This window comes from Enterococcus sp. 4G2_DIV0659 (assembly GCF_002140715.2).
GTDB classification, from domain to species: domain Bacteria; phylum Bacillota; class Bacilli; order Lactobacillales; family Enterococcaceae; genus Enterococcus_L; species Enterococcus_L mansonii.
This window is the reverse complement of record NZ_NGLE02000001.1, coordinates 290,001-520,686: the sequence shown is the minus strand read 5'-3', so window position 1 is coordinate 520,686 and position 230,686 is coordinate 290,001. Positions and strand designations below refer to the sequence as shown.

The 230,686-nt window shown below is 36.2% G+C and carries 200 protein-coding genes, 1 tRNA gene, 1 rRNA gene, 4 pseudogenes, 1 CRISPR repeat array and 3 riboswitches (1 of these 210 running past the window's edge); of the genes and pseudogenes, 172 read left to right on the top strand and 34 right to left on the bottom strand.

Annotated elements, in window-relative coordinates; translation table 11 throughout:
- From A5880_RS02435 to A5880_RS02400, 8 genes are all read left to right on the top strand, one after another.
- Positions 1-1,422, top strand: partial view of an ABC transporter ATP-binding protein gene (locus A5880_RS02435; RefSeq protein WP_086331624.1) — the 3' portion only. It extends 330 nt beyond the left edge of the window; the window shows 1,422 of its 1,752 coding nt (coding positions 331-1,752); the start codon falls outside the window, past its left edge; its stop codon occupies positions 1,420-1,422.
- Entirely contained in the window at positions 1,422-3,206 is a 1,785-nt protein-coding gene (locus A5880_RS02430) for an ABC transporter ATP-binding protein (RefSeq protein ID WP_086331623.1), read from the top strand. Before A5880_RS02435 ends, A5880_RS02430 begins: the two co-directional genes overlap by 1 nt.
- A gap of 261 nt (positions 3,207-3,467) precedes the next feature.
- Positions 3,468-3,629, top strand: a complete 162-nt coding sequence (locus A5880_RS02425) for a hypothetical protein (protein WP_179190482.1) — start codon at positions 3,468-3,470, stop codon at positions 3,627-3,629.
- Between the two features lie 153 nt (positions 3,630-3,782).
- Positions 3,783-5,402, top strand: a complete 1,620-nt coding sequence (locus tag A5880_RS02420; RefSeq protein WP_086331622.1) for a fibronectin type III domain-containing protein — start codon at positions 3,783-3,785, stop codon at positions 5,400-5,402.
- 45 nt (positions 5,403-5,447) lie between these two features.
- Positions 5,448-7,076, top strand: a complete 1,629-nt coding sequence (locus tag A5880_RS02415; RefSeq protein ID WP_086331621.1) for a fibronectin type III domain-containing protein — start codon at positions 5,448-5,450, stop codon at positions 7,074-7,076.
- A 178-nt stretch (positions 7,077-7,254) separates the two neighbouring features.
- Positions 7,255-7,983 carry a trypsin-like serine peptidase gene (locus tag A5880_RS02410; protein ID WP_086331620.1) on the top strand — a complete coding sequence of 243 codons (729 nt, stop codon included), beginning with the start codon at positions 7,255-7,257 and terminating at the stop codon, positions 7,981-7,983.
- A 346-nt stretch (positions 7,984-8,329) separates the two neighbouring features.
- Entirely contained in the window at positions 8,330-9,262 is a 933-nt protein-coding gene (gene trxB / locus A5880_RS02405; protein ID WP_086331619.1) for a thioredoxin-disulfide reductase, read from the top strand.
- A gap of 101 nt (positions 9,263-9,363) precedes the next feature.
- A complete protein-coding gene (locus A5880_RS02400; RefSeq protein WP_086331618.1) occupies positions 9,364-9,756 on the top strand; it encodes a DUF1398 domain-containing protein in 393 nt (130 codons plus the stop codon).
- Between the two features lie 140 nt (positions 9,757-9,896).
- Here A5880_RS02400 and A5880_RS02395 read toward each other — a convergent pair whose 3' ends face one another.
- On the bottom strand, positions 9,897-10,205 hold the full coding sequence (locus A5880_RS02395; RefSeq protein WP_086331617.1) for a hypothetical protein: 309 nt from the start codon (positions 10,203-10,205) through the stop codon (positions 9,897-9,899).
- A 968-nt stretch (positions 10,206-11,173) separates the two neighbouring features.
- Between A5880_RS02395 and A5880_RS02390 the strand changes: the two genes are divergently transcribed.
- Together A5880_RS02390 and A5880_RS02385 are read left to right on the top strand one after the other, a co-directional pair.
- Positions 11,174-11,653: a hypothetical protein gene (locus A5880_RS02390; protein ID WP_086331616.1), complete on the top strand. Its 480-nt coding sequence runs from the start codon at positions 11,174-11,176 to the stop codon at positions 11,651-11,653.
- Entirely contained in the window at positions 11,643-11,963 is a 321-nt protein-coding gene (locus A5880_RS02385) for a hypothetical protein (protein WP_086331615.1), read from the top strand. The genes A5880_RS02390 and A5880_RS02385 overlap by 11 nt, the downstream gene beginning before the upstream one ends.
- A gap of 528 nt (positions 11,964-12,491) precedes the next feature.
- Here the strand turns inward: A5880_RS02385 and A5880_RS02380 are convergent.
- On the bottom strand, positions 12,492-13,250 hold the full coding sequence (locus A5880_RS02380) for a MerR family transcriptional regulator (protein ID WP_086331614.1): 759 nt from the start codon (positions 13,248-13,250) through the stop codon (positions 12,492-12,494).
- Positions 13,251-13,430: 180 nt separating this feature from the next.
- Here A5880_RS02380 and A5880_RS02375 point away from each other — a divergent pair, with 180 nt between their 5' ends.
- The 26 genes from A5880_RS02375 (at position 13,431) to A5880_RS02250 (ending at position 39,201) form a co-directional block, all read left to right on the top strand.
- Positions 13,431-13,787, top strand: a complete 357-nt coding sequence (locus tag A5880_RS02375) for a DUF1827 family protein (protein WP_086331613.1) — start codon at positions 13,431-13,433, stop codon at positions 13,785-13,787.
- Between the two features lie 160 nt (positions 13,788-13,947).
- The gene (locus A5880_RS02370; RefSeq protein WP_086331612.1) at positions 13,948-14,358 is read left to right on the top strand and encodes a GtrA family protein; all 411 of its coding nucleotides are present in this window, start codon (positions 13,948-13,950) and stop codon (positions 14,356-14,358) included.
- A 73-nt stretch (positions 14,359-14,431) separates the two neighbouring features.
- Positions 14,432-15,904: a nicotinate phosphoribosyltransferase gene (locus tag A5880_RS02365; protein ID WP_086331611.1), complete on the top strand. Its 1,473-nt coding sequence runs from the start codon at positions 14,432-14,434 to the stop codon at positions 15,902-15,904.
- A gap of 15 nt (positions 15,905-15,919) precedes the next feature.
- Positions 15,920-16,747 (top strand): ammonia-dependent NAD(+) synthetase, encoded by an 828-nt coding sequence (nadE, locus tag A5880_RS02360; protein ID WP_086331610.1) that lies wholly within the window; start codon positions 15,920-15,922, stop codon positions 16,745-16,747.
- A gap of 186 nt (positions 16,748-16,933) precedes the next feature.
- Positions 16,934-17,497: a CRISPR direct-repeat array (repeat unit 32 nt; unit sequence GTCTCACTCTTTATGAGTGAGTGGATTGAAAT).
- A gap of 318 nt (positions 17,498-17,815) precedes the next feature.
- Positions 17,816-20,284 carry a cation-translocating P-type ATPase gene (locus tag A5880_RS02355; RefSeq protein ID WP_086331609.1) on the top strand — a complete coding sequence of 823 codons (2,469 nt, stop codon included), beginning with the start codon at positions 17,816-17,818 and terminating at the stop codon, positions 20,282-20,284.
- Positions 20,285-20,475: 191 nt separating this feature from the next.
- Positions 20,476-22,266, top strand: a complete 1,791-nt coding sequence (locus A5880_RS02350) for a heavy metal translocating P-type ATPase (RefSeq protein ID WP_086331608.1) — start codon at positions 20,476-20,478, stop codon at positions 22,264-22,266.
- Positions 22,267-22,360: 94 nt separating this feature from the next.
- Positions 22,361-22,633 carry a (4Fe-4S)-binding protein gene (locus tag A5880_RS02345; RefSeq protein ID WP_086331607.1) on the top strand — a complete coding sequence of 91 codons (273 nt, stop codon included), beginning with the start codon at positions 22,361-22,363 and terminating at the stop codon, positions 22,631-22,633.
- 2 nt (positions 22,634-22,635) lie between these two features.
- Positions 22,636-22,911: a GNAT family N-acetyltransferase gene (locus A5880_RS02340; RefSeq protein WP_086331606.1), complete on the top strand. Its 276-nt coding sequence runs from the start codon at positions 22,636-22,638 to the stop codon at positions 22,909-22,911.
- 166 nt (positions 22,912-23,077) lie between these two features.
- Positions 23,078-23,314, top strand: a complete 237-nt coding sequence (gene secG, locus A5880_RS02335) for a preprotein translocase subunit SecG (protein ID WP_086331605.1) — start codon at positions 23,078-23,080, stop codon at positions 23,312-23,314.
- 145 nt (positions 23,315-23,459) lie between these two features.
- The gene (locus A5880_RS02330; protein WP_086331604.1) at positions 23,460-24,224 is read left to right on the top strand and encodes an alpha/beta hydrolase; all 765 of its coding nucleotides are present in this window, start codon (positions 23,460-23,462) and stop codon (positions 24,222-24,224) included.
- Positions 24,221-26,569 (top strand): ribonuclease R, encoded by a 2,349-nt coding sequence (rnr, locus tag A5880_RS02325; protein WP_086331603.1) that lies wholly within the window; start codon positions 24,221-24,223, stop codon positions 26,567-26,569. The genes A5880_RS02330 and rnr overlap by 4 nt, the downstream gene beginning before the upstream one ends.
- Positions 26,570-26,586: 17 nt before the next feature.
- The gene (gene smpB, locus A5880_RS02320) at positions 26,587-27,051 is read left to right on the top strand and encodes an SsrA-binding protein SmpB (protein ID WP_086331602.1); all 465 of its coding nucleotides are present in this window, start codon (positions 26,587-26,589) and stop codon (positions 27,049-27,051) included.
- Positions 27,052-27,388: 337 nt separating this feature from the next.
- Entirely contained in the window at positions 27,389-28,105 is a 717-nt protein-coding gene (gene atpB, locus A5880_RS02315) for a F0F1 ATP synthase subunit A (protein WP_086331601.1), read from the top strand.
- A gap of 36 nt (positions 28,106-28,141) precedes the next feature.
- Positions 28,142-28,363: a F0F1 ATP synthase subunit C gene (gene atpE / locus A5880_RS02310; protein WP_086331600.1), complete on the top strand. Its 222-nt coding sequence runs from the start codon at positions 28,142-28,144 to the stop codon at positions 28,361-28,363.
- A 320-nt stretch (positions 28,364-28,683) separates the two neighbouring features.
- Complete coding sequence (gene atpF, locus A5880_RS02305) at positions 28,684-29,211, top strand: F0F1 ATP synthase subunit B (RefSeq protein ID WP_086331599.1); 528 nt, start codon at positions 28,684-28,686, stop codon at positions 29,209-29,211.
- Positions 29,198-29,740 (top strand): ATP synthase F1 subunit delta, encoded by a 543-nt coding sequence (atpH, locus tag A5880_RS02300; RefSeq protein WP_086331598.1) that lies wholly within the window; start codon positions 29,198-29,200, stop codon positions 29,738-29,740. Before atpF ends, atpH begins: the two co-directional genes overlap by 14 nt.
- 28 nt (positions 29,741-29,768) lie before the next feature.
- Entirely contained in the window at positions 29,769-31,325 is a 1,557-nt protein-coding gene (gene atpA / locus A5880_RS02295) for a F0F1 ATP synthase subunit alpha (RefSeq protein WP_086331597.1), read from the top strand.
- Between the two features lie 15 nt (positions 31,326-31,340).
- Positions 31,341-32,261, top strand: coding sequence for a F0F1 ATP synthase subunit gamma (locus A5880_RS02290; protein WP_086331596.1), 921 nt, complete (start codon positions 31,341-31,343; stop codon positions 32,259-32,261).
- Between the two features lie 170 nt (positions 32,262-32,431).
- The gene (atpD, locus tag A5880_RS02285; RefSeq protein WP_086331595.1) at positions 32,432-33,838 is read left to right on the top strand and encodes a F0F1 ATP synthase subunit beta; all 1,407 of its coding nucleotides are present in this window, start codon (positions 32,432-32,434) and stop codon (positions 33,836-33,838) included.
- Between the two features lie 16 nt (positions 33,839-33,854).
- A complete protein-coding gene (locus A5880_RS02280) occupies positions 33,855-34,274 on the top strand; it encodes a F0F1 ATP synthase subunit epsilon (protein WP_086331594.1) in 420 nt (139 codons plus the stop codon).
- Between the two features lie 321 nt (positions 34,275-34,595).
- Positions 34,596-34,832 carry a DUF1146 family protein gene (locus A5880_RS02275; RefSeq protein ID WP_086331593.1) on the top strand — a complete coding sequence of 79 codons (237 nt, stop codon included), beginning with the start codon at positions 34,596-34,598 and terminating at the stop codon, positions 34,830-34,832.
- Between the two features lie 106 nt (positions 34,833-34,938).
- Entirely contained in the window at positions 34,939-36,237 is a 1,299-nt protein-coding gene (murA, locus tag A5880_RS02270; RefSeq protein ID WP_086331592.1) for a UDP-N-acetylglucosamine 1-carboxyvinyltransferase, read from the top strand.
- A gap of 15 nt (positions 36,238-36,252) precedes the next feature.
- Positions 36,253-36,429: a DNA-directed RNA polymerase subunit beta gene (locus tag A5880_RS02265; protein WP_086331591.1), complete on the top strand. Its 177-nt coding sequence runs from the start codon at positions 36,253-36,255 to the stop codon at positions 36,427-36,429.
- Between the two features lie 503 nt (positions 36,430-36,932).
- Complete coding sequence (locus tag A5880_RS02260; protein WP_086331590.1) at positions 36,933-37,520, top strand: 3D domain-containing protein; 588 nt, start codon at positions 36,933-36,935, stop codon at positions 37,518-37,520.
- Between the two features lie 144 nt (positions 37,521-37,664).
- Positions 37,665-38,027, top strand: a complete 363-nt coding sequence (locus tag A5880_RS02255; protein ID WP_086331589.1) for a PTS glucitol/sorbitol transporter subunit IIA — start codon at positions 37,665-37,667, stop codon at positions 38,025-38,027.
- Positions 38,028-38,031: 4 nt separating this feature from the next.
- Positions 38,032-39,201, top strand: a complete 1,170-nt coding sequence (locus A5880_RS02250) for an AI-2E family transporter (protein ID WP_086331588.1) — start codon at positions 38,032-38,034, stop codon at positions 39,199-39,201.
- 256 nt (positions 39,202-39,457) lie between these two features.
- Here A5880_RS02250 and A5880_RS02245 read toward each other — a convergent pair whose 3' ends face one another.
- Together A5880_RS02245 and A5880_RS02240 are read right to left on the bottom strand one after the other, a co-directional pair.
- Positions 39,458-40,672 carry a YdcF family protein gene (locus tag A5880_RS02245; protein ID WP_086331587.1) on the bottom strand — a complete coding sequence of 405 codons (1,215 nt, stop codon included), beginning with the start codon at positions 40,670-40,672 and terminating at the stop codon, positions 39,458-39,460.
- 93 nt (positions 40,673-40,765) lie between these two features.
- Entirely contained in the window at positions 40,766-42,616 is a 1,851-nt protein-coding gene (locus tag A5880_RS02240; RefSeq protein WP_086331586.1) for a sensor histidine kinase, read from the bottom strand.
- Between the two features lie 111 nt (positions 42,617-42,727).
- On the opposite strand from A5880_RS02240, the gene A5880_RS02235 reads away from it, so the two are divergent.
- A complete protein-coding gene (locus tag A5880_RS02235) occupies positions 42,728-43,471 on the top strand; it encodes a response regulator transcription factor (protein WP_086331585.1) in 744 nt (247 codons plus the stop codon).
- Between the two features lie 83 nt (positions 43,472-43,554).
- Here the strand turns inward: A5880_RS02235 and citG are convergent, their stop codons facing one another.
- The 3 genes from citG to A5880_RS02220 all read right to left on the bottom strand — a co-directional run bounded on the left by citG (position 43,555) and on the right by A5880_RS02220 (position 46,558).
- A complete protein-coding gene (gene citG / locus A5880_RS02230; protein WP_086331584.1) occupies positions 43,555-44,445 on the bottom strand; it encodes a triphosphoribosyl-dephospho-CoA synthase CitG in 891 nt (296 codons plus the stop codon).
- A complete protein-coding gene (locus A5880_RS02225) occupies positions 44,429-45,133 on the bottom strand; it encodes a GntR family transcriptional regulator (RefSeq protein ID WP_086331583.1) in 705 nt (234 codons plus the stop codon). Before A5880_RS02225 ends, citG begins: the two co-directional genes overlap by 17 nt.
- A gap of 81 nt (positions 45,134-45,214) precedes the next feature.
- Entirely contained in the window at positions 45,215-46,558 is a 1,344-nt protein-coding gene (locus tag A5880_RS02220) for a CitMHS family transporter (protein ID WP_086331582.1), read from the bottom strand.
- A 401-nt stretch (positions 46,559-46,959) separates the two neighbouring features.
- On the opposite strand from A5880_RS02220, the gene A5880_RS02215 reads away from it, so the two are divergent.
- From A5880_RS02215 to icd, 13 genes are all read left to right on the top strand, one after another.
- The gene (locus tag A5880_RS02215; protein ID WP_086331581.1) at positions 46,960-47,289 is read left to right on the top strand and encodes a hypothetical protein; all 330 of its coding nucleotides are present in this window, start codon (positions 46,960-46,962) and stop codon (positions 47,287-47,289) included.
- A 278-nt stretch (positions 47,290-47,567) separates the two neighbouring features.
- Positions 47,568-47,969, top strand: coding sequence for an acetyl-CoA carboxylase biotin carboxyl carrier protein subunit (locus A5880_RS02210; RefSeq protein WP_086331580.1), 402 nt, complete (start codon positions 47,568-47,570; stop codon positions 47,967-47,969).
- A 43-nt stretch (positions 47,970-48,012) separates the two neighbouring features.
- Positions 48,013-49,128, top strand: coding sequence for a sodium ion-translocating decarboxylase subunit beta (locus A5880_RS02205; RefSeq protein WP_086331579.1), 1,116 nt, complete (start codon positions 48,013-48,015; stop codon positions 49,126-49,128).
- A 35-nt stretch (positions 49,129-49,163) separates the two neighbouring features.
- Positions 49,164-49,289 carry an OadG-related small transporter subunit gene (locus A5880_RS02200; RefSeq protein WP_086331578.1) on the top strand — a complete coding sequence of 42 codons (126 nt, stop codon included), beginning with the start codon at positions 49,164-49,166 and terminating at the stop codon, positions 49,287-49,289.
- Positions 49,290-49,302: 13 nt separating this feature from the next.
- Entirely contained in the window at positions 49,303-50,298 is a 996-nt protein-coding gene (citC, locus tag A5880_RS02195) for a [citrate (pro-3S)-lyase] ligase (protein ID WP_086331577.1), read from the top strand.
- Positions 50,299-50,311: 13 nt separating this feature from the next.
- Complete coding sequence (gene citD, locus A5880_RS02190) at positions 50,312-50,620, top strand: citrate lyase acyl carrier protein (protein ID WP_086331576.1); 309 nt, start codon at positions 50,312-50,314, stop codon at positions 50,618-50,620.
- The gene (citE, locus tag A5880_RS02185; protein ID WP_086331575.1) at positions 50,608-51,495 is read left to right on the top strand and encodes a citrate (pro-3S)-lyase subunit beta; all 888 of its coding nucleotides are present in this window, start codon (positions 50,608-50,610) and stop codon (positions 51,493-51,495) included. Before citD ends, citE begins: the two co-directional genes overlap by 13 nt.
- Position 51,496: 1 nt before the next feature.
- The gene (gene citF, locus A5880_RS02180; RefSeq protein ID WP_086331574.1) at positions 51,497-53,026 is read left to right on the top strand and encodes a citrate lyase subunit alpha; all 1,530 of its coding nucleotides are present in this window, start codon (positions 51,497-51,499) and stop codon (positions 53,024-53,026) included.
- Positions 53,019-53,561: a citrate lyase holo-[acyl-carrier protein] synthase gene (gene citX, locus A5880_RS02175; RefSeq protein WP_256924845.1), complete on the top strand. Its 543-nt coding sequence runs from the start codon at positions 53,019-53,021 to the stop codon at positions 53,559-53,561. Before citF ends, citX begins: the two co-directional genes overlap by 8 nt.
- Entirely contained in the window at positions 53,558-54,949 is a 1,392-nt protein-coding gene (locus A5880_RS02170; protein WP_086331572.1) for an oxaloacetate decarboxylase subunit alpha, read from the top strand. Before citX ends, A5880_RS02170 begins: the two co-directional genes overlap by 4 nt.
- A 972-nt stretch (positions 54,950-55,921) precedes the next feature.
- Positions 55,922-58,636 (top strand): aconitate hydratase AcnA, encoded by a 2,715-nt coding sequence (gene acnA / locus A5880_RS02165; protein ID WP_086331571.1) that lies wholly within the window; start codon positions 55,922-55,924, stop codon positions 58,634-58,636.
- A 132-nt stretch (positions 58,637-58,768) separates the two neighbouring features.
- On the top strand, positions 58,769-59,902 hold the full coding sequence (locus A5880_RS02160) for a citrate synthase (protein ID WP_086331570.1): 1,134 nt from the start codon (positions 58,769-58,771) through the stop codon (positions 59,900-59,902).
- A complete protein-coding gene (gene icd / locus A5880_RS02155) occupies positions 59,899-61,179 on the top strand; it encodes an NADP-dependent isocitrate dehydrogenase (RefSeq protein ID WP_086331569.1) in 1,281 nt (426 codons plus the stop codon). The genes A5880_RS02160 and icd overlap by 4 nt, the downstream gene beginning before the upstream one ends.
- A 121-nt stretch (positions 61,180-61,300) precedes the next feature.
- On the opposite strand, the gene A5880_RS02150 is transcribed toward icd, so the two are convergent.
- The 5 genes and pseudogenes from A5880_RS02150 to A5880_RS02130 form a co-directional block, all read right to left on the bottom strand.
- Positions 61,301-61,501: a cold-shock protein gene (locus tag A5880_RS02150; RefSeq protein ID WP_010760878.1), complete on the bottom strand. Its 201-nt coding sequence runs from the start codon at positions 61,499-61,501 to the stop codon at positions 61,301-61,303.
- Positions 61,502-61,971: 470 nt separating this feature from the next.
- A pseudogene (locus tag A5880_RS02145) lies at positions 61,972-63,092 on the bottom strand (baeRF6 domain-containing protein).
- Positions 63,093-63,638: 546 nt separating this feature from the next.
- The gene (locus tag A5880_RS02140) at positions 63,639-65,147 is read right to left on the bottom strand and encodes an immunoglobulin-like domain-containing protein (RefSeq protein ID WP_086331567.1); all 1,509 of its coding nucleotides are present in this window, start codon (positions 65,145-65,147) and stop codon (positions 63,639-63,641) included.
- 125 nt (positions 65,148-65,272) lie between these two features.
- Positions 65,273-65,950 carry an ImmA/IrrE family metallo-endopeptidase gene (locus A5880_RS02135; protein WP_086331566.1) on the bottom strand — a complete coding sequence of 226 codons (678 nt, stop codon included), beginning with the start codon at positions 65,948-65,950 and terminating at the stop codon, positions 65,273-65,275.
- 4 nt (positions 65,951-65,954) lie between these two features.
- Complete coding sequence (locus A5880_RS02130; RefSeq protein WP_086331565.1) at positions 65,955-66,332, bottom strand: helix-turn-helix domain-containing protein; 378 nt, start codon at positions 66,330-66,332, stop codon at positions 65,955-65,957.
- A gap of 445 nt (positions 66,333-66,777) precedes the next feature.
- Here A5880_RS02130 and A5880_RS02125 point away from each other — a divergent pair, with 445 nt between their 5' ends.
- The 3 genes from A5880_RS02125 to A5880_RS02115 all read left to right on the top strand — a co-directional run bounded on the left by A5880_RS02125 (position 66,778) and on the right by A5880_RS02115 (position 68,621).
- The gene (locus tag A5880_RS02125) at positions 66,778-67,200 is read left to right on the top strand and encodes an ArpU family phage packaging/lysis transcriptional regulator (protein WP_256924844.1); all 423 of its coding nucleotides are present in this window, start codon (positions 66,778-66,780) and stop codon (positions 67,198-67,200) included.
- Between the two features lie 213 nt (positions 67,201-67,413).
- Positions 67,414-67,794: a phage holin family protein gene (locus A5880_RS02120; RefSeq protein ID WP_086331974.1), complete on the top strand. Its 381-nt coding sequence runs from the start codon at positions 67,414-67,416 to the stop codon at positions 67,792-67,794.
- 2 nt (positions 67,795-67,796) lie between these two features.
- A complete protein-coding gene (locus A5880_RS02115; protein ID WP_086331564.1) occupies positions 67,797-68,621 on the top strand; it encodes a peptidoglycan amidohydrolase family protein in 825 nt (274 codons plus the stop codon).
- 97 nt (positions 68,622-68,718) lie between these two features.
- Here the strand turns inward: A5880_RS02115 and A5880_RS02110 are convergent, their stop codons facing one another.
- Positions 68,719-70,152 carry an MFS transporter gene (locus tag A5880_RS02110; protein ID WP_086331563.1) on the bottom strand — a complete coding sequence of 478 codons (1,434 nt, stop codon included), beginning with the start codon at positions 70,150-70,152 and terminating at the stop codon, positions 68,719-68,721.
- 385 nt (positions 70,153-70,537) lie between these two features.
- Between A5880_RS02110 and A5880_RS02105 the strand changes: the two genes are divergently transcribed.
- From A5880_RS02105 to A5880_RS02090, 4 genes are all read left to right on the top strand, one after another.
- The gene (locus A5880_RS02105) at positions 70,538-71,860 is read left to right on the top strand and encodes a DRTGG domain-containing protein (RefSeq protein ID WP_086331562.1); all 1,323 of its coding nucleotides are present in this window, start codon (positions 70,538-70,540) and stop codon (positions 71,858-71,860) included.
- Between the two features lie 12 nt (positions 71,861-71,872).
- A complete protein-coding gene (locus tag A5880_RS02100; protein WP_086331561.1) occupies positions 71,873-72,823 on the top strand; it encodes a DHH family phosphoesterase in 951 nt (316 codons plus the stop codon).
- Between the two features lie 208 nt (positions 72,824-73,031).
- Positions 73,032-73,874: a histidine phosphatase family protein gene (locus A5880_RS02095; RefSeq protein ID WP_086331560.1), complete on the top strand. Its 843-nt coding sequence runs from the start codon at positions 73,032-73,034 to the stop codon at positions 73,872-73,874.
- Between the two features lie 93 nt (positions 73,875-73,967).
- Positions 73,968-74,312 carry a zinc ribbon domain-containing protein YjdM gene (locus A5880_RS02090; RefSeq protein ID WP_086331559.1) on the top strand — a complete coding sequence of 115 codons (345 nt, stop codon included), beginning with the start codon at positions 73,968-73,970 and terminating at the stop codon, positions 74,310-74,312.
- Between the two features lie 234 nt (positions 74,313-74,546).
- Here A5880_RS02090 and A5880_RS02085 read toward each other — a convergent pair whose 3' ends face one another.
- From A5880_RS02085 to A5880_RS02075, 3 genes are all read right to left on the bottom strand, one after another.
- Positions 74,547-74,645 (bottom strand): putative holin-like toxin, encoded by a 99-nt coding sequence (locus tag A5880_RS02085; RefSeq protein ID WP_143353668.1) that lies wholly within the window; start codon positions 74,643-74,645, stop codon positions 74,547-74,549.
- A 153-nt stretch (positions 74,646-74,798) separates the two neighbouring features.
- Positions 74,799-75,077 carry a hypothetical protein gene (locus A5880_RS02080; protein WP_086331558.1) on the bottom strand — a complete coding sequence of 93 codons (279 nt, stop codon included), beginning with the start codon at positions 75,075-75,077 and terminating at the stop codon, positions 74,799-74,801.
- A gap of 840 nt (positions 75,078-75,917) precedes the next feature.
- Positions 75,918-76,241, bottom strand: coding sequence for a hypothetical protein (locus A5880_RS02075; protein ID WP_086331557.1), 324 nt, complete (start codon positions 76,239-76,241; stop codon positions 75,918-75,920).
- A gap of 184 nt (positions 76,242-76,425) precedes the next feature.
- Here A5880_RS02075 and A5880_RS02070 point away from each other — a divergent pair, with 184 nt between their 5' ends.
- The 7 genes from A5880_RS02070 (at position 76,426) to A5880_RS02040 (ending at position 86,682) form a co-directional block, all read left to right on the top strand.
- Positions 76,426-77,601, top strand: a complete 1,176-nt coding sequence (locus tag A5880_RS02070) for a VanZ family protein (protein WP_086331556.1) — start codon at positions 76,426-76,428, stop codon at positions 77,599-77,601.
- Positions 77,602-77,667: 66 nt separating this feature from the next.
- On the top strand, positions 77,668-79,020 hold the full coding sequence (locus A5880_RS02065) for a DEAD/DEAH box helicase (RefSeq protein WP_086331555.1): 1,353 nt from the start codon (positions 77,668-77,670) through the stop codon (positions 79,018-79,020).
- Positions 79,021-79,329: 309 nt separating this feature from the next.
- Positions 79,330-79,863 (top strand): 4'-phosphopantetheinyl transferase family protein, encoded by a 534-nt coding sequence (locus tag A5880_RS02060; RefSeq protein WP_336576936.1) that lies wholly within the window; start codon positions 79,330-79,332, stop codon positions 79,861-79,863.
- Positions 79,811-81,862, top strand: coding sequence for a condensation domain-containing protein (locus tag A5880_RS02055; protein WP_336576935.1), 2,052 nt, complete (start codon positions 79,811-79,813; stop codon positions 81,860-81,862). Before A5880_RS02060 ends, A5880_RS02055 begins: the two co-directional genes overlap by 53 nt.
- Positions 81,859-83,415, top strand: coding sequence for a non-ribosomal peptide synthetase (locus A5880_RS02050; RefSeq protein ID WP_336576934.1), 1,557 nt, complete (start codon positions 81,859-81,861; stop codon positions 83,413-83,415). The genes A5880_RS02055 and A5880_RS02050 overlap by 4 nt, the downstream gene beginning before the upstream one ends.
- 259 nt (positions 83,416-83,674) lie before the next feature.
- Positions 83,675-84,379, top strand: coding sequence for an ABC transporter ATP-binding protein (locus A5880_RS02045; protein WP_086331554.1), 705 nt, complete (start codon positions 83,675-83,677; stop codon positions 84,377-84,379).
- Positions 84,373-86,682 carry an ABC transporter permease gene (locus A5880_RS02040; protein WP_086331553.1) on the top strand — a complete coding sequence of 770 codons (2,310 nt, stop codon included), beginning with the start codon at positions 84,373-84,375 and terminating at the stop codon, positions 86,680-86,682. The genes A5880_RS02045 and A5880_RS02040 overlap by 7 nt, the downstream gene beginning before the upstream one ends.
- A gap of 125 nt (positions 86,683-86,807) precedes the next feature.
- On the opposite strand, the gene A5880_RS02035 is transcribed toward A5880_RS02040, so the two are convergent.
- Positions 86,808-87,248, bottom strand: coding sequence for a GNAT family N-acetyltransferase (locus A5880_RS02035; protein ID WP_086331552.1), 441 nt, complete (start codon positions 87,246-87,248; stop codon positions 86,808-86,810).
- Between the two features lie 93 nt (positions 87,249-87,341).
- On the opposite strand from A5880_RS02035, the gene A5880_RS02030 reads away from it, so the two are divergent.
- On the top strand, positions 87,342-88,451 hold the full coding sequence (locus A5880_RS02030; RefSeq protein WP_086331551.1) for a DUF7278 family profilin-like fold-containing protein: 1,110 nt from the start codon (positions 87,342-87,344) through the stop codon (positions 88,449-88,451).
- Between the two features lie 80 nt (positions 88,452-88,531).
- On the opposite strand, the gene A5880_RS02025 is transcribed toward A5880_RS02030, so the two are convergent.
- On the bottom strand, positions 88,532-89,398 hold the full coding sequence (locus tag A5880_RS02025; RefSeq protein WP_143353666.1) for a hypothetical protein: 867 nt from the start codon (positions 89,396-89,398) through the stop codon (positions 88,532-88,534).
- Between the two features lie 569 nt (positions 89,399-89,967).
- On the opposite strand from A5880_RS02025, the gene A5880_RS02020 reads away from it, so the two are divergent.
- Together A5880_RS02020 and alaS are read left to right on the top strand one after the other, a co-directional pair.
- The gene (locus A5880_RS02020) at positions 89,968-90,534 is read left to right on the top strand and encodes a hypothetical protein (protein WP_086331549.1); all 567 of its coding nucleotides are present in this window, start codon (positions 89,968-89,970) and stop codon (positions 90,532-90,534) included.
- 37 nt (positions 90,535-90,571) lie between these two features.
- The gene (gene alaS, locus A5880_RS02015; protein WP_086331548.1) at positions 90,572-93,211 is read left to right on the top strand and encodes an alanine--tRNA ligase; all 2,640 of its coding nucleotides are present in this window, start codon (positions 90,572-90,574) and stop codon (positions 93,209-93,211) included.
- Positions 93,212-93,289: 78 nt separating this feature from the next.
- Here alaS and A5880_RS02010 read toward each other — a convergent pair whose 3' ends face one another.
- Positions 93,290-94,036 carry an SDR family NAD(P)-dependent oxidoreductase gene (locus A5880_RS02010; RefSeq protein ID WP_086331547.1) on the bottom strand — a complete coding sequence of 249 codons (747 nt, stop codon included), beginning with the start codon at positions 94,034-94,036 and terminating at the stop codon, positions 93,290-93,292.
- Positions 94,037-94,432: 396 nt separating this feature from the next.
- On the opposite strand from A5880_RS02010, the gene glgB reads away from it, so the two are divergent.
- The 33 genes and pseudogenes from glgB (at position 94,433) to A5880_RS01845 (ending at position 135,393) form a co-directional block, all read left to right on the top strand.
- Positions 94,433-96,316: a 1,4-alpha-glucan branching protein GlgB gene (gene glgB / locus A5880_RS02005; protein WP_086331546.1), complete on the top strand. Its 1,884-nt coding sequence runs from the start codon at positions 94,433-94,435 to the stop codon at positions 96,314-96,316.
- A gap of 80 nt (positions 96,317-96,396) precedes the next feature.
- Positions 96,397-97,542, top strand: coding sequence for a glucose-1-phosphate adenylyltransferase (locus A5880_RS02000; protein ID WP_086331545.1), 1,146 nt, complete (start codon positions 96,397-96,399; stop codon positions 97,540-97,542).
- On the top strand, positions 97,529-98,677 hold the full coding sequence (gene glgD, locus A5880_RS01995; RefSeq protein ID WP_086331544.1) for a glucose-1-phosphate adenylyltransferase subunit GlgD: 1,149 nt from the start codon (positions 97,529-97,531) through the stop codon (positions 98,675-98,677). Before A5880_RS02000 ends, glgD begins: the two co-directional genes overlap by 14 nt.
- A 3-nt stretch (positions 98,678-98,680) precedes the next feature.
- Positions 98,681-100,117 carry a glycogen synthase GlgA gene (gene glgA / locus A5880_RS01990; RefSeq protein ID WP_086331543.1) on the top strand — a complete coding sequence of 479 codons (1,437 nt, stop codon included), beginning with the start codon at positions 98,681-98,683 and terminating at the stop codon, positions 100,115-100,117.
- A 383-nt stretch (positions 100,118-100,500) separates the two neighbouring features.
- Positions 100,501-102,399: an endonuclease MutS2 gene (locus A5880_RS01985; RefSeq protein ID WP_086331542.1), complete on the top strand. Its 1,899-nt coding sequence runs from the start codon at positions 100,501-100,503 to the stop codon at positions 102,397-102,399.
- A gap of 199 nt (positions 102,400-102,598) precedes the next feature.
- On the top strand, positions 102,599-103,309 hold the full coding sequence (locus A5880_RS01980; RefSeq protein WP_086331541.1) for a tRNA (adenine(22)-N(1))-methyltransferase: 711 nt from the start codon (positions 102,599-102,601) through the stop codon (positions 103,307-103,309).
- Entirely contained in the window at positions 103,299-104,417 is a 1,119-nt protein-coding gene (locus A5880_RS01975; protein ID WP_086331540.1) for a Nif3-like dinuclear metal center hexameric protein, read from the top strand. The genes A5880_RS01980 and A5880_RS01975 overlap by 11 nt, the downstream gene beginning before the upstream one ends.
- 22 nt (positions 104,418-104,439) lie before the next feature.
- Positions 104,440-105,669, top strand: a complete 1,230-nt coding sequence (gene pepT, locus A5880_RS01970) for a peptidase T (RefSeq protein WP_086331539.1) — start codon at positions 104,440-104,442, stop codon at positions 105,667-105,669.
- Between the two features lie 191 nt (positions 105,670-105,860).
- On the top strand, positions 105,861-106,763 hold the full coding sequence (locus A5880_RS01965; RefSeq protein ID WP_086331538.1) for a diacylglycerol/lipid kinase family protein: 903 nt from the start codon (positions 105,861-105,863) through the stop codon (positions 106,761-106,763).
- A gap of 90 nt (positions 106,764-106,853) precedes the next feature.
- Positions 106,854-107,132 (top strand): DUF1294 domain-containing protein, encoded by a 279-nt coding sequence (locus tag A5880_RS01960; RefSeq protein WP_086331537.1) that lies wholly within the window; start codon positions 106,854-106,856, stop codon positions 107,130-107,132.
- Between the two features lie 30 nt (positions 107,133-107,162).
- Positions 107,163-108,209 (top strand): lysylphosphatidylglycerol synthase transmembrane domain-containing protein, encoded by a 1,047-nt coding sequence (locus tag A5880_RS01955; RefSeq protein ID WP_086331536.1) that lies wholly within the window; start codon positions 107,163-107,165, stop codon positions 108,207-108,209.
- A gap of 269 nt (positions 108,210-108,478) precedes the next feature.
- Positions 108,479-108,844 carry a GntR family transcriptional regulator gene (locus A5880_RS01950; protein ID WP_086331535.1) on the top strand — a complete coding sequence of 122 codons (366 nt, stop codon included), beginning with the start codon at positions 108,479-108,481 and terminating at the stop codon, positions 108,842-108,844.
- Positions 108,844-109,542: an ABC transporter ATP-binding protein gene (locus A5880_RS01945; RefSeq protein ID WP_086331534.1), complete on the top strand. Its 699-nt coding sequence runs from the start codon at positions 108,844-108,846 to the stop codon at positions 109,540-109,542. Before A5880_RS01950 ends, A5880_RS01945 begins: the two co-directional genes overlap by 1 nt.
- Positions 109,539-110,240, top strand: coding sequence for a hypothetical protein (locus A5880_RS01940; protein ID WP_086331533.1), 702 nt, complete (start codon positions 109,539-109,541; stop codon positions 110,238-110,240). Before A5880_RS01945 ends, A5880_RS01940 begins: the two co-directional genes overlap by 4 nt.
- The gene (locus A5880_RS01935) at positions 110,241-110,972 is read left to right on the top strand and encodes a hypothetical protein (protein ID WP_086331532.1); all 732 of its coding nucleotides are present in this window, start codon (positions 110,241-110,243) and stop codon (positions 110,970-110,972) included. It begins immediately after the preceding gene.
- Positions 110,973-110,976: 4 nt separating this feature from the next.
- A complete protein-coding gene (locus tag A5880_RS01930) occupies positions 110,977-111,891 on the top strand; it encodes an ABC transporter ATP-binding protein (RefSeq protein WP_086331531.1) in 915 nt (304 codons plus the stop codon).
- Between the two features lies 1 nt (position 111,892).
- A complete protein-coding gene (locus tag A5880_RS01925; RefSeq protein ID WP_086331530.1) occupies positions 111,893-112,693 on the top strand; it encodes an ABC transporter permease in 801 nt (266 codons plus the stop codon).
- A 34-nt stretch (positions 112,694-112,727) separates the two neighbouring features.
- Positions 112,728-113,459, top strand: coding sequence for an ABC transporter ATP-binding protein (locus A5880_RS01920; RefSeq protein ID WP_086331529.1), 732 nt, complete (start codon positions 112,728-112,730; stop codon positions 113,457-113,459).
- Between the two features lie 3 nt (positions 113,460-113,462).
- Positions 113,463-115,124 (top strand): hypothetical protein, encoded by a 1,662-nt coding sequence (locus tag A5880_RS01915; protein ID WP_086331528.1) that lies wholly within the window; start codon positions 113,463-113,465, stop codon positions 115,122-115,124.
- Between the two features lie 325 nt (positions 115,125-115,449).
- On the top strand, positions 115,450-116,892 hold the full coding sequence (locus A5880_RS01910; protein WP_086331527.1) for an amino acid permease: 1,443 nt from the start codon (positions 115,450-115,452) through the stop codon (positions 116,890-116,892).
- Between the two features lie 384 nt (positions 116,893-117,276).
- On the top strand, positions 117,277-118,821 hold the full coding sequence (locus tag A5880_RS01905; protein WP_086331526.1) for a hypothetical protein: 1,545 nt from the start codon (positions 117,277-117,279) through the stop codon (positions 118,819-118,821).
- Between the two features lie 243 nt (positions 118,822-119,064).
- Positions 119,065-121,835: pseudogene (locus A5880_RS01900) on the top strand (helicase C-terminal domain-containing protein).
- Positions 121,836-121,953: 118 nt separating this feature from the next.
- Positions 121,954-122,427, top strand: coding sequence for a cell wall elongation regulator TseB-like domain-containing protein (locus A5880_RS01895; protein ID WP_179190499.1), 474 nt, complete (start codon positions 121,954-121,956; stop codon positions 122,425-122,427).
- A 60-nt stretch (positions 122,428-122,487) separates the two neighbouring features.
- Positions 122,488-123,678: a pyridoxal phosphate-dependent aminotransferase gene (locus tag A5880_RS01890; RefSeq protein WP_086331523.1), complete on the top strand. Its 1,191-nt coding sequence runs from the start codon at positions 122,488-122,490 to the stop codon at positions 123,676-123,678.
- A 48-nt stretch (positions 123,679-123,726) separates the two neighbouring features.
- Positions 123,727-125,025 (top strand): asparagine--tRNA ligase, encoded by a 1,299-nt coding sequence (gene asnS, locus A5880_RS01885; protein ID WP_086331973.1) that lies wholly within the window; start codon positions 123,727-123,729, stop codon positions 125,023-125,025.
- Between the two features lie 198 nt (positions 125,026-125,223).
- On the top strand, positions 125,224-126,132 hold the full coding sequence (locus tag A5880_RS01880) for a hypothetical protein (RefSeq protein ID WP_179190502.1): 909 nt from the start codon (positions 125,224-125,226) through the stop codon (positions 126,130-126,132).
- 185 nt (positions 126,133-126,317) lie between these two features.
- Entirely contained in the window at positions 126,318-127,655 is a 1,338-nt protein-coding gene (gene murC, locus A5880_RS01875) for a UDP-N-acetylmuramate--L-alanine ligase (RefSeq protein ID WP_086332022.1), read from the top strand.
- 168 nt (positions 127,656-127,823) lie between these two features.
- On the top strand, positions 127,824-128,306 hold the full coding sequence (locus A5880_RS01870; protein ID WP_086332023.1) for a MaoC family dehydratase: 483 nt from the start codon (positions 127,824-127,826) through the stop codon (positions 128,304-128,306).
- Entirely contained in the window at positions 128,299-128,979 is a 681-nt protein-coding gene (locus A5880_RS01865; RefSeq protein ID WP_086332024.1) for a Bax inhibitor-1/YccA family protein, read from the top strand. The genes A5880_RS01870 and A5880_RS01865 overlap by 8 nt, the downstream gene beginning before the upstream one ends.
- Before the next feature lie 192 nt (positions 128,980-129,171).
- Positions 129,172-130,329, top strand: coding sequence for a bifunctional glutamate N-acetyltransferase/amino-acid acetyltransferase ArgJ (gene argJ, locus A5880_RS01860; RefSeq protein WP_086331522.1), 1,158 nt, complete (start codon positions 129,172-129,174; stop codon positions 130,327-130,329).
- A gap of 198 nt (positions 130,330-130,527) precedes the next feature.
- Complete coding sequence (locus A5880_RS01855) at positions 130,528-132,915, top strand: ATP-dependent DNA helicase (RefSeq protein ID WP_086331521.1); 2,388 nt, start codon at positions 130,528-130,530, stop codon at positions 132,913-132,915.
- Between the two features lie 35 nt (positions 132,916-132,950).
- Positions 132,951-133,916: an asparaginase gene (locus A5880_RS01850; protein ID WP_086331520.1), complete on the top strand. Its 966-nt coding sequence runs from the start codon at positions 132,951-132,953 to the stop codon at positions 133,914-133,916.
- 289 nt (positions 133,917-134,205) lie between these two features.
- Positions 134,206-135,393: an amidohydrolase gene (locus tag A5880_RS01845; RefSeq protein ID WP_086331519.1), complete on the top strand. Its 1,188-nt coding sequence runs from the start codon at positions 134,206-134,208 to the stop codon at positions 135,391-135,393.
- Positions 135,394-135,452: 59 nt separating this feature from the next.
- On the opposite strand, the gene A5880_RS01840 is transcribed toward A5880_RS01845, so the two are convergent.
- Complete coding sequence (locus A5880_RS01840; protein WP_086331518.1) at positions 135,453-135,947, bottom strand: YajQ family cyclic di-GMP-binding protein; 495 nt, start codon at positions 135,945-135,947, stop codon at positions 135,453-135,455.
- Positions 135,948-136,211: 264 nt separating this feature from the next.
- Between A5880_RS01840 and A5880_RS01835 the strand changes: the two are divergent.
- The 11 genes and pseudogenes from A5880_RS01835 to A5880_RS01785 all read left to right on the top strand — a co-directional run bounded on the left by A5880_RS01835 (position 136,212) and on the right by A5880_RS01785 (position 149,633).
- Positions 136,212-137,140: pseudogene (locus A5880_RS01835) on the top strand (YitT family protein).
- A 294-nt stretch (positions 137,141-137,434) separates the two neighbouring features.
- On the top strand, positions 137,435-138,301 hold the full coding sequence (locus A5880_RS01830; protein WP_086331516.1) for a class II fructose-bisphosphate aldolase: 867 nt from the start codon (positions 137,435-137,437) through the stop codon (positions 138,299-138,301).
- Between the two features lie 245 nt (positions 138,302-138,546).
- Positions 138,547-138,993 (top strand): MarR family winged helix-turn-helix transcriptional regulator, encoded by a 447-nt coding sequence (locus tag A5880_RS01825; RefSeq protein WP_086331515.1) that lies wholly within the window; start codon positions 138,547-138,549, stop codon positions 138,991-138,993.
- Positions 138,993-141,374 (top strand): ABC transporter ATP-binding protein, encoded by a 2,382-nt coding sequence (locus tag A5880_RS01820; protein WP_086331514.1) that lies wholly within the window; start codon positions 138,993-138,995, stop codon positions 141,372-141,374. Before A5880_RS01825 ends, A5880_RS01820 begins: the two co-directional genes overlap by 1 nt.
- Before the next feature lie 15 nt (positions 141,375-141,389).
- Positions 141,390-143,240 (top strand): ABC transporter ATP-binding protein, encoded by a 1,851-nt coding sequence (locus A5880_RS01815; RefSeq protein ID WP_086331513.1) that lies wholly within the window; start codon positions 141,390-141,392, stop codon positions 143,238-143,240.
- A 196-nt stretch (positions 143,241-143,436) separates the two neighbouring features.
- Positions 143,437-143,604, top strand: a riboswitch (M-box (ykoK) riboswitch).
- A 109-nt stretch (positions 143,605-143,713) separates the two neighbouring features.
- Positions 143,714-144,379, top strand: coding sequence for a phosphatase PAP2 family protein (locus A5880_RS01810; protein ID WP_256924843.1), 666 nt, complete (start codon positions 143,714-143,716; stop codon positions 144,377-144,379).
- 114 nt (positions 144,380-144,493) lie between these two features.
- Entirely contained in the window at positions 144,494-145,465 is a 972-nt protein-coding gene (locus A5880_RS01805; protein WP_086331511.1) for a diaminopimelate dehydrogenase, read from the top strand.
- A gap of 591 nt (positions 145,466-146,056) precedes the next feature.
- The gene (locus A5880_RS01800; protein WP_086331510.1) at positions 146,057-146,518 is read left to right on the top strand and encodes a phage tail protein; all 462 of its coding nucleotides are present in this window, start codon (positions 146,057-146,059) and stop codon (positions 146,516-146,518) included.
- 141 nt (positions 146,519-146,659) lie between these two features.
- Positions 146,660-146,758: riboswitch (TPP riboswitch) on the top strand.
- Positions 146,759-146,810: 52 nt separating this feature from the next.
- Positions 146,811-147,410: an energy-coupled thiamine transporter ThiT gene (gene thiT / locus A5880_RS01795; protein WP_086331509.1), complete on the top strand. Its 600-nt coding sequence runs from the start codon at positions 146,811-146,813 to the stop codon at positions 147,408-147,410.
- Positions 147,411-148,116: 706 nt separating this feature from the next.
- A complete protein-coding gene (locus A5880_RS01790; protein ID WP_086331508.1) occupies positions 148,117-149,226 on the top strand; it encodes a tyrosine-type recombinase/integrase in 1,110 nt (369 codons plus the stop codon).
- A gap of 179 nt (positions 149,227-149,405) precedes the next feature.
- Positions 149,406-149,633, top strand: a complete 228-nt coding sequence (locus tag A5880_RS01785; protein WP_086331507.1) for a hypothetical protein — start codon at positions 149,406-149,408, stop codon at positions 149,631-149,633.
- Positions 149,634-149,755: 122 nt separating this feature from the next.
- On the opposite strand, the gene A5880_RS01780 is transcribed toward A5880_RS01785, so the two are convergent.
- The gene (locus tag A5880_RS01780) at positions 149,756-150,214 is read right to left on the bottom strand and encodes an S-ribosylhomocysteine lyase (protein ID WP_086331506.1); all 459 of its coding nucleotides are present in this window, start codon (positions 150,212-150,214) and stop codon (positions 149,756-149,758) included.
- A gap of 105 nt (positions 150,215-150,319) precedes the next feature.
- The gene (locus tag A5880_RS01775) at positions 150,320-151,966 is read right to left on the bottom strand and encodes an alpha-keto acid decarboxylase family protein (RefSeq protein ID WP_086331505.1); all 1,647 of its coding nucleotides are present in this window, start codon (positions 151,964-151,966) and stop codon (positions 150,320-150,322) included.
- A 313-nt stretch (positions 151,967-152,279) separates the two neighbouring features.
- Between A5880_RS01775 and A5880_RS01770 the strand changes: the two genes are divergently transcribed.
- The 7 genes from A5880_RS01770 to A5880_RS01740 all read left to right on the top strand — a co-directional run bounded on the left by A5880_RS01770 (position 152,280) and on the right by A5880_RS01740 (position 159,132).
- Positions 152,280-153,329 carry an aspartate-semialdehyde dehydrogenase gene (locus A5880_RS01770; RefSeq protein WP_086331504.1) on the top strand — a complete coding sequence of 350 codons (1,050 nt, stop codon included), beginning with the start codon at positions 152,280-152,282 and terminating at the stop codon, positions 153,327-153,329.
- Positions 153,330-153,765: 436 nt separating this feature from the next.
- Positions 153,766-154,638 (top strand): 4-hydroxy-tetrahydrodipicolinate synthase, encoded by an 873-nt coding sequence (gene dapA, locus A5880_RS01765; protein WP_086331503.1) that lies wholly within the window; start codon positions 153,766-153,768, stop codon positions 154,636-154,638.
- Between the two features lie 31 nt (positions 154,639-154,669).
- Complete coding sequence (locus A5880_RS01760; protein WP_086331972.1) at positions 154,670-156,358, top strand: ribonuclease J; 1,689 nt, start codon at positions 154,670-154,672, stop codon at positions 156,356-156,358.
- Positions 156,359-156,515: 157 nt separating this feature from the next.
- The gene (locus tag A5880_RS01755) at positions 156,516-157,697 is read left to right on the top strand and encodes an AI-2E family transporter (RefSeq protein WP_086331502.1); all 1,182 of its coding nucleotides are present in this window, start codon (positions 156,516-156,518) and stop codon (positions 157,695-157,697) included.
- Positions 157,698-157,874: 177 nt separating this feature from the next.
- Complete coding sequence (gene amaP / locus A5880_RS01750; RefSeq protein WP_086331501.1) at positions 157,875-158,438, top strand: alkaline shock response membrane anchor protein AmaP; 564 nt, start codon at positions 157,875-157,877, stop codon at positions 158,436-158,438.
- Between the two features lie 12 nt (positions 158,439-158,450).
- Positions 158,451-158,684 carry a DUF2273 domain-containing protein gene (locus A5880_RS01745; RefSeq protein ID WP_086331500.1) on the top strand — a complete coding sequence of 78 codons (234 nt, stop codon included), beginning with the start codon at positions 158,451-158,453 and terminating at the stop codon, positions 158,682-158,684.
- 25 nt (positions 158,685-158,709) lie between these two features.
- Positions 158,710-159,132, top strand: coding sequence for an Asp23/Gls24 family envelope stress response protein (locus A5880_RS01740; protein ID WP_086331499.1), 423 nt, complete (start codon positions 158,710-158,712; stop codon positions 159,130-159,132).
- Between the two features lie 141 nt (positions 159,133-159,273).
- On the opposite strand, the gene A5880_RS01735 is transcribed toward A5880_RS01740, so the two are convergent.
- The gene (locus tag A5880_RS01735; RefSeq protein WP_086331498.1) at positions 159,274-159,747 is read right to left on the bottom strand and encodes a methylated-DNA--[protein]-cysteine S-methyltransferase; all 474 of its coding nucleotides are present in this window, start codon (positions 159,745-159,747) and stop codon (positions 159,274-159,276) included.
- Positions 159,748-159,946: 199 nt separating this feature from the next.
- Here A5880_RS01735 and A5880_RS01730 point away from each other — a divergent pair, with 199 nt between their 5' ends.
- From A5880_RS01730 to A5880_RS01700, 7 genes are all read left to right on the top strand, one after another.
- A complete protein-coding gene (locus A5880_RS01730) occupies positions 159,947-161,326 on the top strand; it encodes a bifunctional metallophosphatase/5'-nucleotidase (RefSeq protein ID WP_086331497.1) in 1,380 nt (459 codons plus the stop codon).
- Between the two features lie 34 nt (positions 161,327-161,360).
- Positions 161,361-162,029, top strand: a complete 669-nt coding sequence (locus A5880_RS01725; RefSeq protein WP_086331496.1) for a YutD family protein — start codon at positions 161,361-161,363, stop codon at positions 162,027-162,029.
- A gap of 6 nt (positions 162,030-162,035) precedes the next feature.
- Positions 162,036-162,806, top strand: a complete 771-nt coding sequence (locus A5880_RS01720) for a TIGR01457 family HAD-type hydrolase (RefSeq protein WP_086331495.1) — start codon at positions 162,036-162,038, stop codon at positions 162,804-162,806.
- 1 nt (position 162,807) lies between these two features.
- Positions 162,808-163,449, top strand: coding sequence for a TIGR01906 family membrane protein (locus A5880_RS01715; protein ID WP_306298356.1), 642 nt, complete (start codon positions 162,808-162,810; stop codon positions 163,447-163,449).
- Positions 163,450-163,613: 164 nt separating this feature from the next.
- Positions 163,614-164,183, top strand: coding sequence for a DUF1836 domain-containing protein (locus A5880_RS01710; protein WP_086331493.1), 570 nt, complete (start codon positions 163,614-163,616; stop codon positions 164,181-164,183).
- Positions 164,176-165,033 (top strand): DegV family protein, encoded by an 858-nt coding sequence (locus A5880_RS01705; protein WP_086331492.1) that lies wholly within the window; start codon positions 164,176-164,178, stop codon positions 165,031-165,033. Before A5880_RS01710 ends, A5880_RS01705 begins: the two co-directional genes overlap by 8 nt.
- 197 nt (positions 165,034-165,230) lie before the next feature.
- A complete protein-coding gene (locus tag A5880_RS01700; RefSeq protein ID WP_086331491.1) occupies positions 165,231-165,899 on the top strand; it encodes an MIP/aquaporin family protein in 669 nt (222 codons plus the stop codon).
- Positions 165,900-165,995: 96 nt separating this feature from the next.
- On the opposite strand, the gene A5880_RS01695 is transcribed toward A5880_RS01700, so the two are convergent.
- Positions 165,996-166,763: an SDR family NAD(P)-dependent oxidoreductase gene (locus tag A5880_RS01695; protein ID WP_086331490.1), complete on the bottom strand. Its 768-nt coding sequence runs from the start codon at positions 166,761-166,763 to the stop codon at positions 165,996-165,998.
- A 104-nt stretch (positions 166,764-166,867) separates the two neighbouring features.
- Between A5880_RS01695 and A5880_RS01690 the strand changes: the two genes are divergently transcribed.
- Positions 166,868-167,251, top strand: a complete 384-nt coding sequence (locus A5880_RS01690; RefSeq protein WP_086331489.1) for a MerR family transcriptional regulator — start codon at positions 166,868-166,870, stop codon at positions 167,249-167,251.
- A gap of 39 nt (positions 167,252-167,290) precedes the next feature.
- Here A5880_RS01690 and A5880_RS01685 read toward each other — a convergent pair whose 3' ends face one another.
- Positions 167,291-168,250: a S66 family peptidase gene (locus tag A5880_RS01685; protein WP_086331488.1), complete on the bottom strand. Its 960-nt coding sequence runs from the start codon at positions 168,248-168,250 to the stop codon at positions 167,291-167,293.
- A 187-nt stretch (positions 168,251-168,437) separates the two neighbouring features.
- On the opposite strand from A5880_RS01685, the gene yycF reads away from it, so the two are divergent.
- Genes yycF through A5880_RS01660 form a run of 5 tightly spaced genes read left to right on the top strand, consistent with a single transcriptional unit; the run spans position 168,438 to position 174,023 of the window.
- Positions 168,438-169,142 (top strand): response regulator YycF, encoded by a 705-nt coding sequence (gene yycF / locus A5880_RS01680; RefSeq protein ID WP_086331487.1) that lies wholly within the window; start codon positions 168,438-168,440, stop codon positions 169,140-169,142.
- Between the two features lie 6 nt (positions 169,143-169,148).
- A complete protein-coding gene (walK, locus tag A5880_RS01675; RefSeq protein ID WP_086331486.1) occupies positions 169,149-170,978 on the top strand; it encodes a cell wall metabolism sensor histidine kinase WalK in 1,830 nt (609 codons plus the stop codon).
- Entirely contained in the window at positions 170,975-172,285 is a 1,311-nt protein-coding gene (locus A5880_RS01670; RefSeq protein WP_086331485.1) for a YycH family regulatory protein, read from the top strand. Before walK ends, A5880_RS01670 begins: the two co-directional genes overlap by 4 nt.
- On the top strand, positions 172,285-173,166 hold the full coding sequence (locus A5880_RS01665; protein WP_086331484.1) for a two-component system regulatory protein YycI: 882 nt from the start codon (positions 172,285-172,287) through the stop codon (positions 173,164-173,166). The genes A5880_RS01670 and A5880_RS01665 overlap by 1 nt, the downstream gene beginning before the upstream one ends.
- Before the next feature lie 50 nt (positions 173,167-173,216).
- Positions 173,217-174,023: an MBL fold metallo-hydrolase gene (locus A5880_RS01660; RefSeq protein ID WP_086331483.1), complete on the top strand. Its 807-nt coding sequence runs from the start codon at positions 173,217-173,219 to the stop codon at positions 174,021-174,023.
- A 202-nt stretch (positions 174,024-174,225) separates the two neighbouring features.
- Here A5880_RS01660 and A5880_RS01655 read toward each other — a convergent pair whose 3' ends face one another.
- Both A5880_RS01655 and A5880_RS01650 read right to left on the bottom strand, forming a co-directional pair.
- Positions 174,226-174,627: a hypothetical protein gene (locus A5880_RS01655; protein ID WP_086331482.1), complete on the bottom strand. Its 402-nt coding sequence runs from the start codon at positions 174,625-174,627 to the stop codon at positions 174,226-174,228.
- A gap of 72 nt (positions 174,628-174,699) precedes the next feature.
- Positions 174,700-175,374: a DNA/RNA non-specific endonuclease gene (locus tag A5880_RS01650; RefSeq protein ID WP_086331481.1), complete on the bottom strand. Its 675-nt coding sequence runs from the start codon at positions 175,372-175,374 to the stop codon at positions 174,700-174,702.
- A 262-nt stretch (positions 175,375-175,636) separates the two neighbouring features.
- Between A5880_RS01650 and A5880_RS01645 the strand changes: the two genes are divergently transcribed.
- The 6 genes and pseudogenes from A5880_RS01645 (at position 175,637) to A5880_RS01615 (ending at position 184,630) form a co-directional block, all read left to right on the top strand.
- Positions 175,637-176,338 (top strand): ABC transporter ATP-binding protein, encoded by a 702-nt coding sequence (locus A5880_RS01645; RefSeq protein ID WP_086331480.1) that lies wholly within the window; start codon positions 175,637-175,639, stop codon positions 176,336-176,338.
- A 9-nt stretch (positions 176,339-176,347) separates the two neighbouring features.
- Positions 176,348-179,751: pseudogene (locus A5880_RS01635) on the top strand (FtsX-like permease family protein).
- A 444-nt stretch (positions 179,752-180,195) separates the two neighbouring features.
- A complete protein-coding gene (locus tag A5880_RS01630; RefSeq protein WP_086331479.1) occupies positions 180,196-180,720 on the top strand; it encodes an NfeD family membrane protein in 525 nt (174 codons plus the stop codon).
- Between the two features lie 20 nt (positions 180,721-180,740).
- Complete coding sequence (locus A5880_RS01625; protein ID WP_086331478.1) at positions 180,741-182,210, top strand: flotillin family protein; 1,470 nt, start codon at positions 180,741-180,743, stop codon at positions 182,208-182,210.
- Between the two features lie 193 nt (positions 182,211-182,403).
- Positions 182,404-183,219 (top strand): MerR family transcriptional regulator, encoded by an 816-nt coding sequence (locus A5880_RS01620; RefSeq protein WP_218776235.1) that lies wholly within the window; start codon positions 182,404-182,406, stop codon positions 183,217-183,219.
- A gap of 58 nt (positions 183,220-183,277) precedes the next feature.
- The gene (locus tag A5880_RS01615; RefSeq protein ID WP_086331476.1) at positions 183,278-184,630 is read left to right on the top strand and encodes a flavin monoamine oxidase family protein; all 1,353 of its coding nucleotides are present in this window, start codon (positions 183,278-183,280) and stop codon (positions 184,628-184,630) included.
- A gap of 93 nt (positions 184,631-184,723) precedes the next feature.
- Here the strand turns inward: A5880_RS01615 and A5880_RS01610 are convergent, their stop codons facing one another.
- Complete coding sequence (locus tag A5880_RS01610; protein ID WP_086331475.1) at positions 184,724-185,317, bottom strand: FUSC family protein; 594 nt, start codon at positions 185,315-185,317, stop codon at positions 184,724-184,726.
- 115 nt (positions 185,318-185,432) lie between these two features.
- Here A5880_RS01610 and A5880_RS01605 point away from each other — a divergent pair, with 115 nt between their 5' ends.
- Complete coding sequence (locus A5880_RS01605; RefSeq protein WP_086331474.1) at positions 185,433-186,392, top strand: aromatic acid exporter family protein; 960 nt, start codon at positions 185,433-185,435, stop codon at positions 186,390-186,392.
- Positions 186,393-186,482: 90 nt separating this feature from the next.
- Here A5880_RS01605 and A5880_RS01600 read toward each other — a convergent pair whose 3' ends face one another.
- Positions 186,483-187,436, bottom strand: coding sequence for a Gfo/Idh/MocA family protein (locus A5880_RS01600; protein WP_086331473.1), 954 nt, complete (start codon positions 187,434-187,436; stop codon positions 186,483-186,485).
- A gap of 550 nt (positions 187,437-187,986) precedes the next feature.
- On the opposite strand from A5880_RS01600, the gene A5880_RS01595 reads away from it, so the two are divergent.
- The 9 genes from A5880_RS01595 (at position 187,987) to purB (ending at position 195,555) form a co-directional block, all read left to right on the top strand.
- A complete protein-coding gene (locus tag A5880_RS01595; RefSeq protein ID WP_086331472.1) occupies positions 187,987-188,508 on the top strand; it encodes a hypothetical protein in 522 nt (173 codons plus the stop codon).
- Positions 188,509-188,529: 21 nt separating this feature from the next.
- Positions 188,530-188,712, top strand: a complete 183-nt coding sequence (locus A5880_RS01590; RefSeq protein WP_086331471.1) for a hypothetical protein — start codon at positions 188,530-188,532, stop codon at positions 188,710-188,712.
- Between the two features lie 93 nt (positions 188,713-188,805).
- Positions 188,806-189,429 (top strand): glycoside hydrolase family 73 protein, encoded by a 624-nt coding sequence (locus tag A5880_RS01585; RefSeq protein WP_086331470.1) that lies wholly within the window; start codon positions 188,806-188,808, stop codon positions 189,427-189,429.
- A gap of 20 nt (positions 189,430-189,449) precedes the next feature.
- A complete protein-coding gene (locus A5880_RS01580) occupies positions 189,450-190,133 on the top strand; it encodes a beta/alpha barrel domain-containing protein (protein ID WP_086331469.1) in 684 nt (227 codons plus the stop codon).
- 249 nt (positions 190,134-190,382) lie between these two features.
- Positions 190,383-190,480: riboswitch (purine riboswitch) on the top strand.
- An 85-nt stretch (positions 190,481-190,565) separates the two neighbouring features.
- Positions 190,566-191,147 carry a xanthine phosphoribosyltransferase gene (locus A5880_RS01575; RefSeq protein ID WP_086331468.1) on the top strand — a complete coding sequence of 194 codons (582 nt, stop codon included), beginning with the start codon at positions 190,566-190,568 and terminating at the stop codon, positions 191,145-191,147.
- 23 nt (positions 191,148-191,170) lie between these two features.
- Positions 191,171-192,484, top strand: coding sequence for a nucleobase:cation symporter-2 family protein (locus tag A5880_RS01570; protein ID WP_086331970.1), 1,314 nt, complete (start codon positions 191,171-191,173; stop codon positions 192,482-192,484).
- A gap of 154 nt (positions 192,485-192,638) precedes the next feature.
- Positions 192,639-193,127, top strand: a complete 489-nt coding sequence (gene purE, locus A5880_RS01565; protein ID WP_086331467.1) for a 5-(carboxyamino)imidazole ribonucleotide mutase — start codon at positions 192,639-192,641, stop codon at positions 193,125-193,127.
- Positions 193,114-194,241, top strand: a complete 1,128-nt coding sequence (gene purK, locus A5880_RS01560) for a 5-(carboxyamino)imidazole ribonucleotide synthase (protein ID WP_086331466.1) — start codon at positions 193,114-193,116, stop codon at positions 194,239-194,241. Before purE ends, purK begins: the two co-directional genes overlap by 14 nt.
- 18 nt (positions 194,242-194,259) lie before the next feature.
- A complete protein-coding gene (purB, locus tag A5880_RS01555) occupies positions 194,260-195,555 on the top strand; it encodes an adenylosuccinate lyase (RefSeq protein ID WP_086331465.1) in 1,296 nt (431 codons plus the stop codon).
- 66 nt (positions 195,556-195,621) lie between these two features.
- On the opposite strand, the gene A5880_RS01550 is transcribed toward purB, so the two are convergent.
- Positions 195,622-195,945 carry an inorganic pyrophosphatase gene (locus A5880_RS01550; RefSeq protein ID WP_086331464.1) on the bottom strand — a complete coding sequence of 108 codons (324 nt, stop codon included), beginning with the start codon at positions 195,943-195,945 and terminating at the stop codon, positions 195,622-195,624.
- Positions 195,946-196,024: 79 nt separating this feature from the next.
- Positions 196,025-196,411, bottom strand: coding sequence for a hypothetical protein (locus tag A5880_RS01545; RefSeq protein ID WP_086331463.1), 387 nt, complete (start codon positions 196,409-196,411; stop codon positions 196,025-196,027).
- Between the two features lie 300 nt (positions 196,412-196,711).
- On the opposite strand from A5880_RS01545, the gene purC reads away from it, so the two are divergent.
- The 10 genes from purC to A5880_RS01495 all read left to right on the top strand — a co-directional run bounded on the left by purC (position 196,712) and on the right by A5880_RS01495 (position 207,246).
- Complete coding sequence (gene purC / locus A5880_RS01540) at positions 196,712-197,449, top strand: phosphoribosylaminoimidazolesuccinocarboxamide synthase (protein ID WP_086331462.1); 738 nt, start codon at positions 196,712-196,714, stop codon at positions 197,447-197,449.
- A 3-nt stretch (positions 197,450-197,452) separates the two neighbouring features.
- Positions 197,453-197,701: a phosphoribosylformylglycinamidine synthase subunit PurS gene (purS, locus tag A5880_RS01535; protein WP_086331461.1), complete on the top strand. Its 249-nt coding sequence runs from the start codon at positions 197,453-197,455 to the stop codon at positions 197,699-197,701.
- Position 197,702: 1 nt separating this feature from the next.
- The gene (purQ, locus tag A5880_RS01530; protein WP_086331460.1) at positions 197,703-198,386 is read left to right on the top strand and encodes a phosphoribosylformylglycinamidine synthase subunit PurQ; all 684 of its coding nucleotides are present in this window, start codon (positions 197,703-197,705) and stop codon (positions 198,384-198,386) included.
- A complete protein-coding gene (purL, locus tag A5880_RS01525) occupies positions 198,383-200,605 on the top strand; it encodes a phosphoribosylformylglycinamidine synthase subunit PurL (protein WP_086331459.1) in 2,223 nt (740 codons plus the stop codon). Before purQ ends, purL begins: the two co-directional genes overlap by 4 nt.
- Positions 200,590-202,044 carry an amidophosphoribosyltransferase gene (gene purF / locus A5880_RS01520; protein WP_086331458.1) on the top strand — a complete coding sequence of 485 codons (1,455 nt, stop codon included), beginning with the start codon at positions 200,590-200,592 and terminating at the stop codon, positions 202,042-202,044. The genes purL and purF overlap by 16 nt, the downstream gene beginning before the upstream one ends.
- Positions 202,045-202,062: 18 nt before the next feature.
- Complete coding sequence (gene purM / locus A5880_RS01515; protein ID WP_086331457.1) at positions 202,063-203,103, top strand: phosphoribosylformylglycinamidine cyclo-ligase; 1,041 nt, start codon at positions 202,063-202,065, stop codon at positions 203,101-203,103.
- A gap of 2 nt (positions 203,104-203,105) precedes the next feature.
- The gene (gene purN / locus A5880_RS01510; protein ID WP_086331456.1) at positions 203,106-203,690 is read left to right on the top strand and encodes a phosphoribosylglycinamide formyltransferase; all 585 of its coding nucleotides are present in this window, start codon (positions 203,106-203,108) and stop codon (positions 203,688-203,690) included.
- A complete protein-coding gene (gene purH / locus A5880_RS01505; protein ID WP_086331455.1) occupies positions 203,687-205,228 on the top strand; it encodes a bifunctional phosphoribosylaminoimidazolecarboxamide formyltransferase/IMP cyclohydrolase in 1,542 nt (513 codons plus the stop codon). Before purN ends, purH begins: the two co-directional genes overlap by 4 nt.
- A 12-nt stretch (positions 205,229-205,240) precedes the next feature.
- The gene (purD, locus tag A5880_RS01500) at positions 205,241-206,509 is read left to right on the top strand and encodes a phosphoribosylamine--glycine ligase (RefSeq protein ID WP_086331454.1); all 1,269 of its coding nucleotides are present in this window, start codon (positions 205,241-205,243) and stop codon (positions 206,507-206,509) included.
- Positions 206,510-206,748: 239 nt separating this feature from the next.
- On the top strand, positions 206,749-207,246 hold the full coding sequence (locus A5880_RS01495) for a prevent-host-death protein (RefSeq protein ID WP_086331453.1): 498 nt from the start codon (positions 206,749-206,751) through the stop codon (positions 207,244-207,246).
- 91 nt (positions 207,247-207,337) lie between these two features.
- Here the strand turns inward: A5880_RS01495 and A5880_RS01490 are convergent, their stop codons facing one another.
- On the bottom strand, positions 207,338-208,147 hold the full coding sequence (locus tag A5880_RS01490; protein WP_086331452.1) for a Cof-type HAD-IIB family hydrolase: 810 nt from the start codon (positions 208,145-208,147) through the stop codon (positions 207,338-207,340).
- A gap of 127 nt (positions 208,148-208,274) precedes the next feature.
- On the opposite strand from A5880_RS01490, the gene A5880_RS01485 reads away from it, so the two are divergent.
- The 4 genes from A5880_RS01485 to A5880_RS01470 all read left to right on the top strand — a co-directional run bounded on the left by A5880_RS01485 (position 208,275) and on the right by A5880_RS01470 (position 214,301).
- Positions 208,275-208,937, top strand: coding sequence for a DUF1361 domain-containing protein (locus A5880_RS01485; RefSeq protein WP_419469602.1), 663 nt, complete (start codon positions 208,275-208,277; stop codon positions 208,935-208,937).
- Positions 208,938-209,008: 71 nt separating this feature from the next.
- A complete protein-coding gene (locus tag A5880_RS01480) occupies positions 209,009-211,279 on the top strand; it encodes a 5'-nucleotidase C-terminal domain-containing protein (protein WP_086331451.1) in 2,271 nt (756 codons plus the stop codon).
- A 190-nt stretch (positions 211,280-211,469) separates the two neighbouring features.
- Positions 211,470-212,876 (top strand): NCS2 family permease, encoded by a 1,407-nt coding sequence (locus tag A5880_RS01475; protein WP_086331450.1) that lies wholly within the window; start codon positions 211,470-211,472, stop codon positions 212,874-212,876.
- Between the two features lie 228 nt (positions 212,877-213,104).
- Positions 213,105-214,301: a multidrug efflux MFS transporter gene (locus A5880_RS01470; protein WP_086331449.1), complete on the top strand. Its 1,197-nt coding sequence runs from the start codon at positions 213,105-213,107 to the stop codon at positions 214,299-214,301.
- Between the two features lie 84 nt (positions 214,302-214,385).
- Here A5880_RS01470 and A5880_RS01465 read toward each other — a convergent pair whose 3' ends face one another.
- Positions 214,386-214,574: a YjzD family protein gene (locus A5880_RS01465; protein ID WP_086331448.1), complete on the bottom strand. Its 189-nt coding sequence runs from the start codon at positions 214,572-214,574 to the stop codon at positions 214,386-214,388.
- Positions 214,575-214,682: 108 nt separating this feature from the next.
- On the opposite strand from A5880_RS01465, the gene dnaE reads away from it, so the two are divergent.
- From dnaE to adhP, 4 genes are all read left to right on the top strand, one after another.
- A complete protein-coding gene (dnaE, locus tag A5880_RS01460; protein WP_086331447.1) occupies positions 214,683-218,015 on the top strand; it encodes a DNA polymerase III subunit alpha in 3,333 nt (1,110 codons plus the stop codon).
- Positions 218,016-218,186: 171 nt separating this feature from the next.
- Entirely contained in the window at positions 218,187-219,149 is a 963-nt protein-coding gene (gene pfkA, locus A5880_RS01455) for a 6-phosphofructokinase (protein WP_086331446.1), read from the top strand.
- An 80-nt stretch (positions 219,150-219,229) separates the two neighbouring features.
- Positions 219,230-220,987, top strand: a complete 1,758-nt coding sequence (pyk, locus tag A5880_RS01450; protein ID WP_086331445.1) for a pyruvate kinase — start codon at positions 219,230-219,232, stop codon at positions 220,985-220,987.
- Between the two features lie 186 nt (positions 220,988-221,173).
- Positions 221,174-222,193: an alcohol dehydrogenase AdhP gene (gene adhP / locus A5880_RS01445; protein ID WP_086331444.1), complete on the top strand. Its 1,020-nt coding sequence runs from the start codon at positions 221,174-221,176 to the stop codon at positions 222,191-222,193.
- Positions 222,194-222,392: 199 nt separating this feature from the next.
- Here the strand turns inward: adhP and A5880_RS01440 are convergent, their stop codons facing one another.
- The gene (locus A5880_RS01440) at positions 222,393-223,172 is read right to left on the bottom strand and encodes an ABC transporter ATP-binding protein (protein ID WP_086331443.1); all 780 of its coding nucleotides are present in this window, start codon (positions 223,170-223,172) and stop codon (positions 222,393-222,395) included.
- Between the two features lie 157 nt (positions 223,173-223,329).
- On the opposite strand from A5880_RS01440, the gene A5880_RS01435 reads away from it, so the two are divergent.
- From A5880_RS01435 to A5880_RS01405, 7 genes are all read left to right on the top strand, one after another.
- Positions 223,330-223,899, top strand: a complete 570-nt coding sequence (locus tag A5880_RS01435) for a YceD family protein (protein WP_086331442.1) — start codon at positions 223,330-223,332, stop codon at positions 223,897-223,899.
- 56 nt (positions 223,900-223,955) lie between these two features.
- Positions 223,956-224,135, top strand: a complete 180-nt coding sequence (gene rpmF / locus A5880_RS01430) for a 50S ribosomal protein L32 (protein WP_069634653.1) — start codon at positions 223,956-223,958, stop codon at positions 224,133-224,135.
- A gap of 246 nt (positions 224,136-224,381) precedes the next feature.
- Complete coding sequence (gene gndA, locus A5880_RS01425) at positions 224,382-225,803, top strand: NADP-dependent phosphogluconate dehydrogenase (RefSeq protein WP_086331441.1); 1,422 nt, start codon at positions 224,382-224,384, stop codon at positions 225,801-225,803.
- A 160-nt stretch (positions 225,804-225,963) separates the two neighbouring features.
- A complete protein-coding gene (locus tag A5880_RS01420) occupies positions 225,964-226,650 on the top strand; it encodes a response regulator transcription factor (RefSeq protein WP_010765234.1) in 687 nt (228 codons plus the stop codon).
- Positions 226,651-226,661: 11 nt separating this feature from the next.
- Entirely contained in the window at positions 226,662-228,158 is a 1,497-nt protein-coding gene (locus tag A5880_RS01415; protein WP_086331968.1) for a HAMP domain-containing sensor histidine kinase, read from the top strand.
- Between the two features lie 629 nt (positions 228,159-228,787).
- Positions 228,788-230,348, top strand: a 16S ribosomal RNA gene (locus A5880_RS01410).
- Positions 230,349-230,431: 83 nt separating this feature from the next.
- Positions 230,432-230,504, top strand: a tRNA-Ala gene (locus A5880_RS01405).
- The last annotated feature ends 182 nt before the right edge of the window (positions 230,505-230,686 follow it).

The window sequence follows — 230,686 nt, the reverse complement described above, 5'->3', positions numbered from 1 at the left end:
TATCGAACAGGAGATCTGATGGCACATGCAACAAATGACTTGAATGCCATTCAAAATGTTGCTGGAGCGGGAATTTTAACGTTTGCTGATTCGATGATTACTGGTGGAGCAACGATTATTGCAATGGTGTTGTTTGTAGATTGGCGTTTAACGTTAATTGCGCTAATTCCATTACCTTTATTGGCCGTGACATCGAGAGTTTTAGGTGCAAAGTTACATGATGCTTTTCGGGATTCACAAGCGGCTTTTTCAACTATCAATGATAAGACGCAAGAAAGTATTACAGGGATGAAAGTAATCAAAACGTTTGGTCAGGAAAAAGAAGATATTCAAGATTTTACAGAAAAAATTGACGATGCGATTGTAAAAAATAAACGCGTTAACTTTTTAGATGCCTTATTTGATCCGTTTATTACACTCATTATCGGTATTTCCTATGTCTTGACGATTGTGATTGGGGGGCGTTTTGTCACAGACGGAACGATTACCATTGGTCAGTTGATTTCGTTTATCAGCTATATTGGAATGCTCGTTTGGCCGATGTTTGCAATTGGTCGTTTATTTAATGTATTAGAGCGCGGAAATGCAAGTTATGATCGTGTGAATGAGCTGCTGCATGAAAAAACCCATATTGTTGAGAAAAAAGATGCCATTCAAACGCCAGCCAAAGGTCGTTTATCAATGGAAATTACGGAGTTTAACTATCCAAAAGAGAAACAAAAAACCTTGGAACAGATTAATTTTTCAATCAATAAAGGAGAAACCTTGGGAATTGTTGGTAAAACAGGTGCGGGAAAAACAACGATTTTAAAATTATTGATGCGTGAATATGATCATTACAAAGGAAGAATTATCTTTGGAGAGCATGATATCAAAGATTGTTCATTAGATGCATTAATGCATGCCGTGGGGTATGTTCCTCAAGATCACTTCCTATTTTCAATGACTGTGCGAGACAATATTCGTTTTGCTAATCCTGATTTTACAGAAGATCAAGTTGAAAAAGCAGCTGAAATGGCCTTCATCAATAATGAAATCAAAGCATTTCCAAAGGGCTACGATACATTAGTTGGAGAACGTGGTGTGTCATTATCTGGTGGTCAAAAACAACGAATTTCAATTGCTAGAGCCTTGATTTTAGAGCCTGAGCTATTGATTTTAGATGATGCATTATCTGCTGTGGATGCCAAGACGGAAGAAGCAATTCTTTCAAATTTAAAAGAAGCTAGAAAAGAAAAAACGACGATTATCGCAGCACATCGACTAAGCAGTGTGATGCACGCCAAAGAAATCATCGTTTTAGAAGAAGGTAAAATCGTAGAACGTGGCTCACATCAAGAATTGTTGGAACGTAAAGGTTGGTACAAACGGATGTGGGACAAACAACAATTAGAAGCCAAGATTGAAGGGAGTGACGCCTAGTGGAAGAAAAATACGAATCTGAATGGACGAAATCAGTTCCTTTAAAAGAACAAGTCTCAATTGTTAAACGATTGCTTAAATTTGCAAGCCCTTTTCGTCGTACTTTTTTCGCGGCCATTTTGTTTGCACTGATTCTTTCTATTATTAATATTATCTTACCAAGAATCATTCAATTATTTATGGACGATTATTTGACACCTAAAACTGCAACCACTCAAGTGATTTATTTTTTTGCTGGATTGTATTTATTTGGTGTAATTGTTAAAAGTATTATTTGGTTTTTCCAATGGTATTTATATTCGATGGCGTCATTGAAAACCTATCAATATATTCGGGTGAAACTATTCGAGAAGCTTCATACTTTAGGGATGCGTTATTTCGATCAGACACCCGCTGGCTCGATTGTTTCTCGTGTCACGAATGATACAGAAACGTTGTTTGAGTTTTGGTATGTGTTTTTAATGGTTTTAACGGGGATTTTTGCCGTAGTTTCTTCTTTTATCGCAATGTTCCAAATCAATGGGAAAATCGCCTTATATAATTTGATTTTCTTGCCGATTTTATTGATTGTTATCTGGTACTATCAAAAATTCAGCTCTAGAATTTATAGAAGTATGCGAGAAAAATTAAGTCAATTAAATACAAAATTGAATGAATATATTTCTGGAATGCAAATCATTCAACAATTACGACAGGAAACACGTTTAGAAAAAGAATTTGAAGCAACAAACAACGAGTATTTGGCTACACGTTTTTCGATGATTAAAACTAATTCATTACTTTTAGGACCAATCATCAATTTTCTATACACCTTAGCGATTGCATTAACGTTGACTATGTTCGGATATGATGCCTTGCATTCTTATGTAGAAGTTGGTTTGATCTATGCATTTGTTACGTATGTACAAGCGTTCTTTAATCCGATGACTCAGATGATGGATTTTCTAAGTGTATTTACAGATGGAATGGTGGCGGGAAGCCGTATTCTAAAGATTTTTGACACAGAGGAAATGACGCCGCAGCAAAACAGTGGGGCAGATGCTGAAATAGTGCGTGGGAAAATCGAGTTTCGCAACGTTAGTTTTTCTTATGATGGCAAAAATAAAGTATTGAAAAATATTAGTTTTATTGCTAATCCAGGTGAAACGGTGGCTTTAATTGGTCATACTGGAAGTGGAAAAAGTTCAATTATCAATGTGTTACTGCGATTTTACGAATTTTACGAAGGGGAAATATTGATTGATGATCGTGATATTCGTGAGTATCCGTTACCTGAACTCAGGAAAAAATTAGGACTGGTTTTACAAGATGCGTTTATGTTTTATGGCGATATTGCTGGGAATATTCGTATGCTAAATCCAGAAATAACAGATGAGCAAATAAAAAAGGCAGCAGAATTTGTTCAGGCAGACAAGTTTATAGAGACGTTACCTAATAAATATCATGCAAAAGTAATCGAACGTGGTGCGAGTTATTCAAGTGGCCAAAGACAGTTGATTTCTTTTGCTCGAACGATGGTAACAGATCCTAAAATACTTGTATTAGATGAAGCAACAGCTACTATTGATACAGAGACAGAAGGATTGATTCAAGAAGGATTGGAAAAAATGCGTCAAGGTAGAACGACGATTGCCATTGCTCATCGATTATCAACTATTCGTGATGCAAATTTAATTTTAGTTCTAGAAAAAGGTCAGATTGTAGAACGAGGCAATCATGAGAACTTATTAGAGAAAAATGGTTTATATGCAGATATGTACAAGCTACAAAATAGTGATGGCTAATAGAAAACACCGAAAAAAACGTCAAAAGTTTTTTTCGGTGTTTTTTTGTTACTTATAAACAGCGTGTTTTGATAAGATTTCAATGATTTTGTCTCGAACAAAATAAAATATTGATTAAAATAAAATGTGTTTATTTGTATTTGATTTTATTTTTATATCCATTTTTTTCTTTTTTTACGATTTTTTTGAACTTTGAAAAAGGAATAATTCACCTAAAATAAGAATTCAGAACGAAAATAATATTTAGGAGGAAGATTAAAAATGAAAATAGGGACAATAGAAACCCTATTATTATGTGGTGCTATTTTATCTACAGCACTATTGTCGGGGACCAGTTATGCTGAGGAAACAAGAGCAGAAGGTAGAATTATTCTCGAAAAAGACGACCGAGTAAAAGTAGCGGATACAACAAAGGCGCCATAATCCAGTACTGTTTACATTTTACAAGGAACAAACTATTACGCCAAATGGTGGACACGGGGTGAAGAACTAGGAAAGTCTCCTGTTTTGGGAAAAGAACTAAAGTGTCAAATACTAAGAGGATAATTTGAGTTTTTTTAGGAGGAAAATAGAAGTATGAAAATCAAAAAAATTGTGACGTTATTATTATGTGGGGTAGTTCTATCAACAACAATCGCTACAACAACAGGCTATGCGGAGGAAAGAAAACCAGAAAGCAGAGCCGTTATAGGAAAAGATGAACGAGTGAGAATTATGGATACAACAAAGGCACCTTATTCAAGTATTGCTTATCTTTCTGCAGGTAGAGTGTTTGGATCAAGTACAGTGATCGGGAAAAATAAACTACTAACGGCAGGTCACGTCGTTGAAAATGTAAAAACAAGCTGGGATATTAGTCAAGTAAAAGTGTACCCAGCTAGAAATGGGAATACGATGCCGTATGGTAGTTTTGATATTGAATCAGTAGATATACACAACTATTGGAGTGAAGGACATAATCGTGATTTTGACATTGCGGTTGTCACAGTGAAACCCAATAGTAGAGGTCAAAATATTGGTGATGTCGTGCCAATCATTCCGGTTAAAGATGTCCCTTATGTTTCACCAGGAACAAAAGGATCTGTACCAGGCTACAGTCAAGATAAGTATGGAGAGTTGTGGGAAGGAAAAGGTTCAGTCCTTTCACAAACAGTGCATCGCCTTTTCTATGATATCGATGCAATCGCAGGAACTTCTGGATCACCCGTTTTTAATGAGCAGAATCAATTAATTGCTGTTCATACAAGTGAGATTTTGATTGGTGGACTTCCAGTTAAAAATTCGGGATCAAAAATTACTAGATCAAATTATGAATTCATCGCCAAACATTTGGATCAAAAGGAAACAGATACCCAAGCACCAAGCCAAGTGACAGGGCTAAAGGCAACAAATGTAACCCAAAATTCTGCCCAATTATCATGGAACCCATCAACAGATAATGTAGGTGTGGATAAATATGAAGTCTACCGCAATGGTGTAAGAATTGGCGAAAGCAAAACAACAAACTATTCAGTAAGTGGTTTAACAGCAGATACATCATATACATTCACAGTTGCAGCAGTAGATAAAGCAGGAAACCGTTCACAAGTATCATCAGGTGTATCAATCCGTACAGAAAGAGAACCAGTTACCCAAGCGCCAAGTCAAGTAACAGGGCTAAAAGCAACCAATGTAACCCAAAATTCTGCTCAACTATTATGGAATCCATCAACAACTAATGTAGGTATTGATAGATATGAAGTTTATCGAAACGGTGTAAGAATCGGTGAAAGCAAAACAACAAACTATTCAGTAAGTGGTTTAACAGCAGATACATCGTACACATTCGCAATTGTTGCAGTAGACAAAGCAGCTAACCGTTCACAAATGTCTGCAGGGCTAACGGTTCGTACAGAAAAAGAAGCAGATAAACCAGTAGAAGGTCAAACGACATGGGTTCAATCTAAAGTCTATGTAGGTGGAGATAAAGTATTTTACAAAGGAATTGAATACAAAGCCAAGTGGTGGACCCAAGGAAATACGCCGGGAACAAATGATGTATGGGAAAAATTAAGCACAGGAATTATTGAAGAATGGAACTCAAACCTAGCGTATACAGGTAACAGCTTAGTAACTTACAAAGGCACACAATATAAAGCCAAATGGTGGACACGTGGAGAAGAACCAGGGAAATCTCCTGTTTGGGAAAAACAATAAAAAATAGTAGCAAATAAGATTAATCAATCATTTTAGGAGGAAACTATGAAAGTTAGAACAATGACAGCATTACTATTATGTGGTTTGGTTTTATCAACAAGCACACTTACAGTAAATGGCCACGCAGAGGAAAATAAGCCAGAAGGCAGAGCCATTATAGGAAAAGATGAACGAGTAAGAATTATGGATACAACAAAGGCACCTTATTCAAGTATTGCTTTTCTTTCTGCGGGTAGAGTGTATGGCTCAAGTACAGTGATCGGGAAAAATAAACTATTAACGGCAGGTCATGTCGTTGAAAATGTAAAAACAAGCTGGGATATTAGTCAGGTAAAAGTATATCCTGGTAGAAATGGGTATGTTAAACCATTTGGTAGCTTTGATATTGAATCCATAGATATACACAAATATTGGAGTATAGGGGAGAATCGTGACTTTGATATTGCGGTTGTTACAGTCAAACCTAATAGTAATGGACAACATATCGGTGAGGTTGTACCAATAGTTCCAGTGAAAGATGTAGCAAATTTTCCAGTAGGAACTAGAGTATCTGTACCAGGCTACAGTGAAGATAAAATTGGAGAATTATGGGAAGGGACAGGTTCAGTCCTTTCACAAACGACTTATGGACTTTACTACAACGCTGATACCCTCCCTGGAACTTCTGGCGCGCCTATTTATAATGAGAAAAAAGAACTAATTGGTGTTAATACAAGTCACTCTTCTTTCAGTGGTCCAGGAGCATATAATAGTGGTTCGATAATCACTGGTTCAAACCACGAATTTATCGAAAAACACTTAGACAAAAAAGAAACAGACACACAAGCACCAAGCCAGGTTAGTGGATTGAAAGCATCAGCTATTACAACTAATTCAGCTCAGCTTTCTTGGAATCCATCAACGGATAACGTAGGTGTAGATAAGTATGAAGTGTATCGAAACGGATCAAAAATTGGAGAGAGTAAGACAGCTTCGTTTACTGCAAATGGTTTATCAGCAGATACGTCTTATACATTTTCAGTTGTTGCAGTAGATAAAGCTGGAAATCGGTCAACAGCATCAGCTGGATTAGCAATTCGCACAGGAAAAGAGCTGATAGTAGATACTCAGGCGCCAAGCCAAGTTACAGGGGTCAAAGCTAGCAATATCACCAGTACTTCGGCACAAGTATCATGGAACCCTTCAACAGATAACGTTGGTGTAGATAAATATGAAATTTATCGAAATGGTTTGAGAATAGGTGAAAGCAGATCTACAACTTTTGAACTAAACGGTTTAACAGCGAATACCTCTTATACGATTTCAGTTGCAGCACTAGACAAAGCTGGTAATCGTTCTGTATTATCTGCTGGTTTAGCTTTAAAGACTGCCAAAGAACCAGAAAAACCATCTGGAAACCAAACAACCTGGATTCAATCGAAAGTATATGTAGCAGGTAATAACGTTTTCTATAATGGGATTGAATACAAAGCGAAATGGTGGACACAAGGAAATCAACCAGGCAGATCTGATGTATGGGAAAAATTAAGCACTGGGATTATTGAAGAATGGAATTCAAACCTAGCTTATTCTGGTGGTAATATCATTAGCTACAAAGGAACAAAATACAAAGCCAAATGGTGGACGCGTGGAGAAGAACCAGGCAAAGCACCTGTTTGGGAAAAATCTAATTGATATAAAAGAGAATAAACTATTTAAATACAACAAGTGTCTTAATTGAAAAAAAGTTAAGGCATAGCCGCAAAAAGACTTGAAGGCTCTATTGAATACCATGTAATGCGGTGGACTCAAGCAAAAATAATTGAAATCATTTTGGTATACAAAAATAATGTGAGAACGAAGGATGATAAAAATGAAAATTCAAAATTTAGTAACAGTATTATTATGCAGCGCAGTATTATCTACAGCAGCAGTTGCAGCGGCTCCACAAGCACAAGCGGCTCACCCAGTAAGAGAAAAACTAACTGACAACAAAACAAAAATCAACGACACAACCAAAGGCCGTTTCCAAAGTGTAGCATTTATTGATGCAAATGGTGTAACTGGTACTGGAACAGTTATTGGTAAAAATAAAGTCTTAACTTCTTACAACGTTGTTGAAAATTTAAAGAACAATGGCAATCTTGATAAGTCTTTTGTGACACCTGGTAAAAATGGTGAGAACGCTCCTTTTGGTTCATTTCAAGTTGAGTCAGTAGAGTTTGAAGAATCTTGGAGAAACATGGCTATTTTAACAGTAAAACCAAATGAAAATGGTCAAAATATCGGGGAAGTTGTTTCAGCTGTTCCTGTTACAAAAAATCCAGCTATTTTAGTTTGTAACACAGTGACTATGCCAGGTTACGATGCTGACAAAAAAGGTGAAATGTGGGAAAGTCAAGCAACAATTAGTTATAATATTGCTTCTAATTTCTGGTTTAACCAAGCCAGTAGAGATGGAAACTACGGTGCACCAATCTTTGATCAAAGAGGCAGATTAATCGGAATACGTACGTTTGAAAAATACTCAAAAGGTGTTCAAACAAGTGCAGCGAAATTAACAGAAAGTAACTATGATTTTATTGCAAAACATCTGAAATAAAAAATAATTGGTAAACATAAAGTAATTTTGGGGAAGTAAAAGTTTTTAAAACAAGTGCATTATTAGTTAAGAAATAAAACTTGAGTCTACCGCTTTGCATGGTATTTAGGAGTACTAAGAGTCAAATAGTAAGAAGTACCGTTCAGTTATGCGTGGGTGATAAACGGTACCCGCTATATAGAGAGTGAACCAGAACAGATAGTTCGTTTTGGTTCACTCTCGTTTTTATTTTTAACCATGGAAGCAATCAATATTTTTTAAATGAAATTTGGGCAGAAATATAGACAAGCTTTCTTTTAAGTTGTAAAGTAAATGTACTTGAAAAATTCGGAGGTTGAAAATAGATATGTATGATGTAATTATAATCGGTGCTGGACCTGCAGGAATGACTGCGGCTTTATATGCCTCACGTTCTAACCTTTCTGTATTAATGATTGAACGCGGCGCACCTGGTGGTCAAATGAACAATACTGCAGAAGTTGAAAATTATCCAGGTTTTGACTCAATTATGGGGCCTGAATTAGCGTATAAAATGTACGAAAGTGTTGAAAAATTTGGCACGGAAAATGCGTACGGTATTGTAATGGATATCAAAGATCAGGGGACGTATAAAGAAGTAATCTGTGAAGATAAAACATATCAAGCAAAAACAGTCATTATTGCAACTGGTTGTGAGCATCGTAAATTAGGTGTCAAAGGCGAAGAAGAATTTGCCGGGCGAGGTGTTTCTTACTGTGCGGTTTGTGATGGCGCCTTCTTCCGTAATAAAAAACTTTTAGTCATTGGCGGTGGGGATTCAGCAGTTGAAGAAGCGATCTACCTAACCCAATTTGCTTCAGAAGTGGTAATCGTTCATCGTCGTGATGAATTGCGTGCACAAAAAATTATTCAAGATCGTGCGTTTGCCAACGAAAAAATCTCTTTTGAATGGAATACAGTGTTAGAAGAAATCCTTGGCAATGATATGGTCGTTACAGGTGGCCATTTAAGAAATGTATTAACGGATGAAGTCAAAGAAATAGAAGCTGACGGAATCTTTATCTACGTTGGACTGGATCCATTGACTGAACCGTTCAAAAAAGCTGGCTTGACAAATGCTGAAGGCTGGATCGAAACAGACCAAGACATGAAAACAAGTATGTCAGGTGTATTTGCTATTGGCGATGTTCGCGAAAAAACATTACGTCAAATCACAACAGCTGTTGGCGAGGGCGGAATTGCTGGTCAACAAGTCTACAAATATATTGAAGATATGACAGAAACTGAAGAAGTTAAATAATCAATCATTTTGTTAAAGCATTGATTGACCAAGATTTAGGTTGAAGCTTAATCGGTTTTAACCTAGATCTATTTTTATACTATTTAATAGGAGTGAATATGATGAGCCTTGATTTAAAAGCAATCGAAGAAATCATCAATAGTGAAAAAAATGCTGGTGGATTTTCCGAGCTAATCCGCGAGTTGAAAAAGATCGGCATTGAAAAATATGATTATTTAGTAGAAGCTGGTGTGTATCGCTACTACGATGAGGCATCATACATTGAAATCCAACTGAATGGCAAACCTAAAACTGTTGCTGTCAAAGAATCTTCTACAGAAATAAAAAATGCAGTTTTAAAAGCACAAGCTGGAGACATCACATTTGAAACATTTACAGAGCTTGCTGGAGCCGCTGGAGTAACTTATTGGCGAACAGATTTGCTTGCTATGCAGGTGGAGTATTTTGGTCAAAGTGGGGAAATTCTGTTAAGTGAACCAATTCCAGAAGTTTAAACATCAATTAGTGTAACTTTCGGATTAGTGGAATGGCAATTAGTTCACTAAAACTATTAAATTTAGTAGTGATGAGAAATGAAACTAGAATTTCTCATCACTATTTTTATAGCAACAGAATAATTAAGGTTAATTGAACGTTACTCGTTCTTTTTACACTGCTTAATAAAATGAGTTGTTACTTTTCTTTCACGATCTAGCTTTTCAATTTTGACTTGTTCCGCTTCCATTAAACGAATAAATTCTGTAAAAAAAGCGTGGAACAAATGACCGCATGCGTAGTATTCTTTAATGACTTTTTTCTTGTTGATCGGACCTGTGCGGAATTGGAAGAAATGATCTAATACGGCAAGTGGTTCTTGCCAAGAATCTAGACGATCCAATAAACCTTGTAAATCGGTGATATCTTGATAGGGGATTGCTTTTAGGTTATGTAGCTCTTTTTTCATAATGGTTCTCTCCTTTTTTTGAAGCGCTGAATTTCGTGCTTCAGCGCTTCCGAATGTACGCATTGACTTAGGCAACTTTTTTAACTGGCGGTAGCAATGACTTGTATAGTGCAAGCCGGTAGATTTCTATCGCTTTCTTTTTAGAATAAAACAAAAAAACGCTATTGGATTTTTCAGGGACTACCAATACCGCCATCAATTATCTAGAAAAAGTGTGCAGACTTTATAAAGTACATGATTTTAACAAAATGGACTAGAAAATTCCAGTAAAATTAGGTACAATAAAGAATGCTAGGACTTTGTGCTAGCAATTGGCAACTTGTATAGATAGTTGATGCTGTCTATGCAAGGCTTTATCAGTTGGTTGTCGCCAAGTGATAAAGTGCCTTTTTTTGTTTTAATTTGAAGTAAACCTCCTTTACTTGAATTTGTAGAATAGAAAAAACGATACTGGGAAACTTCCCAATATCGTCAACAATAGTCTCTAAAAATCACCTACCACTTCTTTTAAAACTACCCAAAAGTTAAGAAACCCACAAAAATGGGAAAATTCAGGTACATGAAAAGAAGCTAGTACATGTTGCTAGTACTATTGGCAACTTGCTTGGGCAGTTGATGCTGTCTTTACAAAGCTTCAAATATTTGGTTGTCGCCAAATTTTGAAGTGCCAATTTAATTATATATTCTGTTTTTAATTTTCTATCCTACTCTTTCAGTATATACGAAAAGAATGCGAACACGCAACCTAATTTTCCTCGTAAACCTCATTAAATAACACGAAAAACTGCTCCCTTATATATAAGAAAAAATAACAGAGAAAATTTCTTATTTAACTAAATTAATAAAGTTGAAAATTCACTTTTTTAATTATTATCTTTTATTTAGTTAATTATTTACTTACATATGGGATGAAATAAGTTATACTCTATGGGTTGTGATTAATGTATAAAAGGAGAGTTTAAACAAATATGGAAAATAATGACTTAAATAATCAAAGAATTGAAACAAGGGAGATTTTAATTGAAAAAAACTCAATTCAATTTAATCGAACGACATTGCAAATCAGTAGTATTGCACAAATCTCTCTTCACACACCCCCAAGTAAAAGTATGACTAAGCCAGTTATAGCGTTTATCATATTCCTATTTCTTATAAAAAGTTTCACAATATTTAGTATTTTAGGACTAGTAGTTTCAGGTGCAATTATCTATCAAATAAAAAAATCGAATGATAGCAGAGGAGAAGACATGTATATTCATTTGAATTCTGGTAATAGATATATCATCGCTTGTGTAGATTCGAAATTTGCCGACTATATAAGAGAAGTTATTGAATATTGTATCAACAATAGTAATAGTGAACGTATAGTGATTAATATGGATCAGTGTGATATCTCGAATAGTCCAATTATGTTCGGCAATAATAACGGAGTAGAGTATGGAAATTAAAAACAATCATTTTAATAATTCCCCATTCATATTTGGTAGCAATAACAGAGTTAGCTATTTATCAGCCGATGACTCAATAGATTGGGATAAGTTTTACACAGAAATAAAAGCAACGCTAACTAAATTACCTCAAGATAGTCAAGAATTTCAAGCCTGCACAGAATTATTAGTTGAGACGTCTTCAAAAAATCAGAGTAGAGTAACAGAGTTATTGAAAAAATATTTGCCAGAATTTACATCAGATGTGTTTAGTAATTTTGCAAGCACTTTTCTTTCAGATTTAGTTTGGAAAATGTTAGGCAATCGATAGGCTTAACATTAATGTTCATAAAAAATCTTTACTCTTTTTGAATATGCAAATCAACGGTGAGACAAGCGTAATGGCTGTCTCACCGTCTTTATTTTGAAAAAATCATGGAAATGAGAATCTTTCAAATATGCATTTTTACTATACAAATCAATATGCAATTGAGTGTTAAATTAAATATTATTTATTTGTTTTTTTAGTAAGATATAGAGAAAGGTAAAGTTGAAAAAAATAAAAAAATTTTCCTCAACTATTCAACAACTTTTAAACCGTGATATGCAAATATCCAAAGGGCGTTTGAGACCAATTATATGAAAATCAATGACAACATAATGAACGAGTAATTGCTTATTTTTATCGACAAGAAGAATGTATTTTTTTTGAATATATCCCTTGGTCAAAATGATGATTGGTGAAGTTAAAACTCAAACTGAGCAAATCAAAGCCGTTAGCAAAGAAACGCACTAATCAAATGTTATTGTACAATCTATTATCTCACTCGTTTTATAGTCTTCTAAAACTCTACCCCAATTATTTGGCAAATTGCTGAATCACTTGATTTAATGCTTCAGCAGCACCGATACCTGCGCGGTCATTATAATATGCTGCAAAACGTGCATCTCCCACATACATTTGACCAAGGCCACGATGCATTTCGGGGGAATAACTAGGTGAAGTATAAGAAAGCCATTCTTTGTGTATATCAAATACTTTTTTTGCCTCGCTAGATTTAAAATCCGCTGTTGCCATTACAATTTTTAACACTTCAAACATTTCGTTTTCCGCGGTTTCCATGTTGGCAAAGTCAGTTTCGCTTAGATTTAAAAATTGTTTATTAGAGGAGGCCACTTGTTCTTCTCCATACTTTTCTCGAATTTCTTTTCCATAACGTTCTTCATTTTGCTTCAGTTTGGCTTGTTTAAAACCAATAAATTTTTCTGTGTCCGTCATTTTAATCTCTCCTTTTTGATAACGTAAAGTTTTTTCTACAGTCAGGATCAGCTGATCGATCTGTTGTCGTTTCTTTAAAAGTTGCTGATAATGAGCCTGTAATGCATGCTGGGGATCAAAATCAGGTGTGGATAAAAGTTTTTGAATGTCGTCTAATTTCATATCTAAAGAACGATAAAAAAGAATTTGCTGTAGTCGATCGAGCTCTTTTGTGCTGTAAATTCGGTAGCCAGATGAATTGATGTGTGCCGGCTTCAATAGATCGATCTCATCATAATAACGTAATGTTCTGGTACTTATACCGGATAATTCAGCCACTTTTTTGATTGTATAGTCCATCAAATTCCCTCCTGTATATAAAGCATAAACCTTTACCTAACGTAAAGGTCAAGTGTTTTTTTAGAGTACCACATTTTTATACATAAGTGAAAAGAATCTTTAATTTACAAATAAGTAAAGAAGAGGTAAAATTTAGATGAGATGAAGTAGTCAGAATACAGATAGATAGGGGTTAAAAAGATGAAATTAATTGAAACACCGATCAATAAAAATTTAGATTTAGAATATTTTTACCCAAATATTACAAAATTTGTTTTTGGTACAAAAGCCATTAAGTTCTTTAAATTATACGCATTAGATCGCACACAGATTGTTTATGCGGATGCGTTTGATAAAGTGGATATAATCATGATCAATACGAAAAAGAAAATTACAAAGCATGAAGTTGATTTTGTCATTAAAAAACTTTTGAATACAACAAGAGAAGCTGTAGATATACAGATTGGGGTCAAGAATCAAATGCAGCAAGAGGGGTATTCGTTTAGCGCACCAAGAAAAGATATCATTGTTATTCAAAAGAATGTAGAACTAGCTTAATAATAAACGATGGACTGAAGGCGATGAATGATTTCCTTCAGTTTTATTTTGAGCATTTTTACAAATTTCCTGTATTATTGACTGGTAAAAATAGAAAAGCAGTAGGTTTTCTATCTTATATTTGATAAAATAAGATAGTGTAACGAAAGGAAGAAGATCGTTGAAAGACTTGTATAAAAAATACAAAGAAGTACTAGCTTATTTATTTTTCGGTGTAGCAACCACTATTGTTAATATAACCATGTTTTTTGTTTGTAAAGATTTATTAGGAATTGACTATAAAGTAAGCAATACAATTGGTTGGTTTTTATCGGTTTTATTTGCCTTTTTCACCAACAAGTATTTTGTTTTTTCTAGTAAGCATGAAGGATTTGGCGCTTTTATTAAGGAGATGCTTCTTTTTTATTGGTATCGGGTGTTGTCTTTTGTCATTGATATGGCGATGATGGTTATTATGATAGAGATTATGCATATCACTGATTTTTGGGCAAAAATGATCACGCAAGTTGCTGTGGTTGTGTTAAATTACTTTTTCAGTAAGTTTTTTATATTCAAGAAAAAAGTTTCTTAAAAGAACGTTAAATTTGGTTTTTTGTTATAATAGAGGTTAACTATTTATAAAATGTAAAGGATGGCATAGTGAGATGAAGAAAGTTTACAGTGACGATAGTTTAACATTACATACGGATTTGTATCAAATCAACATGATGCAGACTTACTGGAAATTAGGTAGAGCGGATTTACATTCTGTTTTTGAATGCTATTTTCGAGAAATGCCTTTTAATCATGGATATGCGATATTTGCTGGTTTAGAACGATTGATTGACTATTTGGAAAATCTAACGTTTACAGAAACCGATATTGCGTACCTTAGAGAAGTGGAACAGTATCCAGAAGATTTTTTGACATACTTAAAAGAATTTGAATTCAAATGTACGGTACGTTCTGCTTTAGAAGGGGATTTGGTCTTTAATAATGAGCCGTTGATCCAAGTTGAAGGACCGCTTGCTCAGTGTCAGTTGATTGAAACAGCTCTTTTAAATATGGTGAACTTCCAAACTCTGATTGCAACAAAAGCAGCGCGTATCAAGTCTGTAATCGGAGAAGATCCGTTGATGGAATTTGGGACACGGCGAGCGCAAGAATTAGATGCAGCGATTTGGGGCACTCGTGCAGCATATATTGGTGGGGCAGATGCGACAAGTAATGTTCGTGCGGGTAAAATTTTTGGTATTCCTGTAAGCGGAACACATGCCCATTCATTAGTTCAATCTTATGGAAATGATTACGATGCATTTCATGCTTATGCACAAACACATAAAGATTGTGTCTTTTTAGTCGATACGTATGATACGTTAAAATCAGGTGTTCCAAATGCGATTCGTGTAGCCAAAGAAATGGGGGATAAAATCAATTTCTTAGGTGTTCGTCTTGATAGTGGCGACATGGCGTATATTTCAAAACGAGTGCGTGAACAATTAGATGAAGCAGGGTACACAGAAGCTAAAATTTATGCATCAAATGATTTAGATGAGAATACGATTTTAAGTTTAAAAATGCAAAAAGCAAAAATTGATGTTTGGGGTGTGGGGACTAAGTTAATCACTGCATACGATCAACCAGCTCTTGGTGCAGTGTTCAAATTGGTCTCGATTGAAGATGAGCATGGTCAAATGAAAGACACAATCAAATTGTCCAGTAATGCAGAAAAAGTGACTACACCAGGGAAAAAGCAAGTGTGGCGCATCACTCGTAAATCAGATAAAAAATCTGAAGGAGATTTTGTTACACTGTGGGATGAAGACCCTCGTGAGCAAGAAGAAATCTACATGTTCCATCCCGTACACACCTTTATTAATAAAACTGTTCGAAATTTTAATGCTAGAGCTGTCTTACAAGATATTTTTGTGGAAGGGAAACGAGTTTATGAGCTTCCTACATTGGAAGAAATCAAGCAATATGCAAAAGAAAATCTTGATTCTTTGTGGGAGGAATATAAGCGTGATTTAAATCCGCAAAAATATCCTGTCGATCTATCAACAGAATGTTGGAATCATAAAATGCGTTTACTTGAAAAAGTACGAGTAGATGTTAAAGCCTTAAGCGAAGAGAAATAAATTGGAGGAATCATGATGGACGCACTACAACAAGCGATTATTCAGGAATTAGGCGTAAAGCCCCAAATCGATCCAAAAGAAGAAATTCGCAAAAGTATTGATTTTATGAAAAGCTATTTATCTAAATATCCTTTTTTAAAAACATTGGTTTTAGGAATCAGTGGTGGTCAAGATTCTAGCTTAGCTGGGCGCCTAGCTCAACTTACAATGGAAGAGATGCGTCAAGAAACAGGGGATAATAGCTACCAATTTATAGCTGTTCGTCTGCCTTATGGAGAACAAGCTGATGAAGCAGATGCCAAAAAAGCGTTGGATTTTATTCAACCGGATATATCGTTGCGAGTAAACATTAAACCTGCTATTGATGCTTGTGTAAATTCGTTAAAAGATACCGATGTTTCCATCAATGATTTTAATAAAGGAAATATGAAAGCTCGACAACGTATGATTGTTCAGTATGCAATTGCTGGTGAAAAAGCAGGAGCGGTGATTGGAACCGATCATGCAGCAGAAAATATTACTGGTTTTTATACAAAATATGGTGATGGCGGGGCGGATATACTACCATTATTCCGCTTAAATAAGCGGCAAGGAAAAGCTCTATTAAAAGAACTAGGAGCGCCGGCGGAATTGTATTTGAAAATTCCAACAGCCGATTTGGAAGATAATAAGCCCTTAGTGGCTGATGAAGTCGCACTTGGCGTAAGTTATGATGAAATAGACGATTATGTTGAAGGAAAAGAGATATCAGAAAAAGCAAAAACAACGATTGAAAACTGGTATCTTAAAACACAACATAAAAGACATATGCCAATATCGCTATTTGATGATTTTTGGAAATAAAGATTACAAAAGAATTGTTTATTATTTGGTGCGAACCCCAAGTGCACATAAAAACACTAGGAGATCCGCACCAAATTTTTAAAGAAAATCAGCTGGAAAAAATGTTTTTCTCATTCTTTTATAATGTTTCAGGCTGTTTTGAGTGAAAAAGTATGTATTTAAGGGTGAAAGCCCTGCTTTTTCACGGTCTCACTCTTTATGAGTGAGTGGATTGAAATAGCTTCTACTTCTGGTTCGAGACCGATTTGCTCGTGTCTCACTCTTTATGAGTGAGTGGATTGAAATTCTGTGTCTTAGGGGTGCTTCAGTGCCTCTCTGTGTCTCACTCTTTATGAGTGAGTGGATTGAAATATGAATGGATAAATACATTTCGCCAATGTGTTTACGTCTCACTCTTTATGAGTGAGTGGATTGAAATTTATCCTTAATTCGATCAGTTTGCAGCATGTTGTGTCTCACTCTTTATGAGTGAGTGGATTGAAATACCTGAAGCATCTGATATCGTAAGTCGTTTTGACTGTCTCACTCTTTATGAGTGAGTGGATTGAAATCCTTTTGTTAGCACATAATATTGCAAGTATTTTTGTCTCACTCTTTATGAGTGAGTGGATTGAAATTCGAAGGCTACTCTATGTGGTCCTTGTCGATCTGGTCTCACTCTTTATGAGTGAGTGGATTGAAATATACTTAAATTTATTAAATAATCGCTTACCTCTACGTCTCACTCTTTATGAGTGAGTGGATTGAAATTCCGCGCTTATGGTTCCTGTGGTTATCCTAGATGGTCTCACTCTTTATGAGTGAGACCAATAGAAATATGCACTAGCCATGATTCCTATTTTTAATATATAAAGCTTTGATTTTGCAATCAAGACAGCATCTAAAAGAGAATCTTATCTGTAGTACAAAATGAAGACTGACACTCAGTCTTTTTTTAATACCGTTCTCACTAGCTTTAAATTTGTTAAAATGGTTAAAAAAAGTGTAAAATTGACTTAGTTCTTAAAAATAATCAATAAAATACTCTACAATCAACTTAAACTAGTGCGAAAGAAAGAGAATAAACAGATGAAAAATTGGTTTAGAAAGAAAAGACAAATTGACGATGTACCTTTCAATACATCTCATGAAAAAGCACCAATAAAAAGTACGGATACTATACGTATTCCAGCTAATATAAAAGGCTTATCAGAGCAAGAAGTACAGCAATTGTACAATGAAGGGAAATATAATAAAGAAGTAGAAGATTTATCTAGAACAACCAAGCAAATTATTTTAGATAACTCTTTAACCTTATTTAACTTCATCAACTTATTTTTGGCTGTTTCCGTTTTTCTAGTTGGTTATCCTAAAAATGCGTTATTCTTTTGGATTATTATTATTAATACAGCGATTGGTGTCATTCAAGAAATCCATGCCAAAAGAACCATTGATAAACTTTCCATTGTGAATAAAACCGAGGTAACTGTTTTAAGAAATGATCACTTAGTAAAAATCTTTCATGACGAAATTGTTTTAGGCGATGTCTTGGTTTTAACGTTAGGAAATCAAGTTCCTTCTGATGCGGTTGTGATTCAATCAGATAGCTTGGAAGTGGATGAGTCGTTATTAACGGGAGAATCAGATAAGATTACCAAAGAAATTGGCGATAAAGTCATGAGTGGTAGTTTTATTACATCGGGCTTAGGATTTGTAAAAATCACGGCGGTCGGGGAAGATAATTTTGTTTCTAAGTTATCTAAAGAAGCAAAAACAGAGAAGAAATCAACATCTGAATTAATGAACTCTTTAAATCTGTTGATTAAAGGTTTAACCTTTGCGATTATTCCGATTGGTTTGTTGCTTTTTTGGACACAATATCAATCCACTCACTCATTTCCTAAAACGGTTTTAGGGGTTTCTGGTGCGTTGATTAGTATGATACCAGAAGGCTTGATGCTTTTAACCAGTGTTGCTTTTGCAGTAGGAGCTGCTAATTTAGCGAGAAAACAAACGTTGATTCAACGTTTATCTTGTATTGAAACACTGGCTCGGGTAGATACCATTTGTCTGGATAAAACTGGAACCATCACAGATGGCAGCTTGACGTTTAAAGAATTGATTCCTCAAGCAGGTTTCCCAGCAAGTGAGATTGAGCGGGCGATGGGTGAAATGATGGCAGCATTATCTGACCAAAACGCAACAGCAAAAGTCTTAAGAGAAAGATTCCCGCTGCAACAAGCAGCCTGGAAAGTAAAAGAGAGTATTCCATTTTCATCAGAGCGGAAATGGAGTGGAATCACATTTGAAGAAAAAGGCTCTTTCGTCATGGGAGCACCTGAATTTATTTATAAGGACGTTCCAGAACCATTAAAAGAAAAATTAGCGCCGTATAATGAACAAGGAGATCGAGTCCTGATTTTAGTCCATTTTTCGGATGAGCTAACCACAGCTCAGTTGCCAAATGAAAAAGAAACGGTAGCTATTTTTATTATCGCCGATACGATTCGAGAAAATGCAATCGATACATTCTCCTATTTTGCCAAACAAGACGTGACGTTAAAAGTTATTTCTGGGGATAATCCAATAACCGTAGCCCAGATTGCGAAACAAGCAGGAATTTCAGGTGCTGAAAATTTTGTTGATATGAGCAGTATCTCTGAGCATACGGATTTTAATGAATTAGTTGAACAGACAACAGTTTTTGGTCGAGTAACTCCGTACCAAAAAAGAGAATTGATTAAAGCCTTAAAACAAAACGGACACACGACTTGTATGACAGGTGATGGTGTGAATGATATTTTATCATTAAGAGAAGCAGATGTTAGTGTGGCGATGGCTAGTGGTAGTGATGCTGCTCGTGCTGTAGCGGATGTGGTATTGTTAAATTCTGATTTTAGCTCGATGATTCAAGTGTTGAATGAAGGGCGCAGAGTAATCAATAACATTGAGCGTGTGGCTTCGATGTATATGGTAAAAACGATTTATTCTGCGATTCTTGCGGTAACGTTTATTTTCTTATTTTTACCCTATCCATTCGCTCCGCTTCAGTTAACACCGATCAATACATTAACTGTAGGTATTCCATCCTTTATTCTAGCGTTGGAACCCAATTATCAGCGGATCAAAGGCCATTTTTTAACGAATATTTTACGAATCTCGGTTCCAGGTGCTTTGACTGTTGTGTTCAATATTTTGGTTTTACAACTTGCTGGTATTTGGTTTGATTTATCTCATCAAGAAGTGTCAACAATGTGTGTTTTGCTAACTGGATGTGTTGGTTTTCAAGTATTATTAAAAGCTGCTCGTCCTCTTGATTTGAAAAAACAAATCATGGTAGGTCTCTTATTGTCAGCGTTTCTTGTCTGCTTTGTGTTCTTTGGAGATTTCTTTATGTTAACGTCCTTGTTTACTAGAAATGTTTTGTTCTATCTTCCATTGATTTTAGGTAGCCGTTCTATTTTCAATTACATATCCTTGTTTATGAGTAGAGCGGTACATGAAATTGAAAAGAGAAAAGAACATAGGATGGAAAAACAAAAAAAACGTGTCATTTAATTAAAATATTTAGTTGGTGCAAAAGTATTCAGTCGTTCGGATTACTTATGTACCAGCTTTTTTATTTGTAGTAATCGAATTTAACCTAAAAGGCAATGACTATCATTTTCATTTAAGTAGTTTGATTTTCTTATTTTATTTAAAGGGGGTAAACTATGAATATGAAGAGCGTTTAAAAGGAGTTGTTTGAGATGAAACATTTAACGAAGTTGATGATTACGATTACAACTGGATTTTTAGCTTTATTTTTTGAATTTGTATTACATCAATCCAATTTATCCTACGGAATTATCCTAGTAACAGGAGCAGTGATGAGTTTTTCTATGCTGGTTGAAATGATCAAAACGTTGAAGTCAGGGAAATATGGGGTAGATATTTTAGCAATCACGGCCATTATTGCTACGTTAGCAGTTGGTGAATATTGGGCAAGTTTAATGATTTTGATTATGCTGACAGGTGGAGACTCATTAGAAGATTATGCGGCGAAAAGAGCCAATAAAGAATTGAAATCATTGCTGGATAACTCGCCGCAAAAAGCGCATCTGTTAGTCAATAATGAACTACAAGATATCAAAGTAGAAACGATCATTATTGGTAACCAATTAGTTGTTAAACCAGGAGAAACTGTGCCAGTTGATGGAAAAGTCATCAATGGTAGTTCAACAGTGGATGAATCTTCTTTGACAGGAGAATCTCGACCTATTAGTAAAAAAACAGGTGATTTGTTAATGTCTGGTTCGATTAATGGAGATCGCTCGTTAACTATAGAAGCAGAAAAAACTGCTGCGGATAGCCAATATCAAATGATCGTTAAATTGGTCAAAGAATCAGAAACCCAACCAGCTAATTTTGTGAGAATGGCTGATCGTTACGCTGTTCCTTTCACAATAACAGCGTATGTGATTGCCGGAGTAGCTTGGTTTATTTCCAAAGATCCAACTCGATTTGCTGAGGTTTTAGTTGTTGCGTCTCCTTGTCCATTGATTTTAGCGGCGCCAATTGCCTTGGTAGCAGGAATGAGCAGATCTAGTAGAAATGGCATCGTTGTTAAAACAGGGACTACGTTGGAAAAATTAGCGGATACAAAAACCGCTGCTTTTGACAAGACAGGAACACTGACCAAAGGGGAACTATCTGTTGCTAGTATTGTCCCGGTTACTGAAAGTTCAACGGAAGAACTATTACTACTAGCAGCCAGTGCCGAGCAAGAGTCTAGTCACATTCTTGCGCGTTCAATCGTTGCAGCGGCCACTAGTCAACAAGATCTTAAAAAAGTCTCTAGCTTAGAAGAAGTAACGGGTTCTGGTGTCAAAGCAACAATTGATGGACACGTTATTAAAGTTGGCAAATCGTCATTTGTTTCATCACAACGAGTAACAGAAATAGTGAATAAAACGGCTATTTACGTTTCTAAGGACGACCAATATCTTGGCTACATTACATTTACTGATAGTATTCGACCCGAAGCAAAAGAGACGATGGAAGAACTGCGCCAAATGAATGTGGCACATTTGGTGATGTTGACAGGTGATAATAAGATAATCGCTGATGACATTGCTCAAAAAGTAGGAATTACGGATGTTCATGCTGATTGTTTACCTCAAGATAAAATCAATGTGCTAAAAAAAATCCCGACCTCTCAACGACCAGTGTTAATGGTGGGCGATGGTGTGAATGATGCGCCGTCTTTAACGGTAGCAGATATTGGCATTGCAATGGGGGCACACGGTGCAACAGCTGCAAGTGAATCTGCCGATGCAGTGATCTTAAAAGATGATTTGAAAAAAGTGAGCACGGCAATCAAGATATCTAAAGATACTATGAAAATCGCTAGACAATCTGTTTTAATTGGTATTATCATTTGTACGGTTCTCATGATCATCGCTAGTACTGGCGTTATACCAGCTTTATTTGGTGCAGTACTGCAAGAAGTTGTAGATACGGTATCAATACTTTCGTCACTGAGGGCGAAAAACGATTAGGCAGGTGACTCTTTAATCGTAAGAACGATTACTTGCATCTATATTTTTTAATGGTTAGAATCAACGTATACTAGAAAGGCTTGGAGGGAAACAAATGAACAACAATCAGATTAATGGGAAAAAAGTAACAGAGGAAGTCTTACTTGAAAATGGATATCGAAAATATTCAGGGACAGAATTGGACATTTATTATAATAAAGATATTTGTGCGCATATTGGTAATTGTGTTCGTGGAAATTCCGCTGTTTTTGAAGTTGGGCGTCGTCCTTGGATCATGACAGATAATGGCAGTATAGACGAAAATATTCGTGTACTGGATACCTGTCCAAGTGGGGCATTAAAATATGTTCGAAAGGATGGAAAATAATTGTGGAAATCAAAGAAGAAAAGAATCGTTTCGTACTGTTAAACGATGAAAATAAAGAAATCGGTGAAATGACTTGGTCTGATGCTGGGGAAGAGATGATGATTATTGATCATACATTTGTTGAACCAAGCTATAGAGGTCAGAAATTAGCAGAAAAACTTGTTTATCGTGGTGTGGAAAAAGCTCGTCGCGAAGGGAAAAAAATCATTCCGCTATGTCCATTTGCCAAAAAAGAATTTGATACAAAGCCTGATTATGGAGATGTATTGAGAAAATAAGACGATAAGAAAAAATTGTTTTTTCTTACTGTTTGTTTGATTGTTAGAAGGGGAAGCCAACATTTTTGTCGTTGTCTGCTCCTCTTTTTTGAAATTCGCTGGTATTTAAAAAAAAAGTATGCTAAAGTATAATAGATGTATTTTGTGAATAAAGGAGAACTAGACTATGTATAATTTTATTTTAGCACTTGTAATCATTCTCTCAGTTGTAATGGTTATTGCTGTAATGATGCAGCCAAGCAAACAAAATAGTGCAGCCAGCGCATTTACAGGCGGAGCAGACAAACTTTTTGGTAAACAAAAAGCACGTGGTTTTGAAGCTGTGATGCAAAGAGCGACAGCAGTTATTGGTGCTGTATGGATGGTACTATTGTTTATTTTAGTGTTATTATCTTCAAAATAAGACGGTTGAAAATCTCTCAATGAATTGAGAGATTTTTTTGTTTGAGAACGTTATTTTTTAATGTACCGTTATGCGTATGTTGATTTTCTTTTCATAAGGATTTCAAGCAATAATGTGCTAAAATGGGGATGAGGTGAATTGAAAAGTGAAAATAATAAATCTACCTAAACCATTATTTACAGAAAATGGTTCTCGTGCCGTTTTACTTTTGCACGCATATTCAGGAAGTAGTAATGATGTCAGAATGTTAAGCCGTTATCTAGAAAAAGCAAACTATACTGTCTATTCCCCAAATTTTTCGGGACACGCAACCTATGCACCAGAAGATATTTTAGCGAAAACAACAGAAGATTGGTGGCAAGATACCCTAGATGCTATTCAGTTTTTAAAAGGAAAAGGCTATCAACAAATAGCTGTTTTTGGCTTGTCGATGGGTGGTATTTTTACGATGGCGGCACTGACAAAACAATTAGAAGGGATAATCGGCGGTGGTTTTTTCTGCTCACCAATTGTTCCAGTAAAAAATAATGTGCCGGAAAATTTCCTGCTTTATTCTGAGAGGGTGCTACAACTTGCCGGTGTTTCGGAAGCCGAACAAGCAGAACGGTTGGTCAAAATCAAACAGTCTTCTTATGAGCAATTAGAAGATATCGAGCGTTTTTCTACACGTATCGCGGATCAATTAAGTCAAGTGAGTGTTCCTGTTTTTATGGCACAAGCAGGTAAGGATGAAATGATTGATCCACAAGGTGTCTATAAGACAGCAAAAGCGCTCCAGCAAACACGCTATACATTAAAGTGGTATCCAAACAGCGGACATGTACTCACTGTTGGATCAGACCATAAACAATTAGAACAAGACGTATTAAACTTTTTAACTACGTTGTCTTGGAATGAGGAGAAAGAATGACAAAACAAACAATTAAGGAGAAAATCCTGTTTTTTATGGAAAACCATACAAAAAAACGTTTTTCCATGGAAGAAATCGCAGAAGGGCTACAATTGCAAAAGAGCGCAGATTTTAAATTGCTCGTTCAAACTATTGCAGCCATGGAACGTGAAAAATTAGTAGAATTTAATAAAAAAGGCAAAATCTGTTTACCACAAAAAAGTACCTCTATTGAGGGAACCTTTCGTGCAAATGAGCGTGGTTTTGGCTTTGTGACGATCGATCCTGAAGAGGCGGATGTTTATATTCCAAAAGAAGCAGTCAATTATGCAATGGATGGGGATATCGTGGCTATAGACATTGTTCAGCCAGCCGATCCGTTTTCTGATCGTGGCGCAGAAGGCAAAGTGATTGACGTCATCAAAAGAGCGATTACCCAAGTCGTTGGTGAATTTATTGCCTATGATGAAAAAGAAGTCAGTGAAACAGATTTGTATGGTTATGCCGTACCAAAGGATAAAAAAATGGCTGGGTTGACTTTTAATATTGCCGCACAAGGGATTAAGCCTGTTGATGGAAGTATTGTAATCGTAGAAGTGACTCATTATCCAGAAAAAGAATACCCTAAAAGTCTAGAAGGTTTAGTGAAAAAAGTGATTGGACACAAAAATGATCCTGGTATGGATATTTTGTCCATCGTAGTAGCTCACGGCATTCCTACCAGTTTCCCAGATGAGGTTATCGCGCAAGCTGATAATGTACCAGATACTATTTCACAAGAAGATATTGAAGGACGCAGAGACTTAAGAGATCAATTGATTGTAACGATTGATGGAGAAGATGCGAAGGATTTGGATGATGCTGTAACGGTTCAAAAATTGGAAAATGGCAACTATTTCTTAGGGGTTCATATTGCGGATGTTTCCTATTATGTAACAGAAGGAAGTGCGTTAGACCAAGAGGCTTATGAACGAGGTACGAGTGTTTATTTGACTGATCGTGTGGTACCAATGATTCCACAGCGTTTATCTAATGGTATTTGCTCACTGAATCCTAACGTACCTAGATTAACAATGAGCTGTGAGATGGAGATTACACCAGAAGGTCATGTCGTGGGTCATGATATTTTTCAAAGTGTGATCCAAACTAGTGAACGAATGACTTATACTGCAGTTAATGAAATTTTAGAAGAAGAAAAACCAGAGACAATGAAACAATATAAAAAATTAATCCCAATGTTTCAAGCGATGGGAGAGTTGCATCATATCTTAGAAACGATGAGAGAACGCCGAGGTGCGATTTCTTTTGAAGATCGTGAAGCAAAAGTTATAGTAGATACTGAGGGGCATCCACAAGATATTCTCCTTCGTACACGAGGTGTAGGGGAACGTTTGATTGAATCCTTTATGCTCGTTGCAAACGAAACAGTTGCTAAGCATTTTACAGATTTAAAATTGCCGTTTATCTATCGTATTCATGAACAACCGAAAGAAGAAAAAATGCAGCGTTTCTTTGATTTTGCGGCAGTCTTAGGTATTTTAGTCAAAGGGACTAAAGCAGATATTACACCAAAAGATTTACAAAATGTTTTAGAACAAGTGAGTGATAAGCCAGAAGAAGCTGTGATTAATACGATGTTATTAAGAAGCATGCAGCAAGCCCGATACTCAGAAGATAACTATGGACACTATGGGCTAGCAGCAGAGTACTACACGCATTTTACTTCACCTATTCGTCGTTACCCAGATTTGATTGTTCACCGTTTAATCCGTAGCTATGAAGGAAATGTTACTGATTCACTGAAGGAAAAATGGGCACAAGACTTACCAGATATTGCTGATCATAGTTCAAAAATGGAACGTCGAGCAGTAGAAGCCGAACGTGAAGTAGATTCCATGAAGAAAGCAGAATTTATGGCAGATAAAATTGGCGAAGAATATGACGGAATCATTAGTTCAGTTACTCGTTTTGGTTTCTTTGTCGAACTGCCGAATACAATCGAAGGTCTGATTCATGTGAATAATTTAAAACAAGACTATTTCCATTTTATTGAAAATCACATGGCTCTTGTTGGTGAACGCACAGGAATGACCTTGAAAATCGGTCAAAAAGTAAAAGTCAAGGTAGAAAAATCAGATCCTGAAACAAGAGAAATCGATTTTGAATTTCTCGAAGCAGAAGAAGTAGAACGGATCGAAGCGCCAAAACAAAAGAAACGGCAAGATGATCGCCGTAGACGAGAGAATGACCGGAAAGAAAAAGACAAGAAACCATTTACACAAAAGAAAAACAAGAAAAAAGGGAAGAAACCTTTTTATAAAGAAGTCGCAAAAAAGAAAAAAGGCAAAAAATCTAAGAAAAAATAGAAATTGGAGGAGTGTGTATGCCAAAAGGAGAAGGGAAATTAATTGCCCAAAATCGTAAGGCTAGACATGACTATACAGTTGTTGACACAATGGAAGCAGGTATTGTTTTACAAGGAACGGAGATCAAATCAATCCGTAATGGACGTATTAATTTAAAAGATGGTTTCGCCAGAGTTAGAAACGGGGAAGTCTACTTGCTTAATGTGCATATTAGTCCATACGAGCAAGGCAATATTTTTAATCATGATCCGTTACGAACGCGAAAATTATTATTACACAAAAAACAAATTGCCAAATTGATTGCGGAAACAAAAAATACTGGAATCACGATCGTTCCGTTAAAAGTTTATATTCGTAATGGTTATGCCAAAGTATTAATTGGTCTTGCAAAAGGGAAAAAGCAGTATGATAAACGGGAGGATTTGAAACGCAAAGAAATCAATCGTGAAATCAGCCGCACATTGAAAAATAACTTACGATAAGTTGTGAACTGTTCATTTTTTAGTTTAGAAAAAAGAAAAAGAATAAACCTCAATTTATTCTTTTTCGCATATTTGGTTTCTTTGCTTTATCTTATGTGAGAAATTTGATAAAGTGTAAGGAAACTGATGAATTTTCATCGTTTTTTCATTAAGACACCCATGTACATCCAAATACCAATAGGATCTTATTTTATACTATTTTGTCATATCAAAAGAAGTGTCCAATTTTCATGAAATTCTTTTGAAATTATTCATTGTTGGTGGTATGATACGTGTGGTTAGGAAATGGAAGCCAAGTACGCTTCTTACAAGTTTGTTGGAAAAGAGGTGAAAAAATTTGGAAGAGAAGACACTACTCTTCAATATTGGGCCGATTTGGTTTGACGGAACCATTTGTTTGATGGTGCTGTTAACATGTGTCATTGTCTTTGGGATAGTTTATTTCTGCACAAGGAACCTGCAAATGAAGCCTAAAGGCAAGCAAAATGTCATTGAATACCTCATTGATTTTGTTCGGGGAATCATCACTGATAATATGCCAAGCAAAGAAGTAACAAATTTTCACCTGTTATCATTTACAATGTTCATGTTTGTCTTAGTTGCAAATATCATTGGTTTAGTGACGAAAGTTGTGATTGGGGATTATAGCTATTGGAAAAGTCCAACAGCTGACCCATTAGTTACACTGACTTTGGCATTGATCATGATTGCATTGACACACTTTTTCAGTGTCAGTCGCTTCGGGTTAAAAGGATACTTTAAAAATAGCTTCTTAAGCCCTGTAGCATTTTTAATGCCGATCAAACTTATGGAAGAATTTACCAACCTACTTACTTTGGCATTACGTTTATATGGTAATATCTTTGCCGGTGAAGTTTTGTTGGGATTGATCGCTAGTATTGTTTCCAGTGTAGGGTTGTGGACGATTCCGTTAGCGATACCTTTGGAAATGATTTGGTTAGCATTCTCATTATTTATTGGCGCTATTCAAGCGTTTATCTTTGTGACATTATCAATGGTTTATATGGCACATAAAATAGAAGTTGAAGAATAAACAGATAAAAACAACAATCTTAGGAGGAAATCAACAATGGACGGATTAAATTATATCGCAGCAGCAATCGCAGTTTTCGGAGCAGCAATCGGAGCAGCTTATGGTAACGGGAAAGTCATCTCTAAAACGCTAGAATCAATGACACGTCAACCTGAAATGGCGGGACAATTAAGAACAACAATGTTTATCGGTGTTGCCTTAATCGAAGCGGTGCCAATCCTTGGAGTAGTTATTGCATTATTATTAGTATTTAAATAACAATTTTAGAAGGCAGGACGCCGAGTTTTCGGACTCCGTCGCTGCTTTCTTTGCTGCGAAACACTGCGACTGCCTTCAGCAGAGCAGATGTTGAGCAGTACTTGGCGAACGAAGAGAGCGAAGTCACCTTAAAAAAGAAATACCAAGCTTGACTAAAACAAAGTAGATCAGAATGATTACTCGATTTAAGTTTTATCTGCACGTGTAACCAAACAGTGGTAAAAACTTAGTTCCGTGAGAAAATCAACGAAGTCTGTGTTTACTAATTATTTCAGCAACAATCACCACCGAGAATTGCAGAGAAAGGAAGTTGAAACTTCATGCTAGATTATTTAGTAGTCGGTGAAGCAGGTCCAAATACAACGATAGGTACAATGATTGTTGTAAGTGGTGCTTTTCTAATTTTGATGCTTCTAATCAAGAAATTCGCTTGGGAAGCTATCAGTGATATGTTAAAAAAACGTGAAGATAAAATTGCCAACGATTTAGATTCTGCAGAACAATCTCGAATAGCAGCTGAGAAGATGCAAGAAGAACGACAAAAGAAATTACTGTCTTCTAAAGCTGAAGCAGCGGGCATTATTAAAAGTGCGAAAGAGACTGGAAATCAAAACCGCCAAAAAATTCTATCAGAAACCAATGATGAAGTATCACGTTTAAGAGAAAAAGCACGTCAAGATATTTCTCAAGAACATGAAGCAGCATTGGCTTCAGTCAAAGATGAAGTGGCGAGTTTGTCTTTACAGATTGCAGAGAAAATTTTAAACAAAGAATTAACACCTGAAGCACATGATTCATTGATTAATTCTTATATTGAAGGCTTAGGTAAGTCAAATGAAGCTAGATAAATATACAGTAGGTAAACGCTACGGCAAAGCTTTGTTCGAGTTGGCAATTGAAAAGCAAGAAGCCGATAAAATTTATCAAGAATTATTGACGCTTAGAGAAATTTTTCACGATGTTCCAGATTTAGGAGAAATATTAAGTGATGCACGTCTTGAGCCTTATGAAAAAGACGAAATCATGAAACATCTAGTTAGTGGTTTTGATGGAATGATGAAGAACTTTTTATATGTGGTTTATAACTATTCACGTATGAATGATTTATTATTGATGATCGATGAGTACGAAAGACGGTATGACGAACATAAAAGTTTGCTTTTAGGAACAGCTTTGACGGCCGTTCCATTAACCAAAGAACAACATCAGCAAATGGAAGAAAAAGCCGCAAAACTTTTAGGATATGAACAGGCGCATCTGATTAATTTGATTGACCCTAGTGTCGTTGGCGGTGTCGTTATAGAAGCCAACAACAAAGTAATTGATGGTAGTATCCACAAACAATTAGAAAAAATCCAAGAATTGTTATTAAAATAACGTTCAGCACAATAAAGAGGTGAATTGAATGGCTATCAAAGCAGAAGAAATCAGTGCCTTGATTAAGGAACAAATTGAGAATTATCAACAAGAGTTAGCAGTTGAAGAAGTAGGAACTGTCACATATGTTGGGGATGGAATCGCTCGTGCCCACGGATTGGAAAATGCAATGAGTGGGGAACTACTTGAGTTTTCTAATGGTTCATACGGAATGGCGCAAAATTTAGAAACAAATGATGTGGGTATCATCATTTTAGGCGATTTTGAAACCATTCGTGAAGGAGACAAAGTAAAACGTACAGGCAAAATCATGGAAGTTCCTGTCGGTGAAGCGCTAATTGGACGAGTAGTAAATCCTTTAGGCCAACCAATTGATGGACTAGGTGACATCAAAACAGACAAAACACGTCCCGTTGAAGCTGCAGCACCTGGTGTAATGCAAAGAAAATCAGTTGATCAACCAATGCAGACGGGATTAAAAGCTATCGATGCTTTGGTACCGATTGGTCGTGGTCAACGTGAGTTAGTTATCGGGGACCGTAAAACAGGTAAAACATCTATTGCGATCGATACCATTATCAACCAAAAAGGTCAAGATATGATTTGTATCTATGTAGCTATTGGTCAAAAAGAATCAACTGTACGTAACCAAGTGGAAACACTAAGAGCATATGGTGCACTTGATTATACAATAATCGTAAACGCAGGGGCATCTCAACCAGCTCCATTATTATATATTGCACCTTATGCTGGAGCAGCAATGGGTGAAGAATTTATGTACAACGGCAAACATGTTTTGATTATTTTTGATGATTTGTCAAAACAGGCTGTTGCTTACCGTGAACTTTCACTATTATTACGTCGTCCTCCAGGTCGTGAAGCCTATCCAGGTGATGTCTTCTATCTGCACTCACGTTTATTAGAACGTGCGGCAAAACTAAGTGACGAATTAGGCGGCGGCTCAATGACAGCCTTGCCATTTGTTGAAACACAAGCTGGAGACATCTCAGCATACATTCCGACAAATGTTATTTCAATTACGGATGGACAAATTTTCTTGGAAAGTGATCTATTTTACGCTGGAACACGTCCAGCAGTGGATGCAGGTCTTTCTGTATCACGTGTTGGTGGTTCAGCACAGATTAAAGCTATGAAAAAAGTAGCAGGTACACTTCGACTAGATTTAGCCAGCTATCGTGAATTAGAAGCATTTACCCAATTTGGTTCTGACTTAGATGCTGCGACACAAGCGAAATTAAATCGTGGACGTAGAACAGTTGAAATTCTAAAACAAAAACTACATGCGCCTTTAGCTGTTGAAAAACAAGTTGTTATTTTATATGCATTGACCCACGGCTTTTTAGACAGCATTAGTGTAGATAAAATTTTGGATTTTGAATCGGAATTATTTGATTATCTAGATGGTAAACATCCTGAACTATTTGAAACAATCCGAACAACAAAAGATTTACCAGAAGCAGCTGACTTAGATGCTGCAATTAGTGAATTTAAAGAATTATTCAGTAACTCTAATTCAGATAACTCTACTGCAAAAGATACACTTGAATCAATTGAAAATGCATAAAAGAGGTGAGAAACAGTGGGTGCTTCATTAAATGAAATCAAACAGCGCATCGCTTCTACAAAGAAAACCAGTCAAATTACTAATGCTATGCAGATGGTTTCAGGAGCTAAACTGACGAAATCAGAAGCAGCTTCTAGAAGCTTTCAGGAATACGCGTCTAAAATTCGCTCAATTGTCACTCATCTTGTGGCTTCACAGTTAAATGATTTGGAATCATTAGATTCTTACGATAGCGAAGAAGCATCAGAATCAGGTAACTATCATATGATGTTGGCATCACGTCCAGTTAAAAAAACGGGCTATATCGTTATCACTTCAGATAAAGGATTAGTTGGAGGATATAATAGTTCGATTTTAAAACAGACGATGAAAATGATGGACGATGATCATGAATCTCAAGAAGAATTTGTCTTGATAGCGATTGGTGGAACCGGAGCTGATTTTTTCAAAGCTCGGGGAATAAATGTTGCGTATGAACTCAGAGGCTTGAGTGATCAACCTAGCTTTGATGAAGTCAGAAAAATCGTTTCTACAGCAACAACAATGTACGCCAATGAAATTTTTGATGAATTGTATGTATGTTATAACCATCATATTAATTCATTGACAAGTCAGTTTCGAGTTGAAAAAATGTTGCCGATCTCAGATTTAGATCCGGATGAAGCGACAACATACGAGCAAGAGTATATCTTAGAACCTTCTGAAGAGGCTATCTTAGACAATTTGTTGCCCCAATATGCAGAAAGCTTGATTTATGGTGCGATCATTGATGCAAAAACAGCAGAACATGCAGCGGGTATGACGGCAATGAAAACAGCAACGGATAATGCCCAAAATATTATTAGTGATTTGACAATTTCTTATAATCGAGCGCGTCAAGGAGCGATTACACAAGAAATTACAGAAATCGTAGCAGGTGCAGCGGCACTGGAATAAACGAAGAACTAAGTGCTAAAGTGCATTAGTTTCTTGATAAATAAAGAAGACAGGTTTTTATCACGACCTCTTTACTGGTATGAAATTATCTGAAAGTGCAGCTTCAAGAGATGTTGCGTATTTCATCTAATAATTTCATACCCTCTTCAAACGAAACGGAGGAAGAAAACATGAGCTCAGGAAAGATTGTTGAAGTAATTGGTCCCGTTGTTGACGTGGAATTTTCATTAGATCAATCCTTACCAGATATAAATAATGCATTAGTCGTTTATAAAAATGGTGAAGAAAAACAAAAAGTTGTATTAGAGGTAGCCTTGGAATTAGGGGATGGTGTCATTCGCTCTATTGCAATGGAATCTACAGATGGTCTTCAACGTGGAATGGAAGTTATTGATACAGGGAAACCAATTTCTGTTCCAGTCGGCAAAGAAACATTAGGAAGAGTTTTTAATGTTTTAGGTGACACAATTGACTTAGAAGAACCATTTCCAGAAGATGCTGAACGTAGTGGTATCCATAAAAAGGCGCCAGCGTTCGACGAATTAAGTACCAGCAACGAAATTTTAGAAACTGGAATTAAAGTAATTGATTTATTAGCTCCTTATTTAAAAGGTGGGAAAGTTGGACTGTTTGGCGGTGCCGGTGTTGGTAAGACAGTTTTAATCCAAGAATTGATTCACAACATTGCCCAAGAACATGGTGGGATTTCTGTATTTACTGGTGTTGGCGAAAGAACTCGTGAAGGAAATGACCTTTATTTTGAAATGAAAGACTCTGGTGTTATTGAAAAAACTGCCATGGTTTTCGGTCAAATGAATGAACCACCAGGTGCACGTATGCGTGTCGCCTTAACAGGATTAACGATTGCTGAATATTTCCGTGATGTTGAAGGACAAGATGTGTTATTGTTCATCGATAATATTTTCCGTTTCACCCAAGCAGGTTCTGAAGTTTCAGCTTTACTGGGACGGATGCCTTCAGCGGTTGGTTATCAACCAACACTTGCGACTGAAATGGGGCAATTACAAGAACGTATTACTTCTACTAAAAAAGGATCGATCACATCGATTCAAGCAATTTATGTACCAGCCGATGACTATACCGATCCAGCTCCGGCCACAGCTTTTGCTCATTTAGATGCAACAACGAACTTGGAACGTCGCTTAACTGAGATGGGTATTTACCCAGCGGTTGACCCGTTAGCTTCCTCTTCTAGTGCTTTAGCACCAGAAGTTGTAGGCGACGAGCATTATGCCGTAGCGACAGAGGTACAACACGTATTACAACGTTATCGTGAGTTACAAGATATTATTGCAATTTTAGGGATGGACGAGTTATCTGATCAGGAAAAAATCTTGGTTGGTCGAGCACGCCGCATTCAATTCTTTTTATCACAAAACTTTAACGTTGCAGAACAATTTACTGGACAACCAGGCTCATATGTTCCTGTTGCAGATACAGTTAAAGGATTTAGAGAAATTTTAGATGGTAAATATGATGATTTACCAGAAGAAGCGTTCCGTAGCGTCGGAAAAATTGAAGATGTTGTGGAAAAAGCAAAAACATTAAGCTACTAAAAGGAGGAGACACAGAATGGATTGTTTAACTGTTAATGTGGTGACTCCTGATGGATTGGTTTATGATCATCGTGCAACGATTGTTGTGGCAAAGACAACAGATGGTGAGATTGGTATCTTACCTAAGCATGCACCAATCATCGTTCCTTTAGCAATTGATGAGGTTCGCGTGAAAAGAACAGATTCTGATACACACGTAGATTGGATCGCTGTTAATGGTGGTATCATGGAAGTGCGTGATAATGTTGTTTCAATTATTGCTGATAGTGCAGAACGTGAAAGAGACATCGATGTAAGCCGTGCACAACGTGCGAAACAACGGGCTGAGCGTATGATTGAGAAAGCAAAAGAAAATGCAAACACAGATGAATTACGCCGTGCAACAGTTGCCCTTCACCGAGCAATCAATCGAATTAATGTGTCAAAACATACGTAGAATTTGAGAGGTTGAGACAGAAACCTTTAACTCTGGGAACTAAGAAGGAGTGGCTGGGATAGGACTCGTAAAGTTCTGTCCCAGTCACTTCTCTTTTTATGATAGGTTAAAAAAACGTACATAAGTTCTTTTATGAGAGAATAAGAAACTTTGTTTTTGGTTTTGGAAATTTTGTGATACACTGTTTCTATATTATTTTTTTAAGTAATCAATCCGCTCTTTAGAAAAAGATAAAAAAAGAATAAAGTAATTAGATATTACGTTCTATTTTTATTCTAGCACTAATGAGTTTGCTCAGTTTTTATGAAGGAGAGACACGCTATGCAATTCTTTGGTTTTGATGCGATGATTCGAATCATTAGCCATATCATGTTTATTTATGTCAGTTTTTGGGCGATGCAGTCTATTAGAATTGAACAGTTTTTTAAAGCGCATCAACCTTCTCAAATACGCATGCTGCTTGTCTTATTTTCAATCGTTATTGGTTTTACTGCAAGTTCATTTTTCTTAGAGTTTCTTGCATTATGCCGTAACTTGTTTATTGTATTTTTCCCATAAAGATGAATGAATAAAAAGAAAAGGTACTATTTGTTGGTAAATAGTGGTATAATAGAAAAGATTTTGGGTGAGCATATCCAATTCTAACTTTTTTGGGGGGAACAAAATGGAACAGATTATTGTTCATGGTGGTAACCAATTAAAAGGAACTGTGAAAATCGAAGGGGCTAAAAATGCCGTATTACCAATTTTAGCAGCGACCCTTTTGGCAGAAGAAGGAACAACGACTTTAAATAATGTACCAATCCTTTCTGATGTCTTTACAATGAATCAAGTAATCAAACATTTAAACGTTGATATTGAATTTAATGAAGATGAGAACCAAGTTACAATAGATGCAACTCAGCCTTTAGGTATTGAAGCAAACTATGCGTATGTTAGTCAAATGAGAGCGTCAATTGTTGTTATGGGTCCTTTATTGGCTCGTAATGGTCATGCAAAAGTTGCTATGCCTGGCGGCTGTGCAATTGGTAAACGACCGATTGATTTACACTTAAAAGGTTTCCAAGCTCTAGGTGCTAAAATCATCCAAAAAAATGGATACATTGAAGCCATTGCAGACGAATTGATTGGTAATACGATTTATTTAGATTTCCCTAGTGTAGGTGCTACTCAAAATATCATGATGGCAGCTGTTAAAGCGAAGGGCATGACTGTAATTGAAAACGTTGCTAGAGAACCAGAAATCGTTGATTTAGCTAACGTTCTTAATAAAATGGGAGCGAAAATTTTCGGTGCAGGTACTGAAACAATGCGTATCGAAGGAGTAGACAAACTTCACGCAGTTGAACATTCAATCGTTCAAGACCGTATTGAAGCAGGTACGTTTATGGTTGCAGCAGCAATGACTGAAGGAGATGTTCTGATTGAAGAAGCCATTCCAGAACATAACCGTCCATTGATTTCGAAATTAACTGAAATGGGAGCTGTTATTCGCGAAGAAAGAGGCGGTTTACGAGTAATCGGTCCTAAAGTTATCAAACCAACTGATATTAAGACACTACCACATCCAGGATTCCCGACAGATATGCAAGCGCAAATGACTGCGATGCAAATGGTAGCTGAAGGTCCAAGTGTGATTACAGAGACTGTTTTTGAGAATCGTTTCCAACATTTGGAAGAAATGCAACGTATGAATGCAGATGTGAAAATAGACGGAAATATTGCTATCATTAATGGAAGCCAAGCATTACAAGGTGCTGCTGTAGAAGCAACCGATTTACGTGCTGCAGCTGCATTGATTTTAGTCGGTTTACGTGCAAATGGAATTACTCGAGTTTCACATTTAGAATATTTAGATCGCGGATACTATAAATTCCATGAAAAGCTTCAAAAATTAGGAGCTAAAGTGGAACGAGTAAACGATGAAAAAACTGTAGAAAAGAAAATGTCAACTGTTAGTTAAAAAGGGGAAATAGAGATGAGCTCGACACGCTATATAATCGTGACTTTGTTGAAAGTTTTAGTTGTGATTGCTTTGGTGATCATTTTATTTGTTGCTGGAACAATGATCGGCTATGGAGTGATCGGTGGAGGAAACCCAAAAGATGTCTTCAATGAAGATATTTGGGCTCATATTCAAGACTTTTTTAAATAAGAGGAACATTGAATTAAAAGATAGGTTAAGAAGAAAAGACGTAACTTTAAGAGGTTGAAAAAGATTTTTTTCTTACTATGTACTCATATTTAAAGAGCAGAACAAAACGTATATTTAGTTTTGTTCTGTTTTTTTAGTTTAAACACCGACTCTTCTATAAAAAAATATTGTATTTTTTGTAAACAGAGTGTAATGAAAACGATTTATTGTTTTTTTTGTACGTATTAGACAGCATGAATACGTGTAATTATAATAAAAAGTGATAGTTCGTATGCTTCTTTCTTTAATTCATTTTCTAATGAAGAAAAAAATACTTATTTTAGTGCGAAGGATAGTTGGCAATTTCTATTCATTTACTAAAGAAAATGAACATATTTCCAATGTAACAATCATCAAACCGTTTTCTAGTAAGACGTAACAAAGCTTTAATTAAATGGTAACCAACTAAGCGATTGAACGTGTTAGGATAACTCTCGTACGAATTTTAGAGAGGAAACGATTGAATGAAGAGAAGATGGTTACCTATGTTGTTTATCGTTGCGTGTTTTATTATGGGATCAGTTATTCCTGTATATGCAGCTGAAAATAAAAGCAGTCATTTAGAAAGTTTAAAGAATTATACAGTACTATCTGAAGGCAAAGTAAAAGAGTTATCTAACTCTATGGTTAAGTTATTAGCGCAAGGGCAGGCGATCCGAGCCGTAAAAGCCGATATTTTAAATAAAGAAAAACAAACAAAAATAAAAGAAGCTGAGAAAAAAGATGTACAAGAGCAACCTGTAAAACATGTGACACCAACTGGGCAAAAGATGATGATGGAAGCTACAGCCTACTCGTGTAATGAAGGAATAATCGGTGGAGGAAATATGACGGCTATGGGACAAGATCTTCAAGTGAACCCAATGGCAATCGCTGTTGATCCAACGGTGATTCCTTTAGGGACAAAATTATTTGTTGAAGGATATGGTGAAGCTGTAGCTAGCGATACTGGAGGTGCGATTAAAGGCAATATTATTGATCTCCATTTTGCAGATGTATCCCGCTGTATCGAATGGGGAAGAAGACAAGTAGAAGTGACAATTTTAGTATAACGAATGATAGATAATAAAAAGGTAGACTGGTTATTTTTAGGCCAATCTATCTTTTTTATGTGAAGAATAAAGCTTAAAATAATGAAAAAGAAAAAGTGTTCTATGTTATAATAAAGATTGACTAATGGAGAAGGAGCGATACGTATGAAAGCAATAGTTACTGAGATCGGCCCACAGGCACTGGATGAAAAAGAACCAATAATCATTTTATTTGGTGAAAGTGCAACAGAGGGATTGAAAGAATATTCTGTAATCCAAAAGTTTCAAGAAACACAAGCATTAGAAATGAAAAAAGGGGACCAACTAAAAATAGATGATAAAGAATACACAATTACGTATGTTGGTTCATTTGCTAATAATAATTTAAATAGTATTGCTCATGTAACATTGATCTTTGATGAGGTTCCTAAAGAAGAAGCAATTGCCAACGGTTTGTACCTTTCTCCAAGTGAACTGCCGAAAATAAAAGTTGGAACAACGATAGACTATTTATCGCATGGAGTGTGAGCAAATGGAACAAAAAAATGAAAAAGAAAAACGTTTATCTTGGTTTTGGCGTTGGTTTTTAAATAATCAGGTGGTTACAGCACTTTTGATTGTGTTATTGATTCTTTTGATTCTGCTGGTTTTTACGAAGGTATCTTATTTATTTAAACCAGTGTGGCAATTTATAGGCGTTGTTGGATTGCCATTGATTATGGCGGGAATTTTGTATTATTTAATGAATCCGGTTGTTGATTACCTAGAAAAGAAAAAAGTCCCTCGTATCTGGAGCATCATCGGATTATTTATTATTGTAATTGCGTTGATCATTTGGGGCCTTGTAGTGATTGTGCCAAAAATACAAGAACAAACAATCAGCTTTGCAAATCATTTTCCGCAATATCTTGAGACGATTGATAAGAAAATGCAGGAAATTTTGGGAGATCCTTTCTTTGCACAATTTCGAGTGCAACTAGAAGAGATGGGGGATAAGTTGTCTAGTTCTTTAGGGGATATTATTCGTAATATTTCAACATTTACAGTTCAAGGACTTGGCAGTTTTGTAGGTGCTGTGGCGACCGTTGTAGTTGCACTTATCACCATGCCTTTTATCTTATTTTATTTGTTAAAAGATGGTAAAGAGCTAGCACCGTATTTGATGAAGTTTTTACCGAATAAAATGCGTCAGCCGACGTTAAAAGTTTTGGGGGAAGTAAATTCTCAAGTCTCTTCGTATATTCGTGGGCAGTTGACTGTGGCTTTTGCTGTTGCAGTGATGTTTATTATAGGTTTTTCATCTATTGGGTTAGATTATGCCATTACACTAGGAATCAGTGCAGGTTTTCTAAATTTGATTCCTTATTTAGGGTCATTTTTAGCAATGGTGCCAGCAATTTTTTTAGGAATTGTTGGAGGTCCTGTTTTATTAGCCAAAGTCTTAGTAGTTTTTGTTATTGAGCAAACGATTGAAGGACGAGTGATTTCACCACTTGTTTTGGGCAGTCAGTTAGACATTCATCCTGTGACGATCTTGTTGGTGTTATTGACCTCTGGAAAGTTATTTGGAGTAGTAGGAGTTATTCTTGGCATTCCTGTCTATGCCGCAGCTAAAGTCATTATTACGCACATTTTTGAATGGTATAAAGATATTTCAAGTTTATACCATGAGGAAGAAGAAATGAAACGATTAAAAGAGTAAAAACGACTTTAGATAATTAGCCATATTTCGCTCACATTAAAACTCGAAGCGGAAGACTTTGGAAAGAAGTTTTTGTTTTATCCTCTATAAAAGAAACGATCAATCTACAGCTAAATTTCAGTCATGGAAACAGTGACGAGAAGTAGTTGAGGCTGATCGTTTCTTTATATTTTAGCCAATAATCAATTTGTTTTCTGTTATGAACCAACGGACTGAGATAAATATCTAGAGAAACGACCGTTTGTCGCAAACTTGTTTAATAGTAAGAAACAAAAAAGAAGTCGATACATGCTAAAACGATCATTAATACAGTGAGTAGACCACAAACAATCAAATGACGGCGTTTATGCATCATAACAATAGCAATAAACTCTCTTAAAAAAGCATTCGGCAGAAAGTAAAAAGCTGTTTTGGCTCCAATTCCATTTGCATTTAGAGCGGCCATTTTTGCAAAAAGTCCTGCACGAAATAAGTGAAAATTATTCGTCGTGAAAATCGCATGAAAGTCGGTTCCACCAAAGGAATTTTCCATGATTTCTTTAGAAAATTTCATATTTTCCAACGTATTTTTAGAATTGGTTTCAACTAAAATATCTTCTTCAGGTATACCTTTTTCTACTGCATAATTTTTCATCGCCAGACTTTCGGCAATATGTTCATCATCTCCTTTACCACCAGACATCACAATTTTAGGAGGGGTTAAAGTGGCACGAGATTGTGCTTTATAAAATTGGATAGCTTTCTCGATTCGTTTTCCTAAAAGAGGCGGGACTGTTTTTCCATCAATTAAGCCCGAACCTAGAACAATAATGAAATCTTGATTATACTTCGGCTGATTGAATTGATAGATGATTGAAATTGTTAGAAAGTTATAAAAAATAAGTGAAAAATACCCCATTACTAACGGTAAAATCCCGAATAACAAAGATGCCCAAGAAGGTAAAAGTTGATTGGAATAATGATTAAAAATCAAAAAGGCGGTCAAGCCAATCGCTAAAAGTAGCGTCAATAAATTTGCTAAGGAACGTCCTTCTTTACGCATTACAACAATTGCATTCCAATACAAGAAAACAAGTAGTGCATAAATACCAATCAACACGAATACTAATAAGACGGCTCCTGTGATCCCAGCTAAAACGACTAATAGTAAATTCATAGTTCTAATGACTAAAAAGCCAAGATACGTCATACCAACGACTAAAAATAGATTAAATAATAAGCCATTTATTAATCTACGTTTTTCATTAAAATAGCAAAAAAGAAAAAGCAGAAGAAAAGCGAACGGGATCAAAAAGTAAAAACTGTGAAGCTCAAGTTCTAAAAAAATAACATAAAAAATAAAGCAGATAGAAAACCAAAGAAGCTCAAAAAATATCCAATCTTGATTGACTTTTTTACGGCGCCAAGTTGGAATAGCCAATGCACCTAAAAGGTAAATAATACCCATAATGAAACTAAAATAATTCCCCATAAATAGAACTCCTTTAACAAAATGATTTCTCTATTAGTATAACCAAAAATGAAAGAAAAAAATACTATACAGCCTAATAGAGAGAACGGATTTCTATTCAGGAAACCGGACAGGGAATGTGATGAAAAAGCGAGTTCCTTTTCCTTCTTTTGAATCTAATGACAGATACCATTCGTATTTTGAGACGATAGATGCTACCGCAAATAAACCAAGACCAGTACCTTCATCTGCAGATTTAGTGGTAAAAAATGGTTCAAATATTTTTTCTTTTAATGCATCAGGAATTCCAGGTCCATTATCAGAAATTTCCAGAGTTACAAAGCGTTCAAACTGATTCATTTGAGGATTCTCTTTCTTTGCTCGCTCAACTGTTTCATTGGAAGCAGGAGAGACAATAACTTGGATTTGAGATTGTTGATTCGGATTGCTTTTAGTGGCTTGATAAGCATTAGTAATTAGGTTGTAAATCAAATTTTGCAAATCGATTTCTTCTAATTTTGTCCTACCTAAATTTTCTTGTATCGAAAGAGTGAGCTGTGTGTTTTTAGGAATAATCTCACCAATCAAGTGAGTCGCAACTCCGATTGCAGCCGAAATATCTACCCATTCTTGTACGCTTGCTTGTGTTTTAGAAAAGCGTAAAACATTAGCTGATAATTGTTTTCCTTTTTGAGCAGAATGCAAAATTTCTTGTAAATCTTCTTCTAATAGCTGATTTTCAGCGTATTCTTCCAATAACAATTGTGTATTACCAATAATTGGTGTCAAAAAATTATTCATATCATGAACGATAGATGTTGTAAGAAGACCGACTGTTTCCATTTTATTGCGCTGATAAAGTTCTAACTCTAACTGATGCTGCATTTTTTGTTGTTTTTGGGTTTCAATCAAGTGACGATTTTCTTCTTCAATAGTTTCTTTTTTTCTAAAATTACGGATAAACAAGGAACAGATAATAATCAATAGTAGCAATAAAACCAATAATAAAGACAAAACAATGACAAAATTGATAATATCATTGTTGCGTTCATTGTAATCAGCATTGATGGCTACGACCCAGCGTGCTAAGCCAACATCGATCCATTCAAACGCGCTGATTTTTAAGACTTCTGTAGGCATATCTTCGTCCCACCAATAAGACTTATAGGTTAATTTACCAGAGTCATGCGTTAATTGATATTTTTCTAATCGTTTTAAATCTGAATAATCAAAGTTCGGATAAAGCTTCTCTCGATCATTGATAATATCTAAACCAACTTGCTGTTCCACAGGATGCATGACTACAGTCATAGAGCGATCTTTGATCATTGGATAGCCTTTATAATCGACTTCAAAATCTTGTAGAAAATGTTTGTAAAAAGCTTCTAAATTCAATGGTAAAATCAAATAACCATCGATTTTGCCAGCGTCTGTTCTGATTTCTTTATAAAAATTGATATATGCTTTTTTTTCAATAAAGTAAGAATCACCATTTTGAGCCGTTGGTTTATCAAGTAATTGCTTCAGAGATAAATCATGATCAATAAATGGACGGATGGTTTCAATATCAGTGATCTTCGTTTGCTTTTCTTTTGAATCCCAATGGAAAGCATAGAGTGGGGTTCCATCAGCATCTATATAAAAGAGTGCATCTGTTTCATCATTCAGCGAGTCAAAAAATGTATTTAAAGATGAGCGACTATTCTTCAAATAGGTCACTGGGTCCTCGCTATTTTTCAAATTTCCATCAATAGCTAGGTAGTTTAGCGCTTGATGACGATTTTTCATAGAGAGTTGAATGACTTTTCCCACATATTCTGTTGATTGCAATAAAAAGTCTTGTCCACTAGCTGTTGTTGTTTTGCGAATTACATAAAATCCGCGGATAGCAAAGAAAACGGATACAACAATAAAGACGATTAATACGGCAATCATCCGATTGACAATTTTAGTTGTTCGTTTCATTGGTCTAGCTCCTTTTAAAAGTCTGTTCATATCATAACAAGTTCATGTTGAAATTTAAAGATAATTCAGCTATTGTATAGATAATGTAAAAAAAATAATGAGGTGTGCACGTTGCGAAACGAAAAAATTTTGGTAGTAGATGATGATCCAGCAATTCGACGTTTGATTTGGAAGTCTCTTCAGTCAACAGGTCTATTAGTATATCAAAGCGATACAATCGAAAAAACAATAGACATTATGGAACGAGTGGACTTTCAATTGTTTCTTCTAGATGTAAGTTTAGAGCATGAAAACGATGGCTATCATTTGGCTCAATTGATTCGAGAACGTCAACCGTTAACGCCAATTATTTTTGTTAGTGGGAAAAAAAGTGAGCAAGACATCGTCAGTGGTCTAGAATCTGGAGGAGACGTCTATATCGCCAAACCCTTTGCCCCAAATGTATTGAGAGCCCAAGTCATCAGTACATTAAATCGAACGGAACAATTGTTGACATTGAGTCGGCATCGGGAAGAATCGATGCTAAAAGAAGGGATCTTTTCCTTTGATAAAAATCAATATCAGTTTAGCAAAAATGGTGAGATAGTAAATATGACGTCTAAAGAGATCATGATGATTCTGTTTTTCATGGAAAATCCCTATCAAGTCTTTAGTAAAGAACAGATTTACGCTAGTGTCTGGAGTGATGGGGACATGGACAAAAACTTAATCACGGTGTATATGAATTATCTAAGAAATAAAATCGAAGATGACCCCAAAAAACCGCAATATCTACAGACGGTTTGGGGAATTGGGTATTTGTTTAATCCAGAAGGAAAAGATTCTGATACTAAAACATTTGGCTCTGATAAATAAAGGCGATATTCACGAAAATTGTCCGTCAATTTTTTGTGAGTGTCGCCTTTATCTAAGAAGTACTGTTTATTGTGATCGGAAAATCACCATAGATGTTCTAATTGAGCAAAAAAATAACTCAGTGCTAATAAATCGGCAGCTCCACCAGGACTAAGGTGAGCTTTGGTTAATTCTTGATCGAAGCAAGTGAGTGCTTGCTCTAATTCATTTATAGAGCTGTTTATTGAAAACGTTTCTAGCAGTTCATTTGCTTGATTTTGAACTTTTTTCCACGCGTTAACGCCACCACGATTGATGAGGTTTGAGTCTTCTATCTTAGCCATTAGATGGAGTAACAATAATAAAAAAGTCTGATGTTGTTCATTTTTTTGGTGGCTTCTTAAAAAAGGCAGTGCAATTTTTTGAAGAGTCGGATAGCCTGCCTCTGCTTCTCCTCGAATACCGATAATCCCATGCTCTAAATAAAGTTTTTCACCGTAACTGAGGCGTTCTTTTTGAGCTAAATTAGCGAAATCTTTTGAAAGTAATCCCTTGGTCATGTCCTTTACATAAGTAAAAATAGCCGTTGTTTCTTTTTCAGAAAAAGGTAATGATAAATGGTGGTCTTGGATTATTTTTCCCGTTGCGCTTAAAAGTAATGCAAAAGAAAAATTAGCGCCTTTATGGGTATTGATTCCTTTTGTTGCTGTTAACATCGTTTTTTCAGCTTGTTGTCCAAGGTTTCGTATCTTTGAAAATAAGTCGGAAGGGGATCCTTTATGCGTCATTCCAATAGAAACATATTCAGTTAAAAATGGCGCAAGAGCAGCGCTGCTATCAATAAAAGTAAAATAAGTCATGTCAAAATGTGCGCCGCTACTTTTAGGATCGACCAAGCCTGGCTTGGGAGAAAGACTGGCTTCAAATACTAGGGATTGTAAAGCTAATGCGCTAATTATTTGAGGCTGTACAGCGTGTTTATTTGCTTGTGTCATGTAAGTGTTTTTCCATTTCTTTAATGATAAATGTTTGGGAATAATCCAAATGCTCGGTAATCAAAGCGGACAATTGTTCTTCTTCTTGATTTAACATGCATGTATAAATTAGCCAATGCTCATGTAAGGCTTTATCACGTCGTTCTTTGGAACGAATAGAAATATCTCTAAAGTAAACTAAGTATTCCCGTAATTTCATCACAATTGATTTTAAGCGAAGCATTTTACTTTTTTCATAGATAAATTCATTGAAATCAGAAAACTTTTGCAACACTTGGTCAATTTCATTTTGCTCATTTAACTGTTCCGTTTCATCTAATAAAATCTTTAATTCCTCAAAATCTATAGCTGTCATTTCTTTCATTGCGGTGATCGTCGCTAGAACATCTAGTGATTTTCTGATGGCATAAATTTCGTAAGCATCATTGACAGAAATTCCTTTAACAATAATCCCCACTCCCTGAACATGATCAACTAATCCTTCTTCAACTAGTTTTTGTAAAGCATAGCGAATTGGAGTGCGGCTAATATTCATTCGCTCAGAAAATTCTTTTTCATTTATCCGCTGTCCAGCAGGGATCTCGCCTAAAATAATGGTTTTTCGGAATGCTTTGTAGACAAGTTCTTTTAAAGGCTCATTGAGACTTAAATCTAAATTTTTTCCAACAGCTTCTGATATGGTGCTCATTGGATTCACTCCTTTTTTTCATGATTGAAAACCACACAAGCCAATTGCTGGATTGTGCGATTTTCAAAAATAAAACATTTTTTATTGTGGAATATAAAGTGGCATATGGCCTGTTAAGACAATCGTCACAACGAAAATAATAAAGATCCCCAGTGCCCATTTTGCGGCTTCTTTTTGCCATTGTCCCATATCTAAACCAGTTAAGCGAAGTAATAGATAGATGAAGGCAACCAAAGGACTTAATAAGTGGAATGCTTGCCCCATCAATGATGCTAAGGCCATTTGCATATCTGTAAAACCATAAGCGCGTCCAGCTTCTGCTAAAACAGGTAAGACCCCAAAATAGAAACCATCATTTGAGATAAAGAATGTCCCAGGAGCTGAAATCAGAGCAATTACCAAGCCCCAGAAACCAGCTAATTGATTTGGAATGATTTTTGTGAAACTTTGAGCTAATGCATCTGCCATACCAGTTCCTTGGAAAAGTCCCATGAAGACACCCGCTGCAAATACCAAAATAACCACCTGAACGGCGTCACCGCCATTTGCGCCAATACGTGATGATTGGTCTTTTAAGACAGGATAGTTGACCATTAAAGCCACAACGGTACCTGTTAAGAATAAGAACAAGGGTGGTAAACCAAGCCCAACAAATGAATCGGTTACTAATAACGCAATCAATGAAATCGTTAAAATCGCATTGAATAACCAAATTTTAGGTCGGCGGATTGCCAGCGTTTCTTCATCTGTAACGGTTGTCATAGCATCAATTTCTTCATCTGTCAGTTGCTTGATTCCAAGGCGAGCACGTTCTTTTCTACCCATTGATGGAGCAACAATGAAAATCACATAAAGTAAAGCGATGATCATACCAGGAATCAGATAAGCTAAAATTTCAGCACCAACATTTAAGACACTCATCGCACGAGCGGTTGGGCCGCCCCATGGAAGTAAGTTCATAATTGTATTTTGTAAAATAACCAAAACCCCTAAGTTCATCAATTTCATATCTAGTTTTTTATAGATAGGAATAAAAGCAGAACAACAAATCAATGTAGTAGTCGTTCCGTCCCCATTAAGAGAAACAGCAGCTGCAACAACAGCGGTTGCGATTAATACTTTCATTGGATCGCCTTTTGCGATATGGATCATTTTTTTCGTGATTGGGTCAAATAACCCAGCATCCAACATAATTGAAAAATAAAGAATGGCAAACAATAACATGATACCTGTAGTGGATGTTGTTTTGATTCCTTCCATCACAAAGTCTCCAATAGAGCCTTTCTTAGAAACACCTGCAAACATTGCGATCAGTGCAAAAATCAGCGGAATCAAAACTAAAGCTGTAAACGGTGACATTTTCTTTTTCATGATGACAAACATAAAAACGATAATCATTACATAAGACAAAACAGTTAATAACATTTTCTTCTCTCCTTCAACACTAAATTCGTTTTTCAAAACAATTGAGGGTCTCTTTTGTTGTGTTGGTCTAATAGAAAAATAACGATACGTCTAATAAAGAAAGCCTTTTCTTGTTTCGTTTAACAATGCTTAGTTTAATCCAAGAAAGTATAGATAAATAGGATATCAGACGAAAAAGAACACCAAAAAAACAGGGATGATAGCGGTTTCTTAAAGAGATGTTAATAAGATGTTAATAAAATATTAAATGATTATAAACGTTGATATATCAGTGTTTTTTGTAGTTTGATAGGAAATATGGAAAAGAGGAACAGTAAAAGAACAATTTCTACTGGCTGATTTCATTTTATTGTCTGCGTTTTTACCTATAATGAGAGCATAAACAGAAAGGATGTGACGTCATGGGGTTATTTGAACGGCTGTTTAATAAAGAAAAAGCAGAAATGAAAACGGATAAGCAACTACTTTCTTCTACGATAGAGAAAAAAGATGAGTGGCAAGAAATTGCTGGATATATCCCGGTAGATAGGACAGAATATCAATTTGTTTCGTTAATTGCAACGGCAATCGCTGCCGGAGATCACCCAGAAAGCGAGTTTGTTATTAAACGCATTTCAAAAAGGAATCCAGAAGCACAACTGGTTTCTGTGATCGCTACCAGCATTGCATCAGCTGATCACACAGCGAGTCAGTTTGTCATTCGCTCAATCAAGGAAAAAAGCACGAATTAGTTTTTGTGTTACTTGATAGGTAAGTTAGTTCCACGGGCTAGCTCTTCGGAAAAAAGATAAAGATTGAATGTGAAAAAAAGCATCACAGTCAATTGTTCCTATTTTTCAGTCAGAGCTGAACAAACCTGCTACACGTTTGTGTTATCTAGTTCCATGGGCTAGTCTCTCGGAAAAAAGATAAAATCTGACTGTGACAAAAAGCGTCACAAACATATTTTCCTATTTTTCAGTCGAGCCTGGACGAGCCCATTACACTTTAAATTTTAGGAGGAAGAAAAATGTTACGTAAGTTCAAAATTTCAATTGATGGAAAAGAGTATTTAGTAGAAATGGAAGAAATTGGCGGTGTGGCGCAACAAGCACCGATCGTAGCACCAGTTGCACCGTCCGCTCCTGTAGCAGAAGCGGTACCAACAACGCCTGCACCAGCTGAGCCAACAGCTCCTGTAGCAAGTACACCAGCTGGAACTGATGCGATGCCATCACCTATGCCTGGAACAATCTTGAAACTCTTGGTAAATGTTGGTGATACAGTACAAGAAAATCAGCCATTAATGATTCTTGAAGCTATGAAAATGGAAAATGAAATTGTAGCTGGCAAAGCTGGTACGGTTACAGGAATTCATGTTAAACAAGGCGATATGGTCAATCCAGGAGAGCCATTAATTACAATCGGTTAAATAGGAAAAAAGTAGTTTAATTTTAAAAGAGGAAGTGACGTTTGTGGAGACATTAATTGAAGGCGTAGTAGGAATGGGGCAAGAGCCTGGTCGCATTGTAATGATGGTGATCGGAGGCATTCTGATGTACTTGGGAATCAAAAAAGAGTACGAGCCTACCTTACTTGTTCCAATGGGATTAGGAACGATTTTAGTCAATTTTCCTAATTCGGGTGTACTAAGTGCTGGTGGTGAAGCTGGTCCGTTTCAAGTGTTGTTTGATATAGGAATTTCGACGGAGTTATTTCCATTGTTACTATTTATCGGAATTGGCGCTATGATCGATTTCGGACCATTATTACAAAATCCATTTTTATTATTGTTCGGTGCAGCCGCGCAATTTGGGATTTTCTTTACGATTGTTGCAGCCGTTTTATTAGGCTTTGATTTAAATGATGCGGCGTCTATCGGGATTATCGGAGCAGCGGATGGTCCAACATCAATCTTTGTTGCCAACACGTTGAATTCGAAATACATGGGTGCGATTATGGTGGCGGCTTATTCTTATATGGCCTTGGTTCCGATTATTCAACCAGTGGCGATTAAAGCTGTTACAACGAAAAAGGAACGCAAAATCCGCATGACGTATCGTGCTGGTGAAGTGTCACAAACAGCAAAAATTTTATTCCCTATCGTGATTACAGTTGTTGCTGGGTTAGTAGCACCGGTTTCACTTCCCTTAGTTGGTTTCTTAATGTTCGGGAATTTACTACGTGAATGTGGTGTTCTAGATCGTTTATCTGTGACGGCGCAAAATGAGTTGGTAAACATGATTAGTATTGTTCTAGGATTAGCGATTTCAGTGAAAATGCAACACGAAGAATTTTTACAATTTGATACCTTAATGGTCATTGGTCTTGGATTAGTTGCCTTTATCATGGATTCAGTTGGTGGTGTTTTGTTTGCCAAATTATTGAATCTGTTTAGAAAAGAAAAAATCAATCCGATGATTGGTGCAGCTGGGATTTCTGCCTTTCCAATGTCTAGTCGAGTGATTCAAAAAATGGCAACAGATGAAGATCCGCAGAACTTTATTTTAATGCATGCAGCAGGTGCGAATGTATCTGGACAGATCGCGTCTGTGATTGCGGGCGGCTTATTATTGGCGTTGCTTGCGTAGTTTTTTTGATAGAAGAAAAGGAAAGGAGCTTGTATATGTCAGCTGATTTATTAAAATCATTGGAGCTATTGATTTTTGGGTGGGGTGGCGTGTTTGTTGTCATTTTCGTGATTTACTTTGCGTCTCTTATGTTAAGTAAATTGTTTCCACCGAAGAAGTAGGAAGTGATATGTAATGAATATCAAAAGAATTTGGCTTGATCGAGATCAGGCTGGAAAAAAGCAGTGGACAGACTTTCTGGCTACCGCTGACCTACTACCTGATGACCAACTAGACTATACAATCGGCATCTACGATCAGGAGAAGCTTATTGGAACAGGATCAATTTTTAGGAATATTTTAAAATGCGTAGCAATTGACGCTTCTTATCAAAACGAAAACTTGCTTTCTCAAATTGTTCAATCTTTACGAGAAAGGCTACAGGAAATCGGCTATCAGCATTATTTTTTGTATACAAAGCCAAAAACCAGTAAGCTGTTTCGCTCTTTAGGCTTTACTGAAATTGCGTCAACAACTGAACTGGTTTTTATGGAGCAGGGCTTTCCTGATTTTGAAGATTATTTAGCGGAACTAAAAAAGCATCAACGAATGACAAAGCACAATGCAGCAATTGTAATGAATGCCAATCCATTTACGAATGGTCATTTGCATTTAGTTACAGAAGCAGCTAAACGTGCTGAGACGGTTTATCTTTTTGTTTTATCTGAGGAACGCTCGCTGTTTGATGCAAAGACACGTTTTGAACTAGTCAAAGAAGGAATCAGTCATTTATCAAATGTAGTGGTTTTACCAACCAGAGAATATATGGTATCTAGTGCAACATTCCCATCTTATTTTTTGAAGGATCAGGCGAAGGCTAGTATTGCTCAAGTTCAAGCTGTTTTGGATGCCACTTTATTTAAAGAAAAGATTGCCTCTACCCTGTCAATTTCAACTAGATTTGTTGGAGAAGAGCCATTTTCACAAGTAACTGAAATCTACAATCAAGCGATGAAAAAGACTTTTGGTTCTGAACTAAAGCTGGTTATTTTACCAAGAAAAAGGATTGGTGAAGACGTTGTCAGTGCCACCAGAGTGCGAGCTTTAATGGCACAGGAAAATTATGTAGCAATTAAGCCTCTTGTTCCGCCCAAAACTTTTGAAGAAATAATCAAACAAAAAAATAAGTAATGAGGTGTATATTTTGGAAATCAAACAAAACGCATCTGCTGGTACAACTGAATCAAGCGATATTATGATTACAATTGGAAAAAACAGTGGACAAGGAATTCTCATTGAACTGGACAGCAGTGTTGAAAAGCAATTTGGACGTCAAATTCGTGAAAAAATACAAGATACCTTAAATAAATTGTCTGTATCTGACGCGAAGGTCCAGGCAATTGATAAGGGAGCATTGGATTGTACAATTCAAGCTCGAACGGTGGCAGCTGTTTATCGTGCTGCTGGTGAAGAAAATGTAGACTGGCGGGTGTTAAATACATGGAACGCTTAAGAAGAACGATGATGTTTGTACCTGGAGCAAATGCTTCAATGCTTAGAGACGCGACTTTATATGGTGCTGATTCGTTGATGTTTGACCTAGAAGATGCGGTTTCTTTAAAAGAAAAAGATAGTGCTCGTTTACTTGTTTATCAAGCTTTACGGACGTTTGATTACTCAACTGTAGAAACGGTCGTTCGGATCAATGGCTTAGACACAGTAGGGCATCAAGATATTGAGGCAATGGTTTTAGCTGGGGTTGACGTGATTCGTTTACCGAAAACAGAAACGGCTCAAGATATTGTTGATGTGGCGGAAGTTATCACTGAAATGGAAACAAAATATGGTATCAGTGTCGGGACAACTAAAATGATGGCAGCAATCGAATCGGCTGAAGGTGTTCTGAATGCTCGAGAAATTGCTCAGGCAAGTGATCGGTTGATTGGAATCGCGCTGGGTGCAGAAGATTATGTGACAAATATGAAAACACACCGCTATCCAGATGGACAGGAATTGTTTTTTGCCCGTAGTTTTATCTTGCATTCAGCTAGAGCTGCAGGAATTGCGGCTATTGATACAGTGTACTCTGATGTGGATAATACAGAAGGCTTTTTAGCGGAAGTGGAATTAATCAAGCAATTAGGATTTGACGGTAAATCAGTCATCAATCCGCGTCAAATTCCTTTAGTAAATGGTGTTTATGAGCCGACTGAAAAAGAAATTCAAAATGCCAAAGAAGTAATCTGGGGCATTCGTGAAGCTGAAGCTAAAGGTTCAGGTGTGATTTCAGTCAATGGAAAAATGGTAGATAAACCGATCGTTGAACGAGCCGAACGAGTGATTGCTCTGGCGATTGCAGCAAAATTAATTTCTGAGGAGGAAGTCTAAAATGAAAAATAATGTAGGCAAAGAAATTCCAGATAATTATGCTGAACAATACGGTTTATTTAAAGGTGAGCTGGGGAATATTCGCGAATATAAAGAAGCTAGCCGAACAATCAACCCAGTTAGACCAAGAGATACAAAGTTATTGGGTAGTTTAAGAGAAGCGATTGAAAAAACAGGCTTAAAAGACGGCATGACGATTTCTTTCCATCATCATTTCCGCGAAGGTGACTTTGTGATGAACATGGTATTAGAAGAAATCGCAGCACTAGGAATCAAAAATCTATCGATTGCACCTAGTTCAATCGCAAATGTACATGAACCATTGGTTGAACATATTAAAAATGGTGTGGTGACGAATATTACCTCTAGTGGATTACGTGATAAAGTTGGAGCTGCAATTTCTGAAGGGATTATGGAAAATCCAGTGGTGATCCGTTCACATGGAGGGCGTGCCAGAGCAATTGCAGCAGGAGATATTCATATTGATGTAGCTTTTCTAGGGGCGCCAAGTTCGGATGCTTATGGCAATGTGAACGGCACAAAAGGCAAAGCAACCTGTGGATCTTTAGGGTATGCGATGATCGATGCCAAATATGCAGACCAGGTAGTGATTATCACAGATAGCTTGATGCCCTATCCAAATACACCAATCAGCATTCCGCAAACAGATGTAGATTTTGTCGTAGAAGTTGATGCAATCGGCGATCCTGATGGGATAGCTAAAGGTGCAACACGTTTTACTAAAAATCCGAAAGAACTATTGATTGCAGAATATGCGGCTAAGGTGATCACCCATTCGCCTTATTATAAAAACGGTTTTTCTTTCCAAACAGGAACAGGAGGCGCAGCCTTAGCCGTTTCTAGGTTTTTGAAAGAGGAAATGATCAAAGATGGTATCACAGCAAGTTTTGCTTTAGGTGGTATCACGAACGCAATGGTTGAATTATTGGAAGAAGGACTAGTCGAAAAAATCATCGATGTCCAAGATTTTGACCATCCATCTGCTGTTTCATTAGGTAAAAATGAGAATCACTACGAAATTGATGCCAATATGTACGCATCTCCATTAAGTAAAGGTTCTGTGATCAATCAATTAGACACAGCGATTCTTTCTGCACTAGAAATTGATACGAATTTTAATGTGAATGTGATTACCGGATCAGATGGAGTGATTCGAGGTGCATCTGGTGGACATTCAGATACAAGTGCTGCGTGCAAGATGAGTTTAGTAATTGCACCATTAATCAGAGGCAGAATTCCGACAATCGTTGAAGAAGTCAATACAGTTGTAACACCTGGCAGCAGCATTGATGTGGTGGTGACAGAAGTTGGGATTGCGATCAATCCTGAACGCCAAGACCTAATAGAACACTTTAAAGCATTAGATGTTCCACAACTAACAATGAAAGAACTACAAGAAAAAGCTTATAGCATCGTAGATCGACCAGATGCCATCCAATATGGTGATAAAGTCGTTGCATTGATCGAATACCGTGATGGTTCAATTATTGATGTGGTCAGAAATGTCTAAAACCTATTTAAAAGGAGAAATGATTACGCTGATAGAAATGTTGGACGCTCGAGAAAAACGAGTGCGTATTCAGCAAGAACTTTTATATAAGTATCCTACATGTGCTTTACTAAGCGCTACGATGAATATTCCTGGACCTGTAAAAACAAATGAGCAGCTTAGACATGCATTTTACACTGTTATTAAAGAGCTCAACACTCTTTTTCCTCCTGAACAAATCATTGCTCATAAACACCGAGCGTTGGCCACAGGATCTGAATATTATCTAGTCCTAAACGAAGCACCTAAAGAGCTGAAAAAAGAGCTAATTGAAGTAGAAGAAACACATTATTATGGACGTTTGATGGATCTAGATGTGGTTTACTTAAAAGAGGATACGTTATGTTCAATCAGTCGTACTGAACTAAATCAAAAGCCCAGAAGTTGTTTTATTTGTAACGACGAAGCAAAAATCTGCGGCAGACAAAGACGCCATAGCATAGAAGAAATGCAAGAAACAATCAGTCAACTAATTGAGAAAGGAAGGATGAAATGACAAAAGAAATCCTTTTTACGGAAACCGTGCTACGTGATGGCCAACAAAGCCAAATTGCTACACGAATGCCGACAAGTGATATGTTACCCATCATTCAAACATTGGATGAAGCGGGGTATCATGCGTTAGAAATATGGGGCGGAGCAACATTCGATGCCTGTATTCGTTTCTTAAATGAAGATCCTTGGGAACGATTAAGAACGATCCGCCAAGCGACTAAAAAGACCAAACTGCAAATGCTTTTAAGAGGTCAAAATTTACTTGGCTATAAAAACTATGCAGATGATGTCGTAGAAGCTTTTGTACAAAAATCAATTGAAAATGGCATCGATATTATTCGTGTTTTTGATGCACTAAATGACACAAGGAACTTGCAAACATCAATCGAAGCAACTAAAAAGTTTGGTGGACACTGCCAACCAGCTATTTCATACACAACAAGTGACTTTCATACGATTGATTACTTTGTCGGTTTGACTACAGAATTAGAGAAAATGGGAGCAGATTCAATTTGTATCAAAGATATGGCAGGTATTTTAACACCAAATGATGCTTACCGTTTAGTCACAGAAATCAAAAACAAAATCCAAGTGCCTTTAGAAGTGCATACTCATGCAACAAGTGGGATTGCTGAAATGACTTATTTAAAAGCTGTTGAAGCAGGTGCAGATATTATTGATACTGCGATTTCTTCCTTTTCTGGCGGAACCAGTCAGCCAGCCACAGAATCAATGGCATTGGCGTTAGAAAATTTAGGCTACGATACGCATTTAGACATGAAAAAAGTATCAGAAGCAGCTGATTATTTCAACCCAATTCGTGATAAGTTTAGAGAAGAAGGGGTATTAAATCCTAAAGTCAAAGACACTGAGCCAAAAACACTGATTTACAAAGTGCCAGGTGGAATGCTTTCCAATCTACTCAGCCAGTTGACGGAACAAGGATTAGCGGATAAGTATGAAGAGGTTTTAAAAGAAGTACCTAAAGTTCGTGCTGATCTAGGATACCCGCCACTTGTAACGCCATTATCACAAATGGTCGGAACACAAGCAGTAATGAACGTAGTTAGTGGTGAACGCTATAAAATGGTTCCAAAAGAAATCAAAGACTATGTTAAAGGGCTCTATGGAAAACCGCCAGTAGCAATTTCAAAAGAAATGACGAAACTAATTATTGGTGAAGAAAAAGTAATTACTACTAGACCAGCCGATTTATTGAAGCCAGAGCTTCCTCACTATGAAAAAGAAATTGAAGAATACGCTAAATCAATAGAAGATGTATTGATGTATGCTTTATTCCCACAACAAGGGAAAGATTTCTTAGGAAGAAGAGAAGATCGTTTTTACGATGTTCCGATGCAGGAAATAAAAGTTACACTAGACATCTAAGGAAAAACGTTACAAAAGTCAGTGAAAGATAAACTGATTTTGTAACGTTTTTTGTTTTTTTAGTTAAGAAATATATTAATAAAAATAAAAAATAGTGCCTTACATGAAGACTGTCAAATTCTGTTGTAAATCATCAACTATTGCCTAGTAAATGTCACTTCTCCTGAAGGCGTATTTTAGTTTTTAAGATGGCATTTAGATTAAAAATAAATGTAAATAAAGTGCGTAAATGTTAATCTTTTGGTTGGTTAAGTTTGTCTTTAGTCGATTTATTCTTTTATATATAAAGGTTATCAGGTTCTCACATAAATGTTACATTTATAAGTGAACTAACCTTACTTTTGTCATATTCTTTAATGTTTACAATTGTTTAGAAAGCCGTTATAATGGCTAAAATTAGATCATGTATGGAAAGTGAGAACGCTATACATCATAAATAAACAATTGAGAAAGTTTATTTTTATTTACGCTCGCTACATTTTTAATTATCGAGCTTCATAGGCTAACCTTTCGGAAAAAAGAAAAAATCCGCTTGTGGCAAAGAGCGCCACATGCATATTTTTCTATTTTTCGTTCAAGGAAAACAAGCCTATTCCGCTTTTATCTATCGAGCTTCATAGGCTAACCTTTCGGAAAAAAGAAAAAATCCACTTGTGGCAAAGAGCGCCACATGCATATTTTTCTATTTTTCATTCAAGGAAAACGAGCCTATTTCGCTTTTATCTATCGAGCTTCATAGGCTAACCTTTCGGAAAAAAGAAAAAATCCGCTTGTGGCAAAGAACACCATATGCATATTTTTCTATTTTTCATTCAAGGAAAACGAGCCTATTTCGCTTTTATCTATCGAGCTTCATAGGCTAACCTTTCGGAAAAAAGAAAAAATCCACTTGTGGCAAAGAGCGCCACATGCATATTTTTCTATTTTTCGTTCAAGGAAAACGAGCCTATTCCGCTTTTAATTTTAGGAGGGATGTTTTTGATTACTAGTAAAGAATTGTCAGAGATTTTTTTTGAAATGGATCAGAAAAAGTACCATTATTATTCACTTGCTTCGTTAGAAACAGAACAGCACCAGTTTATTGGTAAATTGCCTTTTAGTATTCGGGTACTTTTAGAATCTTTGTTACGTCAGAAAAATGGCACTGGAATCACGCAAAAGCACATCGATGATTTAGCTAAATGGTCTGCTAAGCATGAGAATAAAGGCGAAGTACCATTTAAACCTGCTCGAGTGATCTTACAAGATTTTACTGGTGTTCCAGCTATTGTGGATTTGGCATCTTTACGGAAAACCATAGCCGATTTTGGTGGAGAGCCAACTAAAATCAATCCAGAAGTTCCTGTTGATTTAGTTGTAGATCATTCTGTTCAAGTTGACGTTGCAGGAATGAAGCAAGCCCTACAATTAAATATGAACATGGAGTTTCAACGAAATCAAGAACGTTACCGTTTTTTAAGTTGGGCGCAAAAAGTCTTTGATAATTATCGTGTTGTACCACCGGCAACAGGAATTGTTCATCAAGTCAATATTGAATATCTAGCAACAGTTGTAACACAAAAAAGAATAGATGACGATACAATATTACTGTATCCTGATACATTAGTTGGAACGGATTCTCATACAACAATGGTTAATGCACTGGGTGTTTTAGGCTGGGGAGTTGGAGGAATTGAAGCAGAAGCGAGTATGCTTGGTGAGCCATCTTATTTTCCTATCCCAGAGGTTGTTGGTGTACGTTTTATCAATGAACTCTCTCAAGGTGCAACCGCTACTGATTTAGCGCTAAAAGTTACTCAGGTGTTAAGAGAACAAAAAGTTGTGGGAAAATTCGTAGAGTTCTTTGGTTCAGGTTTAATAAAGTTAAGCCTGGCTGATCGTGCAACTGTAGCGAATATGGCACCTGAATATGGCGCAACATGCGGCTTTTTCCCTGTGGATGATGAAACAATTCGTTATCTAAGATTAACAGGGAGAGATGAGCAAACAGTAGCAGTTACCGAACGTTATCTAAAAGAAAATCAACTATTCTATGATCCAATAAATGATCCAGAACCAGAGTATACAAAAGTAATCGAAATCGATCTAAGTGAAATTGAAGCGAACCTTGCAGGTCCAAAAAGACCTCAAGACTTGGTGCCTTTATCTGAAATGAAGAAAACTTTTGAGAAAGCAGTTCACTCGCCAGAAGGCTTACAAGGATTTGGATTAACTGAGAAACAATTGGAAAAGAGTGTTTCCTTAGAGTTAGAAGGTGTTCATCACCAATTAAAACCAGGCGTCCTTGCGATTGCAGCAATTACTTCTTGTACGAATACATCGAATCCTTTTGTTATGCTAAGTGCGGGGCTGGTTGCTAAAAAAGCAGCCTTACTTGGATTACAAGTGCCCAATTATGTAAAAACATCTTTAGCTCCAGGATCAAAAGTTGTTACAGCATACTTGGAAAAAGCAGGCTTGTTACCATATTTAGAACAATTAGGATTTCATTTAGTTGGTTATGGTTGCACAACTTGTATTGGCAATTCGGGAGCTTTAAAGCCGGAAGTAGAAGAAGCAATAAAAGAAAATGACTTATTAACCTCAGGTGTTTTAAGCGGAAACCGAAACTTTGAAGGGCGTATCCATCCGTTAATTAAAGCGAATTATCTAGCATCTCCACCATTAGTTGTGTTATATGCACTTGCAGGAACTGTAGACATTGATGTATTCAATGAACCAATTGGTATTGGTGAAAATGACATTCCCATTTATTTTAATGATTTATGGCCTTCTAGAGATGAAATTCAAGCCTTAATTGATGAATGTGTCACTCCAGAACTCTACCAACAAGAATATGCAAGAGTTTTTAGTGACAATGCAGAATGGAATAAGATTGAAACAAATGATGAACCATTATACAGCTGGGAAGAAGAATCTACCTATATTGCCAACCCACCTTATTTTGTAGGTATGACAAAAGAAAGAATACCAAGAAAGCCATTAAACCAACTTGCTGTGTTAGCTAAGTTTGGAGATTCAGTGACAACAGATCATATCTCTCCTGCAGGAAGCATCCAAAAAAATAGTCCAGCAGGTCAGTATTTGATGGATCGAGGAGTTGGTGTTCGGGAATTTAACTCTTATGGAGCCAGACGTGGTCACCATGAAGTGATGATGCGGGGGACATTAGCCAATATTCGTATTCGTAATCAATTAGTACCTGGTGTTGAAGGAGGCTATACTATTTTTACACCAACACAAGAAAAAATGACTATTTATGATGCCGCAATGAACTACCAGAAACAAGGAACAAAACTTGTGATTTTAGCAGGTGATGATTATGGCATGGGTTCATCAAGAGATTGGGCGGCTAAAGGTGTACAGCTTCTTGGTGTGGAGGCTGTAATTGCTAAAAGTTATGAGCGCATTCACCGTTCTAACTTAGTAATGATGGGTGTTTTGCCACTACAATTCAAAACAGGTGAAGACGCGGATAGCTTAGGTTTAACAGGAACAGAGCTATTTGACATTGCTATTGATGAAACAAAAGGAATTTTAGATACCGTGACTGTTACTGCAACGAAAACCACTGGTGAAATAGTTCAGTTTGAGACAATTCTTCGTTTTGATTCAGCTGTTGATCTCACTTATTATCAACATGGCGGGATTTTACCAATGGTGATTCGTAAGAAACTTCAATGTTAGTATAGATATGTAAAAAATATAAAGTAAAACGACATGAAGGTTGTTATCATATTCTCTCTAGCTATTTGGACTGATTCCTCGGAAAAAAGACTGGACGAGCCCGCGTAGCTTTTAAATGAAGGAGGAACTTGGATGGAGATTCACAGAGGTTTAGATGGTGTTGTTGTTTCTGAAACGAAAATCAGCTCAATCGTAGAAAACCAACTGCTGTTTGCAGGGTATAATATCGATGACTTAGTAGCTGAAAATGTTCCATTTGAAGAGGTAATTTATTTATTATGGTATCTAAAAATACCAACAAGCCGAGAATTATATAAATTTAAAAAAGAGTTAGCTGCACAAATGCCTATATCAGATACTCTTGTAACATGTTTAAAAATTCAAACACGTCAAAATCTTCATCCGATGAGTGTTCTACGCTCAACAATTTCTCTTTTAGGAGTTTTTGATCCGAATGCTGAAGCAACAGATGAAAGATCAACGTACAAACAAAGTATTTCTTTGCAGGCCAAAATGCCAACAATTGTGGCAGCATATGCTCGGTTACGAAAAGGACTAGATCCGATTACTCCAAAAAGTGATTTGTCAATCGCAGCGAATTTTCTGTATATGTTGACTGGAACAGAAGCGGATGAGGTTCAAATTGCCGCAATGAATCAAGCGTTGATTTTACATGCTGATCATGATTTAAATGCAAGTACTTTTACTGCAAGGGTTTGCGCTTCTACCTTGTCCGATGTTTACTCATGCATTACTGGAGCTATTGGTTCTTTAAAAGGGCCGCTTCATGGTGGGGCAAATGAGCGTGTATTCGATATGTTAATGGAAATAGATTCAGGAAATATAGGCGTGGAAGACTATTTAAATAAAAAGCTTGATCGGAAAGAAAAAGTTATGGGGTTCGGTCATCGTGTTTACAAGACAGAGGATCCTAGAAAGAAACATTTAAAACAATTAGCAAAAGAACTAACCGCATTGACGCAAAAAGAGCAATGGTATTTTTTGTCTTGTCAAGTTGAGCGTTATTTAAAAAAGACAAAAGGTTTAATTCCGAATGTCGATTTTTATTCAGCAACTGTTTACCATTGCCTGGATATTGACAGTGATTTGTTTACATTGATTTTTGCTATGAGTAGGGTTTCTGGTTGGTTAGGGCATATCCATGAACAGAAAAAAGAAGATTGCTTGATTCGACCTCGCTCTCATTATATTGGACCCAAGCAGTTACGCTATAACGCATTAAGCTCAGGAGGAATGGAAGCATGATAAATGGGGAAAAGGTTACATTAGATAACGGAAAACTAAACGTTCCTGAATATCCAATAATTCCGTTCATCGAAGGAGACGGAATTGGACCTGAAATTTGGTCGGCTGCTAAAAAAGTCTTTGATACAGCGGTAAAACAAGTTTATGGTGATACTCGAAAAGTCATCTGGCAAGAAGTTTTGGCTGGGGAAAAGGCATTTAATCAAACGGGAAATTGGCTACCAGATGAAACCCTAGAGAGTATTAAAAGCCATCTTGTTGCGATCAAAGGACCTTTGACAACACCTATTGGCGGAGGCTTTCGTTCTTTAAATGTTGCACTAAGACAAGAACTGGATTTGTACATTTGTTATCGTCCCGTTCGTTACTTTAAAGGTGTGCCTTCGCCATTAAAGCATCCAGAAGCTACGGATATGATGATTTTCAGAGAAAACACTGAAGATATTTATGCTGGGATTGAATTTCCAGCAGGAAGTTTGGAAGCAGAAAAATTAATTGACTATTTAAAAAAGGAATTTGGTGTAGACAACATTCGTTTTCCAGAATCATCCGCTATCGGAATAAAACCTGTTTCTAAAGAAGGAACAGAGCGTCTGGTTAGAGGAGCTATTGAGCACGCATTAGAAAATAAACGCCAATCAGTGACCCTTGTTCATAAAGGCAATATCATGAAGTATACAGAAGGTGGTTTCAAAAACTGGGGCTATGCTTTAGCGGAAAGAGAATTTAAAAACCAAGTATTTACTTGGGAAAACTATGCGCAAATTAAGAAAGAGGAAGGGCAAGAACAAGCGGATAAGCGTTTAGATGAAGCAAAAAAAGCAGGTAAGTTAGTTGTCAAAGATCGAATTGCGGATATATTTTTGCAAGACATTTTACTTCATCCAGAAAAGTATGATGTTATTGCAACGCTAAATTTAAATGGGGATTATATCTCAGATGCTTTAGCTGCTCAAGTGGGTGGAATCGGGATTGCTCCAGGTGCAAATTTAAATTTAGAAACAGGGCATGGGATTTTTGAAGCGACTCATGGAACAGCGCCGGAATTTGCTGGATTGGATCAATTGAATCCATCGTCACTATTATTATCTGGTGTGTTGATGTTTGAGTTTTTAGGCTGGAAAGAAGTCGGTCAGATAATTACAAAGAGCATTGAGGAGGCGATAAGAAATAAGACCGTAACGAAAGACTTTGCAGATCAAATGGAAGGGGCAACGCTGTTAAGTTGCTCTGGATTTGGTGAAGAGTTAATACGGTTAATAAACAAGAAAGAATAATTTTGAATTGATTGGAATTGGGAGATGGACTTACGGGGTTCACTCTTATTTCTAATCATTTTTTACATAAAAAAACCTGACGAATAATCGTCAGGTTTTGAATTTACTAAAGTTAAGTTAATTACGCTTTGTTAACGTTAGTAGCTTGAGGACCACGTTGGCCTTCTTCAACGTCGAAAGTCACTGCTTGACCTTCTTCTAAAGTTTTGAATCCGTCGCCTTGGATAGCTGAGAAATGTACGAATACATCGTTACCGTTTTCTGCAGTGATAAATCCAAAACCTTTGTCTGAGTTAAACCATTTTACTGTACCTGTTTCCATAATAAAAATCCTCCTTGTGATAAACACATATTTTGCAATTACTTGAAAGGTGAAAATGTGGAAGATGTTTATTTGAAACAGCTACACATATATTACCGACCAAAAACTACTCTTTTATAATATCATATTCCTATTCATTTGACTAGTGATATCTCTCCTAAAAAATAAAAATTTGTTAAGAAATAAAGAGTTATTGTCAAAAAAAGGTTATTTCTGTTATAGTATAGAAGTATTAAGCGTTAGATATGAAAGTACTGACAGAGTTATGTCGTTGAAATCTATTCCGAAGGCGCAGTCTTGGAACTGCATAGATTTGAAAGTAGGAAGGGTTCAGATTGTTTAGATGAGAATAGTTTTGTCTATACTAATAGATAGTTTTACATGGTTTATAGCTAAAAAAATATTTAATTCACTTAATTAAAGAGCCGCTCAACTAAGATAGTTGAACGGCTCTTGTCCATTTTAGTTGTCTAATAGCGTAAAACAGCTAATAATGTTTTTTCATCAGGAGAAGCGCTATGATCTAATACGAAAACTTTTCCACCAGTTCTTAAAACACTATTAGTTACTTTATTTAAGACTTTTCTTCGGTCAAATTCTTCATTGGACATTTCTGTTGCTTCATTGACAAAGTTTGCGGTAGAAATAAATAAGTGTGAGATCCGACCTTCATCAGATGCAGGAACAATGTCGACTAATTGATCAACAAATTTTTTATCTAGTAATTGATTGTAAGCATTGGTTTCGATCGCTTCTAGCTCTTTGTTGATTTTTTGAACACCTTTTTCAATTTCTTTAATAGAAGCTTGAGCTGGCGATAGTGAGACAGAGGCTGTTGTATCTAGGTAAGGATTCTTAGCTATTTTTTTAAATAACGTTTGATTTTCTGGTAAAGCATATAATCGAATAGGTAGTTTATCATCATTGACGAATTCCTCTTTTAGATAATTGTCGACAGCTTGATAGTAATTGGTCCAATCGATTTTTACTTCTTCATCTTTTGTGTTCACTCCATGATAAGCAACACCTTCTTTTGAAGAGCCAGCACTTCCTTGAGTGGAGTAATTAATACTACCACCAGTTAATTCATCTCCTAGAGCGGTAACTAAATCTATTGGTGCATCTTCTGGAAGAGAAACAGGGGTTACTTTGTTCCCATCAACGAGATAAAGCTGGATGGAATCTCTATTTAAAGCCATTAAATAATAACGATAGTTAAATTGATTGTTTTTTATGATACCTAAAAGATATGGTCGATCGTCCACGTAATATTGATTATCGACTGGAACGTTTAGGCGATGGATAAAAATATCCTTTTCACTAATAATAACGGAGACACTTTTCGTTGCATTTCTCCAAAAAGAGGCATCGGCAAGTAATCCGTCAATCGTCTCTTGAAAGGGTGCCCAAGATAACTGCGTATACTTTTTCTCGAAGCGAACCTTAGCATCTTTAGCAAAATTTTGAAGGCTAAGGAATCTTTTTCGACATCTTGATGAGCGACATGAGTGTTTAAAATAAATGTTACAAACGGACCTTGAACTTCGTCAGAGAATAGAATAGATAAATTGTCTTTTTCATGATTTAACATAATACATTCCTCCTAAGTTTAAAAGTGTAACAGTCGCATGGAACCCGAATAAATGGTTGGAGCAGAAGCAATTCCTTCTCATTTCTTGAAGTTAGTTGCATATGCCCAAAAGCTTGTTGAACCATTTTCTTGATACTACTAAAAGTGTAGCACAGGCGCAAAAATGTTGGAACTAATAAGGGTCGGAAGTATGGAAAGAAAGAGAAATGGGGAAAGTTATTCTATGAGTAATTCCTCATGGTTTTTTTATGTAATCCAAAATGGCTATTCATTTTCATTTTAAGTGGAGATGCTAGTATATCTTCATGCCAATTATCCCGAATTGGTTTTTCATACTTACTCCTACCAAGAGTAAATAACAACCTTCATTTCCACCACATGCGACGGCAAGTGGTGGTTTTTTGTTTAGTAAAATCCAAATGGCAAGAGAGCGATTTGAGAAAATCAAACACGAATCTAAGCTGAATAGAAAATTATTGCAATGGTTTATATAATAGACATGCCGATAAAAAAAAGACTTGAATTTTCAAGTCTTTTTTATGGGTATTAATAAGCTACATTGTAGTTTGTCTTTTTATGCCCAAAAATCAATTTGTTTGGATCGTTACTTTGAGTCAAATTCTCAGAATCTTTAAATGCATGAACAATAGGTTTATAGTTTGCTACTTTAGAATTTGAGCTGCCAAAAGCAATTACTGAAAGATCATTTGTTTTGTTCACAGGTGTTTTTAGCCAACCGCTTAAGAATGTACCGCCAAACGAACTATTAATTGCAAGATTGTATTGGAAGGTTAATTTAAATCCTTTATACTCAGTACCTGAAAATGTTCTATTTTCTAATTCAGTGTAAACAACTTTGGTTGGGTCTAATTCAGTGACCGAAACTAATGGTGCCCATTCAGTGCCATTTCCCATTGTAAAGGAAGCAATTTCCATATCTTTTTGGTAGTAGAAGTAAAATTCTGGTTTGATCCATTCGGCTGTAGGGATGGTTTCAGTTCCTAAGCCGAATTCATCAGGGAAGCCGTAATTTCTAAAGGATGTCTGGAAACCAACGTTTTCTCCGGGAGCAGCGCTTTGCTTATCTGAATACTGTCCGATAAAGGGTCTTGAAAAACCAGCTGGATTAACTAGAACATTAAAATGAGCCAGTGCTGTTTCTTTATCATTCAATGTAGCAATTTTAACATCATCATCTAGCGCTCTAATTGCTCGTGCTGAAAGTTTGAAAGAACCATCAGAATTTACCGGAACAGGATTTCCTTGTCGTTTGTTATTAACGTAAAGTAAGACCTTGGTAACTCCTTCGCCACTAACAGTTCCTTCTACATATTTATCACCTAAAGTGAAATACTTGAGATCCATAACAATTTTGATTGGATTTACAGAAACTTTTACATGTTTAATATCTTTACCATTATAATCATAGCCAATCACTTCTACAAAATCATCTAAGAAGTGAATCGATTCCTTAGCATTTAATGTAAATTGATCGTCAAAATCAACATCTTGGTGATCTACTACGACTCCGTTAACAGCAAGCTCTACATCAGCGATGTCTGGATCTGCAATACCGGTAACAACATCATCTTTCATTAATGTGAATTCATTTGCGATTAAGGTGTAAGCCCCGTCTTGTAATTTTACTTCAGATTCATCCATTACTTCTTTTGATTTAGATAAGCCAACAACTTTGACTTTATCCTCTAAAGAATGAATGCTGTTTTGAATAGGTAATTCAAAGAAAAAGTCATCTCCGACTGGAACATTATCTTGAACCTTTTTTTCAGTAATCAAATTACCGTTAACCCAAAGTTGAACCCAGTAGATTCCTGCGGTTCGATCTACTTTACCGGAAACATATAGATCTTGCTTTTCACCAACATTGACTGCCTCACTTGCGATAGCTTGACCATGATTCTTAAATGTTGTAGCGGTTGCTAAAGTAGTCGCCTCTGCAGTTAAAGCTGTCAAACCTGTAGCGGCAGGAACAGCGATGTTACCAAGACTAAAACAAAGAAACAAACCTAAACCAATTAGCGCTTTCTTTTTCATAATTCTCTCCTTAAAGTTATTTATTCAATACTTATTATACAACATAAATGTCTATAAAGGAATAAAAAAGCTGGAAAAATAATTTCCAGCTTTGCTTTTGACCAAAGTTACGTTCGTGCATATCTTTACAACGCTTCTATAAACCGATTCGTTCTAAATAATCTCGCTTCTAAATTTGTTCCCAGTTCAACTGCAGAATGTTGACCTTTTCCGCTGAATTTATAGCGAATAGCATCGGCATTTGCTTTGGCTGCAACGAAAGAGACACCGAAATTTGCTTGCATTGTTTGGATCAAGCGGATATAAAGTGCGCTTTCTGAGATGCCGAATTGTTGGGAGAGTTGAGATAAATTCCATCCTTTTTTTAAAAAGCGAAACAAAACGACATCAGGAACAAGAATAGCAGATGCACCGATATTTGCTTGGAATTCATGGAGTACTTCATTATAAGAATAATGAAGACTGCGGTCAGTATCTGTAAAAATAGTGTTATCTTCATTCATATGAAACAGATAATGGACAATTTCATGACTAATCGTAAAATTTTTTCTCTTCTCGCTCATTGTTTGATTAAAGCCAATCGTGGTTTCTAAAGAATCTTTAACAATCATACCTGAGATACGATCTCTTGCTACTCCGTCAAATGGAAAACCACGCATTGAAACGCCCTTAGCTTTGACTAAATCCCAAATATATGAGCAGTCATAATTTTCATAACCGATATTATTTGCGACCATTACGGCTGAGATATAATCGTTTATTTTATCTGAAAAACTAAGATATTCATCAATTTGCTCTGTCATCCAATCACGCCTTGTCGTCTTGTTTTAATTCTCGTTCACGGTCGATTTCAGCTCTTCTAAAGCGAAGAAACCGATCGACTTCATCTTTTAATTCATCAACTTCATTTTCAGATAGACCTTCAGTGTTCATTCGAAACATAATTTGAGATGAAAGGTTCTCTTCTTGAGCATCGCTTCCAATAGAAGCAATGGTTGATCGTCCAAGCAAATAGTCCGTAGAGACATCGAAATAGTCAGCTACTTTTTGGATATTCTCTATTTTAGGAGAGGAATTATCCCAACGGCGAATTTGTCCATTTGAGATGCCCACACTGCGCTCGATTTCAGCAAATGTCACTTTTTTATTATCAGCCAACTCTTTAATTCTGTGCGTTAAACTCATGTTTTTCAACCTTTCATAAGCTTAAATTTAAAAAACTTTAGCTTTTAAGCTATTTTTTAATTGACAATTAGCATGTAAGCTATTATAATGTTCTTACAAGCTAATTTATCAGTATATAGTTAGTCAAAGCCTTTCTGACAGTTACTTTCTAAAGAAAGTGGCGGAAATAGAATAGTGCTTATTTAACTATACTTATATAATAGCGTAAATGCTAATTTTAGTCAATGATTTTACTTAATAGTAGCTAATTTATTAAACAGCGTAAGGAGTGAAGTGAGAGAACAGGAATTATTGGAAGAGTCGTAGCAAGTTACAGATAAGTAAGTTTTTTGATGAAAGAATCATTAATAACTGAGTGAGGGTTTAAAGAATGAGCAGAGAAGGACATAAAGAGCAGACAGACTAAATGTTGCATGTCTTAACGAATAAAGAGGAGAGTAGATAGATGATGTTATTATTTCCCGAAATTGACAAAAAGCAAACGAAAAAAAAGGTTCACGAGCTATTAAATAATTATCGGTCTTTGGTGAGGATTGCTGGAGAAAACCATTCTCCAAAAGTAACTGCTACTTATAAGTTGGAAATGGAAAGTCTGGAAAAACAAACAACGTCAAAGATTGAGTATGTCATTGATCGAAAAAAATTAGCAGAAGTTGAATTAGTAAAAATTGTAACTGCTATGAATCAATTAGATTCATACGACAGACAATTATTGCATGACAAATATATGGATCGAAATGTTACGACAAACATAGCTATTTATATGAAGCATCATATGAGTGAGAGTAAGTTTTATCGTGAGTTGGAAAAAGCCATGATTCGATTTGCCGAATCTTACGAAAGTGGACAACTACTGATAGAAAAATGAAAAAAATTTGGGAGAGATTTGACAAATTTTCCGGCAATTATCGTACTAAACTATAGGTATCCGATCATTAAAAAATGTGTTCATTACTAAACGAAAAAGACAGCTGATTTTAATGATCGGAAAAAATGATACAGAGAGGGAGAAAATCGAGTGATTTTCATTCTAACAACAATTAATTCAGTATAAATAATAAAAAAGGTGGTAATTATGAAGATGTTTGAGTATTTAGATCGTTTCTTAGTCGACGCAGATCATAAAGCAATTTATGTATTAACATTGATTTGTGTGGCAATGATTATTGATTTTTTAAGTGGCAGTTTAGCCGCTAAACTCAATCCGGCAATTGAGTTTAAAAGTAAAGTAGGGATTAACGGCATATTGCGTAAAATAGCTAGTATGGTTTTGTTGATGTTTTTTATTCCATTAGCACCACTTATCCCAGGGGGGACAGGAGTTGGTCTACTTTATGTTTTATATGTAGGTTATCTTTTGATGGAATTAAAGTCTATTCTTGAAAACTACCAAAAGATGGGCCTTGGCACAGAATTGTTTGAGGAGTTTATCAAAAGTATAAAGAATGGAAAAGGGGAGTAGACATGGCAATGAGTGAATCTGTTATTACTTGGTTTTCTCAGCGAAAAGGAAAAGTTACTTATTCCATGAATGCTCGCAATGGTCCATCTAGTTATGATTGTAGTTCGGCGCTATTTTATGCGTTAATTGCCGCAGGATATTTACCAACACAAACAGCGATCGGCAATACAGATAGCTTGTATCGTTTAGAAGGCACGTTGTTGCTGCCAATTAGTCGAGCGCAAGTGCAACGAGGAGATATTTTTGTTGCTGGGTATAAAAATGGTAGTGCAGGAGCTGGCGGACACACAGGAGTTTTTGTTAGTCCAGATAGGATCATTCATTGTAATTATACTTCTAACGGCATTTCAGAAACACAAGCTTCTGGCAGAATGGGAGATGCTAGCGGACTTCCGGTGTATTTTTATCGTTTAAAAGAATCTACGCAAGCAAATCATAAAATGATTTCACTGAAAAGTGCTGTTAGCGGCTATTTTACTGCAGAAGATGCACTAAAAAATAAACAGGTGAAAACAACGGTAAAACCAGGTACTTATTATATTTTTAATACCGTGAAAAATGCTGTCAATGTAACGAGTCAAGAAGGGACTCCAGGTACTTGGATTTTAGCTCCTACCTCAGATGGATCAGCAAAATTTAATGTGGGGCAAACAGTAAATTTAGTAAAAAAAGCAACTCATTATCAGACAGGTCAAAAAATTCCAGAGTGGGTTAAAAATAAAAAATATACAGTTACCCAACATAAATCAGTGAATCAGTCGCTATCAAAACATGCGTACTTATTAAAAGAAATTATGAGTTGGGTATTAGAACAAGATCTAAGTTAGCAAAATAAAGCTTAGTAGCATAAAACAATACTTTTGTTTTACGCTACTAAGCTTTTTATGGTCAAGTCAGCCGATGGAGTTTCACTTTTAAATTAGCTTATTGTTTCTTTTTTGCTAAACGGAATAATGTCAATAGCAAAGCAGTTAAACAGAGAATGAAAGAACCTAAAAAAGTAATTCTCATCCCAAAAATAAATACATCTGGACGAGTGCTAATGTAAGTTGTCACTCGTTGTCCATAGGCAGAGCTCATGGCTTTGTATAAAATTGTTGTAGCTAAAGCAATTCCTAAAACCATCCCTAAATTTCGAGCAAAAGAATTCATACTGCCAGCAACACCTAAATCTTCTTTGGCAACACTACTCATGACAGTTGTATTATTTGATGATTGAAAAAGAGCATTGCCTAAACCCATAATTCCTGTTGCCAAAATATAGTACCAAAGTGGGGTTCCTTGGTTTAAAAACATATACATCAATGCCGTAATCGACAACAACAATAATCCTGTAACCGTTAATAATGTAGTGCCAATTTTATCTATTAAATACCCGCTAATAGGAGAGCCGATCACCATTAACAATGGGAAAACCATCATCAATAAACCTGCACTACTTGCAGAAATACCTCTAGCGTTCTGCAAATAAAATGGAATCATAACATTGACGAAAAAGTTAGAAGAAAAGATCAAAACAGCTGTAATTAAGCTTATCGTAAAAAGGTTATTTTTGAAAATCGCAAAAGTAATCAAGGGCTCAGAAACGTTTTTTTCAATTCGGATAAAAACAATCAATGAAATCACTGCTGCAACAAATAATATTAATGATAGAGATGCAGTAAATCCGATTTCTTGTCCGATAAAAATAGCACCAAAAAAAGTCATTATAAAGAGGGCAAACAAACTAAAACCAACCATATCCACCTTTTTGCCACTTTTAATGATATCTTTAGGCAAAAATTTTTCACCAATAAAAATAGTCAGAAGTCCAACTGGTACATTGATCCAAAAAATATAAGGCCAGGAAAAATGAGAAAGAATTATTCCGCCGATGCCTGGCCCTGCAATAGAACCAAGTGAAACAAAGGCACCAAGGGAACCTAATGCTCGCCCACGTTCATTCAAAGGAAAAACTTCTGTAATAATCCCAGCATTCGTCGCCATAGTCATGCTAGAACCAATGCCTTGAATAATTCGAGCAAACAAAAGAAATTTTAGAGAGGGATTAAACCCACATAATAGTGACCCGATCGTAAAGATAATGGTTCCAATTCGATAACTATTGATCTTGCCAAAGCTATCTCCAATTTTTCCAAAAAGCAATAAACAGGCACAGATGACCATTAAGTAAATGGATACAATCCACACTGCTTGATTCATAGGTACGTTCATATCGGTCGAAATAGTCGGTAAAGCAATATTGACAATACTTGCATCTAACGTTGACATAAATGTAAACATAGCGGCTGAAATTAAAATCCACCAGCGATTTTTTTGCACGATAGGATTATCTTGAAAGTTGTTAAATGAATCCATCTATCCATCTCCTTAACATATGTAAACAAGTTCGCTACTATCATACTTCTTTTTGATAAAAAAGTCAGATAGGACTTATAGAAAGTCTTGAATTTCTTTTTTATTTCTAATTAAAAAATCCAATGCTTTGCGAAAAAATTTCATTTATTTTTCACCTCTGTTATAATAATAAAAAATTAACTGTACTAAAATTTACTTTTTTTTGTTATACTTTTACTAATTAGAATCAACTAATATAGAAGTTATGACTGTCATAGTACTTAGTTCATTGTGCAGTAAAACAGTGAAGAGTTTAATGAGAAGTGAGCCCTATCGCAAGTTGATAGACAAACACCATAGAATAAGTAAGTAGATGCATAAATACATAGCGTTTTAGGAGGAAATTATGGCTACAAAACACGATCAAATTTTAAAATATATAGAAGGATTGCCTATTGGGGATCGAATTTCTGTTCGTAGCATTGCGAAAAATCTTGGTGTTAGTGAAGGAACGGCTTACCGAGCAATCAAAGAAGCTGAAAACATTGGTTTAGTATCAACCATTCAACGGGTTGGAACAATTCGTATCGAGCGTAAATTGAAAAAGCATATTGAGAAACTAACGTTTGGAGAAGTTGTTCGGATTATTGAAGGAGATGTTTTAGGCGGCTCAGCAGGTCTTGATAAAGTGTTGAATAAATTTGTGATCGGTGCCATGACTGAAAAAGCAATGACTCGTTATATAACGCCAGGTTCACTAATGATTGTAGGAAATCGTCAAGGCGTTCAAAAGTTGGCGCTAGAAAATGGTGCCGCAGTACTGATTACAGGAGGATTTGATACAGAATCTGAAATCGCAGAACTGGCGGATGAATTAGAGATGCCTGTATTAAGAACAACTTATGACACGTTTACAGTTGCGACGATGATTAATCGTGCCTTGAGCGATCAATTGATAAAAAAAGATATTATGTTGGTTAGCGATATTTATACTTCATTGGAAAAAACTAATTATTTGTATTCTACAAATACCATAGCCGATTATCAACAGCTATCGGATAAGACCCAACATTCTCGTTTTCCAGTGGTTAATAAGAGTTTACGTCTTGTTGGAATAATCACGGCTAAAGATGTTTTAGGTAAAGCTGAGTCCTTAACCATGGAAAAAGTAATGACTAAAGATCCGATTGTTGCAAAAAAAATGATGAGTGTGGCTAGTGTCAGTCACCAAATGATTTGGGATGGTTTAGAAGTGATGCCAGTGGTGGAAGATGACTTGTCTTTAGTTGGATTTGTTTCTAGGCAAGATGTGATGAAAGCAATGCAGTTAGTTCAGAGACAACCGCAAATTGCAGATACCATTTCTGATCAGATTTCTGGTGAGGTAATGCCGATTGATGAAGGGAATAAGGCAGCGGAAGCACAATTTAAGTTTTCGGTTGCGCCTCAAATGGTCAATAGTGTAGGGACGATTTCTTTTGGCGTATTAAGCGAAATTATTGCAAATGTGACTCAACGGACGATGATTACAAATCAACGAAGAAATGTCTTGATTGAGCAAATGAGTCTGCATTACTTAAGGCTTATCCAATTAGAAAGTGAATTAGATATTCGACCAAGAATTTTAGAAATTGGCAGACGCTCTGCCAAACTTGATATTGAAGTGTATATAGAAAATGCTATTGTTGCCAAAGCAATTGTTGTTTGCCAAGTAATGGAGCGAACGTAGGAGGAAGTAACCATGAATGTTTTAAAAGAAATTTTAGCTATGATCAAAAACTATGACACAATTATTATCCATCGTCACCAAAGACCAGATCCAGATGCTATCGGTTCTCAGGTTGGTCTGGCAGAAATCTTGAGAGAAAGCTTTCCTAAAAAGCAAATTTTTCAAGCAGGAGGACCAGTCGAAGGATTAGAATTTCTAGCTGAGATGGACACTGTTGCAGATGAGTGCTATAAAGGAGCGTTAGTGATCGTAACAGATACGGCGAATGCGCCGAGAATTAGTGATGAGCGCTACTCTTTAGGCGATAAATTAATCAAAATGGATCACCATCCAAATGATGATCCATACGGTGATTTGGTCTGGGTCAATCCGAAAGCAAGTAGTTGTAGTGAGATAATTGCTGATTTTTATCATGAAAATCAAACAGAATTAGTGATGAATAATAAAGCTGCGAGACTTTTATATGCAGGGATTGTTGGAGATACTGGCCGATTTTTGTATCCATCAACGACCCCTCATACCTTAAATGTAGCAGCTGAATTAATGACCTATGATTTTAATACAGCTGAGCTGAATCGTGAGTTAGAACAAATTCCGATGTCTGTTGCAAAACTAGCAGGATATGTGTATCAAAATATTGACGTAGATGAAAATGGGGCAGCCAAAGTCACATTACCTCAATCATTAATGGATGAATATGGAATTGTAGACTCAGAAACAGCAGCAATCGTTTCCTTACCTGGTGTAATTGATGAAGTAGTAGCATGGGCAATTTTTGTGGAGCAGCCTGAAGGGTATTACCGTGTACGTCTTCGCTCAAAAGGACCAATCATTAATGAATTAGCCAAACAACATCATGGTGGTGGGCATCCATTAGCTAGTGGTGCTAACGCAAAAGACGACAAAGAAGTTGCTGTGATCTATCAAAAAATCCAACAATTGTGTAAACAATACAAAAAATAGGGAATGAAAGCATTTACATTTTCAATAAAGTCCGTTATACTAAAAATAGTTGAATAGTGGATAGTGATTGTTTTAATACAAGCTAAACCTAATTGTGCCAAGTAATTCTATTTGGTATAGTTGGGTTTTTTCTTTTTTTAAAACACAAAAAAGGAGTGTCTGTTCATTGTTTAACCCAAAAAAGAAATAGAACGAAGGAGAGAAAGTTATGAAATTGAAAAAAATTTTTGTTGGTGTAGCGTTGTTGTCAATGGTATTAGCCGGTTGTAGTAATGGAACGGCTAAGGAAGAGAAAAAAGCAGATACAAAGGAGAAAGAAAATACGGAAGTTGTCATTTATCTTGCTCGTCATGGGAAAACAATGTTAAACACTGTTGATCGATCTCAAGGATGGATTGATGCACCGCTAACTCCAGCAGGTGTTGAAGTGGCTGAGCATTTAGGTAAAGGGTTGTCAGATGTTACATTTGATAAAGTTGTTACCAGTGACAGTGGTCGAGCGATTGAAACAGCTGAATTAGTATTAAAAAATAACGGACAAGAAAAAATGATTAAAGAAATGACAAAAGACAAACGTCTTAGAGAATATAATTTTGGCACATATGAAGGTTTGATGAATGAAGAAATGTTAACAGCTGTTGCCAAAGAACAAGGCAAGACTTTTGAAGAATATAATGAATGGATGAAAGAAGTTGGGTTTTATAAAGGAATTATCAGCTTTGCGGATGTGTTATCTGAGTTAGATAAGAAAAATGTTGAAGAAGGTGTAAACTGGCCGGCAGAAGATAGTAAAACGATTGTTGCTCGCTTAACTGCTGGACTAGATGATCTTGTTAAAGATGCTGAAAAAGAAGGGGCAAAGAACGTTTTAGTTGTTTCTCATGGCATGAGTATTATTACGCTATTAGGTGAATTGGATGCAAATGCAGACTTACCAGATGGCGGGTTGAAAAATGCTAGCGTATCAAAAGTAACGTATAAAGATGGTAAATATACAGTAGATAGCGTCAATGATCTTTCTTATGTAGAAAAAGGAAAAGAAAGCAAATAAATGATTTTTCCAAACATTCACGATTAAATGGGTCTTTCCTTTCAAGTAGAAGTACGATAGAATGAATTGACAATAGTTTAAAGGAGAATGTAAATGGAAAATCTACCAAGTTGCCCAGAATGTGGCTCAACATACACTTATGAGGATCGCGGCATGATTATTTGTCCAGAATGTGGACACGAATGGTCACCAGAAGCAGCAGCAGAAGATACAACGGCTGTTATCAAAGATTCAAATGGAAATGTTTTGGCTGATGGGGATAACGTAACGGTTATCAAAGATTTAAAAGTCAAAGGTGCTAGTGGTGCGATCAAACAAGGAACGAAAGTTAAAGGTATTCGTTTAGTTGTGGATGCTGCTGATGGACATAATATTGATTGTAAGGTTGAAGGATTTGGTCCGATGAAACTTAAATCTGAGTTTGTGAAGAAAAATTAAAGGATAAATATTCAAGCTGTTTATCATTATCGAGTGTTAGGGATTCATCTCTAGCACTTGTTTTTTTATTTGAACCAATCAGGAAGATTCCCCTATAAACTTACTTTGTTTTATGTTACAATGAATTCGTAAAGAGGACATGAGCTAACATATCCTCTTCGACAGAGCCGTTTAAGACGATAACTAGATTAGATTATTTTTTTAGAATAACCGTTGCCCTGCTAAAGCTGACGGTTATTTTTTGTCTTTAAGCAATTCCACAATCAGTTTGATTAAAGCGATGGTAAACATACCAAAGCTTAAAATCAGCTGAATTGTTTCCAATGCGGACAAAAGGCATTCTCCTCTCTAAAGATTTCAGCACTTACATTCATAAGCACCACCACCTTTCAGAAGTAGCCACCGTCATAACTTCTCTGTTCTTTTATTGTATCATAATAAACAGTAAGAACGCATGTTTATTTCGTTCTTTTTGTCAGTATTTTTTTATATAGAAATCGACTGTTTCTCAGTAAGGACACAAATCTGCTTATCTAAAATTTGCAGCATGTTTTCCATTTCCTTAAAATAGCTGTGATAAATTTTCCCATAAGCATAATATTCACGAATGATTTTCTTTTTGTTCACAGGTATATTTTGGTCACTGAAAAAATCATTCAATAATAACAACGGTTTTTCCCAAGAATGCAGTCTTTCTAAGACCTCTTTTAAATCTAAAATATCCTGATAAGGAATTGCTTTAATACATTTAACTGGTTTTTCCATAAAAAATCTTCCTTTCTTTCGTTTAAAATAATGTGTGAAATGATACAAAAAAAACGATACAAGCAGTGTACAACTACCAATATCGTTTCCAATGCGAGAGAAGTTTAGCTAAACGACCGAAAAATAACAATCATGTCTAGAAATTCAGACAAAAATTCGGTACAATAAAGAAGCTAGAACTTCGGAACTAGCAATGGGCAACTTGTATAGATAGTGTGTGCTGTCTATGCAGGGCTTTATCACTCGGTTGGCGCCGATTGATAAAGTGCCTATTTTTTTCTGTTTTATGCTTGTACAACGTGTAAACGATTCACCTCCCGTGTAAAAGTAGCAGAATAGAAAAAAACGATATCAGTTTCCACCAATACCGTTGACAATAGTCCAACAAATAAACCTGTCTTTTGTATCTAAAAAGAAGTCAGATACAACAAAACAAGCGAGTTTGTTTCTCGCACTATTGGCAAGTTGTTCCGGCAGTGTGTGCTGTCATTACAATGTTCTTTTTCATTGGATTGGCGGTCCATTGAAAAAGTGCCAATGATTATTTAATTATCATTTAAACTAGGAGAAGTTTCCTTCGTTTCATTTCTATTCTACGATTTAAGTATACCGAATTGAATACGCCAGCTCAACGGGAACAGAAGAAATTTTTTGAACTTTATTTTCGTGGGAAAATGCAAATAATGCGTAATAAATAAAGACTGTTTAAATGTTAGGAAATTTTCGTAGATTTCAGCTTTCTTAGTGTCCAAACAGCAGAAGATACCTCCAAGAATCGCTATTTTTTATCACTAAAAACGATGGAAGGAAGACCAGTCTTCTCGCCATCGTTTTATGTGTTTAATGAGAATCTTCCCGAAAAGATTGCACTCTTTTCACTCCGCGCCAAAGATTGAGAACAGCTAACACACCACCTAAAATCAGTGGAATCCACAATAATTCTGGTGAGTAACTTAGCTTATTTAGTTGCTCGATAGAATGACTAACCTCTAAAGTCCATAAGCCTTGCAAAACCTGAAAGCTAAACGCCATCATAAAGGCTGCAATCAATAAAAGAACAAATCCGATGTAATGCAGTTTGCTTTTGTTTCGGATAATAGCAAATACGACATATAAAAAAAGTAAAAAAACAGGGACTCCAAAAGCAAAATATGGATTTAACATAAAAAGACCTCCGTATGGAAAAATTGGTTGTCTAGAGCTGTAAAACAACTGTTGTGTAGCTCCATGAATCAATCATACTGCAACTTTTTCAATTTGCAAAATATATTTTTTGTTAAAGCTCTAGTTATTAAAAATGACAAAAATTTTGTTTTCTACTACACTAAATAAGAAGGAGTGTGGTTAGATGTCAGCATATGCTGCACCAATCAAAACAGCAATAATCGTTTTTCCTTTTTTAGCATTTGCGATTTCATTTGTACTTGTTATTCGTGAATACCGGAAATACGGAACCTTTTTATTCACAAGAGCACTGATAGTGTATTCATTTGTATTCTATTTACTATGTGCTTATTTTTTAGTTATTTTACCATTACCACCGAAAGCTGAGGTTGCGCAATACACCAGTCAATATTTAGAATTGCGTCCCTTTTACTTTGTCAGTCGTTTTTTACAAGACACTGTGTTGAATATACATGATCCAAGCACGTTTGTTCCTGCGTTAAGGCAAGGAGTTGTGTTGGAACCTGTATTCAATATTTTGTTGTTAGTCCCTTTTGGGGTGTATCTACGTTATTATTACAAATGTTCATTTAAAAAAGTGGTTTTGGCTAGTTTTCTTTTGTCTCTGTTTTTTGAATTAACACAGTTGAGTGGGCTGTATTTTATTTATCCGAGACCGTATCGATTAGCAGATGTAAATGACTTAATTAATAATACTTTTGGGGGAATTGTAGGGTATACGATAACGCCGATGTTGACCTTTTTATTTCCGACTAGAGATGAATTGGATGAGGCGGCTTATAAAAAAGGTCAGTCAGTCAGCTTATTCAGGCGCTTTGTTGCTTTTTTAATCGATTGGTTTGTGATTTCGATCGTTCAAACAATAGTGCTATTTCTTCTGAATGCAATTCCAGCGTACAAACAATGGTTTGCGGGATCTTCTGGACTTGAAGAGCGTTTCTGTTTTTTCATTATGGTCGTTGTTGTTTTTATGTTCCTGCCAAAACTTACCAATGGAGAAACGCTTGGGAAAAAAATTGTTCGTATTCGAGTAGTTGAAGAAGGTCGGGGAAAAATCCGATTTAGAGCCTTGGTTATTCGCTATGGCTATTTGTATGTTGTTTATGGACTAATTAGTTTATATATGACCAGTTCTGCCGATTTGCTAAATTCTAACAATCGTATGTTACAGCTGGTAAGTTTTATGTTGTTTTTATTCTGTTCTTTGTTATTGCTACTATTTTGTATCAATATCCTGTATGTATTAATCAGAAAGAATCGTCGTTTATTTTATGAAAAAGCAAGTCGCACATATACAATCAGCACGATAAAAGAGAAGAAAAATGAAGAAAATCAATAAGGATTTGCGGTTTTTATGGTATAATGCATGAGGACTTACACAACAAGTTTGAAAGAGGTGAGGTAAATGAGTTCATTTAAACAATTTCAATTCAACGATTTTATCATGGAAGCATTAGCAGATAAAGGGTTTGAACAACCAACAGAAGTACAAGAAAAATTGATTCCTGTCATTAAAAAAGGCAAAAGTGTCATCGGTCAATCCCAAACAGGAAGTGGAAAGACGCATACATTTTTATTACCATTGATGAATAAAGTAAATCCTCAATTGGATGAAGTACAAATTCTGATTACGGCACCTAGTCGAGAATTAGCGAATCAAATTTATCAAGAGGCGATCCAAATCGCAAAATTCAGTCAGCCGGAAATGCGTGTGACAAACTTTGTCGGTGGTACAGATAAACAACGTCAAATCGCTAAATTAAAAAATCAGCAGCCTCATGTGGTGATTGGAACTCCTGGTCGGATTTTAGATTTGATGAACGAGCAGGCGTTAAAAGCGCATACGGCATTTGCCTTTGTTGTTGACGAAGCGGATATGACTTTGGACATGGGCTTTTTAGAAGAGGTGGATCAGATTGCTGGACGTTTGCCAAATAAACTGCAAATGTTGGTTTTCTCTGCAACTATTCCAGAAAAACTAAAACCTTTCTTGAAAAAATACATGGAAAATCCAGTGGTTGAACATATCCAGCCAAAAAATATTATCTCAGAAACGATCGACAATTGGTTGATTTCCACGAAAGGAAAAGACAAAAATCGTCTGATTTATCACTTATTAACGATTGGGCATCCGTATCTAGTAATTATATTTGCTAACACGAAACAACGCGTGGACGAGATTACTGATTACTTAAAAGATCAAGGATTAAAAGTCGCAAAAATCCACGGAGATATTTCTCCAAGAGAACGTAAACGTGTGATGCGTCAAGTTCAAGAGCTTGAATTCCAATACGTGGTAGCAACAGACCTTGCGGCAAGAGGAATTGATATTGAGGGTGTTTCTCATGTGATTAATGCGGAAGTGCCAAGTGATTTAGATTTCTTTATTCACCGTGTAGGTAGAACTGGAAGAAATGGTTTAGACGGTACAGCAATTACACTTTATTCACCTGCAGATGAAGAAGCTATTGCAGAGGTTGAACAATTAGGAATCGAATTCCATCCAAAAGAAATTAAAGACGGTGAAATTATAGACACCTATGATCGTAACCGTCGGACGAAACGTGAGAAAAGCAAGGATGCATTGGAAGATCCAACATTAATAGGTTTGGTGAAAAAGAAAAAGAAAAAAATCAAACCAGGCTACAAAAAGAAAATCGAATGGGCCATTTCAGCTAGCAATAAACAAAAACGTAAAGTTGAACGTCGTCAGCAAACACGGACGGCGAAAAAAGCTAAGAAGAATAGTTATAAATAAAAATAGATGGTTAGAGAACGTTTGGAATTTTGTCCAAGCGTTTTTTTTAATTCCTTTTACCTAGAATTAACATACTTTCAAACCTTCTAAATTCTCTTCATAATCCTCAGAAAAACAATATCATTAAAACAATATCATTAAAACAATGACTTATGATAAAAGTCTAACTTACATAACCTCAATTCATATATCCGAATTTTTTTAAAATAATATTGATTAAATGTATAATTTTTAGTACAATGAACATATGAACACGTGAACACATTAACAATTAATCGTTCGTGGAAAAGGAGATGAAGGAAATGGAAAATGATAAGTGAAATATATTTAGTGAAAAAAAGTACAAGTAAGTCAAATCAGAGCAAGTACTTAAATCAATTGTTAAACGATAAAAATCCCAAATATTTTTCAAAATCTTATTCGGGAGAATATGCTGTGGTTATAATTTCATCTATGAATCCAGTTGCTATTGATATTGAAATAAAAAAGTCACTAACTCAGGAACAGATGGATATTTATACATCATTCATGTATAACAATAACGACTGCATTAGTTATTCAAAAGTTCAACAAGAAAATTTTTTTAAAATTTGGGTAATTAAAGAAGTATATTCAAAGTATTTTGGAGAAGGGTTGTATATTGATTTTAAAGAAATTAGTATCGAACAGGATGAACTCAATCGTTACAAAGTATCTTATAAAAATAAGAATCATGTAACGGTGAAGATAATCGAGCAAAATAATTATGTTGTTGCGTATATTTGTAATCATTTTAAGGGAGAAAATAAAAATGGAAATAGAAATGACAGAAGTTCAAAAAGCGTATCTTTTAGGGAGAAATGAATCTTTTGATGCAAAGACTGGTACTCATATGTATTTGGAAGTTAAGTATAAAGGCGATATTCAGGAATTTCAGGATGCATTAAACAAAGTAATACAAGTACAACCGATGTTGAGAGCAAAAGTAAAAAATATGGAAACATTTGAAATTATCAATAACTTTAATTATGAAATAATCGTTAGCTCAAAAACTAATGATGAAATGAAGAGTTTTAGAGAGAGAACAAGAGAACGATTATCACATAAATTATATCAATCGAGTGACTTTCCATTGTATACTTTTGAAGCTGTTGAAAATGCAGAGGAACCTGGTAATTATTTGATTTTTATAAGTATAGATTTATTAATAGCTGATGGTCTAAGTTTATTTCAGTTGTTTGATGATATAAAAAAGACAGTGAAAAATGATCGAGTAAAATTAACAGATGTGTCTGACCTGCTTTTAGAAATAAATGACTCATACTTAAATTCAAAAAAGTCTGCAAGGTATGAGAAAGATAGAGAATATTGGAAACAAAAGATAGAAACCTTGCCAGATGCCCCAAATTTATTAGTGAAGGAAGAGAAAGCGAGTCACAGTAAATTTGCTAGAAAAGAATATATTTATACAGCAGAGAAGCTTTCAAAATTAAAAGAGATTGCTGAGAAAAGAAAAATATCATTAAATTCGCTCTTTTTAACTCTTTATAGTACAGCTCTGCAACAATGGTCTGAAAATAAAGAATTTACAATCAATGTTACTACATTTAAAAGACCAAGAGGAGAAAAATATTTATCGGTTATAGGTGATTTTACTAGTACAGTATTAGTTCCAACTAATGTTGATGTGAATAAAACGATTTTAGAGAATACGATAAACATCCATAGAAATATCTTTTCAAGTTTCAGACGATCTTCTTTTGAAGGAATTGAAGTTTTAAGAGAACTAAAGAAGCATGGACGTCAACCTTTAATGCCGTATGTATTTACTTCTATGCTATTTGATTTTGATAAATTTGATGAATTAGGTGAAATAGACTATTGGATTTCGGAAACACCTCAAGTGTATCTGGATTGTCAAATGAAAATAGTGAATGGAAGCTTAAATATTAGTTGGGACTACTTAAAAGAGATTTTTGAAATCAAACAGATAGATGAAATGTTCCAGTTCTTTATTCACAGTATTGATGGCTTTCTTTTGGACGAAGAAATTGATGTAAGAAGTACTTTAAAAGAACTCAATCAGTTGATTGAACAAAAGTATTCTAAGTATAATTCAAGGCAATCAATTATTAAAAAAAGTACGCAAAGTATATTGTCAGCGCTTAAAACCGTAAAAAAAGAATTTCCTAAAAAAATAGCTTTTTCTGAAGTAGATGATTCAATAACTTTTAATGAATTAGACAGAAAAAGTGATGATTTAGCTGAAGTGATAGATAGAGAAAAGCAGCGATACGATTTGAAAAAAATTAGGATAGGAATAGTTGGTAACAAGTCTATTAAAAGCACAGTTCAAATGCTGGCGGTAATCAAAACTTCAGATTCTTTTTGCTTTATTTCAGAAGATATGCCTGAAAATAGATATAGAAAACTTTTAAAAACGAGCAATATTCAGCTTCTGATAAAAGGAGAACGAGTCTTCAGAGCTGAACCTAGTTTAAGGTTAGAAAATGAATATCAAGAGATTCCACACGATGAACTTTATGTTATCTTTACTTCTGGAACAACTGGAGAACCAAAAGGAATATCAATTTCTGAGAGACCAGTACTTAACACCATCGATGATATTATAGTAAGAACGGGAATAAATCAAGAAGATGTTCTTTTTAATGTTTCAGACTTGTCCTTTGATCTGTCAGTGTTTGACCTATTAACTCCGTTACTTTCTGGATGTGAAACTATATTATGCCCAAATCCATCAAACTTGTTTCCATTTAAAGAAAAAATTTTACAAGCAACTTTTTGGAATTCAACACCTGGTTTGATGCAAACACTCTTATCAATTTTGATTGTAAAATTATGAATATTAGAAATATATTAATGAGTGGCGATTTTATTCCAGCAGATCTAGTTTATCAAATCAAAGGAACGTTTCTAAATGAAGAGTTAAATATTTTTAGTTTAGGTGGTGCAACTGAAGCCTCTATCTGGTCAATTTATTATCCGCTCAACGATTTCTCTGACAGAAGAGTTCCCTATGGATATCCTTTAAGTAATCAAAATTATTATGTTTTAGATCGAAATGATTGCTTGGTTAATAGCAATGTGAGTGGTGAATTGATAATTACAGGTGAAGGACTAGCAAATGGATATTTGTTGAAAAATCAAAATCATGGCGTTTTCTATGAACATGCACAATTAGGTCCAATTTATAGAACCGGTGATAAAGGCTATTTAACAGATAAAGGATATGTCAATATATTAGGTAGAATGGAATCAGAGTTGAAGGTTAATGGATATAGAATCGACCTAATTGAGATAGAACATAGCCTATCTTCTATCAAGGATATAAGCGAGGCTAAGGTTGTCGTTAAAGAAAATCAGAATGGGAAAAAGTATTTAAGTGCCTTCTATACTACGAATACTATGGATGAACTAAGCCATGAATTGTTCAGGAGCGAACTAAGAAAAGTTTTGCCAACATATATGATACCTAGTTCATTTACTTATTTAAATACACTACCATTAACAAGTAATGGGAAAATCAATCTTAAAAAATTAAAAGAAATGGAACAAAAAGCTAGTCAGAAGTTTACTGAAAAAGAACTTGAACTTTTCGACTTATGGACACAAGTAATTGATCTAGAAGAAAGTAACGCTATACTAACTAAAAGTGCAACATTCTTCGAAATAGGTGGTGACTCAATTAAATTACCTGAATTGCTTTATAAAATTAACAAAAAGTATAATGTAGATATTACAATTGAAGAACTATTGAATCATTTTTCATTAAGCGATCAAGCTCGTTATCTTGAAAAAATAAAACAAGAAGATAACAATTTTAAGATAAATCAATTTTTGACGCAATTAAAAAAGGGAACAAGTGAAAAAAGTATTGTATTTATCCATGCTGGATCTGGAGAAATAGGAATATATAATGAATTAGCTAAGAATATTGATTCAAAATATAATGTATTCGCAATTAGATTCAAAAAGGATATTAAAAAATCTGCTCCTAGAATAATTGACTTTACAGAATTAGCTAAAGAATACAATGAATATTTAGAAAATTTCGAATCTATTGATTATTTAGGTGGTTGGTGTATTGGAGGAACAATAGCGTATGAAATATCTAAGGTAAATTCAAAAGTAAACAATCTTTTTATGATCAATACGATGCCTCCAGTTGAAAATAAAATACAAAAATTCGAATTTCAGTTGAAAAATGAACAACAATTTATTTATGAAACATTTGATTATAAAGTAGAGAATGCTGTAAATACAGATGAGCTTTGGGAACAAATTATTCTTTTATTAGAAAAGAGACTAGACTTGATGCCAAAATTGTTAAAAATTGTACCTAATGAGTTAGCAAGGTTAATTCCCTTTTTGGTGAAAGTAGTCCACGAGAGCTAATTTATTATATCAATTTATTTAGAAGTTTTGAGACTGCAAGACATTTATATGAAGATTCAACAAGTGTTCTTAAAGATATTTTCTATTTTGGAGCTAAAGATGAAAAAATCCCTAATTATATACAGTGGAAGAAACATATCAACGGCAACTGGAATGAAAATCATATCTCTGGGGATCATACTACTATCTTTGAAGGAGAAAATGTCAAACTATTAGCAGAAGCTATGAATCGGACATTTAGAAAAAAGGAGGAAAAACAATGACATACATCAATTTTAAAGAGGTCAGCAAAAAATACCAAGTAAGTGGAGAAGTCACGGTAAACGCTGTGAACCAAGTAAACTTCACGATCAATGAAGGGGAGTTTGTCGTAATCGTCGGTGCAAGTGGCGCTGGAAAAACAACCCTTTTAAATCTATTAGGCGGAATGGAAAAAACAAGTTCCGGTACAATCGTGATCGACAATAAAGAAATCTCTTCACTAAAAAAAGAAGAACTAACAGAATATCGTAGGAATGATGTTGGGTTTGTTTTTCAATTTTACAACTTAGTCCCTAATTTATCTGCTTTGGAAAATATTGAGTTAGCTGCGGAAGTTTGTAAAGAGCCGCTTGATTCTCGTGAGGTATTATCTAGCGTAGGGCTTGATCAGCGAGCAGGGAATTTTCCGAGTCAGCTATCAGGCGGCGAACAACAACGTGTCTCTATTGCCAGAGCACTTGCGAAAAATCCTAAAATGCTACTGTGTGACGAACCAACGGGCGCCTTAGATTCAGAGACAGGTAAAACGATCATCAAACTTTTAATAGACACATCTAAAAAAATGAATAAAACAGTAATTATTGTCACCCATAATGCAGAGTTCACTAAAATTGCGGACAAAGTCATTAAAATGCATAATGGGAAAATTGCAGATAGTTATACGCAGGAAAGTCCTTCAGATGTGGAGGAATTAGTATGGTAATTTCTCCTTTGAAAAAAATGTTTCTTCGTAGTTTTAAAAAGAACAGCATCCAACTTCTATCAATTGCATTGATGTTGATTTTAGGCGTAGCGATTTATATAGGAATCGATAGTACTTGGAGAAGCTTAAATGATTATGTTGAAACGAATTATCGTAAAGAAAATAAAGCGGATATTGAAGTATTGATCAATCCAACCAACAAAGATTTTTCAGAGCTTAGTGAGTCAGAAAACATTAAGCAGCTCGAAGAACAATTTCTAATAGAAGGGGCAATTACAGGTAGTGACGGTAAAGAAGTCCTAATTAACGGGGTTGATCAAGAAGCTAAACTCAATCAGTATACAATTGTTAAAGGAAAAGATTTAGACAAACAGAATACAGTTGTTATTGATAAAAGTTTTGCTGAAGCAAATCATATAAACGTTGGCGACAGACTCACGATTCAAATAAATTCACTTGAAAAAGAGGTTACGATCAGTGGATTGGCTGTAAGTTCTTCTTATATTTATATTACGCCAGACTCAACGACCGTGGTACCAAATCACAAGGATTACGGTTTTATCTACATGAATAAAAAAGACACGGAATATTTTACACAAAATAGTGTAATGACGAATAAACTCGTCATAAAAGTAGCAGAAGGAAAAAAAATCGAAACAGTCAAAAAGGAAATTGAAGAGAAATACGAACAGGAAATTATTAGTATTCTCGAGTCTAAAGAGACATTGAATGATTTAGCTACTAGTCAAAAGGTGCAACAATATCAATCAATAGGCAACTTGTTTCCAATTATCTTTTTTGCGATTGTTATCCTAATGAGCTTTACAACAATGTATCGTCTAATCAATAAGGAACGAGGGATCATTGGAACGATGAAAGCATTAGGTTATAGCAGTTTCAAAATAATTACGCATTATTTATTTTATGGTATATGGGTGAGTATTATTGGCGTGCTTTTCGGTGTTTTTATTGGTTGGAAGGTTATTCCTAATTATATCTGGCGATTTTTTAATGAGTTATTTATTTTTGATCATCCTGAAATTGTCATTAATGGCTACCAAGTGGCGATAATTACTGCATTATCCGTGTTTAGCACATGCGTTGCCACGTTGATTGTTTTTTATAACGTTGAGAAAGAGTCACCAGCTTCTCTTTTAAGAGAAAAAAGCACCACCAAAGGTTATAATATTTTGTTGGAAAGAATCAAGCCTTTTTGGAATGGGCTAAGAACGTCTCAAAAGTTAACGTTGCGGCAGATGTTTAGAAGTAAAATTAGAATGTCAATGACGATTATTGGCGTGGTTGGATGTACAAGTCTTTTGTTATCTGCTTTGGGAATTAGAGACACGATCAATCACGTGGCTAGTTCGGTTTACGAGAAATCTTACTTATACGAAGAAAAGGCCTATGTAGCAAGCGACGTGGATTCAAGCGAACTGTATGATAAAACTCGGAATAATAAAGAAGTAGAAGGACTTGAAGAACGACCATACTTTATTCTATCCGATAGTAAAAATAAGAGTGGGTTGATTCACGTTATAGAGGATAATAGTTCGTATATCAAATTTTATGACAAGGATAAACAAGTAAAATTAGCAGAGGAGCGTTTACTAATTACAAAGAAAACAGCAGAAATTTTTTCTTTGAAAAAAGGAGACAATATTCAGTTTAGAAATGCTGCGGGGGATTTGGTCAAGCTAAAGGTGACTGATATTGCAGAGTTAAGTATAGGACAAGGCTTCTACTTAACAAAATCTGCATGGGAGAAAGTGAATCAAGAATTTGTGCCGACAAGTTTTTTGGGTAAAAGCCTAAAAGCAACATTCTCAAATGATGAAATGAAAAAAATTGTCTTAACAAAAAAACAAGAAAGTGACTTTTTAGCTAGCATGGGAAGTACCCTTTCGATGTCTATTTTATTGATAGTGTCTGCTAGTCTGTTGTTGATTGTTGTTTTATACAATCTAGGTACGTTGAATTTTTCAGATAGAGAACGTGATATGGCGACTTTATCTGTTCTAGGTTTTAGATTTTCTGAACTTAAAAAGATTCTTTCAACTGAAAACATTATTTTATCTCTTTGCGGTATCATTATAGGGATACCTTTTGGGATTAAAATACATGAAAAAATCTTTTCTAATGCAGGAATGGGCGATGAACTTTATTTCAGACCAGTTATTGATCGACAGAGTTATCTGATTACGATTATTTTTACAGTTATTCTAATCATTATTGTGAATTATCTTTCTAACAAAAAAATCAATAAGATTAAAATGACTGAAGCGCTTAAAAGTGTTGAATAAAGTAGTTTTAATTCTTGTATATTTCAATAAGTATTGCTTATTAGATAATTGAGAGTTGAGATAGAAAGCTGTTTCTTAAACACTAGAAACACTCCTATCTCAACTTTTTTTATTTTTTTCACAATTTATAATTCACATGCCAATTGTTTTACCATCTCTACACAAAGAATCCCATCTTCTAAATATTCTTCTGAATTCACCTTATAATTCAACGATTCATAAAATGATATGGCTGTTTTTTCAGCAGACAAACTACTAAATGTACAGCCGTCTTCCTGCGCTTTTTCTTCCAATAATGAAAGTATTTTTTTGCCAATACCTTTGCCTCGATACGTTTTACGGACGCAAAAACGATCTGGTTGGATAGTGACGTCATCTTTTTTCTGATAACGAATCGTAGCAACTGCAAGTGATTCATCGTATGCGACAAAATAATTACGATCAACGGTATCAAGCGCGTCAAACTCCTCTTGCAATGAAATATTCTGTTCCAATACAAAAACCTCATAACGTAAAGCCAACGCTGCGGCTTGTTGCCAACGTTCATTGCCAAAATGTATATGCATAATGCCCTCCAGATAATTTTCTTAATGAATGATTCATTCAGTGGTATACTTAATCTTAACAGATATTTTTAAAACGTACGAGGAGGGAATCGTGTGGAGCTATTTGAACAAGTAGAATGGGTGAATTGGAAAAAATTGAATGATTCTGAAAAAGAAGTACTTTTACGCCAATTGCTTATGTATTTTGTTCCGCCAACAATGGAAGTCAACAGGATCGAATTGGTTACTTTTGATCTCTATGGAATAAAATGTCGTACATTTGAGTTAGAATTAGACGGCGAACTATTTGTTTTTATTCCAGGGAATAACGAAGCAATTCTTGGCTGGGATTTAGGCGCAGAGGGATTAAGAGCACATGAATTATTAAGTTTTGATGTCGAAAGTTTGGAGAAAAATACGTTTAAAACGACGTTGACAAATGACGCCATTTCACAAACTTCTGATTGGATACAAGAAGATAGACCATTTGATCTAACTTCATTGGAAGGGGTTTCGTCTTACATAAATGCCCACACGACACCCTTAAGAAAAGTTGCTATTCCAGCTATGCTTGTTCAAAAATATGCCTTACCAGCGGGGACGGAATTTTTAGGTGTTTTCGATACGGTGACAGGAATGTTTGAAGGAGAGCTTGAGCAATTTACACCTTACGAAAAATGTATCAATGAACATCTATTTCCTGGATTATCTGCAGAGGAAAGTTTTAGCTGGTCATTTCCTAAAAGCTTATTGGTGGAAAATGAATGTTATTTAGAGTTTTTACCTGAATCCGATTATTATTTCGTTTACAGTCATAGTGGATGTACGCATGAAGCGTTGAAATTGGCGTTAAAACGTCAAGGGTTTGATTTGTTGTCAGAAGATCAATGGGAATATGTTGTAGGGGCTGGAACGAGACGACTGTTTCGCTGGGGCAACGAATTATTGATACAGGATAATGAGTCTGGTCGTCAAATTAAAAGTAAAATGAACGGGGCTAATATGTTTGGTTTGGTGATTGATACACAAAAAAATCGGTTTGAATTAACAGATCATCGAACAATCGTTAAATTAACGATACAGTTAGAAGAAAAAGAGCATTTAATTGAGCAGATGTTGCCTTTATCAACTTACTATCATCATCCATCACATATAATTTCAGCGGATAAAACGTTACATCCAAATGAATATCTCTATAGAAAAGTGATTAAAATTGAAAAGTAAATGACTTTCAATAAATCGTTTTTCAGATTTAGAGAGCGGAAGAAAACGAATCGTTCGTTGTCTTTCGCTCTCCGTTTCCTTTATTGTAATGATTTTTTTAAGTTGTTTGTTGTTTCGCTAAGGCTATCACGGTAACTAATCAAAAATTCGACTAAGGAGTCTTTACCAATAAGTTTTTTATTTCCGTAATCACCATATTGTTTCTTTTGTTCTTCTAATGACTTTTCGTATTGTTTCTTTTGCTCTTCAAAAGCCGCTTGGTCGTATAATACGGTATCTTTGATGGCATTTTCATAATCAGCCAAATAATTACTGATGATTGCTTGGTACATGTTTAGGTAATCTTCATACGTTTTTATTGATTTTATTGTATCATCAGAAACATCTGTTGGTTTAAAGGCTGTAGTGGCAGCTGTTTCTGATGTTTTTGTCTCTGTTTTTGAACTAGAAGCAGTGGATTCTTTGGTGCTGGAATTCGTAGTTTCGGCTGAATCACCACCCATGTAAGCTTTGAAATCTGAATCAGTTAACAATCTCACTGTCCATGATTTTGGAGAGTAGTTATCGTCAAAACGAACTTCGTCCCCATCTTCTAGCTTAAATCTTTTTTTGGCATTTACATCTTTGAAGGTTTCAAATGCATATTTTTGCCCAGAAACCTCTATAGAAACATAACCATTTTTATCAGTATCTTTCTCTCCGTGGTTTAATTCTGTTAAAACAAAAAAGTAAGTGCCTGGATTAATATCCGTTCCTACTACATAGGTCCCTTTTGCAAGGATGTCCGTTGATTTTGGTTCATTTTTGCTCTCTTCTTTTGCTGTGCTGCTGATTTTCGTTGATACTTTTGAATCACTTGACTTGCTAGTTTCCACCTTTTTTGCAGAGTTACACCCTGCTAGTAGCAAGATACTTAACCCAACCGTTAATAAAACCTTTTTCTTCATTTTTAACTCCCCATTTCCAAATGTAATAGTTGTAACTAAATGAGTATACCATGTGATATATTCGTTTTCTACAAAAAAAATAGTGAAATTGAAAAAATAAAATAACATTTATATATTTTTTTAAATCATTGAGCGTGAAAAAATGTTTGTGTTAAAGAGTAAGTGTAAAAAATTAATCGTGTATGAATACAATGATGTTGTCATTTTTTAAATAATTTAAAAAGCCCCGCCATTGACTTTTTTGTCAAATTTCCTTATACTTTATAAGGAATCGAAAGGATATAGTTCGTTGACTTGTATTTACAGAAAGTTCTTCATTGCTGAAAGAAGGATAATACAAAGACGTAGCTGCTCCCTTTTACATTATTTGGTAGAAATATCAACGCACTCCTGCGTTATAGGGTTTAAGAGGTAATGATCAACATCATTGCAATCAAGGTGGTACCGCGAATATTCGTCCTTGACTGCAATGGTGTTTTTATGTGTTCCACACAATTTATGTAGCAAGGGAAATAGTAATCGTGGCCCAATGCACTATGCATGGGTCTTGGGAAGAAAGGAGCGGTTCGTTGAACGTATTTTTCATTTTTGGACCTCAAGCAGTTGGGAAAATGACGATTGGTGAGATCGTAGCTAAAAAACTTGATCTAATCATGTTGCATAATCATAGGACGCTAGAACTGCTACAGCCAATATTTGGCTGGACAGCTCCAACCTTTGAGCTGTCTGCGTTATTTCGACAATTGATCTTTAGCAAATTTGTGGAAGAACAGTCAAGTAAAGGGCTTGTTTTTACGCTTGTCTTAGATTTTTCTTCAAAAGCTGATATGGAGGAGTTCAATCAGTATAAAGAACTATTTACTGCAAAAGGAATTGAGCCTTATTTTGTTGAACTGGAAGCTGATTTAAGCGAACGATTGTATAGAAATAAGACGGAGCATCGTTTAAACCAAAAACCATCGAAGCGCGACACGAGTCACTCTGAAAAAGAACTGTTGCAAGCTCATGAGGACTATCGATTGAACTCTTTGCCTGGTGAGGTTAAGGAAAAGTATTATTATCGTTTAGATGTCACAAGTTTGACGGCTGAACAGGCTGCCGATCGAATAATGAAACAATTTAATTTAAAGGAATAAACACAAAAAATATTTTTTTGAAAGTAGGAATTACGTAATGAAACAATTATCAAGTAGTCAAGTTCGCCAAATGTATCTAGACTTTTTCAAATCAAAAGGTCATTCAGTAGAGCCAAGTGCTTCACTGGTTCCAGTAAATGACCCAACACTATTATGGATCAATTCAGGTGTTGCTACGTTGAAAAAATATTTTGATGGTTCTGTAGTGCCAGAAAATCCGAGAATCACAAATGCTCAAAAGTCTATTCGTACGAATGATATTGAAAATGTTGGAAAAACAGCTCGTCACCATACAATGTTTGAAATGTTAGGAAATTTCTCGATCGGGGATTACTTTAAAAAAGAAGCGATTCACTGGGCGTGGGAATTTTTAACATCTCCTGAATGGATGGCGTTTGATCCAGAAAAGTTATATGTTACAGTCTATCCAAAAGATACTGAAGCAAAACGGATTTGGCATGAAGAAGTTGGTTTATCAATGAAGCATATCATTGATATTGAAGACAATTTCTGGGATATCGGTGCGGGTCCTTGTGGTCCAGATTCAGAAATCTTTTATGATCGTGGCGAGTCATTCAATGATGTAGCAGAAGATGATCCCGAAAATTATCCAGGTGGCGAAAATGAACGTTATTTGGAAATTTGGAACTTAGTCTTTTCTGAGTTTAATCATCAAGCAGATGACACCTATGAGCCATTGCCACATAAAAACATTGATACAGGCATGGGCTTGGAGCGTGTAGTTTCTATTGTTCAAAATGCACCAACGAACTTTGAAACAGATTTATTTATGCCAATCATTCATGCAGTAGAAAAATTAAGCGGACAAGTAACATATGGTCAAGCACCGCAGACAGATATTTCTTTTAAAGTCATTGCTGACCATATTCGTGCGTTATCTTTTGCGATCGGTGATGGCGCACTGCCTTCTAATGAAGGTCGTGGCTATGTGTTACGTCGTTTGTTACGTCGTGCAGTTATGCATGGGAAAAAATTAGGTATCAATGAAGCCTTCTTATACAAATTAGTTCCTGTTGTTGGAAAAGTAATGGTGAGTTATTACCCAGAAGTGTTACAACAAAAAGACTTTATCGAAAAAGTGGTTCGTACAGAAGAAGAACGTTTCCATGAAACAATCAATGAAGGTTTAGATATTCTAAACGAGTTGATTACAAAAGTAAAAGCAGCTAAAGAAGAAACGCTGAATGGTAAAGACATTTTCAAATTATACGATACGTATGGTTTCCCTGTTGAGTTAACAGAAGAAGTTGCAGAAGATGCGGGCTTAAAAGTCGATCATGCAGGTTTTGAAAAAGAAATGGAAGCGCAAAGAGAACGGGCCCGTTCTGCACGAAGTAAAGAAACATCAATGGGTGTTCAATCGGCCGTATTGACTGACATCAAAGTTGAAAGTAAATTTGTCGGCTATAGTAATTTAGAAGCAACAAGCAAACTTTTAATCATTTTAAAAGACGAAGAAATTCTTAGCGAACTTTCTGATGGAACGGCACAATTGATCTTTGCTGAAACACCATTCTATGCTGAAATGGGTGGACAAGTAGCCGATCACGGAACGATCAAAGACCAAGATGGAACGATTGTAGCTCATGTAGAGAATGTTTTAAAAGCACCAAATGGTCAATTTTTACACACCGTTCAAGTGACTGGGAAATTAGTTGAAGGCGCAATATACGAACTTCATGTAGATGAAAAAATGCGCAACCGTATCTTAAAAAATCATACGGCAACCCATTTATTGCACCGTGCTTTAAAAGATATTCTAGGTGATCATGCGAACCAAGCTGGTTCATTAGTAACTCCAGGACATTTACGCTTTGACTTCACTCATTTTGGACAAGTAACTTCAGAAGAATTAGTTCAAATGGAAGCAATCGTCAATGAAAAAATCTGGGATGCTATTCCTGTTGAAACCGTTGAAACAGATATCGACACAGCAAAAAATATGGGGGCAATGGCTTTATTCGGTGAAAAATACGGTAAAGAAGTCCGCGTCGTAAATATCGGTGGTTATTCAATCGAGCTTTGTGGTGGAACTCATGTGACGAATACAGAAGATATCGGTATTTTCAAAATCGTATCTGAGTCAGGAATCGGAGCAGGTGTGCGAAGAATTGAAGCGGTAACAAGTAAAGAAGCATATGAGCTAATGAATGAAGAAGAAAAACAACTAAAAGCCATTGCAGGAATTGTTAAATCACCTCAATTGAAAGAAGTTGTCTCAAAAACAGAACAATTACAACAACAATTACGGGATTTACAAAAAGAAAATGAACAACTTGCTGGAAAATTAGCAAATCAACAAGCAGGAGACATTTTCAAAGACATTAAAGAAATCAATGGCACAACATATATTGCTGCTAAAGTAAATGTAAAAGATATGAATCAATTACGTCAATTAGCAGATCAATGGAAACAAAAAGAAGTATCAGATGTGCTCGTTTTAGCAACAGCTCAAGATGAAAAAGTCAGCTTATTAGCAGCTATGACAAAATCAGCCAATGACAAAGGTCTAAAAGCTGGTGATTTGATTAAAACAATCGCACCAAAAGTTGGCGGCGGCGGCGGTGGCCGTCCGGATATGGCTCAAGCTGGAGGGAAAAATCCTGCAGGAATCAGTGATGCATTAGCTGAGGTAGCTAATTGGTTAGCGAAATAAGTTAGCTTAGTAAAAAAAAGAAGATGACTGAGATAAAACTCTTTGAGTTTTTCCCAGTCACTTTCTTTTTTTACTTAATTATGCACTTTGACCGCCATCGATCATGATGGATGCGCCGTTGATAAATGAAGCATATGGGCTACATAAAAAGAGGATTGGTTGTGCAATTTCTTGACTTTGTCCTGCTCGTTTTAAAGGAATCATGGTATCGATCACTTGATCCATTGGTCCACCTTCAGGCATCATTTCAGTGTGAATTAAGCCTGGTAGTACACTATTTACTCTAATCCCACGTCCACCGAACTCTTTTGCCATTGAACGGGTTAATTGTAAAATCGCTCCTTTAGATGCACAATAAGTGGCAATACCAGGGCCGCCGTTTAATCCACCAACCGAAGCAATGTTAATAATGTTTCCAGTTCCGCGTTCTAACATATACTTCAAAACCAATTTTGATAGATAAATATAACTCCTAACATTAATGTTAAAGAGTTCTTCGTATTCTTTTTCCATATCAATCTGTTCAAAAGGGAAAGACCTATAAACGCCAGCATTATTTATCAAGACATCGATTTTTCCAAATTGTTTTATAACCTCTTCCACCAAATGTTGCATGCTAGAATCGTCCGTTACATCTGTCTGGATAAATAAAGCATTGCCACCATACTCCTTGATTTTTTCAACCACGACTTCACCTTTATCTTCTCTGCGTCCGCAAACGATAACCGTTGCACCTGCTTGTGCAAATTCTTTTGCTGTTGCTTCACCAATCCCTGATGTTGATCCAGTAACAATGACAACGTTATCTTTAAACGAAATGTTCATGTGTTGCCTCCTCCTTGATGTTGTTTTGTTTCTTATTAAGCTAAATATAGCATCGAATCCGAAAAATGTAAATAATTTTAAACATTAACTAATGTATAACAGTAGAAATAAGAGGCTTCGTTGAACAAATAGTTTCTGTGTTGGTATGAGTAATTTTCACTGTCTAATTTATTCAATTTTGGAGGGATATTTCTTTCTTTTTTTTCAGTTTGTTGTTAGATTTAATGTATAATTACTCAGATATTTTTAATGTTTGATCGCTGACAAGTGTGAGGTTTCAGATACTTTTGTAGTTGTCTGTTGCCAAATTCGCACAGTAGTTTCAGAAAAATAGATATGTTTTCTGTAACTTTTTTCATTATCTGACATTCAAAGCTATGTGAGAGGAGTATGGATATGCCTAGTGAAAAAAATCAGCTAAAACGTTTTGAAACAGGTGAAAATTTTTATAGTCAACATTACTTTGGGGCACATCCAGTCAATCACAATAATCAAGCCGGTTATGTTTTTAGAGTCTGGGCCCCCCATGCTCAAGCTGTTTGGTTAGTTGGTACGTTTAATCATTGGGAATGCTCTTTACTGATGGAACAAGATGAACCGTTTGGCGTATGGAAACTATTTACTACAGAGCCAAAAGAAGGTGATTTATATAAATATCTGGTAAAGCAAGCAGATGGCAAGGAGGTCTATAAAATCGATCCGTTCGCTGTTATTTTTGAGAAGCGCCCGAATGACGCTGCGGTGATTGGCACAATACCGGCTAAAAAATGGCGTGATGGACAATGGTTACAGCAAAAGAAACAGGAGGATCATTTTCAACAACCATTAAATGTGTATGAAGTACATGCAAGTTCATGGAAATGTGAAGAAGATGGTACACCTTATACCTTTCAAAAACTAAAAGAAGCTTTGATTCCTTACGTCAAAGAGCTGGGATTTTCTCATATAGAATTTCTACCTTTAATGGAACATCCCTTGGGGGCTTCGTGGGGGTATCAGTTGATTGGTTATTTTGCAATTAGTTCGTATTATGGCACACCGGCAGAGTTTCAGGATTTTGTTGAAGCCTGTCACTTGAATAATATTGGGGTCTTGGTTGATTGGGTGCCGGGACATTTTTGTATTAATGATGATGCGTTGCCTTATTATGATGGGACACCACAGTTTGAATATACGGATTCAGTTCGAGCGAAAAATGTTCGGTGGGGCTCGTTGAATTTTGATTTAGGAAAGCCCCAGGTACAAAGTTTTTTAATTTCCAGTGCCTTACATTGGATTGAGTGTTTCCATATTGATGGCATTCGTGTAGATGCTGTTTCAAATATGCTGTATTTGGATTATGATGAAGGACCGTTTACATTAAATGATAATGAAAGTAATCGAAATTGGGAAGGCTTTTATTTTTTACAAAAGCTAAACGCAGTGATTAAGCAGAAGCATCCTCATGTCCTCATGATCGCAGAAGAAAGTACATCGCAAACGCAAATTACAGGGACACTTACAAGTGGTTCTTTAGGCTTCGATTATAAGTGGAATTTAGGGTGGATGAATGATGTTTTACATTTTTATGAGATGGATGCAAAGTTTAGGAAACATCATTTTCGTTTGCTGACATTTTCTTTTATGTACAGAATGAATGAACGTTATCTGTTACCCTTGTCACATGATGAAGTGGTTCATGGAAAGCGAAGTTTGATGCATAAAATGTGGGGCGATCGCTATAAGCAATTTGCTCAATTACGTAATTTGTATGTATATATGATGACTCATCCAGGGAAAAAATTATTGTTTATGGGCAGTGAATGGGGACAATTTTTAGAATGGAAGTCTGATGATCAGCTTGAATGGTGTGACCTTGAGGATACTCTAAATCATTGTATGCAGCATTTTACAAAGGTTCTTAACCAGCTTTATCAAAAGGAAAAAGCGCTTTGGGTATTAGATCATGCGCCTGAGGGTGTCGAAATCATTGATGCAGATAATAGTGAAGAGCTGGTTTTGAGTTTTATACGTAAGGGGAAGAAAGAGAGGGACTTTTTAATTGTGTTGCTGAATCTTTCCCCTATTGAGCGAAAAAATTTTACGATTGGTGTTCCTTATTCTGGAGTTTATGAAGAAATACTCAACACAGAGTTGAAAGAGTATGGTGGAACTTGGACTGCAGGGAATCAGGCGGCTACTTCAAAAGAAGAAAGATTCAAGCAATTTAATCACTGTATTCAGACAATTATTCCCTCTCTGGGAGCGATTATTTTAAAGCCGAAAAAATTGTTTATCTAAAGGTGAAAGGTAAAAAAGTAATCTAAAAAATGAACATGCGTTTTTGAAAGGGGGCAGGGTGATTATGTCACCCGCAATATATGAAGACAGAAATGCTTGCAATGATTTTAGCTGGAGGACAAGGAACGCGTTTAGGCAAATTAACGAAAAATATCGCAAAACCAGCAGTACCTTTTGGCGGCAGATATCGAATCATAGATTTTACATTAAGTAATTGTATCAATTCTGGTATTAAAAATGTCGGAGTGGTGACGCAATATCAACCATTAGCGCTTAATAGCCATATTGGCAATGGTTCTAGCTGGGGTTTAGATGGCATTGATTCTGGGGTAACGATCTTACAACCTTATTCCAGCTCTGATGGCGAAAAATGGTTTGAAGGAACTGCGCATGCTATTTACCAGAATATTGCTTATATCGATCAGATGAATCCAGAGTATGTATTGATTTTATCAGGAGATCATATTTATAAAATGAATTACGATGAAATGTTGGACGAGCACATTGCAAATGACGCTTCTTTGACGGTCGCGGTGATTGAAGTGCCGATGAAAGAAGCCTCCAGATTTGGCATCATGAATACAGATGAAAAGGATCGCATTATCGAATTTGATGAAAAACCAGCCAAACCGAAAAGTAATCTAGCATCAATGGGGATCTATATTTTCAATTGGGCTTGTTTGAGAAAAGTGTTGGTGAATAGCTATGCCAAAGATGGACAGATGTTAGATTTTGGTAAACATGTAATTCCGTCCTATTTGGAAGCCGATGAAAATGTATATGCGTATCATTTTAATGGTTATTGGAAAGATGTTGGGACGATTGATTCTTTATGGGAAGCTAGCATGGAATTTATCGAATTGAACAATCATTTAGATATGAGAAATAAAAATTGGCGTATGTTTTCAAAAAATATGATTTCACCGCCACATTTTATTACTGAATCAGCTTCTGTTGAACATTCATTAATTGGAGATGGTTGTTATGTAGCTGGAACTGTCAAAAATAGTATTTTATCTATAGATGTTCAAGTAAAAGTTGGGTCAATCATAGAAAATAGCGTAATCATGCCTGGTGCGAAGATTGGCAAACAGGTTCAAATCAAAAATGCAATTATCGGAGAAGACGCAATTGTAGGAGATCATGAACACATTTATCAAGAAGGAACAATCGCGGTAATCGGTTATTCAGAAGTGATCGGAGTGAAAAGTGATGAAAACGAATAAAATGTGTGCCATTTTAGGAAATGTCACAAGATTTCAAGAACTGTTGCCACTAACAGAAAATCGACCGTTAGATACATTACCATTTGATTGTAAGTATCGATTGATCGATTTCCCTCTTTCAAGTATTGCCAATGCCAATGTTCATTCGATTTTTATGATCTTTAATGAAGGAGAAACACGCTCTGTTTTCGATCATATCGGAGGCGGTAGAGAGTGGCATTTAGATTCATTACAAAATCGCTATTTCGTTTACTTTTATCAAGATTTTATAAAAGAAAAAGCGCAAGGTCTTCCTTATTACGCATCGATTATTGATTATCTTGAAAAGTCTGAATCAGAATACACTGTTTTTATGGGTAGCAATATGTTATGCACGATTGATCTCAATGCTGTTTTGAAAACACATCAATCCCATAATAACCCAATAACTGTTGTCTATAAGAAAATGGAAGATGCTCATCTATCAAAAGAAGATGCACTTCTTCAAATTGACGAGAATGGACATGTGGAGGAAATTTACAAAAAAAATCCGGATTCTAAAGAAATAAGAGCATTAAATCTCTCAATGAATATCTACATTATTCAGACAAATTGGCTGATTGAGCAACTGAGTATTGGGCAACAACAAGATAGCCCAATCAATCTTAACGAATTTTTTAGAGAGAGAATCAGTGACGTTCAAACAACAGCACATGAATACACTGGATATTTAAGCAACATTATTGACGTTGCCTCTTATTATCAAGCGAATATGGATATGCTTGATGAGAAAAAATTTCGAGCATTGATGTATGCAAAACAAAAAGTTTACACGAAAAGAAGAAATGAAGTGCCAACTTATTATTCTGCAGAATCAAGTGTAAAAAATAGTCAATGCGCAACAGGCTGTATTATTGAAGGAAAGTTGGAAAATAGTCTAGTCTCAAGGAGAACAGTCATCAAAAAAGGAGCTAAAATCAAGGACTCGATCCTAATGTCTAATGCTAAAGTAGCTGAAAATGCAGTAATCGAATATGCTATTTTAGATAAGAATGTTATTGTTGATGCTGGAGTGCGGATCGTGGGAACCAAGGGAAAGCCGATAGTAATTCAAAAAAATCAAATTGTTTCAGCCGATGTGATTAGGGAGGTATGAGCCATGGATATATTATTTGCGTCAGCAGAGTGTGCCCCCTTTTTCAAAACAGGCGGTCTAGGTGATGTGGCCGCATCGTTACCAAAAGAATTAGCTAAAAAAGGAGAACATCTCTCTGTGGTATTGCCTTATTTCACCAAAATGCCTAACATCTTCAAGGAACAATGCGAAGAGCTTACCTCATTTTATGTAGATGTTGGTTGGCGGCACCAATATTGTGGGATCAAACGTTTCGTCATGAATAACGTAACGTATTATTTTATTGATAACAACTATTATTTTGATCGTGAACATTTATATGGCTATGAAGATGATAGCGAACGCTTTGCCTTCTTTTCTTTAGCTATTATCGAAATGTTGCAGCACATCAAATTTTTTCCTGACATTATTCACATTAATGATTTCCATACAGCGATGATCCCTTTTTTACTAAAGAAAAAGTACCAAGCAAACTCTGCATATTCTAAAATAAAAACAATTTTAACCATCCATAATATTGAATTTCAAGGCTCGTATAGTTCTAATTCATTGCTTGATTTGTTTGGACTGGAACTAATTAGTCATGATAATGATATTGTTCGATTTAGTGATGGACTTAATTATTTAAAAACGGGTATTATCTATGCCGATCGAATAAATACAGTTAGTCCAAGCTACGCACAAGAGATAAAAACATCAGAGTTTGGTTTCGGGTTGGACAGCGTTTTACGTTTGGAAGAGGGAAAGTTAAGTGGGATATTAAACGGAATCGATTATGAGCTAAATGATCCTGAGACCGACAAGCTCATTCCAGCAAATTTTTCAGTGGAAGAACTATCTGGAAAAAAACAGAACAAGCAAGCTTTGCAAAAAAAAATGAATTTGCCAATTCGTGAAGAAGTGCCATTGATTGGGATTGTCAGTCGACTGACGTTTCAAAAAGGCTTCCAACTGCTCTTAGAGGAGTTAGGCAAATTATTGGAAAATGATATTCAACTTGTTTTACTAGGGACAGGAGATCCTGAAATTGAACGTTCTTTTCGATCCTTTAGTGAACGATATCCGAATACATTGAAAGCAACGCTCACCTTTGATGTAGAACTGGCCCAGTTGATTTACGCGGGTTCCGACTTATTTATGATGCCTTCTGCAACAGAACCTTGCGGACTCTCTCAAATGATTGCTATGCGTTATGGGGCGTTGCCGATTGTTCATGAAATTGGCGGTCTAAAAGACACGGTTGTTCCATTTGATCCTGTGAAAAAAGAGGGGACTGGTTTTGGTTTTTCTGAGTTTCGTGCATATTATTTAAGGTATGCCACACAAATGGCTCTTGATTTATATCGGAATGATCAAACAACATGGGAGCATTTAGTTAAAACAGCAATGAAAAAAGATTTTAGCTGGAACAAATCCAGCCAACTTTACTTAGAGCTATATCAAAAGGTAGTAGGATTGTAGTAAAGAGCAAGCGAATAACCAATAGATTGTTTCATGCTGGGTAAAGATTGACTGAGGCAAAAAACTGAGGTATACTCGTAGCGAGAAATGAATAACCAAAGAAAGCCATTGAGGTGTTTTTGTGAGTGTAAGTATCTAAACCCAAGGAAATGAATAGCTGAAGAAATTAGCCATTTTTAGAAGGCTTCTTTGGCATACCTAAGTTTGATACCTATCTTATCTCATATAAATACTTGATAGACTGTACATTTTAGTCATCTATATTTGTTGAATCATGAGCGATAAGGGCAGGTGCCTTTATTGCTTTTTTCGTTTACATCTATCTGCATATTCTTTCCGTTATTCATAAAAGATAGGTATCTCCAAAAGAAAAGGAGATATCAATGAACCAAGAAACCTATACAAAAACACAATTTAATCAAATCAAAGAAACACTAGAAAATCATGCGGTTAGTTCTTACGGAAAAGAATTGATCCAAAATTTAAAACCGAGCAATAAAATCGATGTTGTAAAAAAACGACTGCAAGAAACTTCAGAAGCAAAAGCGCTATTGGATGCTCAATTACATGCGCCGTTTATGGGATTAAACACTATTAAACAATTGACCAATCAAGTAGAAAAGGGGTTTATTTTAGATCCAAGCGAATTAGTCAGCTATGCAGATTTTTTGAGAAGTAATCGTTTGATTCAGCAATTTATGGAAAAAAATGAATGGATAGCGCCGCTTTTAGCGAAATATGGTAAATCATTACAGGTATTTCCTGAGATTGAAAAAGAAATTTATCAAGTCATTCGTAACAATCAAATCGAAAATGATGCCAGTCGGGAATTGCGAAAAATCCGAAGATCACTTCAAGAATGTGACAAAGAAATCGAAACGAAACTACAATCCTTTCTTCGACAAGCACAAAATAAATCGAAAATTCAAGAAGCAATCATCGTTAAGAAAAATGACCGTTATACTATACCGATCAAAGCAACTTATAAAAATCAAATAACAGGCACAATTGTTGAGCTATCTTCAAAGGGCACAACTGTTTTTGTCGAACCTGCAGGTGTGATAAAACTTAATGACAAACTCTATCAATTAAAGATGGAAGAAGCGACGGAAGTGTATCAAATTCTCTCAACCTTAACTGGATTGATTGCTGAACAAATGAACACAATTCAATCAAATTTAGAAATCATTGCCCAATACGATATGATTTTTGCACGTGCAAAATATAGTAGAGAAATCAACGGTATAGAACCTAAACTAAATCAAGACGGTATCATTGAGTTTGTAAATGTAAAACATACGCTGTTAGGCGAGTCCGCTGTACCATTGAATTTGTCAATAGGCAAAGAGTATCGTGGATTAACCATTACTGGCCCAAATGCTGGTGGCAAAACAGTTGTTTTAAAGACTATTGCATTAATTTCATTACAAACAATGATTGGTCTGCAAATAATCGCAGATATTGGTACCAATATTGCTATTTTTGATCAAATTTTTGTTGATATTGGGGATCAACAAAGTATTGAAAACGCATTGAGTACTTTTTCGGGACATATGGGGAACATCTCTGAAATTTTAGCCAAAACAAAAGGAAATAGTTTAATTTTATTAGATGAAGTCGGTAGCGGAACCGAACCAAATGAAGGAGCAGCCTTGGCCATAGCTATCATGGAAGCTTTTTATAAAAAAGGCAGTATCATCTTAACCACCACTCATTATGGTGAAATCAAGCGATTCTCAGAACAACATGAAGACTTTATCACAGCAGCGATGGCCTTTGATGCAGAAACACTCACACCAAAATATCAATTGATTTTGGGCGAAACAGGAGAAAGCAATGCCTTTTGGATCGCTAATAAAATGAATTTAGAGAAAACCGTAGTCAAACAAGCACAAACTTATCTGCAGACACGTGAGTATTCAACAGAAAAATACCGATTCTCTAAAAACACAGCTAAAACAGAAGCACCACGGGTATTTCCAACCTATCAAAAAGGCGATCGTGTATTTTGGACTGAAAAAAAAGAAATCGTACTAATCTATGATCAGATAGAGATGACCGATAAGGCAATCATATACGTTGATAACGAAAAAAAGACAGTTCATAAACGCCAACTAAAACTAGAAAGAAGCGCAAGCGACCTATATCCGCCAAACTATGACCTAGACTCATTGTTTGAAGACTACCACGAACGAAAGAAACAAAGAGACTTAGAACGAGGGTCAAAAAAAGCCTACAAGAAATTAAAGAAAGAAATGCAAGCAAGAAAAAACAATGGATGAATAAGGTTCAGCGATAAGCGTTTAACTCAGAGAAAGAAAAAAACGCCCAATCTTAGTGCTTTCACATTTAGAATTTAATATGATCGAAACGTAGCGTAGCTGTTGCTCCTCCTTTTTCCACTTATTCAGTCACTATGTTTGTGTCAAAGTTTTCAACCCCTTTTTTCAATGGTATAATAGCCACGGAGGAAGATGACGAATGAATGAAAATCAATTATCAAAACGTTTAAAACATGTCGGGGAATTTGTTCCCGAAAAAAGTCGTTTAGCGGATATCGGCTCAGATCATGCATATTTACCAGTTGCCTTGATGTTACAAAACAAACTTGATTTTGCAGTTGCTGGTGAAGTAGTCAAAGGACCCTATGAATCGGCTAAAAAACAAGTAAGAAAAAATGGATTGGACGAAAAAATAACGGTCCGCTTAGCCAATGGACTAGATGCTATAGAGCCGACGGATGCAATCAATGCAGTGACAATTTGCGGAATGGGCGGCGCTTTAATCCGTGATATATTAGAAGCAGGCTGGAATAATCAGCGATTAAATGGAAATGAATATCTAGTGTTACAACCGAACATTGGAGAAAAAACACTACGCGATTGGTTAACTGTTCATGGATATACAATTGTTGAAGAAGATATCTTAGAAGAAAATAATAAAATCTATGAAATCATTGTTGCTTCTAGACAGTCGACCAGACAAGCATACACAGAAAAAGAGCGATTGTTTGGACCGATATTGCTAAAAAAACGATCACCAATTTTCCATAAAAAATGGCAAGGAGAATTAACTCAGCGGCAACGCATTTTGATACAATTATCAAAAGCTGCTGGTGACCAACACGCTAGAATCCAACAAATAGAGCAAGAAATCGCTGAAATCAAGGAGGTTTTATCCCATGAGTCTTGATGGAAATAAATTCATTGAACGGTTTGAAGCTTATTGCCCTCAATGGTTAGCTGAAGCAGGAGATCCTGTTGGGTTGCATATTGGTACACTGAACAAACAACTAAACCGCGTTATGGTAACGTTAGATGTTCGACCAGAAGTCGTAGCCGAAGCTATTGAAAAACAAGTAGATTTGATTATTGCGAAACATCCACCGATTTTTAGACCGGTAAAACGTTTGGACACAGATGATCTCCAAACAAAAATGTATGCCGATTTACTAAAACATGACATCGCTGTTTTTGCCGCCCATACAAATATGGATATTATTCATAATGGCTTAAATGATTGGTTTTGCGAACTATTAGACATTCAGGAGACGACCTATTTAACCAAAACACATACGATTACCTATAAGAAGCTAGCCGTTTTTGTGCCAGCGGATGATGCTGGACATATGCGTCAAGCGCTTGGTAAGGCAGGTGCTGGAACACAAGGTAATTACAAAAACACAAGCTATTCTGTAGTGGGAACAGGTCGATTTACGCCTACAGCGGGCGCTGATCCGACAATAGGAAAAATCGATAAAGAAGAAGCTGTTCAAGAAGTAAAGATAGAAGTTATCTTTCCTGAAACCCTTCAAAGTAAAGTCGTTCAAGCAATGCTTGACGCTCATCCTTACGAAGAGCCAGCGTATGATGTGTATACGATTGAAAATCATACCGAAGAATATGGTTTAGGAAGAGTTGGACAGTTAACAAAACCAATTTCTTTAAAAGAGTTTACTTCTATTGTAAAGGAGAAATTTCATTTAGATGGTCTAAGAATTGTCGCTGAAGATGAGACCAAAATGATCCAACGAGTGGCTATTTGTGGTGGCAGCGGCGAAAAATTTTTCCGTGATGCGATCAAAAAACAAGCAGATGTATACATTACCGGTGATGTTTATTATCATACAGGTCATGATATGTTGACAGAAGGGTTGTCTGTAATCGACCCAGGTCACTATATCGAACAACTATGTAAAGAACATCTAGTAGAACTATTCAATCAATGGAAAAAAGAATACAATTGGGACATTACGTTTATTGAATCCGAGGTAAACACGAACCCTTTTCAATTTAGATAAAACAGAAAGAAGGAACTTATCCATGTATGAAAATTTATTGCCCCGCTTTTTACGCTACGTTAAAACAGAAACACGTTCAAATCCAAAAAGTACAACTACCCCTTCAACACAAACACAAGTAGATTTTGCACAAACGTTGAAAAAAGAATTAGAAGATCTTGGTATGGCTGATGTTACTTACAACGAAGCCAATGGTTTTGTGATTGCTACGTTGCCAAGTAATGTAGCAAAAGACGTTCGTTCAATTGGCTTTATTGCACATATGGATACAGCTGATTTCAACGCTGTAGGTGTAAATCCTCAAGTGATTGAAAACTATGATGGAGAATCAACAATTAAATTAGATAAAGAAGGAAAATTCACCTTAAATACGACAGATTTTCCTAATCTAAAAAATTATAAAAACCAAACGTTAATCACAACAGACGGTACAACATTACTTGGTGCAGATGATAAGTCTGGTATTGCTGAAATTATGACAGCAATGGAAATCTTAATCAACAATCCAGAAATTAAACATGGCAGAATCCGTGTGGCGTTTGGCCCAGATGAAGAAATCGGTGTTGGCGCAGATAAATTCGATGTAGAGCAGTTTGATGTTGATTTTGCCTATACGATGGATGGCGGTCCAGTTGGTGAATTGCAATATGAAACATTCAATGCGGCTCAAGCAGAGATTACGATTCAAGGAAAAAATGTTCACCCTGGAACAGCAAAAAATACGATGATTAATGCCTTGCAATTAGCCATTGATTTTCACAACCAATTACCGGAAGACGAAGTGCCGGAAAAAACAGATGGTGCTGAAGGATTCTTCCATTTAGCTGAAATGAGTGGCTCACCAGAAGAAGCAAAAATGACATATATCATCAGAGATCATAACCGTGAAAGATTTGAAGCACGAAAAGAGTTGATCACTAAAATCCAAGCAACAATTAATCAAAAATTTGATCAAGAACGTGTTCAAATCGATCTGTTTGATCAGTATTATAATATGGGTGAAGTAATCAAAAAAGATATGAGCATTATCGAATTAGCAAAAAATGCTATGATCGAATTAGGTATTAAGCCGTTGATAGAACCTGTACGCGGGGGAACGGATGGGTCAAAAATTTCTTATCTAGGGATTCCAACGCCTAATATTTTTGCTGGTGGTGAAAATATGCATGGACGCTTTGAATATGTATCCTTGCAAGCAATGGAAAAAGCAACAAATGTCATTGTGAAAATTGCTGAAAATAATGCCAAATAATGGTTATCGATGGTAAAAAAGATCATAAAGAGTAAATGCCAGGGTATATGAAGAAGCGTTTTACTCTTAGAAATAAGAGGGAATTCACGAAAATTGCTTTTCAAATTTTTGTGAATTTCAGCTTATTTAAAAAGGTGTTGTTTGTATTTCTACCGTTTATTTTAATTCTATGCGACTGAGGAGGCAAATCAATGGAAAATGTAATGATTCTTTTTAACGAAACATCTGGTAAAGATAAAGGGAAAGAGTTAGCAGAACAATTTGTGACCTATGCCAAAGAGCAAGGGAAGACAGATGTGCACTTTCTATTAGAGCAAGTTGGACCAGATTGCGATGGCGCTAAAACAGTTGAAAAGGCAAAAAAAGAAAAGATAGACACGCTTATTTTTATCGGTGGTGATGGAACGATCAACCATAATATTGCTGATTTCAAAAATGAACTCCCTCATTTAAATGTAGGTTTATTGCCCGGTGGGACGGTTAATAATATGGCAAAAGTTTTAACTATTCCAACGAAATTTGAAGAAGCAGCAGATGTGATTTTAGCTGGTCATACTAGAAAAATCGATTATGGAACAATCAACGATCAGGTTATTGTTAGCACCATGACAATCGGTATTTTGGCTGATACTGCAGCTCGAATCAGTCAAGAAGATAAACAAAAGTATGGTAAATTGATTTTTATAAGAAATTTTTTCAAATTACTAGCCAAGAAAAAAAGGTATCGTCTAGAAATAACTGCAGGAAAAGAACAATGGCAAGGGAAAACCCAACTTGTAACGATTACAATGACGAATTCAGTTGGTGGTTACACAAACTTTGATGATTCAGCGTCACCTGATGATGGACTGTTTCATTTGACGATTTTGCCTAAATTAAATTTCTTTAAATTAGCTTTTTATTTACCTAAAATCATTTCTGGAAAAATCTATGACATTCCAGGAATAAAATACTTGACTGCATCTGAGGTTATGATCAAAAGCAAAGGAGAGAAAAAAGTTGGTACACGAGTCGATGGTGATCCTAGTGAAGACCTACCGATTCAGATGAAAGTCATCAAACGTGGGATGACGGTTTTTGTGCCTGCATCGTAGAAAAATTTTTCCTGTTGTTTGTTGAATTAACTTTACATGATCGACTCTTTCAAGGTATTCTATTAGAAGAACGATGTTGGAGGATGAGAAATGAATGGGTTGTTAAAACATTTACCTTGGATTTATTTATTAATTGTAAATATATCTGAATTTTTTGCAATGTATTTTGATAAAAAGCGTGCGGAAAGAAAAAAATGGCGCGTGCCTGAATTTGATCTGTTGTTTATCGGAGTGATCGGCGGTGGTATCGGCGGTTTGTTAGCACAGCAACTTTTTCATCACAAGACCAGAAAGTTCCGCTTTTATTTTTTCTTTATTTTTGGTACACTAGTGGCTATTGCCATGATTTATTTTAGTTATAAACGATAATCGTGAATACGAATTTAGTGGGGAGAAACCATGAAACGCAATTCAAAAGCAAATGTTTTATTGAACATTGGTTTGTTAGTTTTATTGATCGGTATCATTATCTATGTGATGGATAATTCTTTGAGTGATATCTTTGGTCAATTGATGCAAACAAGTTGGGTCGTTGTCGGGATGGTTGTTTTGTTGGGAGTCCTATATCAAATAGTCGAAGGACGTTCCATCAAAGAAATTGCGTCTTGTTTTCAGAACGATTTTACAACAAAAGATGGTTTTTTTACCTCTTGTTATGTCGCATTTTATCGTGTGATTTCATTTGGTACAGGAACGCTACTGTCAGAAATCTATTTTTATAAGAAAAAGAAGCTGTCTATCTCTCAAGGCATAGGTGTTACAGCACTTCACATGATTATGTATAAGGTGGCTGTTATTTTTCTATCCGTCCTTGGATTAGTCATCCAGTTTTCTCTATTTTACGAACGCGCGCCCAAAATGATTCCCTTTATCTTAGTTGGTGTTATTTTAACTTTTGCCATTATTTTTTCATTGCTGATTCTTTCAAGTAGCATCAACTTACAAGTGTTTCTTGTTAAATGGACGAACAAACATTTTAAACGCCAAGGATTACGCGATTGGGTAGATAAAGCGAATATGCAGATTTATTCATTGCGTGAAACAGTTCAGACGATTACCAAAGACCGCTCGGCGATGATCCGAATTTTTGGTTGGAATGTAGCGAAGTTACTCTTTTGGTATGTGATTCCTTATCTTGTTTTGATTGAAAATCATCCCAATATTGATTTTTTATTGGTGGTATCATTTACTAGTTTCTCAGTCATTTTATCGGGAGTATTTCCCACACCAGCAGGAATTGGCCCTTTTGAATTTGTTTACTTGCTACTATTTAGACCTTTAGTTGGAACGGTTGACGCAGTTTCATCATTGTTGTTGTATCGTTTTGGTAGCTTTGTTTTACCTTTTCTAATTGGTTTTGGTTATGTCTTGATTGAAAAAAGACAAGAGATCAAAAAAGAACTTCATGTTGTACGAGAAGAAAAAAAGAAAAATGTAGAAGAATGACCTGAGTTTGGGATAGAAGCCGTCAAATTTTAGTGGTTTAGCCCTTAGAACCTGATGTAATCGAAGTTAAGCGTAGTAGTTACTTCTGCACCTAGCGCTTCTTCGTTTTTCTGTCCCCTTTCACAAAACACAGAGTGCAAAAAATGCATTATGTGTTTTTTTTATAAATAAAAATCCTCTCTTAAAAAAAGTTATTGCACTTTTTTTAAAACAGGTGTACCATTTAATTAGTACACTAGTTCTGGATCAATCAAAATGGAGGTAAAATGATGGATTTCCTTACAGATCGACCAATTTATCTACAAATTATGGATTTTATCATTCAGCAAATTGTTTCTGGGTCCTTACAACCAGGTACAAAGGTGAAGGCAGTTAGAGAACTGGCGGTCGAGTTAGCAACGAATCCTAATACGGTACAACGAGCGTTACAAGAATTAGAGCGAGAGAATATCTTATATTCTAAAAGAGGGTTGGGACGTTTTGTAACGGAAGATGCTGAAAAAATCAGTCAATTAAAGTCACAAACGATAGATCAAGTGATTGAGGATTTTTTGGCGGAGATGAAAAAATTTGGTTTGACACAAGATCAAGTAAAAGAGGTACTTGAAGAATATACTCAAAGGGAGAACAAGTAATGAAAGAGTTAGTCAAAATCGAACAGTTAAGTTACCGTAAGGGAAAGAAGCAAATTTTTACCGAGTTGAATATGTCTGCTTCGTTAGGCAAGATTATTGCATTGATTGGGGAAAATGGTTCTGGGAAAACGACGATTATGCGTCTACTTTCTGGATTAGCATTAAATTGGAAAGGGCAAATAATGATTGATGATTGTGTGGTTGGGACAAAAACCAAATCATTTGTGGCGTATCTAGAAGATCAAAATAGTTTTCCAGCAAATCAGCAATTAGAAGAAATTATTTCATTTTATGATCGTTTTTATACAGATTTTGACAAACGGAGAGCCTATGAACTGCTGCGTTTCATGAATTTGAATGAGTCAGAAAAAATAGGAAACTTGTCAAAAGGGAATGCCGAGAAATTTGCATTAAGTATGACATTGGCAAGAAAAGCTAAACTGTACTTACTAGATGAACCGTTAAGTGGTGTTGATTTACTATCAAGAGAAAAAATTATCCAGTCTTTACTACAATGGTTTGATGAGGAAAGTACGATTATTATTACGACCCATCAATTAAAAGAAATAGAGAATATCATCGATGAAGTGATGTTTTTACGTGATGGACAAATTATTCTTCATGAATCTTTAGAAGCAATCAAAGAAGTTAAACATAAGGATTTGGAAGGATTATATCGTGAGGTGTATGAAATATGATAAACATACTTCCTCATCTGTTAGCAAAGAAACATATATTACTTTATAGCAGTACCTTTGTTGTAACGGGGCTTTTAGGTTTAGTTAGTATACTGAATGTTGAGCAACGTTCTACGGAATTAAGCTTTGGATTGTTGTTTTTTTCACTGGTTTTTTATTTTATTCTCTTTTTTGTGGTTGAAACGAATCGTATCTATCAATTTTTTCAAACCATTCAATTTCGTTTGTTGCCAATAAGTACCCAGAGGCTTTATCTGTACAATGTGTTGTTCAGTCTCATGATTGGTGTGCTGTTTTTTATAGGAAATATGATTGTTGGAGTGATTGTTCAATTTCTTTTAGTAAACGTAGATGTTTATTTGCTAATGACTTGGCAAGAGTTTTTAATCACTGTATTAGAGATGATCAGTTTGTTTTTATCGATTCAATTTATATTTTATCTATCACTTGTTTTCCAACGATGGGTTCAAAAGAGCATTCGTTTATATCTTGGTATTGGGTTGTTTCTTTTATTAGGGTTGTTACTCAATCATTTGTCTTTTTTTATATCAAAAATAAGCAAAGACTTTTTAGTGACCGTTTTTGGTGTTAGTCAAAAAAATCTAGTCATTTTATCCCTTCAATCAATAAGTATTGTTGGCTATTTTATTCTTACGACGTGGATTATTAACCAATTTATAGAAGCGGAGGGGCGCTAAATGTGGTCTTTATGGAGAGAATTCAGTAAAGAAAGCCGTGGCTTTTGGCTTTTTAGCGGGACTAGCTTTTTCATTTTTAGTGGGTATATGTTCTATCGACTAGGGATTCAAAAAGAATCACTTACAGGTATCCCTCAGGTGCTTTTAGTGGTATTACTTTTTTTCTTGTTTTTTCATCTTGTTTGGGAATTATCGCGTCAAACAAAGGCATGGAGAGAAAGTCATTATCGTTTACTGCCGATTAACGTTGGAACGTTTTATTTCAGTAATATCTTGTTTAGCTGCGTTACAACGATGGTTTTATTACTTATTTATTATAGTAGTTTTGTTGTTCTAATGTTGGGGTTAAAGCAACAATTAATGATGAAAGAATTTCAAGAATATTGGAAACATTTGTTAGTTGGGGGGTATTTTTTTCTATCGTTGTCTATTTATTTTCAGTTTGTTTATTTATTGAGTTGTACACTCAGCGAACGAGTGAGTAGAAAATTTCAAAAACTGACAAAGTATACGTGTTTTTTTGTTTTTATCATTCTGGAAATAATAATGAGTAATAAGCTGTTAACCATTTATAGAGAGAGCAAGTTTGTAGGAGCCTATCAAATCGAGTTTAAAGTAGGATATGTTCCGTTGTATTTGTCCGATGTGTTGTTTGATGTTATTACACTTAGTTTAAGTAGTATAGCATGTATTTTTATTTTGAAGAACTATATTGAAGCGGAAAGAAGGTAAGTGAATGAGACATGAACAAGTATTAAATGTAGAGAATATTTCAAAGCGTATAGGCAAAAAGAGGATTATTAATGAGGCTTCTTTTAGTGTGGATAGTGGAAAAGTCACAGGCTTATTAGGGCCAAATGGGGCAGGAAAAACAACGATTATCCGTATGTTGGTCGGATTGATGAGTCATGACAATGGGACAATTCAAATAGCTGGGCGCTCTCTTTCAACTGATTTTAAAGAAGCAATGACTCATGTAGGAGCGATTGTTGAAAATCCAGAATTTTATAATTATATGACTGGACGGGAAAATTTAAAGCAATACGTAAGAATGTCATCAAAAACCATTACTAATGAAAAATTAGATGAAGTGATTCGCAGTGTGCATTTGGAAAATAACATCGATCAAAAAGTAAAGACCTATTCTTTAGGGATGCGTCAACGACTAGGTGTGGCTCAGGCTATTTTACATCAGCCTCATTTATTGCTGTTAGATGAACCGATGAATGGTTTAGACCCAAAAGGGATGAGAGAGTTTCGTGAGATGATCCAAGAGCTAAAAAGCCAAGGTGTGGGTGTCTTGATTTCTAGTCATCAATTAAGTGATATGGAATTATTATGTGATGATTTGGTGATTGTTCAAAAAGGAGAAATTACGTACGTTGGGCCGATGAATAATCCAGATGAAGAACAGGCATTTGTTGTTTTAATTGAAACAGATCAACAACAACAAGCGTTGACCTTTCTGGAGGAAAAAGAATATACCGTCGTCATTGATGGAAATTACCTTAAAGTTGAATTACCTGAAGACTCTCGAACAACACTTGTCAAACTACTAGTGGAAGCTGGCATCGGTATCAAAGAAGTAAAAGTTCATGTAGATTCTCTAGAAGAGAACTTCTTACGTTGGACAGAAGAAGGAGGATTATAAGATGAGCGCATTAATAAAAAACGAATGGATCAAATTGATCAAGAAAAAATCATCATGGATCATGTGGCTTATTTTAGTCGCAATGACCTTTGGGTTGACCTTTATAGTTAGATCAACAGCTAGAACAGAAAATGGGGAGGTTATGGTGAAGGCCAACGATCTCTTTGCTAGCTTAACGGAGATGACATCATTTCTTAATTTATTTGTAGTGGTTGTTGCAGCGTCGATCGTAGCCGAAGAATTTAGTCGAGGAACCATCAAATTTTTATTGATACGCCCTTTTACAAGGAGCCAAATACTGTTTTCCAAATTTATTGTTAGTTTAATATATGGAGTTATTGGAACAGTTGTTTTATTTATCAGTAGTTTTGTCTCTGCAAATCTACTATTAACATCAGAGTCACCTTTAGCTATTGTGGAAGGTTATCATGGTTGGAACGCATTGCAAGTTGCTGGAGCATATGCAGGAGCGAACCTATTACTAATTCTTTTGTATATTACAATCACGTTATTTATCTCGGCAGCGATTCGCTCTCAAAGTTTAGCTGTAGGTGTTGGTTTAGGTGTGTTATTTGGCAGCAGCATTATTAATTCATTTTTGACTGTATTACTTAAAAAGTATGAGTGGTTGAAATGGAACCCATTTAATTTGTTAAGTATCAAAAATGCGATTATGAACAATAGTGGTGCTGAAAATGGGTTGAGTTTTTGGCAAATGGCAGGTGGTATTTTGGTTTACAGCTTAATTATTTATGTAGGAATGCAATTACTATTCAAAAAGAGAGACGTCTCGTTAAGTTGATAAAATATTATTAAACGGGAAAGTAGGAGAAAAAATGAAATTGGTGTTGGAAAATGTATGTAAAAATTTTGAAGGAAAATCGATTATTGAGCATGCAAGTTATACTTTTGAAAAAGGAAAAATTTATGGATTGTTAGGTAGAAATGGCGCTGGAAAAACAACACTATTCAATTGCATATCAAAAAATCTATCTCTAGATGTAGGACAGATCCGTTTAGGGGAAAACGAAGAAATGCAAACAGATTACGAAAACACAGATATTGGATTTGTTTATACTATGCCTCATTTACCAGCATTTATGACAGCGACTGAATTTGTCAAATTTTTTATCGATATCAATAAAGAACGGATTCAAGAACCTAAATCCCCACAAGAATATTTAACGACTGTCGGTATTAAACCGGATGATCAGCATCGATTGTTAAAGGATTTCTCTCATGGTATGCAAAATAAAGTGCAAATGCTCGTTTCGTTAATTGTTCAACCGCCAGTTTTGTTATTAGACGAGCCATTAACGTCGTTTGATGTGGTTGCTGCTCATGAAATGAAAGAGTTAATTTTAAAGGCAAAAAGTCAAAGTATTGTAATTTTCTCTACACATATTTTGCAATTAGCACAGGATTTGTGTGATGAAGTTGTTTTACTTCATCAAAAAAAGCTTACCGGCGTTGATTCAACTCGAATTCATGAGAAGGATTTTGAAGAAGAAATAGTACAGCTATTATCAGAGGCGAACGATTCAAGCGCTGAGAAAATGGAGGGGTGAAAGATGGACTTGTTTTTTACCTATCTACGAAACTATAAATACTTTAAATTAACTCGTGTGACTAAAAAGATAAACGCCTTAATTTATTTTCTAAAAAAAATTCCATTTATCGGAGAAAAAATCCCGATGTACCTATACAGTTATTATCCTGTAAAACAAGCAATAGCAGTTGTTGGCTTTTTATTTGGGGGAGCATCTAGCATCATAAATAAATTTTTCTGGTTGACCATATATATTACAATTGCGGCATTTATAGAAAGTTTGAATACCCAAGAACCTTTTTTGGCCGTCTTCTTTGCATTCAGACCAGGCGTTTTTCTACATGGATTGTTTCTCTGGTTGGTTTTGACTGTGTTATTTTTCGGGTTTTATGGTCAGTTTACGCTGATTATAGATAAAAAAATTATTGATTTTTATGAAGAATTTCTTTTGTCTAGAACGATTGTTGTTAGAGGAACCATGCTACTTGATAGTAGTTACCAAGCTCTAGTTTATATTCCAGCCGCTCTTGTTTTAGGCGTATTATCTGGACAGATAGTACCTGTGGTTATCTTTGTTCCTTTGAGCTACCTAGGTAGTCAATATTTATTTCTATTATTTGGGCGTTTAGCGTATGCGTGGCGTTTTACTAATTTAAGAAGAAAACTAGTTGGAACACTGATTGGGGTATCTATACTAATATTTTGCGGTTGGGTTGAATATTATGGCTTTGTATCATTTATTATGTATGCTCTTTTGTCGTGGTGGGGACTGTTATTCCTACTTATTTTCTTTATCGGAAGTTTGAGAGGTTTGCTTAGATTCAAAGATGAGAACGATTTTTTACTGTTTTGGTTGGAGCGTGCGAGTCTAAATTTAAAAAGACTAAATGATTTTTCCAATACAGAAAATCAATATTTAAATCAAGGCTTTGCGATGCAGAAAAAATTGGTTGTAGCTACGGATCAAACATTCCAACAATTATCTGGTAGTCAGTACTTAAATGCCTTGTTATTTAGTCGTTACCGTTCGATTTTAAATAAATCCTTAGTTTTTCGTTTTTATTTTATTATTGCTGCTTGGATAGCCATCGTTTGCGCTAGTCTATTTGGTGTATTTGCCAAGACGGAAGGGGAGGAACTTATCCAGACATTACCCATCTTATTTTTTATCATGTACTTAGCTACATTTGGTAAAAAGGTTGTTCAGATGGTGTTTGTTAATTGTGATGTTTCAATGTTGTACTATCCATTTTATCGTGAAGCTAGAACAATTATTACTGGGTTTAATTATCGCTTTAAGCAGACCTTTTATTATAATAGTGTGATTTCAGCAGGGATTTTTAGTTGCTATGTGCTTTTTCAACTAATGAATGATTTTATTTTGGATTGGCAATTTTTTGGCGTATTGTTGCTGCTTTTAGTTGCTTTGTCGCTTTTATTTTCTTTCCATGAACTATTTGTTTATTATCTAGTTCAACCATTTACTGGAGATATGGAAATTGTTAGCCCTCTATACAAAATTATTGCAGGTGTTTTTTATGGAATTTCATACGCTAATTTACAGTTAGGTTCAATTGGTTATCGCTATGTTATTTTAGTATCTCTGATTAGTTTAATCTATGTGACAATCGGTTTTGTTGTTGTCTATAAGAAAGCACCAAAAACATTTAGAATTAAACATTGACTGAAATTGGGGTAGAAACGATTGTTTTTGAAGTCTTCAATTTTTAGTGTATGCACCTGAAATTATAAAATAACGATTGTTTCATTAGAAGAGCTCTTGTGAAATTCAGAAAGCTGATAATGTCTTTTTAAAGATGTTTTCAGCTTTTTTTGCAAAAATAAATAGATACAAAGGATGTTTTATTAGAAAAGATAGTTGTTTTCTGATTAATCTAATAAATTGCTGATAAAATCGATATTTATACAAATGAAAGCTTGTTTAAATGGATAAAAATGATTATGATTAAAAGGATATTTTATCTTTAATTATGATTAGGAGTGTTTTGATGGAACAAAAGCAGTTACGATGGTTTACCGTTGGTCTGATCGCTTTTAATATGGTCTGGGGCTTAGGAAATGTCGTGAATAACTATGCACAACAAGGAATTTCTGTTGTGACATCATGGGTTTTAATTTTGGTCTTATATTTTATTCCTTACGCATTGATCGTAGGACAACTTGGTTCAACCTTTAAAGACAGTAGTGGAGGAGTAAGTTCGTGGGTTCAAAATACGAGTACGAAACGTTTGGCTTATTATGCCGCATGGACGTACTGGGTTGTACATATCCCTTACTTAGCTCAAAAACCTCAACTAGTATTGATTGCTTTTGGTTGGGCAATTCAAGGAAATGGCGATATCGTCAATAATTTTTCAGTCGTTGGCATTACCTTGATTTCTTTAGCTATTTTCTTAATATTCTTACTTTTATCTACTAAAGGTTTAATGACCTTAAAAGTGATTGGTGGAATGGCGGGAACAGCGATTTTTGTCATGTCGATGTTATTTATTTTATTAGCAGTAGGCGCACCAATGATGAATTCAACAGTTGAATTTGCTACGCCTAACATGGATAAAATCAGTACGTATATTCCTAAATTCGATTTTAGTTACTTTACGACGGTGTCCATGCTCGTTTTTGCAGTAGGTGGAGCGGAAAAGATTTCTCCTTATGTAAATTCAATGAGAAACCCAGCGAAAGAGTTCCCTAAAGGAATGATTTTCTTAGCTTCAATGGTTGGTGTTTCAGCGGTTTTAGGTTCATTTGCGATGGGAATGCTTTTTGCAAGTAATAATATTCCAGAAGATCTAATGGCCAATGGTGCCTATACAGCCTTTCAATTGCTAGGTGAATATTACGGTGTTGGGAACTTGTTAATGATCATTTATGCAATCACAAATGGGATTGGACAAATTTCTGCGTTAGCATTTTCAATTGATGCACCCTTACAAATTCTTCTAGCTGACGCTGATCCAGAATTTGTACCAGCAGTTTTACGTAAAAGAAGTAAAAAAGGGACATTGATTAATGGGTATCTTTTAACAGGTATCTTGGTAAGTATCATCATCGTATTACCAATGTTTGGTATCGACAACATCAAAGAATTAGTGAAATGGTTGACTAATTTAAATTCAGTTGTAATGCCGATGCGTTATCTATGGGTATTCTTTGCCTATATGATGCTGAATAAAGCGTATAAAAATTATACGTCTGAATACAAATTTATAAAACATCCAAAAATTGCGTTTGCCTTTGGTTTATGGTGTTTCTTATTTACAGCTTTTGCTTGTATCTTAGGAATGGTGCCAAAAGTAGATTTTGCGGCAGATCCTAAAGCATGGTTCTTCCAATTAGCTTCTAATATTATCACGCCAGTTGTGTTAATTTTATTAGGTATGATACTGCCAGCTCTTGCGCGCCGTGATAAAAAGAAAGCAGCGATTAATTAATGGAAGACGAGGTTGGGACAGAAGTGTTTAACTCCGAGAAATGAGAATGGATTCAAGAAAATTGCTCTTCAAATTTTTGTGAATTTCAGCATATTTCCGAAGGAGTTGCTTCTGCTCACAACATTTATTCGGATTCCTCAAGTATAGGATATGACTCGTAGAGTCATATCCTATACTCTTTTTTGTTTGTCGTTAAAAAGCTATCGAATTGATTTATTAACATAAATAATCAAAAATTGTTATAATTATCAATATTTTTCTGTTAATTTCTTATATTTGCAAAAAAATGAGAACATTTTTTGCTTTTTACAGGTATAATGAATAGAAAGTGTGTTCTTTTTTCTAAAAAAATGATACGATTTATACAGGAAAAAAATTGAGGAAGTGAGAACGATTAGTAAGCGACAACGTCAATCAGAAAAAGAAGAAAGATCAACATTTCTTTGTAAAGAAGTTGATCCCGATTATTTAGGCCGTGAGATTTATGCCGATAATGTAGATACTCCGTATTCATTTTACTTAGTTCGAAAATTGAATCTAGCAAGAGATTATCAAAATTTGGCAGAGGGTGAAGCCTTTTTTGATGCTATCTGTGATAGCTGGGATGAAACAGAAGATTTCGAAGAGTTAGTTGTCAAGAAAATCTATATGTATGTTGAAACAGAAACGATGTATTATACTTTGTATGTAGGCAGTTTTGAACCTACGAGAAGAGATTTGCGCTTAAGTTTGAAAAAATGGTTAGAAGAAATCGTACTTGAAAAAAAAGATCATTCACTCGTTCATAAAGGCGAAGTAGCCTTGAATTCCGGAGAAATTCAAGGAATGATGAAACAAATGCTTGAAACGTCAAATGAAATTTTCCGCCTTCGTAAGATAATTACTGATTTAACGGACACAATCAATCATGGAAAATTGGACATGACTTCTTCTAAGAGTACGCCAATTATCTCTAGAAGCATACAAACGATTCATCTTAAACGAGCGCAACCCCTAGTTATTGAAGATGAGAACACAGAAATAGATAACGATCAGCAATCTGATCAAGAAGAGGCATCCATTGATGTAGAGGTCGACACTGAGCCTGTTGATGCTCCTATAAGTGAGGAAATAGAAACTGCTGCAATAGAAGAACCTATGAAAGCAGCGGGAATTGAGATAGAAAAAAAGTTGGAACAAGAATTGGTGGAAAAACCAATTCAAGAAGATTCCCCAGTAGAAGAAATTACAACTTATCCAGAGCAAGAAACAGAAAATAATTTAGAACCGGAACCAAAACAAGAAACAACGGTAAAAACTTCTCGTGCTTCTAAAAAGTTGAAACGCAAACAAGCAGAGAAAGCTGGGAAATCAGCAGAAATGATGAAAGAAAAGAAAAAAGCAGTTCCTACACAACCGAAAACAGTTGTGTTACCTTCGTTGGTTCTGAAAAAAAGGAAAACACCAAAGGCAACACCAAGCAACTGGCCTCGTTTTTCTAAACTAATGAAAAGTAGTAAAACGATTGCTGCTCCACCTAGAATTCCAGAATTTTCTAAAAGTGAGCGCGAAAATTTAGAAGATGAAATCTATTTACGTTTTATGAACAAACGAATGCGAGCAGCAACAAAGAAAAATCATAACCAGAAAAAAAGTATCTTACGTTCAGAATTGTTAACCCAAATTGGACAGGCTGAATACTTGAACTACTCATGGGGACAAGTGCTTAGACAAAGAAAAGAAGATGTCTTGATTTGTGGACGTTTAAGTTGCGGCGGTTTAGTTGCTTCTTTAGATGAATTTTTACAAGAAATGCGCGAACTTGCATACAGTCGTTCTTTATTTGGCAGAAAAGTTCGCTGTTCAGTTGATGCATTGCGTCGTTTGGAAGGCTATATTTTGATGGATCAGTATATGCAAAAACTAAGTTTGATGCCGATTGAAAAATAATCAGTACTAAATAAAGAGAAGATCGATTGAAGAAAAAAACAAAGGACGTTCTCTTTAATCTTAAACAAAGGTTTAAGTGAGTGGTGCAAAACTTGAATAGTTTTGTTCCGCTCGCTATTTTTGTCTCATTGTGGTTAAAAAATGAGGAGGAATTAAAATTATCTACTTCTTTTTCGAAACAATAGTGAAAATGACCTATTTTGTAGTATAATTTTCAAGGATAGAGGAAAGGTGGGGGATTTAATGAGAAATAAGCAAATATATGCAGTTGTTGATATTGAAACAACTGGGACAGATCCTAGCGTTGATCGGATCATTCAATTTGGTTGTGTTTTAATCCAAGAAGGCACGATCATCTCTCGGTTTGCTACCGATATTAATCCCAATCAAGCCATTTCTAAACAAATACAACATCTTACTGGAATCAGTAATGCGAGAGTGCAAAAAGCGCCATATTTTGAAGATGTTGCACTGACCATTTATAATTTATTAGCCGACACTGTATTTGTGGCTCATAATATTTATTTTGATTATTCTTTTTTAACGCAAGAACTCATTCGTTGCGGAACACCAAAGCTGAAGATTCCTGGCATTGATACTGTTGAATTAGCTCAGATTTTTTTACCAACTGAAAAAAGTTTCAGATTAGGTGATTTGTCGGAAAGCTTGGGATTGATCCATGATAATCCTCATCAAGCCGATAGTGATGCTCAAGTTACCGCCGAATTGTTACTACTAATCGAAACAAAAATGCGCTCATTACCATTGATTACGATGGAGACGATTGCTTCATTAAGTCATCAAACTGGGATGGACACAAGTGCATATATCCATCAAATTTATGCAGAAATGAAACATGATATTCAACCATTAGCCAAAGAACAGCACGTTGTTTCAGGAATAGCGATACGGAGAAAAGAAATTACGTTATTTGAAGAAAAGCTTTACGGAGAATATGCATTTCCACAAAAGAAAAGAGCGAAAGAAAAGTTTTTTGCTGGAAAAATTGCTTATCGATCTGAACAAGGGCGTATGATGAATGTAGTTTACGACCATTTTACGAATGATCAATTGAAAGATTTATTTATAGAAGCAGCGACAGGAACTGGGAAAACATTAGGGTATCTCTTCCCACTAAGTTATCTAGCAACGCCAGATGATCCAGTGGTTATTAGTACAGTGTCAATTGTGCTGCAAAATCAATTAGTCGAAAAAGATCTTGTTTTAGCAAATCAAATTTGTCCTAAACCATTACAAGCGACAATTATCAAAAGTCATCGTCATTATATTGATCTTCAACGTTTTAAAGCGACATTAAAGCATCCTGTTAAACAAAAACAATACGCGTTGTATCAAATGGGTGTTTTAGTATGGCTGTTGGAAACTGAAACTGGAGATTTGGATGAGCTGCAACTAACGAATTTTAATCATATCTTTTGGAAAGACGTGGCGCATAGAGGCCTTGATTTTATTTCTGATCAAGATCCATTATATCAAGAAGATTTTGTTCGTTTCTTGTACAAAAAAGTGAAACAAAGCAATGTCTTGATTGTGAATCATGCCTTTTTAGCTCAAGAAACCCTTAGAGAGATACCGTTACTACCCAAAAGTTCATACTTGATTATTGATGAAGCGCACCATTTACCTGACATTGCGGGAAAAATTGCTAATCGTCAATTCCAATTTATAGCATTTAAAAAACAAGTAAACGCCCATTTAGAAGAAGAACAACTTTTCGATCAAGTCAAACAATTATTTGAAAACGAAGCAGAAGCTAAACGATTGCTGCGAATTTATTGCAAGGCTGCTGAGGATTTAATTGAAGAGTTGGCTGATTTATTTTATGAAATCGATCAATTATTACCAAATGCCTCCACACATCAGTCATTGCGGTCAATCCTTTTAACAAAAGAAGTGTTCGATCAATTATCATTGGAGGGTGAATCATTCATTCAAAAAATCGACATCCTTTTATCAGAAATGTCAGAGATTCAAAAACGATTACAATTATTGATTGAGGAACAATTAGAAAAATATACTGCGACAGAACGCATCACTTTTGTTAGCCTATTACAGTTTTTCGAACGAGTTGACTTTTTAGCTGAATGTTTGGATATCTATGTCAATCAATGGCATCCACGATGGGTCAAGGAATATAGCGTAAATAATCAAGGTTATGTCTCACTTTCAATCAACGACTTGGATGCTAGTATCTTACCAGAAACGTCATGGTATGATCGTTATAAACGAATTATATATACAGGTGGAACCTTGAAATTTGGGCATGATAAAAATATTTGCCAAATAAATTAGGATTAACTGACTTTGCGTTTAAAACTTTGCCAGATCCTTATAATTATGAAGAGAATGCACGGCTTTATATTCCAGCAGAAGCAATTGAAATCAGTCAGGCTGATACGGTCGGATTTTCAGCTTATATTTCTTCTGTTATTCATGAATTAGCAAGGCAACAAAATCGATCGATCCTAGTTTTATTCACTTCTCATGAAACCTTATCCAGCGTTTACTACCGATTGCAACAAGAGCTGCTCAATGAAGGGCGAGAACTCTTAGCACAAGGCATTAGTGGTAGCCGTGAAAAAATGTTGAAACGATTTGCCCATTCAAAAAATAGTGTTTTACTTGGCGCTGATAGTTTTTGGGAAGGGGTAGATTTACCAGGTGACGCTCTATCTCTATTAGTTGTTACACGATTGCCTTTTGAAAATCCTAAACGGCCTTTTGTCAAGGCTCGCTATGACTACCTTGAGGAAAAAGGGATTCCAGCGTTTACTCATGAAGCTTTACCAAAAGCTGCACTACGTTTGCGTCAGGCGCTGGGTCGACTGATTCGCTCTGAAAAGGATAAAGGAGCGTTGTTGATTTTAGATCGACGTTTGATCACAGCTAAATACGGCAAGCGGATGCTAAAAGCTTTGCCAAAAAAATTACCAGTCAAAGAAGCGCCGTTAGCTGAAATAATGAGTGAACTAAATGAATTTTTAAACAAATAAGCAAAATAAATTTGTCTGGTATCTATTAAAGTGAACTGATTTTCTGCTATAATGATAGCCAGTAAGTTTGGAAAGGGCGAGGCGATTGCAAGGACAAGAAGAAAGAAATGAAACAAGAATGACCAAAATTCTTTTAGGTGTAATTGCTTTTTTGTTAGTGGTTATTGTGATGATCACTATTTTCTATGTTCGATCAACGCATCCAAGAACACAGGCAAAAAAAGAGGCAACCCAAATCGCTAAAGAATATGCACATCTAGAATCTGTGGATCAATTTTATTGGTTTACTCGAAAGAAAACCTACTTTACTGTAACTGGGAAAAATGACAAAGGCGAAGAGCTTATTGTGATTATTCCTAAATCAGGAGAAAAAGTGACCGTGCTAAATCAAAAAGACGGGGTGGAAGAAGGACACATCCGCCAAATTGTTGAAACCGACTATAAAGAAAAAGAAATAAAAAAAGTTAATTTGGGGTTATATAAGGGAAAACCTACGTGGGAAGTACTGACCCAAAATGAACATGGCTTATTGACGTATTATTTGCTGTCATTTGAAAATGCAGAAGAAATCATGATTATTAAAAATGTCTGACGAGACAATTATTTATACACTTGATAAAACAAGGATAAAAAAATGAATGGAGTGAAGAGTATGGAATTATCAAAGCGTGCCCAAAAATTAGAACCTTCTGTGACCTTGGCAGCATCAGCAAAAGCAAATGCGTTAAAGGCAGAAGGAAAAAATGTTTTAAGTTTAACAGTAGGCGAACCAGATTTTACTACACCTAAAAATATTCAGCAAGCAGCAATTGAAGCAATAAAAAGTGGCAAAGCTAGCTACTACACGCCATCTGGCGGCATCAAAGAATTAAAAGCAGCAATTATTGACTATATTGGTCGTTATTATCAATTAGATTATCAGCAAAAAAATGTTATCGTGACAGACGGAGCCAAATTTGCGTTATATTTACTTTTTCAAGCGGTATTAAATCCTAATGATGAAGTCATTATTCCGGTGCCTTACTGGGTGAGCTATGGAGAACAAGTTAAATTAGCTGAAGGTGTTCCTGTCTTCATCACTTGTGATCAGGAAAAAGAATTTAAAGTGACCGTAGAACAACTAGAACAAGCCAAAACACAACAAACTAAACTATTGATTTTAAATTCTCCATCTAATCCAACAGGAATGATTTATTCAAAAGAAGAATTGCAAAAAATCGGTGAATGGGCTGTAGCCAATGATGTTTTAATTGTATCAGATGATATTTATGGTAGACTAGTTTACAATGGATCAACGTTTACGCCAATCGCAACATTATCTGAAGCGATTGCCAAACAAACAATTATTATTAATGGTGTTTCTAAAAGTTATGCCATGACTGGTTGGCGTATTGGTTACGCAGTTGGGAATGAAAAAATCATTGCTGCGATGAATGATATCGCGTCTCAGTCAACGAGTAATCCAACTGCGGTTAGTCAGTATGCTGCAGTGGAAGCTTTAAATGGCGACCAAGAAACAGTAGAAATTATGCGTCAAGCGTTTGAAGAACGTCTAAATACAATTTATCCTAAGGTTGCTGCATTACCTGGATTTAACATGCAAAAGCCGCAGGGGGCATTTTATTTATTTCCAAATATCAAAGAAACCTTAGACATTTGCGGATACACGGATGTGACAAAGTGGGTGGATGATTTATTGGAAGAAGCCCAAGTAGCTTTGGTTACAGGTGCTGGTTTTGGAGCGCCAGAGCATGTTCGAATCAGTTATGCCACTGATTTGTCGACGCTGGAAGAAGCTGTGAAACGCATTGCAGCATTTATCGAAAAAAAATCAATAAAATAAAACACTTAATTCGGGATAGGTAAAAAAGAAATGAACGGAGAGACGATTGTGGAACAAATTCAAATTATCGATTCAAAAAATCATGTAGGCGAAACAGTAAAAATAGGTGCTTGGATCGCCAACAAACGCTCAAGCGGAAAAATTGCTTTTTTACAATTACGTGACGGAACTGCTTACTTTCAAGGGATTGTCGTAAAAAGTGAAGTGCCAGAAGAAGTTTTCCAGTTAGCAAAAAGCTTAACGCAAGAAACATCTGTCTGGATCACAGGTGAAATCAGAGAAGATAGCCGTTCTAAGTTTGGCTATGAAATTGGTGTCACAGGAATTGAAGTGATTGGTGAAAGCCATGAATACCCTATTACACCAAAAGAACACGGAACAGACTTTTTAATGGATCACCGTCATTTATGGTTGCGTTCATCACGTCAGCATGCCATCATGCAAATTCGTAACGAAATTATTCGTGCAACTTACCAATTCTTTAATGACAACCACTTTGTTAAAATCGATCCACCAATCTTAACAGCTAGTACGGCTGAAGGAACGACAGACTTATTTGAAACCAATTATTTTGATCAAAAAGCATACCTTTCTCAAAGTGGACAATTATACATGGAAGCTGCCGCTTTGGCATTTGGTAAAGTGTTCTCATTTGGACCGACTTTTAGAGCTGAAAAATCGAAAACACGCCGTCATCTAATAGAATTTTGGATGATCGAACCAGAAATGGCTTTCATGCACCAAGAAGAAAGTTTGGAAGTGCAAGAGCAGTACGTGGCTTTCCTTGTTCAAAGTGTTTTGGATAACTGTGATTATGCACTGGATGTTTTAGGACGTGACAGAGAAGTACTGAAAAAATATACTCAATTGCCATTCCCTCGTATTTCGTACGATGAAGCAGTTGAATTGCTTAAGAAAAATGGTTTTGATGATATTGAATGGGGAGATGACTTTGGCTCACCGCACGAAACATTTATCGCGAACTCATTTGATCGACCAGTATTTATCTTAAACTATCCAAAAGCAATTAAGGCCTTTTACATGAAGCCACATCCAACTCGTGATGACGTCGTGATTTGTGCTGATATGATCGCTCCAGAAGGCTATGGAGAAATTATTGGCGGTTCCGAACGAGCAATCGATCATGATTACTTAGTGGAACAAATTCGCAATCATAATCTAGATGAAAAAGAGTATTCTTGGTATTTAGATTTAAGACGTTATGGTTCTGTGCCACACTCTGGATTTGGATTAGGACTAGAGCGTACGGTGACTTGGTTAGCTGGTATTGAACACGTTCGTGAATCCAGTCCATTCCCACGTCTATTGAACCGTATTTATCCATAGAGATTCTAAAAAGGTAGTTGATCAGAGCTTTTGCTTTGTTCAACTACTATTTTTATGAAAAAGAATCAAACATAGCAGTTGAAATTATTCCCTATGTTCGTTTATTATTGTAATGTAAAGAAATGAATGAGAAAATAAAGTAAATTGTTTAGAAATACGCTATTCTGTGGTAGAATTGACAGAAAGTACAAAAAAGGAATGACTCGAATGGAAAACCCAACCCAAGTGAAAAGAAAACATTTTCGTTTTCCAGCTTATGATGATGAATTAGGTGTAAAATTAACTTCTGAAAATAAACGAACACTGTTTCAAGATGAGCCTGTGTTGACTAAAGCAACGACACAAACAAGTCAAAGTGCACCCGTAATTGATCCAATAACAGTGCAACCTGTTTTACCAAAACAACCCACTCAAACAAACAATCATCATTTGACCCATAGTCAAGAGCAGATGGAAGAATTAGCTCGTCATAAATCTAATCTGCCTAATTATATGATGACGCACAATAAACCAAGTTCACCAAAACAAAAAACAAATTTATTTGGCAATCTGCCTAAAAGAAATTCTTATGGTTTTGGTTCTCAACAATCACCAAATAAAAACAAAGCAGCATTCTCAAAAGATTTTACTTATGAGACGCGCTCTTATTTTGTTCCAAAGTACATTCCAGCTTCTGTTATTCCAGAAGAACAAGCGCCGACTTTGACAGAGCAAGAATTGGCACAATCAATGAAAAAGGATCAAAGTTCATATCTACTTTTTGATGATGAACCAGCAGCGTTCCAAGTGAAAGGCGATGAAGATCCTACTGTTCAAAAATTTAATATTCCTAAAGAAACGCCTGAAATTCCTGTGACAAGACGTCAATACCAACAGATTAAGCCAGATATGGAGCGTTTTGGTAAAGAAGAAGATCTTAGTCATAGCTTACCCCGCTCACGTAAAGAGTTAAAGACTGCCAAAGAAAATGCCAAAAGTCAGACAGCGTATGGTCAAAAAGTTGCAGAAGCTGAGCAAGAAAAAAAACGAGGGATTTTAGATAAGCCTTTAAGCGGTATTATTGAAGATTCAAGTATGGAATTAGAAAATAGCAAGTATTTTAGCTAAAACATAATCGATTGGGACAGAAGGACCTACCTTTGATAGAGGAGGAGACTTCTGTCCCGCCCTTTGTTTGAAACATAAATTTTTAGTTGATTATTTCATAAATTTATATGATAATGAGTTGCACATATCGTAAAAGTGTTTAAAAAAGCTACGTTTTATATAGATATTAAGAGAAGAGGATAATAATGAGCAATCAAGAAAATAAATTACATCATTTTGTTGGAATCAAGGGTTCAGGGATGAGTTCGTTGGCACTTGTATTGTTTGAAAAAGGCTATCAAGTTCAAGGATCGGATGTAGATGAATACTTCTTCACGCAACGCGATTTAGAAAAAGCAGGCATTAAAATTTTGCCTTTCAATGAGGATAATATAACAAAAGACATGATTGTTATCGCAGGAAATGCTTTTCCGGATAGTCATGAAGAATTAGTTCGTGCAAAAGAACTGGGCGCTGAAATCGTTCGTTATCACGATTTTATTGGACGTTTTATTCAGCCTTATACAAGCGTTGCTGTCACAGGCTCTCATGGAAAGACAAGTACGACAGGTTTGCTTTCTCATATATTGACAGGAATTGCGCCAACGAGTTATTTGATTGGGGACGGCACAGGTCATGGAGACCCAAATGCAGAATTTTTTGCGTTTGAAGCCTGTGAGTATCGTCGTCATTTTCTAGCGTATTCTCCAGATTATGCGATTATGACCAATATTGACTTTGACCATCCTGATTATTATAAGAGCATTGAAGATGTATTCTCAGCTTTCCAAAAAATGGCTGTTCAAGTGAAAAAAGGAATTTTTGCGTACGGTGACGATAAATACTTACGTCAGTTAAAAGCAGATGTGCCGATTTATTATTATGGATTGACTGATGATGATGATATCCAAGCAAAAAATATCAAACGGACAACCCAAGGATCTTCTTTTGATGTATATCACAACGACCAGTTTGTGGGACACTTTGTTTTACCAGCTTTTGGGCAGCACAATATCATGAACGCTTTAGGTGTGATTGCTGTTGCTTACTTTGAAAAATTAGACATGACCAAAGTAGCCGAAGAAATGTTGACATTTGAAGGAGTGAAACGTCGTTTTACTGAGAAAAAAGTGTCTGATATGATTATCGTAGACGATTATGCACATCATCCAACTGAAATTATTGCGACAATTGATGGTGCGCGTCAAAAATACCCTGATAAAGAAATTATTGCGGTGTTTCAGCCTCACACATTTACACGTACGATTGCGTTGATGAATGAATTTGCCGAGGCATTAGATTTAGCGGATTCTGTTTTCTTATGTGATATTTTTGGTTCTGCCAGAGAACAACAAGGCGATGTGAAAATTGAAGATCTTGGTCAAAAAATCACCAAAGGCGGTCAAGTGATTAAAGAAGAGAATGTTTCTCCATTATTGGATTATGAGCATGCTGTAATGATCTTTATGGGTGCTGGTGATGTTCAAAAATTCGAACAAGCGTATGAAACGCTATTAAGTAATACAACAAGAAATGTTTTATAAAATACAGCTGAATTAAGTGGCTAACAGGTTATATTCGTCTCTTGATTGGAAAAAAGGCAGAAAAAAGCACCTTCTTTGGAAATATGCTTTTTTCTGCCGATTCTTTTTAGCTTGCCTTTTACTGTCATTTTGGTACAATTATCTTATCATTAGTGGAGGTGTACTAATTTGAATATCGGAAAACCGAGAAAATTAGGCAAAACCATCGAAGATATTGAGGAAGGCGATTCGCTGTCTTTAACCGAATCGATCGAAGATAAAGATTTACTTCTTTATTTGGGCTTAACCAACGATGCCAATCCTTTATATATCCAACATGATTATGCCCAAAAAACAGAATATGGCAAACCAATCGTGCCATCGATCATGCTGATGGGAATCATCACTAGCGCGATCTCAAAACATTTACCAGGACCAGGCTCTCATGTCGTGAATTTTTCGGTAAACTTTGTGGAACCTGTTTTTCATTACGAAACATTAACCTTTCAATTTGAAGTAATCAAAGTTGATAAGATGAAAGATGTGGTGACGATTTCGATTGAAGCAGTCAATGAAGAAGAAGATCGAGTTCTTGATGCGGTCGTAATGGTTCAGCCACCGCAAGTCACATTAGCTGAATTAGAAGAGAAAGAAGGAAATATAAATGAATAATGGAGCAGTAGTAAATGCTGGGATAAATAAGTTTTATTCAAAAATTTATGCATTTTTAGCAATGGGAATCGGTGTTAGTGCGTTAGTGTCGTATCTCATCTTGAATGTTTTTCCAATTGTTTTAGTTACATTGTTGAATTCAGTTCCCTTGTTTTTTGGTTTATGGATTTTACAAATCGGTTTAGTTTTATTCCTAGGTCTGAAAGCACAGAAGAATCCAACCTTGGCTATCAGCGGCTTCTTAGTCTATTCTATCTTGAATGGAGTAACGATTTCAGCAACATTATTGATGTATGCTCAAGCAACTGTGGTTAGTGCGTTTGTCAGTGCTGCAGCAACATTTGGTGCAATGTCATTAGTTGGAATGTTTACGAAAAAAGATTTGTCAGCGATGGGACATGCAGCGTATAGTGCGTTGATCGGAATCATCATTGCCATGGTAATCAATTTCTTTTTCCTACGTAGTAGTGCCGTTTCGTTTTTCATTTCTATCTTGATGGTTTTGATTTTTGCAGGGATTACAGCTTATGACAATCAAAGAATCCGCCAAGTTTACAACGAAACAGGGGGACAAGCAGGAACAGGGATTGCGGTCTTTTTCGCTTTACAATTATATCTTGATTTCATCAATTTATTTATCGCTTTCTTACGTATCTTCGGTAAAAATAACTAAGAGTAGTTTTAAACAACATCTAGAGAAATTTAGATGTTGTTTTTTTGCATTTTTTTAGCTTTAAAATGAATAAAAATACTTAAATAAGTTTATTTGTGTTTAAATAACCGTTGACTATTATTGCTATATCATTTATACTTTTAGAAAATTACTGATGATTTGCCAACAATAAAAAATGAGAAGGTGTCGTTTATGGGAGCGTATGGAGATGGTCCAAAGGGATTTAAATTTTATGGTGGGCATGTAGGGATTAAAAAAAGAAAAAAAGACTTTGGGTTAATTGTGGCTGATGAACTCTGTCATGCCGCCGCTGTGTTTACAAAAAATACATTTTGCGGTGAGTGTATTCCAATTGGAAAAGAAAATATCAAAGATGGACAGTTGCAAGCGATTGTTGTGACGAGTGGGATAGCTAACGTGGCTACAGGGGAAATTGGTAGACAAAATGAGTATAAGATTATGCATCAATTATCTAAAAAATTAGACATTGAAGCAACCAATATTTTACCTTCTTCAACAGGATTAATCGGACCACAATTACCAATTAAGACTATTGAAGACTTTTTAAGCAACCAACCGATTAAATTAACAAAAAAATATGAAGACTTTGCTCAAGCTATATTGACGACTGATAAGCGGACAAAAGTACGAACAGTGAAGATTGGTGAGGCAACAATGTTAGGAATCGTCAAAGGTTCAGGAATGATCGAACCAAATATGGCAACGATGTTGGCCTATGTTTTAACGGATGCAAAAGTAAGCAAAGAAACAATCTATCCAATGTTAAAAGAAGCGGTTGACCAGTCCTTTAATACAATCAGTATTGATTCAGACACAAGCACAAGTGATACAGTGGCGTTTTTAGCGAATGGGCATTACGAAGTGAAGGAAGAGCAGATACAAGCAGCGCTCAATCAACTATGTAAAGAGTTGGCATTAGATGTGGTAAAAGATGCTGAAGGAGCGACGAAGACAATGTTTGTTACTGTGAAACAAGCAACAAGTAAAGAGCAAGCTCGATTTGGTGCTAAATCGGTTATTAATTCACCTTTAGTAAAAACAGCGTTATTCGGTCATGATCCAAATTGGGGACGAATCATAATGGCTTTAGGAAAAACGCAAGGTTTAATATTTGATCAAGATAAAATAAATATATCATACGGTGATTTACCAATTTTTTCGAATAATCAAGAAGTGAAGCAAAATCTTCCTCTAATCGAGCAATATATCAAAAATAATGAAGATGTCTATCTAACGATCGATCTTCAACAAGGGACTGAAAGTTTTCAAGCAATTGGCTGTGATCTAAGTTATGAATATGTCAAAATCAATAGTGATTACGCCACTTAAAAGGATAAAACGAGGGTTGACTCAGAAATGTCTAATTGTAAGAGCAGACAAGGTGTTGCTTTTGTAGACTGATTTATTTAGCTTTTATGTGACTAGGATTTGACTCGTAGAGTGATTCCTTAGTCACATTTTAGTTTTCTCGCCTCTTTTATTTTACGAATGTATGTTCTATAATAGAAGAGATGGGTGGGATCATGAATGAAAACAAGGCAAAAAATTGCTGTTCGTAGATTAGTTGAGTTTATTTTACGTAAAGGAAGTATTGATTCTAGACATACAAGTGAGCATACTGCTCAGGAAGGTGCCAAGATTCATCGGAAATTACAGCAAGCAGCCAGTGGAAATTATCAAAAAGAAGTGAAATTAGCAATCAACATAGAATTAAATCAGCAAACATACATAATTGAAGGGCGAGCTGACGGAATTTTTTTCGATGAAAATAATCGAACAGTCATTGATGAAATTAAAACATCAGAACCCGCATTTTCCGAATTATCAGAAGAACAGGTGGAAATGTTTTGGTATCAGGCAATGTGCTATGGCCATATATATTGTCAACAAGAAGACCTAGAAACGATCACTTTACAGTTGACCTATTACCAGACAACCACGAAAGAAATTACGCGACAAGACAAAGAATGTACAAGAGAAGAACTAAAGCAATTTTTTGATGAGTTAACTCAAAGCTATGAGCAGTGGTTGATTTTTAAAACGAGTTGGCGCAAACTTCGGAACCAATCATTAAAGAACTTAACGTTTCCATATGGAGCGTATCGTTCAGGGCAACGAGAACTTTCAGTCGCTGTTTATAAAACAATTTTAAGTGAACAAAAATTATTTGTTGAAGCGCCAACAGGAACTGGGAAAACGATTTCTACGTTATTTCCTACCTTAAAAGCACTTGGTGAGGAGCAAGCAGAAAAAGTTTTTTATCTAACGGCTAAAACCATTACCCGTCAAGTAGCCGAAGATGCTGTAGAAGCAATGAAACAAAAAGAAATGCATCTAAAAAGTGTTACACTAACAGCGAAAGATAAAATCTGTTTCTTGACGGAACGAAATTGTACGCCAGAAGCGTGTCCCTTCGCTAATGGTTATTACGATCGTTTAAACGAAGGCTTATGGGATTTACTAAATCATGAAAATCAACTGACCAGAGAAGTGATTGAGAGATATGCAAAAAAGCATACATTGTGCCCCTTTGAGCTATCATTGGATGTTAGTTTATGGTGTGATTTGGTGATTTGCGATTATAATTATTTATTTGATCCAGTTGTTTATTTACGCCGCTTTTTTGAAGATCAATCAGAGCCCAAAGAAACCATTTTTTTAGTAGATGAGGTCCACAATTTAGTCGGTCGCTCTAGAGAAATGTATTCAGCCGCTTTATCTAGAAACAAGCTATTAGCACTGAAAAAAATCATCGATAAAAACCAAACAAAATTTAACCGAGCCTTAAACAAAATAGACAAAGAATTTGCAAAAATCCAACAAGTTTGTGAGCAAGAGGGAACGCTCTTTTTGCATCAAAATGAACCAATTGATTCTTTAGTTAAAGCTGCTAATTCTTTAGTCGAAAAAATAAAAGAATGGTTACCTGAAAATCAGAACTTTGTTGAATTGGAGCAAGTGTTAGCTGTTTATTTTGAGTTGATGCATTATCTTAAAATCGGTGAAAGTTATGATGATCATTATTGCACCTATGTAAATTGCGAAAACTATGATATTATAATCAAGCAATTTTGTTTAGATCCCTCTTACCTTTTAGAGCAAAAACTAGATAAGGCCAAAGCCAGTATTTTATTTTCAGCAAGTTTAACGCCTTTGGATTATTACCAAGAAATTCTAGGTGGCACTCAAGACAGTTTGCGTTGCCGAATACCCAGTCCTTTTCCGAAAGAGAACCAATTGTTGTTGATTGAAAATCAGATACAAACAACATACAAAGAGCGGGCGCAAAGCTATGAAAAAATTACTGAAAGTATAACTGGAATGATCAAACAAAAAAAAGGGAATTATGTTGTTTTCTTTCCTTCTTACGCCTATATGGATAATGTCTATAAGCTATTTCAGCAAAAAAATCCGCAAATTAAAACAAAAATACAAGCAACCTTAATGAATGAAGCAGAGCGGGAAGCTTTTTTGCGCGACTTTATCTCAGAGCCAGATGATACTTTCGTTGGTTTTTGTGTATTAGGCGGTATTTTTTCAGAAGGAATCGACTTAAAAGGGACGCGCTTGATTGGCACAGCAATCGTGGGTGTTGGATTACCCCAAATGAATCATGAGCAAGAGTTAATTAAAGAGTATTATGATCGAGAAAAAAATCAAGGCTTTCAATTTGCCTACCAGATTCCAGGGATGAATAAAGTGCTGCAAGCCGCTGGAAGAGTAATAAGAGATACAGAAGATAAGGGAGTGGTTCTTTTGTTAGATCAGCGTTTTTCGTCGAATGCTGTTCGACGTTTATTTCCGCCTCATTGGAATCAAGTTCAGCAAGTCTCTTCTACTGAGCAAGCTCAACAACTAATGAAGCAGTTCTGGCAATCAATGGAATCGACTAATTACAAAGGAACGATCATTTAAATAATCAGGAAAATAGAACTATAGGAGGAACCAAAATGAAAACGATCTTAGTTTTACACACAGGTGGAACGATTTCGATGTCAAAAGAAGCCGATGGTAATGTTGCACCAAATCAGATGAATCCCTTACTGGATCAAGAAGCATTATTTGAAGGGAAAGTAAATTTAATCGTAGAGCCGATTTTTAACATCCCTTCACCTCATATGACACTGGAGAGGATGTTGGAACTCAAAGAGCGGATACAAAAAGCCTACCAAGAAAAGATTGATGGTGTGGTGATTACTCACGGCACTGACACGTTAGAAGAGACAGCTTATTTCTTAGATATTACATTAGAAAATCAGATACCAGTTGTTTTGACTGGGGCGATGCGCTCAAGTAATGAGATCGGAACAGATGGACTATACAATTTCATTAGTGCAGTTTGGACGGCTTGTTCAGATGATTCACGTGGCAAAGGAGTCCTTGTGGTAATGAATGATGAAATCCATACAGCACGTTATGTCACGAAAACTCATACGACAAATGTTGCGACATTTCGGACACCTACATTTGGTCCGATTGGTATGATTGCAAAAGAGCGAACCTTTTTTGCTAGTGAGGTTTGTCCGCAAGAAGTGTGTGATATTCAATCAGTGGATGGGACAGTTTATGTGATTAAAGCATATGCTGGTATGGACAGCAGTTTATTTGATTTAATTGATAATGATCAAACGAATGGGATTGTTATTGAAGCACTGGGGGCAGGAAATCTGCCACCAGAAACCTTACCTGCGCTAGAAAGAATGTTGGCGCGCAATTTGCCAATTGTTTTAGTTTCCCGTTGTTCAAACGGCATTGCTGAAGACATTTATGATTATGAAGGCGGCGGCGTAAATTTAAAGAAAATGGGGATTATTTTTTCAAGAGGCCTAAATGGACCAAAGGCTCGAATTCGGTTGATTGTTGGATTAAATAGTGGAAAGAGCTTACATAAACTACATGATTTTTTAAGTGAATGATTTTAATTGTTAAAATAGACGAAATAATGGGATGGGGCCAAAATGAGACAGGTGTCAAAAGTCGTATGTGAACTTCTACAATTTGAAGCCCGAATCAACACCGAGAAAAAAGTAGCTGCTACACGTTGTTTTTTTCTCGAATTTTTTTTGCTTTTTGTAAAAAAAACGGTTGTTTGTTCAGGAAAATGCTATAATGAGAAAAATGATTGATTTTCTTTTTTAATTTAATAGTACTTCTTTTATGCATAAACAAAATAAATGAGTAAAAAAGTAGAAAGGGTGTGTAGGTATGAGGTTTAAAGAACAATTATTGCAGGCATTGGATCAAAAAGAGGAGAAGATGATTGAAATCAGAAGATATTTACATCAATATCCTGAATTATCTTTTCAGGAATATAAAACGGCTAAGTATATCGCTGATTTTTACGAAGGAAAAGACTGTTCGGTTCGGACAGGCGTTGGTGGAAATGGTGTAGTTGTAACGATTGATAGTGGTCGTGCTGGTCGAACGGTCGCATTGCGTGCCGATTTTGATGCCTTACCTATACAGGAAAATACTGGTTTACCTTTTTCGTCAAAAATCGATGGTGTCATGCATGCGTGCGGTCATGATGCTCATACAGCGTATATGCTTGTGCTAGCAGAAACCTTGATTGAATTAAAAGATGCGTGGCAAGGAAAAATTGTTATTTTACATCAACATGCTGAAGAATTGCCGCCAGGAGGAGCCAAAGCAATGATTGCAGATGGCTGTTTGGATGGTGTAGATAATGTATTAGGATTACATGTAATCAGTAATCTAAAAAATAGTACGGTTTATTATCATGCTGGGTCAATTCATACGGGACAATCTGGTTTTAAAGTGAGTATTCATGGTCGTGGGGGACACGGATCAATGCCTCAGGATACGACCGATGCGATTTTAGCTGCCTCTAATTTAGTCGTGAGTCTCCAATCGATTGTCAGCCGTCGTGTCGATCCTTTTGAAATGACAACATTAACTATTGGAAGTTTTGAAGCTTCAGGTGCTTCAAACGCAGTAAATGGTAAGGTCGTTTTACAAGGTGATGTTAGAACGTTATCAGGAGAAGTTCAAAAATCCGTTGAAGTCGAATTCAAACGTATTTTGGATGGTATTGCATTGATGTACAATGTCACGTATGAATTGGAGTATCGTCATAATTATCCAGTAACAGTCAATAATGAACAATTAACCGATTTTGTTTCGGCTAGTTTAAAAAATAGTGACATTCCTGAAATAGAAGCTATTCTTGACTCAGGTGCACAAGGACCGTCAGAAGATTTTGCCTATTACGCACAAGAAAAACCAAGCTGCTATTTTCATGTAGGAGCAGCACCTAAAGATGGTCATTTCTATCCTCATCATAACGAAAAATTTATGATTGATGAAAATGCGTTACTGATTAGTGCAAAAGCCATGGGTGCAGTCGTAGCAGATTATTTGGAAAAATATTAGATAAAAAGAATCAAGCATAACTAGACGAAAAATTAAATTCGCTTAGTTATGCTTTTAGATTATCGGTAATTAGTAAATTGTAACTCCATTGGTAGCTCTAAATCCCTAAGAAGAGCAATGACTTTTTGTAAATCATCACGGCTTTTACCAGTTACTCTGATTTTATCTTCTTGAATTTGTGATTTGACTTTGATTCCTGAGTTTTTGATGGCTACATTGATTTTTTTTGCATTGTCTTTATCGATGCCGCTAATTAAATCACCATATTGACGAGCAGATCCGCCAAGTGCTTTCTCACTTGTTGAAAAATGAATATTTTTGATGGGGACAGCTCGTTTCACTAATTTTGCAAAAAGAACATCTTTGACTTGTTCAATTTTATAATCATCCTCAGCAACAACAACTAACTTGTCATTTTCTAACTTTATATCAGCGACCGAACCTTTGAAGTCAAACCGATTTTTGATCTCTTTTACGGCAATTTGAATGGCGTTTTTTACTTCCTCCATATTGATTTCAGATGTTACATCAAAACTTGCTTCTTTTGCTGCCATTGTGTATATCCTCCTTTAATCACTATTTCTTATTTTATAGTACCATTAAATAGAGAAGAAACAAGTCAAAAAAGCTTTTTCAAAGAATAGTGGACAGGCGGCATGTCCGAAGGGAAGTGACTAAAATAATCCTCATTTTAATCAATTTTTCTTTTCTTTTTTACGATGAACTGTTATTCTAAATCAGGAGATTTTTCTGATTGAATCGGTGATAAGTAAAAGTTGCAAGAATGGAACAGCTTTTTGGTAAAGGGGAGGATATACATGAATAAGTGGGTTATTTCATATAGACAAAGTGAAACATTGAAAAAGTTTGCCGTTATTTTTGTTACAGGGATTTTAGTAGCAATCAGTTTAAACTTTTTTTAATTCCAGCAAAAGTTTTTTCAGCAGGAATGAATGGCGTTGCACAGATTATTGCGACTTTATTACATACGCATTTATCGATAACCATTGATACAGGTCTTTTTATTTTGTTATTAAATATTCCAATTTTTATTTTAGGTTTTTTGAAATTAGGGAAAGAATCAACGATTTATAGTTTTCTAAATGTTGCTTGGGTTTCAATAACGACGATTCTATTGCCTATCGAAGTCGTTACCACTAATCCTTTGATGAATGCAATTGTCGGCGGCGTTTTGATTGGGATTGGTGCAGGATTATCTTTGAAAATGGGCTTTACAACGGGCGGTATGGATATTGTTTCATTGGTTTTATCTAAAACAACAGGTAAGACAGTTGGAAATTATATGTTTATGCTTAATGGAATTATTGTCGTGATTGCAGGATTTGTTTTTGATTGGGAGAGTGCGTTGTACACGATCATCTCGATTTATTGTATGACTCAAGTAGTTGATATGATTCACACCAGTCATCAAAAAGTAACGGCTATGATTGTAACGGTTAATCCAGAAATTGTCACACAAGCCATTTCAAAGCAGATGATCCGTGGAATGACATTGTTACCGTCTATGGGTGGTTATTCCGGTGTAGAAGGCCGTATGATCATGATGGTCATCACTCGTTATGAATTATACGATTTAGAGCAGATTGTTTATGAAGTAGATGAAAATGCCTTTATGAATATTATTCCAACGCAGTCTGTCTTAGGTCGTTTTGCGAATGAAGATGAACAACGGATTTTTAAAAGTACAGGTAGTTTTCCGGAAGTGAAAAAACGTAAAGGAAAATAGAAAATTTGTCTAAATTGTAAGGATATTTTCTTATAATTTGGACTTTTTTTATTTATACAATCGCTTTATTTGCTAAAGATAACTTTCATTATAATGTTTAGCAATCATTGGTGTAGCAATGTTTTTTCAGACAAATAGCTAAAACTGTCCACAGTTTTGTGAAAGTTTGGACAAAAGTTTTCTGAAAAAGACAATTTTAGTAGAAAAGTACTAAAAAGTCTGCTAAAATATAACTGTTGGTTAAGGATGTCCTTAACAAATAAAGTTTTTTTAAAACTTAGGAGGAATTTTATTATGCCATTAGTATCAGGAACAGAATTTCTTAAAGCAGCTCGTAAAAGCGGCTACGGTGTTGGAGGATTCAACACAAACAACCTAGAATGGACTAAAGCGATTCTTGAAGCTGCAGAAGCTAAAAAAGCGCCAGTATTAATCCAAACTTCTATGGGTGCGGCTAAATACATGGGCGGATACCAAGTATGTTACGATTTAGTAAAAGATTTGATTGATTCAATGGGCATTACTGTACCAGTAGCTCTTCACTTAGACCATGGTGAATACGAAGATGCATTAGAATGTATCGAAATCGGCTACACTTCAGTAATGTTTGATGGTTCTCACTTACCGTTTGAAGAAAATATTGAAAAAGCAAAAGATGTTGTTGCTAAAGCACATGCTAAAGGCGTTTCTGTAGAATGTGAAGTTGGCTCAATTGGTGGTGAAGAAGACGGAATCATCGGTTCAGGTGAATTAGCTGACATTCAAGAATGTGTACAAATGGTTGCTACTGGGATTGATTACCTAGCATGCGGAATTGGTAACATTCACGGTTCTTACCCAGATAACTGGGCTGGATTAGCTTTTGATCATTTACAAGCAATTTCTGACGCTGTTGGTGATATCCCGTTGGTATTACACGGCGGATCAGGTATTCCTTTAGAGCAAGTTCAAAAAGCAATCTCTATGGGTGTTTCTAAAATCAACGTGAACACTGAATGTCAAGAAGTATTTGCAGCTGCAACTCGTAAATATATTGAAGAAGGCAAGGACCTTGAAGGTAAAGGTTTTGACCCTCGTAAATTATTAGCACCAGGAACAAAAGCTGTTACTGAATTAGTTGAACAACGTATCGAATGGTTCGGTTCTGCTAACAAAGCATAATAAATAAAAGAAGAGACTGAGACGACAGATTATTGTTGTCTCAGTTTTTTTATTAAAATCAGAGTTAAATATCTCTGAAATTACATATATTTATATTTTTTAAAATAAAACCGTATTCATTTTAATTTTTAAACCAACTCTATTGACAAAGAAAGCTATTTGCGTTAATATCAAACAGCATTAGTTACTAACACTGTTAGCTATTAATGGTGGAAGTAATTATTTTGAATAAAAGGAGGAGTCATATGTCATTCGCAGAAGAAGCAGAACAAGAGCTGATGCGTCTAATGGTTCAAAATCGTCATAGCGCATTTAGTAGACTTGAAAAGAGCAATCAAGGTGAAAGTATTGTTATCAAGTTCCTTAATCGTTATGGTGAACCAACGAGCCCAAAGCACCTCGCAGAATCATTGAATCTATCTAGCGCCCGCATCGCAGTTGTTTTAGGAAGCTTAGAAAAAAAAGGACAGATTGAACGTAAAATGGACCCCAATGATCGACGTCGTATCCATGTTACTTTAACTGAGTGCGGCAAAAAAGCAGCTAAACTTCAAAAGAAAGAAATGCGGGATAAGATTGTTCAAGTGTTTAAGATGATGGGAGAACAAGACACAAAGCAATTTATCAAGCTGACTGCAAAATTCGTAGACTACTCCCAACAAATATCCCAGAAAGAGGAAGGTGACCAATAGTGAAAATTTTCAAATATCTCGGCAAATACTGGTATGCGGTCATCGCAGTTCTTGTGCTTTTAGTCGTACAGGCAAATAGTGATTTAAGCTTACCAAACTTAACATCAGGTATCGTTGATGTTGGGATTCAACAAGGAGGACTTGAATACTCCACGCCTGAAAAAATTAGAAAAACAACTCTTCAAGGAATTGAAATGTTCATGACTGAAGATGAGAAAAAAACCATTGAGGATAATTACAAATTAACAACTGAAAAAATTAATGGTAAAGAGGTTGAAGTGTACAATTTAACGCTTCAAAACGATATGACAAAAGCCAAGTTAGCGGATATTTTTAATCTGCCGATGATGATGTTGGCGTCTTCACAAGCAAAAGATTCATCAAATGCAAGTAAAGCGAAAGCTATTATCGAAGACTACAAAATGATTGGAGCCGATGGAGCTAAAGCAAAACAACTCGGAGAAGAAGCAAAAAATCTAGGTGAACAAGCCAAAGTTGCTAGCGTAGAAGCTGCTTCTGCAACAGATATTACTGTAGCAACAGAACAAGGTGCCAAAGCTCAAGAGTTAGCTGCTCAAGCCCAAGCTAAGGGCGCAGAAGCCAACGCATTAGCAGAATTAATTAAAACAAAGAGCGACGAAATACCAGCTAAAGTTGAAGCTGCTCGCAAAGAAACTAAAAAAAGCTTAGGGGATCTAGGCGCGGATTCAATAAAAACTGTAGGTATTCAATTGACATTGGCTGAATACAAAGCACTAGACATGAATACAAAACAAATACAAACAGATTATATGATCAAAACAGGAACAAAAATGCTTCTATTAACGCTTGTTTCAGCAGTTGCAGCAATCATTGTTGGATTGATTGCATCCTTAGTGGCTGCATCTGTTGCACGAAATTTACGTGTTGGTCAATACGAGCGAACATTGCAATTTTCAAATACAGAAATGGAGAAATTCTCCCCCGCTTCATTGATTACTCGTAATACAAACGATATTCAACAAATGCAAATGGGAATCGTCATGATCATGCGTATCGTTTTATATGCCCCAATTCTTGGGATTGGCGGTATCTACAATGTATATAAAACAGGAACAGGTATGGGATGGATTGTTGGAGTGGCTGTAGTTGCAGTCTTAGTCCTAGTGATGACCTTATTGTTGACGACCATGCCTAAATTTAAAGCCTTACAAAATTTAGTCGATCGAGTGAACCTAGTTTCTCGTGAAATTATTACTGGTCTGCCAGTGATTCGCGCATTTTCTCGTGAAAAATTTGAAGAAAAACGTTTTGACACGGCTAATACAAACTTGATGAAAACTCAATTATTTGTTAACCGAGCAATGTCTATTATGATGCCTGTTATGATGTTGATGATGAATGGTATTTCTGTTTTAATCGTTTGGGTCGGCGGACATAATATGGACAAAGGACAGCTTCAAGTTGGAGATATGATGGCTTTTATCACATACACGATGATGATTGTCATGGCATTTATGATGTTATCTATGGTTTCCATTATTTTGCCTCGTGCTAACGTTGCTGCTGGTCGTGTAGAAGAAGTTCTTAACACGGTACCAACAATTAAAGATCCAAACCAGCCTAAAGATGACCATGAATTTAAAGGTGAAGTAAAATTTGAAGCAGTAGAATTCCGTTACGGAGATGCTGATGAAGATGTTTTACACCATATAAATTTGGTAGCTAAACCAGGTCAAACGACTGCTTTGATTGGTTCAACGGGTTCTGGAAAATCAACAATTGTCAATTTGATTCCACGTCTTTTTGACGTAACAGGTGGAAGAATCACCATTGATGGCATCGATATTCGTGAAATGAGTTTGCATAAACTACATGAGATTATTGGATTTGTGCCCCAAAAAGGGATCTTATTCTCTGGAGATATTGCTTCAAATATCAAATTTGGTGATGGGGATATTTCAGATGAACAAATGAAAAAAGCTGCTAAAATTGCACAAGCCGAAGAATTTATCGATTCAAATGAAAAAGGCTATGACCGAGAAATTTCTCAAGGCGGAACCAATGTTTCTGGCGGACAAAAACAACGTCTATCTATCGCTCGTGCCTTAGCCAAAGATCCTAAAATATTAATTTTTGACGACTCATTTTCAGCTTTAGATAATAAAACAGATGTTGCATTGCGCAAAGCACTATCTGAAAATATCAAAGGAGCTACTCAAATCATCGTCGCCCAAAAAATCTCTACAATCCTTCATGCAGATAATATTATCGTACTAAACGAAGGTCGGGTAGTAGGGCATGGGACACACGAAGAATTGATGCAATCGTCAAAAGTTTATCAAGAAATTGCCCAATCACAATTAAGCAATGATGAATTAGGCATTGAAGAAGCGGAGTAAGGAGGAGCGAGAATAATGGCAGAACAAAAACAACATCGCCCTCGCGGCGGTCGTGGTGGCGGACCTGGAGGACATATTGCTCCAGTAGAAAAAGCCAAAGATTTTAAAGGAACATTGAAAAAATTATTGTCCTATCTTGGCGCATATAAAATTCCTGTTTTCTTTGTAATAATCTTTGCAATTGCCTCAACTATTTTTAATATTTGGGGACCTAAAATCTTATCAAAAGCAATTACAGAATTATTTAATGGCTTGATCAAAAAATATCAAGGAACTGGCGGCATTGATTTTGAAAAAATTGGCGGGATATTATTATTCATGCTAGGTCTTTATCTGGTTGCTTCCTTATTTGGAATCATTCAAGGTTGGATCATGTCAACCATTTCTCAAAAAATTACGTACCGAATGCGTAAAGAAATCTCAGAAAAAATCAATCGTATGCCGATGAATTACTTTGAAAGTAGAACAACGGGTGAAGTATTGTCAAGAATCACAAATGATGTAGACACACTTGGACAATCATTGAACCAATCCATTACACAATTGATTACTTCTACATTTACAATTATCGGAGTTATTGTCATGATGTTATCGATCTCAGTAAAAATGACTGGTATCGCTATTTTGATCGTACCAATTTCAATGATTTTAATTATGATCGTTGTGAAAAACTCGCAAAAATACTTTAAAACCCAACAAGAATATCTTGGCGTGATCAATGGGAAAGTCGAAGAAACAATTGGCGGTTATACTATCGTCCGTTTATTTAACGATGAAGAAAACGCCCTTAAAGAATTTAAAGAACAAAATGATGTGTTATTCAAATCTGCTTGGAAATCTCAATTTCTTTCTGGCTTGATGCAGCCAATCATGAACTTTGTTGGAAATCTTGGTTACGTAGCTGTTGCAATCTTTGGTGGAATCATGGCGTACAATGGCTCAATTACTGTTGGGGACATTCAAGCGTTCATCCAATACGTTCGTAACTTAACTCAACCAATCGCTCAGTTGGCTCAAGTATCTAATTTACTTCAATCAATGGCAGCAGCTGCGGAACGTGTCTTTGAATTCCTTGGTGAGGATGAAGAAGAACAAACTGTTGAAAATCCAGTTAAAATTGATAAAGCAAAAGGCATGGTAGACTTTGAACATGTTCGTTTTGGTTATACACCAGAAAAAATTATTATCAACGATTTTAGTTCCCATGTTGATCCTGGTCAAACTGTAGCGATTGTTGGTCCAACTGGAGCAGGTAAAACAACGATGGTTAAATTATTGATGCGTTTTTACGATGTAACATCTGGAGCCATTAAAATCGATGGTCATAATATCAAAGACTTTAATCGTGAAGACCTTCGTAAAAATATTGGAATGGTTTTACAAGATACTTGGTTATTTAAAGGAACTATCATGGAAAATCTTCGTTATGGTCGTCTTGATGCAACGGATGAGGAAGTATACGAAGCGGCAAAAGCTGCTCATGTTCACCACTTTATCCAAACATTACCTGGCGGCTATAACATGGAATTAAATGAAGAATCATCAAATATCTCTCAAGGCCAAAAACAATTATTGACGATTGCTCGTGCTATTTTGGCAGACAAACCGATCTTGATTTTAGATGAAGCAACATCATCTGTCGATACTCGCACAGAAGGTTTAATCCAAGGGGCGATGAATAATTTAATGGCGGGTCGGACATCATTTGTTATCGCACACCGTTTGTCAACGATTAAAGATGCAGATAAAATTCTTTATATGCAAGACGGCGATATCAAAGAACAAGGAACACATGAAGAATTACTTGCTCAAGGTGGTTACTATGCATCACTTTATAACTCACAGTTTGAAGAGTTAACTGAGTAAAAAAATAAAAAAAGTGCTCATCAAAAAGCAACATTGATGAGTTCTTTTTTTATTTCTACAGGAATTACTTTTGCTTCCAATGCTTATCTGTAATTTGCTCGCATGAACATTTGCTTTAATTTAAGAAAAAATAAAGAGTCTTAAAATAACTTGAAAAATTATATTTCCATCGTTATTATAAATAAAATGAATAAATAAATAACCTTGTTAGGTGAGGCTCCTATACAAACATAGGCTATTGCGCAGAAACGTCGAAAGACGCCAATGTGTAAAACAGGAATTGTCGAATTAAGGCTTTTCATAAAATAGCTAAGAATTTTTCTTTACGTTGTATAGTGCTAAAACTCAGACGATGAGATGGGTGAAAAGTCAAACATCTTGGGAAAAAATGTTTGGCTTTTTTCTTTTGCAATGAATGCATCTGGTCATAAGGTAAGCAAGTTTAATGATTTAGAAATGGAAGGATGAATGCTTTGAAAAGACAAAAATTTACCCCTGCGATTATAAGTATTGTACTATTTTCATTACTTACTTTTTTAGTTGTTGCTAACGTACCAGGGTTTATTCACTTGGATTTTTCTATATATCAATTCACTTGGAAACCTGATGGAGTGATTACTAATCTAGTGAATATACTTGCGAAAACAGCAACGATTATTCCAATCACTATAGTCAGTTTAATTGTTTCAGTGATGCTTTTTAGAAATAACTATAGGATATTAGCCATTTGGCTGAGTAGTAATGTGTTTGTCGTCAGTGCTTTAGGTTTTATACTGAAACAAACTATTGCACGAACGAGGCCTAATGTAGAACAACTTGCTGAAAGGGCTTCTTACAGTTTTCCTAGTGGTCACTCTTTATTAGCGATGTGTTTGGCATCTTCGATTATGTTAGTTATACAAACCGTGTATTCAAATGATCCAAAAAAGTATCAAATGTTAAACATTGGCTTAGTCGTATATGTCCTTTTGATTGGATTGGGTCGAATCTATTTAAGGGTTCACTATCCTAGTGATGTGCTTGGAGGATTTCTGTTGAGTTTTTCCTGGGTAAACCTTTCCTATGTTTTGCTGCAGAAAATAGATGCCAACGGAAAAATTTCCATTTTAACAAAGAACAATCAGGATACTAACTACTAGGAGTAAAACAAGAGACTATTTTCTTTGCAAAAAGGTCTGCTTCTACAACTTGCGATTGTCAAATGACTTTTCCATTTGGTATAATTTGATGCATAGAAGTGGAGGAATGTAAGTATGATAAGAGTAGCAATTATCGGGTATGGGAACCTGGGACGTGGTGTTGAACGTGGGATTAAACAAAATAAAGATATGGCATTAGTAGGTATCTTTACAAGAAGAGCACCTGAAACGGTTCAAACAGAAGGCGGACAAGCGTTTACCATGGAGGAACTTAAGTCTAAAAAAAAGGATATCGATGTATGTATTTTATGCGGCGGCTCTGCGACAGATTTACCAATGCAAACGCCAGAATGGACGCATTTATTTAATACAGTGGACAGTTTCGATACACATGCAAAAATTCCCGAGCACTTTGCTAAAGTTAATCAAGTGGCGAAAGAAAATCAAACTACATCAATTATCTCAACAGGATGGGATCCTGGTCTATTTAGTTTGAATCGATTGTACGCACAAAGTATTTTACCAGATGGACAGACCAATACTTTTTGGGGCAAAGGAGTTAGTCAAGGACATTCGGATGCTTTAAGACGAATTGAAGGTGTGATAGATGCTGTTCAATACACAATACCCAATAATGAAATTATTGAGAAGCTCAAAGCAGGGGAATCATTACAGATGACGACCCGTGATAAGCATTTTAGAGAATGCTACGTAGTTCTTGAAGAGGAAAGGGATTCAGAAAAAATTCGTGAAGAAATAGTTTCTATGCCTAATTATTTTGCTGACTATGATACAAAAGTCCATTTTATTTCTCAAGATGAGTTGGATCAAAATCATAAAGCAATGCCTCATGGGGGAACGGTCCTTCACACTGGAACCACTCATGAATCGACCAAGCAAGTGATTGAATATAAATTACAATTAGAAAGTAATCCAGAATTTACTGCAAGTGTCTTAGTTGCTTATGCTAGAGCTTGTGTTCGTTTAGCTAAGGAAAAGCAATTTGGGGCGTATACTGTTTTAGATATTGCACCTAAGTATTTGTCTGACCGCACAGATGAGGAATTAAGGGCAGAATTGTTGTAATGATGTGCAGAAAAGATCAAAACTTTTTGTTTATGAATATGTAGATAAAAAAGTATAAAAGAGTTCTTCTCCTTTTAATCAGCCAGATTAGTTAGGAGAAGGCTTCTTTTTTTACTCATTCCTAACTTGTTAATTTCACTAGGTCCAATTAGTAGTTTTTTAAATCCGTGTTAAAAATAAAATAATAAAAAAAATCATTTATTGTAGTTTGTAGAACAAAAAGGATATGATTATTGGAATATCAGCTCTAGAGGTTATATTTACTTAGATAAAAAAAGTAATGCAATCCCATTCGTCATTAGTCAAAGAAGTGATGGTTATTACAATATCTTTCATAATGGGATTCCCGTGAATACGTTTCATTGGGGTGGAGGCATACTGAACTATATTAGCCATGGCAAAGGGAGTGGCTATGATCAAACGAAATGGATGTTTCAATGAACACAAAACGAATAAAAGCTAAGACACAAGCTTATTTCTAGGGATTCAATGTGCTCCAACCTCTTCTCTTTATTAATAAATACACGATACTTGTCAAATATATCGTCATTACATATAATAACGATATATTAGAGGAAAAGAGGCGTTGAAATGTCTTACAAAGTTGATTTTAAAACAGTCTCCACTATCGGTTTTGAGTCTTCGCCGGTAGCTGAAGCTATGGCAGGGTTACGTGCAAATGAAGCACGTTATTATTGGAACAAGTATAAACATGAATTCATTACGATTCCTGCAAGTGAAGATCCTGAAACTGTTGCATGGGTTGAAAAAATTTTAGCAGAACGAGATATGAAATTTCCGTATAAACCATTGGAAGTAGCAAGTTTTGAAGTGGAAGGAATCAAAATGGCGTATCTTTTTTATGAAAATGGATTAGCTGTAAATGTGATGTATACGATTGAAGAAGGTGGAAAACGAGCGGTTGGGTTTAAGTTATCGGATGGTATGGAAATTCCTGCCGAGTTTGAAGGGAAATTTAAATTTGCTCGCCAAAAGTCAAAATTAGCTGGGACAATTCGCGGTTCATTTTTTGTTATTAAAGGCGAGTATTAGAAAAAGACGAAGTTTCTACTAATGGCTTTATCATAGAAGGATTGCATAAAAAAGGTTCACTCCGTCTTTACTTTTATAGATTGTCATGTTAAGATTCCATTGTTATCATTAAAACGGTAGCAACTAAAAAATTAAATAGAACCCATCACAAAGGGGAGCCTTGGCTGAGAATGAGTACTAACTCTAAACCCTTCGAACCTGTTCGTTAATACGAGCGTAGGAATTGTGATGGAGTAAAAATATGCTTTTACTCCTCCTTTGTGAATTGGTCGTTCTACAAGGAGGATTTTTTATGCACAGAAAAGCAGAGTTACAAATTTGGATAGAAGGGACGATCGTGGCTGCAATTGCGATGGTCTTATCATTTATTCCAACGAATATTGGAAGTAGTTTTTCTATCTCACTAGGAATGGTTCCGATCACTCTTTATGCGTTGCGTAGAGGAACAAAAGCAGGATTTTTTTCAGCATTTATTTGGGGACTTCTTCATTTTCCATTGGCCCAAGTTTATTATTTAACCCCTATTCAAGTGATTATTGAGTATATTTTGGCGTTTGGTTTTGCTGGTTTTGCAGGGCTATACAGCGGTAAATTGACACAAGCAATCAAAAATAAAGAATACGCTAAAAGTAGTCGCATAATCATATATGCAACATGTTTAGGTACATTGATGCGTTATTTTTGGCACTTTATTGCAGGGGTAGTTTTTTGGGGAAGTTTCGCTCTTTGGGGTATGAATCCTTGGGTGTTTTCATTTGTGATGAATGGATTAAGCGGTGGAGCAACAGCCATTGTAACGTCTGTTGTATTAGTGATCCTTCTTAAAATCAATCCTAATTTGTTTATTCCTACAAGTTTAAGAGTAATTTCTCCAAACAATGAGGCTGAATAATCCTGTTTTTGTGAAAATAAGTAAGAATCAGCGATGAAATTGGCTAGTTCGTTCCAAAAGTTTAAAAAATATAGATCATAGGAAAATAAATAATTTAGAGATAGTTGTTATTCTATCTAGTAGTGAAATGGATGGGAAAAAATAATTTCTTATTTATAAGCCAAAAAGACGATCAATTGAGACTACTCAACTGATCGTCTTTTTACTTAATAATGAAATTAATCAGGTATAATTTCATTATATATATCTTTAAACAACAGATAAAAATTATTTTTTTCGGGACTCTTCGAAATAGGAGTGAGTGTTTATTTCTGAGTCAGTTTCTTTTTTTTAATTCAAAAGGTTGTCAAAAAATAAAAAAAAGTTAGAAAAATGTTGAAAATACATTAAAATAACGTATATAATGAGAAAGAAAGTGGTTGGTTATTTTATTCTGAAATATTAAATAAAAATAAAAAAATCATGATTTATTCTAAAACATGAGCGATTAGATGTAGAACTCGTGTATAAATTTATACTATCTGTTTGTTTGGAAAAAAGCAACACTATTTAAAAAAATATTTTTTTTAGACTGGGTATTTTTGTTTTTTTTATTTAAAATTTTGTTGTTAATGTGTGTAAGATATTATTTTTACCACCTAAGATTGCACTAGCAAAAAGGTATACAGTGATATTTTTTATCGCCGTCAAAATAGGTTGAAAGGGTATGGTTTATTTGGGTAGAGGAGAAAATATTTATAAACGAAAAGATGGCCGTTGGGAAGGTCGCTATCCAAAAGGGAGAAAATCTGATGGTTCTCTTCATTATGGATATATTTATTCAAAATCTTACAAGTTAGTTCGAGAACAATTGATTGAAAAGAAAGCAAACTGGAAACTTTCGCATCAATTGCAAGGAAATGACTTTGCAGGTACTTTTGGTCATTGGGCAGATATTTGGTTAAACAAGTTAATGATCGACCGATTGAAACCAAGTACACACACTAGTTATAGTAATAAATTTCACGTACATATTTTGCCTTATTTAGGAAATATTTCTTTAAAAAAAATTACTGCAGCAAATGTAGATCATTTCGTTCAAGAGATTTCAACAAAATTACGCCCGAGCTCTGTACATGTTATTTTTCGTTTACTAAAAAGCTGTATTTCTGCCGCAAAGGAACGTGGTTATATCTATATAAATCCTTGCGAACAAACAATTTTACCTAGATCTAGAAAAAGAAAAGTTCGAGCACTGACACGTCAGGAACAGCAAGCGGTTGAAAAAGAAAGTCGTAAATCTTCTAAAGGATTACCCATATTATTAGCTCTGGAAACTGGTATGAGAATTGGTGAAATATGTGCTTTAAAATGGAGTGACATCGATTTTTGTTCTTCAACACTTCAGGTTTCTCGAACAAAACAACGAGTTAGAAATACTTATTCAACCAATGCTCGTACACGTTTAATTGAAACAGAGCCCAAAACTACAGCTGCAGATCGCGTAATTCCGTTGTCAGATAAGGTTAAATATTTATTAATGGAAGAATATAAACGAAGTAATTCTATATATGTTGTTTCAAACGGTTCTCGTTCAGTAGAACCAAGGACACTCAACTATCGTTTTGAAAAAATCAAAAGAGACATAGGTCTGACTCATGTGTCATTTCACTCTTTGAGGCATACGTTTGCGACTCGGTGCGTTGAGTTAGGCGGCAATATTGCATCTATTAGCGCTCTATTAGGTCATACATCTATTAAATTGACGTTAGATACATATACATCATCATTTTTTGAAGAGCAGCAATCAACTATAAAAAAATTAGAGCAACTATAAGGAAATGAACTTATGGGGCTACATGGAAATCAAAATATAACTACTTACAAATAAATTTCCTAAAAAATCTCAGACTATAGATGGATGTTTCTTATGATAGAAAAAGTTACAATGGAAAAGTAGAAATCAGAGAAGAAATAGTAGCCAGTAATTAGTCAAAAAAGATTGGGGAAATGGAAATGAATTATTCATATAAGACGGTTGTCTTTGAAACGAGTTTGTACTATAGTTTGATTGCGATTATGTTGCCCTTAGTATATGCGGTAACAAATCACGTATCGTTTATATCGGTTTTGAGTGTGGAGTGGTTGGCCATTGTTCTTTTTATCTATCCGATAGTGTTGCTTTTTTCAGGAATACGTTATGGTTTTCATCGTATTAAAAAGACAAGCGATCTATTAAAATAACAGGTTACTTCATTTGGCTGTAAAGAACATGCGGTAACTTTAGAAAGAGATTAAATAAAAAGAGAAAGAGCCTGAAAACATAACTTTTGAGTTATGTTTCAGGCTCTTTCTCTTTAGTATGTTTAAAGTACTCGTTCAAAAGGATCTAAACTAATCCCTTTCTCTAAAACGATCTTCGCATATTCTTGTGCAGAAAATAAAGAATGATCTTTATAATTTCCACATTCTTTCGCAGATACTGCAGGAACAAAATCTGTCTTAACAATAAAGTTCAAGACGTTCACTAAAGCATCACGAATTTCTTTTGCTGAATGTTGATTCCACATAATCATATAAAAACCTGTGCGACAGCCCATTGGCGAAATATCAATAATTCCTTCCAAATGATCGCGCAAGTTTACTGCTAATAAATGCTCTAAGGTATGAACTGCAGCAGTTGGTAATTCGTCTTCATTGGGTTGTAAAAAACGCAAATCATATTTTTCAATTAATACATCACCATTTTTTTCCGTACCAGCTAAACGTACATAAGGGGCTTTAACTGTATTGTGATCTAATTCAAAACTTTCCACTCGTGCCATCTTATTCACTCCTTCAAATTAAGTAAATGTCGCTTTTAACTATAACAAAACACCTGTAAAAGTCAATAGATTCAAAAACATCAAGGGCAGAATCAGGATGTTTGTTTAAGAATTTTGTTTTGCAAAGATTTTCGCTAGTTTTTTTAATAATTCTGGAGCATCTTCTTGATCCATTACAACTTCAAGCCATTGTAATCGTTTGGTATCCTTTTTGGCCATCTGCATAGCTTGTTCAAGTTCAGCTTCTGTAGTGACTTTGTAAGTGGCCACACGTTGCTTGGTACCACCGAATACATAAGGTAGATGTTGATAGTCCCACATTGGAATATCATTGTAAGCCTCTGTAGCACCATGAATTTCCCGTTCCACAGTATAGCCGTTATTGTTAATGACAAAAATGATTGGTATCAATTGTTCTCTGATTGCTGTTCCTAATTCTTGAACTGTTAATTGTAAGGAGCCATCACCAATAAAGAGTAGATGACGACTATTTTTGTTAGCGATTTGGCTGCCTAACGTTGCTGGGAAAGTATAGCCAATTGATCCCCATAATGGCTGACCGATAAAATGCATCTCTTTTTTTAAGGGAACATTTGTCAGTCCAAAAAATGAAGTCCCTTGTTCACCAATTACGGTATCTCCTTGAACAAGAAACGTTTCTACCATGTTCCAGAATTGTTTTTGCGTTAATTTTTTCTTTGTATTAATTTGTTCAGGTGATCGTTTTACAGCAATGATTTCGCCAGAAAAACCAGGATAATGAAGAGTTGATAGTGCAGAAAGGAGCGAATTGAGTTGAATTCCATCTTGTTTTTTTCCGTAAACATTTACCTCGGTACATCCAACTGAAATTATTTGATCTTCCGTAAAACCGTAACTAAAGCCCGAAGTTGCTGAATCTGTTAGTTTTACACCTAAAAGTAAAACAAGGTCGGCTGTATCAATCCGTTTTTTTAAGGGTTCCGATGTTGTCGAACCAGAATAAGTACCTAAAAAATGAGGATCTTCTTCATTAAATGATCCTTTTCCGAAAGGTAAGGTAGCAATAGGTAAATTAAATTTTTGAATGAAGCTGTCTAATATTTGCTCAAGACCGTAACTTAAAATTTCGTGACCGGTGATAACAACGGGATTTTCTGATTGATTTAAAGCTTTTTCAATAGAATTTAAAAGTGTCGTTTCGATTTCTGTTAATTGTTCTGGCTGACCAAGTAGTGGAGAGATTGGTTTAGAAACGACAATTTCAGCTATGTCAATTGGCAAATTAATGTAAACAGGCAGTTTTTGAGTCATGGCTACGGTCAATACCCGATCAATTTCTGCTGTGGCATTTTCAGTAGTTAAGTGAGCGATTGCGCCAGTCACTTCTTCATGCATACGTTCGAAACGCAAAAAGTCGCCATCACCCAATGTATGATGGACTAATTTTTTATCCTTTTGAACACTTGTTGTTGGTGAGCCAATAATTTCAATAACGGGAACATTTTCTGCATAACTTCCAGCTAAACCATTGACAGCACTTAATTCACCAACACCGAATGTTGTAACAAAAGCTGCAATACCTTTTGTTCGAGCGTAACCATCTGCCATGTAAGCAGCATTTAGTTCGTTTGCATTACCGACCCAATTTAACTCTTTGCTGGCTGTAATTCGATCCAAAAACTTCAAATTATAATCTCCAGGAACACCAAATATATCATCAATGCCTATTTCTTTTAAACGATCTAGCAAATAATCTGCTACAGTATACAAACTAATCATCCTCCTGATTCAATACTCTAAGCTCATTTTATTTCATGAAGCTGGCACCTCTTCGATACTCAGCGACCTACTCATTTCTCTCTAGTTAAAACAAGTTGCAGAGCTAGTATAGAACTCGAAAAAAATTTAGTCGACTATGTTGCTTGGAACATAAGAAAGCCATTAAAGAACAATTTGAAATATATTATCTAGCTTTTTCTGAAAATAACATAAAATCATTTTACTTCCTATGTAGTAAAAGCCAATATTATGGTAAAATAGAAAAAGCAACTTTCTTCAGGAATTTGAGAGGAGATCAATAAGTATGAAAAAAATGTATAATGTTGCCGTGGTAGGCGCAACGGGTGCTGTTGGCACAAAAATGATCGAAATGTTGGCAGAAACGTCATTACCGATCAATCAAGTGAAACTATTAGCTTCAAAACGCTCTGCGGGAAAAGAAGTAATGTTTAAGGGGAAAACACTTGTAATCGAAGAATTAGTATCTGAATCATTTAAGGATGTAGATATTGCATTGTTCAGTGCTGGAGGTAGTATTTCAAAACAATTTGCACCAGAGGCCGTCAAACGTGGTGCAGTCGTGGTAGATAATACGAGTCATTTCAGAATGGACCCAGAAGTGCCTCTAGTCGTGCCAGAAGTCAATCCACAAGCATTAAAAAGGCATAAAGGAATTATCGCTAATCCGAATTGCTCAACGATTCAAATGATGGTGGCGCTTGAACCAATCCGTCAGACTTATGGATTAGATCGTTTGATTGTTTCAACCTATCAAGCAGTTAGTGGAGCAGGGATTAATGCAATGAATGAGCTAAAATCACAATCACTGGCTTATATCAATGGCACGCCGGCAGAAAAATTAGAGGCAGATATATTGCCTTGTGGCGGAGATAAAAAACATTATCCAATTGCATTTAATGCATTGCCGCAAATTGATGTATTTTCAGATGCTGACTATACTTATGAAGAATGGAAAATGATTAACGAAACCAAAAAAATCATGGAAGACGATAGTATCAAAGTTGTGGCGACATGTGTTCGGATTCCTGTGTTATCTGGTCACTCTGAATCAATTTATATTGAAGTGAAAAAAGACGGCTCTGACGTCAACAAAATCAAGCAATTGATGTCAGATGCACCAGGGGTAGTTTTACAAGATGATCCAAGTCAACAACTTTATCCTCAAGCATTGACAAGTATTGACCGCAAAGAAACCTTTGTAGGAAGAATTCGTCAAGATATTGACATTGATAAAGGCTATCATATGTGGGTTGTTTCAGATAACTTGTTAAAAGGAGCCGCTTGGAATTCTGTTCAAATTGCTGAAACATTACATGAAATGGATTTACTTTGAAATACAGTAAATGAATGGATGTTGAAAAGGACAAAGTGGAATATTGTTACCATGCGTTATCTAGCTACGTAGGCTAATCTCTAGGAAAAAAGATAAAATAAGCTTGTGACAGAAAGCATCACAAACGTATTTTCCTATTTTTCTACGAGATTTGACGAGCCTACTGCGCTTTGAACGGTTATCTAGCTACGCGAGCTAGCTCTTCGGAAAAAAGATAAAAACTAAATGAGGAAAAAGCACCTCAGTTATTTTTTCCTATTTTTCAGTCAGAGCTGAACGAGCTCGCTGCGCTTTTAACTGTTATCTAGCTACGTAGGCTAATCTCTAGGAAAAAAGATAAAATAAGCTTGTGACAGAAAGCGTCACAAACGTATTTTCCTATTTTTCTACGAGATTTGACGAGCCTACTGCGCTTTTAAATTAGGAGGTAGTAAGTATGAATTTGAAAAATGCAACGATAATTACAGCAATGGTCACACCTTTTGATGAAAGCGGAGCAATCGATTTTGCTAAGCTGCCCCAATTGGTGAAGCATTTGCTTGATACTCACACAGAAGGAATTATTTTGGCTGGGACAACTGGTGAGTCACCAACGCTAACTCATGATGAAGAAATTGAGTTGTTTAATGAAGTGATCCGCTTAGTCGATGGACGTGTGCCGATTATTTGTGGTGTGGGAACCAACGATACACGCGATTCAGTTGAATTTGTAAAAGAACTTTCTGCAATCAGAGGTATTGATGCCGGTCTGGCGGTTGTTCCTTATTACAATAAACCAAATCAAGAAGGATTATATCAACATTTCAAAGCAATCGCTGAAGCAAGTGATTTGCCGATTATTTTATATAATGTACCAGGAAGAACGGTTACAAGCCTTGATATAGCAACGACTTTAAGATTGGCAGAACTTGAAAATATTGTTGCAATTAAAGAATGTTTTGGATTAGATGCACTGACAGAGTTGGTTGAAAAGGCGCCAAAAGACTTTTTAGTGTATACTGGAGAAGATTCCTTAGCTTTTTCAAATAAAGCAATAGGAGGACAAGGGGTCATGTCAGTTGCCAGTCATGTTTTTGGCACGGAGATGTACACTATGTTTCAAGCGTTGGAAAATGGTGAAATCAAAAAAGCAGCTAGCATTCAGCGCCAATTATTACCTAAAATGAATGCTCTGTTTTCAGTCCCATCTCCTGCGCCAGTAAAAGCTGTCTTAAACCATTTAGGCATATCTGTTGGGGAGTTACGCTTACCTCTTGTATCATGTACTTCTGAAGAAAAGGCGAAAATTTTAAGCATATTAGATCTTTGATCTGGTATGAGAATATAGAGAGGTGAAAGAAGTGAGTACAATTAAAATCGTTCCCTTAGGCGGCGTTCGTGAAAATGGAAAAAATATGTACATCGCAGAAGTGGAAGATGAAATTTTTGTACTGGATTGTGGATTAAAATATCCAGAAAATGAACTACTAGGAATTGATGTGGTGATTCCCGATTTTACGTATTTGGAGGAAAATATTGACCGTGTTGCAGGAATTTTCTTAACACATGGTCATGCCGATGCAATCGGAGCATTACCGTATCTATTATCTAAAGTTCATGTACCAGTATTCGGTACGGAATTAACAATTGAGTTAGCAAAATTAAACGTGGGAGATCAAGCTGCATCCAAAGATTTTAATGATTTTCATGTGGTAGATGCTCATACTGAAATCGATTTTGCTCATGCAACAATCAGTTTTTTCCGAACAACACACACGATTCCAGATTCAATTGGAATCAATCTAAAAACTAAAGAAGGCAATATTGTTTATACTGGAGATTTCAAATTTGATCAAAGCGCAATCCCAATGTATCAAACAGATTTTAGTCGTTTAGCTGAGATCGGTAAAGAAGGCGTTTTAGCACTATTAAGTGATTCTTCAAACGCTGAAAATCCTACACAAATTGTTTCAGAGCTTCAAATTGCTGATGAGGTTTTTGATACGATCCGCTATTGGGAAGGTCGAATCATTGTTGCTTGTGTAGCAAGCAATCTGCAACGTGTCCAACAAGTATTAGATGCAGCGTTTAAATCGAATCGAAAAGTTGTTTTGACAGGACAAGATTTCCAACGAATCATCAATACAGCAATCAAATTGGATAAATTACAATTACCAAGTGAAGACTTGATTATTCCAGCGAAAGAAATGAAAAAATATCAGCCAGATCAATTGGTGATTTTGGAAACCGGTACAATGGGAGAGCCTATCAAGTCATTACAAAAAATGGCTAATGGGGTTCACCGTGTTGTTAAAATTCAAGAAGGTGATTTAGTTTATATCACAACAACTCCAACAACAGCGATGGAAACGGCTGTAGCCAAAACAGAAGATATTATTTATCGTTCTGGCGGGGTTGTAAAACAAATCTCGGATAACATGCGAGTTTCAGGTCATGCCAATCAGACTGACTTACAGTTAATGTTGAATTTAATCAAACCAAAATATTTTATTCCTGTTCAAGGTGAATATCGCCAGCTAGCAGCACATGCTGACCTTGCACATGAGTTAGGCATACCGTATAAAAATATTTTTATTACTGGTCGTGGGGATATCCTTGAATACAGTAAAAAGAAAATGACGGTTGCTGGAAGTACAACTGCTGATAACATTATGATTGATGGAATTGGGGTTGGCGATATTGGAAATATCGTCCTTCGTGATCGTCGGATTTTGTCTGAAGATGGTATTTTTGTGGCTGTCGTGACAATTAATCGTCGTGAAAAACGAATTGTGTCACCAGCTAAAATCACATCAAGAGGGTTTGTTTATGTGAAAACAAGCAAAGACTTGATGAAAGAAAGCAGTAATATTGTGACAGAGATCGTTGAAAAACATCTTGAAAGCAGCGATTTTGAGTGGAGTAAGTTAAAACAAGATATTCGTGAACAATTAAGTCGATACTTGTTTGAACAAACCAAACGTCGTCCAGTCATTCTTCCTGTAATTATGGAAGCAACACAGCGAAAAGGTCGAAAAACACCAAATTAAGAATGATAATTAAGCTTGAGAAATCCTTTTTTCTCAGTAATTACTTGTAATCTAGAGTATAGTGCAAAACGGATTTTTTCGTTTGGTGCTGTACTCTTTTTTTTACAGCAGCCATTTTTTTCGTTACAATGAAAGATGTGAAGTAAGGGGGATAAAAATGGAAAAAAAACAAGAAACACGATGGATTAAATTTCTTGGAGGGAGAAATTTATTATTTACACTTGTTGCATTGTTATTACTAGGGCTAGTGATTTTTATTTTTCACCAAGTAGGCTTTATTTTTGGTCCGATTGGTGTTGTTTTTAAAACGATGATTGGTCCAACAATTTTAGCGTTGATTTTATATTATTTATTCAATCCACTTGTTAATTGGTTGGAAAAACACAAAATCAAACGGGTATATGGCGTTTCTGCTATTTTTATTATTTTAGTTGCGTTAATTGTTGCAGGGATTATCTTGGTTGTTCCGATTTTGCAAAAACAAGTAGATGGACTTATTCGAAGCTTTCCTCAATATATGATTGATATAAATAAAATGGTGACAGAATTTTTCCATAACTCTGCACTAGAAAAGCCATTGGCAAATGCTTTAGCTAGTATTCAAAAATGGTTTGATAATATTTCCGATGGGATAGGTAGTTACTTTAGTAAAGCAGTTGAGGGTGCAACAACAGTATTTTCAACGCTGACTGGATTTGCATTGGTCATGGTAACAGCTCCGATTATTACCTTTTTCTTACTGAAAGATGATAAGAAATTTTTCTCTTTTATTTTACGTATTGTACCACCTCGTTTTAGAGATGATGCCAAAGAAATTGGGGCGACTATGAGTAGTCAAGTAGGTGCATACTTAAAAGGGCAAATTTTAGTATCAATTGCCATTGGTATTTTGACGTTTATCGGATTTTGGCTGGTTAAAATGCCTTATTCAGGAACACTATCAATTATTGTTGGTGTAACAGCAGTTATCCCTTATATTGGTCCAGTTATTGCTTTTATACCTGCAGCCATTGTAGCATTGATGCTGTCTTTTGGCATGTTTATTAAAATGTCGATTGTTTGGATGATTGTTCAAATGTTGAACGGGCATTTGATTGCACCCCAAGTAATGGGGAAACGATTGGTGGTTCATCCATTAACGATTATTATCGTATTACTTGTAATGGGAGATTTATTGGGGATGTTTGGATTGATTTTCGGTATTCCAATTTATGCGATCACCAAAGTACTGGTAACGTATATTTTCCGTAAATTTAAGCAACGATATAATCAATTTTATGGTGATAGTGGAGAATATGAGGACACGGAATTTTCAAAAGAAGAATATTTAGAAGAATAACAAAGATAAAATGATCAATCATTTAATTTGCTAGTAGATGTTTTTTCTGGCAAATAAGTGATTGATCTTTTTTAGAATGATTTGTAAAACAAGATTCATATCTTTTGTAATCCTTTTTTTAAGGGGGTACAATTTAAGGAGTAGCAAAACAACTTTGTCCAAGGAGGAGGGAAGTAGATGAAACGGTTTTTAAAAGTAATTTTTATCCTGATCTTGCTCCTATTATTTATTGGAACTTTAGGATTACTTAGTGAGCTTATAGAAATTCCTTGGTTATCGCAAGAAGTGCAGTGGCTTCTTTATCATTACTCTTGGATGTTTCTTTTCTTCAAAGGAATCTTACTGGTCTTAGGTGGATGTTTGGTGATGGGACTAGTCATCGTTCTTTCTGTATCAGGAAAAAGAAAACGTTTGGTCATAAAAGAAGAAGGAAATCGTATTGAGATTCCCAAAAGCACAGTAGAAGCAGTTGTAAAAGAAGCATATACTACGATGATTCACCCTGATAAAACCAAAATGACAGTCAAAATCAAAGGCAAACAAAAAGTTATTGTTCGTTTGCAAATCGATGTCCGAAGCCAAGAGCGATATCAACTGCTTGCAGAGGAAATCAAACAAGAGATCCAAAAAGCACTTTTGAGGTCTTTAGAAACAATCGATAGCCAAGTCATAGTACACTTAAGAGAAAAGCAGCCGACAGAATCTTCAACGTTTAGTAAAAAACAATCACGAGTGGTTTAGGAGGTGAAGGGAATGGAACAAGAGAAAAAAGAGAAATGGTTGATCGTATTTAAACCTTACCGCTATCGAATCATTTGGACTGCTCTGTTCTTTTTATTAGCTGTACTATTATTAATGATTGGGTTTGGAAAAACACTATTATTGTTATTGTTTACATCAATCGGTTACATCATTGGCAAAATGCGTGATGAAGATTTGGATATTTATTCCTTGATAGATACGGTGCGATCTATGATAGGAATCTAAAAATAGTTAGAAGGAGTGAAGGCAAATGGTAGAAGAAGTAAAAAATAGCCCCTCAGAGCTAAAAGCAAAATTGACATTTGATGATGTGGTGATCAAAAAAATTGTTGGCGTTGTTCTGTCAGAAATTGATGGTATTTTAGGCTTAAGTGGAAACCTTTTCAGTGAGCTTGCTGATCGTTTTAGAGATAATGAAGATATCACTAAGGGGATTGATGTTGAAGTTGGAACAAAGCAAGTGGCTGTGGATGCTTCAGTGATTTGCAAGTATGACGTTGATATTTCAGGTGTTTTTGATCAGGCTGTTCAAAGAGTAACACAAGAAATCCACCATATGACAGGATTAGACTTGATAGAATTTAATATGAATGTGGATGATGTGATGACAAAAGAGCAATATTTAGAAAAATACCGCGGGAAAGAAAACGAAAGCGGAAAAAACAATAATTAATCATTTTTAAGTAATATTCATTCTAATGAACTAACAACAATGAATAATGAAGTTGGGACAAAAGGAGTTGCTTCTGCGCCCACCGTATATTTGGATTCCTTAAGTCTGGGATGTGACTCGTAGAGTTATGTCCCAGACTCGTTATTTTTCTATTTCTTTTAAAGTGAGCTGTTCTCTTTGAAGAAGAAACTTTTTGATACGAAGACCTTCTTGTTCAGAGCTGCCGAGGTAACCAACTAATTTTCCACTTTTCCCAATTACTCGATGACAAGGAATGATGATTGGAAGTGGGTTTTTACTATTAGCTTGTCCGATGGCTCGGACAGCTTTAGGAGAGTTGACGGCATGAGCAATATCTAAATAACTACGGGTTTGACCATAGGGAATTTGATAAAGTGCTTGCCAAACCCTTTGTTGAAAAACAGTACCAATCTGGATGGATAAAGGAACGGTAAAAATAGTTCGTTTTCCTAAAAAATAGTCTTCTAATTCTGCTGCTGCCTGTTCAGTAAAACAATTGGTTTGATGGTTTTCAATCGTAGTAAATGAAATGGTCGTTAGTCCACTATTATTAGCATCTAACCACATTGGGCCAAATGGTGCATGTATTTTCATAGTTGTCTCCTTTAGTCGATGAATATCCAATTTATTCTATTATACGACATATCTGCTTGGATCAATAGCAAAATTACAAGAATTTATCAACAATAGAAGTGGTGCCTCTCCTAAAAAATATGGTACTATACATTTAGCGGAAAACGGAACAAACAGTCAGTAAGTGTGAAAGCACGTTGAATAACTAGGGGGCGAGAAGGTGGAAGAAATTGTCATCTTTCATACCAATGATCTACATTCGCATTTTGAAAATTGGCCTAAAATCAGACGTTATCTGACTAGTCAAAAAGAAAAGTATTGTAACATGGGAAAAACAGTTTACACCATTGATTTGGGTGATTTTATTGATCGGTGGCATCCTTTGACAGAAGCAACCGATGGGCAAGCAAATGTTGAGTTGATGAATGAGATACACTATGATGCTGCTACAATTGGAAATAATGAAGGGATCGGAAATTCCAAAGAACAATTGAATCATTTATATGATCACGCAAATTTTGATGTGTTGCTTGGAAATTTATTCGATTTAAAAACAGGAAAATCGCCAGATTGGGCACAAGCGTATAAAATCATAGAAACGAAGAATCAAACAAGAATTGGTTTGATCGCTTTGACAGCCCCGTTTCCACTGACCTATGAGCCGAATGGGTGGGCTATTCGTTCTACTGAGGAAATAATGCCAAGACTCATCAAAGAAACGAAACCTAAGTGTGATATCTTAGTTTTGATGAGTCATTTAGGCATCGACGAAGATATTAAAATTGCTAATGAGTTTCCTGAAATCGATGTATTATTGGGTTCGCATACCCATCACTTATTTGAGAATGGCGAAAAAATCAATGGGACGCAACTTTCAGCAGCAGGTAAATTTGGTTATTATGTTGGTGAAGTTCATTTAACTGTTGAGAATGGTCAAATTATTTCTAGTACAGCCAAAGCAGTTCCAACAGCGGATTTATTGACTATGCCAGAAGATCAAGCAGAAATAGATGGTTACCTAACATTAGGACACCAATTACTAAAAAATAAAAAACTTGCTTATATTCCAGAACCGCTGCTTGTGGAGCTGAATGCAAAGCAGCCTCTGATTTTGACCACACTGAATGCGTTAAAAGAAAAAGGAAAGACAGAAGCAGCTATATTAAACAATGGTTTATTTTTAGCAGATATCCCTAACGGTATTGTTGATGAAGATCAGTTGCATAAAGCGTTGCCTCATCCAATGCATTTGATCCGTGTGACAATGTCAGGAGCGGATTTGACTCGGATGGTTAGAGAGATGGAAAAAAATCGCCATTATCTGAGAAAGTTTTCTATTATGGGAATGGGGTTTCGTGGGAAAGTGTTTGGTGAACTATACTATGATGGTCTATCCTATGATAAACAAAATCAGCAAGTATTATGGAAAAAACAACCAGTTGTTTTAGAGAACAACTATACCTTTACAACGGTGGACCATTTTTTATTTATTCCATTTTTCCCAACGATAGAATTGGCAGGCGAAGTTGAGTTTATTTTTCCAGAATTTATCCGAAATGTTTTAGGCAGCTATTTGAGCGAGCACTACCCAATCCATTAAAAACAAGGTATAATAAGACTTAGGCGGTGAAAAAATGACAGAAAAAGTAAAAAAACCATTCAAATCAACTAAAGCAACAAAAGATAAAGAAGAACAAGGCGCTACCTTAACAGAAGAGATCACGGCTGTCCTTGAAGAGATAAAAGAAGAACCTGTCAAAGAAAAGAAAAAAGGCGAAGTTGTTTCAGTCATTGACGACGTGCACGTAACGATTGGTGAGCGTCAATATCTCTTAGTTAAAAATCATCGAGAAGCTTTTGATGCAGAACGATTAGGGGAACGTTTTAGTGATGTTCTTTCAAAATACGACTATATTGTTGGTGATTGGGGATACGATCAACTCCGTTTAAAAGGCTTTTTTAATGAGTCAAATCGCAAAGCTTCACCAGAGCAAAGAATTGATACATTAGAAGATTATTTGTATGAATATTGTAATTTTGGCTGTGCTTATTTTGTGATCGAAAGAGTTGGCGGAAAGCGTGAAAAGCAACAAACACGCCGCAAGAAACCAAACAAAAAGCCTACCAACAATAATACAAAAACACAAGCGCATACGGATGAAAAGCGTGTACCAGTAAATAATAAGCCCAAACCAGTGATTAAAAATCGTAAAGAAACGGAGCAACCCAAACAAGTGGTTGGTAAACAATCTCAACCTACTAATCAAGCTCGTTCATTTACTATTCGTCAACGTGAGGAGTAAAGATCTGTGAAAACAAACTATCAAGGGTACTTAATTGATTTAGATGGCACGATTTATTTAGGCAAAGAAGTAATTCCAGCGGGGAAACGTTTTATAGAGCGTCTACAAGAACAACAGCTCCCCTTTCTCTTTGTTACAAATAATACAACAAAAACACCTGAAGACGTTGCTAGTCGCTTGGCTACGGAATTTGATATCCATGTATCTGATGAAACAGTCTATACTGCAAGTTTAGCAACGATTGACTATATGAAAGAGATTGGAAAAGGGAACCGTGTGTATGTCATTGGTGAATCTGGTCTAGTGGATTTGATTTTATCGGCTGGCTTTGAGTGGGATGAAGAGCAACCAGATTATGTGGTCGTTGGACTTGATACCCATGTCACCTATGAAAAATTTGCCCTTGCGTCTCTTGCTATCAGAAATGGAGCGACGTTTATTGGAACGAATCCAGATAAGAGTATTCCGACAGAGCGAGGACTGTTGCCAGGGGCTGGTTCATTTATTTCATTGATCGAAACAGCAACCCAAACAAAACCAATTATGATTGGGAAACCAAATGCAATCATCATGAATGAAGCACTTAAGGTGTTGAATCTAGATAAGAAATCTGTTTTGATGGTTGGCGATAATTATGAGACAGATATTCAATCAGGCATTCAAAATGCTATCGATAGTTTACTGGTACTTTCTGGATTTACAGCAAAAGAAGATGTACCGACTTTGCCAGAAAAGCCAACATATATTGTTGATTCTCTAGATGAATGGATGTTTTGAAATGAAAGAGAAAAATTGGATTTGGCGTGAACGTGGGGGGATTGCTTGCTTAATTTTGACTATTGTAGCATTAAGCATTACTCTAACTATTAACTTTCGTTTATTGTACTTATGGGATATTGAGACGTTAAAAATCTTAGATAATGTATCAATGGATAAGCCTACATTAATCAAGAATTTTGATCAACTGATGGCTTATTTGAATAATCCTTTTAAAACTACGCTCCATTTATCCGATTTTCCTGTATCTAAAAGTGGGGCGTTTCATTTTTATGAAGTGAAGCGTTTGTTTTTACTTTGTTATGGTGTATTACTTGTTACATTCATTCCTAGTGTTATCTTCGTCAGGCGTTTGCTTAAAGCCAAAAGAGCGTGGCGTCTGATTCGTCCATTTCAGTGGGGGATGATTATTCCAGTATGTTTAGGTCTATTGATGATCATAGGCTTTGATCAGTTTTTTGTTGCTTTTCATGAAGTGTTTTTTAACAATGATGATTGGTTATTTGATCCTGTGACTGATCCGATTATTAATGTCTTGCCAGAAGCATTTTTTATGCACAGTTTTATTGTATTTTTCATTTTACTAGAGCTTTTCTTTTTACTAGGAATAATTGCTGGAAAAAGAGAATTAAAAAGACTGTAAATGAACGCATTCGTTGTCTGGTTTTAACTAGAGCTCAAAACAAAACGATCTTTTAGTTTTGTCAGGGGTTCTTTTTTTATAAAAAGACATCTAGTTGTTAAAACTAGGTTGAATGATTATCGAAAAAATGTTAAACTGTTTTTGTAAACAGAAGGAGGGCTCTTATGGAAGAAATCAAATCCTCTTTACATAAATGGGGAGAAGAGCTAGTGGATGTCCATTTGCCAAGATGGCATGAACTCCCTGAGTTAGAATTATATATGGATCAAGTCATTACATTAGTTGAGCGCTATCTATCTCCGATCATCTCAAAAGAAAAACATACATTATTGACCTCATCGATGGTGAATAATTACGTAAAATTAGGGCTGATTCCAGCGCCGAAGAAAAAAAGATATAATCAAAAGCATTTGGCTTTCCTAATTGCGATTACATTATTGAAACAAGTTCTGACGATACCTGAAATCAAACAAGGTATTTTATTTCAAGGTGCTGCAGTTGGTATTCGTGAAGCCTATAATCTATTTTGTGAAGAACAAGAAGCATCGCTAGCAGTCGTGGTTGCTCAAGCATTAGGACAAGACCCATTGCCAGCGTTTAGTCAACCGATCTCAGTAGAATATCTAGTAGTCAAAGGCGCAACCCTATCTTTTGCTACTAAATTATTTACGGAAAAAGTAATTGAACTTGAAGAAAAATACTTAAAAGAAAATGGAGAACATGAAAATGAATAAGGAAAAAATTGCGTTATTAGTAGATTCAGGGACAGACGTTCCACAAGAATTAGTTGAAGAGTATGGTATCTATATGATTCCTTTACAGATTATTTATAAAGAACGCATTTACACTGATAAAGTAGATATCACTCCTGAAGAAGTTTATGAGCGTCTTTCTGAAGAAATTCCGAGTACCTCTTTGCCTGATGGAGAAACGATTACGAAAATTTTTGATAAAATCAAAGCTGATGGTTATGAAAAGGTTTTGGCGGTGACAATTTCTAGCGGATTAAGTGGTACATATAATGTTGTTCGTTTGATTGCTGAAGAGGTTGAAGGGTTGGAGACGTTTGTTTTAGATACTAAGAATATCGGGATTGGTAGCGGTCTTCAAGCAATTGAAGCAGCTAAAATGATAGCGTCTGGCGCTTCATGGTCAGATATTAAAACGACATTGACCAATAATGTTGGAAAAGCAAAAGTATTTTTCAATGTAGCAACCTTAGAGTACTTACAAAAGGGAGGACGAATTGGATTGGTTGCCTCCATTTTAGGCAATGCCTTGAAATTAAATCCAATTATTTCTTGTAATGGTGATGGTGTTTATCATACCGTGGCCAAAGCGCGTGGCAGAAAGAAAAGTTTAGATAAGACGTTTGAATTGGTAAAAAGTTTTGTCGGTGATCATAAAAAGTTTGTTCTAGCCGTTGCTCAAGGGCAGGCAGTAGAAGAAGCGGAAGCATTCTATGATAGACTGAAAAAACAATTTCCTCAAGCGGAAAAAATTTATTTTGGGACGATCAGTCCTGCTTTAGTTGTTCATACAGGACCTGGTTTGTTAGGGATAGGTATCCAACTTTTAGATTAATTCTATTTACCAACAATTGTGCACATAAAAAGTGCCTTTTGTTGGTATTTTTTGATAGTTGCTTTTATTATTAGAACTATCAATCAGATTGAGATAATACTCATTAAATTTTCTTCTAATTTTAGTTGAAATTATCAAGAAAGTTTTCATGATTGTGTGGTATTCTTTTCGATACTAAAGAGAAGGGAGGAAAAAAGATGAAAAAAGCAATTGCAGAATGTTTAGGAACATTCATTTTAGTCTTCTTTGGAACAGCAACGGCTGTTTTAGGAAATGGTATGGACGGAATTGGTACGACAGGTATTGCTTTGGCTTTTGGCTTATCTATCGTTGCAGCGGCGTACAGTATCGGTACGATCTCAGGAGCACATTTGAATCCAGCTGTTTCTTTAGGAATGTGGATCAATAAAAGAATCTCAACAATGGATTTAATCTATTACATTGTAGGACAAGTTATCGGTGGTTTGATTGCTTCGTTTACTTTGTTGGCGATTTTGAACGGATCTGCAAGAGAAACAACAAACTTGGGTCAAAATGCTTTTGGTGATTTTAGCGCAGTTGGTGCCTTAACCGTAGAAATTATTTTAACCTTTATTTTTGTTTTGGTGATCATGACTGTTACAAGTGCGAAAAAAGGTAATGCCAAACTTGCTGGACTTGTTATTGGTTTGACGTTAACGATGATTCATTTAGTTGGCATTCCGCTAACTGGTACATCTGTCAATCCAGCTAGAAGTTTAGCGCCAGCTATTTTTGTTGGTGGTGAAGCATTATCTCAAGTTTGGGTATTTATCGTTGCACCATTAATTGGTGGTGCATTAGCCGCAATCGTTTCTAAATACTTACTTGATACTGAGGAAGTATAATAACAAAAAAATACTCTTGTCACTCTTTTCCTTAGAAGTGAACAAGGGTATTTTTTTATTGTTGCTTAAGTTATTTGAAATAAATACATGACGGCTTTACATATTTTTAATCCTTGTTTCATAATGATCAAAAATGGGTTGACTTAGTGTGAATTCAAAGGTATTTCGATCGACTAACCCTACAACAGAGGGGCTCTGATGCAAATCAATCAGAAATTGAGCCATGTCCGCAGCAGTATGATACATCGAAAAACCTTTGGCATAATCATAAGTTTTAGACCCATTTGCTATTTGCGCAAACTCTGTTTCTGTTGCAGCAGGAGCTAAAACTTTTGCTTTAAGTGGTGCACCTTTTGCTGATAATTCCAAGGCGATTCCTTCAGTCAAAGCACTTACATAAAATTTGGTTGCACAATAAGTCGCTGCATTAGGGACGTTTTTGTAGCCACCAGCAGATGAAATATTGATTAGTTGGGCATTTTCGGTATTTTCATAATCAGTGACATAAAGAGTGGATAATAAGGTAAGTGCTTCTATATTTACATCAATCATTTGGCGCACCTTTTCTAAATCTTGATTAGTGACTGAATGATAGTACCCAAATCCAGCATTGTTGATCCAAGTTTCGATATCATAGACTTTTAAGGAATTATACAACGTGAAAATTCTTTCATTGATAGATAAATCAGCAACCTTGAGAACAATGTCCAATGTAGGATAATCAGCCAGTAGCTTGTTCCTTAGTTGGATAAGTCGCTCTTTTCTCCGAGCGATTAAAATAAGATTTTTTCCCAGTTTTGCGAACGCTTTTGCAGTTTCTAAGCCGATACCTGAGCTTGCGCCTGTTATTACAGTATACTTCATAACGAATTCCTCCTAGAGAATAAGATTGTGTTGGTGGTACAATCAAAGTATAAGGATTAGAGCAGACTCTAAAGCAAGCATAAATTGAAAGGAAGAGGGAAAAGATGAGTTATTCAATCAGTGAGTTTTCCAAAAGGACTGGTATCAGTCAGCATACCTTGCGATATTACGAAAAAGAAGGATTGATTGAACCCAAAAGAGATCAATATAATTATCGTGTTTTTGAAGAGGAAGATTTTGATTGGGCCATTTTTGTTGGTAAATTAAAGAATACTGGCATTCCATTGAAAGACATAAAGCGATACACGCAATTAAGAAAAATTGGGGATTCCACGATTAGGGAACGAAAAGAACTTTTATTAATTCATCGCTTGAAAATCTTGGAAGAGTATGAAAAAGCAAAAGAGCACCTTAAACTATTAGATGATAAAATCGCCTTATATTATCAGATGGAAAAAGAGTATAAAAATAATCCTTCTAAAAACTAAGCTCATTTTTAGAGAACTTAATATTTAGAAGGATGAGATTTAAAAAAAGGTAATGTTTTTTTTAGCTGTATCAACGGTTGCTTTATCTCCGATTGGAATAGTAAATATGGGTTGTGTATGACCGAAGTCCATGTCATAAATAACAGGGATTTCTCTTAATAAAGGATATTTTGACAAAATCGCCAATAATCGCTCCTCAGTCATTCCAGTTTCTTTAGGGAAACGACCAATTAATAAAGCGCGTGGATGCTTAACAACTTGAAGCAATGAAGCTAAACCACGAGCGAAATCGCGGTAATCATCTTCCTCTGCATTTTCTACAAATAAAATGGAACGCTCCAATTTAGGTAAAAAACGAGTACCAAAAAGGAGTTGGAATGTTCCTAAATTCCCGCCATAACAAGTTCCGGTAACAGGAGTGGAGTGACTATAAACTTTCCATTCATTAGGCATTAATGTTCGTGTAGGATTGGGCAAATACCATTCGTCTTGACTACAAAAAAGAGAGGCACTGATAGTAAAGGCGTGATTCTCAGTAGTTGCTTTTAAAAAGGCCTGTGTTTGATAATCTTGCAACTCATCCATCTGAAAGCTAGAAAAATGAGGACCGACATAAGTAAGTAGTCCCGTTTTTGCCGTAATCGCATTACACAGTGCTGTGATATCGCTGTAACCACAAAGGACTTTAGGATGTCTCTTAATTAAAGCAAAATCTAAATAGGGAAGTAATTCATTGCTATTGAATCCGCCGATTGCAGTCAAAATGCCTTTAACATTATCGTCCGAAAAGGCAGCGTGCAAATCTTTTATTCGACTCATGATAGAAGAAGATCCTAAAATATCTTGTTCATCAGAGTGTTCAGAAAATGTTACTTTAAATCCGAGGTCGATCAATTTTTGTTCCGCTGACTGAATGCCAGAATCAGTTAAACGTGAAAAACTACTAGACGGCGCGATGACTCGAATCTCATCTCCGACTTTTAATCGTGGTGCTTTCATTGGTATCGCTTCTTTCTAAATAACTTATTCTTATTATTATAGTCAGAAAGAGAATATTTTTGCAAGATATAGATAAGAAAGAGTAAGGGTTCTTTTCTCAAAGATGAAACAGTGGACAAAATAAGGTATAATAAGAGAGAATATCTGTAAACAATGAAAGACAAATGAAAAAGAGGTGCCTCTTATTATGAAAAAAATATTAGTTGTAGATGATGAAAAGCCGATTTCAGAAATTGTGAAATACAATCTAGTTAAAGAAGGCTATGAAGTTTTCACAGCCTACGATGGTGAAGAAGCCATTGAGATGGTTAAAGAAGTTGAACCAGATTTAATTATTTTAGATTTGATGTTGCCTAAAATGGATGGCTTGGAAGTTGCGAGAGAAGTTAGGAAAACTTATGACATGCCTATTATTATGGTTACAGCCAAAGATTCTGAGATCGACAAAGTTTTAGGATTAGAGTTAGGTGCGGATGATTATGTGACCAAACCATTCTCTAATAGAGAATTAGTTGCCAGAGTCAAAGCCAATTTACGTCGAGGAGCAACGAATGCCAAAGAAGCTGAAACAACAACGCAATCAGAATTAACGATCGGTGATTTGACGATCCATCCTGATGCTTATATGGTTTCAAAACGAGGAAGTAAAATTGAATTGACGCATCGTGAATTTGAACTGCTTTATTATTTAGCTAAGCATATAGGTCAGGTGATGACTCGGGAACATTTACTTCAAACTGTTTGGGGCTATGATTATTTTGGTGATGTTCGTACAGTTGACGTTACCGTGCGTCGATTACGTGAGAAAATTGAGGATAGTCCGAGTCACCCTACGTATTTAGTAACACGTCGTGGTGTTGGTTATTATCTTCGAAATCCTGAACAGGAGTAGTGATTTATGAAGAAAAAAGTTCACTTTTTTCAATCAGTAAATTTTAAGATCGCCCTATCTTTTATCTTACTATTGTTGATCGCTATTGAGATCATTGGCGGATATTTTATTCGCGAACTCGAATCTACAACGATTAACGATTATAAAAAAAGCGTCGATCTCCAAGTTTCACAATTAGCTAGTACGATTAGTACGAAGCTAAATGAAAAAGATCGTGATAAAACCGAGATTGACGCTAATTTAAAGAAAACGTTAAGTGATTTTTCTGCTTCTGAAACAATTGAAGCACGTGTGGTTGATGATAAGGGAATCGTTCGGGCAACTAGTGATTTGAATCAACAAGGAATTATTGGAAAAAAGAACGATTATCGTGATCTAAATGATTTTACTATGAAAAAATATCCTGCAATGGATAAAGACAAACGCGTATACATTAATGTTCAGCCTATCCAATCCCCGACTGGCGAAACAGTCATCGGGGTTCTTTATGTTAAAAGCGACATTGAAGGCAAATATCAAGAAATCACCGACACAGCCAGAATTTTCTTCACTGCTTCGCTCATTGCTGGAGCCATTTCCATTATTGTGACATTGCTGATTGCTCGATCGATTACCCAGCCGATTGGTGAAATGAGAGAACAAGCACTGCGTATAGCAAGAGGAGATTATACAGGGAAAGTAAAAGTTTATGGAAAAGATGAATTAGGCCAATTAGCTGAAACATTTAATCAGTTATCTGAAAGAATTGAAGAAGCACAAGAAACCATGGAAGCTGAAAGAAATCGTTTAGATAGCGTTTTGGCTCATATGACGGATGGAGTCATTGCGACGGATCGACGGGGAAAAGTGATTACGATCAATGAAATGGCGCTTTCTTTACTAAACGTCAAAGATGAAGCCGTTATTGGTTCTTCTTTACTAGAACTGTTAGATATTGAAACGGATTATACCTTGCGTAAATTATTAGAAGAGCCAGAGGAGATATTGATTGATCGATCTTTATCAGGAGCAGAAGAAGATCAAATGATTATTCGTGTAGACTTTGCGATGATTCGTCGTGAATCAGGTTTTATAACTGGTCTTGTTTGTGTGCTGCATGATGTCACTGAGCAAGAGAAAAATGAACGAGAACGAAGAGAATTTGTTTCTAATGTTTCTCATGAATTACGGACACCTTTGACCAGTATGAGAAGTTATATTGAAGCATTAAGCGAAGGGGCATGGGAAAATCCAGAAATAGCGCCAAATTTCTTGAAAGTAACATTGGAGGAAACAGATCGTATGATTCGTATGATCAATGACTTGTTAAATTTATCAAGAATGGATTCAGGAAATGGAGAACTCCAATTAGAATACGTCAATTTCAATGAATTGATTAATTTTGTTTTAGATCGTTTTGATATGATGGTAGAAGCGAATGAAAAAAAATACACGATTCATCGCGAATTTACCAAACGAGATTTATGGGTGGAGTTAGATACTGATAAAATTATTCAAGTGTTGGATAATATTTTAAATAATGCGATAAAATATTCCCCTGATGGTGGTGAAATAACGTGTCGCTTACTAGAAACACATAATAATGTTATTTTTAGCGTATCCGATCAAGGGTTGGGGATTCCTAAAAAAGATGTTAGTAAAGTGTTTGAACGCTTTTATAGAGTAGATAAAGCGCGCGCTCGTGAACAAGGAGGAACAGGATTAGGTCTTGCGATTTCTAAAGAAGTTGTAAAAGCTCATAATGGTGCAATTTGGGTTGAAAGTCAAGAAGGTCAGGGTTCTACCTTTTATATATCCTTACCTTATGAACCTTATGAGGAGGATTGGTGGGAATGAAATTAACTGAAAAAATTGTACGAGTAAGCTTGGTCTGCTTGATCATTCTTAGTTTGTACTTTTCAATGAGTATTTGGGTCAGTTCTTCTAAAAAAGAACAACCGATTAAAACTGATTCCCCAGTTGGGGCAAATGTGGTGAACGAACGTTTGGCGACGGATGTTTTTTTACCTTTACGTTTAGTTCGTATGCAAGATGGAAAATCTGAAATGAACAACAGTGAAAATTTACTTACGAACGTTCAAAACGAGGTCAAACATAGCAAATTCGGTGAATTAACCCAGCTTGTTGAAAATGATGCCGAACAGTTTGAAAAATATGTATCGATTGAACAAGGATTTGAAATGCTTTATGAAGGGCCTTTTCTATTAAGTGAATATGTTTCTGTTTATAATTTAGACTTGGACTTGACCGATATAAGCAAACAGAATCAAGTATTTTTCACATGTATTCAAGTTGATTTTCTTCAAAACAAAGTTCGTTTTCTAGATTTTACACAAAAAAATGTTTATGAAGCATCTATAAAGATTAATAGTGAAAAAGTCATGAATTTAATGAATAGAGTTGGCGTGCAATATAACCAAATTTCTGAAAAGCAAGCAGTAGCTGAGAAACACTATTATTTGGCTGAAGACTTGAAAATGAAAAAATATAGTTATATTTTGGCTTCTCAACCTGTGACTAAATTTAGGAATGCATTTTTTGCCAATACAGATGATATTCATACAAATGAAGATAGTCAGGATTTATCCTACACAAGTGGTAATGAACGGTTGATAGCGGATGAAAAACTTGGAACCATTCATTTTAATGGGAGCTTGAACACTAGAAAGGCAGAAGACACGATTTATTCTGATAGTTTCGATTATGTTAAAAAATTAGGAACAAGTATGGGAAATATCCGTTATTTTGATCGCACAAAGTCAGAGGTAATGTATCGTACTTTTGTAGAAGGTTATCCTGTCTTCAGTGAAAACGATAAAGGACAAGTACGTGTAACGATTGGCAATGATAAAGCGGAAAGTTCTAGTGTGATAATTGAAACTAGTGTGGACACGATTCAAGTACCGATTCCTTCAGAAGAAGAAGTTGTGTTGGAAAGCACAGAAACACTATTAGAGCGATTAACAGCAAACGGTGCGGAAGATGCAAAGATCAATTCAATGGTCATCGGCTATACGTGGCAGACAATCGAAGAAACGAAACAAGTTGTTGACCTCACGCCAGAATGGTATATTCGCTATGATAATCAATGGTATCCAGAAAGAGAATTACTGGAAAAATTGGCGAATTTGGAGGTGGAATAATGGACTTCAAACGAATCGAATGGATATTTTTCATTGCTTTTTTAGGATTGAACATGTTTCTTTTTGGTATTTATCAAGAGGGATTAAAAGAAGAAGGAAGTGTTTCTTTTTCTGATCAGACAGATCGTATTGAAAAGAGATTGGCAAAAGATGGTATTACCTATAAGGGTTCTCTATCTGGAAAAAGAGCTGAAGGCTATTATTTAAGCGGAGAACAAACCAATTTTTATGATGCGATTCAAAGCGAACGAGCAAATCGAGATCGTAACTTTTTTAGAAATGGTGTCGAGTTAATAGACAATTCATTGACCATGTATCCCCAGATGAATTATACACAAACAAGTTACTTTATTGATGAAAAAAATGTAGAGCAATCTTTAGACGCTTTTTTGAGCGATAAAAATAGTGTTCTTTTTGGTAAGGAATACCGTTACTTGGCAGATTTTTCAACATTGGATGGCGAATTTCCAGAAGTGGTGGTTTCTCAAAATTATAAGGGCATTGCTTTCAAAGATGATACAGCTCAAATTTCTTTAAAGTTAGAAAGCTCGGATGAGTCTACAGGTATCCATAAAATTAATAAATACACGCAAACACGTATTCAAAGTATAGAAGAACTTCGTGATAAAATGGATTTATATTCTGAACAAGATGCGATAGAAACCTTGTATATTAATAATAAAATTCCAAGTAACTCAAGAATAACATTTAGAAAACTGGCGTACTCCAGAATATATAAAATTCGTGAAAAAAATGTATATGTACCTGTTTGGTTTGTCGGCATAAAATCCAAAGAAAATAATTTGCAAATTGAACAAGTAAATGCCATGAGTAATACGATTATTACGAATAATACTGTTCCAAAGGTGGAAAATCATTAAGTATGGTTGTATAATAAGTAGCTGTAGAGTAGAAGGGAAGAGAAGTTGAAATGAGTCAAAAAGAAGCCTTTAATATTAGCATTCTTGCTAGCGGCAGTACAGGTAATTCCCTTTTTATTGAGACTGAGAACAAAAAGCTGCTTGTAGACGCTGGGCTTAGCGGGAAAAAAATCACCTCATTGTTAGCAGAAGTTGGCCGCAAACCGGAAGATTTAGATGCGATTTTAGTGACCCATGAGCATCGAGATCATATCCATGGTGTCGGAGTGCTTGCTAGAAAATATAAGTTAGACGTCTATGCGAATGAAAAAACTTGGAGTGCAATGGACCCATTGATTGGCAATGTTGCATTAGAGCAAAAACATATTTTTGATATGGGAAAAGTTATGACCTTTGGAGATATGGATATTGAGAGTTTTGGCGTTTCTCATGATGCTGCAGCACCTCAATTCTATCGTTTTTTTAAAGACAATCGTTCATTTGTAATGCTGACAGATACAGGTTATTGCAGCGATCATATTCGAGGAACGATTCAAGATGCGGATGCTTATTTGATTGAAAGTAATCACGAGTTAGAAATTCTTAGAATGGGTCCTTATCCTTGGAGCTTAAAACAGAGGATTTTAGGGGACAAAGGTCATTTGTCAAATGACGATGGCGCATTAACAATGGCAGATGTCATTGGCTCACATACCAAACGCATTTATTTAGGCCATCTAAGCAAAGAAAACAACACAAAAGAGCATGCTAGAATGGCAATGGAAACTATATTAAAGGAAAAGGGATTAGGAGTAAATTACGATTTTAATGTCTATGACACAGATCCTGATTCAGCGTCAGAATTATTTGCGATTTGATGAGCGATAAAGGGTAGAAAAAAATGGTGGGAGCAGAAGCAACTCCTTTGGAAATAAGCTGAAATCCACAAAAATTTGAAAAACAATTTTCGTAAATTATCTCTTATTTTCTCAGAGCTGAACGCTTCTGTTCCAACCTCACTTCGATTAAGATATATAGCTGGACGGAAGCATTGTATGCTTTTGTCGCAGCTTTTTTTGATTACTCGGATGTTTGATCGTTCATTGCAGGTAGGATTGAGGAATGTAAAAATCCCTTTGTATATTCAATAAAAAAATCACTTAAAAATAACTCATAGGTCTCTATATCTAATTTATATAATGAGACAGGAATAACAAATGTTTGTTTCGTAGTTCCCGCAATATAATCACCATCAATCGTTTGAGCAATAACTAAAAATTGTTGTTTTTTCCAGACGGAAAGATCATCGAGAGAAATTGTTTCATCAGAAGATAGGTATTGAATTGCCTCTTCGAACTGCTCTTCTAAAGAACGATTAAAAATAATCGGACTATCTTCCTCTGGCCCATTTTCTAAGACGGTTGTTAAGAAATTTTGTGGATCAGTATCTACGAGTTGTTCTTTGATTTGTTGAAAGTCCATACGTTTTCCTCCATATCAAACGAAATTGGTTTTTCTAAACTTTTGCAAAACCCAGAAAACAAAAACGTTTGATTATTTTTCATTTAGAATGGATACACGAAAATCAATTGTTGTGTTTTTATTTAGACCTTTTGCTTCCAGCTCTATTTGTTTACAAAGTAGTTCATTGCCTTCGTAGATAGGAATGACACGATAGCGAATGGTTTCACCTTTATCTAAGGCTTGTCGGATCTGATTTTCATATTTGGTCATAAACGGTGTATTAACAGGCGTTTGATAAAGTGTGGTCAGGTTCCTAGCATCATCGCCAGAACCGCCTAACTGGCGACCGATTAGGTGACCTCTAGAATGATTGTTGGGATCTGTACCAGAAATAAAGCCAGGTGGTCGTACATCTTTATTTGCGGGAGTTCCAGTGTTGACCATTGCAGGTTTTAATAATGCATCTGCACCAGTTGCGCGACCAAGTGAATCTAACGGATGATAATCGATCCATCCTTGTTTGTTATCTGTCATCTCCTCAGCTGAGAATGTTGCGGCTCCAAGTTCTTTTGGTCCTGGGTTTTTAGAAGTGCTGTTTTGATATTGCTCTTTACTTGGCTTGGTTTGTTCCTGTGTATGGATGCCAAATAGTTCCTGTATATTGTCTGGAACTTGGATGCCAAAGACGCCCAGCGTTAAAATAATTAATAATGCCCCAAGCATAACCGCTGGACTAAACGGCGGTTTTTGTTTTTTTCTTGCCATAATTTTCTCCTAACTGAAATAAAAACTAAGGTTGGGACAAAAGCGTTTAGCTCTGAGAAATAAGAAGGACTTTCTGAAAGAGTTATTTTTGTACCACCGTTTATTCGGTTTTAGGGTGTGAGCCAAAAATGCTTTTTACTTTTGGCTCACACTCATCATTCTATTATACGAAAAAAAATCAAAAAATCAAAAGTGGGCTTTACCTGTGAGAGGACTTGTTTGACTTCTTGTGATAAAATTTCCTTGAGAGGGGATAAAAGTAATGGCATATATTGATGTAATAAATGAATACAAAAGATATCCTATGGGAGATACGACGATCAATGCAAATGATGGGATCACTTTTTCCGTAGAAAAGGGCGAAGTAGCAGTTATTTTAGGGCCCAGTGGTGCAGGGAAATCCACTGTATTGAACATTTTAGGTGGAATGGATTCCTGTGATGAAGGCCAAATTATTATCGATGGAACGGATATCGCAACATTCAATGAAAAACAATTAACGACCTATCGTAGAAATGATGTTGGCTTTGTTTTTCAGTTTTACAATCTAGTCCCTAACTTAACAACCAAAGAAAACGTAGAGTTAGCATCACAAATTGTGTCAGATGCACTGGATCCAGAAGAAGTACTCAAATCTGTTGGATTAGGTGCACGTCTAGATAACTTTCCCGCACAATTATCTGGCGGAGAACAACAGCGAGTAACGATTGCCAGAGCAATAGCCAAACGACCTAAACTGTTATTGTGTGATGAGCCGACAGGTGCGCTTGATTATGAAACAGGAAAACAAATTTTAACGATTTTACAAGAAACAGCACGTAATACAGGAACAACAGTGATTATTATCACGCATAATTCTGCTATCGCACCGATGGCAGATCGCGTGATACGTATTAATGATGCCAAGGTTCGCAGTATGACGATTAATGACGAGCCAAAACCTGTATCTGAGATAGAATGGTAGGTGCTGGCAGTGAAAAGAAGAGCGTTACTTAAAACTAGTTTTCGTGAAATTAAGCAATCAAAAACCCGTTTTTTATCAATCATGGGGATCATATTTCTCGGTGTAATGGTTTTTGTGGGCTTAAAAGCAACAGGTCCAGACATGACAATAACCGCATCAAATTATTACGAGAAGCAAAAACTACCAGATGGGAAAATTGTCTCAACACTTGGCTTGGCGAATAAAGATATTGAGGAAATTAAGCAAGTCAAAAACGTTGAAAGGGTTTCACCAAGATACACGAAAGATATTGCGGTTAGTGAACAAAATGTAGCGGTAAAATTTGTCAGTTATGATTTAAAAGAGCGACAACCACTATTAAATTATTTAACTGTAGCCGGAAGAATGCCTAAACAAAGCGGAGAAATCGTTTTAGATGATTTAGCAAAAAAACGAGGTCATTATAAATTAGGGGAAACACTTACGGTCTCAGATGAGGATGATCCAGATAGCGTGCTGAAGCAACATCAATTTAAAATTGTTGGGTTTGTCCAATCTCCTGAATATATCGAAAATACCTCTCGAGGAAATACGACGATTGGTAAGGGCTCATTAGATTTTTTGCAGTTGTACCACAAGAAGATATGGATCTTTCAGTCTATACAGAAGTGCTTTTTTCATTTAAGGACTTGCAAAAGAAAGACAGTTATTCAAAAGAGTATAAACGTCTGCGGGATAAAGATCTTACGACAATAAAAAACGCCTTAAATAATCGACCTGAACAACGGTTGGAAGAAATTCGTAACCAATCAGAAACAGCACTTGAAAAGGCTCAGCAAGAAATTACAACGGGTGAAAATGCTTTAAAAGATGCCGAAGCACAATTAGCAACGAACAAACAAGAATTAGACAAAGCGAAAGAAGCGTTAGCGCAAGCTCAAGCGGATTATACACAGCAAATCAATGCTGCAGCAAATGAACTAGCTGTAAATCAAGAAACAATTACAACGAATGAAAATGAATTGCTTAATCAACAAAGCCTGCTTGAACAAAAGAAACAAGAGTTAGCTCAAGGCGCTCAACAAGTGAGTCAGGCACAAAATTCTTTATCGGATTTACAAAAGCAACGAGATGAATTGGCAGCATCAAGTGTATCCTTGAATGAACTAGTGAATGGCTATCAAAGTCTTGCTGCATCGGTGGGACTTTTAGAAAGAGTACCAGATGACTTGATGGCAGAAAGTGTTGCGGACGCTGCGCCTCAATTACAAGGGGCCGTAGAAGCTTTAGGATCACCTAGTGGAATTGCAGCAGCGGTTAATCAATTGATTGCCCAACCTGTCAGAGGAAATATTGCTGTGGTAATGGCGGCAATCAATGAAGGATTAGCAAACATTACTCCGCAACTTGCTCAAGTGTCTCAAGGGCTAGAAAGAGTTGATCAAGCCATTGCGACGATCAATCAATCAATTGCTCAATACACGCAAGGACAACAGCAGATCAATGAAGCACAAGCACAATTAGCTTCTGGAAAAGAACAATTAATAGCTGGGCAACAACAATTGGAGCAAGCAAAAATCGATGGTCAAGCAAAATTAAATGATGCCCAAACAAAAATCAATGACGGACAAGCGGCATATGATCAAGGCTTAGCAGCGTTTCAAAAGAAAAAATCAGAGACTATACCTACACTAGAGAATGCCAAACAGCAATTAGAACAAAAGCAAAAAGAATTGGCTGATTTAAAAAAAGCAGATTATTATTATTTGACTCGTGATGATAATCCTGGCTACTCGGAGTATGAAGATAATGCTAACCGAATTTCTTCCTTGTCCACTGTTTTTCCACTCTTCTTTTTCTTGATAGCAGCTTTGGTTAGTTTAACCACAATGACACGAATGGTTGAAGAAAAACGGATGGAAATCGGCAGCTTGAAGGCTTTGGGGTATCGTAATGGCGAAATTGCTTTTAAGTTTTTCGTTTATGCAGTTATCGCTAGTATGTGTGGTGCGGTTTTAGGTTTATTTGTAGGGTATTATTTATTCCCAACGATTATTTTCGATGCATATGGACAATTATACAATATTCCTGATTTTGTTACGCCGTGGTACTTAAGTTATAGCTTAGTTGGTATTTTAGTCGCTGTTTTATGTACAGCAGGTGCGGCGATGGTGGTCTTACGTATCGACTTATTTAGTACACCAGCCAGTCTTTTACGACCAAAATCACCGAAGGCAGGACAAAGGATTTGGTTAGAACGAGTTAAACCAATCTGGAATCGATTAAGTTTTATCCAAAAAGTTACTGCTCGAAATTTATTTCGCTACAAGCAGCGAATGTTGATGACCGTACTTGGAATTGCAGGCTGCATGGCATTAATTATCACGGGATTTGGTTTAAAAGATTCGATTTCAGATATTGTTGAAGTACAATTTAATAAAATTTGGCATTATCAAGCAGTCGTGACTTTTAAAGAAGATGCAGACAAAAAAGCGCAACAAGAATATCAAACAACAATAGACAATGTAGCCAATCTAAAGCAAGCAATGCCTCTTTATGTTGAATCATTAAAAACAGTCAACGACTCAAACGCTAGCCAAAATGTTTCGATTTATGTTCCTGAACATCCCGAAAAGATTGATCAATTTATTTTATTTAATGATCGTCAAACAGGAAAAAAATATCAACTGACAGATGATGGTGTGATCATTAATGAAAAATTAGCCAATCTATTTCACTATAAAGTAGGAGATACACTTGTCCTAAAAAATAGTGATAACAAACAATATGCTTTAACAATCAAAGCGATTGCGGAAAACTACACAGGGCATTTTGCTTATCTGTCTCCTGGTTACTATGAAAAAATGTTTAAAAAGAAACTTCACTACAATACAGAATTTTTACTATTTGATAAAGATCAGACTGAAAAAAATGAAGCGACAATCGGTAAACTGTTGATGGAAAATAAAAATGTCCTAAATGTCTCTTTCCTATCCATTTCCAGTGATGCATTAGATGATACGATTCATAGTCTAAATATTGTGGTATGGGTCTTAATTACTGTGTCAGGATTATTAGCCTTCATCGTCTTGTATAATCTGACGAACATCAATATATCGGAACGAATTAGAGAGTTGTCAACGATCAAAGTACTAGGTTTTTATGATAATGAAGTAACAATGTATGTCTATCGTGAAAACATCCTATTAACATTGATTGGTATTTTCTTTGGTTGCTTCTTTGGTAAAATCGTTCACACTTACGTATTAACCACTGTAGAAGTGGATATGCTGATGTTTTCGCCGACGATCCACTGGTACAGCTATCTATATTCTGCGTTGATTACGCTATTCTTTACTTTATTAGTGATGATTTTTATGCATAGAAAATTGAAAAAAGTAGATATGATCGAAGCGTTAAAATCAAATGAATAAATTTAAGAAATAACTAGGATGAAAATAGCTTGCTCAATCTTAAAGATGCTCTTTTTATCCCGCCGTTTATTCGGTTTTTAAGGGTTCAAGAGATAACTTTTAGAGTTATGTCCCAGCTCCATCTTTAGTGAATGGTCTAACCATTCACTTCTAAGTGTTTTTGATACGTAAAGATTGAATGAAATGTAGTGCTAGACTTTTTCACACCGTTTATTGGAATTGTCCGTGACGCTAATAAAACTCGAAGAGGTATGTTCCAATCACACTTTTTTTGAGCAGTACCCATTCTTTGACTGATATTTTCAAGATTCACTGTCATTTTATCAAAAGTATTGGTAAAATATAGATATCGTTGGGAGAACGTCGGGAGAGAAGGAAAAACGTTACCAAAAAGTCTTTAACAAAGAGATAAAAGGAACGTTTTAAGGGAAAGGGCGTGAGAATGTGATACAAGGAATTCCGATTGAAACGATTTATCTATATAGTTTAATTATTTGTGCAGGAATCGCGGTATTATTAGTGATTTTTGGAGATGTATTTGATTTTGATGGACCGCTTGACCCAATGTTGCTTATTCCATGGCTAGCATTTACTTCGCTGTTTGGCTATTTAGGCGAACGCTTACTTGATTGGAATCATTGGTTGCTCTTTTTGGTAAGCGGCGGGATTGCATCCATATTCGTATTTTTCTTAAATTTTTATGTGTTGATGCCGATAAAAAATGCCGAATCAACCATATCGATTTCTGAGAAAGATATGGAAGGGAATACTGCAACAGTCGTTACACCGATTCCTGTCAGCGGAATGGGCGAGATTCAATTTAAAAGTGTCACAGGTTCTATCAGCCGCCCAGCTGCTTTTTATGCGGCGCAAGATCAACCGATCGAACGAGGTGCACAAGTGCTGATTATTGAAGTCAAAGATCGCGTGTGTTACGTCGTTCCTTACGAAGGAAGTTTACAATTATAAAAAAGAAAGGGTAGAGAAAAATGGGATTAGGGATTTTGGGACCGATTGTACTGGTTGTTTTCATTTTATTGATGATGTTGATTGTTTTTATTTCAAAATATCAAACAGCCAAACCAGACGAAGCGTTGATTATTAGTGGGAGTTACTTAGGAAACAAAAATGTACATGCCGATGAGCGTGGCAACAAAATAAAAATCGTGCGTGGCGGAGGAGCGTTTGTTCTTCCTGTCTTCCAGCGTTCAAATCGGATTAGTTTACTATCAAGTAAATTGGATGTATCGACTCCAGAAGTCTATACAGAACAAGGCGTTCCAGTCATGTGTGATGGAACATCGATCATCAAGATTGGTTCATCTGTTGAAGAAATTGCAACAGCTGCTGAACAATTTTTAGGGAAAACACGGGAAGAACTTGAAAATGAAGCTCGTGAAGTGTTAGAAGGACACTTACGTTCGATTTTAGGTTCAATGACTGTGGAAGAAATTTACCAAAACAGAGACAAATTCAGTCAAAGTGTGCAAGAAGTTGCCAGTGTCGATTTAGCAAAAATGGGTTTGATCATCGTATCATTTACCATCAAAGAAGTACGCGACAAAAATGGATACTTAGATTCTTTAGGTAAGCCAAGAATCGCACAAGTCAAACGTGATGCAGATATTGCTGAGGCCGAAGCTTGGAAGGAAACACGTATCAAAAAAGCTGAAGCAGAAAAAGAATCACAACAAGCAGAACTGCAACGTCAAACCGAAATAGCAGAAGCATCAAAAGAAAAAGAATTAAAACTTGCAACATACAAAGAAGCACAAGATATCGCTAAAGCCAAAGCTGACCAAGCCTATAACTTGGAAACAGCCAAAGCCCAACAAGAAGTTATTGCCCAAGAGATGGAAGTTAAAGTCATCGAACGTCAAAAACAAATCGAGTTGGAAGAAAAAGAAATTGTTCGTCGTGAGAAACAATACGATTCAGAAGTGAAGAAAAAAGCGGATGCAGATCGTTACGCGAAAGAACAAGAAGCTTTAGCGCAAAAAGCGCGTGAAGTGGCAGAAGCTGAAGCAGAACGTTTCCGTGTTGAATCTTTAGCTGAAGCTGAAGCGAATCAAACACGTTTAGCTGGTCAAGCAGAAGCCGAATCTATTTTAGCGCGTGGTGCTGCCGAAGCGCAAGCTAAACAAAAAATCGCTGATGCCTTCAAGGAATATGGCGAAGCAGCTGTATTAAGCATGGTTATGGAGATGTTACCACAATTAATGAAAGAAGCTGCTCAACCACTTGGCAATATTGATAAAATCTCTGTTGTCGATACTGGTGGCGGTGGTGAAAATGCAGGAGCTAACCGCATCACCAACTATGCAACAAATTTACTAGCAGGGACACAAGAAACCCTAAAAGAAACTACAGGGTTAGATGTCAAAGAATTGATAGAAAACTTCTCAAAAAAAGGAACGAACAGTAATGTAAATTTCTATACTGAGGACGAAGAAAAATAATCATTAAATAGCGATGTAGCGTTTTTCTAGCATTATACAATGTTAGGACGTTCCGTCGCTTTTTTGCTCTCTTCATTTACAGGTAAATAAATAGTGTAAATGAGTTATCTTACATTATAATGGAAAAAGATACGAAAGACTTAAAAGCGATATCCTACCGTTGTTTCTATGCTGTAAAGGAATGGGTGACAAAATGACAGAAGGTTATTTTACAATAAAAGAAATTGCGAAAATGTATGGTATTTCCACTCATACAATACGTCATTATGAAAAATTGAAAATGATCCGACCAGAAAGAAAAGAAAATAATTATCGTTTATTCTCTGAAAAAGATATTTATCGTTTGAATATCATTCGTGATTTAAAAGAGCTAGGCGTTTCATTAAAAACAATTCAGTCGTATCTAAACTATCGAACGGTAGAAAATACGACAGATCTATTGAGAGAAAATTCTAAACGACTTGAAGATGAGATTTCTCTATTGAATAGAAAATTATCAGGTATGACTTCCCGTTTAAAAATTATGGATCAGCTTAAAATGGATGAACACCAATTGAATCAACTGACAATCAAAAGTATGAAAGAGCGCCAAGGGTTTAAACGGTTAACTGAATTTACTGATGAGGCTACTTTTGAAAAAGAAATGAGACATGTATACGGAGAACTGCTTGACGTTGCAGAGTTCTATCACTTTCATTATGTAGGGGGAATACTAGACTGGCATCCACCTGGAAACAGTACATATAAAGGAGTATTTATTTTAGAAAAAAAGCTGATGAACAATCAGCTGAATCAGTTTACTTTAGAAGAAGGTGATTATGCTTCTTATTTTTATCAAGGGACATATGAGCAGACGAGTCAATCTATTGGAAAGATGGTAGCAGAATTAAAAAAAGAAAATTATCGTATTATTCCACCTTTTTATGAGTTTTATTTAATTGATTTCCATGAAACGAGTAATAAACATGAGTACCTAACAGAGATCCAAGTGAAAGTCGAAAAGCCTTGACCTTAGAATCGTTCTAACGTTTATAATTTGGTCATAAACGTTGAAGGAGGTCATTTATATGGCTAATAAGTACGATGTAATAATTGTAGGAGCTGGATTTGCAGGGTTATCTGCAGGACTGGCCCTTAAAGAAAAAGGGCTAAACACATGTATTTTAGAAGCTAGAGGTCGGGTTGGTGGACGTACAGAAACAAAATGGCTGGACAAAGACATGCAAATTGATTTAGGTGGACAATGGATTGGACCAACACAAGATAGAATGTATGAATTAGTTGAAAAATATAATGTAAAAATATTTCCAACACAACTTTTTGGGAAAGAAAAGTACTATTATTTTAATGAAATACATGATCAAGTTCCACCAGAGATGATGACAATGTTTGATGTAATTGATGATTTAGCAAAGAAGGTTAATTTAGAAGCCCCTCAAAAAAGTCCAGATATTAACTATCAAGATAGAGTTACATTTGATGCGTGGCTCCATACGCAAATAGATGATGAAGAAGTTATAGAATTTTTAGGTAGAATTTTAGCTGGTGGGCTTTTATCATCTGATGCTGGCGAAGTGTCTCTTTTTCAAGTGTTGTATTACATTGCTTCTGGCCAAGGGACAGAGATTCTTCTAGGTTCAAAAGGAGGCGCTCAACAGGACCGAATTGTTGGTGGACCTCAAGCTTTAGCAAGTAAAATGGCTGAAGACTACGGATCAGAATTGAAACTTAATCAAGTAGTCCGTACGGTTCGAAAAATGGATCAGTCTTATTTTGTGGAAACAGAGAATGGCAACTGTTATGAAACAAAATTTGTGCTTATGGCATTGCCGCCAAGCGTTCTAAATTCGAAAATTACATTTATTCCAGAATTACCAACGATGAAGAAAAAAATGCTTCAAAACATTTTACCAGGAAGTGCCTCAAAGTACCATGCAGTCTATGATAAACCATTTTGGCGTAAACAAGGTTTGTCTGGTCAATTCAACTTAAGCCAGGGCTGGATTATGGAATCAATCGATAATTCCAATGAAAATAGAGAAGAAGGAATTATTACATTTTTTGTTTATGGTGTTGATTCGATAAAATTAAATGAATTGCCAGAGGAAAAACGTAAGCAGTTACTAATAAATGAATTAGTAAAAGTATATGGTGAGCAAGCAAGAGAACCAAAGTACTTTTTAACACAAGATTGGAATGAGGAAACCTTTACAAATGGGTGTTTCACAGGTCACTTTGCACCATGTGGCTTCTTGAAGTATGGTGCAATTATCAGAGAAGAAGTAGGTGGTATCCATTGGGCTGGAACAGAAACAGCGACTATTTGGAATGGTTATTTTGAAGGTGCAGTAAGATCCGGCGAAAGAGAAGCCGAAAAAATAATAAAAAAAAATGAACTGTTGAGCATGAAAAACATGTAGTGATTATCTTATCAACGACTAAAAATAACTTACGTCAAATAAAAAGAGCTACGAGGCAATCTCGCAGCTCTTTTTATTTAGTTGAACCCATTGTTACTCTTTTTTTTGCGCTTCTATTTTTCTTTGAATCCGTTGTTTCAGTTCTTCCAATTCTTTTTCCTTCTGTTCTAACTCAGCCAAATCTTCTTCGATTTCGTGCTTTTCCTCCAACGGTTTTGGTTTGAAAAAGAAATTTAATCCAATACCAATGAATGTTCCGATGAATGTGTCAATGACACGGGCTAAAGCAAAATAAAAGGATTCACCTTGTGGAATACTCAATGAGATCAATAATAAGGTTGCGATTGCTGAGATGATACCAGAATTATTATTCATACCATCAGAAATCACGATAACTACGATCACTAAAAATGGCAATAAAAGCAATTCAACCAGAAAATCATTGGAAAAAAGATCCTTGACTAGAAAATAGACAATTGCTAGACCGCCACCTAAAGTATTCCCGAGAATTCTTGACTTACCAAAAGAAAGGCTAGTTGTTAAGTCTTGGCGTAAAGAAAAAACCGCAGCTAAAGCTGCAATCATGGGAGCGCCACGGTCAAATACTTTAAATAAAATAATGCACAACATCACCGCTAAAGCTGTTTTTAAGGTGCGTAAACCTAAACGAAAAGGACCGATTTCCATGGCTATCTCTCCTATAATCAACATTTAATCAGTTTTCTATTTAATGATAACCGAAATAGAGGTAAAATTACTAGTATTAATACGAAAGATTAATCATTTTGTGAGGAGTTGTCAAATGAAAATTGGATTACGAACGATTAAAACAGCTGTTAGTGCTACATTAGCGATGATTGTTGCAGAAAGCTTGGGACTGTTATATCCTGCATCCGCAGGGATTATCTCTGTATTAAGTGTGACGAATACAAAAAAAACATCTGTGCTAACAGGACTTTACCGCTTACTTTCCTTAGCCTTAGCCACTGGGATTGCTTATGTTTGTTTTTCTCTTTTAGGGTTTAATCCTTTTGCTTTTGGTGTGTATCTACTTTTGTTTATTCCAGGAGCCGTTTATTTTAAGCTTTCAGATGGAATCGTGGTTAGTTCGGTACTTGTTACACAGTATTTAGTAGAAAAGGATTTATCTTTTGCAATCATAGGAAATGAATTTTTGCTGATGACAATTGGTGTGGGGTTTGCTTTGCTTATGAATTTGTATATGCCAGATGTTGAAAAACGGTTGAAAGAAGATCAAGAAGTAATAGAAATAATGTTTCGTAAAATTTTGAATAATATGGCAGCACACTTGAATCAACATGGAAAAGAACGGAATTTATTTGAGTCATGTGATGAATTGAAAAGCTTTATTCGAACGGGAGAAAATTGGGCGAAAAAACATGCTGAGAATCAGTTATTATCTTCTAACGATTATTATTTAGATTATTTTACAATGCGTCGGATGCAAAGCAATAGCTTAAGAGATATGTTGCGGCTATTGGAGAAGATTACAGTGGAAGCTGAACAAGTAGAAAATATTGAAAAACTGTTGCATTATACAGCTGAAACATTTGCTAAAAATAATGATGGCCAAGAAATTTTAGACAGAATTGCTCAAGTCTATGAAGCGTACCGACAAAAAGAATTACCCAAAACAAGAGAAGAATTTGAGAATCGTGCGCAATTATTTCAACTACTGCAAGTATTCGAATCGTTTATACAAATTAAAGCGGAGTTTGCTAAACATCAGAATGAAAAATAGAAGGCACCCTCATCATCGATTAATGAGTCTACCCTCTGATTTTACACATAGTTTAGTTCAACAGTTTGTATACATTTCTTCTAACCAGAATCATTTGTTCCAAGTTTGTTGCATCTGATCCAAAATAGCAATGACCTCTTTTGTTAAAAATAAAGAACGGTTAGGCAGTCGCCCTTCGATCATTTCAACCATATTAGTGATTTCATAATTTAAGGCTTGATCGCTAGAACCTGAGACGATGGTTTCAGTCGTACCATCATTAAAAAAGATTTTTGCTTCATCTGCACGGGGATACTCATTAATAACGATGTAGGCATTTTCAAAGGCAACAATTCCTTGTTTAGGCATTTTTGCTTGAAAGCTTAAGGAAATTGTAGCCATTTCTTGGTGATCATTTTGTAAAATAGTCGCTGATTGTTCATCGACACCTGTTGAAAAAGGCTGCATAACAGAAGCGATTACTGTAGGCTGAGAGGTTAAAAACCAACGAGCAAAGGAAACGGCATAAGTACCGATGTCTAACAAAGCCCCACCAGCCAAGTCTGGATTAAAGAAACGATTGTCAGGATCAGGTTCTTTGTAACTACCAAAAGGTGCTTGAATCATTTTTAATTTTCCAAAGCGCCCAGAATCAATTTGACTTTTTAGTTCATGATATAAAGGCATATTGAAAATCGTCATCGCTTCAGCTAATAGTAGATTTTTTTCTTTAGCTAATGTCATTGCTTGGGTCAGCTCATCACTCGTCATCGTAATAGCTTTTTCACATAGAACATGTTTTCCAGCGTTCAAAGCTTTTAAGATGTGTTCAATATGTTGTCTATTAGGAACTGCTACGTAAATGATATCGATAGCTGGATCACTTAGTAATTCTTCAAATGATCCATAAGCCTTGGGAATATTGTGTTCCTTAGCAAAAGCTTCCGCCTTTGCCAACGTTCTAGAAGCGACAGCAGCTAATACACTATTATCTTGCTGAAAACTATCCGCAAAACTAGCTGCAATCTCTCCAAGTCCAATAATCCCCCATTGATAAAGTTTCATGATTGATTCCTCCTAAAATTAAAAGCATAGCGGGCTCGTCAAGCATCGACAGAAAAATAGGGAGAGAGGATGTGGCGCTTTTCAGCCACAAGCCTGTCGCCTCTTTTTTCCGAGAAGCTAGCCCGCGGAGCTAGATAGATTAAAAGCATAGCGGGCTCGTCAAGCATCGACAGAAAAATAGGGAGAGAGGATGTGGCGTTTTTCAGCCACAAGCCTGTCGCCTCTTTTTTCCGAGAAGCTAGCCCGCGGAGCTAGATAGATTAAAAGCATAGCGGGCTCGTCAAGCATCGACAGAAAAATAGGGAGAGAGGATGTGGCGCTTTTCAGCCACAAGCCTACCGCCTCTTTTTTCCGAGAAGCTAGCCCACAAGTCGTCCTTCTTTATTATACATGAGAACTTTAAAATCATGGACTATTTTGGACAAAAGACTCTGGTTGTCTAGTTTGTTATAGGAAAAGTCAGATGTTTTTTAAATTTACGAAAATAAGTGATTGAAACAGATGCATTTTTTGATTATTTTCAGTAAAATGTAAGGAGGAGGCGAGAGGTATGCACCAAATGTATATAGATATTCTTATTGATGCGATTAAGGAACAATATGATACAGAAGAAAAATTCTATACAGACTATCTTCAAACATCAAAAGAAAATTGGGACAACTGGAAAAATGGCAGAAGTAATCTTACGAGTGAAGAAATGCAAAAAGTTAAGAACTTATTTACAGATTACGAATGGATGCTTACGCAAAAAGTGTTACGCCAAACCATTTTATTTCCGGAAAAAAGAAATATCGCTGTTTCTGAATACAAACGTTTAAAAACATTAATCGCTAAAAGTTGGTTGAAATCAGGTGCAGGTGTTGCTGAGTTGATCCCATCCAAAAATAATCATGAAGAAAAAAATCAAGCATTCATAGATTTAAAAGTGACTATTTCTTATGGCGAATGGGGATTTGATGATATTGTGACTTTCCGTTTACCTGCTACAGTGCAAGGACAATTGGACGGGTCAAAAGTAGAGTTATTAGATTGGGTGAATGAAAATTTGATGGGTACATATGTTGGTGAATAAGTAAGCGAGGGAGATTTTTTTGTGAAGCAGATTCTAGGTATTTTATCCGTCATTATAGTACTAGGTGCTGTTATTTTTGTTTTTTTCGGACAGAGCCCATCCAAAGATAAACCAATGAATACAAGTGAAGGTACAAAAGAAACAACGACATCTGAAGTGCAAACAAAACAATCGACAACTACGACTACAACAGCTGGTAATTGATTATATAAAGTAAAACTGATATAATCAGTCAGCCATTGTTCTATGCCAAATGTAATAGGCACAGGAACGAATATACAACAAAGTAGGGAATGTATGAACAGTCAAAGGTATAAAAAGAAAAAAGTGAGAAAAAACAATTTACCAGCATTGTTTGCAGGTTTGTTAATTGTGGGAGTAGTGTTTATTTTTTCAATCAATATTTTATCTGATAGCTCAGAAACAGAAGTTGAGACAGCTCAGCAAAATGAGCAAGTATCAAAAGAACAATTTATTGATAGAATCAGTCCTCATGCGAAAGAATTACAAGCTTCGTACGGCGTTTTACCAAGTATTATTATTGGACAAGGAATTTTAGAATCAAATTGGGGACAAAGTACGCTAGCGTCCAAATACAATAATTTATTTGGGATCAAAGCATACGGCAATCAGAAAAAAATCAATCTTGAAACAAAAGAGTATATCAATGAAGAGTGGATCGTCATCCAAGGGGACTTTAGGGTATATAATACTTGGGAAGAGTCGATGGATGACCATACGCGGTTGTTTGTTAATGGTGTGACATGGAATCCTCGTTTATATGAGCATGTTCTTTTAGCCAAAAATTATAAACAGGCGGCAAAAGCTTTACAAGATGCTGGATATGCCACTGATCCTACATACGCAGACAAAGTGATCCACGTGATTGAAAGCTACGATCTTGATCAATATGATCACTGAGATAAAAAGGAGTGTATTGGATGAATGAAAAATGGGTTCCCGAAATTGTCACACCGTTAAAGCAAGATATCGTTCAAGTGCCAAAAGTCATTGCAAAAGCAAGTGGTATCAGAATTTTTGGCAAAAAAATTAAATCAATTATTTTTACAACAGATATTGCTATTATTAGAAATACAGATGCGAATGCAGTTATTGCGGTGTATCCATTTACACCGCATCCAGCCATTACAAAAAGTATTATTGAAGCAGCGGATATTCCTGTTTTTTCTGGTGTGGGAGGCGGTCTAACACAAGGACAGCGCTCAGCTTATATGAGTTTATTTGCAGAAGCCCAAGGGTCGATTGGGGTGGTTTTAAATGGCCCAACACCTGTGGAAACAGTTGAAATGGTCTGTGAGGTTGTAGATATTCCTGTTGTGAGTACAGTTACATCAATTCATACGCCTATTGATGAGAAATTGGCAGCAGGAGTGACAATGATCAATATTAGCGCAGGGAAGGAGACGGCAAAAACAGTTAAGTTTTTCCGTGATAACTATCCAGAGCTGCCAATTATTGCTACAGGAGGCCCAACTGATGCTTCCATTGAAGAGACAATTGAAGCAGGAGCGAATGCGATTACTTACACACCGCCGAGTAATGGTGAATTGTTCAGCCATAAAATGGACAAATACCGAAATTTAGAAAAACCAACTAATCAGTAAAAAATATGAAGTATAGTTCACACAATCTTTCGAGCTGATGATAAAGTAGAGCGAACCGAAGAATCGGCGCTCTGCTTTTTTTGTTCGTTTTTTCAATTTTTTAAACAAATATAAGTCGTTGAAATTTTTATTTATACGTTGAAAACTGTAACGTTTTAGCAGTTTTTTGATAAGAATGATCGGATAATGTGAAAACTTTAATTGAAAAATTTCAGTATTTCGTTGAAATTTTCAGCATTTTGTACTATTGTATAGTAATACAAAGAAGCTTATATATGGTCATAATATGGATGACCGTCTCTACCCAACACCGTAAATGTTGGTCTATAAGTAAAAAAGTGTTTAATGCCCTTTTTTGCTTACGCAAGAAAGGCTTTTTTGTTTTCAAAAAAGAATAGACAAGAGAAAAATTGTTGAAGGAGCAGGAAAAAAATGGATGAATTAGTGAAACGAATCAAAGCAGATGGGCGAGTATTAGGTGAAGGTGTCTTAAAAGTAGATAGTTTTGTGACTCACCAAGTTGATCCCGATTTGATGGCAGCGATCGGATATCGTTTTGCTGAAGTGTTTGCAGATGCTGGTATTACAAAAGTTGTGACAATCGAGGCTTCTGGTATTGCACCAGCCGTTTTTGCGGCACAAAAATTAGGCGTGCCGATGATTTTTGCGCGTAAAGCAAAAAGTTTAACGATGGATGAAGAATTGTTGACATCTTCCGTGTATTCATTTACCAAACAAGTAACAAGTCAAATTTCTATTTCACGAAAATTCTTATCTAGTGAAGACAAGGTTTTGATTATTGATGATTTCTTAGCGAATGGTCAGGCGGCAAAAGGGTTAGTAGAATTGTGTCAACAAGCAGGAGCTGAGGTAGATGGTATTGGTATCGTTATTGAAAAATCTTTCCAAGATGGACGGGCTCTGCTAGAGGAGATGGGTATGCGTGTTGTGTCCTTGGCTCGTATTGCTTCTTTACAAAATGGAACAGTTGAATTTCTTGAGGGGGATGCATAAGCTTGGAAAGTAAAATAAAACAAATGGATAAACAGAACCAATCAGAAACACAAAATCAAAATGGCAAAGCGGCAGTATTAGGCTTACAACATTTATTAGCGATGTATGCTGGAGCAGTGGCCGTTCCATTATTGATTGGGACAGGGCTGAATTTTAATTCAGAGCAAATGACTTATTTGATTTCTATTGATATTTTCATGTGTGGTATTGCGACATTATTGCAGCTAACAGTGAATAAATTTTTTGGAATTGGTTTACCAGTAGTTTTAGGTTGTGCAATTCAAGCAGTAGCACCATTAATCATGATTGGTAGCGATAAAGGCGTAGGGGCAATTTACGGATCGATCATTGCATCAGGGATTTTTGTTGTTCTTGTGTCAGGAATGTTTTCAAAGATTAAAAAATTATTTCCTCCGTTGGTAACTGGAACAGTTATCACTGTGATAGGTTTGACTTTAATACCAGTAGCCGTTGAAAAAATGGGTGGAGGTCAAGCAACTGCGACTAATTTTGGAGAGACCACTAATTTACTTTTAGCTTTTGTAACGATTGGTTTGATTATTGTTGTTCAAGTTTGGGGACGAGGATTTATAAAGTCAATCGCCGTTTTAGTGGGCTTAGTTGGTGGAACAATCCTTGCTGCCGTATTAGGACAAGTCAATTTGGCGCCTGTTGGTGAAGCAACATGGTTCCATTTTCCTCAACCTTTTTATTTTGGTACACCAACTTTTGATTTTTCGTCTATTCTTTTGATGATTATTATTTCTATAGTAAGTATGGTTGAGTCGACAGGGGTTTATTTTGCGTTAGGAGATATTACAGGGAAGAAAGTCGGAGAAGAAGAGTTGAAAAAAGGATACCGTGCGGAAGGATTGGCCGTTATCTTAGGTGGAATCTTTAATACATTTCCTTATACTGGTTTTTCCCAAAATGTTGGTTTAGTTCAACTTTCAGGGATCAAAACTCGCCGCCCGATTTATTATTCAGCGTTCTTTTTGATAGCGTTGGGGTTATTACCAAAAGTTGGCGCTGTTGCTCAGATTATTCCAGAACCTGTATTAGGCGGTGGAATGTTAGTCATGTTTGGCATGGTGGCAGTGCAAGGAATGCGGATGTTATCAAAAGTTGATTATACAAATGATAAGAATTTGTTGATCATTGCCATTTCTATCGGTTTTGGTTTGGGATTCAATATGATTCCTACATTGTTCCAGCAAATGCCAGAAACGGTCAGAATGTTTACTGGAAATGGGATTGTAATGAGTAGTTTAACGGCGATAATTTTGAATTTATTATTTAACGGATTGAAAAGTCAAGAAGGATCTGAAGAAGTGTAACAATGAGAAAAACCGGATGATTTTCTGGTTTTTCTTTTTTTGTTTGTATATAACGAACATTAAGATTAAAAAAATCTTTATTATTCGATTTTACTTTGACAGTTGTCTGTTCCGTTGATAAAATAAAAGTGAATAAAAAAGGAAGGGGAATATCATGTCTGTCTTAGTTTCAGTGATTATGGGAAGTGCATCTGACTGGGAAACAATGAAACATGCTTGTGATAGTTTGGATGAGTTTGGTATTTCTTACGAAAAAAAAGTTGTTTCTGCGCATAGAACGCCTGATTATATGTTTGAATTTGCAGAGAATGCGCGTAGTCGTGGAATCAAAGTGATTATTGCTGGAGCAGGTGGTGCGGCTCATTTACCAGGCATGGTGGCGGCTAAAACAACGTTACCGGTAATCGGTGTCCCAGTTCAGTCGAAAGCGTTGAATGGGCTAGATTCATTACTGTCCATTGTTCAAATGCCAGGTGGCGTCCCTGTTGCGACGACTGCTATTGGAAAAGCGGGTGCATTGAACGCCGGACTGCTTGCAGTTCAGATGCTTTCCATGTATGATGTAGAGTTAGCAGGGAAATTAGATGAACGTCGTAAATTTCTCGAAGAAACTGTGATGGAAAGTAGTGATGAGCTTGAATAACCCACTATTACCGGGTCAAATGATCGGTATTATCGGCGGTGGCCAGTTAGGCAGAATGATGGCGCTTAGTGCACGGGAAATGGGTTTTCGTGTTGGCGTTTTAGATCCAACGGTTGATTGTCCCGCAGCACAAGTAGCAGACTGGCATTTATTAGCTGATTATGACGATTTGGAAGCCTTAGAAGAGCTGGCAAAACGTTGCCAGGTACTGACTTATGAATTTGAAAATGTTGATGTTGAGGCATTGATGCATGTTCAGGAGTTTGTAAATATTCCACAAGGAACAGATCTTTTAGCGATTACTCAAGATCGATTGCTGGAAAAATCATTTTTAGAAGCGAATAATATTGTTATTGCACCCTACGCTACAATTGTTAGCCCTACGGATATCCAAGAAGCAATTGATGGAATCGGTTATCCTTGCGTATTGAAAACAACAAGAGGCGGTTATGACGGAAAAGGGCAGTTTGTGCTATACAGCACCTCTGATTTAGCTCCTTCTATGAATCTTCTTAGAGAAGGTACTTGTGTGCTAGAGGCTTGGATACCGTACGAAAAAGAAATCTCTGTTTTAGTGAGCGGTAATGGAAAAGGAGAAATCACCGTATTTCCTGTAGTTGAAAATATTCATCGCCAAAATATTCTCCATGAAACAATTGCTCCTGCAAGAGTTGATGAAGAAGTAATTGAAGAAGCGCAACGAATTGCTCGTGTTATAGCCGAAGCAGTTGATTTAGCTGGAACGCTAGCTGTCGAAATGTTTTTAACGAGTAATGGCGGGATCTATGTGAACGAATTGGCACCAAGACCTCATAATTCAGGACATTATTCAATTGAAGCATGTTCCATTAGTCAATTTGATACGCATATCCGTGGTATCTGTGGATGGCCGTTGCCAGAAGTTGAGTTATTATCAGAAGCGGTGATGGTTAATATTTTAGGGAATGAGATTTACGAAACGATGGATATCATTGCTGATAAACCAGATTGGCATTTTCATTATTATGGAAAAGCCGATGCAAAACCAGGCAGAAAAATGGGACATATTACAATTTTAACAGACGATATTTTTGATACATTAGAAGATATTTATCAAACCAGTATTTGGGATTAAAAAGGAGCTAATAAACGAATGATTGATCGTTATACACGACCTGAGATGGGTGCTATTTGGACAGATGAAAACCGCTATAAAGCTTGGTTGGAAGTAGAGATTCTAGCTGACGAAGCTTGGGCAGAACTTGGAGAAATTCCTAAAGAAGATGTACAAAAAATTCGTGACAATGCTTCCTTTGATGTAGACCGGATTTTAGAAATTGAAGCAGAAACGAGACATGATGTGGTGGCGTTTACTCGCGCTGTTTCTGAAACTTTAGGTGAAGAGCGTAAATGGGTTCATTATGGTCTAACAAGTACAGATGTAGTGGATACTGCTTATGGCTATTTATTGAAACAAGCAAATGATATTTTGCGAGAAGATTTAAAGAAATTTACAGCAATTATTGGAGAAAAAGCTAAAGAACATAAAGACACTGTAATGATGGGACGTACACATGGCGTCCATGCCGAACCAACCACATTTGGCTTAAAGTTAGCTCTTTGGTATTCTGAAATGAAAAGAAATGTGGAACGTTTTGAACATGCAGCTAAAGGTGTAGAAGCTGGAAAAATCAGTGGCGCAGTAGGAACATTTGCCAATATTTCTCCTTTTGTAGAAGAATACGTTTGTGGAAAGCTTGGCATTCGAGCACAAGAAATTTCGACACAAGTTCTCCCTCGTGATTTACATGCTGAATATGTATCAGCGATGGCATTAGTTGCAACGAGCATTGAAAAATTTGCTACAGAAATCCGTGCTTTACAAAAATCTGAAACACGAGAAGTAGAAGAATTTTTTGCTAAAGGACAAAAAGGGTCTTCAGCGATGCCTCATAAACGAAACCCAATCGGTTCAGAAAATATGACTGGACTTGCTCGGGTGATTCGCGGTCACATGATAACAGCTTATGAAAATGTGACTTTGTGGCATGAGCGTGATATTTCTCATTCCTCTGCCGAACGGATCATTATTCCTGATACAACGATTTTATTAGATTATATGCTGAATCGTTTTTCAAACATTGTAGAAAATTTAACCGTATTCCCTGAAAACATGAAACGAAATATGGACGCAACCTACGGATTGATTTATAGCCAACGTGTATTATTGAAATTGATTGATCATGGAATGGCAAGAGAAGCAGCGTATGATTTGGTTCAACCAAAAACAGCATATGCATGGGATCATCAGACGGCCTTTAGACCATTATTGGAAGCAGATGAAAAAATCACTTCAATTTTAACAAAAGAAGAACTGGATGATGCATTTGATTATAATTATCATTTAAAAAATGTTGATGTTATTTTTAAACGTGTAGGTTTGGCTTAAATCCATAGAAAAATAAAAAAGCGTTCGGACGAAATCAACTTTTCGTCCGAACGCTTTTTTATCTCACTAAAGTAATTCAACATAGCTGTCAAAATATTGCTCAATAAAATATGTTTCCTTAATGATTGTTTCTTCTGTAATTGTTGTCCCCTCTGGTATGACGATCCATTTTGTTTCATTATCATCCCTTCGATGAATCACTGCAGCCACAATACCTGTAAAAGAAGTAACTTTTTTAGGGAGGATGTTTAAAATGTAAGCATCCTGTTCTTCATTATCGCCACCGATTACACCTTGAATGAAACCATAATTCACAGGATAAACAGTCCCAAAAGAATCTTGATAACCAATTTCTCGATCAACAGTCACTATAACCTTTAGCCTTTCCATATGAATCTCCTTTTTTATAAAAAAATCTTAGCTAGGAAGTACAAAGTCCTAACCAAGATAACGATCATTTATAAACTATTTATACTGTAATTTCACGAAAAGTCTGTCTATGTGAAATCCTAGGTGCTTTTAACCGTGAAAGCAAATCGTCAATTATGACATAACTACACTCTTTTTTATTTAAATAAATATGAATGCAATAGTTGTTTTTGAAAAAACGCTGTTCATGTACTTGATGTATAACTAACTCATCGTTGTTAGTATTCATATAGTGAAATGTTCTTTTTCTTCTTTCTGAGTGCCGATGAGCTGCACGTTTTAAGTTTTTAAACGTGTAGTAAGTGCTATGTTGATTCAACTTATGGACTTCTTCTAAAGCAAGCAAATCATTGTATAATTTTGTCTTTTCTTCAGCTGCTAATCCTGCTAAAAATTCCTGCGCTAAAACATCGTAATCGCTAGTCATTCCAGTATACCCTCCTAAAACTCATCACGACCATAAAAATATAGCGTGATTGCTTCGACGATCATTTTCTTTTAGCATATCATTTTTGAGAATAGTTGTAAATGCTTCCAACTAGTTTTAATATTTCTTTAAAATAATGAATGAATACAGAAAAAGACGAACGATTTGTCCGTCGTTTAATAAAAATGTTAATAAATTGTTGACGGTAGAAATGAACCTTGCTAAGATTGATATGAAGTTATAAACGAACGATAAGTTGTATCTTGTTTTTGAATATACGAGAAAAGGACGTGAGATTTAATGGATGTCAGCACTTTATTGTATGAAGGGAAAGCAAAAAAATTGTTTAGTACCGATAATCCTGGCGTATTACGCGTAGCATATCTTGATCAAGCAACGGCTCTAAATGGTGCTAGGAAAGATGCGGTTCAAGGAAAAGGCACATTAAATAATGAGATAACTACATTTATTTTTGAACAACTTCACAAAAAAGAGATCGCTAGTCATTTTATTAAAAAAATATCAAAAAACGAACAATTGGTTTTGGAGCTTAAGATTATTCCTTTAGAAGTAGTTGTTAGAAATGTGTCTGCAGGAAGCTTTGCGAAACGATTGGATGTGGACGAGGGACAACAATTACCTTTTCCGATTGTAGAATTTTATTACAAAGAAGATCGCTTAGATGATCCATTTATCAATGAAGATCATATAAAAGTCTTGGATATCGCGACGGAAAAAGAGATTGAGTTTATAAAAAATCAGGCTCGTTTAATCAATCAAGCATTGATTGATTTATTCAAGAAGATTGATATTCGCTTAATTGATTTTAAAATTGAGTTTGGTACAAAAGCAGATGGAACAATCTTATTAGCAGATGAGATTACACCTGACACCTGTCGTCTATGGGATCAAAAAACAGGTGCTCACTTAGATAAAGATGTTTATCGCAGAAACCTAGGTGAAATAGTCCCCGTATACCAAGAAGTACTTGCTCGATTAGAACAAACATTTAATAAAAATGTAAAAGGAGATAGATGACGAATGTACAGTGTAAAAGTCTATGTTACATACAAAGATTCTGTGTTAGATCCACAAGGAGAAGCAGTTAAAGGGGCTGTTCATCGACTAGGTTTTAATGAAATTCAAGAAATCCGTATCGGCAAATATTTTGAAATCAAGGTGGCTAAAAGCAGTCGACCAATTGGGACGATTGTCGAGGAGATTTGTGACAAGCTGCTGGCAAATGTGAACATGGAAACCTATCATTATGAAATCGTGGAGGATGCGTAACATGAAATTTGCGGTGATTGTTTTTCCAGGTTCCAATTGTGATATGGACTTGTTATGGGCTGTAAAAGAGGTTTTAGGCGAGGATGCTGAATATGTTTATCATGATGAGGAAAGCTTAGCTGGGTTTGATGGTGTATTGATTCCTGGAGGCTTTTCTTATGGAGATTATCTGAGATGTGGTGCGATTGCTCGTTTTTCAAAAATTATCAGTGAAGTCATTCGTTTTGCTGATGAGGGGAAACCAGTTTTTGGTACATGTAATGGATTTCAAATTTTAACAGAAGCAGGTCTTTTGCCTGGCGCATTACTTCCCAATGAGTCTTTGCATTTTGTTTGTAAATCGGTCCAGCTACAAGTAGTAAATAATCAAACGAACTTTACATCAAATTATAAAAAAGACGAAATCATTCAATTACCGATTGCCCACGGAGAAGGCAATTATTATTGTGATGAACAAACATTGGAAAAACTAAAAGCGAATCACCAAATTGTTTTTACTTACGCGGATGAAAATCCAAACGGCAGTGTTGAAAATATTGCGGGGATTATTAATGAAAAGGGCAATGTTTTAGGGATGATGCCTCACCCAGAAAGAGCAGTAGAGAGTATATTAGGTTCAGCCGATGGGTTACGTTTTTTCAAATCAATCGTCGAAAATTATGGAAAGGTCGGAACAAACACATGATGAAAGTTGGAGAACCAACCCCTCAAGAAATCAAAAAACAACGAATCTACTCCGAATGGGGCTTGACAGATGAAGAATATCGCATGATTGAAGAAGATATCTTAGGTCGGATGCCAAACTACACAGAAACAGGCTTGTTTTCTGTAATGTGGAGTGAACATTGTTCTTACAAAAATTCAAAACCAGTGTTGAAAAAATTTCCTACTGACGGACCGAATGTTTTACAAGGCCCAGGTGAAGGTGCAGGAATTGTTGACATTGGTGATGGACAAGCAGTCGTTTTTAAAGTGGAGAGCCACAACCATCCATCAGCGGTAGAACCATATGAAGGTGCTGCAACTGGCGTTGGTGGGATTATTCGAGATATTTTCAGTATGGGGGCAAGACCGATTGCTCTTTTAGATTCTCTACGATTTGGCGAATTGACAAATGATCGAACTAAATATCTTTTAGAAGAAGTGGTGGCAGGAATTAGTGGCTATGGAAACTGTATTGGTATTCCTACAGTTGGGGGAGAAGTTGCATTTGACCCTTGCTATGAAGGGAATCCATTAGTTAATGCCATGTGTGTGGGATTAATTGACCACAAAGATATTCAAAAAGGACAAGCAAAAGGTGTGGGTAATGCAATCATGTATGTTGGCGCGAAAACAGGACGGGATGGTATACATGGCGCAACATTTGCATCCGAAGAATTTATAGACGGAGAAGAACAACAACGTTCGGCTGTTCAAGTTGGAGATCCTTTTATGGAGAAATTATTACTTGAAGCCTGTCTGGAATTAATTTTAGAACATTCGGATATCCTTGTGGGAATTCAAGATATGGGGGCAGCCGGCTTAGTTTCATCTAGTGCTGAAATGGCTTCAAAGGCAGGCTCTGGTTTAGTTTTAGATTTAGATGATGTGCCCCAAAGAGAAACAGGGATGACACCTTATGAAATGATGTTGTCAGAATCTCAGGAACGAATGCTGATTTGTGTTGAAAAAGGACACGAAGAGGAAGTAATTGCACTTTTTCAAAAATACGAATTAGAGGCTGTAACCATTGGTAAAGTGACGGATGATGGACAATATCGCTTGTACCACCAAGGGATAGAAGTGGCTAACTTACCTGTCGATGCGTTGGCACAAGAGGCGCCAGTCTATGATAAAGAACGCAAAAAACCAGCAAGGATTGAACGATTTGAACAGTTAGCAGAGTTTCTGCCAGAAATAAAAGACGGTACAAAAACCTTATTAGACTTGTTGCAACAGCCAACGATAGCATCGAAAAAAATGATTTACCAAACCTACGATTCCCAAGTTCGGACCAACACAGTTGTATTACCTGGAAGTGATGCGGCTGTATTACGTGTAAGAGGAACCGATAAAGCTTTAGCTATGACGACGGACTGTAATGCTCGTTATCTTTATTTGAATCCTGAAATTGGCGGACAGATTGCGGTTGCTGAAGCAGCTAGAAATATTGTTGCTAGTGGAGGAAAACCCTTAGCGATTACCGATTGTTTAAACTACGGATCACCAGATAAACCAGAAGGCTTCTGGGAACTATTTACATCGGCTGATGGAATTGCTGAGGCCTGCAAAGTATTGGAAACACCTGTTATTTCAGGAAATGTTTCTTTATATAACGAAACAAATGGTAACGCAATTTACCCTACCCCTGTAATTGGGATGGTGGGCTTAATTGAACACTTATCTGATATTACCACACAAGAATTTAAAGAAGCTGGCGATTATATCTATGTTTTAGGTGAAACGCAGGCGGATTTTAATGGCAGTGAATTACAGAAGATGTTTTTGGGGACCATTGAAGGAAAATTAATGGATTTTGACTTAAATACTGAAAAAGAAAACCAAGCGCTTGTTTTAGATGCAATCAAAAGTGGTTTGGTAGCAAGTGCCCATGATTGTTCTGAAGGAGGATTAGGTGTTGCTTTAGCGGAATCGGCATTTACTCATACTTTAGGGATAGATGTAGAGATAGACCTGCCAGTAAGCTTCCTATTTTCTGAAACACAATCACGCTTTATTCTATCCATCAAACCAGAAAAGCGAGCAGCCTTCGAAACCGCTACGAAAGGAAAGGCTAAAGCAATTGGTCAAGTAACCAATAACGGGAAAATCATGATTCAAACGCAAAACCATACAATTGATGTGATGACACAAACGGCGAAAGAATTATGGGAGGAAGCCATTCCATGTCTTATGAAGTGAAAAGCTTAAACGAAGAATGCGGTGTTTTTGGTATCTGGGGACATAAGGATGCGGTTCGTGTCACTTATTTTGGATTGCATAGTTTACAACATCGTGGACAAGAAGGTGCAGGTATTGTTGTCAATGAAAATGGGAAACTAAATGGTTATCGTGGATTGGGATTGCTTTCAGAAGTATTCAAAGAAGAACGTGCTTTAGCTTCCTTAAGTGGACATGGAGCGATCGGTCATGTCCGCTATGCGACAGCAGGTAATGGCAGTGTGGATAATATCCAACCGTTTTTATTTAAATTTTATGATGGCTCATATGGTTTAGCTCATAATGGCAATTTAACCAATGCGAGAAGTTTAAGAGAAGAGTTAGAAAAATCAGGAGCGATTTTTCATTCAAATTCAGATACTGAGATTTTGATGCATTTGATTCGTCGTAGTGAGCAACCAACATTTATTGAGCAATTAAAAGAAAGTTTACGAACGGTCAAAGGTGGGTTTGCCTATCTATTATTGACAGAAACAGCAATGATAGCTGCCCTTGATCCAAACGCCTTTAGACCCTTAGCAATCGGTCAAATGAAAAATGGTGCGTATGTCATTGCAAGTGAAACGTGTGCTTTGGAGGTGGTAGGAGCGACGTTTGTACGTGATGTTCAACCGGGTGAAGTTATCATTATTGATGACACCGGATACTCTATAGAAAAATATACAGATGAAACGCAATACTCAATCTGTTCAATGGAGTACATTTACTTTGCACGACCGGATTCAAATATAGCTGGAGTGAATGTTCATACCGCTCGTAAGAATATGGGGAAAATTCTTGCTGCAGAAGCACCAGTTGAAGCGGATATGGTTGTCGGCGTACCGAATTCTTCTCTTTCAGCAGCCAGTGGATTTGCTGAGGCCAGTGGTATTCCATATGAAATGGGATTAGTTAAAAATCAATACATTGCTCGGACATTTATTCAACCGACCCAAGAATTAAGAGAACAAGGCGTTCGGATGAAATTATCAGCAGTTCGAGGAGTCGTTGAAGGAAAACGAGTGGTTATGGTGGATGACTCAATTGTTCGAGGAACGACCAGTAGACGTATAGTCAAGTTGTTGAAAGAAGCTGGCGCTAAGGAAGTTCATGTACGCATCGCATCACCCCCTCTAAGATTTCCCTGTTTTTATGGCATTGATATTCAAACAAGAAAAGAGCTGATTGCTGCTGATCACTCGGTTTTTGAAATCGAGCAATTGATCACAGCAGACTCGTTATCCTTTTTAAGTGAACAAGGGTTGATTGATGCGATTGGTTTGAACTACGATGCCCCTTATTCAGGTCTATGTATGGCGTACTTTAATGGTGATTATCCTACACCTCTTTACGATTATGAAAAAAACTATCAGATATCTCTACAAGACAAAAGAGAAGATAGCTGTTTTGTGTCTAATTAATATTCAGGAGGAACCCTAATGACAAATGCCTATGCAAAAGCTGGTGTGGATGTACAAGCTGGCTATGAAGTGGTTGAAAGAATCAAAAAACATGTCAAGCAAACTGAACGTTTGGGCGTGATGGGCGCGTTGGGCGGATTTGGCGGTTGCTTTGATTTAAGCGCGGTGGAAGTGAAGGAACCTGTGTTAATCTCGGGAACAGATGGGGTCGGAACAAAATTATTAGTCGCACTTCAAGAAAATAAACATGATTCGATTGGGATCGATTGTGTAGCGATGTGTGTGAATGATATTGTTGCTCAAGGAGCAGAACCGCTCTATTTTCTGGACTACATTGCCACAGGAAAAAATAGACCTGAACGGCTAGAACAAGTCGTTTCTGGTGTTGCAAATGGATGTATCCAAGCAGGCGCAGCTTTGATTGGCGGTGAAACAGCAGAAATGCCTGGGATGTATGATGAAGAGGAGTATGATTTAGCGGGTTTTGCAGTAGGCGTTGCAGAAAAAAGCCAGTTAATCACAGGGCAAAAGATTCAATCAGGAGACGTTTTGATTGGTTTGCCTTCAAGTGGAATACATTCGAATGGCTATTCCTTGGTACGGAAAATATTTTTTGACACACACCAATTAACAGGAAAATCGATGATACCAGAACTAAATGGACAGACGCTTGGAGAAGAGTTATTAAAGCCAACCAAAATCTATGTTAATGCGGTACTTCCTTTAGTCAAACAACAATTGCTTAACGGTATTGCTCACGTGACAGGCGGTGGTTTTGTTGAAAATATTCCACGAATGTTGCCCGAAAATCTAGCCGCTGAAATTCATTTAGATACTTGGCCCACATTACCGATTTTTACTGTTTTAGAAAATTATGGTCAGATTCCACCAATGGAAATGTACGAAATTTTCAATATGGGGATCGGTATGGTTTTAGCTGTTTCTCCAGATAAATTAAGTGAAGTTCGAGCTTCGTTAAGTAAAAATGGCGAAGCAAGTTACGTAATCGGGAATATCACTAACAAAAAGAAGCAAGCACTTGTTTTCAAAGAGGTGTAAACATGAAAATTGCTATATTTGCGTCAGGGTTTGGCAGTAATTTCCAAGCAATCGTAAATGCGGTCAATGCAAGAAAAATAGATGCTGAAATTGCTCTACTGTTTTGTGATAAAAAAGATGCCTATGTTATCCAAAGAGCAAATGAACAAATGATTCCTGTCATTTCTTTTTCTCCGGCTGATTTTAGCTCCAAAGCAATGTATGAAGCGGAGCTTTTACACTTACTTGAAGAAGAACAAGTTGAATTAGTTGTTTTAGCAGGTTATATGAGAATTATTGGTCCAACGCTACTAGAAGTTTTTTCGAATCAGATGATTAATATTCATCCTTCATTATTACCTGATTTCCCAGGATTACATGGGATCGAAGACGCCTTTAATGCCAAGGTGTCCGAGACAGGTGTTACGGTTCATTACGTGGATAACGGAGTAGATACAGGTCCTATTATAGCGCAAGAAAAAGTAACCATTGAAGAGAAAGAAACACTTGCATCGCTAACAGAAAAAATTCACAATGTAGAACATAAGCTATATCCAAATGTTTTAGCGCAACTTATTAAAATACACCAAGGAGCGAGCCGTTTATGACAAAAAGAAGAGCATTAATTAGTGTTTCAGATAAAACAGGAATCGAAAAATTTGCGAAAGGACTGACAGAACAAGGGATTGCAATCATTTCAACTGGAGGGACTAAAGCAGCTTTGGATCAAGCAGGTATTCCAACACTTTCAATCGAAGAAGTGACTGGTTTTCCAGAAATGATGGATGGTCGTGTAAAGACACTGCATCCAAAAATTCACGGAGGTTTGCTTGGGCGAAGAGATTTAAAGACGCATATGAAAGCGATGGAACAACAGGATATCCAGCCAATCGATTTTGTTTGTGTAAATTTGTATCCCTTCAAAGAAACGATTATGAAAGAAGATGTTACGCCTGAACAAGCGATAGAAAACATTGATATTGGCGGTCCTAGCATGTTACGCAGTGCAGCCAAAAATCATCAATCGGTAACGGTGGTGGTTGATCCGAACGATTATGAACTTGTCTTAACAGAACTTGCCGCAAGTGGAGATACAACGATTGCAACAAGACAAAAACTAGCGGCTAAGGTGTTTAGACATACTGCGGCATATGATGCGTTGATTGCTAGTTATCTGACAGACTTAGTTGAGGAGAAAAAACCTGAATCATTAACGTTAACTTATGAGTTACAACAATCGTTGCGTTATGGTGAGAACAGCCATCAAGAAGCGATGTTCTATCGGGATGCTTTACCTACCTCATTTTCAATTGCTAGTGCGAAACAACTTCATGGAAAAGAGCTATCTTATAATAATATTAAAGATGGGGACGCTGCAATCCGAATCTCTAGAGAATTTAATGAACCAGCAGTTGTAGCTGTAAAACATATGAACCCTTGTGGTATTGGGATTGGTCATACGATTTTTGACGCTTATCAATCCGCTTATTCGGCAGATCCTGTGTCTATTTTTGGCGGTATCATTGTGTTAAATCGTGAAGTAGATGAACAAACAGCGGCACAATTGCATAAGTTGTTCCTTGAAATCATTATTGCTCCAAGTTTTTCAAAAGAGGCGTTTACATTATTGTCTAGTAAAAAAAATCTTCGTTTAATGACGTTGGATTTTACCAAGAAAGATAAGGCTACAGAAGATGAGTCCGTTTCAGTGTTAGGCGGTTTACTTATCCAAAATCAAGATTTAGCTGAAGAAGACCCTCAGCAATGGCAAGTTGTTACAAAGAGACGACCGAGTGAAGAGGAGTTAAAAGCGATGGCATTTGCTTGGAAAGCAGTGAAACATGTGAAAAGTAATGCGATTGTTGTTGCGAATCATCATCAGACGCTAGGGATCGGCGCTGGTCAAATGAATCGGATTGGATCGGTACAACTAGCTATCAAACAAGCAGGAGCAAAAATCAACGATGCAGTTCTAGCAAGCGATGCCTTTTTCCCAATGAGTGATAGTGTAGAATACGCAGGAGAAAAGGGAATTAAAGCAATTGTACAACCAGGCGGCAGTATTAAAGACCAAGAATCAATTGATATGGCAGATAAATACGGGATTGCGATGGTATTTACGGATGTTAGACACTTTAGGCATTAAAAGGAGACGATCATGGGGCTAAACATTTTAGTTATTGGTAGTGGTGGGCGAGAGCATGCGATTGCACAAAAATTCTTACAAAGTTCAAAAGTAGAGAAAGTTTTTTGTGCTAAAGGGAATGCTGGCATGAAAAAAGACGGCATCGTTAGTGTAGATATTGCCGAAGACGATCATCAAGCTCTGATTCGATTTGCCAAAGAAAATAATGTTGATTGGACATTTGTTGGTCCAGAAGTACCCTTAATAAATGGAATCGTAGATGAGTTTACCAATGCAGGGCTACTCGCTTTTGGACCTAAAAAAGCGGCTGCCTTAATAGAGGGGTCAAAAGAATTTGCGAAAGAACTTATGAACACTTACAACATACCGACCGCTTCTTATCAAACATTTACTGATTTCGAACAAGCAAAAGCTTATGTATTGACACAGCCTACACCGATTGTAATTAAGGCAGATGGGCTTGCTGCAGGAAAAGGTGTGGTTGTGGCTGAGACGGTTGAAGAAGCAATAGATACTTTAAAGGATATGCTTGAAGAGTGTGTGTTAGGTCAAAGTGGGGCTAAAGTGGTGATTGAAGAATTTCTTTGCGGTGAGGAGTTTTCGTTATTAGCCTTTGTTCGAGGGCAAGAAGTCTATCCTATGGTTCCCTCCCAAGATCACAAACGAGTCTTTGAACAGGAATTAGGTCCTAATACAGGAGGGATGGGCGCATATGCTCCAGTCCCGCAAGTTTCAGATGAAATGATTGAAGAAGTGCTGAAGACTATTTTGAAACCAGCAGTTCAAGGATTAGCTGCGCAAGGCAGAGCATTTTCAGGCGTTTTATATGCAGGGGTGATTTTAACAGATACTGGTATAAAAGTAATTGAATTTAATGCTCGCTTTGGTGATCCTGAAACCCAAGTAGTCCTTCAACGTTTAGAGAGTGATTTTGCTCAAATTATTGATGATTTACTAAAAGACAAACAACCAGATATCCGATGGAAACAAGATGGTTTTAGTTTGGGCGTTGTCGTTGCAGCAAACGGTTATCCAGGGAAGTATACTAAAGAGGTCAGCCTGCCTGATTTTTCAGAGATAAATAAAGGGCATGTTTATTATGCTGGCGTAAAAGAAAAGAGTGGAAAACTTGTTTCTGATGGCGGTCGTGTGTATCTTGTTGAAGCCAGCGGGAAAACGCTAAAAGAAGCACAAAAATCTGTTTATAGCATACTAGAAAACTGTGACACATCGGGCACTTTTTATCGTAAAGATATAGGGTTTAAAGGAATAAAAGAGTAAAATCTACAAAAAAAGTTTTGTTTTATCTTTAAAAAATAAATAAACGGCAAGAAAAACAGCTCTATTAGGAAATAAGCTGAGGGTCACGAAAATTACTCTTCAAGTTTTTGTGACCCTCAGCTTATTTTGTGACGCCATTTTACCTTAAAGAAACCATTTATGGTAAGACTAATAAATAAAAAAACACCCGTAATAGTGACGAAAGTTATGATATAATCAACTAGAAAGGGAGTTGACAAATGGACAAATCAAAAGAAATATCTTTTTCAATCACGGATGTAAAACAGTCTCCGATGGCAATATTTGACGCTGCCAAAGAGAGCAATGCTGGAATCTACATATACAATAGAAAAAATGTAGCAGGTGTCATGTTGACTGCAGAGCAATACGAAGCGCTGATCAATAAAAAGAAAAAGAGCTTAGAACAAGATCAAAACATAAGAATTACCCAATTAAATCAACTCGTTCGAAAAAAAATTGCTTTTGGCACGTTGATTTCTACTAAAAATTTAGACGATCAACTAAAATCAGTAGGTTTTGTGTCGAAAAAATATGGGGTAGATGATTACACTGAGATGATGAACGAGTTAAACGAAACAGGAAAAATAGAATATCAATTTCAGAAAAAAGAAGACAGAACCAACATTTTTGCAGAAGTTATTGGGGAACAAAGCAATCAGTCCCATTTATCTGATAAACTGATTGTAAAAAAGATTCACCTTAGAATAGATCAATAAAAAAGCAAAAACGTTCAGCCTCAACTAAATACGAGGCTGAACGTTTTTTAGCGACATTTATTTCTAAAAAACAGCTATTTTAATGTCTAACTCAATTTTTCAACTCTAAATAGCGCTCTAGATAATCTGCTAAACCATCTTCGTCATTCGTTTTTTCAGTTACATCATTAGCGACAGATTTGATTTTTTCTGTTGCGTTATTCATCGCTACGCCCCAGCCTGCATATTCTAACATTTCTTCATCATTATGTTCATCGCCAAAAGCAATAATATCTGATTGCTTGATATTTAAGTAGCGGGCAACTTGCTCAACACCTTTGGCTTTTTGGATTCCTTTAGACACAATTTCTAAAATGGGTGTCGGACCACCCCACGTTCGTACATCAATGTAATCACCATATTGTTTCATTAAAGAATCAGACACAGTTTTTGCTTGATTTTCAGAAGTACGAACCATCATAGAAGTTGGGTCAGTCATTAAATTCTTTGTAGTCAAAAGGTTATCTGGCGTTGCTTCAGATGCGAAAAAAGCAGAGTCGAAATAATCTAAACTATCAATGAAAAAAGTTTCTTTATTTTCAGCAGCGACAAAATCAAGGTTTAGTGCTTTTTTCTGGGCTAAAATATCAAAGACTAAATCCCGTTGAATGCCTGTTTCTTTTTCATCAGCCCATTTTTTTTCAGGCATATGAACCAAGGCACCGTTAAAATTGACCATTGGTGTTGTAAGTCCTAGTTGTTGATAAAACTGACCACTCATACGGTATGGGCGACCGGTAACAATACTGACATGATGACCATGATTGATGGCTTTTTTTAACACATTTTCTGTGGTTTTGCTAATCAAAGATTGTGCATTTAATGTTGTTCCATCTAAATCAATTGCAATTAATTTTTTCAAAATCGTTCCTCCTGAAGTTTTCTTTATCGTTAGTCTAGCACAAAATAGAAGAATGACAAGTTTTCAAGAAAATTTTCGAAAAAAACAGCTTTATGATACACTAGAATGAAAGAAGGTGGTGTAACGATTGAATCAAACAAATCGCTGGATTTTACGTCTAGCTACGTTATTTTATTGCGTGTACATGCTATTTTTTGCCGATACGTATCATTTTATGGCATTGAACGTTTTTTTAGCCTATATTCCACTTGAGATTAGTTTTCATTTGAATAGACTGAGGAAAAGAGGATTTGTTCTGGCAAGTGTACTTTGGTTGTTGTTTTATCCCAATGCACCGTACTTGTTTACTGATTTTTTTCATTTAGAAAATTTGTCTATTTATCATGGAATGAATCAATTATTTGGACAATCCCTTTCAGACTGGGGAGCATTTGCTTTATTGGCAATAGGTATCTGTGTCTACGGTTTTTTAGGAATGAGTACGATTTATACGGTTCTTTTTGAAGCAGAAGGCAGAAGACTTTTTACAAAAAAATGGCAAGGTTTCATGCTTTTTTTGATGATCAATGTATTATCAAGTCTAGCCATCTTTGTTGGACGATTTGATCGACTACATAGTGTGCATTTATTTACCCAACCTATTAAGACAGTTCAAACGATTTTTTTTAGCTGGTCAATGGATAAAGGAATCTATATAGCCATTTTTACAGGCCTTCAAATCGTGTTATTGTTTGCCGTTAATTTTATGATGAAAATGGGCCCAGTAGGTAGCGACGAGAAATCGTATTGACAGAGTGTTATGAACTTGTTACTATTTCATAGAGGTCTGTTTGGAAATAAAAAAGAAGGAGTTTTATGAGAATGAAAAAGTGGCAAAGCTTTTTATTAAGCGTTTTCTTCACTTTAGGGGGAATCGGGGCAACTACATTTGCAACTGAAGTCAGTGTGATTGCGCAAACAACGGAAAAAGCAGAGACGAATAATATAGGAACGATCAAAGAAAAAGACAAAATACCGTTTCAAATTTTAGGGATTAACGATTTTCATGGTGCACTGAATACAACAGGTTCTTTCTTTGATGATGCAGGAAATAAAACGGTCAAAGCAGGAAGCGCGCCATTACTAGCTGGCTATTTGAATCGTGCGGAGAAACAATTTGCTGAAACCAACAGCGGAGGACAAACGATTCGTGTCCAGTCTGGTGACATGGTTGGCGCAAGTCCAGCTAGTTCTGGATTACTTCAAGATGAACCCACAATCAAAGTATTAAATCAAATGAATTTCTCTGTAGGAACACTTGGGAATCATGAATTTGATGAAGGGTTGCAAGAATTTAATCGAATCATGCGCGGCGAAAAGCCACAAGATGATCCTTATGGTATCTTACATGACTATCCTAGAGAAGCATCTACTACGGAACTTGTGATTGCCAATGTTGTCAAAAGAGGAACAGAAGAGATTCCATTTGGCTGGAAGCCTTATACAATCAAAGAAGTTGGGAATGGCTCCGCTAAAGTAAAAGTTGGGTTTATTGGCGTTGTCACTACAGAAATTCCTAATTTAGTTTTAAAAGAACATTACGAAGCCTATGATTTTTTAGATGAAGCAGAAACGATTGCCTATTATGCTAGTCAGTTGAAAGAACAGGGCGTAAATGCAATTATCGTTTTAGCTCATATTCCTGCGACGAGTAAAGCGGAAAAAGTAGCTGGTGATGCTGCAACAATTATGGGAAAAGTTGACAAACAATATCCAGAGCACAGTGTAGATGCGTTCTTTGCTGCGCACAATCACCAATATACAAATGGAATTGTCAATAAAACCAGAATTGTTCAGTCTACCTCACAAGGCAAAGGCTATATTGATTTACAAGGAACACTTGATCCTGAAACCAATGACTTTACACAAACACCTAAAGCTCAAGTTTTACCTGTAGATCCAGCAGCTAAAGATGCACCGAAAGTGGATGAAAAAGTTGCCGTAACAGTAAAAGATGCTGAAGATCGTGTAGCGACGGTGACAAACAAAAAAATCGGAACAGCAAAAGAAAATGGAGCGATTACTCGAGAAGTAAATGAATCAAAAGAATCACCGCTAGGTAACTTGATTACGGATGCCCAAGTAGCGATGGCAAAGGCACAAGGAATCAATGCCGATTTTGCAATGACGAATAATGGCGGGATTCGTGCTGATTTAGCTGTTGGAGAAAATCGTGAAATCACATGGGGAGCAGCCCAAGCAGTACAGCCTTTTGGAAATATTATGCAGGTTGTGGAAATGACTGGTGCCCAAATCGAACAAGTTTTAAATGAGCAATACGACGAAGACGAACGTTACTTCTTGCAAATTTCAGGTTTGAGCTATACGTATGTTAAGACAGACGATCAAAATCAGCCTTTCCAAGTTCAAACGATGTCTAAAAAAGATGGGACACCGATTCAAAAAGATCAATCATATCTTGTAGTGATTAATGACTTTTTATACGGTGGTGGGGATGGCTTCTCTGGATTTACTGGCGGAAAACTGGTGAATGCTATTCAGCCGGATACAGAAACATTTATTGGATATATTGAAGGGAAAGAAGCTGTAGGAGAGTTGATTTCAGCTTCTATAGAAGGGCGAAAAAAACTTGCAGAACCAACAGAACCAGAAATTCCACCGGCGAATGACGGCGAAGAAAAAATAAAAAAAGCGACTATTTTTGATCCACTTTATGAAGATGATGAGCTTTTACGTGGAGTAACGTTACCAAATGCAACGATTATGTTGTATGTTGGAGAGCTTCCTCAAGCCTTAACCCGAACTAGCCAACCTCCACAAGGTGAATTGGCTGGGCAAGCGGACGAAGCTGGTTTGATTCGTATAAATGTCACTTCTTTAAAATTGGAAGGGAAAAAGAAGATAACAGCAGTAGTTACCGATAATGATGGCAATAAAGCTGTTTTTCCAATAGAAGTGCTACCGAAAACAGCAGTTGTTGAACCAATAACAAATACGAAAGAACTTTCTGAAACAAGTGACCAAAAAGAATTACCTAAAACAGGAGAACAGCCGCCATCTATTCTTTTCATCGTATTCGGAACGATGTCAATAAGTGCAGCGTTGGTTACTCTTATGAAAAAAACGATCTAAATAGTTTGAAAATCACATGTTACATTTGCAAAATAAATCATTGCAAGTGTAACATGTGATTTTTTTGTATGATTAAAACACGAACGATAAAAAGAAAAATATGTTTTATCGTTAATAATTTGTTGAAAAGGCGAATGATCTCCTATATACTTTAAACGTATTGAACGAGAAGAAGGAGCGGGAAAAGTACATGAAAAAGTTTTTCAAATTAAAGGAAAACCAAACAAACATTTCAACTGAAATGATGGCAGGGGTAACGACCTTTTTTGCGATGAGTTATATTTTATTCGTAAATCCATCTATTTTATCTCAAACAGGTATGCCTTTTCAGGCCGTTTTTTTAGCAACTATTATTGCATCAATTATTGGAACATTGATTATGGGACTTTTTGCCAATGTTCCCTATGCTCAGGCACCTGGAATGGGCTTAAATGCATTTTTTACGTTTACCGTAGTTTTTGGTTTAGGTTATACATGGCAACAAGCGTTAGCCATGGTTTTTATTTGTGGGTTAATCAATGTATTGATTACAGTGACGAAAATTCGTAAATTAATTATTAAAGCAATTCCTGAAAGTATGCAGCATGCAATTGGTGGCGGAATCGGGATCTTTGTTGCGTATGTGGGCATCAAAAATGCAAAATTATTGGATTTTACTGTACAAGCAGAACCGACTAAAGGTGTGGTAAATGGAGACAGCATTGTTCCTGCACTTGGGAATTTCAATAATCCAGAAATTATTTTAGCAGTTATTGGGCTTGTTTTAACAACGATTTTAGTGGTGTTGAATATTCGCGGAGCTATTTTGATTGGTATTGTTGCAACGACAATTATTGCCATTCCACTTGGTGTAGTCGATCTAGCATCAATTGATTGGCAGGCTAATTCATTAGGGAATTCTATCAATGAACTAGGAACAACATTTGGTGCAGCATTTGGTGCTGATGGAATGCAGTCATTATTTAATGATGCTTCAAAAATTCCGCAAGTTTTCATGACAGTTATTGCATTTAGCTTATCAGATACATTTGATACAATCGGTACATTTATCGGAACAGGACGTCGAACAGGAATTTTTTCTAAAGAAGATGAATTAGCGTTAGAAGATAGTAAAGGATTTACAACGAAGATGGACAAAGCGTTGTTTGCAGATGCAATTGCCACTTCAATCGGTGCTGTGTTTGGCACGTCAAATACCACGACTTATGTAGAAAGTGCCGCTGGGATAGGTGCTGGTGGACGAACAGGATTAACATCAGTGGTGGTAGCGGCAATGTTTGCGTTAAGTAGTTTGTTCTCACCTTTAATTGCGATTGTGCCAGCACAAGCGACGGCACCAGCTTTAATTTTGGTCGGTGTAATGATGTTAGCTTCGTTTAAAGATATTGAATGGACAAACCTAGAAGAAGCAGTGCCAGCGTTTTTTGCATCCATTTTTATGGGCTTATGTTATAGCATATCCTATGGTATTGCAGCTGGATTTATTTTTTATGCTATTGTTAAGGTTGCAAAAGGAAAGCTAAATGAAGTATCTCCGATTTTATGGATCGTCAATGCATTATTTGTTTTAAATTTTGTGATTTTGGCAATTTTATAGTTATGAAAGAAATTGAAACAGAAGATGTTTAACACAAAAAGTTCTTACTGCTTTCATTTTTGAACTAAAACTGTTCATTCGGTTTTCAAGTGACTGAGATATGACTCGAAGAGTTATGAATCGGTCACTTTTTTTGTTTTTCAAACTAGTTACTATTCAAAAATTTTTGAGAGATTCAAAATTTTGGAGTATAGTTAATAGTGAAGAACTTGTGAGGTGTACATCAAGATGAAAATTGATTGGAAAAAGAATTTAATGGTTGCTTGGTTTGGTTGTTTTTTTACAGGAGCAAGTATCAGTTTGGTCATGCCCTTTATTCCTGTTTATGTAGAACAATTAGGGACGCCGAAGAGTCAAGTGGAGCTTTTTTCTGGACTAGCTATTTCCGTAACAGCGTTTGCTGCGGCAATTGTTGCACCGATTTGGGGCAACTTAGCGGATAGAAAAGGACGCAAATTAATGATGATTCGCGCAGCGGCGGGCATGACGATCACCATGGGCTCTCTAGCTTTTGTGCCAAATGTGTATTGGTTATTAATCATGCGTTTTTTTAATGGCATTCTTTCAGGGTATATTCCTAACGCTACTGCGATGATCGCTTCTCAAGCGCCGAAAGAAAAAAGTGGTTGGGCACTAGGAACACTTTCTACTGGAGCGATCGCTGGAACTCTGATTGGTCCATCTTTTGGTGGCGCATTAGCTCAGTGGTTTGGTATGGAAAATGTGTTTATTATTACAGGTATTGTATTGTTGATTACGACATTACTAACGGTATTTATGGTTAAAGAAGATTTTAAGCCGGTGGAGAAGAAGGATTTATTAAGCACAAAAGAAATTTTCTCAAAAATGGATCATGTATCAATCTTGATTGGTTTGTTTATTACGACATTGGTTTTACAAATTGGCGTGACAAGTATTAGCCCAATACTGACTTTGTATATTCGTTCGTTAAGTCAGGACACGGGAAATATTTTGTTCGTTAGTGGACTGATTGTTTCAGTTGCAGGAGTATCCGCGGTTATTTCATCGCCAATGCTTGGAAAATTAGGAGACAAAATAGGCAATCACAAAGTATTGCTTGCAGGTTTATTGTTATCTTTCCTGTGTTACGTGCCAATGGCTTTTGTTCAAACGCCTTTTCAATTGGGGTTATTACGCTTCTTGCTAGGATTTTCAACGGGAGCGTTGATGCCTTCAATCAATACCCTCATTAGTAAAATCACTCCGACTGAAGGGGTTAGTAGGATCTATAGTTATAATCAGATGTTCAGTAATTTTGGGCAAGTCTTAGGTCCAATGGTCGGTTCAACAGTCGCCCATGGTATGGGATATAGTGCGGTATTTATTGTAACGGCTTGTTTTGTATTTGGAAATATTTGTTTGTCACTATTTAATTTTCGCAAAATTTTAAAGAAAAGACTCTAAACAGTTGAAAACATAAAAAAACCAGTTACAATGTTTGTAGTAACTGGTTTTTTTATCGCTCAACTTTTTGTTCAGCCATGCTTATTAAGCATTTGTTGTGTTTTCTTTTTTCGGTAATGCAAATTGACCAATTAATAGGATGATTACACCAGTAACTAATGATATAATCGTTGTTAACATAAAGTCATAAGTGCCGCTACTTAAAGCGCCGCCGATGTAGCCAACAACTTGTCCTAGTAAAAAGGACCATAACAATACAAGAATGTAACGCATGGATTGCACCTCTTTTCTAGCTATAGTTTAGCACATTTTTTTTAAATGTAAAGAAATTGAAAGTTACATTTTCTTTGAAATCAACCCACTTATAAGGAGAGATGTCCTGTGCCGTTTCCACAATTATATACAATTACTTCTTATTCCTTACTTTCTAGTACTATTCGGATTCAAGAGCTAGTTCAGCAAGCAAAAAAGCTAGGTTATACAAGCTTAGCGATAACAGACATCAATGTGATGCATGGGGCAATTGAATTTTTTGAAGCATGCCAAAAAGAGGGGATCAAGCCAATTATCGGATTGGCGTTGGATTATACACCAGAAAAAGCAGAGCACACCGCGCAACTACTTTTATATGCAAAAGACTTGCAGGGCTACCAAAATTTAATGAGAATTTCTAGTGCAAAAATGACTAGTGAAAATCTTTTTTCCCTAAAAGAAATCAAAGAGCACTTGTCTCATTTATTTGCGGTCATGCCTTCTGACAAAGGTGAAGTTGGGTTTGCTTTGAAAAGAAGTAAGGATGAAGCGCTCGAAAGGTTAGCACAACTTACTCGTTTATTTGATTCGTCCTCATTTTTTACAGGAGCTTCTTTCACATGTAATCCAGAGACAGATCCAGAGCTTTTTCAGTTTTATGATGAAATAAATCAACCAATAATTGCGCTACAAGAAACCCGTTATTTACACCGCGAAGATGGGTTTGCACTTAAGGTATTAAAGCATATTGATGAAGGTCAGCAGATGAGCTTGAATCTAAAAGAACCTGAAATTGAAGGGCCTTATTTTTTGAGAGGTGAAAAGGAAGCAAGTCAACAATTATGTGCACTGACAAATGAGCAAGCACTCCGAAATGCAGAACAATTAGCAGCATTATGCATTCTTGATATACCGTTGCATCAGCGTTTATTGCCTCATTATCCACTGCCTGAAAATAGAGAAGCAGGAGAATTTTTAAGAGAACTCTGCATGCAAAAATTACTTGAGCGTATCCCCAATGCTTCTGCTGAATATGAAGAACGTCTGACCAAAGAATTAGATATTATTCATACAATGGGATTTGATGATTATTTTCTCATCGTTTGGGATGTTATGGCCTTTGCACATGAAAGAAAAATCGTCACAGGAGCAGGGCGTGGGTCTGCCGCAGGTTCATTAGTTTCTTATGTATTATCGATTACCGATGTCGATCCAATAAAATATGAGTTACTCTTTGAACGTTTCTTAAATCCTGAAAGACATTCTATGCCAGATATTGATTTAGACATTCCAGATAATCGTCGTGAGGAAGTATTGCTTTATGTTCGGGAAAAATACGGACATTATCATATGGCTCAAATTGCTACATTTGGTACAATGGCGGCAAAAATGGTTTTAAGGGATGTTGCCCGTGTTTTTGGATTGTCTCAAAGCGAGTCAAATCGATGGTCAAGTGCTGTTCCTAATACGTTAAAAGTAACATTAAAAACAGCTTTTGCAGAATCTAAGAAATTAGTCGAGTTAGCAGAATCATCAGATACAAATCGCTTACTTTTTGATACGGCAAAACGCTTGGAAGGACTTCCTAGACATGTATCAACACATGCGGCGGGTGTCGTCATTAGTGATACTGATTTATTACAGCTTGTACCTTTGCAACCAGGTTCAAACGATATTTTTCTGACTCAATTCACTATGAATGATGTTGAAAAAATTGGTTTGCTGAAAATGGATTTTTTAGGGTTAAGAAATTTATCGATTATCGATAATACAATAAAATCAGTCAAAAGAGCCTACAAGGAAGAAATTAGGTTAAATCAAATTCCTTTGGATGATGACATGACACTAGCATTATTTAGACGGGGAGAAACTAGCGGTGTGTTTCAATTTGAGTCGGCAGGTATCCGAAATGTTTTACGAAAACTAGGGCCGACTAATATTGAAGATATTGCAGCGGTTAATGCGCTATATCGTCCGGGTCCAATGCAAAATATCGACTTATTTATTCGTAGGAAAAAAGGCATAGAACCGATTGATTATCCCGATCCAACATTAGAACCAATTTTGAAAAATACCTATGGGGTAATTGTCTATCAAGAACAAATTATTCAGGTAGCATCGTCTATGGCTGGCTTTAGTTTAGGTCAGGCAGACATTTTGAGAAGAGCTGTCAGCAAAAAGAAAAAAGACGTGTTGGATGAAGAGAGAAAACATTTTGTCGAAGGTGCGATGCAACAAGGGCATAGTGAATCTGTGGCAACTGTCGTGTATGATTATATTGAGCGTTTTGCAAATTATGGTTTCAATCGATCCCATGCATTTGCCTACTCATTTATAGGTTTCCAAATGGCGTATTTAAAGGTTCATTATCCTGGTGCATTTTATGCTGCAATTCTTCATTCAGTTAGACATAATCCGACGAAAATAAAGGAATACATTGGAGAAGCCCGTAAAAATAAGATGCAGATTTTACAACCATCCATTAATACCAGTCAATACAGTTTTTATTTAAACAAGGATCATCAAATCATGTTCGGTTTCAGTTCTTTAAAAGGAATTCGTAGAGACTTTATTCAAAATATTTTAGATGAACGAAAAGAGCGAGGGCCATTTTCATCCTTTAATCAATTTTTACTGCGGATCGATCGCAAATGGCTAAAAGCTGAAAATATTCAGCCCCTAATCGCTATTGGTGCTTTTGATGAGCTACAACCTAATCGACGACAACTTGCGGTTAGTCTAGAGAGTGAAATCCAAAATATTATCTATAGCGGTGGCAGTATGAATCTCTTAGAAGAGACGTTGAAGCTCAAAGAAGTGGAAGTGTCAGATTACTCTTTAGAAGAAAAGTTAGAACAAGAAGAACAGTATTTAGGCGTCTATCTTTCTGGACATCCCACGGAAGAATTTAAAAAAACACGTTTAGCCAAACAAGTGATGCTAGTAAGTGATGTGGTGGAAAATCAGACAGCTCGTTTGTTAATCTATATAAAAGAAACTCGTGTGATACGAACAAAAAAAGGCGAACAAATGGCTTTCGTTGAAGGGGATGACCTAACAGGCTCCTTATCTTTGACGCTGTTTCCCACCGTTTTTAGAACGCTTCGACAGAATGTAGAAAAAGCTCAAGTCTACTATGTCGAAGGCAAAATAGAAAAAAGCAACTATAATCAGGAACTACAATTGTTGGTTAATCGTATTGAAAAAGCAAGTGATATTGAAAAAAGTATTAGTGCAACAACCTGTTACTTAAAAATTACAAAAGAAAACGATGGAAAAGACGTATTACAAAAGATACGTGAAGTGATTCAACAGCACTTAGGACAAATACCTGTGATTCTTTATTTTGAGGAAAACGGCAAAAAATTAGTCTTAGGAGAAGAAAACTGGCTCACAGATTCAGAAGATGTAAAGCAGCAATTAATCACGATTTTAGGCAGTCAAAATGTTGTTTTCAAATGATTTACGGTAAATAATACTAATTGTTTTCATCTTTTTTCAATTATTTCTTCTTAAATCAAGACATTTTGCACTATTAATGGTAAAATGAGTGACGTAATATTTTTGAGTAATGAATAACTGTGACAAACCTTGTTGCAGCTTAAAAGTATATTATATGAGGTGAAAGAACGAATGAAACGTATCGGTATTTTAACCAGTGGGGGAGACGCCCCAGGAATGAACGCTGCAATTCGTGCAGTGGTACGTAAAGGGATTTTTGACGGAATCGAAGTTTATGGGATTAACTACGGTTTTGCAGGATTGGTAGCTGGAGACATTCGCCGCTTGGATATCGCTGATGTTGGCGATAAAATCCAACGTGGAGGAACATTCTTGTATTCTGCACGTTATCCTGAATTTGCAACTGAAGAAGGACAATTAAAAGGGATCGAGCAATTAAAAAAATTCGGCATCGAAGGCTTAGTTGTTATCGGTGGAGATGGTTCTTATCATGGTGCAATGGCGTTAACAAAACGCGGATTTCCAGCAGTTGGTATTCCAGGGACGATCGATAATGATATTCCGGGAACTGATTTTACAATTGGTTTTGATACTGCGATTAATACAGTTTTAGAATCGATTGACCGTATTCGCGATACAGCAACATCCCATGTGCGTACATTCGTTATTGAGGTGATGGGACGTGGCGCAGGCGATATCGCTCTTTGGTCAGGTGTTGCAGGTGGAGCAGATGAAATCATCATCCCAGAGCATGATTTTGATATGTCTAAAGTAGCAAAACGTATCAGAGAAGGCCGTGATCGCGGGAAGAAACATTGTTTAATCATCTTAGCAGAAGGCGTTATGGGCGGCAATGAATTTGCTGATAAACTTTCTGAACATGGTGATTTCCATACACGTGTCTCTATCTTAGGACACGTAGTCCGTGGAGGTTCGCCTAGTGCTCGTGACCGTGTACTTGCTAGCAAATTCGGTTCATATGCGGTCGAATTATTGAAAGCAGGAAAAGGCGGTCAATGCATCGGTATGCTGGATAACGAAGTTGTATCAGCAGATATCGTAGATACACTGGAAAACCACAAACATAAACCGGACTTATCACTTTATGATTTAAATCAAGAGATTTCTTTTTAATAAACGATACAAAGTATCCCTTGAGGAAAATAGATACTCTTCACAACATATAAACAAAAATGGAATAGGAGCGTTTGGTAATGAAAAAAACGAAAATCGTATGTACGATCGGACCAGCTAGTGAATCGATTGATATGCTAGTAAACTTAATGAATGCGGGGATGAATGTTTGCCGTTTGAACTTCTCACATGGTGACTTTGAAGAACATGGAAACCGCATCAAAAATATCCGTGAGGCTGCAAAAATCACAGGAAAACGTGTGGCAATCTTACTTGATACAAAAGGGCCTGAAATCCGTACGAACGAAATGGAAAATGGTGCAATCACTTTAAGAACAGGTGATTCAGTACGCCTTTCTATGACGGAAGTTTTAGGAACAAACGAAAAATTCTCAATTACTTATCCAGAATTAATTAACGATGTAAACGTTGGTTCTCATATTCTTTTAGATGATGGATTAATTGACTTAGAAGTAACGGATATCGATCGCAATGCAAACGAAATCGTTACAGAAGTGAAAAACGAAGGCGTATTAAAAAATAAAAAAGGCGTGAATGTACCAGGTGTTTCTGTAAATCTTCCTGGAATCACAGATAAAGATGCTGCTGACATCCGTTTTGGTATTGAACAAGGTGTTGACTTCATTGCAGCAAGTTTCGTTCGTCGTGCGACTGACGTTTTAGAAATTACTAAAATTTTGGAAGAACAAGATGCGACACATATCCAAATCATTCCTAAAATCGAAAACCAAGAAGGGATCGACAATATTGACGAAATCCTAAAAGTTTCTGACGGTTTGATGGTTGCCCGTGGTGATATGGGTGTTGAAATTCCAACAGAAGACGTTCCTGTTGTTCAAAAAGAATTAATCAAAAAATGTAATGCATTAGGTAAACCAGTTATCACTGCAACTCAAATGTTAGATTCTATGCAACGTAACCCACGTCCAACACGTGCAGAAGCCAATGACGTTGCTAATGCAATCTACGATGGAACAGATGCAGTTATGCTTTCTGGTGAAACAGCTGCTGGGGATTACCCATTAGAAGCGGTTCAAACAATGGCTCGTATCGCAGTTCGTACAGAAGAAGCGTTGATCAATCAAGATTCTTTTGCACTAAAACTTTACAGCAAAACAGATATGACAGAAGCAATTGGCCAATCTGTTGGTCATACTGCGCGTAATTTAGGAATCCAAACAATCGTTGCTGCGACTGAATCAGGTCACACTGCCCGTATGATTTCTAAATATCGTCCAAAATCTCACATTGTGGCTATCACATTCTCAGAACAAAAAGCTCGTAGCTTGTCATTATCTTGGGGTGTTTATGCAACTGTTGCTGAAAAACCAGCAAGTACAGATGAAATGTTCAACTTAGCGACTCATACCGCTCAAGAAGAAGGTTTCGCAAGCGAAGGCGATTTGATCATTATCACTGCTGGTGTACCAGTTGGTGAAAAAGGAACAACAAACTTAATGAAGATCCAAATGATTGGATCAAAATTAGTTCAAGGTCAAGGAATTGGCGAAGCCTCAGTGATTGCCAAGGCAGTTGTTGCAAATACGGCTGAAGAAGCAGTAGCAAATGCAACAGAAGGATCTATCTTGGTTGTTAAGACAACAGACAAAGATTACATGCCTGCAATCGACAAAGCAATTGCTTTAGTTGTTGAAGAAGGTGGATTGACTTCACATGCAGCAGTTGTTGCAATTGCGAAGGATATTCCAGTAATCGTTGGTGCGGCAGATGCAACTAACTTGATTGCTAATGATGAATTGATCACTGTTGATCCTCGTCGTGGTATTGTATACCGCGGAGCTACAACAGCTATCTAATCCATTAATCATACAATTTAAAGAGTGGAAATGAATCGTGCAAAGTGATTCATTTCCACTCTTTTTTATGAAAGTTGAACAAAATTTCATATATTGTGAAAAATTTCTCAAAAAGACTGTTAAAACGATTTCATACATGGTAAAATGTAATTGTTACCACATAATAATAAATACAGGAGTGATACAATGAAAGCAGCTGTTGTAAGTAAAGAAAATAATGGAAAAGTAGAAATCAAAGAAGTAGCGATTCGACCACTAGAAGCTGGCGAAGCTTTAGTAGATGTAGAATATTGTGGTGTTTGTCACACAGATTTACATGTAGCTCATGGCGATTTTGGCGAAGTGCCTGGTCGTGTAATCGGACATGAAGGGATCGGAATCGTGAAAGAAATCGCTCCCGGTGTTGAAAGTCTAAAAGTTGGCGATCGTGTGAGTATTGCTTGGTTTTTTGAAGGGTGTGGAACGTGTGAGTATTGTATCACAGGACGTGAAACATTCTGTCGTCAAGTAAAAAATGCTGGTTTCTCTGTAGATGGTGCAATGGCAGAACAATGTATTGTCAAAGCTGATTACGCTGTAAAAGTACCAGAAGGTTTGGATCCAGCCCAAGCAAGTAGTATTTCATGTGCTGGGGTGACGTGTTATAAAGCAATCAAAGTTTCTGATGTAAAACCTGGACAATGGGTAGCAATCTACGGGATTGGCGGACTAGGAAACCTAGCGATTCAATACGCTAAAAATGTTTTCAATGCGAAAGTAATTGCAATTGATATAAATGATGATAAATTGACATTTGCCAAAGAGCTTGGTGCAGACCTAGTGTGCAACCCATTAAAAGATGGCGATGCAGGAGAATGGATTCAAAAACACGTTGGAGGCGCACATGCAGCTGTTGTTACAGCCGTTTCAAAAGTTGCCTTCAATCAAGCGGTTAATTCAGTTCGTGCGGCAGGTAAAGTGGTAGCAGTTGGACTTCCGCCAGAAACAATGGACTTGGAAATTGTGAAAACAGTACTTGACGGTATTCAGATTGTTGGTTCTCTAGTTGGTACACGTAAAGATTTAGAAGAAGCATTCCAATTTGGTGCAGAAGGCAAAGTAGTTCCGGTTGTTGAAACACGTTGTCTACATGAAGTCAATGACATATTTGAAGAAATGGAACAAGGCAAAATCAAAGGTAGAATGGTCGTTGACATGAAGAAATAGACCTGTGACAAAGATAAACTTGTTTAAGTTTTAGCTGAATCACTAAAAGTCTAAAAAAATAGAAGAAGTCGGACTCTTCGATAAATTTCTAAAAAACGCACAATACATTTATGTATTGTGCGTTTTTTAGTATAACTGTCAAAAAATGCAACAACGAAACGAGTTGCTTAAGTCTAGATTTTTTATAAGCTTAACATTCCTATCTAGGATATACGGCAAAACGTTCATTTTTTAAAGGAATAATTTGAATTGACTCAGCGTAAAAATCAGTTAATTTTTTTTCAGTAAATAACTCTTTTTGCCCACCTTTGGCAAAAATTTCTCCATCTTTTAATAACATCAAATGATCAAAACAAGGAAGGATTTCTTCTGTATGGTGAGTCACATAAAGCAAGGTTGGATGATTTTTTTGCATTGCGATTTGTTGGATTTGTGCCAATAACTCTTCTCTAGCAAATAAATCCAAACCGTTACAAGGTTCATCTAAGATCAATAATTCAGGGTTCGCCATCAAAGCCCTGGAAATCAAAACAAGCTGGCGTTCTCCTTGTGACAAAACCTCATACTTTTTACCGATTAATGATTCACCGCCAGCATTTTTCAAAATAGTTTTTGCTTGCTCTAGTTCTTCTTTAGAATACTCTTGATAAAGACCAATGCTTGCAAATTTACCAGAAAGAACAATTTTTTCAGCTGTTTCCCAATTTTTCATACGATACTGTAAAGCGGTGCTGACCCAGCCGATTCTTCGCTGTAATTCAGGTATGGAGGCTTGTCCAAATACTTGATCCAACACCTCTAAACGCCCTTTTGAAGGCCACAAATAACCACAAATTAATTGTAAAAGTAATGTTTTCCCTGCACCATTTAGCCCAAGTATCGCCCAATTTTCCGATGACTTTACGCGCCAATTTACGTTATTTAACAACGTCTTTTTATCCCGAATAAAAGAGACATTTTCAAAATCAAATGCATTCATACAATTCCTCCTTTTTTATATTTTACCATTAAATAGCAAGAATAAAATCAATGAGACTGAAAAAAAGTGGAAGAAGAAAACACTGTCAAGAAAATTTCATTGACAAAGCTTTCATCCCCCTGTATAATTGCTTTTGTTGCGTTGTGAGGTGATGAATATGAAATGGTCTTTACTAGAACTAAACAAATACAAAGACAAACCATGTGAATTTTCAGAGACACTTGATTTAAAGGCGTCCTTGATGAAAAGAGATGATCAGATTCTGGATGTTAGTCCTGTTAAAACTGTCGGGATGTTAACACTAGGAAATGATGAGTATTTGCTTCATTATAGAATTGATGTTATTCTAACAGTTCCATCTTCACGTTCTTTAACACCTGTTGCACTTACGATGACAATCGATGTTGATGAAGTTTTTATGACTGCTGAACAATATCAAAACAAAGATGAACGCTTGGCTGATGAAGAAATCATTTTATTGGAAAAACCAACAATTGATTTAGATGAGTCAGTCGAAGATAACATTCTTTTAGCAATTCCGATACAAGTATTATCAGAAGAAGAACAAACAAGTCATGAGATGCCTAAGGGTAATGACTGGGAAGTTCTATCAGAAGATGATTACTTAGAGAAAAGACAAGAAGAAGCACAACAAACTATGGATCCTCGTCTTGCTAAATTATCCGAGTTATTCAGTGAATCTACTGATGAAGACGATAAGCAGTAGGATTGGAATATATCGTGCATTTTATGCACACATCTTTACAAGGAGGTGGAACACCAATGGCAGTACCAGCTAGAAGAACTTCTAAAGCTAAAAAAGGCAAACGTCGTACTCACTACAAATTAACAATCAAAGGTTTGAATGCATGTTCAAACTGTGGTGAAATGAGAAAAAGCCATCACGTATGTCCAGCATGTGGTCATTATGATGGAAAAGACGTAGTCTCTAAAGAAGCATAAAACATTTTCTTGAAAATGTTAAAATCCCCTAGGCTAACCATGGAGCCTAGGGGATTTGTTTTAAATAACTATAAAACGAGATGAATTGACAGTTGCCAAAAAACGTCTAAATTTTATAAAATAAAGCAGAATAAATCAATTTATTCAAACTATTTTGTTTTCATATCAAGCATTGTACGTTATAATAATGTAGATTATTATAAGATTCTAATGAAATTCTTTTCAAAGATAGTGGGAGGATACCAAATGACAAAACAGCAATTTGGCGTAGTCGGAATGGCCGTAATGGGAAAAAATTTAGCATTGAATATTGAAAGCAGAGGATACTCAGTTGCTTTATTCAATCGTACAGGTTCAAAAACAACGGATGTGGTTGAAGAGCATCCAGATAAAAATTTTAAAGCGACTTACACAATTGAAGAGTTTGTAGACTCTATTGAAAAACCACGTCGTATCATGCTGATGGTTCAAGCGGGTTTTGCGACAGATGCGACAATACAAGAATTATTGCCTCATTTGGACAAAGGGGATATTTTGATTGACGGAGGAAATACGTTCTTCAAAGATACAATCCGCCGAAATGAAGAATTGGCTAATTCAGGAATCAACTTTATCGGGACTGGTGTTTCAGGCGGTGAAGAAGGAGCTTTGAAAGGGCCTTCTATTATGCCAGGAGGACAAAAAGAAGCCTACGAATTAGTTGCACCGATATTAGAAAAAATCTCAGCTAAAGCTGAAGATGGTGAACCATGTGTTACTTACATCGGTCCCAATGGTGCGGGTCATTACGTTAAGATGGTTCATAATGGAATAGAGTACGGTGATATGCAGTTAATTGCAGAGTCTTATGATTTAATGAAAAACATTCTAGGTATTTCTGTTGATGAAATGGCAGAGATTTTCAAAGAATGGAATCAAGGTGAGTTAGACAGTTACCTTGTAGAAATCACAGCGGATATCTTAACGCGCAAAGATGACGAAGGAACAGGTAAACCAATCGTTGATGTGATTATGGATGCTGCCGGAAATAAAGGAACAGGGAAATGGACTAGCCAAAGTGCGTTAGACTTAGGTGTACCACTTCCATTGATTACAGAGTCTGTTTTCGCTCGTTTTATTTCTGCTTACAAGGATGAGCGTGTCAAAGCAAGTAAAGTGTTAGCCAAACCAGCTACCATCGAATATCAAGGGGATAAAAAAGAATTGATCGAAAAAATCCGTGAAGCTCTTTACTTTAGTAAAATCATGAGCTATGCACAAGGATTCGCTCAATTACGTGTCGCTTCAGAAGATTATGAGTGGGATTTGCCATTTGGTCAAATTGCTAAAATATGGCGTGCAGGCTGTATTATTCGCGCGCAATTCTTACAAAAAATCACCGATGCATACGATAAAAACCCAACAATTGAGAATCTGTTATTGGACGACTATTTTATTGATATTACAAAAAAATATCAACAATCTGTTCGCGATGTTGTATCAATCGCTGTTCAAGCAGGTGTTCCGGTTCCAACATTTGCTTCAGCTATTGCTTATTATGATTCTTATCGTTCAGAACGTTTGCCAGCAAATATTATCCAAGCGCAAAGAGATTACTTTGGCGCTCATACGTATCAGCGTGTAGATAAAGAAGGTACGTATCATTACAGTTGGTATCACGAAGAATAATATGTTGGAGACCATGGGAGTTATAGATTTCTCATGGTTTTCTCTCTTATTTTTGAAGAGACTGTGAGAAATAAATGGGTTGTTACTAGCTTTTTGAGTTAAAAGTAGGTATAATGGGTAGGCTTTAAGATAGCTTTTAAAGAGAAAGGACAAATAACCAATGAGTAATATTCTAATTATTGAAGATGAAAAAAACTTAGCGCGTTTTGTAGAACTGGAACTGAAGCATGAGGGCTATACAACGGAAGTTCACTACAATGGACGTACTGGTTTAGAAGCGGCTTTAAATAATGATTGGGATGCTATCCTTTTAGATTTGATGTTGCCAGAATTAAACGGGCTTGAGGTTTGTCGCCGTGTGCGTCAAGTGAAAAACACACCAATTATCATGATGACTGCAAGAGATTCAGTGATCGATCGAGTATCTGGTTTAGATCACGGAGCAGACGATTATATTGTAAAACCATTTGCCATTGAAGAGCTACTTGCGCGTTTGCGTGCGTTACTTCGCCGAATTGATATCGAAGGTGATAAAAATGTAGCAAAGCAAACAACAATTACGTATCGTGATTTAACGATTGAAAAAGAAAATCGTGTCGTGCGTCGCAATTCTGAGATGATCGAATTAACGAAACGTGAGTATGAATTGTTATTAACATTGATGGAAAATGTTAATGTTGTTTTAGCCCGTGATGTACTCTTAAATAAAGTATGGGGATATGAGACAGAAGTTGAAACGAATGTCGTTGATGTTTATATTCGGTACCTACGTAACAAAATTGATGTTCCGGGTGAGGAAAGTTACATCCAAACAGTTCGTGGAACAGGCTATGTGATGCGCTCGTGAGAACGATTAAAATGAAAAAAGCTGTAAAAAAAGAACTGAAGGGGCCTTCTTTAACAATTAAGTGGGCTTCTGCAAGTTCTTTCTTCATATTTGTAGTATTTACAATTTTTGCCGTGATTACGTATAAATCATCGGTTAACCTTATTGTTGAAAAAGAACGTGAAAATGTTGAGCGGACAGTTGCAGAAGTTGGTAATCGTTTAGCAAATGTTGATGATAATTTGACTGTGTCAGAAGTTTATGAAAAACTAAAAGCGCCAAGTTTAGGTGAAAATGATTTAGATAGTAAAAAACTTTCTGTAGAAGGCTCATTGATGGAAATGGATACTATGTTGTCTGAACTAGGACAACCCCCACTTTTCTTATCTATATATGATACTAAAGGGACCTTGGTCTTTGAAACACAAAAAGGACAAAGTAAATTAATCGAAAAAGAACAGCGACATGCTGAAATAAAAACATTAAACGACAAAACTGGTTTTTTGATTATCCAACCAGTCCGTTCAAAAAGCAATCGAGAACCAGTAGGGTATATACAAGCATTTTATGAGTTGTCTTCCTTCTATGATATTAGAAATAGGTTATTATTAACTCTAATTATTTTAGAGGTTGTTTCTTTGATTTTAAGCAGCATACTAGGATTTATTTTGTCGTCTTACTTCTTAAAACCATTAAAAGTATTGAGAGATACAATGGATACGATTAGAAAAGATCCTCAATCTGATATTCATATGCCGAACATCAACTCTAATGATGAATTGGCAGATTTGGCTGAGATATTTAATGAAATGCTTGATCGGATGCGACGTTATATTGAACAACAAGAACAGTTTGTTGAAGATGTTTCCCATGAATTGCGAACCCCTGTGGCAATTATTGAAGGACATTTAAACTTATTAAATCGCTGGGGGAAAGAAGATCCAGAAGTATTAGATGAATCACTAGAAGCTAGTCTGCAAGAAATTGTCAGAATGAAAAGTCTCGTTCAAGAGATGCTTGATTTATCCCGTGCAGAACAAGTAGACATACAATATTCAAATAGAACCTCTAATGCAAAGCAAGTGGTGTATCAAGTATTTAATAACTTTAAAATATTATATCCGGATTTTGTAATGACGTTAGATGATGACTTACCTCATGAAATAACATTGGGGATTTACCGTAATCATTTTGAGCAACTTTTGATTATTATTTTGGATAATGCAGTGAAATATTCCACGAGTCGCAAAGAAGTTCATGTTTCCATCTCTAAAACCTTAAGTGAATTTGAAATTGCTATCCAAGATTTTGGAGAAGGGATTCCAGAAGAAGACTTAGATAAGATATTTAATCGTTTCTATCGAGTGGATAAAGCTCGTGCCCGCAATAAAGGCGGTAATGGTTTAGGATTATCTATCGCAAAACAGTTAGTTGAAAATTATAAGGGAAGAATAGATGCGGAAAGTGTTGTTCACCAGGGAACTATTTTTAGAATTTACATTCCTATTGTTACTAACAGCGAAGTATAAGAGCAAAAGCAAAATCAGCTTTGCTCTTTTTTGTTTTTTAACGAATAATAAAGAAAGAAAAAGTTGAAATGCTACAGAAAAAGCGAATGCTAAACTAGAGACAGATCGATTTGTTCGCTAAGAAAAAAAAGAAAGAAAAATAGGCATTTTCTAGTTGCTTTTTATGATAAGTCTTGTTATATTTATAAATGTTCTGATAAACATAACTGGTTAAATTCATTAAGAAAAAAAGATCAAATTTCTCTTGACGAACAAAATACAGTCATGTTAGAATAACAAAGTTGCTAAAGAAAAGTAACTGAAATAACTTGAAAAATCAGGAAGAAAGTTGTTGACAAATAACAAACAACCTGATAAACTAATGAAGTTGTCGCTGAAACAAACGATAACCGCAAGCAGAAAAACTTTGACACTTTTTTAAAAAAGTGTTGACATCGAATTTCAGATTTGATATGATGTAAAAGTTGCTGCGAGGTAACACAGTAGACCTTTGAAAACTGAACAAAGTAAGACGAACCAAATGTGTAGGTTGTTTTTACAACGGTAAAAACAAACAACAATTTTTAACAAGCGAAGCAATATGCTAGCAAACAAATGAGCTTAACGATCGCAAGATCGTGTTCAACTTTTATTATGAGAGTTTGATCCTGGCTCAGGACGAACGCTGGCGGCGTGCCTAATACATGCAAGTCGAACGCTTCTTTTCTACCGAGTGCTTGCACTCATTTGAAAAGAGGAGTGGCGGACGGGTGAGTAACACGTGGGTAACCTACCCATCAGTGGGGGATAACACTTGGAAACAGGTGCTAATACCGCATAATAGTCGACACCGCATGGTGTTGATTTGAAAGACGCTTTCGGGTGTCACTGATGGATGGACCCGCGGTGCATTAGCTAGTTGGTGAGGTAACGGCTCACCAAGGCCATGATGCATAGCCGACCTGAGAGGGTGATCGGCCACACTGGGACTGAGACACGGCCCAGACTCCTACGGGAGGCAGCAGTAGGGAATCTTCGGCAATGGACGGAAGTCTGACCGAGCAACGCCGCGTGAGTGAAGAAGGTTTTCGGATCGTAAAACTCTGTTGTTAGAGAAGAACAAGTAGGAGAGTAACTGCTCTTACCTTGACGGTATCTAACCAGAAAGCCACGGCTAACTACGTGCCAGCAGCCGCGGTAATACGTAGGTGGCAAGCGTTGTCCGGATTTATTGGGCGTAAAGCGAGCGCAGGCGGTTTCTTAAGTCTGATGTGAAAGCCCCCGGCTCAACCGGGGAGGGTCATTGGAAACTGGGAGACTTGAGTGCAGAAGAGGAGAGTGGAATTCCATGTGTAGCGGTGAAATGCGTAGATATATGGAGGAACACCAGTGGCGAAGGCGACTCTCTGGTCTGTAACTGACGCTGAGGCTCGAAAGCGTGGGGAGCAAACAGGATTAGATACCCTGGTAGTCCACGCCGTAAACGATGAGTGCTAAGTGTTGGAGGGTTTCCGCCCTTCAGTGCTGCAGCTAACGCATTAAGCACTCCGCCTGGGGAGTACGACCGCAAGGTTGAAACTCAAAGGAATTGACGGGGGCCCGCACAAGCGGTGGAGCATGTGGTTTAATTCGAAGCAACGCGAAGAACCTTACCAGGTCTTGACATCCTTTGACCACTCTAGAGATAGAGCTTTCCCTTCGGGGACAAAGTGACAGGTGGTGCATGGTTGTCGTCAGCTCGTGTCGTGAGATGTTGGGTTAAGTCCCGCAACGAGCGCAACCCTTATTGTTAGTTGCCATCATTCAGTTGGGCACTCTAGCGAGACTGCCGGTGACAAACCGGAGGAAGGTGGGGATGACGTCAAATCATCATGCCCCTTATGACCTGGGCTACACACGTGCTACAATGGGAAGTACAACGAGTCGCTAGGCCGCGAGGTCATGCAAATCTCTTAAAGCTTCTCTCAGTTCGGATTGTAGGCTGCAACTCGCCTACATGAAGCCGGAATCGCTAGTAATCGCGGATCAGCACGCCGCGGTGAATACGTTCCCGGGCCTTGTACACACCGCCCGTCACACCACGAAAGTTTGTAACACCCGAAGTCGGTGAGGTAACCCTTGTGGAGCCAGCCGCCTAAGGTGGGATAGATGATTGGGGTGAAGTCGTAACAAGGTAGCCGTATCGGAAGGTGCGGCTGGATCACCTCCTTTCTAAGGAATATTACGGAAACTTACACATTCGTTAACACTTTGTTCAGTTTTGAGAGGTTTACTCTCAAATTAATAAGTACCACGGGGCCTTAGCTCAGCTGGGAGAGCGCCTGCTTTGCACGCAGGAGGTCAGCGGTTCGATCCCGCTAGGCTCCATTAGTAATCTTTGGATTACTAAGTATTGTTCATTGAAAACTGGATATTGAAGTAAAAAAGTAATCAAAACAAACCGAGAACACCGCGTTGAATGAGTTTTTTAATTAAAATTGTTCGAAGCTTATTTTATTGGTCACGCCTCTATCGCTAGAGAAACGAGCCAAACAAAACCGATCGTAAGA

Excerpts from the sequence above, each read along its gene's own strand:
- A5880_RS02425 (WP_179190482.1), top strand. The coding sequence starts at position 3,468 with ATGAAAATAGGGACAATAGAAACCCTATTATTATGTGGTGCTATTTTA.
- A5880_RS02420 (WP_086331622.1), top strand. The coding sequence starts at position 3,783 with ATGAAAATCAAAAAAATTGTGACGTTATTATTATGTGGGGTAGTTCTA.
- A5880_RS02415 (WP_086331621.1), top strand. The coding sequence starts at position 5,448 with ATGAAAGTTAGAACAATGACAGCATTACTATTATGTGGTTTGGTTTTA.
- A5880_RS02410 (WP_086331620.1), top strand. The coding sequence starts at position 7,255 with ATGAAAATTCAAAATTTAGTAACAGTATTATTATGCAGCGCAGTATTA.
- trxB (WP_086331619.1), top strand. The coding sequence starts at position 8,330 with ATGTATGATGTAATTATAATCGGTGCTGGACCTGCAGGAATGACTGCG.
- A5880_RS02400 (WP_086331618.1), top strand. The coding sequence starts at position 9,364 with ATGAGCCTTGATTTAAAAGCAATCGAAGAAATCATCAATAGTGAAAAA.
- A5880_RS02395 (WP_086331617.1), bottom strand. The coding sequence starts at position 10,205 with ATGAAAAAAGAGCTACATAACCTAAAAGCAATCCCCTATCAAGATATC.
- A5880_RS02390 (WP_086331616.1), top strand. The coding sequence starts at position 11,174 with ATGGAAAATAATGACTTAAATAATCAAAGAATTGAAACAAGGGAGATT.
- A5880_RS02385 (WP_086331615.1), top strand. The coding sequence starts at position 11,643 with ATGGAAATTAAAAACAATCATTTTAATAATTCCCCATTCATATTTGGT.
- A5880_RS02380 (WP_086331614.1), bottom strand. The coding sequence starts at position 13,250 with ATGGACTATACAATCAAAAAAGTGGCTGAATTATCCGGTATAAGTACC.
- A5880_RS02375 (WP_086331613.1), top strand. The coding sequence starts at position 13,431 with ATGAAATTAATTGAAACACCGATCAATAAAAATTTAGATTTAGAATAT.
- A5880_RS02365 (WP_086331611.1), top strand. The coding sequence starts at position 14,432 with ATGAAGAAAGTTTACAGTGACGATAGTTTAACATTACATACGGATTTG.
- nadE (WP_086331610.1), top strand. The coding sequence starts at position 15,920 with ATGGACGCACTACAACAAGCGATTATTCAGGAATTAGGCGTAAAGCCC.
- A5880_RS02355 (WP_086331609.1), top strand. The coding sequence starts at position 17,816 with ATGAAAAATTGGTTTAGAAAGAAAAGACAAATTGACGATGTACCTTTC.
- A5880_RS02350 (WP_086331608.1), top strand. The coding sequence starts at position 20,476 with ATGAAACATTTAACGAAGTTGATGATTACGATTACAACTGGATTTTTA.
- A5880_RS02345 (WP_086331607.1), top strand. The coding sequence starts at position 22,361 with ATGAACAACAATCAGATTAATGGGAAAAAAGTAACAGAGGAAGTCTTA.
- secG (WP_086331605.1), top strand. The coding sequence starts at position 23,078 with ATGTATAATTTTATTTTAGCACTTGTAATCATTCTCTCAGTTGTAATG.
- rnr (WP_086331603.1), top strand. The coding sequence starts at position 24,221 with ATGACAAAACAAACAATTAAGGAGAAAATCCTGTTTTTTATGGAAAAC.
- smpB (WP_086331602.1), top strand. The coding sequence starts at position 26,587 with ATGCCAAAAGGAGAAGGGAAATTAATTGCCCAAAATCGTAAGGCTAGA.
- atpE (WP_086331600.1), top strand. The coding sequence starts at position 28,142 with ATGGACGGATTAAATTATATCGCAGCAGCAATCGCAGTTTTCGGAGCA.
- atpF (WP_086331599.1), top strand. The coding sequence starts at position 28,684 with ATGCTAGATTATTTAGTAGTCGGTGAAGCAGGTCCAAATACAACGATA.
- atpH (WP_086331598.1), top strand. The coding sequence starts at position 29,198 with ATGAAGCTAGATAAATATACAGTAGGTAAACGCTACGGCAAAGCTTTG.
- atpA (WP_086331597.1), top strand. The coding sequence starts at position 29,769 with ATGGCTATCAAAGCAGAAGAAATCAGTGCCTTGATTAAGGAACAAATT.
- atpD (WP_086331595.1), top strand. The coding sequence starts at position 32,432 with ATGAGCTCAGGAAAGATTGTTGAAGTAATTGGTCCCGTTGTTGACGTG.
- A5880_RS02280 (WP_086331594.1), top strand. The coding sequence starts at position 33,855 with ATGGATTGTTTAACTGTTAATGTGGTGACTCCTGATGGATTGGTTTAT.
- A5880_RS02275 (WP_086331593.1), top strand. The coding sequence starts at position 34,596 with ATGCAATTCTTTGGTTTTGATGCGATGATTCGAATCATTAGCCATATC.
- murA (WP_086331592.1), top strand. The coding sequence starts at position 34,939 with ATGGAACAGATTATTGTTCATGGTGGTAACCAATTAAAAGGAACTGTG.
- A5880_RS02265 (WP_086331591.1), top strand. The coding sequence starts at position 36,253 with ATGAGCTCGACACGCTATATAATCGTGACTTTGTTGAAAGTTTTAGTT.
- A5880_RS02260 (WP_086331590.1), top strand. The coding sequence starts at position 36,933 with ATGAAGAGAAGATGGTTACCTATGTTGTTTATCGTTGCGTGTTTTATT.
- A5880_RS02255 (WP_086331589.1), top strand. The coding sequence starts at position 37,665 with ATGAAAGCAATAGTTACTGAGATCGGCCCACAGGCACTGGATGAAAAA.
- A5880_RS02250 (WP_086331588.1), top strand. The coding sequence starts at position 38,032 with ATGGAACAAAAAAATGAAAAAGAAAAACGTTTATCTTGGTTTTGGCGT.
- A5880_RS02245 (WP_086331587.1), bottom strand. The coding sequence starts at position 40,672 with ATGGGGAATTATTTTAGTTTCATTATGGGTATTATTTACCTTTTAGGT.
- A5880_RS02240 (WP_086331586.1), bottom strand. The coding sequence starts at position 42,616 with ATGAAACGAACAACTAAAATTGTCAATCGGATGATTGCCGTATTAATC.
- citG (WP_086331584.1), bottom strand. The coding sequence starts at position 44,445 with ATGACACAAGCAAATAAACACGCTGTACAGCCTCAAATAATTAGCGCA.
- A5880_RS02225 (WP_086331583.1), bottom strand. The coding sequence starts at position 45,133 with ATGAGCACCATATCAGAAGCTGTTGGAAAAAATTTAGATTTAAGTCTC.
- A5880_RS02220 (WP_086331582.1), bottom strand. The coding sequence starts at position 46,558 with ATGTTATTAACTGTTTTGTCTTATGTAATGATTATCGTTTTTATGTTT.
- A5880_RS02215 (WP_086331581.1), top strand. The coding sequence starts at position 46,960 with ATGGGGTTATTTGAACGGCTGTTTAATAAAGAAAAAGCAGAAATGAAA.
- A5880_RS02210 (WP_086331580.1), top strand. The coding sequence starts at position 47,568 with ATGTTACGTAAGTTCAAAATTTCAATTGATGGAAAAGAGTATTTAGTA.
- A5880_RS02200 (WP_086331578.1), top strand. The coding sequence starts at position 49,164 with ATGTCAGCTGATTTATTAAAATCATTGGAGCTATTGATTTTTGGGTGG.
- citC (WP_086331577.1), top strand. The coding sequence starts at position 49,303 with ATGAATATCAAAAGAATTTGGCTTGATCGAGATCAGGCTGGAAAAAAG.
- citE (WP_086331575.1), top strand. The coding sequence starts at position 50,608 with ATGGAACGCTTAAGAAGAACGATGATGTTTGTACCTGGAGCAAATGCT.
- citF (WP_086331574.1), top strand. The coding sequence starts at position 51,497 with ATGAAAAATAATGTAGGCAAAGAAATTCCAGATAATTATGCTGAACAA.
- citX (WP_256924845.1), top strand. The coding sequence starts at position 53,019 with ATGTCTAAAACCTATTTAAAAGGAGAAATGATTACGCTGATAGAAATG.
- A5880_RS02170 (WP_086331572.1), top strand. The coding sequence starts at position 53,558 with ATGACAAAAGAAATCCTTTTTACGGAAACCGTGCTACGTGATGGCCAA.
- acnA (WP_086331571.1), top strand. The coding sequence starts at position 55,922 with ATGTTTTTGATTACTAGTAAAGAATTGTCAGAGATTTTTTTTGAAATG.
- A5880_RS02160 (WP_086331570.1), top strand. The coding sequence starts at position 58,769 with ATGGAGATTCACAGAGGTTTAGATGGTGTTGTTGTTTCTGAAACGAAA.
- icd (WP_086331569.1), top strand. The coding sequence starts at position 59,899 with ATGATAAATGGGGAAAAGGTTACATTAGATAACGGAAAACTAAACGTT.
- A5880_RS02150 (WP_010760878.1), bottom strand. The coding sequence starts at position 61,501 with ATGGAAACAGGTACAGTAAAATGGTTTAACTCAGACAAAGGTTTTGGA.
- A5880_RS02140 (WP_086331567.1), bottom strand. The coding sequence starts at position 65,147 with ATGAAAAAGAAAGCGCTAATTGGTTTAGGTTTGTTTCTTTGTTTTAGT.
- A5880_RS02135 (WP_086331566.1), bottom strand. The coding sequence starts at position 65,950 with ATGACAGAGCAAATTGATGAATATCTTAGTTTTTCAGATAAAATAAAC.
- A5880_RS02130 (WP_086331565.1), bottom strand. The coding sequence starts at position 66,332 with ATGAGTTTAACGCACAGAATTAAAGAGTTGGCTGATAATAAAAAAGTG.
- A5880_RS02125 (WP_256924844.1), top strand. The coding sequence starts at position 66,778 with ATGATGTTATTATTTCCCGAAATTGACAAAAAGCAAACGAAAAAAAAG.
- A5880_RS02120 (WP_086331974.1), top strand. The coding sequence starts at position 67,414 with ATGTTTGAGTATTTAGATCGTTTCTTAGTCGACGCAGATCATAAAGCA.
- A5880_RS02115 (WP_086331564.1), top strand. The coding sequence starts at position 67,797 with ATGGCAATGAGTGAATCTGTTATTACTTGGTTTTCTCAGCGAAAAGGA.
- A5880_RS02110 (WP_086331563.1), bottom strand. The coding sequence starts at position 70,152 with ATGGATTCATTTAACAACTTTCAAGATAATCCTATCGTGCAAAAAAAT.
- A5880_RS02105 (WP_086331562.1), top strand. The coding sequence starts at position 70,538 with ATGGCTACAAAACACGATCAAATTTTAAAATATATAGAAGGATTGCCT.
- A5880_RS02100 (WP_086331561.1), top strand. The coding sequence starts at position 71,873 with ATGAATGTTTTAAAAGAAATTTTAGCTATGATCAAAAACTATGACACA.
- A5880_RS02095 (WP_086331560.1), top strand. The coding sequence starts at position 73,032 with ATGAAATTGAAAAAAATTTTTGTTGGTGTAGCGTTGTTGTCAATGGTA.
- A5880_RS02090 (WP_086331559.1), top strand. The coding sequence starts at position 73,968 with ATGGAAAATCTACCAAGTTGCCCAGAATGTGGCTCAACATACACTTAT.
- A5880_RS02080 (WP_086331558.1), bottom strand. The coding sequence starts at position 75,077 with ATGGAAAAACCAGTTAAATGTATTAAAGCAATTCCTTATCAGGATATT.
- A5880_RS02075 (WP_086331557.1), bottom strand. The coding sequence starts at position 76,241 with ATGTTAAATCCATATTTTGCTTTTGGAGTCCCTGTTTTTTTACTTTTT.
- A5880_RS02070 (WP_086331556.1), top strand. The coding sequence starts at position 76,426 with ATGTCAGCATATGCTGCACCAATCAAAACAGCAATAATCGTTTTTCCT.
- A5880_RS02065 (WP_086331555.1), top strand. The coding sequence starts at position 77,668 with ATGAGTTCATTTAAACAATTTCAATTCAACGATTTTATCATGGAAGCA.
- A5880_RS02060 (WP_336576936.1), top strand. The coding sequence starts at position 79,330 with ATGATAAGTGAAATATATTTAGTGAAAAAAAGTACAAGTAAGTCAAAT.
- A5880_RS02055 (WP_336576935.1), top strand. The coding sequence starts at position 79,811 with ATGGAAATAGAAATGACAGAAGTTCAAAAAGCGTATCTTTTAGGGAGA.
- A5880_RS02050 (WP_336576934.1), top strand. The coding sequence starts at position 81,859 with ATGAATATTAGAAATATATTAATGAGTGGCGATTTTATTCCAGCAGAT.
- A5880_RS02045 (WP_086331554.1), top strand. The coding sequence starts at position 83,675 with ATGACATACATCAATTTTAAAGAGGTCAGCAAAAAATACCAAGTAAGT.
- A5880_RS02040 (WP_086331553.1), top strand. The coding sequence starts at position 84,373 with ATGGTAATTTCTCCTTTGAAAAAAATGTTTCTTCGTAGTTTTAAAAAG.
- A5880_RS02035 (WP_086331552.1), bottom strand. The coding sequence starts at position 87,248 with ATGCATATACATTTTGGCAATGAACGTTGGCAACAAGCCGCAGCGTTG.
- A5880_RS02025 (WP_143353666.1), bottom strand. The coding sequence starts at position 89,398 with ATGAAGAAAAAGGTTTTATTAACGGTTGGGTTAAGTATCTTGCTACTA.
- alaS (WP_086331548.1), top strand. The coding sequence starts at position 90,572 with ATGAAACAATTATCAAGTAGTCAAGTTCGCCAAATGTATCTAGACTTT.
- A5880_RS02010 (WP_086331547.1), bottom strand. The coding sequence starts at position 94,036 with ATGAACATTTCGTTTAAAGATAACGTTGTCATTGTTACTGGATCAACA.
- glgB (WP_086331546.1), top strand. The coding sequence starts at position 94,433 with ATGCCTAGTGAAAAAAATCAGCTAAAACGTTTTGAAACAGGTGAAAAT.
- A5880_RS02000 (WP_086331545.1), top strand. The coding sequence starts at position 96,397 with ATGAAGACAGAAATGCTTGCAATGATTTTAGCTGGAGGACAAGGAACG.
- glgD (WP_086331544.1), top strand. The coding sequence starts at position 97,529 with ATGAAAACGAATAAAATGTGTGCCATTTTAGGAAATGTCACAAGATTT.
- glgA (WP_086331543.1), top strand. The coding sequence starts at position 98,681 with ATGGATATATTATTTGCGTCAGCAGAGTGTGCCCCCTTTTTCAAAACA.
- A5880_RS01985 (WP_086331542.1), top strand. The coding sequence starts at position 100,501 with ATGAACCAAGAAACCTATACAAAAACACAATTTAATCAAATCAAAGAA.
- A5880_RS01980 (WP_086331541.1), top strand. The coding sequence starts at position 102,599 with ATGAATGAAAATCAATTATCAAAACGTTTAAAACATGTCGGGGAATTT.
- A5880_RS01975 (WP_086331540.1), top strand. The coding sequence starts at position 103,299 with ATGAGTCTTGATGGAAATAAATTCATTGAACGGTTTGAAGCTTATTGC.
- pepT (WP_086331539.1), top strand. The coding sequence starts at position 104,440 with ATGTATGAAAATTTATTGCCCCGCTTTTTACGCTACGTTAAAACAGAA.
- A5880_RS01965 (WP_086331538.1), top strand. The coding sequence starts at position 105,861 with ATGGAAAATGTAATGATTCTTTTTAACGAAACATCTGGTAAAGATAAA.
- A5880_RS01960 (WP_086331537.1), top strand. The coding sequence starts at position 106,854 with ATGAATGGGTTGTTAAAACATTTACCTTGGATTTATTTATTAATTGTA.
- A5880_RS01955 (WP_086331536.1), top strand. The coding sequence starts at position 107,163 with ATGAAACGCAATTCAAAAGCAAATGTTTTATTGAACATTGGTTTGTTA.
- A5880_RS01950 (WP_086331535.1), top strand. The coding sequence starts at position 108,479 with ATGGATTTCCTTACAGATCGACCAATTTATCTACAAATTATGGATTTT.
- A5880_RS01945 (WP_086331534.1), top strand. The coding sequence starts at position 108,844 with ATGAAAGAGTTAGTCAAAATCGAACAGTTAAGTTACCGTAAGGGAAAG.
- A5880_RS01940 (WP_086331533.1), top strand. The coding sequence starts at position 109,539 with ATGATAAACATACTTCCTCATCTGTTAGCAAAGAAACATATATTACTT.
- A5880_RS01935 (WP_086331532.1), top strand. The coding sequence starts at position 110,241 with ATGTGGTCTTTATGGAGAGAATTCAGTAAAGAAAGCCGTGGCTTTTGG.
- A5880_RS01930 (WP_086331531.1), top strand. The coding sequence starts at position 110,977 with ATGAGACATGAACAAGTATTAAATGTAGAGAATATTTCAAAGCGTATA.
- A5880_RS01925 (WP_086331530.1), top strand. The coding sequence starts at position 111,893 with ATGAGCGCATTAATAAAAAACGAATGGATCAAATTGATCAAGAAAAAA.
- A5880_RS01920 (WP_086331529.1), top strand. The coding sequence starts at position 112,728 with ATGAAATTGGTGTTGGAAAATGTATGTAAAAATTTTGAAGGAAAATCG.
- A5880_RS01915 (WP_086331528.1), top strand. The coding sequence starts at position 113,463 with ATGGACTTGTTTTTTACCTATCTACGAAACTATAAATACTTTAAATTA.
- A5880_RS01910 (WP_086331527.1), top strand. The coding sequence starts at position 115,450 with ATGGAACAAAAGCAGTTACGATGGTTTACCGTTGGTCTGATCGCTTTT.
- A5880_RS01895 (WP_179190499.1), top strand. The coding sequence starts at position 121,954 with ATGACCAAAATTCTTTTAGGTGTAATTGCTTTTTTGTTAGTGGTTATT.
- A5880_RS01890 (WP_086331523.1), top strand. The coding sequence starts at position 122,488 with ATGGAATTATCAAAGCGTGCCCAAAAATTAGAACCTTCTGTGACCTTG.
- A5880_RS01880 (WP_179190502.1), top strand. The coding sequence starts at position 125,224 with ATGACTCGAATGGAAAACCCAACCCAAGTGAAAAGAAAACATTTTCGT.
- murC (WP_086332022.1), top strand. The coding sequence starts at position 126,318 with ATGAGCAATCAAGAAAATAAATTACATCATTTTGTTGGAATCAAGGGT.
- A5880_RS01865 (WP_086332024.1), top strand. The coding sequence starts at position 128,299 with ATGAATAATGGAGCAGTAGTAAATGCTGGGATAAATAAGTTTTATTCA.
- argJ (WP_086331522.1), top strand. The coding sequence starts at position 129,172 with ATGGGAGCGTATGGAGATGGTCCAAAGGGATTTAAATTTTATGGTGGG.
- A5880_RS01855 (WP_086331521.1), top strand. The coding sequence starts at position 130,528 with ATGAAAACAAGGCAAAAAATTGCTGTTCGTAGATTAGTTGAGTTTATT.
- A5880_RS01850 (WP_086331520.1), top strand. The coding sequence starts at position 132,951 with ATGAAAACGATCTTAGTTTTACACACAGGTGGAACGATTTCGATGTCA.
- A5880_RS01845 (WP_086331519.1), top strand. The coding sequence starts at position 134,206 with ATGAGGTTTAAAGAACAATTATTGCAGGCATTGGATCAAAAAGAGGAG.
- A5880_RS01840 (WP_086331518.1), bottom strand. The coding sequence starts at position 135,947 with ATGGCAGCAAAAGAAGCAAGTTTTGATGTAACATCTGAAATCAATATG.
- A5880_RS01830 (WP_086331516.1), top strand. The coding sequence starts at position 137,435 with ATGCCATTAGTATCAGGAACAGAATTTCTTAAAGCAGCTCGTAAAAGC.
- A5880_RS01825 (WP_086331515.1), top strand. The coding sequence starts at position 138,547 with ATGTCATTCGCAGAAGAAGCAGAACAAGAGCTGATGCGTCTAATGGTT.
- A5880_RS01815 (WP_086331513.1), top strand. The coding sequence starts at position 141,390 with ATGGCAGAACAAAAACAACATCGCCCTCGCGGCGGTCGTGGTGGCGGA.
- A5880_RS01805 (WP_086331511.1), top strand. The coding sequence starts at position 144,494 with ATGATAAGAGTAGCAATTATCGGGTATGGGAACCTGGGACGTGGTGTT.
- A5880_RS01800 (WP_086331510.1), top strand. The coding sequence starts at position 146,057 with ATGTCTTACAAAGTTGATTTTAAAACAGTCTCCACTATCGGTTTTGAG.
- thiT (WP_086331509.1), top strand. The coding sequence starts at position 146,811 with ATGCACAGAAAAGCAGAGTTACAAATTTGGATAGAAGGGACGATCGTG.
- A5880_RS01790 (WP_086331508.1), top strand. The coding sequence starts at position 148,117 with ATGGTTTATTTGGGTAGAGGAGAAAATATTTATAAACGAAAAGATGGC.
- A5880_RS01785 (WP_086331507.1), top strand. The coding sequence starts at position 149,406 with ATGAATTATTCATATAAGACGGTTGTCTTTGAAACGAGTTTGTACTAT.
- A5880_RS01780 (WP_086331506.1), bottom strand. The coding sequence starts at position 150,214 with ATGGCACGAGTGGAAAGTTTTGAATTAGATCACAATACAGTTAAAGCC.
- A5880_RS01770 (WP_086331504.1), top strand. The coding sequence starts at position 152,280 with ATGAAAAAAATGTATAATGTTGCCGTGGTAGGCGCAACGGGTGCTGTT.
- dapA (WP_086331503.1), top strand. The coding sequence starts at position 153,766 with ATGAATTTGAAAAATGCAACGATAATTACAGCAATGGTCACACCTTTT.
- A5880_RS01755 (WP_086331502.1), top strand. The coding sequence starts at position 156,516 with ATGGAAAAAAAACAAGAAACACGATGGATTAAATTTCTTGGAGGGAGA.
- amaP (WP_086331501.1), top strand. The coding sequence starts at position 157,875 with ATGAAACGGTTTTTAAAAGTAATTTTTATCCTGATCTTGCTCCTATTA.
- A5880_RS01745 (WP_086331500.1), top strand. The coding sequence starts at position 158,451 with ATGGAACAAGAGAAAAAAGAGAAATGGTTGATCGTATTTAAACCTTAC.
- A5880_RS01740 (WP_086331499.1), top strand. The coding sequence starts at position 158,710 with ATGGTAGAAGAAGTAAAAAATAGCCCCTCAGAGCTAAAAGCAAAATTG.
- A5880_RS01735 (WP_086331498.1), bottom strand. The coding sequence starts at position 159,747 with ATGAAAATACATGCACCATTTGGCCCAATGTGGTTAGATGCTAATAAT.
- A5880_RS01725 (WP_086331496.1), top strand. The coding sequence starts at position 161,361 with ATGACAGAAAAAGTAAAAAAACCATTCAAATCAACTAAAGCAACAAAA.
- A5880_RS01715 (WP_306298356.1), top strand. The coding sequence starts at position 162,808 with ATGAAAGAGAAAAATTGGATTTGGCGTGAACGTGGGGGGATTGCTTGC.
- A5880_RS01710 (WP_086331493.1), top strand. The coding sequence starts at position 163,614 with ATGGAAGAAATCAAATCCTCTTTACATAAATGGGGAGAAGAGCTAGTG.
- A5880_RS01705 (WP_086331492.1), top strand. The coding sequence starts at position 164,176 with ATGAATAAGGAAAAAATTGCGTTATTAGTAGATTCAGGGACAGACGTT.
- A5880_RS01700 (WP_086331491.1), top strand. The coding sequence starts at position 165,231 with ATGAAAAAAGCAATTGCAGAATGTTTAGGAACATTCATTTTAGTCTTC.
- A5880_RS01695 (WP_086331490.1), bottom strand. The coding sequence starts at position 166,763 with ATGAAGTATACTGTAATAACAGGCGCAAGCTCAGGTATCGGCTTAGAA.
- A5880_RS01690 (WP_086331489.1), top strand. The coding sequence starts at position 166,868 with ATGAGTTATTCAATCAGTGAGTTTTCCAAAAGGACTGGTATCAGTCAG.
- A5880_RS01685 (WP_086331488.1), bottom strand. The coding sequence starts at position 168,250 with ATGAAAGCACCACGATTAAAAGTCGGAGATGAGATTCGAGTCATCGCG.
- yycF (WP_086331487.1), top strand. The coding sequence starts at position 168,438 with ATGAAAAAAATATTAGTTGTAGATGATGAAAAGCCGATTTCAGAAATT.
- walK (WP_086331486.1), top strand. The coding sequence starts at position 169,149 with ATGAAGAAAAAAGTTCACTTTTTTCAATCAGTAAATTTTAAGATCGCC.
- A5880_RS01670 (WP_086331485.1), top strand. The coding sequence starts at position 170,975 with ATGAAATTAACTGAAAAAATTGTACGAGTAAGCTTGGTCTGCTTGATC.
- A5880_RS01665 (WP_086331484.1), top strand. The coding sequence starts at position 172,285 with ATGGACTTCAAACGAATCGAATGGATATTTTTCATTGCTTTTTTAGGA.
- A5880_RS01660 (WP_086331483.1), top strand. The coding sequence starts at position 173,217 with ATGAGTCAAAAAGAAGCCTTTAATATTAGCATTCTTGCTAGCGGCAGT.
- A5880_RS01655 (WP_086331482.1), bottom strand. The coding sequence starts at position 174,627 with ATGGACTTTCAACAAATCAAAGAACAACTCGTAGATACTGATCCACAA.
- A5880_RS01650 (WP_086331481.1), bottom strand. The coding sequence starts at position 175,374 with ATGGCAAGAAAAAAACAAAAACCGCCGTTTAGTCCAGCGGTTATGCTT.
- A5880_RS01645 (WP_086331480.1), top strand. The coding sequence starts at position 175,637 with ATGGCATATATTGATGTAATAAATGAATACAAAAGATATCCTATGGGA.
- A5880_RS01625 (WP_086331478.1), top strand. The coding sequence starts at position 180,741 with ATGGGATTAGGGATTTTGGGACCGATTGTACTGGTTGTTTTCATTTTA.
- A5880_RS01620 (WP_218776235.1), top strand. The coding sequence starts at position 182,404 with ATGACAGAAGGTTATTTTACAATAAAAGAAATTGCGAAAATGTATGGT.
- A5880_RS01615 (WP_086331476.1), top strand. The coding sequence starts at position 183,278 with ATGGCTAATAAGTACGATGTAATAATTGTAGGAGCTGGATTTGCAGGG.
- A5880_RS01610 (WP_086331475.1), bottom strand. The coding sequence starts at position 185,317 with ATGGAAATCGGTCCTTTTCGTTTAGGTTTACGCACCTTAAAAACAGCT.
- A5880_RS01605 (WP_086331474.1), top strand. The coding sequence starts at position 185,433 with ATGAAAATTGGATTACGAACGATTAAAACAGCTGTTAGTGCTACATTA.
- A5880_RS01600 (WP_086331473.1), bottom strand. The coding sequence starts at position 187,436 with ATGAAACTTTATCAATGGGGGATTATTGGACTTGGAGAGATTGCAGCT.
- A5880_RS01595 (WP_086331472.1), top strand. The coding sequence starts at position 187,987 with ATGCACCAAATGTATATAGATATTCTTATTGATGCGATTAAGGAACAA.
- A5880_RS01585 (WP_086331470.1), top strand. The coding sequence starts at position 188,806 with ATGAACAGTCAAAGGTATAAAAAGAAAAAAGTGAGAAAAAACAATTTA.
- A5880_RS01580 (WP_086331469.1), top strand. The coding sequence starts at position 189,450 with ATGAATGAAAAATGGGTTCCCGAAATTGTCACACCGTTAAAGCAAGAT.
- A5880_RS01575 (WP_086331468.1), top strand. The coding sequence starts at position 190,566 with ATGGATGAATTAGTGAAACGAATCAAAGCAGATGGGCGAGTATTAGGT.
- A5880_RS01570 (WP_086331970.1), top strand. The coding sequence starts at position 191,171 with ATGGATAAACAGAACCAATCAGAAACACAAAATCAAAATGGCAAAGCG.
- purE (WP_086331467.1), top strand. The coding sequence starts at position 192,639 with ATGTCTGTCTTAGTTTCAGTGATTATGGGAAGTGCATCTGACTGGGAA.
- purK (WP_086331466.1), top strand. The coding sequence starts at position 193,114 with ATGAGCTTGAATAACCCACTATTACCGGGTCAAATGATCGGTATTATC.
- purB (WP_086331465.1), top strand. The coding sequence starts at position 194,260 with ATGATTGATCGTTATACACGACCTGAGATGGGTGCTATTTGGACAGAT.
- A5880_RS01550 (WP_086331464.1), bottom strand. The coding sequence starts at position 195,945 with ATGGAAAGGCTAAAGGTTATAGTGACTGTTGATCGAGAAATTGGTTAT.
- A5880_RS01545 (WP_086331463.1), bottom strand. The coding sequence starts at position 196,411 with ATGACTAGCGATTACGATGTTTTAGCGCAGGAATTTTTAGCAGGATTA.
- purC (WP_086331462.1), top strand. The coding sequence starts at position 196,712 with ATGGATGTCAGCACTTTATTGTATGAAGGGAAAGCAAAAAAATTGTTT.
- purS (WP_086331461.1), top strand. The coding sequence starts at position 197,453 with ATGTACAGTGTAAAAGTCTATGTTACATACAAAGATTCTGTGTTAGAT.
- purQ (WP_086331460.1), top strand. The coding sequence starts at position 197,703 with ATGAAATTTGCGGTGATTGTTTTTCCAGGTTCCAATTGTGATATGGAC.
- purL (WP_086331459.1), top strand. The coding sequence starts at position 198,383 with ATGATGAAAGTTGGAGAACCAACCCCTCAAGAAATCAAAAAACAACGA.
- purF (WP_086331458.1), top strand. The coding sequence starts at position 200,590 with ATGTCTTATGAAGTGAAAAGCTTAAACGAAGAATGCGGTGTTTTTGGT.
- purM (WP_086331457.1), top strand. The coding sequence starts at position 202,063 with ATGACAAATGCCTATGCAAAAGCTGGTGTGGATGTACAAGCTGGCTAT.
- purN (WP_086331456.1), top strand. The coding sequence starts at position 203,106 with ATGAAAATTGCTATATTTGCGTCAGGGTTTGGCAGTAATTTCCAAGCA.
- purH (WP_086331455.1), top strand. The coding sequence starts at position 203,687 with ATGACAAAAAGAAGAGCATTAATTAGTGTTTCAGATAAAACAGGAATC.
- purD (WP_086331454.1), top strand. The coding sequence starts at position 205,241 with ATGGGGCTAAACATTTTAGTTATTGGTAGTGGTGGGCGAGAGCATGCG.
- A5880_RS01495 (WP_086331453.1), top strand. The coding sequence starts at position 206,749 with ATGGACAAATCAAAAGAAATATCTTTTTCAATCACGGATGTAAAACAG.
- A5880_RS01480 (WP_086331451.1), top strand. The coding sequence starts at position 209,009 with ATGAAAAAGTGGCAAAGCTTTTTATTAAGCGTTTTCTTCACTTTAGGG.
- A5880_RS01475 (WP_086331450.1), top strand. The coding sequence starts at position 211,470 with ATGAAAAAGTTTTTCAAATTAAAGGAAAACCAAACAAACATTTCAACT.
- A5880_RS01470 (WP_086331449.1), top strand. The coding sequence starts at position 213,105 with ATGAAAATTGATTGGAAAAAGAATTTAATGGTTGCTTGGTTTGGTTGT.
- A5880_RS01465 (WP_086331448.1), bottom strand. The coding sequence starts at position 214,574 with ATGCGTTACATTCTTGTATTGTTATGGTCCTTTTTACTAGGACAAGTT.
- pfkA (WP_086331446.1), top strand. The coding sequence starts at position 218,187 with ATGAAACGTATCGGTATTTTAACCAGTGGGGGAGACGCCCCAGGAATG.
- pyk (WP_086331445.1), top strand. The coding sequence starts at position 219,230 with ATGAAAAAAACGAAAATCGTATGTACGATCGGACCAGCTAGTGAATCG.
- adhP (WP_086331444.1), top strand. The coding sequence starts at position 221,174 with ATGAAAGCAGCTGTTGTAAGTAAAGAAAATAATGGAAAAGTAGAAATC.
- A5880_RS01440 (WP_086331443.1), bottom strand. The coding sequence starts at position 223,172 with ATGAATGCATTTGATTTTGAAAATGTCTCTTTTATTCGGGATAAAAAG.
- A5880_RS01435 (WP_086331442.1), top strand. The coding sequence starts at position 223,330 with ATGAAATGGTCTTTACTAGAACTAAACAAATACAAAGACAAACCATGT.
- rpmF (WP_069634653.1), top strand. The coding sequence starts at position 223,956 with ATGGCAGTACCAGCTAGAAGAACTTCTAAAGCTAAAAAAGGCAAACGT.
- gndA (WP_086331441.1), top strand. The coding sequence starts at position 224,382 with ATGACAAAACAGCAATTTGGCGTAGTCGGAATGGCCGTAATGGGAAAA.
- A5880_RS01420 (WP_010765234.1), top strand. The coding sequence starts at position 225,964 with ATGAGTAATATTCTAATTATTGAAGATGAAAAAAACTTAGCGCGTTTT.
- A5880_RS01415 (WP_086331968.1), top strand. The coding sequence starts at position 226,662 with ATGAAAAAAGCTGTAAAAAAAGAACTGAAGGGGCCTTCTTTAACAATT.